The organism is Duganella sp. P38 (genome assembly GCF_050859475.1).
GTDB lineage: Bacteria > Pseudomonadota > Gammaproteobacteria > Burkholderiales > Burkholderiaceae_D > Rugamonas.
On sequence record NZ_CP193936.1, the window covers coordinates 910,300 to 1,139,186 of the forward strand.

General features: G+C 65.3%; 174 protein-coding genes, 4 tRNA genes, 9 rRNA genes, 13 pseudogenes and 1 riboswitch (2 of these 201 only partly in view). Of the genes and pseudogenes, 103 read left to right on the plus strand and 97 right to left on the minus strand.

Features of this window, described 5'->3' with window-relative positions:
- On the minus strand, positions 1-270 hold the beginning of the coding sequence (locus ACRQ5J_RS04160; RefSeq protein ID WP_432381255.1) for a FecR domain-containing protein. 750 nt of this gene lie to the left of the window's left edge; 270 of the gene's 1,020 nt are visible here — the first part of the coding sequence; its start codon is at positions 268-270; the stop codon falls past the left edge of the window.
- Positions 267-782 (minus strand): sigma-70 family RNA polymerase sigma factor, encoded by a 516-nt coding sequence (locus ACRQ5J_RS04165; protein WP_432381256.1) that lies wholly within the window; start codon positions 780-782, stop codon positions 267-269. The genes ACRQ5J_RS04160 and ACRQ5J_RS04165 overlap by 4 nt, the downstream gene beginning before the upstream one ends.
- Positions 783-918: 136 nt before the next feature.
- Here ACRQ5J_RS04165 and ACRQ5J_RS04170 point away from each other — a divergent pair, with 136 nt between their 5' ends.
- From ACRQ5J_RS04170 to pnuC, 3 genes are all read left to right on the plus strand, one after another.
- Complete coding sequence (locus ACRQ5J_RS04170) at positions 919-2,031, plus strand: catalase family protein (protein WP_432381257.1); 1,113 nt, start codon at positions 919-921, stop codon at positions 2,029-2,031.
- Positions 2,032-2,126: 95 nt separating this feature from the next.
- The gene (locus ACRQ5J_RS04175) at positions 2,127-4,115 is read left to right on the plus strand and encodes a hybrid sensor histidine kinase/response regulator (RefSeq protein ID WP_432381258.1); all 1,989 of its coding nucleotides are present in this window, start codon (positions 2,127-2,129) and stop codon (positions 4,113-4,115) included.
- Positions 4,116-4,141: 26 nt separating this feature from the next.
- Positions 4,142-4,708 (plus strand): nicotinamide riboside transporter PnuC, encoded by a 567-nt coding sequence (gene pnuC / locus ACRQ5J_RS04180; protein ID WP_432381259.1) that lies wholly within the window; start codon positions 4,142-4,144, stop codon positions 4,706-4,708.
- On the opposite strand, the gene ACRQ5J_RS04185 is transcribed toward pnuC, so the two are convergent.
- A complete protein-coding gene (locus tag ACRQ5J_RS04185; protein ID WP_432381260.1) occupies positions 4,705-5,451 on the minus strand; it encodes a response regulator transcription factor in 747 nt (248 codons plus the stop codon). The two genes, pnuC and ACRQ5J_RS04185, sit on opposite strands and share 4 nt — an antisense overlap.
- A gap of 232 nt (positions 5,452-5,683) precedes the next feature.
- On the opposite strand from ACRQ5J_RS04185, the gene ACRQ5J_RS04190 reads away from it, so the two are divergent.
- From ACRQ5J_RS04190 to ACRQ5J_RS04205, 4 genes are read left to right on the plus strand one after another with little or no spacing between them, the layout of a single operon-like run.
- Complete coding sequence (locus tag ACRQ5J_RS04190) at positions 5,684-5,890, plus strand: hypothetical protein (protein WP_432381261.1); 207 nt, start codon at positions 5,684-5,686, stop codon at positions 5,888-5,890.
- A complete protein-coding gene (locus tag ACRQ5J_RS04195) occupies positions 5,860-6,402 on the plus strand; it encodes a fimbrial biogenesis chaperone (RefSeq protein WP_432381262.1) in 543 nt (180 codons plus the stop codon). The genes ACRQ5J_RS04190 and ACRQ5J_RS04195 overlap by 31 nt, the downstream gene beginning before the upstream one ends.
- Before the next feature lie 5 nt (positions 6,403-6,407).
- Positions 6,408-8,726, plus strand: a complete 2,319-nt coding sequence (locus ACRQ5J_RS04200) for a fimbria/pilus outer membrane usher protein (RefSeq protein ID WP_432381264.1) — start codon at positions 6,408-6,410, stop codon at positions 8,724-8,726.
- 22 nt (positions 8,727-8,748) lie between these two features.
- Positions 8,749-9,741 (plus strand): Csu type fimbrial protein, encoded by a 993-nt coding sequence (locus ACRQ5J_RS04205; RefSeq protein WP_432381266.1) that lies wholly within the window; start codon positions 8,749-8,751, stop codon positions 9,739-9,741.
- A gap of 21 nt (positions 9,742-9,762) precedes the next feature.
- Here ACRQ5J_RS04205 and ACRQ5J_RS04210 read toward each other — a convergent pair whose 3' ends face one another.
- Positions 9,763-10,077 carry a hypothetical protein gene (locus ACRQ5J_RS04210; RefSeq protein WP_432381268.1) on the minus strand — a complete coding sequence of 105 codons (315 nt, stop codon included), beginning with the start codon at positions 10,075-10,077 and terminating at the stop codon, positions 9,763-9,765.
- 428 nt (positions 10,078-10,505) lie between these two features.
- Between ACRQ5J_RS04210 and ACRQ5J_RS04215 the strand changes: the two are divergent.
- The 5 genes and pseudogenes from ACRQ5J_RS04215 (at position 10,506) to mnmC (ending at position 17,146) form a co-directional block, all read left to right on the plus strand.
- Positions 10,506-11,002 (plus strand): annotated as a pseudogene (locus ACRQ5J_RS04215) (winged helix-turn-helix transcriptional regulator).
- A gap of 115 nt (positions 11,003-11,117) precedes the next feature.
- On the plus strand, positions 11,118-11,618 hold the full coding sequence (locus ACRQ5J_RS04220; protein WP_432381270.1) for a DUF4142 domain-containing protein: 501 nt from the start codon (positions 11,118-11,120) through the stop codon (positions 11,616-11,618).
- 163 nt (positions 11,619-11,781) lie between these two features.
- Positions 11,782-14,619: a diguanylate cyclase gene (locus tag ACRQ5J_RS04225; RefSeq protein WP_432383579.1), complete on the plus strand. Its 2,838-nt coding sequence runs from the start codon at positions 11,782-11,784 to the stop codon at positions 14,617-14,619.
- Positions 14,619-15,179 carry a DNA-3-methyladenine glycosylase I gene (locus ACRQ5J_RS04230; protein ID WP_432381271.1) on the plus strand — a complete coding sequence of 187 codons (561 nt, stop codon included), beginning with the start codon at positions 14,619-14,621 and terminating at the stop codon, positions 15,177-15,179. Before ACRQ5J_RS04225 ends, ACRQ5J_RS04230 begins: the two co-directional genes overlap by 1 nt.
- Positions 15,176-17,146 carry an FAD-dependent 5-carboxymethylaminomethyl-2-thiouridine(34) oxidoreductase MnmC gene (mnmC, locus tag ACRQ5J_RS04235; RefSeq protein WP_432383580.1) on the plus strand — a complete coding sequence of 657 codons (1,971 nt, stop codon included), beginning with the start codon at positions 15,176-15,178 and terminating at the stop codon, positions 17,144-17,146. The genes ACRQ5J_RS04230 and mnmC overlap by 4 nt, the downstream gene beginning before the upstream one ends.
- A gap of 15 nt (positions 17,147-17,161) precedes the next feature.
- Here mnmC and ACRQ5J_RS04240 read toward each other — a convergent pair whose 3' ends face one another.
- Both ACRQ5J_RS04240 and ACRQ5J_RS04245 read right to left on the minus strand, forming a co-directional pair.
- Positions 17,162-17,374 (minus strand): hypothetical protein, encoded by a 213-nt coding sequence (locus tag ACRQ5J_RS04240; RefSeq protein ID WP_432381273.1) that lies wholly within the window; start codon positions 17,372-17,374, stop codon positions 17,162-17,164.
- Between the two features lie 8 nt (positions 17,375-17,382).
- On the minus strand, positions 17,383-17,562 hold the full coding sequence (locus ACRQ5J_RS04245; protein ID WP_432381275.1) for a hypothetical protein: 180 nt from the start codon (positions 17,560-17,562) through the stop codon (positions 17,383-17,385).
- A gap of 58 nt (positions 17,563-17,620) precedes the next feature.
- On the opposite strand from ACRQ5J_RS04245, the gene ACRQ5J_RS04250 reads away from it, so the two are divergent.
- From ACRQ5J_RS04250 to ACRQ5J_RS04270, 5 genes are all read left to right on the plus strand, one after another.
- Complete coding sequence (locus ACRQ5J_RS04250; RefSeq protein ID WP_432381277.1) at positions 17,621-18,190, plus strand: UbiX family flavin prenyltransferase; 570 nt, start codon at positions 17,621-17,623, stop codon at positions 18,188-18,190.
- A gap of 10 nt (positions 18,191-18,200) precedes the next feature.
- A complete protein-coding gene (locus ACRQ5J_RS04255) occupies positions 18,201-19,655 on the plus strand; it encodes a UbiD family decarboxylase (RefSeq protein WP_432381279.1) in 1,455 nt (484 codons plus the stop codon).
- 142 nt (positions 19,656-19,797) lie between these two features.
- Positions 19,798-20,508, plus strand: coding sequence for a sensor histidine kinase (locus ACRQ5J_RS04260; RefSeq protein ID WP_432381281.1), 711 nt, complete (start codon positions 19,798-19,800; stop codon positions 20,506-20,508).
- 12 nt (positions 20,509-20,520) lie between these two features.
- Positions 20,521-22,233, plus strand: coding sequence for a tetratricopeptide repeat protein (locus ACRQ5J_RS04265; protein ID WP_432381283.1), 1,713 nt, complete (start codon positions 20,521-20,523; stop codon positions 22,231-22,233).
- Between the two features lie 165 nt (positions 22,234-22,398).
- Complete coding sequence (locus ACRQ5J_RS04270) at positions 22,399-22,581, plus strand: hypothetical protein (protein ID WP_432381285.1); 183 nt, start codon at positions 22,399-22,401, stop codon at positions 22,579-22,581.
- A gap of 1 nt (position 22,582) precedes the next feature.
- Here the strand turns inward: ACRQ5J_RS04270 and ACRQ5J_RS04275 are convergent, their stop codons facing one another.
- Positions 22,583-23,281 (minus strand): PhaM family polyhydroxyalkanoate granule multifunctional regulatory protein, encoded by a 699-nt coding sequence (locus ACRQ5J_RS04275; RefSeq protein WP_432381287.1) that lies wholly within the window; start codon positions 23,279-23,281, stop codon positions 22,583-22,585.
- Positions 23,282-23,403: 122 nt separating this feature from the next.
- On the opposite strand from ACRQ5J_RS04275, the gene ACRQ5J_RS04280 reads away from it, so the two are divergent.
- The 5 genes and pseudogenes from ACRQ5J_RS04280 (at position 23,404) to ACRQ5J_RS04300 (ending at position 30,419) form a co-directional block, all read left to right on the plus strand.
- Positions 23,404-24,615 carry a DUF3108 domain-containing protein gene (locus ACRQ5J_RS04280; protein ID WP_432381289.1) on the plus strand — a complete coding sequence of 404 codons (1,212 nt, stop codon included), beginning with the start codon at positions 23,404-23,406 and terminating at the stop codon, positions 24,613-24,615.
- Positions 24,612-25,352: a DUF3108 domain-containing protein gene (locus ACRQ5J_RS04285; protein WP_432381291.1), complete on the plus strand. Its 741-nt coding sequence runs from the start codon at positions 24,612-24,614 to the stop codon at positions 25,350-25,352. The genes ACRQ5J_RS04280 and ACRQ5J_RS04285 overlap by 4 nt, the downstream gene beginning before the upstream one ends.
- Positions 25,353-25,478: 126 nt before the next feature.
- Positions 25,479-26,828 (plus strand): annotated as a pseudogene (locus ACRQ5J_RS04290) (hypothetical protein); the annotation flags it as partial.
- 3 nt (positions 26,829-26,831) lie between these two features.
- Positions 26,832-27,584, plus strand: a complete 753-nt coding sequence (locus tag ACRQ5J_RS04295) for a hypothetical protein (protein ID WP_432383581.1) — start codon at positions 26,832-26,834, stop codon at positions 27,582-27,584.
- Between the two features lie 3 nt (positions 27,585-27,587).
- The gene (locus ACRQ5J_RS04300) at positions 27,588-30,419 is read left to right on the plus strand and encodes an ATP-binding protein (RefSeq protein ID WP_432381293.1); all 2,832 of its coding nucleotides are present in this window, start codon (positions 27,588-27,590) and stop codon (positions 30,417-30,419) included.
- Here ACRQ5J_RS04300 and ACRQ5J_RS04305 read toward each other — a convergent pair.
- Both ACRQ5J_RS04305 and ACRQ5J_RS04310 read right to left on the minus strand, forming a co-directional pair.
- Positions 30,416-30,652: a hypothetical protein gene (locus tag ACRQ5J_RS04305; protein WP_432381295.1), complete on the minus strand. Its 237-nt coding sequence runs from the start codon at positions 30,650-30,652 to the stop codon at positions 30,416-30,418. The genes ACRQ5J_RS04300 and ACRQ5J_RS04305 overlap by 4 nt on opposite strands.
- A gap of 98 nt (positions 30,653-30,750) precedes the next feature.
- On the minus strand, positions 30,751-31,278 hold the full coding sequence (locus ACRQ5J_RS04310; protein WP_432381296.1) for a hypothetical protein: 528 nt from the start codon (positions 31,276-31,278) through the stop codon (positions 30,751-30,753).
- Between the two features lie 99 nt (positions 31,279-31,377).
- On the opposite strand from ACRQ5J_RS04310, the gene ACRQ5J_RS04315 reads away from it, so the two are divergent.
- Positions 31,378-33,834, plus strand: coding sequence for a prolyl oligopeptidase family serine peptidase (locus ACRQ5J_RS04315; protein WP_432381298.1), 2,457 nt, complete (start codon positions 31,378-31,380; stop codon positions 33,832-33,834).
- A 143-nt stretch (positions 33,835-33,977) separates the two neighbouring features.
- Here ACRQ5J_RS04315 and ACRQ5J_RS04320 read toward each other — a convergent pair whose 3' ends face one another.
- Positions 33,978-38,690 (minus strand): translocation/assembly module TamB domain-containing protein, encoded by a 4,713-nt coding sequence (locus tag ACRQ5J_RS04320; RefSeq protein WP_432381300.1) that lies wholly within the window; start codon positions 38,688-38,690, stop codon positions 33,978-33,980.
- Positions 38,690-40,444: an autotransporter assembly complex protein TamA gene (locus ACRQ5J_RS04325; RefSeq protein ID WP_432383582.1), complete on the minus strand. Its 1,755-nt coding sequence runs from the start codon at positions 40,442-40,444 to the stop codon at positions 38,690-38,692. The genes ACRQ5J_RS04320 and ACRQ5J_RS04325 overlap by 1 nt, the downstream gene beginning before the upstream one ends.
- Before the next feature lie 190 nt (positions 40,445-40,634).
- Between ACRQ5J_RS04325 and queC the strand changes: the two genes are divergently transcribed.
- On the plus strand, positions 40,635-41,342 hold the full coding sequence (gene queC / locus ACRQ5J_RS04330) for a 7-cyano-7-deazaguanine synthase QueC (RefSeq protein ID WP_432381302.1): 708 nt from the start codon (positions 40,635-40,637) through the stop codon (positions 41,340-41,342).
- Positions 41,343-44,369, plus strand: a complete 3,027-nt coding sequence (locus ACRQ5J_RS04335; RefSeq protein WP_432381304.1) for a sensor domain-containing diguanylate cyclase — start codon at positions 41,343-41,345, stop codon at positions 44,367-44,369.
- Between the two features lie 3 nt (positions 44,370-44,372).
- Here ACRQ5J_RS04335 and ACRQ5J_RS04340 read toward each other — a convergent pair whose 3' ends face one another.
- Complete coding sequence (locus ACRQ5J_RS04340; RefSeq protein WP_432381306.1) at positions 44,373-44,765, minus strand: hypothetical protein; 393 nt, start codon at positions 44,763-44,765, stop codon at positions 44,373-44,375.
- A 597-nt stretch (positions 44,766-45,362) separates the two neighbouring features.
- Complete coding sequence (locus tag ACRQ5J_RS04345; RefSeq protein ID WP_432381308.1) at positions 45,363-46,430, minus strand: porin; 1,068 nt, start codon at positions 46,428-46,430, stop codon at positions 45,363-45,365.
- 80 nt (positions 46,431-46,510) lie between these two features.
- On the opposite strand from ACRQ5J_RS04345, the gene ACRQ5J_RS04350 reads away from it, so the two are divergent.
- Both ACRQ5J_RS04350 and ACRQ5J_RS04355 read left to right on the plus strand, forming a co-directional pair.
- Positions 46,511-47,002, plus strand: coding sequence for a hypothetical protein (locus tag ACRQ5J_RS04350; protein ID WP_432381310.1), 492 nt, complete (start codon positions 46,511-46,513; stop codon positions 47,000-47,002).
- 79 nt (positions 47,003-47,081) lie between these two features.
- Complete coding sequence (locus ACRQ5J_RS04355; protein ID WP_432381312.1) at positions 47,082-49,025, plus strand: GAF domain-containing protein; 1,944 nt, start codon at positions 47,082-47,084, stop codon at positions 49,023-49,025.
- A 2-nt stretch (positions 49,026-49,027) separates the two neighbouring features.
- Here ACRQ5J_RS04355 and ACRQ5J_RS04360 read toward each other — a convergent pair whose 3' ends face one another.
- The gene (locus ACRQ5J_RS04360; RefSeq protein WP_432381314.1) at positions 49,028-49,816 is read right to left on the minus strand and encodes an alpha/beta fold hydrolase; all 789 of its coding nucleotides are present in this window, start codon (positions 49,814-49,816) and stop codon (positions 49,028-49,030) included.
- Between the two features lie 166 nt (positions 49,817-49,982).
- On the opposite strand from ACRQ5J_RS04360, the gene ACRQ5J_RS04365 reads away from it, so the two are divergent.
- The gene (locus tag ACRQ5J_RS04365) at positions 49,983-50,573 is read left to right on the plus strand and encodes a hypothetical protein (RefSeq protein ID WP_432381316.1); all 591 of its coding nucleotides are present in this window, start codon (positions 49,983-49,985) and stop codon (positions 50,571-50,573) included.
- 88 nt (positions 50,574-50,661) lie between these two features.
- On the opposite strand, the gene ACRQ5J_RS04370 is transcribed toward ACRQ5J_RS04365, so the two are convergent.
- The 5 genes from ACRQ5J_RS04370 to ACRQ5J_RS04390 all read right to left on the minus strand — a co-directional run bounded on the left by ACRQ5J_RS04370 (position 50,662) and on the right by ACRQ5J_RS04390 (position 58,021).
- Positions 50,662-51,567: an SAM hydrolase/SAM-dependent halogenase family protein gene (locus tag ACRQ5J_RS04370; RefSeq protein ID WP_432381317.1), complete on the minus strand. Its 906-nt coding sequence runs from the start codon at positions 51,565-51,567 to the stop codon at positions 50,662-50,664.
- Positions 51,568-51,575: 8 nt separating this feature from the next.
- Positions 51,576-54,026, minus strand: coding sequence for a TonB-dependent receptor plug domain-containing protein (locus ACRQ5J_RS04375; protein ID WP_432381319.1), 2,451 nt, complete (start codon positions 54,024-54,026; stop codon positions 51,576-51,578).
- 191 nt (positions 54,027-54,217) lie between these two features.
- The gene (locus ACRQ5J_RS04380) at positions 54,218-55,723 is read right to left on the minus strand and encodes a DUF3369 domain-containing protein (RefSeq protein WP_432381321.1); all 1,506 of its coding nucleotides are present in this window, start codon (positions 55,721-55,723) and stop codon (positions 54,218-54,220) included.
- 226 nt (positions 55,724-55,949) lie between these two features.
- Positions 55,950-57,023 carry a PQQ-dependent sugar dehydrogenase gene (locus tag ACRQ5J_RS04385; protein WP_432381323.1) on the minus strand — a complete coding sequence of 358 codons (1,074 nt, stop codon included), beginning with the start codon at positions 57,021-57,023 and terminating at the stop codon, positions 55,950-55,952.
- A 77-nt stretch (positions 57,024-57,100) separates the two neighbouring features.
- Positions 57,101-58,021, minus strand: coding sequence for a LysR substrate-binding domain-containing protein (locus ACRQ5J_RS04390; protein WP_432381325.1), 921 nt, complete (start codon positions 58,019-58,021; stop codon positions 57,101-57,103).
- A gap of 77 nt (positions 58,022-58,098) precedes the next feature.
- On the opposite strand from ACRQ5J_RS04390, the gene ACRQ5J_RS04395 reads away from it, so the two are divergent.
- The 3 genes from ACRQ5J_RS04395 (at position 58,099) to ACRQ5J_RS04405 (ending at position 61,466) form a co-directional block, all read left to right on the plus strand.
- Positions 58,099-59,283, plus strand: a complete 1,185-nt coding sequence (locus ACRQ5J_RS04395) for an MFS transporter (RefSeq protein ID WP_432381327.1) — start codon at positions 58,099-58,101, stop codon at positions 59,281-59,283.
- Positions 59,284-59,550: 267 nt separating this feature from the next.
- A complete protein-coding gene (locus tag ACRQ5J_RS04400; RefSeq protein ID WP_432381329.1) occupies positions 59,551-60,000 on the plus strand; it encodes a nuclear transport factor 2 family protein in 450 nt (149 codons plus the stop codon).
- Between the two features lie 29 nt (positions 60,001-60,029).
- Positions 60,030-61,466 carry a serine hydrolase gene (locus ACRQ5J_RS04405; protein ID WP_432381331.1) on the plus strand — a complete coding sequence of 479 codons (1,437 nt, stop codon included), beginning with the start codon at positions 60,030-60,032 and terminating at the stop codon, positions 61,464-61,466.
- 4 nt (positions 61,467-61,470) lie between these two features.
- Here the strand turns inward: ACRQ5J_RS04405 and ACRQ5J_RS04410 are convergent, their stop codons facing one another.
- From ACRQ5J_RS04410 to ACRQ5J_RS04420, 3 genes are all read right to left on the minus strand, one after another.
- Positions 61,471-61,785 (minus strand): MerR family transcriptional regulator, encoded by a 315-nt coding sequence (locus tag ACRQ5J_RS04410; protein ID WP_432383583.1) that lies wholly within the window; start codon positions 61,783-61,785, stop codon positions 61,471-61,473.
- Complete coding sequence (locus ACRQ5J_RS04415) at positions 61,671-62,129, minus strand: carboxymuconolactone decarboxylase family protein (protein WP_432381333.1); 459 nt, start codon at positions 62,127-62,129, stop codon at positions 61,671-61,673. The genes ACRQ5J_RS04410 and ACRQ5J_RS04415 overlap by 115 nt, the downstream gene beginning before the upstream one ends.
- Positions 62,130-62,249: 120 nt before the next feature.
- Positions 62,250-64,172 (minus strand): PhoX family protein, encoded by a 1,923-nt coding sequence (locus tag ACRQ5J_RS04420; RefSeq protein WP_432381335.1) that lies wholly within the window; start codon positions 64,170-64,172, stop codon positions 62,250-62,252.
- A 213-nt stretch (positions 64,173-64,385) separates the two neighbouring features.
- Between ACRQ5J_RS04420 and ACRQ5J_RS04425 the strand changes: the two genes are divergently transcribed.
- A complete protein-coding gene (locus ACRQ5J_RS04425; protein WP_432381337.1) occupies positions 64,386-64,877 on the plus strand; it encodes a DUF3016 domain-containing protein in 492 nt (163 codons plus the stop codon).
- A 146-nt stretch (positions 64,878-65,023) separates the two neighbouring features.
- Here ACRQ5J_RS04425 and ACRQ5J_RS04430 read toward each other — a convergent pair whose 3' ends face one another.
- From ACRQ5J_RS04430 to ACRQ5J_RS04445, 4 genes are all read right to left on the minus strand, one after another.
- A complete protein-coding gene (locus ACRQ5J_RS04430; protein WP_432381339.1) occupies positions 65,024-65,467 on the minus strand; it encodes a thioesterase family protein in 444 nt (147 codons plus the stop codon).
- Positions 65,468-65,477: 10 nt separating this feature from the next.
- A complete protein-coding gene (locus ACRQ5J_RS04435; protein WP_432381341.1) occupies positions 65,478-66,179 on the minus strand; it encodes a dienelactone hydrolase family protein in 702 nt (233 codons plus the stop codon).
- A 67-nt stretch (positions 66,180-66,246) separates the two neighbouring features.
- Positions 66,247-66,870 carry a DUF6701 domain-containing protein gene (locus tag ACRQ5J_RS04440; protein ID WP_432383584.1) on the minus strand — a complete coding sequence of 208 codons (624 nt, stop codon included), beginning with the start codon at positions 66,868-66,870 and terminating at the stop codon, positions 66,247-66,249.
- On the minus strand, positions 66,786-68,237 hold the full coding sequence (locus ACRQ5J_RS04445) for a DUF6701 domain-containing protein (RefSeq protein ID WP_432381343.1): 1,452 nt from the start codon (positions 68,235-68,237) through the stop codon (positions 66,786-66,788). Before ACRQ5J_RS04445 ends, ACRQ5J_RS04440 begins: the two co-directional genes overlap by 85 nt.
- 104 nt (positions 68,238-68,341) lie before the next feature.
- Here ACRQ5J_RS04445 and ACRQ5J_RS04450 point away from each other — a divergent pair, with 104 nt between their 5' ends.
- A complete protein-coding gene (locus ACRQ5J_RS04450) occupies positions 68,342-69,295 on the plus strand; it encodes a hypothetical protein (protein WP_432381345.1) in 954 nt (317 codons plus the stop codon).
- 304 nt (positions 69,296-69,599) lie between these two features.
- Here the strand turns inward: ACRQ5J_RS04450 and ACRQ5J_RS04455 are convergent, their stop codons facing one another.
- Positions 69,600-71,207: a M28 family peptidase gene (locus ACRQ5J_RS04455; protein ID WP_432381346.1), complete on the minus strand. Its 1,608-nt coding sequence runs from the start codon at positions 71,205-71,207 to the stop codon at positions 69,600-69,602.
- Between the two features lie 191 nt (positions 71,208-71,398).
- Here ACRQ5J_RS04455 and ACRQ5J_RS04460 point away from each other — a divergent pair, with 191 nt between their 5' ends.
- Together ACRQ5J_RS04460 and ACRQ5J_RS04465 are read left to right on the plus strand one after the other, a co-directional pair.
- Positions 71,399-71,659, plus strand: a complete 261-nt coding sequence (locus tag ACRQ5J_RS04460) for a hypothetical protein (RefSeq protein ID WP_432381348.1) — start codon at positions 71,399-71,401, stop codon at positions 71,657-71,659.
- Between the two features lie 44 nt (positions 71,660-71,703).
- Positions 71,704-71,955 (plus strand): hypothetical protein, encoded by a 252-nt coding sequence (locus tag ACRQ5J_RS04465; RefSeq protein WP_432381350.1) that lies wholly within the window; start codon positions 71,704-71,706, stop codon positions 71,953-71,955.
- Positions 71,956-72,058: 103 nt separating this feature from the next.
- On the opposite strand, the gene ACRQ5J_RS04470 is transcribed toward ACRQ5J_RS04465, so the two are convergent.
- On the minus strand, positions 72,059-73,045 hold the full coding sequence (locus ACRQ5J_RS04470) for an alpha/beta fold hydrolase (RefSeq protein ID WP_432381352.1): 987 nt from the start codon (positions 73,043-73,045) through the stop codon (positions 72,059-72,061).
- 168 nt (positions 73,046-73,213) lie between these two features.
- Between ACRQ5J_RS04470 and ACRQ5J_RS04475 the strand changes: the two are divergent.
- The 9 genes and pseudogenes from ACRQ5J_RS04475 to ACRQ5J_RS04515 all read left to right on the plus strand — a co-directional run bounded on the left by ACRQ5J_RS04475 (position 73,214) and on the right by ACRQ5J_RS04515 (position 84,179).
- Positions 73,214-75,378: pseudogene (locus tag ACRQ5J_RS04475) on the plus strand (DEAD/DEAH box helicase).
- Between the two features lie 174 nt (positions 75,379-75,552).
- Positions 75,553-75,675, plus strand: a complete 123-nt coding sequence (locus ACRQ5J_RS04480; protein ID WP_432381354.1) for a hypothetical protein — start codon at positions 75,553-75,555, stop codon at positions 75,673-75,675.
- On the plus strand, positions 75,675-77,510 hold the full coding sequence (locus ACRQ5J_RS04485; protein ID WP_432381356.1) for a Mu transposase C-terminal domain-containing protein: 1,836 nt from the start codon (positions 75,675-75,677) through the stop codon (positions 77,508-77,510). The genes ACRQ5J_RS04480 and ACRQ5J_RS04485 overlap by 1 nt, the downstream gene beginning before the upstream one ends.
- A gap of 196 nt (positions 77,511-77,706) precedes the next feature.
- Entirely contained in the window at positions 77,707-79,308 is a 1,602-nt protein-coding gene (locus tag ACRQ5J_RS04490; RefSeq protein ID WP_432381358.1) for a flavin monoamine oxidase family protein, read from the plus strand.
- Complete coding sequence (locus ACRQ5J_RS04495) at positions 79,305-79,715, plus strand: c-type cytochrome (protein WP_432381360.1); 411 nt, start codon at positions 79,305-79,307, stop codon at positions 79,713-79,715. The genes ACRQ5J_RS04490 and ACRQ5J_RS04495 overlap by 4 nt, the downstream gene beginning before the upstream one ends.
- Before the next feature lie 10 nt (positions 79,716-79,725).
- Entirely contained in the window at positions 79,726-80,223 is a 498-nt protein-coding gene (locus ACRQ5J_RS04500) for a RidA family protein (protein WP_432381362.1), read from the plus strand.
- A 57-nt stretch (positions 80,224-80,280) separates the two neighbouring features.
- Positions 80,281-82,731, plus strand: coding sequence for a TonB-dependent receptor plug domain-containing protein (locus ACRQ5J_RS04505; protein ID WP_432381364.1), 2,451 nt, complete (start codon positions 80,281-80,283; stop codon positions 82,729-82,731).
- A 111-nt stretch (positions 82,732-82,842) separates the two neighbouring features.
- On the plus strand, positions 82,843-83,748 hold the full coding sequence (locus ACRQ5J_RS04510) for an alpha/beta hydrolase family protein (RefSeq protein WP_432381366.1): 906 nt from the start codon (positions 82,843-82,845) through the stop codon (positions 83,746-83,748).
- 122 nt (positions 83,749-83,870) lie between these two features.
- Positions 83,871-84,179, plus strand: coding sequence for an HPF/RaiA family ribosome-associated protein (locus ACRQ5J_RS04515; RefSeq protein WP_432381368.1), 309 nt, complete (start codon positions 83,871-83,873; stop codon positions 84,177-84,179).
- A gap of 56 nt (positions 84,180-84,235) precedes the next feature.
- Here ACRQ5J_RS04515 and ACRQ5J_RS04520 read toward each other — a convergent pair whose 3' ends face one another.
- The 5 genes from ACRQ5J_RS04520 to ACRQ5J_RS04540 form a co-directional block, all read right to left on the minus strand.
- Positions 84,236-84,649, minus strand: a complete 414-nt coding sequence (locus ACRQ5J_RS04520; protein WP_432381370.1) for a nucleotide pyrophosphohydrolase — start codon at positions 84,647-84,649, stop codon at positions 84,236-84,238.
- Positions 84,650-84,653: 4 nt separating this feature from the next.
- The gene (locus ACRQ5J_RS04525) at positions 84,654-86,930 is read right to left on the minus strand and encodes a putative bifunctional diguanylate cyclase/phosphodiesterase (RefSeq protein WP_432381372.1); all 2,277 of its coding nucleotides are present in this window, start codon (positions 86,928-86,930) and stop codon (positions 84,654-84,656) included.
- 20 nt (positions 86,931-86,950) lie between these two features.
- Positions 86,951-87,583: a GIN domain-containing protein gene (locus ACRQ5J_RS04530; RefSeq protein WP_432381374.1), complete on the minus strand. Its 633-nt coding sequence runs from the start codon at positions 87,581-87,583 to the stop codon at positions 86,951-86,953.
- A 114-nt stretch (positions 87,584-87,697) separates the two neighbouring features.
- Complete coding sequence (locus tag ACRQ5J_RS04535) at positions 87,698-90,418, minus strand: chemotaxis protein CheW (protein ID WP_432381375.1); 2,721 nt, start codon at positions 90,416-90,418, stop codon at positions 87,698-87,700.
- A gap of 108 nt (positions 90,419-90,526) precedes the next feature.
- A complete protein-coding gene (locus ACRQ5J_RS04540) occupies positions 90,527-90,796 on the minus strand; it encodes a PsiF family protein (protein WP_432383585.1) in 270 nt (89 codons plus the stop codon).
- Between the two features lie 154 nt (positions 90,797-90,950).
- Here ACRQ5J_RS04540 and ACRQ5J_RS04545 point away from each other — a divergent pair, with 154 nt between their 5' ends.
- From ACRQ5J_RS04545 to ACRQ5J_RS04555, 3 genes are all read left to right on the plus strand, one after another.
- A complete protein-coding gene (locus ACRQ5J_RS04545; protein WP_432381377.1) occupies positions 90,951-91,472 on the plus strand; it encodes a superoxide dismutase family protein in 522 nt (173 codons plus the stop codon).
- 13 nt (positions 91,473-91,485) lie between these two features.
- A complete protein-coding gene (locus ACRQ5J_RS04550; RefSeq protein ID WP_432381379.1) occupies positions 91,486-92,286 on the plus strand; it encodes an MGMT family protein in 801 nt (266 codons plus the stop codon).
- A gap of 127 nt (positions 92,287-92,413) precedes the next feature.
- A complete protein-coding gene (locus tag ACRQ5J_RS04555; protein WP_432381381.1) occupies positions 92,414-93,076 on the plus strand; it encodes a hypothetical protein in 663 nt (220 codons plus the stop codon).
- On the opposite strand, the gene ACRQ5J_RS04560 is transcribed toward ACRQ5J_RS04555, so the two are convergent.
- The 5 genes and pseudogenes from ACRQ5J_RS04560 to ACRQ5J_RS04580 form a co-directional block, all read right to left on the minus strand.
- Entirely contained in the window at positions 93,073-94,593 is a 1,521-nt protein-coding gene (locus ACRQ5J_RS04560) for a tryptophan halogenase family protein (RefSeq protein WP_432381383.1), read from the minus strand. The two genes, ACRQ5J_RS04555 and ACRQ5J_RS04560, sit on opposite strands and share 4 nt — an antisense overlap.
- Before the next feature lie 13 nt (positions 94,594-94,606).
- Positions 94,607-95,620: a cupin-like domain-containing protein gene (locus ACRQ5J_RS04565; protein ID WP_432381384.1), complete on the minus strand. Its 1,014-nt coding sequence runs from the start codon at positions 95,618-95,620 to the stop codon at positions 94,607-94,609.
- Positions 95,604-96,305 carry a SapC family protein gene (locus ACRQ5J_RS04570; protein WP_432381386.1) on the minus strand — a complete coding sequence of 234 codons (702 nt, stop codon included), beginning with the start codon at positions 96,303-96,305 and terminating at the stop codon, positions 95,604-95,606. The genes ACRQ5J_RS04565 and ACRQ5J_RS04570 overlap by 17 nt, the downstream gene beginning before the upstream one ends.
- A gap of 21 nt (positions 96,306-96,326) precedes the next feature.
- Positions 96,327-97,858 (minus strand): annotated as a pseudogene (locus tag ACRQ5J_RS04575) (tryptophan halogenase family protein).
- A gap of 113 nt (positions 97,859-97,971) precedes the next feature.
- Positions 97,972-100,983: a TonB-dependent receptor gene (locus tag ACRQ5J_RS04580; RefSeq protein ID WP_432381388.1), complete on the minus strand. Its 3,012-nt coding sequence runs from the start codon at positions 100,981-100,983 to the stop codon at positions 97,972-97,974.
- A 206-nt stretch (positions 100,984-101,189) separates the two neighbouring features.
- Between ACRQ5J_RS04580 and ACRQ5J_RS04585 the strand changes: the two genes are divergently transcribed.
- From ACRQ5J_RS04585 to ACRQ5J_RS04600, 4 genes and pseudogenes are all read left to right on the plus strand, one after another.
- The gene (locus ACRQ5J_RS04585) at positions 101,190-102,005 is read left to right on the plus strand and encodes a polysaccharide deacetylase family protein (protein WP_432381389.1); all 816 of its coding nucleotides are present in this window, start codon (positions 101,190-101,192) and stop codon (positions 102,003-102,005) included.
- Positions 101,992-102,999, plus strand: coding sequence for a LacI family DNA-binding transcriptional regulator (locus ACRQ5J_RS04590; RefSeq protein ID WP_432381391.1), 1,008 nt, complete (start codon positions 101,992-101,994; stop codon positions 102,997-102,999). Before ACRQ5J_RS04585 ends, ACRQ5J_RS04590 begins: the two co-directional genes overlap by 14 nt.
- Before the next feature lie 75 nt (positions 103,000-103,074).
- Positions 103,075-103,512, plus strand: a complete 438-nt coding sequence (locus ACRQ5J_RS04595) for a hypothetical protein (RefSeq protein ID WP_432381392.1) — start codon at positions 103,075-103,077, stop codon at positions 103,510-103,512.
- 131 nt (positions 103,513-103,643) lie between these two features.
- Positions 103,644-104,213 (plus strand): annotated as a pseudogene (locus tag ACRQ5J_RS04600) (OmpA family protein); the annotation flags it as partial.
- Between the two features lie 197 nt (positions 104,214-104,410).
- Here ACRQ5J_RS04600 and ACRQ5J_RS04605 read toward each other — a convergent pair.
- Positions 104,411-106,420: a S9 family peptidase gene (locus ACRQ5J_RS04605; protein WP_432381393.1), complete on the minus strand. Its 2,010-nt coding sequence runs from the start codon at positions 106,418-106,420 to the stop codon at positions 104,411-104,413.
- 132 nt (positions 106,421-106,552) lie between these two features.
- Here ACRQ5J_RS04605 and ACRQ5J_RS04610 point away from each other — a divergent pair, with 132 nt between their 5' ends.
- From ACRQ5J_RS04610 to ACRQ5J_RS04630, 5 genes are all read left to right on the plus strand, one after another.
- A complete protein-coding gene (locus tag ACRQ5J_RS04610; protein ID WP_432381394.1) occupies positions 106,553-107,086 on the plus strand; it encodes a YgjV family protein in 534 nt (177 codons plus the stop codon).
- A gap of 60 nt (positions 107,087-107,146) precedes the next feature.
- On the plus strand, positions 107,147-107,626 hold the full coding sequence (locus ACRQ5J_RS04615; RefSeq protein WP_432381395.1) for a hypothetical protein: 480 nt from the start codon (positions 107,147-107,149) through the stop codon (positions 107,624-107,626).
- A 9-nt stretch (positions 107,627-107,635) separates the two neighbouring features.
- Entirely contained in the window at positions 107,636-108,016 is a 381-nt protein-coding gene (locus tag ACRQ5J_RS04620; RefSeq protein WP_432381396.1) for a hypothetical protein, read from the plus strand.
- Positions 108,013-108,684, plus strand: a complete 672-nt coding sequence (locus ACRQ5J_RS04625) for a hypothetical protein (RefSeq protein WP_432381398.1) — start codon at positions 108,013-108,015, stop codon at positions 108,682-108,684. The genes ACRQ5J_RS04620 and ACRQ5J_RS04625 overlap by 4 nt, the downstream gene beginning before the upstream one ends.
- Positions 108,685-108,800: 116 nt before the next feature.
- Positions 108,801-110,402: a methyl-accepting chemotaxis protein gene (locus ACRQ5J_RS04630; protein WP_432381400.1), complete on the plus strand. Its 1,602-nt coding sequence runs from the start codon at positions 108,801-108,803 to the stop codon at positions 110,400-110,402.
- On the opposite strand, the pseudogene ACRQ5J_RS04635 reads toward ACRQ5J_RS04630, so the two are convergent.
- A pseudogene (locus ACRQ5J_RS04635) lies at positions 110,399-111,390 on the minus strand (DUF4424 family protein). The gene ACRQ5J_RS04630 and the pseudogene ACRQ5J_RS04635 sit on opposite strands and share 4 nt — an antisense overlap.
- A complete protein-coding gene (locus ACRQ5J_RS04640; RefSeq protein WP_432381402.1) occupies positions 111,387-112,655 on the minus strand; it encodes an acetamidase/formamidase family protein in 1,269 nt (422 codons plus the stop codon). The pseudogene ACRQ5J_RS04635 and the gene ACRQ5J_RS04640 overlap by 4 nt, the downstream one beginning before the upstream one ends.
- A gap of 117 nt (positions 112,656-112,772) precedes the next feature.
- Here ACRQ5J_RS04640 and ACRQ5J_RS04645 point away from each other — a divergent pair, with 117 nt between their 5' ends.
- Positions 112,773-113,966: a serine hydrolase domain-containing protein gene (locus ACRQ5J_RS04645; RefSeq protein ID WP_432381404.1), complete on the plus strand. Its 1,194-nt coding sequence runs from the start codon at positions 112,773-112,775 to the stop codon at positions 113,964-113,966.
- Between the two features lie 230 nt (positions 113,967-114,196).
- On the opposite strand, the gene ACRQ5J_RS04650 is transcribed toward ACRQ5J_RS04645, so the two are convergent.
- On the minus strand, positions 114,197-114,967 hold the full coding sequence (locus tag ACRQ5J_RS04650; protein ID WP_432381405.1) for a ParA family protein: 771 nt from the start codon (positions 114,965-114,967) through the stop codon (positions 114,197-114,199).
- Between the two features lie 96 nt (positions 114,968-115,063).
- Positions 115,064-115,139: transfer RNA gene (locus ACRQ5J_RS04655), tRNA-Phe, on the minus strand.
- A 284-nt stretch (positions 115,140-115,423) separates the two neighbouring features.
- Between ACRQ5J_RS04655 and ACRQ5J_RS04660 the strand changes: the two are divergent.
- Positions 115,424-116,661 (plus strand): annotated as a pseudogene (locus tag ACRQ5J_RS04660) (M20/M25/M40 family metallo-hydrolase).
- 102 nt (positions 116,662-116,763) lie between these two features.
- Here the strand turns inward: ACRQ5J_RS04660 and ACRQ5J_RS04665 are convergent.
- The 4 genes from ACRQ5J_RS04665 to ACRQ5J_RS04680 all read right to left on the minus strand — a co-directional run bounded on the left by ACRQ5J_RS04665 (position 116,764) and on the right by ACRQ5J_RS04680 (position 122,563).
- Positions 116,764-118,059, minus strand: a complete 1,296-nt coding sequence (locus ACRQ5J_RS04665; protein ID WP_432381407.1) for an alpha-amylase family glycosyl hydrolase — start codon at positions 118,057-118,059, stop codon at positions 116,764-116,766.
- A gap of 11 nt (positions 118,060-118,070) precedes the next feature.
- On the minus strand, positions 118,071-120,440 hold the full coding sequence (locus tag ACRQ5J_RS04670; RefSeq protein WP_432381408.1) for a prolyl oligopeptidase family serine peptidase: 2,370 nt from the start codon (positions 120,438-120,440) through the stop codon (positions 118,071-118,073).
- Between the two features lie 72 nt (positions 120,441-120,512).
- Positions 120,513-121,901, minus strand: a complete 1,389-nt coding sequence (locus ACRQ5J_RS04675) for an MFS transporter (protein ID WP_432381410.1) — start codon at positions 121,899-121,901, stop codon at positions 120,513-120,515.
- A gap of 179 nt (positions 121,902-122,080) precedes the next feature.
- The gene (locus tag ACRQ5J_RS04680) at positions 122,081-122,563 is read right to left on the minus strand and encodes a hypothetical protein (protein ID WP_432381412.1); all 483 of its coding nucleotides are present in this window, start codon (positions 122,561-122,563) and stop codon (positions 122,081-122,083) included.
- A gap of 637 nt (positions 122,564-123,200) precedes the next feature.
- On the opposite strand from ACRQ5J_RS04680, the gene ACRQ5J_RS04685 reads away from it, so the two are divergent.
- A complete protein-coding gene (locus ACRQ5J_RS04685) occupies positions 123,201-124,211 on the plus strand; it encodes an IS110 family transposase (RefSeq protein ID WP_432378393.1) in 1,011 nt (336 codons plus the stop codon).
- An 8-nt stretch (positions 124,212-124,219) separates the two neighbouring features.
- On the opposite strand, the gene ACRQ5J_RS04690 is transcribed toward ACRQ5J_RS04685, so the two are convergent.
- The 4 genes from ACRQ5J_RS04690 to ACRQ5J_RS04705 form a co-directional block, all read right to left on the minus strand.
- Positions 124,220-124,915, minus strand: a complete 696-nt coding sequence (locus tag ACRQ5J_RS04690) for an SDR family oxidoreductase (RefSeq protein ID WP_432381413.1) — start codon at positions 124,913-124,915, stop codon at positions 124,220-124,222.
- A gap of 68 nt (positions 124,916-124,983) precedes the next feature.
- Positions 124,984-125,562, minus strand: a complete 579-nt coding sequence (locus ACRQ5J_RS04695; protein ID WP_432381415.1) for a TetR/AcrR family transcriptional regulator — start codon at positions 125,560-125,562, stop codon at positions 124,984-124,986.
- 87 nt (positions 125,563-125,649) lie between these two features.
- Complete coding sequence (locus ACRQ5J_RS04700) at positions 125,650-125,811, minus strand: hypothetical protein (RefSeq protein ID WP_432381417.1); 162 nt, start codon at positions 125,809-125,811, stop codon at positions 125,650-125,652.
- A complete protein-coding gene (locus ACRQ5J_RS04705; RefSeq protein WP_432381419.1) occupies positions 125,811-127,379 on the minus strand; it encodes a M14 family metallopeptidase in 1,569 nt (522 codons plus the stop codon). The genes ACRQ5J_RS04700 and ACRQ5J_RS04705 overlap by 1 nt, the downstream gene beginning before the upstream one ends.
- Positions 127,380-127,536: 157 nt before the next feature.
- Here ACRQ5J_RS04705 and ACRQ5J_RS04710 point away from each other — a divergent pair.
- Positions 127,537-129,594, plus strand: a pseudogene (locus ACRQ5J_RS04710) (prolyl oligopeptidase family serine peptidase); the annotation flags it as partial.
- 135 nt (positions 129,595-129,729) lie between these two features.
- The gene (gene pepN / locus ACRQ5J_RS04715; RefSeq protein WP_432383586.1) at positions 129,730-132,306 is read left to right on the plus strand and encodes an aminopeptidase N; all 2,577 of its coding nucleotides are present in this window, start codon (positions 129,730-129,732) and stop codon (positions 132,304-132,306) included.
- Positions 132,307-132,356: 50 nt separating this feature from the next.
- On the opposite strand, the gene ACRQ5J_RS04720 is transcribed toward pepN, so the two are convergent.
- From ACRQ5J_RS04720 to ACRQ5J_RS04730, 3 genes are read right to left on the minus strand one after another with little or no spacing between them, the layout of a single operon-like run.
- Positions 132,357-132,809 (minus strand): hypothetical protein, encoded by a 453-nt coding sequence (locus ACRQ5J_RS04720; RefSeq protein WP_432381421.1) that lies wholly within the window; start codon positions 132,807-132,809, stop codon positions 132,357-132,359.
- The gene (locus tag ACRQ5J_RS04725; RefSeq protein ID WP_432381423.1) at positions 132,806-133,813 is read right to left on the minus strand and encodes a hypothetical protein; all 1,008 of its coding nucleotides are present in this window, start codon (positions 133,811-133,813) and stop codon (positions 132,806-132,808) included. Before ACRQ5J_RS04725 ends, ACRQ5J_RS04720 begins: the two co-directional genes overlap by 4 nt.
- Positions 133,814-133,860: 47 nt before the next feature.
- The gene (locus tag ACRQ5J_RS04730; RefSeq protein WP_432381425.1) at positions 133,861-135,009 is read right to left on the minus strand and encodes a TIGR04552 family protein; all 1,149 of its coding nucleotides are present in this window, start codon (positions 135,007-135,009) and stop codon (positions 133,861-133,863) included.
- A gap of 127 nt (positions 135,010-135,136) precedes the next feature.
- Here ACRQ5J_RS04730 and ACRQ5J_RS04735 point away from each other — a divergent pair, with 127 nt between their 5' ends.
- The 4 genes from ACRQ5J_RS04735 (at position 135,137) to ACRQ5J_RS04750 (ending at position 138,888) form a co-directional block, all read left to right on the plus strand.
- On the plus strand, positions 135,137-135,481 hold the full coding sequence (locus ACRQ5J_RS04735) for an STAS domain-containing protein (protein WP_432381426.1): 345 nt from the start codon (positions 135,137-135,139) through the stop codon (positions 135,479-135,481).
- Positions 135,478-135,948, plus strand: coding sequence for an ATP-binding protein (locus ACRQ5J_RS04740; protein ID WP_432381427.1), 471 nt, complete (start codon positions 135,478-135,480; stop codon positions 135,946-135,948). Before ACRQ5J_RS04735 ends, ACRQ5J_RS04740 begins: the two co-directional genes overlap by 4 nt.
- Complete coding sequence (locus ACRQ5J_RS04745) at positions 135,945-137,255, plus strand: PP2C family protein-serine/threonine phosphatase (protein ID WP_432381429.1); 1,311 nt, start codon at positions 135,945-135,947, stop codon at positions 137,253-137,255. Before ACRQ5J_RS04740 ends, ACRQ5J_RS04745 begins: the two co-directional genes overlap by 4 nt.
- Positions 137,256-137,325: 70 nt before the next feature.
- Positions 137,326-138,888, plus strand: a complete 1,563-nt coding sequence (locus ACRQ5J_RS04750; RefSeq protein WP_432381431.1) for a GntP family permease — start codon at positions 137,326-137,328, stop codon at positions 138,886-138,888.
- Here ACRQ5J_RS04750 and ACRQ5J_RS04755 read toward each other — a convergent pair.
- The 3 genes from ACRQ5J_RS04755 to ACRQ5J_RS04765 all read right to left on the minus strand — a co-directional run bounded on the left by ACRQ5J_RS04755 (position 138,830) and on the right by ACRQ5J_RS04765 (position 141,325).
- Positions 138,830-139,636, minus strand: coding sequence for a DNA-formamidopyrimidine glycosylase family protein (locus tag ACRQ5J_RS04755; protein ID WP_432381433.1), 807 nt, complete (start codon positions 139,634-139,636; stop codon positions 138,830-138,832). The genes ACRQ5J_RS04750 and ACRQ5J_RS04755 overlap by 59 nt on opposite strands.
- A 63-nt stretch (positions 139,637-139,699) precedes the next feature.
- Positions 139,700-140,407: a site-2 protease family protein gene (locus ACRQ5J_RS04760; RefSeq protein ID WP_432381434.1), complete on the minus strand. Its 708-nt coding sequence runs from the start codon at positions 140,405-140,407 to the stop codon at positions 139,700-139,702.
- A gap of 3 nt (positions 140,408-140,410) precedes the next feature.
- Positions 140,411-141,325, minus strand: coding sequence for a DUF2167 domain-containing protein (locus tag ACRQ5J_RS04765; RefSeq protein WP_432381436.1), 915 nt, complete (start codon positions 141,323-141,325; stop codon positions 140,411-140,413).
- A gap of 140 nt (positions 141,326-141,465) precedes the next feature.
- Between ACRQ5J_RS04765 and ACRQ5J_RS04770 the strand changes: the two genes are divergently transcribed.
- The 4 genes from ACRQ5J_RS04770 to ACRQ5J_RS04785 all read left to right on the plus strand — a co-directional run bounded on the left by ACRQ5J_RS04770 (position 141,466) and on the right by ACRQ5J_RS04785 (position 145,963).
- A complete protein-coding gene (locus tag ACRQ5J_RS04770) occupies positions 141,466-143,103 on the plus strand; it encodes a M28 family metallopeptidase (RefSeq protein ID WP_432383587.1) in 1,638 nt (545 codons plus the stop codon).
- Between the two features lie 91 nt (positions 143,104-143,194).
- A complete protein-coding gene (locus tag ACRQ5J_RS04775) occupies positions 143,195-143,470 on the plus strand; it encodes a hypothetical protein (RefSeq protein ID WP_432383730.1) in 276 nt (91 codons plus the stop codon).
- Positions 143,467-143,814 carry an insulinase family protein gene (locus ACRQ5J_RS04780; RefSeq protein WP_432383588.1) on the plus strand — a complete coding sequence of 116 codons (348 nt, stop codon included), beginning with the start codon at positions 143,467-143,469 and terminating at the stop codon, positions 143,812-143,814. Before ACRQ5J_RS04775 ends, ACRQ5J_RS04780 begins: the two co-directional genes overlap by 4 nt.
- Entirely contained in the window at positions 143,801-145,963 is a 2,163-nt protein-coding gene (locus ACRQ5J_RS04785; RefSeq protein ID WP_432381438.1) for a M16 family metallopeptidase, read from the plus strand. The genes ACRQ5J_RS04780 and ACRQ5J_RS04785 overlap by 14 nt, the downstream gene beginning before the upstream one ends.
- 68 nt (positions 145,964-146,031) lie before the next feature.
- Here the strand turns inward: ACRQ5J_RS04785 and ACRQ5J_RS04790 are convergent, their stop codons facing one another.
- Complete coding sequence (locus ACRQ5J_RS04790; RefSeq protein WP_432381440.1) at positions 146,032-147,963, minus strand: prolyl oligopeptidase family serine peptidase; 1,932 nt, start codon at positions 147,961-147,963, stop codon at positions 146,032-146,034.
- A gap of 115 nt (positions 147,964-148,078) precedes the next feature.
- On the opposite strand from ACRQ5J_RS04790, the gene ACRQ5J_RS04795 reads away from it, so the two are divergent.
- From ACRQ5J_RS04795 to ACRQ5J_RS04815, 5 genes are read left to right on the plus strand one after another with little or no spacing between them, the layout of a single operon-like run.
- Positions 148,079-148,528 carry a MarR family winged helix-turn-helix transcriptional regulator gene (locus tag ACRQ5J_RS04795; RefSeq protein ID WP_432381441.1) on the plus strand — a complete coding sequence of 150 codons (450 nt, stop codon included), beginning with the start codon at positions 148,079-148,081 and terminating at the stop codon, positions 148,526-148,528.
- 14 nt (positions 148,529-148,542) lie between these two features.
- Positions 148,543-150,645 (plus strand): FUSC family protein, encoded by a 2,103-nt coding sequence (locus tag ACRQ5J_RS04800; protein WP_432381443.1) that lies wholly within the window; start codon positions 148,543-148,545, stop codon positions 150,643-150,645.
- Positions 150,642-151,730: an efflux RND transporter periplasmic adaptor subunit gene (locus ACRQ5J_RS04805; protein WP_432381444.1), complete on the plus strand. Its 1,089-nt coding sequence runs from the start codon at positions 150,642-150,644 to the stop codon at positions 151,728-151,730. Before ACRQ5J_RS04800 ends, ACRQ5J_RS04805 begins: the two co-directional genes overlap by 4 nt.
- Positions 151,731-151,742: 12 nt before the next feature.
- Positions 151,743-153,164 carry an efflux transporter outer membrane subunit gene (locus ACRQ5J_RS04810; RefSeq protein ID WP_432381445.1) on the plus strand — a complete coding sequence of 474 codons (1,422 nt, stop codon included), beginning with the start codon at positions 151,743-151,745 and terminating at the stop codon, positions 153,162-153,164.
- A 45-nt stretch (positions 153,165-153,209) separates the two neighbouring features.
- On the plus strand, positions 153,210-153,746 hold the full coding sequence (locus tag ACRQ5J_RS04815; protein ID WP_432381447.1) for a DUF2058 domain-containing protein: 537 nt from the start codon (positions 153,210-153,212) through the stop codon (positions 153,744-153,746).
- 4 nt (positions 153,747-153,750) lie between these two features.
- Here the strand turns inward: ACRQ5J_RS04815 and ACRQ5J_RS04820 are convergent, their stop codons facing one another.
- The 3 genes from ACRQ5J_RS04820 to ACRQ5J_RS04830 all read right to left on the minus strand — a co-directional run bounded on the left by ACRQ5J_RS04820 (position 153,751) and on the right by ACRQ5J_RS04830 (position 158,407).
- Positions 153,751-154,608, minus strand: a complete 858-nt coding sequence (locus tag ACRQ5J_RS04820; protein ID WP_432381449.1) for a CAP domain-containing protein — start codon at positions 154,606-154,608, stop codon at positions 153,751-153,753.
- A gap of 161 nt (positions 154,609-154,769) precedes the next feature.
- The gene (yegQ, locus tag ACRQ5J_RS04825; protein WP_432381450.1) at positions 154,770-156,125 is read right to left on the minus strand and encodes a tRNA 5-hydroxyuridine modification protein YegQ; all 1,356 of its coding nucleotides are present in this window, start codon (positions 156,123-156,125) and stop codon (positions 154,770-154,772) included.
- Positions 156,126-156,184: 59 nt separating this feature from the next.
- A complete protein-coding gene (locus tag ACRQ5J_RS04830; protein ID WP_432381452.1) occupies positions 156,185-158,407 on the minus strand; it encodes a family 1 glycosylhydrolase in 2,223 nt (740 codons plus the stop codon).
- 127 nt (positions 158,408-158,534) lie between these two features.
- Between ACRQ5J_RS04830 and ACRQ5J_RS04835 the strand changes: the two genes are divergently transcribed.
- Positions 158,535-159,437, plus strand: coding sequence for an AEC family transporter (locus ACRQ5J_RS04835; RefSeq protein ID WP_432381454.1), 903 nt, complete (start codon positions 158,535-158,537; stop codon positions 159,435-159,437).
- A 5-nt stretch (positions 159,438-159,442) separates the two neighbouring features.
- On the opposite strand, the gene ACRQ5J_RS04840 is transcribed toward ACRQ5J_RS04835, so the two are convergent.
- The 4 genes from ACRQ5J_RS04840 to ACRQ5J_RS04855 all read right to left on the minus strand — a co-directional run bounded on the left by ACRQ5J_RS04840 (position 159,443) and on the right by ACRQ5J_RS04855 (position 162,346).
- Positions 159,443-160,927, minus strand: a complete 1,485-nt coding sequence (locus tag ACRQ5J_RS04840) for a DUF885 domain-containing protein (protein ID WP_432383589.1) — start codon at positions 160,925-160,927, stop codon at positions 159,443-159,445.
- Positions 160,825-161,130 carry a hypothetical protein gene (locus ACRQ5J_RS04845; protein WP_432383731.1) on the minus strand — a complete coding sequence of 102 codons (306 nt, stop codon included), beginning with the start codon at positions 161,128-161,130 and terminating at the stop codon, positions 160,825-160,827. The genes ACRQ5J_RS04840 and ACRQ5J_RS04845 overlap by 103 nt, the downstream gene beginning before the upstream one ends.
- 106 nt (positions 161,131-161,236) lie before the next feature.
- Positions 161,237-161,977: an FkbM family methyltransferase gene (locus ACRQ5J_RS04850; protein WP_432381456.1), complete on the minus strand. Its 741-nt coding sequence runs from the start codon at positions 161,975-161,977 to the stop codon at positions 161,237-161,239.
- A gap of 293 nt (positions 161,978-162,270) precedes the next feature.
- Positions 162,271-162,346: transfer RNA gene (locus tag ACRQ5J_RS04855), tRNA-Phe, on the minus strand.
- Between the two features lie 77 nt (positions 162,347-162,423).
- Here ACRQ5J_RS04855 and ACRQ5J_RS04860 point away from each other — a divergent pair.
- The 7 genes and pseudogenes from ACRQ5J_RS04860 to ACRQ5J_RS04890 all read left to right on the plus strand — a co-directional run bounded on the left by ACRQ5J_RS04860 (position 162,424) and on the right by ACRQ5J_RS04890 (position 170,835).
- A complete protein-coding gene (locus ACRQ5J_RS04860) occupies positions 162,424-163,644 on the plus strand; it encodes an FAD-dependent monooxygenase (RefSeq protein ID WP_432381458.1) in 1,221 nt (406 codons plus the stop codon).
- Positions 163,645-163,665: 21 nt separating this feature from the next.
- Positions 163,666-164,394 carry a DsbC family protein gene (locus ACRQ5J_RS04865; protein ID WP_432381459.1) on the plus strand — a complete coding sequence of 243 codons (729 nt, stop codon included), beginning with the start codon at positions 163,666-163,668 and terminating at the stop codon, positions 164,392-164,394.
- A gap of 30 nt (positions 164,395-164,424) precedes the next feature.
- Positions 164,425-164,883, plus strand: coding sequence for a (2Fe-2S)-binding protein (locus ACRQ5J_RS04870; RefSeq protein WP_432381460.1), 459 nt, complete (start codon positions 164,425-164,427; stop codon positions 164,881-164,883).
- A gap of 13 nt (positions 164,884-164,896) precedes the next feature.
- Positions 164,897-167,113: a molybdopterin cofactor-binding domain-containing protein gene (locus tag ACRQ5J_RS04875; RefSeq protein WP_432381461.1), complete on the plus strand. Its 2,217-nt coding sequence runs from the start codon at positions 164,897-164,899 to the stop codon at positions 167,111-167,113.
- Positions 167,114-167,117: 4 nt separating this feature from the next.
- Positions 167,118-167,705, plus strand: coding sequence for a nucleotidyltransferase family protein (locus tag ACRQ5J_RS04880; protein WP_432381462.1), 588 nt, complete (start codon positions 167,118-167,120; stop codon positions 167,703-167,705).
- A gap of 25 nt (positions 167,706-167,730) precedes the next feature.
- A pseudogene (locus ACRQ5J_RS04885) lies at positions 167,731-169,520 on the plus strand (M61 family metallopeptidase).
- 178 nt (positions 169,521-169,698) lie between these two features.
- Positions 169,699-170,835, plus strand: coding sequence for a GGDEF domain-containing protein (locus ACRQ5J_RS04890; protein ID WP_432381463.1), 1,137 nt, complete (start codon positions 169,699-169,701; stop codon positions 170,833-170,835).
- On the opposite strand, the gene trpC is transcribed toward ACRQ5J_RS04890, so the two are convergent.
- The 7 genes and pseudogenes from trpC to rpe form a co-directional block, all read right to left on the minus strand.
- Positions 170,832-171,632 carry an indole-3-glycerol phosphate synthase TrpC gene (gene trpC, locus ACRQ5J_RS04895; RefSeq protein ID WP_432381465.1) on the minus strand — a complete coding sequence of 267 codons (801 nt, stop codon included), beginning with the start codon at positions 171,630-171,632 and terminating at the stop codon, positions 170,832-170,834. The two genes, ACRQ5J_RS04890 and trpC, sit on opposite strands and share 4 nt — an antisense overlap.
- Before the next feature lie 2 nt (positions 171,633-171,634).
- A complete protein-coding gene (locus ACRQ5J_RS04900; RefSeq protein WP_432381467.1) occupies positions 171,635-172,285 on the minus strand; it encodes a LysE family translocator in 651 nt (216 codons plus the stop codon).
- Positions 172,286-172,370: 85 nt separating this feature from the next.
- Positions 172,371-173,402 (minus strand): anthranilate phosphoribosyltransferase, encoded by a 1,032-nt coding sequence (gene trpD, locus ACRQ5J_RS04905; RefSeq protein ID WP_432381469.1) that lies wholly within the window; start codon positions 173,400-173,402, stop codon positions 172,371-172,373.
- A 17-nt stretch (positions 173,403-173,419) separates the two neighbouring features.
- Positions 173,420-173,983 (minus strand): anthranilate synthase component II, encoded by a 564-nt coding sequence (locus tag ACRQ5J_RS04910; RefSeq protein ID WP_154383341.1) that lies wholly within the window; start codon positions 173,981-173,983, stop codon positions 173,420-173,422.
- 1 nt (position 173,984) lies between these two features.
- Positions 173,985-175,480 (minus strand): annotated as a pseudogene (gene trpE, locus ACRQ5J_RS04915) (anthranilate synthase component I).
- Positions 175,481-175,696: 216 nt separating this feature from the next.
- A pseudogene (locus ACRQ5J_RS04920) lies at positions 175,697-176,379 on the minus strand (phosphoglycolate phosphatase).
- 4 nt (positions 176,380-176,383) lie between these two features.
- Positions 176,384-177,049 (minus strand): ribulose-phosphate 3-epimerase, encoded by a 666-nt coding sequence (gene rpe / locus ACRQ5J_RS04925; RefSeq protein WP_154383338.1) that lies wholly within the window; start codon positions 177,047-177,049, stop codon positions 176,384-176,386.
- A 170-nt stretch (positions 177,050-177,219) separates the two neighbouring features.
- Here rpe and apaG point away from each other — a divergent pair, with 170 nt between their 5' ends.
- Both apaG and mltA read left to right on the plus strand, forming a co-directional pair.
- Entirely contained in the window at positions 177,220-177,594 is a 375-nt protein-coding gene (gene apaG / locus ACRQ5J_RS04930; RefSeq protein ID WP_432381472.1) for a Co2+/Mg2+ efflux protein ApaG, read from the plus strand.
- A 128-nt stretch (positions 177,595-177,722) separates the two neighbouring features.
- On the plus strand, positions 177,723-178,916 hold the full coding sequence (gene mltA / locus ACRQ5J_RS04935) for a murein transglycosylase A (protein ID WP_432381474.1): 1,194 nt from the start codon (positions 177,723-177,725) through the stop codon (positions 178,914-178,916).
- Here the strand turns inward: mltA and ACRQ5J_RS04940 are convergent.
- Positions 178,913-179,350, minus strand: a complete 438-nt coding sequence (locus ACRQ5J_RS04940) for a universal stress protein (protein WP_432381475.1) — start codon at positions 179,348-179,350, stop codon at positions 178,913-178,915. The genes mltA and ACRQ5J_RS04940 overlap by 4 nt on opposite strands.
- Before the next feature lie 44 nt (positions 179,351-179,394).
- Complete coding sequence (locus ACRQ5J_RS04945) at positions 179,395-180,678, minus strand: MFS transporter (RefSeq protein WP_432381476.1); 1,284 nt, start codon at positions 180,676-180,678, stop codon at positions 179,395-179,397.
- Between the two features lie 58 nt (positions 180,679-180,736).
- On the opposite strand from ACRQ5J_RS04945, the gene ACRQ5J_RS04950 reads away from it, so the two are divergent.
- The 6 genes from ACRQ5J_RS04950 (at position 180,737) to rrf (ACRQ5J_RS04975) (ending at position 186,894) form a co-directional block, all read left to right on the plus strand.
- Entirely contained in the window at positions 180,737-181,513 is a 777-nt protein-coding gene (locus ACRQ5J_RS04950; protein ID WP_432381478.1) for an enoyl-CoA hydratase, read from the plus strand.
- Between the two features lie 278 nt (positions 181,514-181,791).
- Positions 181,792-183,325 (plus strand): 16S ribosomal RNA (locus ACRQ5J_RS04955).
- 61 nt (positions 183,326-183,386) lie between these two features.
- Positions 183,387-183,463: transfer RNA gene (locus ACRQ5J_RS04960), tRNA-Ile, on the plus strand.
- Between the two features lie 7 nt (positions 183,464-183,470).
- Positions 183,471-183,546, plus strand: a tRNA-Ala gene (locus ACRQ5J_RS04965).
- A gap of 168 nt (positions 183,547-183,714) precedes the next feature.
- A 23S ribosomal RNA gene (locus ACRQ5J_RS04970) occupies positions 183,715-186,587 on the plus strand.
- A gap of 194 nt (positions 186,588-186,781) precedes the next feature.
- Positions 186,782-186,894, plus strand: a 5S ribosomal RNA gene (rrf, locus tag ACRQ5J_RS04975).
- The 16S, 23S and 5S rRNA genes sit together here with 2 tRNA genes alongside, the layout of an rRNA operon.
- A 49-nt stretch (positions 186,895-186,943) precedes the next feature.
- Here the strand turns inward: rrf (ACRQ5J_RS04975) and ACRQ5J_RS04980 are convergent.
- On the minus strand, positions 186,944-189,037 hold the full coding sequence (locus ACRQ5J_RS04980; protein ID WP_432381479.1) for a TonB-dependent receptor family protein: 2,094 nt from the start codon (positions 189,035-189,037) through the stop codon (positions 186,944-186,946).
- Positions 189,038-189,108: 71 nt separating this feature from the next.
- Complete coding sequence (locus ACRQ5J_RS04985; RefSeq protein WP_432381481.1) at positions 189,109-189,351, minus strand: hypothetical protein; 243 nt, start codon at positions 189,349-189,351, stop codon at positions 189,109-189,111.
- 9 nt (positions 189,352-189,360) lie between these two features.
- On the opposite strand from ACRQ5J_RS04985, the gene ACRQ5J_RS04990 reads away from it, so the two are divergent.
- The 7 genes from ACRQ5J_RS04990 (at position 189,361) to ACRQ5J_RS05020 (ending at position 199,448) form a co-directional block, all read left to right on the plus strand.
- Positions 189,361-190,890 (plus strand): 16S ribosomal RNA (locus ACRQ5J_RS04990).
- A 166-nt stretch (positions 190,891-191,056) separates the two neighbouring features.
- Positions 191,057-193,928: ribosomal RNA gene (locus ACRQ5J_RS04995) — 23S ribosomal RNA — on the plus strand.
- Positions 193,929-194,122: 194 nt separating this feature from the next.
- Positions 194,123-194,235, plus strand: a 5S ribosomal RNA gene (rrf, locus tag ACRQ5J_RS05000).
- Between the two features lie 120 nt (positions 194,236-194,355).
- On the plus strand, positions 194,356-196,374 hold the full coding sequence (locus ACRQ5J_RS05005; protein WP_432381483.1) for an esterase-like activity of phytase family protein: 2,019 nt from the start codon (positions 194,356-194,358) through the stop codon (positions 196,372-196,374).
- 87 nt (positions 196,375-196,461) lie between these two features.
- On the plus strand, positions 196,462-197,226 hold the full coding sequence (locus ACRQ5J_RS05010) for a hypothetical protein (protein WP_432381485.1): 765 nt from the start codon (positions 196,462-196,464) through the stop codon (positions 197,224-197,226).
- Complete coding sequence (locus ACRQ5J_RS05015; protein ID WP_432381487.1) at positions 197,175-198,461, plus strand: FxDxF family PEP-CTERM protein; 1,287 nt, start codon at positions 197,175-197,177, stop codon at positions 198,459-198,461. The genes ACRQ5J_RS05010 and ACRQ5J_RS05015 overlap by 52 nt, the downstream gene beginning before the upstream one ends.
- Before the next feature lie 66 nt (positions 198,462-198,527).
- Positions 198,528-199,448 (plus strand): phytanoyl-CoA dioxygenase family protein, encoded by a 921-nt coding sequence (locus ACRQ5J_RS05020; protein ID WP_432381489.1) that lies wholly within the window; start codon positions 198,528-198,530, stop codon positions 199,446-199,448.
- Here ACRQ5J_RS05020 and ACRQ5J_RS05025 read toward each other — a convergent pair.
- On the minus strand, positions 199,408-200,829 hold the full coding sequence (locus tag ACRQ5J_RS05025) for a DHA2 family efflux MFS transporter permease subunit (RefSeq protein ID WP_432381491.1): 1,422 nt from the start codon (positions 200,827-200,829) through the stop codon (positions 199,408-199,410). The genes ACRQ5J_RS05020 and ACRQ5J_RS05025 overlap by 41 nt on opposite strands.
- A gap of 62 nt (positions 200,830-200,891) precedes the next feature.
- On the opposite strand from ACRQ5J_RS05025, the gene ACRQ5J_RS05030 reads away from it, so the two are divergent.
- Complete coding sequence (locus tag ACRQ5J_RS05030; protein WP_432381493.1) at positions 200,892-202,625, plus strand: alkaline phosphatase D family protein; 1,734 nt, start codon at positions 200,892-200,894, stop codon at positions 202,623-202,625.
- Here the strand turns inward: ACRQ5J_RS05030 and bluB are convergent.
- From bluB to ACRQ5J_RS05110, 16 genes and pseudogenes are all read right to left on the minus strand, one after another.
- Positions 202,616-203,263, minus strand: coding sequence for a 5,6-dimethylbenzimidazole synthase (gene bluB / locus ACRQ5J_RS05035; protein WP_432381495.1), 648 nt, complete (start codon positions 203,261-203,263; stop codon positions 202,616-202,618). The two genes, ACRQ5J_RS05030 and bluB, sit on opposite strands and share 10 nt — an antisense overlap.
- Positions 203,260-204,708, minus strand: coding sequence for a cobyric acid synthase (locus tag ACRQ5J_RS05040; protein ID WP_432381497.1), 1,449 nt, complete (start codon positions 204,706-204,708; stop codon positions 203,260-203,262). The genes bluB and ACRQ5J_RS05040 overlap by 4 nt, the downstream gene beginning before the upstream one ends.
- A gap of 1 nt (position 204,709) precedes the next feature.
- Positions 204,710-205,072 (minus strand): hypothetical protein, encoded by a 363-nt coding sequence (locus ACRQ5J_RS05045; RefSeq protein ID WP_432381499.1) that lies wholly within the window; start codon positions 205,070-205,072, stop codon positions 204,710-204,712.
- Positions 205,027-205,653, minus strand: a complete 627-nt coding sequence (locus ACRQ5J_RS05050) for a helical backbone metal receptor (protein WP_432381501.1) — start codon at positions 205,651-205,653, stop codon at positions 205,027-205,029. The genes ACRQ5J_RS05045 and ACRQ5J_RS05050 overlap by 46 nt, the downstream gene beginning before the upstream one ends.
- Positions 205,650-206,630, minus strand: coding sequence for a threonine-phosphate decarboxylase CobD (gene cobD, locus ACRQ5J_RS05055; protein WP_432381503.1), 981 nt, complete (start codon positions 206,628-206,630; stop codon positions 205,650-205,652). The genes ACRQ5J_RS05050 and cobD overlap by 4 nt, the downstream gene beginning before the upstream one ends.
- Entirely contained in the window at positions 206,623-207,543 is a 921-nt protein-coding gene (gene cbiB / locus ACRQ5J_RS05060; protein ID WP_432383590.1) for an adenosylcobinamide-phosphate synthase CbiB, read from the minus strand. Before cbiB ends, cobD begins: the two co-directional genes overlap by 8 nt.
- A gap of 40 nt (positions 207,544-207,583) precedes the next feature.
- A complete protein-coding gene (gene cobU, locus ACRQ5J_RS05065) occupies positions 207,584-208,132 on the minus strand; it encodes a bifunctional adenosylcobinamide kinase/adenosylcobinamide-phosphate guanylyltransferase (RefSeq protein ID WP_432381505.1) in 549 nt (182 codons plus the stop codon).
- Positions 208,129-209,427: a cobyrinate a,c-diamide synthase gene (locus tag ACRQ5J_RS05070; protein ID WP_432381506.1), complete on the minus strand. Its 1,299-nt coding sequence runs from the start codon at positions 209,425-209,427 to the stop codon at positions 208,129-208,131. Before ACRQ5J_RS05070 ends, cobU begins: the two co-directional genes overlap by 4 nt.
- Positions 209,421-210,026 carry a cob(I)yrinic acid a,c-diamide adenosyltransferase gene (cobO, locus tag ACRQ5J_RS05075; RefSeq protein WP_432381508.1) on the minus strand — a complete coding sequence of 202 codons (606 nt, stop codon included), beginning with the start codon at positions 210,024-210,026 and terminating at the stop codon, positions 209,421-209,423. The genes ACRQ5J_RS05070 and cobO overlap by 7 nt, the downstream gene beginning before the upstream one ends.
- Positions 210,023-210,796: an ABC transporter ATP-binding protein gene (locus ACRQ5J_RS05080; RefSeq protein WP_432381510.1), complete on the minus strand. Its 774-nt coding sequence runs from the start codon at positions 210,794-210,796 to the stop codon at positions 210,023-210,025. Before ACRQ5J_RS05080 ends, cobO begins: the two co-directional genes overlap by 4 nt.
- Positions 210,793-211,816: pseudogene (locus ACRQ5J_RS05085) on the minus strand (FecCD family ABC transporter permease). The gene ACRQ5J_RS05080 and the pseudogene ACRQ5J_RS05085 overlap by 4 nt, the downstream one beginning before the upstream one ends.
- Positions 211,817-211,942: 126 nt before the next feature.
- Positions 211,943-213,790 (minus strand): TonB-dependent receptor domain-containing protein, encoded by a 1,848-nt coding sequence (locus ACRQ5J_RS05090; RefSeq protein WP_432381512.1) that lies wholly within the window; start codon positions 213,788-213,790, stop codon positions 211,943-211,945.
- 71 nt (positions 213,791-213,861) lie between these two features.
- Positions 213,862-214,084: riboswitch (cobalamin riboswitch) on the minus strand.
- Positions 214,085-214,088: 4 nt separating this feature from the next.
- Positions 214,089-214,603: pseudogene (locus ACRQ5J_RS05095) on the minus strand (histidine phosphatase family protein).
- On the minus strand, positions 214,600-215,367 hold the full coding sequence (locus tag ACRQ5J_RS05100) for an adenosylcobinamide-GDP ribazoletransferase (protein ID WP_432381514.1): 768 nt from the start codon (positions 215,365-215,367) through the stop codon (positions 214,600-214,602). The pseudogene ACRQ5J_RS05095 and the gene ACRQ5J_RS05100 overlap by 4 nt, the downstream one beginning before the upstream one ends.
- A 12-nt stretch (positions 215,368-215,379) precedes the next feature.
- Positions 215,380-216,405 (minus strand): nicotinate-nucleotide--dimethylbenzimidazole phosphoribosyltransferase, encoded by a 1,026-nt coding sequence (cobT, locus tag ACRQ5J_RS05105; RefSeq protein WP_432381516.1) that lies wholly within the window; start codon positions 216,403-216,405, stop codon positions 215,380-215,382.
- Between the two features lie 61 nt (positions 216,406-216,466).
- The gene (locus ACRQ5J_RS05110; protein WP_432381518.1) at positions 216,467-216,751 is read right to left on the minus strand and encodes a hypothetical protein; all 285 of its coding nucleotides are present in this window, start codon (positions 216,749-216,751) and stop codon (positions 216,467-216,469) included.
- Positions 216,752-216,760: 9 nt separating this feature from the next.
- Here ACRQ5J_RS05110 and ACRQ5J_RS05115 point away from each other — a divergent pair.
- The 5 genes from ACRQ5J_RS05115 to ACRQ5J_RS05135 all read left to right on the plus strand — a co-directional run bounded on the left by ACRQ5J_RS05115 (position 216,761) and on the right by ACRQ5J_RS05135 (position 225,566).
- A 16S ribosomal RNA gene (locus tag ACRQ5J_RS05115) occupies positions 216,761-218,291 on the plus strand.
- 166 nt (positions 218,292-218,457) lie between these two features.
- Positions 218,458-221,330 (plus strand): 23S ribosomal RNA (locus ACRQ5J_RS05120).
- Between the two features lie 194 nt (positions 221,331-221,524).
- A 5S ribosomal RNA gene (rrf, locus tag ACRQ5J_RS05125) occupies positions 221,525-221,637 on the plus strand.
- Positions 221,638-221,730: 93 nt separating this feature from the next.
- Positions 221,731-223,251 carry a ligand-binding sensor domain-containing protein gene (locus tag ACRQ5J_RS05130; RefSeq protein WP_432381519.1) on the plus strand — a complete coding sequence of 507 codons (1,521 nt, stop codon included), beginning with the start codon at positions 221,731-221,733 and terminating at the stop codon, positions 223,249-223,251.
- On the plus strand, positions 223,200-225,566 hold the full coding sequence (locus ACRQ5J_RS05135; RefSeq protein ID WP_432383591.1) for an ATP-binding protein: 2,367 nt from the start codon (positions 223,200-223,202) through the stop codon (positions 225,564-225,566). The genes ACRQ5J_RS05130 and ACRQ5J_RS05135 overlap by 52 nt, the downstream gene beginning before the upstream one ends.
- Here the strand turns inward: ACRQ5J_RS05135 and ACRQ5J_RS05140 are convergent.
- The 4 genes from ACRQ5J_RS05140 to ACRQ5J_RS05155 form a co-directional block, all read right to left on the minus strand.
- Positions 225,563-225,904 carry a DUF1840 domain-containing protein gene (locus ACRQ5J_RS05140; RefSeq protein ID WP_432381522.1) on the minus strand — a complete coding sequence of 114 codons (342 nt, stop codon included), beginning with the start codon at positions 225,902-225,904 and terminating at the stop codon, positions 225,563-225,565. The two genes, ACRQ5J_RS05135 and ACRQ5J_RS05140, sit on opposite strands and share 4 nt — an antisense overlap.
- A gap of 178 nt (positions 225,905-226,082) precedes the next feature.
- Positions 226,083-226,571: a hypothetical protein gene (locus ACRQ5J_RS05145; RefSeq protein ID WP_432381524.1), complete on the minus strand. Its 489-nt coding sequence runs from the start codon at positions 226,569-226,571 to the stop codon at positions 226,083-226,085.
- Positions 226,516-228,264 (minus strand): M1 family metallopeptidase, encoded by a 1,749-nt coding sequence (locus tag ACRQ5J_RS05150; protein WP_432381526.1) that lies wholly within the window; start codon positions 228,262-228,264, stop codon positions 226,516-226,518. The genes ACRQ5J_RS05145 and ACRQ5J_RS05150 overlap by 56 nt, the downstream gene beginning before the upstream one ends.
- 104 nt (positions 228,265-228,368) lie before the next feature.
- Positions 228,369-228,887, minus strand: partial view of an ATP-binding protein gene (locus ACRQ5J_RS05155; protein ID WP_432383592.1) — the 3' portion only. 354 nt of this gene lie beyond the right edge of the window; the window shows 519 of its 873 coding nt (coding positions 355-873); the start codon falls outside the window, past its right edge; it ends in the stop codon at positions 228,369-228,371.

Below are 228,887 nucleotides of genomic sequence, written 5' to 3' on the forward strand. Positions count from 1 at the left end.
TACCGTCAAGGTCTTGACCGCGTGGCGGCGCTGGCGGCTGCGCGGCGTCAGCAGCGCGGCGGCGGCGGCCGGATGCTGCGGGCCGCCCAGCGTGCGCAGCCTGCCGTTGACCGCCTCGATGCGCTGCCGGGCGCGTTCGTGGTCCGGGTGGCTGTCGCGCCATTGCTGCCAGGCCAGGCGCACCTCGTCCGGCAGCGGCTGCGCCTGCAGCTCGACCATCCATGCGACGGCGCGCTGGGCAACGCCTGGCGGCACCACCATGGCGTTCATAGTTCCACCCCGTGGGCGCCGAAGTAGCATTGCTGGCCGGCCTTGACCAGGTAGCGCTTGACGGTGGTGATGGATATGTCCAGCGCCGCGGCGATCTCGGCGTGGCTCAGATCGTCCAGCTGGCTCATCAGGAAGGCGCGCTTGACCGGCAGCGGCAGGCCGCCCAGCATGCGGTCGATGGCGCTCAGCGTTTCCAGCACGATGGCGCGCTCCTCCGGCGAGCAGGCAAGCGGTTCCGGCAGCGCCGCCAGCGCTGCCAGGTAAGCCTGTTCCAGCTGCTGGCGGCGGTAATGGTTGGCCAGCACGCGTTGCGCCACCGTCGTCAGGAAGGCGCGTGGTTCGCGCGCGGCCACCGGCTCGGCGCGCGACAGCAACTGCATGAACGTGTCGTGCGCCAGATCGGCGGCCTGGTGCATATCGCCCAGCCGCTTGCGCAGCCAGCCGCGCAGCCAACCGTGATGGTCGCTGTAGAGCACAGTGATTTCGCGTTGCAGGGCGCTGTCGGGCGGCATGGGATCGATTAAATGAGAACAATTCTCATTCAATTATAAACAAAGTTTCATCGACGGGCAATGCTTGGTGCGCGACGCCACAGACGGCCGGCGCGCCATGGGCCAGCATACGGCTAGCCATCAGCCGAGGAGCACCATGGATTTCCCTACCAGACACCTGACCCAGCCATTGCCTTACGACCCGTCCTATGAAGTGCCGGAGGAAGGCGAGGCCGACACCATTGCCGGACTCATCGAGTCTATCCACGAGATCGCCGCCACGGTCGACCACGACACCGGCCACGCCCGCCGCGGCGTGCACGCCAAGAGCCACGGCCTGCTGCGCGGCGAGCTGCGCGTGTTGCCCAACCTGCCGCCGGATTACGCCCAAGGCCTGTTCGGCCACCCGGGCGGCGCCCGGCCGGCGGTGCTGCGGCTGTCGACCACGCCGGGCGACATGCTGGACGACAAGGTGTCGACGCCGCGCGGCATGGCCATCAAGCTCATCGGCGTGCCGGGCGCGCGCCTGGCCGACGGCGTCGGCGACGTGACGCAGGACTTCGTCATGGTCAACGGCCCGACCTTTCTGGCGCCCACCGCCCGGCAGTTCCACGGCAGCCTGAAGCTGCTGGCCGCCACCACCGACAAGGCGCCCGGCCTGAAGAAGGTGCTGTCGGGCGCGCTGCGCGGCGTCGAGAAAGTGGTGGAGGCGGTCGGCGCCGACAGCCCGACGCTGAAAGGCCTGGGCGGCCACCCGGCCACCCATCCGCTCGGCGAGACCTTCTTCACCGTGGCGCCGGTTTTGTACGGCCGCTACATGGCCAAGCTGTCGCTGGCGCCGGTGTCGCCGGAACTGCTGGCGCTGAAGGACCAGCCGGTCGACCTGGACCACAAGCCGAACGGGCTGCGCGCGGCGGTGGTCGACTTCATGACCGAGCACGGCGCCGAGTGGGAGCTGCGCGTGCAGCTGTGCACCGACCTGGCCAGCATGCCGATCGAGGACGCCTCGGTCGAGTGGCAGGCGCCGTGGATACCGGTGGCGCGCCTGCGCGCCGAGCCGCAGGCCGGCTGGACCCACGGGCTGTCGGTGCTGGTCGATGACGGCATGCAGTTCAATCCCTGGCATTGCATCGCCGACCACCGGCCGCTCGGTTCCGTCATGCGCGTGCGGCGCGCGGTGTACGCGGCCTCGGCCCGCTTCCGCGCCGAGCGCAACGGCGCGCCGCTGGCCGAGCCGCACGACCTGGCGCAGTGGCGCGAACACGGCTGACCGTTGCCTCCACGGCCGCGCCCGCGCGGCCTTTCTATTGTGCGCCGTCGTACGCTGCAGTTGCTAAGATCTGGCTTTCTGATTTGGAAACCATCATGCTGGCACCGTCCGTCACGCCTTTTCCCACCCCGCAGTCGCCGCGTTTCATCGGCGCCGGCACGCCGATGCGCGCGCTGGTGCAGGCGCATCGCTGGGAGGAAACGCCGCTGGGCGCCATCGCCCACTGGCCGGCCGCGCTGCGTGCGGCGGTCAGCATCGTCATGCACGCCGTGCAGCCGATGTTCCTGTGGTGGGGCGAGGAGCTGACGCAGATCTACAACGACGCCTACGTGCCGTGCTTCGGCGTCGGCAAGCATCCGGCCGCGCTGGGGCAGGCCGGGCGAAAATGCTGGCCGGAGACCTGGGCCATCATCGGCCCGCAGATCGAGGCGGTGCGCCAGGGCCGCGAGCCGCGCTGGTACGCCGACAACCTGGTGCCGATGTGGCGCAACGGCCGCATCGAAGATGTGTACTGGAGCTATACCTACACGCCGGTGTTCGACGAGCACGACCAGGTCGGCGGCGTGCTGGTGGTGTGCAGCGAAACCACGGCGCAGGTGCTGGCCGAGCGCCGCCGCCACACGCTGGACCTGCTGGCGCGGCGCCTGCTCGGTTGCCGCGACGAGGCCGACGTGCGCGCCGCCGTCGCCCGCGCGGTGCTCGACAATCCGGGCGACCTGGTGGGCGTGACCCTGCTCAGCGGCGGCGAGGACGCCGCCCGCCCCGGCGCCGACCTGCTGGTGATACGCGGCGCCGACCTGCAGCTGTGCGCCGAGCTGGCGCTGGCCTTCGAGTTGTCGCCGCGGCTGCCGCTGGACGGCGTCTACCGCCAGTTCCTGGAACAGTTCACCGCCACCGTGTGCGCCACGCTGAGCCGGCTGCAAAGCGACCGCGCGCTGGCGCGGGCCATGGCCGAGAGCGAACGGCTGAACACCGATCTCAACCTCAGTTCGCGCATCAAGGATGAATTCCTCGCCATGCTCGGCCACGAACTGCGCAATCCGCTGGCGCCGATCGTCACCGCGCTCAAGCTGATGAAGCTGCGCAAGCCGGACAGCGAGACCGTGCACGAGCAGGAGGTGATACAGCGCCAGGTCGACCACCTGGTGCGGCTGGTCGACGACCTGCTCGACGTCTCGCGCATCGCCAGCGGCAAGGTCGAGTTGCGCAAGGAGACGGTGGCGCTGGCCGACGTGCTGAACCGGGCGATCGAGATGGCCAGCCCGCTGCTCGAGCAGAAGCAGCACCGGCTGCTGGTGGACGTGCCGACCGTGCGCTGGCGCGGCGACCCGGCGCGGCTGGCGCAGGTGGTGTCCAACCTGCTGAGCAACGCGGCGCGCTACACGCCGGCCGGCGGCCACGTCACGCTGGCCACGCGCGTCAAGGGCGCCACGGTGCAAATCCAGGTGACCGATGACGGCAACGGCATTGCGCCGCAGCTGCTGCCGCACATCTTCGACCTGTTCGTGCAGGGCAACCGTCAGCTGGACCGCGCCAAGGGCGGCCTCGGCATCGGGCTGGCGCTGGTGCGCAACCTGGTGCAGATGCATGGCGGCGAAGTCAGCGCCTACAGCGCCGGCGCCGGGCGCGGCAGCACCTTCACCATCACGCTGCCGGACTCGGTGATCGGCGCCGACGAGCCGGCGGCGGCCGCCAGCGACGCCGCGCCGGCGCTGGCGCTGGCGCAGGGCAGCGGCGCCCGCGTGCTGGTGGTGGACGACAACCAGGACGCCGCCGACTCGCTCAGCGAACTGCTGGCGGCGCTCGGCTACCGCACCAGCGTGGCCTACGACCCGGTGCAGGCCATCGCCCAGGCCGGCGGCAGCATGCCGGAGGTGGCCATCCTCGACATCGGCCTGCCCGGCATGGACGGCTTCGAACTGGCCGGCCACCTGCGCAAACTGCCGGGCGGCGAGGCGCTGAAGCTGGTGGCGCTGTCGGGCTACGGCCAGGAAAACGACAAGTCGCGCAGCCGCCAGGCCGGCTTCGCCGCCCACCTTGTCAAGCCGATCAATATCGCCGACCTGCAGATTTCGCTATCATAGGGGCCCGTCACCGCGAAAGGACTGCCTTGATCTCTCCGCTGGAAATCGCCGCCAACGCCGTCATGGCGCTTTCCATCGTGCTGGCCGGACGCAACAACATCCATTCCTGGTCGCTGGGCGTCATCGGCTGCGTGCTGTTCGCCTGGCTGTTCTACAGCGTCAACCTGTATGCCGACGTCGCGCTGCAACTGTTCTTCATCGTCACCTGCGTGATCGGCTGGCTGCAATGGCGGCGTGGCGCCGGCGGCGCACCGCTGCCGATCACCAGCGTGCCGGCGCGCGCGCTGGGCTGGATGGCCGCCACCGGCCTGGCCGCCAGCGCCGCCTACGGCCTGATGCTGCAGGCCTATACCAACGCCTATGCGCCGTTCATCGATTCCGCCGTGCTGATGTTTTCCGTCATCGCCCAGCTGCTGCTGATGGGGCGGCGGCTCGACACCTGGCCGTTCTGGCTGCTGGTGAACACGGTCTCGGTGCCGCTGTACGCCAGCCGCGGCCTGTACCTGACGGCGCTGCTGTACGCCGGCTACTGGATCAACGCGCTGGCCTCGTGGTGGTTCTGGCGCCGCCAGATGCGCGCGCAGTCCGCCTAGGATTTCTTCTGGATCGCCTGGCGGTAGGCGGTCGGCGTCACGCCCATGCGTTCGCGGAAGGCGGTGGCGAAGTTGCCGGCGTTGTTGAAGCCGATCAGCAGGGCGATGTCCTGCACGTCGATATCGGTGTCCTTGAGTAGCTCCTCGCCGCGCCGGATGCGTTCCTCGCGGATGAAGCCGAACACCGTCATGCCGGTCTGTTCGCGGAACACCTGCGACAGCTTTTCGCGGTAGGTGCCGACGCTGCGCGCGATCTCGGCCAGGCCGGGCAGCGCCGCCAGGTTGTCCGAGATCAGGCGCCGGACGGCGTTCACCAGCACCGTGTCCGGATCGCTTTCGGGCTCCGGCGCGGCCGCCGCGTCGCCGTCGGCGGGCGGCGCGGCGTGCTGGCGTTTGGCCAGGTTCAGGTGCACCTGGATGCGCGCGGCCAGCTCGCCCGGCGAAAACGGCTTGGACACGTAGTCGACGCCGCCGATCGACAGGCCGAGGATGCGGTCGTCGTCGGCGTCGGCGCCGCTGAGGAAAATCACCGGAATGTCCTGTGTTGCCGGGTTGGCCTTGAGCAGGCGGCAGGCGGTGTAGCCGTCCATGTTCGGCATGCGCACATCGAGCAGGATCAGGTCCGGGTGCTGCGCCAGCGCCAGCTGGTAACCCTGCAGGCCGTTGAAGGCCACCGACACCTTGTACGGCAGCTCGCTCAGCAAATCCGCCAGCAGGCGCTGCTCAAATGCGGAGTCATCCACGATGAGAATCTTGGAACGGCTGCTTTCAAGGGGGTTTGCATGGTGGCCCCGGAAATTTGGTTGATAAAATTTTATCACTCCCTGTTGCGTATTATGCCTATCTTTTGAATATTTTTGATAGTTTTCTACGCTTGCAGAACAGTTGTCTCTTCTTCCAAAAGCATGCTTTTTTAAATCCTTAATAATGGAATCGAGTGTTGATATTTGGCAACCGGAGGCTGGATTGGCTGGGATGCGCACACGAATAACCGCAGGGCTGATGACCGCGTCGCTGGCGTTGCCGGCGGCGGCGGCCAATTTGCAGATTTCGCCGGTGATGGTGCACCTGCGCGCCGGCCAGGGCGCCAGCGGCATCACCATGCAGAACCTGGGCGAGACGCCGGTGTACGGCCAGGTGCGGATCTACCAATGGGAGCAAAAGAGGGCGACGACGTGCTGACGCCGACGGCCGATGTGGTGGCCAGCCCGCCGATCATCCAGATCGGGCCGAAGAGCAGCCAGATGATACGGTTGATACGGCGCAGCGAGCAATTGCCGGCCGGCGAGCTGACCTACCGCATCCTGATCGACGAGATCCCCAAGGACGACGGCCCCGCCAGCGGCGTCGACATCCGCCTGCGCTATTCGGTGCCGCTGTTCGTGCTGCCGGCCGACGAGCAGCGCGCGGCGCCGGTGCTGGCGTGGGCGGTGTACAAGAAAGATGGTTTCTGGATGTTGCGAGTCCACAACAGCGGCAACCAGCGTGCACAGATCGGCGCGCTGAAGCTGAGCAACGCGGCCGGCAAGGAGTTCGATATCGCGCCGGGCCTGTTTGGCTACGTGTTGGCGGACCGGACGCGTGAATGGCGCTTGCCCACGCCTGGCGATGCCGATCTGAACGGGACGTTGGCGGTCAAGGCCAACATCAACACCCGTCCCCTGACCGCCAGCACCGTGGCCAAGGTGGACTAGCCGGCATGCGGCGCCGGCTGGCCTGGTGGTGCTTGCTGACATGGTGGTGCATGGCTGGCGTGCTGGCGCAGACGCCGCCGGCGCCGCCGCCGCAGGATGAAGAATTATTTCTGGAGGTAACCTTGAACGGCGAAGCGACCGGCCTGATACTGCGTTTCACCCGCGGCCAGCAAGCGGGCCTGCGCAGTACCGTGCAGAACCTGCGCGAGCTCGAACTCGACCCCAGGCTGTTTGGCGTCGACGGCCGCGAGGAGGTCGAGCTCGACCAGGTCAAGGGCCTGAGCTACACCTATGACGCGGCGCGCCAGGCGATCGCGCTGCGCGTCGACGATGCGCTGCGCGCGCCGATCGAAGTGGCGGCGCGCACCGTGCGCAAGCCGGGCACGGCCAGCGTCACGCCGGGCGCGCTGATCAACTACGACGTGTTTACCCAGATGGGCCGCAACCGCAGCACCTCGGTGTTCAACGAGCTGCGCTATTTCAACGCCAGCGGCGTGCTGACCAGCACCGGCATCTACAACCACAGCGCGCAGGTGCGCCAGTTCACCCGCTTCGACACGGCCTGGGTGCACTCGGACCCGGACACCCTGGAAACCTGGCAGGTGGGCGACCTGATCTCGTCCTCGCTCACATGGTCGCGCTCGCTGCGCATGGGCGGCGTGCAGTGGCGCCGCAGCTTCGACCTGCGGCCGGACCTGCTGACCTTCCCGACCGCCGCGCTGGGCGGCTCGGCGGTGGTGCCGAGCGCGGTCAGCCTGTACATCAACGGCGTGCGCCAGGTCGAGACGGCGGTGCCGTCCGGGCCGTTCGTGATCAACCAGGTGGCCGGCCTCAACGGCGCCGGCCAGGCCACGCTGATCACCCGCGACGCCGCCGGCCGCGCGGTGGCCACCAATGTGCCGCTGTACGTCGACACCCGCATGCTGGCCGAGGGCCTGGTCGATTACTCGGTGGAACTGGGCATGCTGCGGCGTAACTACGCCACCGCCTCGTTCGACTACGCGCGGGCGCCGGTCGTCAGCGGCTCGCTGCGGCGCGGCCTTAGTAACAGCTTCACGCTGGAAGCGCACGGCGAGGCCGGGCGCGGCCTGGTCAACGGCGGCGCCGGCCTGCTGTGGCGGCTTGGCCAGCGCGGCGTCGTCAGCGCCGCGCTGGCGGCCAGCGGCGGCAGCAGCAACGGCGCGCCGGCCAGGGGCGCGCAGGCGTTGCTGGGCTATCAGTACATCAGCGCCGGCTACAGCATCGACCTGCAATCGCAGCGCGCCTCGGCCCGCTACAGCGACCTCGGCACCGCCGAGGGCGCGCCGGTGGTGCGCGCCAGCGACCGCATCAATCTCGGCATGGCGCTGCCGGGCGGCCAGGGCCTCAGCGTCAGCGCGGTCAGCCTGCGGGCGCCGCTGCTGCCGCCGGCGCGCGTGGTGGCGCTCAACTATTCGGCCTCGCTCGGCCTCGGCTTGTACCTGAGCGTGAGCGCCTTCCGCGACCTGCGCGACGACAATGCGCGCGGCGTCTACTTCAGCCTCAGCGGCAGCTTCGGCGACCGCATCTCGGCCAGCGCCAGCCGCAACCGCCAGGGCAATGCGCGCTCGACCACCTACACAATGGCGCGCTCGGCCGATTATGGCGGCGGCTTCGGCTGGGGCCTGCAGGCGACGCAGAGCGACGGCGCGCGCGTGCGCCAGGCGCAGCTGACCTATCTGGGCAACTATGGCCAGGTCACCGGCTACACGCTCGACAGCGACGGCGCGCGCACCTCGTCGGTGGACGTGGCCGGCTCGCTGGTGCTGATGGACGGCAGCGTCCACCCGGCGCGCCAGGTCGGCGCCGGCTTCGGCCTGGTGTCCACCGACGGCGTCGGCGGCGTCCCGGTGCTGCAGGAAAACCAGGTCATCGGCCAGACCAGCGGCAGCGGCTACCTGCTGGTGCCGAACCTGACGCCGTACCTGCAAAACGCCGTCGGCATCGACATCACCCGCCTGCCGCTGGACGCGCGCATCGCCAGCCGCAGCCAGAGCGTGGTGCCGGCGCGCCTGTCGGGCGTGCTGGTGCGCTTCCCGGTGGAAAAGTACGAGGCTGCCAGCGTGATCCTGCACGACGCCGCCGGCAAGCCGCTGGCGGCCGGCACCGAGGTGCGCCACATGGAAACCGGCGCCAGCACCGTGGTGGGGTTCGACGGCGTGGCCTTTATCGACCACCTGCAGCCGCGCAATGTGCTGCACGCCACCGTCGGCGAGGTGCCGTGCGTGATCGAGTTCAGCTACGTGGCCGACCCGGCCCATCCGCTGGGGACGCTGGGACCGTTTTCCTGCAAGGGAGTGCAATGATGCCGCCGCGCCGCTGGCTCATATGGCTGGGAATGCTGCTGGCGCTGGCCTGCGGCCGGCGCGCGCCGACGATTGCACGGTGGCCCAGACCAATCTGGTGTTCCCCTCGGTCAGTTCGATCAGTACCAGCGACGTCTACGTCAACGGCAACTTCAAGGTGACCTGCACCTGGACCAGCTTCCTGGCCGGGCTGCTGTTTCCCAACGCCACCGTGTGCCTGTATCTCGGCGGCGGCTCCGGCAACAGCAGCGCCAATGCGACCATCCCGCGCCAGCTGCTCAGCGGCAGCAAGCGTGTCAATTACAACCTGTACACCGACACCAGCTACTCGGCGGCCAAGGTGTGGGGCGGCTGGGCCGGCAGCGACACCGCCGCCAACGTCATCTCGTTTACGCTGACCAAGAGCGACAACGTGGTCGGCGCGCTGACGCGCGACGTCAACATCTACGGCAAGCTCAACGCCGACGCCACGCTGTCGTCGATGAACGTGGGGCCGGATGACTTGACCTTTTCCTCGTCGTTCGGCGGCGGCAGCGTGCTGATGCGTTTCATGTTTTTCCTGACCGGCACCGGCAACTGCCTGCTGGGCACGTCGGTCGCGATGCCGTTCAACGTCGAGGCCAAGGTCATCAACGATTGCACGATCACGGTCGGCAACCTGGTGTTCCCCGATTCGTCGCTGCTGACCAGCGCGGTGCGCAGCACCACCTCGCTGAGCACCCGCTGCAGCCTGAACACGCCGTACAAGGTCACGTTTGACAAGGGCAAGGCCAGCGGCGCCGCCGTCGCCGCGCGGAAAATGACGGGCGGGCCGACCAATGAGCTGGTGGCGTATCGGATTTCCAACACCCTGGATGGCGTCAGTCTCGGCGATGGCAGCAGCGGCACGGCGGTCATTGCCGACACCGGCACCGGCAGCACGCAGACGCGGACGATTTACGGGCTGGTGCCGGCGCAGACCACGCCGTCTCCGGGGGATTACAAGGATTCGGTATTGGCGACCGTGTCGTTCTGAACGGCGCGCCGGGCGGGGGGATTAGAAGGTGATGGTCCACTCGCCGTTGGCGGCTTGCTGGCGTTGCGCGGTCGCTTGCGCGTCGCGGCTGTTCGATGCGGCGGCCTGGTCGGCGTTGCGGGTCAGCTGGTAAGGCGTTTTCAGCTGGCAGGCGACGGCTGGCGCCGGCTTGGCGGCCTTGCTGTCGCTGGCGGCGTCAGTGGCGGTTTGCACGTTGCAGGACTCTTTCACTTCAAAGCTGACCTGCATCGACGCGGACGCGGTTTTGCCGGCGGCGCTGGCGATCAGTGGCAGGCTGAACAGAACGATGGCGAGGGCTTTGGTAAAAGTTTTCATCTTCACACGTGGTTGAGGTGCGTAGCTTTTTGGTTGGGAGGCTACGTTATCCGGGTAGCCAACCATCAAGAGAAGTTGATCTACAGGAAGAATTTTATCCTGAAGAAACAATCTCTCGAATGTTCACATTTTACACGGAAATTTACGTGTGGAAATTTAGTGATTTTTGGAGAGTTTTTGGTGTGGCGTTTTGGCCTAAGGTGGAGGGAAAAAACCGGCCGGAAAATAAGGTTTTTCATAGGAGAAAGTTGTGAAACCGAAGGGTAGAAAAGGAGACGAAATTGAAGCTTGAAAATACACACATTGTCACAGCAGTGCCATCACCTAAAAAAGTCACACTTTCTTGCGTCCAACATGCAAGTCACTCAGTCTGAAGGCGTCGCGCGCTGACGCATTTTGTTGATAACCTGACATAGAGGAGTAGCAAAATGAAACATACCGACTTTGGCAGCATGCCGTGCCCGATCGCCCGCAGCCTGGGAAAGGTGGGCGAATGGTGGAGCATCCTGATCCTGCGCGACGCTTTCTACGGCCTGACGCGCTTCGACGAATTTGAAAAAAGCCTGAAGATTGCCCCGAATATGCTGACCCGCCGCCTGGCCGGGCTGGTCGAGGGGGCCTGATGGAGCGTCGCCAGTACAGCACCCGTCCGCCGCGCTATGAATATGTATTGACCAAGGCGGGCCGGGACTTCAAGCCGGTGCTGCTGGCCTTCGTGGCCTGGGGCAACGATCACCTGGCGCCGGAGGGCGCCAGCCTGCTGGTGGTCAGCCGCGAGACCGGCAAGCCGGCCGACCAGGTGCTGGTGGACGCCAACAGCGGCCTGGCCATCAACGACGAGGACTATATGTTCGCGCCCGGCCCGGCTGCCACCGAGGTCATGCGCTCGCGCCTGATCCAGATCAACCAGCAGCCCAACGCCTAGCGCTAGCACGGTGCAAGCCAGCGGCGCTGCGGCGCCGCTTTTTTCCTGGTCGAATGGTGCGGCGGCCGCCGGCGCTGCTGCCCGAGAATGGGGGCACACCAACCGGGAGGATCTTATGAACAAACTCATCTATGGCGCCGTGCTGGCGCTGCTGGCCGGCGCCGCCGTCGCGCAATCGCTGGCCAAGGGCGACCAGCAAATCCTGGCCGACCTGGCCGAAGCCAATATTGCCGAGGTGGCCACCGCGCGGATCGCGCTGCAAAAGGGCCAGTCGGCCGAGGTGAAGAAATTTGCCCAGCAGATGGTGGACGACCACAGCAAGGGCTTGCAGGAGGTGCAGCAGGTCGCGCAGGCGAAAAATGTCACGCTGCCGACCGAACCCAACGCCAGGCACAAGCAGGCCGCCGCGCACCTGAACAGCCTGTCCGGCGCAGCCTTCGACCGGGCCTACCTGGACAACGCCGGCGTCAAGGACCATCAGGAGGCCCACGGCAAGGTGACGGCGGCGCAGCAGCAGGCCAAGGATCCCGAGGTCAAGGCGCTGGCGGCCAGGCTGCAACCGGTGATCGACCGCCATTTGCAAACCGTGCAAGCTTTAGTTTCAGACAAGCGCTGACCCGCCTCGCTAGCATGCCGGTAGTTTCCAATCGGCATTAAAAATGCTTTGATATCAGGCACTTAAAGCGGCTGTGCAAGCCCGTCTGCAAACTGTGGAATAATGCGGTAGCAGCGCAACGGCGCGCTGCGGTTACACAGCAGAGGATAGTCATTTGGTGGACATGTTTGCGCTCGACGACGAGCTGGCGCGATGGGATGCGGCATTGCCTGAAGTGCAAGGCTCGGAACGCGTGAAGCTGCTGATGACGCTCGCCTGGCATTTGCGCCAGCGCGACCCTGCGCGCGCCCAGCAGTTGTCCGCCGAGCTGGCCCCGCTGCTGGCATCGCTGGCGCCGGACGCCGCACTGGTGCAGCGTGCGCGCCAGCGCCTGATCTGCGCCGAGCCGGCCTGGCTGCACGGCGAACTCGACACCGCGCACCACCACGCTGAGCAAGCCCTGCTGCTGTGCCGGCAGGCGGCCGCCACCTTGCCGGCCGCCGCTGCCGCCTGCCGCGCCGACGCCTGCTGGATCATGGCCTGGGTGGCCAACGACCGCGGCCTGAGCGCCGACGGCGACAGCTGGCTGCGCCAGGCCGGCGACGCCGCCCGCAGCGCGGCCGATCCGGTCCGCACCGACATCATCGACGCCGCCGCCGGCATCTGCGCCGCCTTCAGCGACGGCCGCGCCGCGCAGCAGCGCTGGGGCCAGCGCTTCGCGCCCGGGTTGGACGGCGTGGCGCCGATCGCCGCCGGCTGGGTCAGCGACTTCTTCGGCACCTGCGCCTTCCAGCGCAGCGAGTACGGCCGCGCCATCGGCCACCTGATGCTGAGTTTTGAAACGGCGCTGACCACCGGCCAGATCCGCCGCGCCATCATCATCGCCACCAATATCGGCAACGGCTTCACCAGCCTCAATGCGCACGACGCGGCGCTGGAATGGATGCAGCGCGGCCTTGACCTGGCGCGCGCCAACGGCTGGCCGCTGAGCATCGGCATGTGCCTGATGCAGACCGCCGAAACGCTGCGCCAGCTGGGTCAGCGCGAGGCGGCGCAAAGCCTGCTGCGCGAGGCGCTGACCACGCTGGCGCCGCTGTCCGGCTCGCGCGCCTATGCGGTGGCGCTGGAGTACCAGGGCGACCTGGCGCTGGACCTCGGCAACCACGTGGCGGCGCTCGACAGCTTCAGCCGCCTGGCCGCGCGCGGCGACGCCTTGTGCCAGATCGATTTCCAGAGCAGCGCGCGGCGCGGCCAGGCGCACGCGCTGTCGCACCTGGCGCGGCCGCGGGAAGCGCTCGATGCGGCGCAGGCCGCGCTGGCGCTGGCGCAGGAGCACGGCGACGCTTCGGGCCAGATCGCCGCGCTGAATGTGCTGGCCGATATCCATGCGCGCCACGCCTTGCCCGGCCCGGCGCTGATGATGGCGCCCAACGCCGTGCTGCATTACCTTCAGCTGGCGCTGGAGATCGCCGCCACCATCGAGGGCTACACCGTGCCGGGCGCGCTGCTGGACGCGGCCGCGCGCGAGTACGCGGCCATCGGCGACTACCAGCGCGCCTACAATATCGCGCTGCGCGCCAACGCCGCGCGCGACCAGACGCATAGCAAGGAAGCCACCAACCGCGCCATCGCCATGCAGGTGCAGTATCAGACCGAGCGCGCGCAAACCGAGGGCGAGCATCACCGCCAGCTGGCGGCGGCCGAAGCGCAGCGCGCCGAGGTGCTGCAACAGACCAGCGCCACGCTGGAACACCTGAGCGCCATCGGCCAGGAGATCACCGCGCACCTGGACGCGGCGGCGGTGTTCCGCGCGCTGGACCGCCACGTGCATGGCCTGCTGGATGCGACCCACTTCTCGATTTTCCTGTTGCAGCCGGACGGCGAATCGCTGGTGTGCGAATTCGGCATCGAGGCCGGCAAGGCGCTGCCGCGCGTGCGCATCGATGCCGCCGATCCGAACGCCAACACGGCGCGCTGCCTGCGCGAGCGCCGCGAGATTCTGGTGCAGCTGGACGAGCAGGGCACTACGCCCAACCTGATCCCCGGCACGCTGCCGACTTTGAGCCTGCTGTTTGCGCCGCTGCGCGTGGGCGAGCGTGTGCTGGGCGTGATGACGGTGCAGTCGCTGCTGGCGCATTCGTATGGCGAGCGTGAACGGCTGATCTTCCGCACGCTGTGCGCCTATGGCGCCATCGCGCTGGATAACGCTAGCGCCTACCGCCAGGTGGCGGCAACCCAGGAACAGCTGCTGGAGAAGAACCTGGAGCTGGAGCGGGCCTACAAGGCGCTGGAGGAAGTGAGCCTGACCGACCAGCTGACCGGCCTGCGCAACCGCCGCTTCTTCCTGCAGAACGTCGACGCCGACGTCGCCATGAGCCTGCGCGGCTACGACGCCGGCCAGCACCGCGCGCTGACCGAGTGCGATCTGCAATCGCCCAAGGACCTGGTGTTCTTCATGGTGGACCTGGACCACTTCAAGGAAGTCAACGACCGTTACGGCCACGCCGCCGGCGATTCGATTCTGGTGCAGATGCAGGAGCGCTTGCGCGAGGTGTTCCGCGAGTCCGATTATGTGATCCGCTGGGGCGGCGAGGAGTTCCTGGTGCTGGCGCGCGCCACCCACCGCGACGAGGCGCCCGGCGTGGCCGAGCGCATGCGCCGCGCGGTGGCCGAGCGCGACTTCGAGCTGCCCGATGGCGTGCGCCTGTCGAAGACTTGTTCGATCGGTTTCGCGTGCTTCCCGTTCCTGCCGGCGCAACCGCGCTTGCTGTCCTGGTCGCAGGTGGTGGAGCTGGCGGACCAGGGCCTGTATATCGCCAAGCGTTCCGGCCGCAATGGCTGGGCGGCGCTGTACAGCACCGCCGCCACGCGCGCCGAGGGCGTGTTCCCGCGTCTGATGCATCGGCTGGACCAGGCGGTGACGGCGGGAGAGGTGCGGCTGGTGTCCAATCTTACCGGGCCGCTGGTGCTGGGCGGCGAGCGTCGCCGCGTCGGTTTGTCGAGTGACCTGGAAACGAACTAATGGACAAGCAACGCTGTAGCTGGGCCAATCCGGCCAACCCGCTGTATCTGGCCTATCACGATACGGAGTGGGGCGTGCCATGTCACGACGAGCGCCGCCTGTTCGAGATGCTGAATCTGGAAGGCGCGCAGGCGGGCCTGAGCTGGGAGACTATCCTCAATAAGCGCGAGCATTATCGCAAGGCGTTCGACCAGTGGGATGCGAAGAAGATCGCGGCGTATGGCCCGGATAAGGTGGCGGAGTTGCTGGCCAATCCGGGCATCGTGCGCAATCGCTTGAAGGTGGCGGCGGCGATTACCAATGCGCAGGCTTACCTGCGCTTGCTGGAGAGCGGCAGCAGCCTGGATAAGCTGTTGTGGTCCTATGTGGGCGGCAAGCCGCTGCCGCGCGGCGAGTGGCCGCGTCCCACCAGGACCGAGCTGTCGGACCGCATTTCGAAGGACCTGGGCAAGCTCGGATTCAAGTTCGTTGGGTCGACGATTATTTATGCGTACATGCAGGGCATCGGCATGGTGGATGACCATGCGCCGGATTGCTTCTGCCGAAAGGCCCGCAAGTGACGATGCGGGTGGTGCTCGACACGGCGTTCTGTGAAGAGCGTTTTGCGGCGGCGCGCGGGCGGGGCGGGCGCTTGCATTTCATCGCGGCGGCGCCTGCGCTGCCCGCGGCTGGAACCATTGCCGATGCGGCGCTGCGCGCCGCGTGGCCGCTCAACGTTCCCGGCTTCCATCGTGTGATTCTCGATGACGACGCAACGCTGGATCTGCTGGTCGGCGCGCTGGATGCGGTGCTGCCGCAAGTGATTGCGCGTGTCGATGAATTCCATCTGGATTCCGGCGTGACGCCGGCGCTGGCGCGCACGCTGGCCAGGCTGGCGGTTCAAGGCGCCACGCTGCATGCCCGCGCGCCCGACGAGGCGCTGGTGTGGGCGCTGACGGCGGCCGGCTTCGCGTGCCGCATCGCTATCAGCAGCACAGCGCAAGCCGCAGCGCTTGAGGCGGGGGCGCCTGGTATTGCGCATGATATCGCGCCGGATATCGCGGCGGTTTATCGCGGCCGCAAGGCGCAGCCGGCGGCGCTGGCGGGGCGTTCGCCAGCGTCCGGCGGGGCGCCGGTGCGGCGCGCGGTGATCGTCGGCGCTGGCGTTGCCGGCTCTGCCGCCGCGCATCGCTTGTGCGCGCGCGGATGGCAGGTGACGTTGATCGAGCGTCACGCGCAACCAGCGCAGGAGGCGTCCGGCAATCTGGCCGGTATCTTCATGCCGCTGCTGTCCAAGGACGACAACATTCCCACGCGCCTGAGCCGCGCCGCGTATCTGTTCGCGCTGCGCGAGTGGCGACGCATGGGCGGCGCGGGCAAGGCTTTCATGGGCGACGATTGCGGCGTGTTGCAACTGGCGCGCGACGAGAAGCACGCCAGGGTGCAGCGCGAGGTGCTGGCGCATTGGAACTACCCGCAGGAGTACGCGCGCTGGGCCGATGCCCAGGAAGCCAGCGCATTGATCGGTGCTGATACGCCGCATGGCGGCTGGCTGTTCGCGCAAGGCGGCTGGGCGCGGCCATCGTCGTTGTGCGAGGCGATGCTGGCGGCGTGTGGCGAGCGGCTGCATCGCGTGTTCTGCACCGAAGCGTTGTCGTTGCAGCGTGTGGATGGAGAATGGCAAGTGCATGGCGCGGATGGCGCGCTGATCGCGCAAGCGCCAACCGCGATCCTCGCCAGCGGCGTCAGCGCAGGCAACATCGGGCAAGCGGCGGAACTGCCGCTATTCAAACTGCGCGGCCAGGTCACCCACCTCCCGGTCGATCCCGCCGCCGCGCCGCGAGACGCCGCGTCATCGGTCGCCGGCCCAGTGGCCGGCGCGCCGCAAGAGGCCTCGCCATCGGTCGCTGGCGCGGTGGCCGTCGTGCCGCAAGAGGGCTCGCCATCGGCCACCGGCCCGGTGAATTTCTCGCCGCGAGATGCCGTGCCATCGGTCGCTGGCGCGGTGCGCAGTGGCGCCGCGTTGCACGGGGCGGCGGCGGCGGTGCCGGGCGCGCCGCGGCCGCCGGTGTTGCCGCTGGTGGTGTGCCGCGAGGCGTATGTGACGCCACCGTCGGGCGGCGTCGTCTGCGCCGGCGCCACGTATGACAATGACGACGATCCGCAGCTGCGCGCCAGCAGCCAGCTGGAAAACCTCACTCGTCTCGCCGAAATCATCCCCGGCGAAGATGTCGCCGCGCTGGCGCACAGCGCCCCGCTGGCTGGCCGCGTGGGCTTCCGCTGCGCCGCGCCGGACCGCCTGCCGCTGGCTGGCGCCTTGCCCGACTACGCCAACGCCGGCCGCCTTGAATTCCTGCCCGACGTGCCGCGTCACGAAGGCCTGTACTGCCTGCTCGGCTACGCCTCCCGAGGCCTGATCTGGGCGCCGCTGATGGCCGAACTGCTGGTCGCCCAGCTCGAACACACGCCGCCGCCACTGGAAGCCGCGCTGGTCGACGCTCTCGATCCCGGCCGCTTCCTGCTCAAGCAGCGCCGCCGCGAACAGTAACGCCAGCGGCGCCGCTCAGCCCTCGCGCAAGCCTCCCAGCTTGCTCAACAGGCGTTTTAAATCGGCGATATCGCGCGCATCCAGATCCTCGGTAATCAAACGCTCCGCCGCCTTGGCCTGCTCCACCATGCGCGCCAGCATCGCCTCGCCGTCGGCGGTCAGCGACACCAGCTTGCGGCGGCGGTTGGCCGCGTCGGTCACCACGCTTACCAGGCCGCTCTTGCTCATCTGATCGATCACATACGTACCGGTGGCCTTGTCGAAACCGGCGCGGCTGCCCAGCGCTGCTGGTCGCAGCTTTGCTCCTCCTTCAGCACCACCAGAATCGCGTACTGCACGGCCGACAAACCGGTATCGACGCACTGGTTCCAGCACGCCGTCGAGCGCTGCCCGGCGCGGCGCACCATGTGCATCAAGGAACTCTCCCCGTGCGGCCACAAAGGCGCGGCCAGGATCAAAGGCGGATGTTGTGACATGAACGGCATGACCGGCGCCACCGGCGCCGCCATTGGGGTCCGCGGTCTCGCCGCGCTGAAAGACCTCGGCGTCGAAACCCATCTGGTGATCTCCAAATGGGCCCGCGCCACCATACAAATGGAAACGACATACAGTGTACAGGACGTGGAAGCGCTGGCTTTCAAGACCTACAGCGAACGCGACCAGGCCGCGGCGATTTCCAGCGGCTCGTTCCGCGTCGACGGCATGATCGTCGTCCCGTGCAGCATGAAGACGCTGGCCGCCATCCGCTGCGGCTACGGCGAAGGCCTGATCGCGCGCGCCGCCGACGTCACGCTCAAGGAGCAGCGCAAGCTGGTGATGGTGCCGCGCGAAGCGCCGCTGAACGTCATCCACCTCGAAAACATGCTGGCGCTGGCGCGCGCCGGCGCAGTGATGCTGCCGCCGATGCCGGCCTTCTACAACAACCCCGCCAGCGTGGACGACATCATCAACCACACCGTCTCGCGCATTCTCGACCAGTTCGGCCTCGATAACGATTACACCCATCGCTGGCAGGGCATCCAACCATCTTCCGCAACAGCCTAAGGAGCACCTGATGAAGTATTACGATGATTTGCGCGGCTTTATCGACGCGCTGGACGAGATGGGCGACATCATGCACGTCCGGCGCGAGGTCGATTGCGACTTCGAGCCGAGCGCCATCACCCGCCGCAGCTACGAGATCCAGTCGCCGGCGCCGCTGTTCCACAAGGTCGCCGGCGTGGCGCCGGGCTTTCGCCTGTTCGGCGCACCGGCCTCGCTGTCGTCGCTGAAGGACAAGCCATATGCGCGCGTCGCCATGTCGCTCGGCCTGGCGCCGGAATCGAGCGGCCCTGACATCATCGAGACCTTGTCCGCAGCGCGCCACAAGCCGGGTATTCCGCCGGTGCGGGTGGAGTCGTCGGCGGCGCTGTGCCACCAGAACATCCTGCGTGGCGACGACGCCAATCTCGATCGCTTCCCGATCCCGTTCGCACACGACAAGGACGGCGGCCGCTATGCCAATACCTGGGGCACGCTGATTGTCAAAACGCCGGACGGCAAATGGGTCAACTGGTCGATCGCCCGCGTGATGAAGGTGGACGGCAAGCGCATGGTGGGCCTGATGGTGCCGAGCCAGCACATAGGGCAGATCTGGACCGAATGGGTCAAGCTCGGCCAGCCGATGCCATACGCGCTGGTGCAAGGCCCGGCGCCGGCCATTTCCTGCGTCTCCGGCATTCCGATCCCGGCGCACGCCGACGAAGCGGACTACATCGGCACGCTGGCCGGCGCGCCGGTGCCGGTGGTGAAGGCGGTCAGCATCGACCTCGATGTGCCGGCCACCGCCGAACTGGTGATCGAAGGCCACGTCTCCATCGAGCGCGATTGCCAGGAAGGGCCGTATGGCGAATATGGCGGCTACCTCGGCTCCGGCTCGTCGGCGCAGCCGACCTTCCACGTCGAGACCATCACCCACCGCGATGATCCGATCTGGCCGATGTCGATCACCGGCCGCCCGACCGACGAATCGCACACGCTGTGGGCCATGGGTCTGGCGGCGGACGCGCTGACCTATTTGCGCGACGCCGGCATCCCGGTTAAAACCACCTGGATTCCGGAGGACTCCACCGTGCACTGGCTGCTGGTGGTGATGCCGCAGAACTGGCGCGAGCAGCTGCCGGGCATGAGCAGCGAGGCGCTGGCGCAGCGCGTCGGCGAGGTGCTGTTTGCCACCGACTCGATGGTGTTCATTCCGAAGGTGTACGTGGTGGATGACGACTTCGACCCGACCAATCTGCGCGAGGTGGCGTGGGTGCTGTCGACCCGCGTGCATCCGACCGGCCGCCGCGCGGTGTTCGACAACCAGCGCGTGATCCGCCTGCCGCAGTGCTATGACGAGGCGGAATACGTCGCCGGCAAGGGGCCGAAGGTGGTGTTCGATACGCTGCAAACCCAGCGCCACCTGCACGCGTCCTTTGAGCAGGGCTATCCGGAGGAGGTGCGCCGGCGCGTGCTGGCCAACTGGTAACGCCAGCTCCGTCGTTCCCGCGCAGGCGGGAACCCATGCTGAACCGGCCAAGCCAGCGCTCCATGGATTCCCGCCTTCGCGGGAATGACGGGGACAGGCTATAATCTGCGCACTGAATCGCCGTCCATGGAGACACTTGCAAATGGATGAACAAGAAGTGCAGCAGCAGGCAGGCTCGCCGGAGTTGTTCATGTTCCTCGCATCGACCGTGCATGACATGAAAAACTCGATCAGCGTCCTCAGCGGCACGCTGGAAAGCCTGCTGTCCGCCCACCCATCCAGCGCCGCCCCGGAATACGGGCAGATGGCGCAGATGCTGTACCAGACCAAGCGCCTCAACGACAACCTGATCCAGTTGCTAGCGCTGTACAAGGATGTCGGCAAGCCTGGCTATCCCTTCGATCCGGCGCCGCACAGCCTGCGCGGGCTGGTGGAGCTGGTGTCGGGCCAGGCGCACGTGCTGCTGCAATCGCGCGGCATCACGCTGGAAACCGCGTGCCCGCAAGACGCCATCTGGACGCTGGACGAGGACCTGGTGATCGGGGTGCTGGTCCACGCCATCAACAACGCCGTGCGCTACACGCGCGACCGCATCCGCCTGTCGATCGCCATCGACGGCGATTACCTCGAACTGCGTGTCGAGGACAACGGCAGGGGCTTCCCGGACGCCATGCTGGAAAGCGGCGCCAGTCCCAGGGCGGCGATCAACTTCCTCAACAACAGCAGCGGCCTCGGACTGTACTTCTCCAGCGAAGTGGCGAAGATGCACCGACACCGCCAGCGCGACGGCAGCATCGCGCTGGAAAACGGCGGCGCGCTGGGCGGCGGCTGTTTCGTGCTGCGCTTGCCGTAAGGGAGGGGCGTGATGACCACCAACGCGGCCGAAGGCGATATCGACTGGGCGGAAAAGCGCTACCTGATCATCGACGATTTTGTCGGCATCCGCCAGCTGCTGCGCGAGTCGCTGCGCAACCTTGGCGCGCGCCACATCGACCAGGCGTCGAGCGGCGGCGAGGCCATGGTGCTGCTGTCGAAAACCCGCTACGACGTGGTGCTGTGCGACTACAACCTTGGCGACGGCAAGAACGGCCAGCAGGTGCTGGAAGAGGCGCGCATCCGCAACCTGATGCTGCCGTCCAGCGTGTGGCTGATGGTCTCCGCCGAAAAGAGCGTGGAGTCGGTGATGGGCGCGGCCGAGCATCAGCCGGACGCCTACATCATCAAGCCGATCACCGAGGGCGTGCTGCTGACGCGCCTGAACCGCGTATGGGTCAAGAAGCAGATTTTCCACGAGATCGACCAGGCCTTCGCCGACAAGGACTACCTGCGCGCGGCCAAGCTGTGCGCCGACCAGGTGGCGCACAATCCGCTGCACGCCATCGACCTGCTGCGCATGAAGGCCACGCTGCTGCTGAAGGCGGGCGAGGTCGAACGCGCGGGCGCGGTCTACGAGCAGGTGCTGCAGGAGCGCGAGTACAACTGGGCGCGCTGCGGCCTGGGGAAAATCCGCCTGGCCAATGGCGACCTGGAAGAGGCGCGCATGATGTTCCAGTCGGTGATTACCGACAATCGCTTCTACATCGACGCCTTCGACCAGCTGGCGCTATCGTTCCAGCAGCAGGGCAAGACCGAGGAGGCGTTCGACGTGCTGCAAAAGGCCGCCAAGCTGTCGCCCAATTCGGTGCCGCGCCAGCGTTCGCTGGGGCAGGCGGCGTTCAAGCTGGGGAACATCCCGGTGGCGGAGAAGGCCTTCCGCAAGTGCATCGAGATCGGCGAATTCTCGGTGCGCAAAACGGTGGACGCCTATCTGGGCCTGGCGCGCGTGTGCGGCCAGAAGAACGACACCAAGGAAGCGATCCGGCTGCTCAACGCGGCGGTCCACCAGTTCGGCGGCGAGCAGGTGGAGCTGCGCGCCAAGATCACCGAGGGCCTGGTGTACCACGAGACCGGCGACTTCCGCCGCGCCCGCAAGTCCGGCGACGAGCTGGAGGCGATGCTGGCCGAGAATCGCCCGCGGCCCGACACCGAAACCTGCCTCGATATGGCGACGCTGCTGTTCGCGGTCGGCGTCAAGGAAGCGCCGGTGGACCTGCTGTGCTATGTCACCCGCAACAACCACGACAACGCCGCGCTGCTAGACGACGTGCAGAAGATCTTCGACAAGGCGCGCATGACCGACGAGGGCCTGGAGCTGATCAAGAACGCGCGGCTGGAGGCGGCGGAGATGATGAACCGCGGCGTACTGCTGTGGAAGACCGGCAAGCTGCCGGAGGCGATCGAGTGGATGCGCACCGCGCGCCGCGCGCTGCCGCACAATATGCGCATACTGTTCAACTCCGCACAGATCCTGGTCTCGTGCTTGCAGCAGAATGGCTATGACCGCGGCCTGGCCGATGAAGCCATCGGCGTGTTGATGCATGTCGACGCCATCGCGCCCGGGCAGCAGCGCTTTGCGCAATTGATGGAGCAGCTGGCGATGCTGGCGCCGGTGTCCGGCGTGGTGGCCGCCGCCGCGGCTAGCGAGTATGAAGCGGCCAACGGGCCGGTGCCGGAGAGCACGCGGTTTACCAGCAACTGAAGGCGGTAAATGAAGGCGCCACGCAACAACGCGCTTGTTTCACTCCCATCAAATGTTTACACTGGTTCGGCGCGGCCTTGTCCGCGCTGGAATCGCTGTCAATATTGAGGGCAAATTAAAGGGCACAAAAATATGCGCGATATCGCACAGGAAGTTTACAAAAAAATGAAGGTCGGCAGCGTGGCGTGGATACGGCCCATCGCAGCCAAGGGCGATACGCTGGACAGCTTCCAGGCGGCCCACGACAGCGCCAGGGCGCTGGAACAGGAAGGTCTGATCGATATCGAGAAAGTGCAGCGCCAGGCCGATGGCCTGATCGACGCCATCCGCATCCAGCGGCTGGCGTAGGTCACGGCGTAGAACGATCCTTACTTGTCGCCGGCTGGCTTGGCCGCCGGCTTGACGGCGGGCTTTTCGCCGCCGGCTTCTTGGCGGCCGGCCTGGTGACATCTGCCGGCGGCTCCTCGGCCGGCTTGCCGGCGGCGGCCTGCGCGCCCGCCGCCGCCGCCGCGAATTTGACGGCGGCGTCGGTCATCATCGATTCGGACGCCATCGCGGTCGATACGGCCTGCTTGAACTGTTCCTGCAGCAGATTCCACCAGGCGTTCGGCTGGCCGGCCGGCGCCGAAGCTTCCGGCTGCGCCGCATCGGGCCTGGCCGCCGGCGCCAGGGTCGGCGCCGCTGCGCCGGGCTGGCCCGGACTGGCGTCGCGCGCGTGCTGGAAGAACGCCGAGGCGTAGGGATTGGCGTCGAAGATCGACTTGTCGCTGACGCCCGAGGCCAGGCTGGCGCCCACCGACTTCAAGGTGGCGATGGTGCCGCGCTGGACTTCCAGGGCCTGGATGCTCCCGCGCAGCATGCTCATGTTCAGGTTGAGCCAGGACTCGACGGCTTTCAGGTCGTTGATCTTCTTGTCCAGCTCCTCGACCGACAGCGTCGGCGCGGTCAGGCCCGGGACGCTCATGCTGCCCCACAGGTTTTTGACGAAGTCCAGCGTGTCGTTCATTACGCCTGCGCCGGGAATGTGCGGCATTTGCGGATGGGCCATGAGTAAGCTCCTGTCGGGTGGAGCATTTAGCGTAGCAGATATTTGTTTGGCATTCAAAAGGTTTTGACAACATTTCCATTGCGCCGAAGCCGAGATTGCCGATCCCGTTTAAACTAGCGCCCATGACGATTGCTTCCTTCTTTTCCCGACACCGCCGCGTGTGGGTATTGTGCGCGGCCACGCTGGCGCTGCATTATGCCGCCATCGATTGGGTGGGCGGGCGCCTGGGCGCGCAGACGCATCGGGATGCGGAACTGAAACCGTCGCTGATGACGGCGCAGCTCAAGCTGTCGCTGCCCAAGCGGGTGGAGAGCGCGCCGGTGCAGGAGATCAAGCCGCTGGCGGAGGCGCCGCGCAAGCCACCGGCCAGGCCGAAGCCCCGGCCGGCGGCGGCGCCGGGCGTGACGCCGATTACGCCGGCGCCGATGGCGGGCGGCGAGACGGCGTCCGGCGCCGACGCGCTGGCGGCAGCGGCCGATCTGTCCGATGTCGCGGTGGCGGCCGACGGCAAGGACCATGGCGCCGATGCGGCGGCCGGCGCGGCGGGCGCCGCTCCGCAAGGCGGCGCCGCGCAGGCGCAGACCGGCACGTCGCCGCCCGAGGTGGCGCCGGGCGCAACGCCGGCGGCGGCGGCGGACGCCGGCCAGCGCCAGGGCGGCCGCCGCTACAAGGTCAAGCTGCCGCCATCGGCCGTTTTCGACATGACGGTGGACCGGGTGGACGCCGACGGCACCAAATGGACGGGGGCCGCGACGATGACGTGGCATACTGACGGCAGCAGCTATCAGGCTTCGGTGGAGGCGGGCGTCAGCCTGCTGGTCACGCGCCTCAACCTGTTGGTGCTGCGCAGCGAAGGCACGATCGACGACGCCGGCATCGCGCCGGTCAAGGCGACGGAAAAGCGCAGCCGCCGCGCCGAAACCGCGACCCACTTCAATCGCGACGCCGGCACCATCACTTTCTCGGCGACCGAGCGCAGCTACCCGCTGCTGGCCGGCGCGCAGGACAAGGCCACGGTGCCGTTCCAGCTGGGCGGCATCGGCCGCGCCGACGTCAACCAGCTGGGCGCCGATGTCGACATCCAGGTCGGCGAGGACAAGGAGGCGACCATGTTCCGCTTCCAGCTGGTCGGCGAAGAGGAGATCGACAGCAAAATGGGCAAGCTGGTAACCTGGCACCTGACGCGCCCGCCCAAGCCCGGCAGCTACTCGTCGCGGCTGGATATCTGGCTGGCGCCGGGGCTGAACTGGTACCCGGTGCAGATACGTAACACGGAGGCGAGCGGTGCGCTGACCACGCAGACCGTCTCCGACATTAAGATGACTGACAAATGAAAAACATTGCAACCCTGAGCGCCGCATTGCTGCTGGCCTGCGCGGCCCACGCCGCCGACACCGACCACCCGAGCGCCAAGTACGCGACCAACCCGCCGCCGTCGGCGGACCTGAGCTACATCCTCAAGGTCAAGCAGAGCGGCCTGTCGCTCAACGGCGTGGCCACGGTGCAGTGGCGCGCCGGCGACGGCAAGTATTCGCTCGCCGCCGAGAGCCGCGCCGCCATCTTCGGCAAGGTGGTGGAGAACCACAGCGACGGCGTGATCGACGATTACGGCCTGGCGCCGGTGACCTTCCACGAGAAGCGCATCCGCAAGGAGCCGTACACCACCAGCTTCAAGCGCGACGCCAAGACCATTGCATTTACCGAGAGCGACACCACCTATCCGATCCTGGGGGGCGAGCAGGATCGCCTGAGCGCACAGTGGCAGCTGGCCGCGATGGCGCGCGCCACGCCGGACAAGTTCAAGCCGGGCAGCGAATGGAATCTGTTCGTGGCCGGCCGCCGCGACGCCGAGGTGTGGAGCTTCAAGGTCGCCAAGGTCGAGACGATCCAGATCGGCGGCGGTGAGGTCAGCGCGGTGCACCTGGTGAAGGAGCCGCCGGCCAAGTCGCCCGGCCAGCAGGTCGACCTGTGGCTGGCGCCATCGATGGACTGGTACCCGGTGCGGGTGCGCTTCAACGATCCGGACGGCGACTTTGTCGACCAGGTGCTGGACAAGGTCGTGAAAAAGTAAGCGCCACCCGCGCCGTCATTCCCGCCTTCGCGGGAATGACGGCGCGGGTACTGCTATACTGACGCCCCCGCGATAACCAGAATTGTTTGTAAAAATACAATAGCGGGGACCACAGAATGGCAAAGAATGATCGAACCTATAACTAGTGAAGCCACCCAGGACCAGCAGGAACCCGATAGCCTGCAGGCCCACTTCCAGCCGCACATTTCCGCCGACGAGATCGAGCAGGTCTACCACCTGAAGCGCGCGCAGCCGCTGCTACAGGTGTTTACGGCCCTGTTCCACGGCGGCTTCGACGGCGTGCTGGTACGCCTGCTGGTGCTGCGCGAGCTGGCCGGCGACACCACCTCCGCCAGCTACACCCGCGCCGACATCAACACCCGCCTGGGCTACCTGCTGCCGGAATCGCTGGAAACAGTGCTGATGCGTTTGCGCTCCAACCAGCTGCTGGCGTGGGACGCGCAGCAGGCCGTGTACCGCGTCACGCCGATGGCGCGCAACGTGCTGTCGGCGATCGACGCGCTGCTGGCGCTGGGCAAGGAAGAAGACAACTCGGACATGGGCTTCCTGCTGTCGCAGGTGGCCGGCGCCCAGGTGATGGGTGGCGTCACCGTCGACCAGCTGAATCACCTGCTTGGCCGCCTGGTGGAACTGACCGAGGAATTCTCGGACGCCATCGCCTCCGGTTCCGAGTTCCGCCTGCGCGCCTCGCAGGCCAAGTGGCATATGGCCTGCGACTGGGTGGAGAAGGGCTCCGACATCCTGCGCGCCATCACCAGCGACGAAAACGCCGACAGCGCCACCCACAAGGCGGCGCAGGCCATCGGCCGCGCGCAGTCGTCGCTGCTGAACATGCAGGGCATGTTCTCGCGCGCGCTGAACCAGATCGAGCGCCAGCGCGTGCACCTGGGCCAGTCCGGCCTGTCCACCACGGACATCAAGCGCTGGCTGCTGGAACACGAAGACCTGGCCTCGCTGGCCACCGACGCCATCGACCAGCCGGTAGTCCCGCTGTTCATGACGCCCGCCGAAATGATAGACGTAGCAGAAACTGAATTAATGGCAGACCGCGCAAACACCAACGTATCCAATGGCCTGCCGTCCGGCGAGGACGCGCCCACCACCGTCAGCGACGGCCCCGCGATGCAGCAGGAGCTCGACGACTGGCTGGCGCGCCTGTCCGACTTCGCCGCGCTGGGCAACTTCCCGAGCGTCGCCGAGGAGGCGCCGAAAGCCATCCAGGCGCACGAATCGCTGCTGCCGGCCAGCTTCGCGGTGGCCTCGTACCGCGCCTCGCTGCTGCCGCTGCTGGGCGACGCCGACGAGGCGCGCTTGCAAGGCGCCACCGCCGAACTGGCGCGCCTGCCGGTGAAATTCTCGCCGCAAGATGAAATGGTGCAGCTGCCCGACCTCGAAGTCGCGGCGATGTCCCTTGCCTCCCTCACACTGTCTTTGAATCCGGAAGGCGAAAAAAGTCCGATGAATGATGATGCACAAATCCTGATCGCGCGCCTGCTGTCGCACCAGACGCTGCGCCGCGACGACAAACTGGTCAAGCGCGTGCTGTCCGATGAACAGTTCCGCACCGAGGTCGACGCCCGCCTGCTGGCGGTCGGCCTGAAGCTGCTCGACAACGTCTACGCCGACCACGTGACGGTCGCCCTGCACCGCAATATCGAGCCGAAGATTTTCGGCGCCAAGGACGTCTGGCAGAACAACAACTTCGGCCTGTCGCGCGACGGCGTGGCGCTGCTGGTGGTGCTGTGGGCGCAGATCATCCTGCCCAAGCGCGAACGCCAGGAAACCCACCAGCACGCGGAGGACAACCAGAACGACATGTTCGGCACCGACAAGCCGCTGCCGCGCGCTGAAGACACCTCGATCGGCATCGCCTACAAGGCGCTGCTGGCCGACTTCGGCGATAAGCTGGGCAAGAAGACGCGCCTCGACATGAACCTCGGCATCCTGTCCAAGCTGGGCTTCATCGAGCGCCGCGGCGACGTGGTGGTCGAAGGCCCGCTGCTCGACCTGCTGATGGACACCGACCTGCTGAAAGAGCGCATCGTCAACGGCGCGCTGGCCGACGTCTTCAAACGCTCGCCGCCAACCATCGTCGCCGTGCCGCGCAGCGAGCCGCCGATCGCGGTCGACCACGCGGTGGAGGAGGACATCCTGCCCGCCTTCGAGGCGCCGCCGCCCGCTCCTATCGACGACACTCCAGCCAAGGACTAAGCCATGTTTCACATTAAATCGCTAGAACTGGTCCACTGGGATTACTGGCAACGCATCAAGAATATCCCGCTGGACGCCAAGATCATCACCATCGCCGGCCAGAACGGCTCCGGCAAGACCACCTTGCTGGACGCGCTGCGCACGCTGTTCGGCCTCGATTGCTCGATGGGCCGCACCTACAAGCACTATGCGCGCCACAGCGGCCAGCAGACCGCCTGGCTGCGCGCCGTGGTGGACAACAAGCCGATGGGCCGCCAGCTGTCCAACCGTCCGTTCCGCAGCTCCGGCTTCTTCAGCGACGACGAAGTCACGCTGTTCTGCCAGATCCAGAAGAACGGCGGCGACTGGAAGCGCCAGTACCTTATGCGTCCCGGTAACGTGCAGATCGAGGACATCGGCGAAGTCGGCAACGAGTGGCTGGGCGTGGAAAACTATCGCAAGCGCCTGGCCAATGCCGGCCTGTCGCCGGCGATGGCCAAAGTGCTGGCGCTGGAGCAGGGCGAAACCGACAAGCTGTGCGAATACGCGCCGCGCCAGTTGCTGGACCTGGTATTCCAGGTGTTCGGCGACAAGGAGGTGCTGGACGCCTACGACGAAGCCAAGCGCCACCAGCGCGACACCGAGACGGAGCTGAAACGCTTCGAGGCGGAACTCGAATCTTCCAAGACCAACCTGGAAGGCCTGCGCCTGCGCGTGGCCAACTACCACCAGTGGGAAGACCTGAACAAGGAGCGCCGCAACCTGCAAGAGGAAGTGCTGCCGTCGCTGGAGTATCACGAAGCGCGCGAGAAGCACGCCAACATCAGCCGCCAGCTGCGCGAGGCGCGCAAGCCGCTGTTGCAGGCCGACGCGCAACTGGCCGACAAGCGCTCGCTGCTGGCCGCGCAGGCCAAGGCGCTGTCGGACGCGCAGGCGCATGAAACGGTGCTGGAGCAGGAATCGACCGCGCTGCAATCGCGCCTGACGCAGATCAACACCAAACTGAAGCCGCTGGAAAGCCTGCTGGAACAGAAGCTGCGCCTGGAAAAGCTGGCCTCGGACTCCGGCTCGGACCTGGCCGAAGTGGCGAAGACCTTGCAGGAAAAGGAAATCGAACTGGCGCGCCAGCGCACCGCGCGCGACGCCATCGCCGCCAAGATCGCCGGCGAGCTGTCGACCATCTCCGCCTTGCAGGGCAAGACCGCGATGCCGGAGCCGGAAGCGCAGCGCGCCATGCGCAAGGTGCTGAACGACGCCGGCATCGGCCACGCCATGCTGTCGGATATCGTTGAAGTCACCGATCCGAAATGGCAGGGCGCCGTCGAAGGCGTGCTGTCGGGCTATGCCTCGGTGGTGCTGCTGGATAAATCGTCCGACGCCGCCGCCGCCTACCGCCTGGCGGAGAAGGAGCGCTATCGCCACTTCATCGTGCCGGACCTGGTGCACGCGCCGACCATCAAGGACAACTCCCTGATGTCGGTCGTGAACTTCTCGGCCAAGGTGCCGGCCTGGCTGGTGGAACAGCTGTCGCGCATCACCAAGGTCGATAGCGTGGACGTTGGCGCCAAGTTGGGCAGCCACGAAGAGTGGATCACGCCGGAAGCCTATCACCGCGAACGTCGCGGCGGTCGCTCGCTGTTCGTGGAAGCCTCGCGCTACCGCTTCGGCTCCGCCGGCCGTTCGCAGCGGATGGAGGCGATCCAGCGCTCGCTGCCGGCGCTGGAGGCGCAGGAAGACCAGCTGACGCTGCAAGTGTCCAAGCTGGCGACCGAAATCAGCTCGCTGAAAACCCGCCTGGCCGGCGTTGACGCCGCCAAGGAACTGGCCGCGCGCGCGGAGGAATTCGACGAAGCCTCGCGCAACGCCGTGCCGCTGCGCGCCGAGCGCACCGAAGTCGGCGCGCGCCTGGGCGAGTTGCAGAACCTGGTCAAGACCGCCGTGGTCACGCGCACCCGCGCCGACACCACCTGGCAGAATGCGCGCTTCGCCCTGTCCGAGGCGGAAGCCGGCATGCGCCTGAACCACAAGCGCGCGCTGGAACAGCGTGCCGAACACGCCAAGGCGCTGCTGGCGCTGCGCAAGAGCTGGCGTCACCTGCCGCAAGCCTGGCGCCGTCCGGCGCGCCGCGCCGCGCTGGTCAAGGAACACCAGAACGCGCACCAGGTCAACCTGCGTATCCACAGCCTGGAAGCGAGCCTGTCGCGCAGCGACTGGGAACTCGATGCGACCGTGATCGACCAGTACCAGCGCCTCAACGACCAGCTCAATTCGCGTCAGTCGGAAACCGAGGAGCGCCGCTACCAGAACAACCGCGCCATCGAGGCCACCGGCAACGCGCGCGGCGCCTACATGGAGCGCCTGCGCTACACCATCAAGACCTACGCCGCCAACATCAAGGAGCTGGGCCAGCTGGCCGGCATCGAGGTGAGCGCCGACCCGGTGCGGCTGGAGAACGACGACGTGCAACTGGCGCAGGCCGGCCTGCACGTGCGCTTCAAGTTCGACGGCAAGGGCGTGATCGGCATGAACGACGGCGAGGCGTCGGGCGGCCAGCAGGTGATGAAATCGCTGGTGCTGCTGATTGGCTTGCTGAAGTCGGAAGAGGGTTCCGGCGGCTTCGTGTTCATCGACGAACCGTTTGCCCACCTGGATATCCGCAACATCCAGCTGGTCGGCGAGTTCCTGAAGAACACCGACGCGCAGTACCTGATGACCACCCCGCTGACGCACAATACGGACGTCTACGATCCTTCCGAACTGACGCTCATCACGAGCAAAAAGAAGAAGGATACGCAGTGGGCGCAGCCGATTTTCGTGCTGCAGCGCCGGCAGAAGGAGGCGGCGAAAGCCGCTTAGTCGGCAGCGGGAAGATGCAGCAGCTGATCGAGCTGCCGCGCCAGAAGGGCCGCCTTGTCGCGGCCCTTTGCTTTCAGCACGGCTTCCACGTAGGGATCGCGCAGCTGGCGCAGTTCCTCCAGACTGGCGGCCTTTTCCACCCTGAGTTGCAAGGTGAAACCGCGTAGGCCGATATTGCTTTTAATGGTTTTGGTATAGAAGTCGTAAACCGCAAGTTGCTGCGTAGTGCTCATGACAATACCTTTGAAGTCCACCGTCATTCCGGCGCAGGCCGGAATCCATAGAACGTATTCGAATGACGTGCTGCGGATTCAAAGATAGCACTTGCCGCTTATTTGATGTCGAAAATGTCAATCGGGCGCGGCACCGGTTTTTGCGTTTTGCGCCATTTCACCAGCAGTGTGGCGTAGACGCCATAGAAGCCGCCCAGCAGGCCGAATAGCCATGCGGTGATGGGCTGGCCGAGGAAATCCGGATCGAGCGCCAGGCCGTTGTGCATGTGCAGGTAGGCCTCGAACAGGCGGTAGATCAGGCGGCTGATGAACAGCATGATGACCAGCAGGCCAAGCTTGCGGTCCTGGGTGTAGAAGAAGCCGTCGGCGCGGTTCTCCAGCCGGCTTTTCTTCATGCTGAGTCGTCCCAGCAGGCCGCCGACCACGGCGCCGGCCAGCAGCGCCGCCAGCGCGACCCAGTTGCCGAGGTTCTGGATGGCCACCGCCAGCAGCATCACCACCATCACGGCCAGCGTGGCGTAGTGTCGCCACAGCTCGGACCTGGTCCTGCCCAGCACCACCTTCAGGCGCGAATAGATGCGCCATACCGCCAGCGGCACCAGCAACAGCAATACGAGTGTGGTCATTTCCATAATCTGTCCAAATACGAAATCTGAAAACCGTGATTGTACGGCACGGATTGACAATCACGGCTAGCATAAGCAAACTGGACCGAGAGGACATCCATGAACCAACCTTTATCCGTGCTGCCGTTGAACCTGGGCCTGATGGCCGCCTCGCCGCAAGCCGGCGCGCAGGAGGGCGGCTATCGCCTGCCGCCCGCGCCCTTGCAGGCGATTGTCGACGCGGCGCGCGCGCCGGCGCTGAGTCTCAGCCCGCAACGTAACATCATCGCCGTGGTGCAGACGCCGTCGCTGCCGGGCATCGCCGAAGTGGCGCAACCGGAGTTGAAACTGGCCGGCCTGCGGATCAATCCGCGCACCTGTTCCTCGTCCCGTTTTTCATTTGGCACCGACCTGTCCTTCCTCGACGTGGCCACGCGCAAGGAGAGCCGCATCCGCGGCCTGCCGCGCGGCCTGCGGCTGTCGGACCTGAGCTGGTCGCCGGACCAGCGCTACCTGGCGTTCTCGCACGTGGCGCTGAATGGCGATCGCGGCGCGGTCGAGCTGTGGGTGGTCGACATCGCCGAGCGCAAGGCGCGCAAGCTGTCGCCGCAGCCTTTGTCGGCGGTGCTGACGCGCGGCTTCAACTGGCTGCCGGACAGCAGCGGCCTGCTGGTGCACTGGCGCCCGGCCGGCATCGGCAAGGCGCCGGCGGGCAGCGGCATTCCTTCCGGGCCGATCGAGCAGGATTCGACCTCCGACGGCCATGTGCGCCAGCTGCGCACCTACCAGGACCTGCTGAAGAACGAGGACGACGCGCGCCTGTTCGAGTATTACATCACCGTGCAGATGGCGATTGTGGACCTGCACGGCAAGGCGCGGCTGGTCGGCGCGCCGGGGCAGTTCTCGCGCACCTCGATCGCGCCGGGCGGCCAGTACATCCTCACGCAGAGCATCACGCGGCCGTATTCCTACATCGTGCCGGTGTCCAGCTTCGGCGAGCGCATCGAGGTGCGCGACCTGTTCGGCGACGTGGTGCACACGGTTGCCAGCCTGCCGCTGGAGGAAGGCCTGCCGCCGGGGAATGACGCGGTGTCCGAAGGCGTGCGCCATGTGTCGTGGCGCGCCGACGCGCCGGCCAGCCTGGCGTGGGCCGAAACGCAGGACGGCGGCGATCCGGCGCGCGAAGTCATCGACGGCGTACGCGATCTGGTGCTGCTGCAGGCGGCGCCGTTCCGCGAGCCGCCGCTGGTACTGGCGCGGCTGACGATGCGCTACGCCGGCATCGCGTGGGGCCGCGACGATGTCGCCCTGATCAACGAGCGTTGGCACAAGACGCGCGCCTACAAGCAATGGATGATCGCGCCCGGCCACTTGTCCACGCCGCCGGAGCTGATCCACGCCGGTTCCTACGAGGACCGCTACAACAGTCCCGGCTCGCCGGTGACGCGCGCCGACGCCAACGGCTTCCCGCGTTTGCTGATCGGCCCCGGCACCACGGTGCTGCTGGACGGCGCCGGCGCCACGCCGGAAGGCGAGCGGCCGTTCATCGACCGCCTGAGCCTGACCACCAAGCAGAAGGAGCGCCTGTTCCAGAGCGCCGCGCCGTATTTCGAGAACGTGGCTGCGGTGCTCAACGACGACGGCACGCTGCTGCTCACCACGCGCGAGGCGCCGGCCGAACGGCCGAACTACTACCTGCGCGACCTGACCAAGCCGGAAGGCGAACAGCTGACGGCGCTGACGCACTATCCGCATCCGACGCCGCAGCTGAAGGACGTGGTGAAACAGCAGATCCGCTACGCGCGCGCGGACGGCGTCGAGCTGACCGCCACGCTGATGCTGCCGCCCGGCTACGACGCCGCGCGCGACGGCCCGCTGCCGATGCTGATGTGGGCCTATCCGCAGGAATTCAAATCGGCCGGCGCGGCCAGCCAGACCACCGGCTCGCCGTATCGCTTCAACGCCGTCAGCTACTGGGGGCCGGCCGCCTTCCTGGCGATGGGCTATGCGGTGCTCGACAACCCGTCGTTCCCGATTGTCGGCAGCGGCGACGAGGAGCCCAACGACACTTATCTGCCGCAGCTGGTGGCATCGGCCGAAGCGGCGGTGGAAGAGGTGGTGCGGCGCGGCGTGGCGGACCGCCACCGCATCGCCATCGGCGGCCACTCGTACGGCGCCTTCATGACCGGCAACCTGCTGGCGCACACGCGCCTGTTCCGCGCCGGCATCGCGCGCAGCGGCGCCTACAACCGCACGCTGACGCCATTCGGTTTTCAATCGGAGGAGCGGCCATACTGGCAGGCGCCGGCGGTGTATCAGGCGATGTCGCCGTTTAATAACGCCGACAAGATCAAGGACGCGATGCTGCTGATCCACGGCGCCGAGGACAGCAACTCCGGCACCTTCCCGTTGCAGAGCGAGCGCATGTTCCAGGCCATCAAGGGCCTGGGCGGCACGGCGCGGCTGGTGATGCTGCCCAACGAATCGCACGCCTACCGCGCGCGCGAATCGATCCTGCACATGCTGTACGAAACCAACGCCTGGCTGGACAAATACGTGCGCCACGCCAGCGCGTAACATGGGATGCTGGGGCTTTGCCAGGAGATCGCCATGAAATTGTTCCACCGCGCCCCAGACCCGATTCCGGCCGATGATCCCGTGCCGCCGAACGTGCCTCATCCTGTGCCGCAGGATGACCCGGTCCCGGACCACAATCCGCGCTAGTCGAAGGCCCAGGTGTAGAGCACGTCCAGCGCGTTGTTGGTGCCGGTCTGGAACTGCAGCGTGATGCGCGGGTTCAGCTTGTACTTCAGCTTCACCAGGCTGGTCGCGCTGCTCGCGCCCTGTTCAAAGCTCAGGTAGGCGCGCGACGAGATGCGCTTGCCGACCGTGACCACGGTGTTCTGCAGGCCCGTGGCGGCGCCGGCGGTCGAGGTGCCGGCGGCCTGGCCGACGCCCAGTTCATCGACGCCCAGCGCGCTGGCCAGCTTGCCCTGGCCACCGCCGCCGCCGAACAATGCGCCGGCCGCGGTGCTGAGCAGGGCCATGTCGTTGCCCTGCGTGTTGTCGATGCCGTGGCCTAGCACCAGCCACGCCAGCTTGTCGCTGTCCGACACGGTTGGCGTGGACACCAGCTTGGCCTGTGGCGCCAGCGCCGTGCCGCGTACTTCGACGCCGGCTTCCACATTGGTTTCGCTCAGCGCCTCGCCTTCCGGGCGGCGGCGCACCGCCAAGATGTTCAGGCCCGGATTGTCGTAGGCGCCGGTGAAGTTGATCACGCCGCGATCGATCGCCAGCTTCTGGCCATATGCCGCATAGGTGCCGCTGACCACGCGGATGCTGCCGTTGACGCGCGGCGGCCTGCGGTCGGCCACGCGGATGCGCAGCGAGCCTGCCAGTTGCGCATCCAGCCCTTTGCCCTTCAGCGTGAAGTCGTTGCCGAGGTCCGCTTCGAGGTCGATGTTCAGCGGCAGGCCTTGCGGCGCCTTGGCCTGCGGCGTGGACTTGCCGACGATGACCACGTCGTCGCTGAGCGTCGGCGTGTCGGCGCCGGCCAGTTCGATGCTGGCGCGGTCGGCGCGCACCTTGCCGTCGAGCTGGAAATGCTTGGCGTCGCGTACCAGGCTGGTGGTGCCGCTGATGGTGAGGATGCGGTCGGGACGCGACAGCACTTCCAGTTTGTCGGCGGTGAGCTTGAGCTGCATGGTCGCCTCGTTGGCGGCGTAGCGTATCCAGCCATCGGCCTGGGCGCGGCCCTGGTTGCCGTCGAAGGACAGTTTTTGCAGTTGCAGCTGGTCGCCGCTGAGGCGCGCCTGCAATTGGCCGTTGCGCAACCTGATGCCCTGGTCGACCCAGTTGACCACCAGCTTGTCGCCGGTGATGTCGCCGCTCAGTTGCGGTGCGGCGATGGTGCCGCTGCCTTGCACGTCCATCTTGAAGGCGCCGTCGATTTCCAGGCCTGGCTGGCCGGCCAGCGGCGCCAGCCAGGCCAGCGAACCCATATTGGCGCTGCCGGTGAGGGTGAACGGGCTGTCGTCGGCCAGGCGGCCGTCGCGTAGCTGCGCGCTGCCATCGAGCCTGGCCTGGCCGGCGCGGGTGCCGTCGACGTTGAGCTGGACGCGCAGCGTGCCGTCACTGACGTCGGCGCGGGCGTCCAGCGTGCGCAGGCCGAGCGGCTGCGGCAGGTCGGCGCCGGTGATGGTCAGGTCGCCCTGTTCGCGGTAGACATGGACCATGCCGGCCAGCGAGCGCGTGGCCGCTTGCAGGTTGATGCCCCATTCGGCGCCGATGGTCATGTTGCTGCGTACGTTGTCACGCCAGGCGTCGGACAGTTGCGCCAGGTAGTTGACCGGCACGCCGGCGGCGCGGCCGCTGCTGCGCCAGGTGGCGCCATTCTTTTCGAGGTTGTCGATGCGGATGCTGCCGGCGCGCAGGTTGATGACGGTGCTGCCGAGCGCGATCTGCTCGGGCTTGAGCAGCCCGGCGACGCCGGTGTCGGCCGGCGCGGCCAGTTTCAGCGGCGCCGGCGCGGCCAGCGTGAGGGCGAAGCGGCCCTTGTTTTGCAGGGTGTCGATGGCGCCGGTCCAGGTGTCGTTGGCCCAACTGCCTTTAACGCGCAGCGCGGCGTCGAAGTCGGGATTGGCGGCGCTCAGCTGGATCACGTGCGCCGAGCGCGTACCGCTGGTTTGCAGCCGCACCTTGTCGATGGTGATGGCGGGCGACACGTAGCGCGTGATCTCGATGTCGCTCACCAGCGGCACGTCGGCCATCGCCTCCGCCGCACCGCCCCGCGCCAGAGTGCGCGCGGCGTTGCCGCGCTGTCCCGCCGCCGCACCGACGGCGCCCGGCTGCGGGCTGGCCGCCGACCCGGCGCCGAGCGTCGAGCCGCTGGCCATGGCGATCGTGTTGCCGAACGTGGCGCTGCCGCGGATTGTGCCGACCTGCTGCTGGCCGGGAGCGCGCAGGTTGCTGCCGTCGAGCGTGAGCGCGATGGCCGGACGGGCGCTGGTGCCTGACGCCGTGCCGCTGGCGCGCAGCGCACCGCCGAACTGCGGTCCCAGCGCGCCAAGCTGCGGCGCGTCGAGACGCCATTCCAGCTTGTCGGCCGCGCTGCCAAAGCTGCCTTTAGCCAGCAGGCTGTTGGAGGCCAGATGCAAGTCGATGTCGGCATTGCTGATCGCGCCCCTGGACGCCGTCAGCTTCGCATGGCCCGACAACGGCGCATTGGCAAACGTCGACGGCTGCAAAGTAAGGTTGACGCCAGCGCGCCAGTTCGCGGCCAGTTGCGCCTCGCCGCTGAAGGCGGCGTTGATCGAGCCGCCTTGCGCCGCGCCGAAGCTGGCCGGATTCAGACGCTGGATACTGCCGTTCATTTTCAGCTCTGGCGTGCCCTTGACCATGGCGACATCGCCGCTGGCGTGGATCAGGCTATCGGCCGGACGCTTGGCCGAGGCGAAGGCGAGGCCGCGCGCGTCGGCCTGGAAGCTGCTGCGCGGCGCCTCCATGGTGCCGGTGACCACGCCGCTGGCGGCGATCGCGCCCAGCAAATCGCTGTTGATGGCGGCCAGCTGGCGCGCATCGATCTTCCATTTCAGCTGCTCGCCCGGCGCGCCGAAACTGCCGCTGACGTCAGCGGTGTTCTGCGCCAGCGAGAGGCGCGCGTCCACGCCGCTGATATGCCTGGCGTCGGCATTCAGCTTGCCATTGCCAGTCAGCGCCTGGCCCATCAACTTGCTGGCTTTGAGGTTGAAGTCAGCCGCCACTTGCCAGCCCGGCGCCAGTGCGCCCTTGGCGTTGACGTCCGCATTCAGGTCGGCGATCGGATAGCCGGGGCTCAGCGCGGAAGGATCGAAATGGTCCGCGGTCAGCCTGGCGCTGAATTCCTGCTGGTCTTTCAGGCTGGCCTGGCCGGTGGCGCTGATGGTGCCTTTCTTCGCTTGCAGTCGCAGCTGGTGCAGTTGCAGGCGGGCGTCCGCCAGCGTGGCTTGCAGGTCGAGGCGCAAGGCCTTGTCCACCAGCGCGGCGGCCAGGGTTTGTTTGGTCGCGGTGCTGGTGGCGGTGATGTCGCCGGCGATCGCCGTTTTGTTGATGCTGGTGTGGATGTCCTTGAGGTCGAAGCGGTCGGTGTGCAGCTTGAACTGGGCGGCGTCGATGCCGGCTTCCGGGCCGCTGCGGTCTACCTTGCCGCCGCCGGTGAACTTGCCGGCGCCGCCGAGGTCCAGCAGCACATTGTCCAGCACCGAGGAGGTGAGGGTGCCGTCCAGGCGCCCGCTGAAGGCTTGCAGCGGCAGGCCGTTCTGGTCCAGCGGCGCGGCCTTGCCCTGGTTGAGCAGGGCGAACTGGCCGGACAGTTTCTGGTCCGGTGCGATGGCGGCGGTGAGCTTGAGGCTGAATTTCGCTTCCGGCAGGGTAGCGTCGAAGCCGGCGGGATCGAGATCGCGGCCGGTCAGGTCGATGGCGCGCAGGATGATCTTGTCGAACGGCGCCAGCGACAGCGCCGCCTCGCCACTCGCGCCATTCGCCGCGCCTTGCAGTTTCAGCGACAGCAGCGACAGATCGCCGCCAACCTGCACCGCCAGGCGCGCGCCGCCCGCCACGCCCGGCGTCACGCCAGCCGCCGCCTTCGCAGCACTCGCCGTAGCGCCAGCCGCCGACTTCGCAGCACCTGGCGTGCCGCCATCCCGCGCCGTCCCCGCGCCGGCTGCCGTCGTGCCGCCAGGCGCGCGCGCCGCGACAGCGCCGCGCGCGTCGGCCGGTGTGCCCGGCGCCGCACCGGCAGCGGCGGAGGGGCCGCCATACGCCAGCGTCGCCTTGCCGTTCAGCGCGAACGGCTTGCTGCCGGCGATGGTGGCATCGGCCTTGATATCGCCGAACGCGGTATGCGCCGACGCATCCTGCAAGCGCCACTCCTTGCGGTCCGCATCCAGTTTGAACCGCAGGCGCTCGATCACGTCGCTGCCAGCCTCGCTGGTCAAAGTCAGCTTATCGAGCCGCCCGTCGGAAATACTCAACTTGACCGGCGAAGCCAGCGACGCCGGCATGGTGGCCGGCTCCGACGGCCCGAAACTCTGCACCACCAGGCTGCGCGCATGCAGCTCGCTGATGGTCAGCCCTTCAGAAAAATACTGCAACGGCGACCAATTAATATCGATCTGCTCCGCTGTCACCACGCTGCCCTTCGAGCGGTACACCAGCTTATCGATATGCATGCGGTGATACAGCGAGCCGCTCACGCCGGACACGGTAATCTGCCCGCCGCTGGCGGCCGACAGGCGCGCCACCAGCTGCTGCAAGGTCGACTCCCGGCCCAGCAGCCAGAAAGCGGCGGCCAGCAGCAGCACCAGCACGCCGAAGCCGATCGCCACGCGGCGCGGCCAGCGCCGGCGCGGTACAACGGCGGTGTCTTGAGGAGGAGTGTCGTGTTGATCAGCCATCAGAAAGTGAATCCCAGCGAGAAATGCAAACGATATTTACGCACCGCGTGGCCATACGCCACGTCGACATTGATCGGCCCCACAGGACTCTTCCAGCGCCCGCCGACGCCATAACCCGACTTCGGATGCAAGGCGCTGATCGTATCGCCGGCGTTACCGGCGTCGTAGAACACCGCCGCGCCATACTGCGGCTTGAACCAGTACTGGTATTCGGCGCTGGCGGTGGCCACATAGCGGCCGCCGGTGATGGCGCCGTCCAGCGGCACGCCCAGCTCCTGGTAGCCGTAGCCGCGCACCGACTGGTCGCCGCCGGCGCGGAACAGGTAGACCGCCGGCACGCCGTTCTTGCTGCCCGACGCCAGCGCGCCAAGTTCGGCGCGGAAGATGGCGTTGGACTTCACGCCCAGCGGCAGGTAGGCCACGCCGCGCGTATAGCCGCGGATGAATTTTTCATCGGTCAGCACCGGCAGCAGCGCGCCGCCGACCTGCGCGTTCAGCGCATAGCCCTTGGTCGGGAACAGCAGGTTATCGAGCTTGCGCCAGGTGACGCCATACGTCAGCGGCAGGCTGGTGCTGCGGCTCGACGGGATGCCGCCGATGGTTTTACTCTCGGTCAGCAGCTCCAGCGTCAGGTTGCGCTCCTGTAGCGGCGTGCCCCATGCGCGCTTGGCCGCCACGCTGGTCACGCTGGTCACCTCGCCCGAAATGTCGCTGCGCTCGAACGACGCGCCGATGCTGTCGTTGTAGCCCTCCGGCGTCACCGGGAAGTAGAAATTGCTGGTGGCGGTCTGCTTCTTGGTCTCCAGCGTCAGCGCGCTCTTCATGCGCAGGCCGAACACCGACAGGTCGTCATACGTCAGCGACGCGCGGTTGCCGGTATTGGTGGAATAACCGACGCCGGCGCTGACGTTCTTGCGCTTGTTCTCCACCACCCGCACCAGCAGCGGCAGCGGCGCCATCGTCGCGGCGGCGTTTTGCTCGGGCGTCATGGCGGCGGCGTCCAGCTGCTCGCTGAGAATGGCGCTGGTGTCGGCGCTCACTTCCACGCTGGCGAAGTAGCCGGTGTCCTGCAGGCGCGACTGGTACGACTGCAAGGCCGCCTCGCTGTAGTAGTCGCCGGGATGGATCTGATTCAGGTTGCTGACCACCGAGGCGGGGTAGCGCTTCAGGCCCTCGATGCGCAATTCGCCGAAGCGCATCTCCGGGCCGCTATCGATCACCACCTTCAGGTTGGCCAGGTGCTGTTCCGGATCGACGGTGGCCTGGCTCTCCACCAGTTGCGCGCGCGGGTAGCGCGTCTGCACCACCGAGCGCAGGATCGAACGCTTGGCGGCCTCCCATTCGCTCTGGCGGAATACCTCGCCCTGCTTCAGCGGCCAGCTGGTTTTCAGCGTGTTGACGTCGAACTGCTTGTCGGCCGGCTGTTCGGGATTGGGCGCGAAGCCTTGCAGAACCAGATCCAGCTCGCCGACGCGCACCGGCTCGCCCGGCGCCACCTTGACCTGCACCACCGGCGTGGCCGCCTCGCGGTCCAGCGTGGCGCTGACCTCGGGCGAATAATAACCATCAGTCGCTACCAGCGTGCGGATCTGCTCCGGCGCCGCCCGCACCATGCGGAACAGCTGCTGGCGGTCGATGCGGTCGTTGCCGCGATAGCGCACCAGGTCCAGGTTTGCCTGCAACAGCTCGCGCACGTCGCCGGGAGCGTCGATGCGCACCTCGTATTTCAGGCCGTCCGCCGCCTGCGCCGCCATGGTCAGCGCGGCCGTAATGAGACCGGCGGACCCTTTTGCCACAACTTGTGCCAAAATTCGTGATCCTGTCAGTTTTTTTGCTGGCGATGCCGGTAACATGAGACTCCATATAGGTTGACGCTAAACCGCATGTTACCGGATTGCCTGCAAAGATGGCGTACCAATAATATTGCTTCATCTGGAAAGAATTATGCTGCCTACCGATACCGCCCTGGTCCTGTTTAGCGGAGGCCAGGACTCCACCACCTGCCTCGCCTGGGCGCTGAAAAATTATGCACGCGTTGAAACCATTGGTTTCGACTACGGCCAGCGCCACGCGGTCGAGCTGACGGTGCGTCCGCAGCTGCTGCACAGCCTGCGCGCCCATTCGGCCGAATGGAACGCCCGGCTGGGCGAGGATCACATGATCGACCTGTCGCTGATCTCGGCCATCTCGCAAACGGCAATGACCCATGACATCGCGATTGAAACCCAGGCCAACGGCCTGCCGAACACCTTTGTCCCCGGCCGCAACCTGCTGTTCATGACGGTGGCCGCCACCGTGGCCTACCGCCGCGGCCTGACGGTGCTGGTGGGCGGCATGTGCGAAACCGACTTCTCCGGCTACCCGGACTGCCGCGACGACACCATGAAGGCGCTGCAGGTGGCGCTCAATCTCGGCATGGACACCCGCATGAAGCTGGAAACGCCGCTGATGTGGCGCGATAAAAAGCAGACCTGGGAGCTGGCCGAGGAGCTGGGCGGCCAGGCGCTGGTGGACCTGATCCGCAGCGGCACCCACACCTGCTACCTGGGCGAGCGCGGTGCGCTGCACGACTGGGGCTATGGCTGCGGCACCTGCCCGGCCTGCGCCCTGCGCGCGCGCGGCTACCACCAGTACGTGGGTACCGAGGTGTAAATGCCCGACCACGCCCGGCCACGGCTGCGCCGCCTGCTGCAGGATCTGCTCTCGCCGGGCATCCTGCCGCTACTGGTGCTGAGTGGCTGCCTGGGCGTGACCGCCGTGTTGTGGCACGGCGCCAGCCTCGACGCCGAGCACGATGCGCAGGCCGATTTCGAAGGCCGCGTGCGCGAGCTGGTGAACAATCTCGATCAGCGCATGCAGACCTACGAACAGGTGCTGTACGGCGTGCAGGGATTGTTCGCCAGCTCGCAGCAGGTCGAGCGCGAGGAGTTCCGCACCTATCTCACCGGGCAGGACCTGGACCGCCACTTCCCCGGCGTGCACGGCGTCGGCTACATCGAACTGGTGACGCCGTCGCAGCGCGCGGTGCACCAGGGCGTGGTGCGCCACCAGGGCTATCCGGATTACCACATCCGGCCCGACGGCGAGCGCGCATGGTATGCGCCCATCGTCTATCTCGAACCGTTCAACGACAACAACCGCCGCGCCTTCGGCTACGACACGGCGTCCGAGCCGCGCCGCCGCGCCGCGCTGGAGCAGGCGCGCGACTCCGGCCAGCCGGCGATGAGCGCCAAAATCCGCCTGGCGCAGGAAGTGACCGAGCCGGCGCAGGCGGGCTTCCTGATGGTGCTGCCGCTGTACCGCCATGGCTGGCCGACGGCAACGCTGGCGCAGCGCCGCGCCGCCATCCGCGGCTGGGTGTACGCGCCGTTCCGCACCGGCGACCTGATGGCGGGACTGGGCGGCCCGCGCGCCGCCGCGCTGGACGTGGAGATCTACGACGACGGCGTGGTCGAGCCGCAGGCGCTGATGTACGACAGCGTGCCGGACGCCGGCGAGCGGCTGCGCAGCACGCGCCAGCAGATCAGCATCGCCAACCATCGCTGGACGCTGCGCATCTCGATGCTGCCCGGCGCGGCGCCGGCGCGCGGCGACAAAGCGCAGCAGATCGCCATTGCCGGCGCGGGGTTCAGCGTGATGCTGGCGTGGCTTACCTGGCTGCTGGCGCGCGGCCGCCTGCAGGCGCGCCAAGGCTTGCAGCACAGCCGCGCGCTGGCGGCGGAGCTGAAGGAGGGCCAGCAGGCGCTGATGGTGCTGGCCGACAGCGCGCAGCGCAGCCAGGCCATGTTGCGCAGCATTCTCGACTCCACGCTCGACGGCATCCTGGTCGACAACCTGGAGGGCGCGGTGCTCAACTCCAACCGGCGCTTCCGCGAATTGTGGAATGTGCCGGAACAGCTGGACTGGCAAGGCGACGGCGCGGTGCTGATGAACCACATGTGCGCGCAGCTGCGCCATCCCGAATGCGGCCTGCGGCTCGACGGCGCCGGCGCCGCCGAGGAACATGCGGAGGTGCTGCACCTGAAGGACGGCCGCATGATCGAGACGCACACGCGCGGCCTGCTGCTGGGCAGCGAGCCGGCGCGCATCTGGTCCTTCCGCGACATCACCGAGCGGCGCCAGATCGAGCAGCGCGAGCAGACGCGCCGCCACGTGCTGGAACTGCTGGCCACCGGCGCGCCGCTGCAAACCATCCTGGAAAGCGTGGTGCTGGGCGTGGAGGCCGACCACGAAGACATGTTGTGCAGCATCCTGCTGCTGGACGACAGCGGCGAGCACCTGCTGCTTGGCGCGGCGCCCAGCCTGCCGGCGTTCTACAACGCGGCGGTCAACGGCATGTCGGTCGGCGCCGGCGTCGGCGCCTGCGGCCAGGCGGTGCTGACGCGCAGCCGCGTGATCGTCGAGGACATCCGCAGCGCGCCGTCATGGGCCGAGTTCCGCGACCTGGCCTTGCAGGCGCGCCTCGGCTCGTGCTGGTCGGACCCGATCATCAGCACCAGCGGCGCGGTGCTGGGCACGTTCGCCATCTACCATCGCGAGGCGCGCCTGCCGACGCTGGCGAACATCGCGCTGATCGAACAGGGCGCGCGGCTGGCCGGCATCGCCATCGAGCAGGCGCAGGCCGCCGTGGCGTTGCGCGCCGGCGAGGCGCGCTTCCGCAGCCTGTACGACCACGCGCCGGTGGCGTTGTGGGAGCAGGACTGGTCGGCGGTGCGCGGCGCGCTGGCGGAACTGGAGCTGTCCGGCATCGACGACCTGGCCGCCTATCTCGAAGCCAATCCGAGCCAGCTGCGGCGGCTGGCGTCGCTGGTGCGCGTGGTGGACGTTAACGCCGCCGCGCTGAAACAGGTGGCGGCGCCTGCGGGCGACAAGGATGTCGGCCAGCTGACGCTGGCGCAAAACTTCGACGCCGCCGCCATGCCGAATTTTGCGCGCGCGCTCAGCGCGCTGGCGCGCGGCGAACATTTCTTCGCCGGCGAGGGCAGCTTCGAGCGACTCGACGGCGTGGCGCGGCTGAACCAGCTGACGCTGCTGGTGATGCCGGGCCACACGCACAGCCTCGACTTCGTCATCGTCTCCACGCTCGACATCACCGAACGGCGCCGCATGGACGATGAGCTGCGCGTGCTGGCCACCACCGACTTCCTCACCGGCCTGCCGAACCGGCGCGAGTTCATGGGCCGCCTGGAGGAAGAGGAGGGCCGCCTGCAGCGCGATATAAGCGCGTATGCGGCGGTGCTGCTGCTGGACATCGACCACTTCAAGCGCATCAACGATGAACACGGCCACGCCGGCGGCGACGCCGTGCTGCGCCAGCTGGCGCAGCTGATGCGCGACAGCCAGCGCAAGATCGATATGCCGGGCCGCATCGGCGGCGAGGAATTCGCGCTGCTGCTGCCTGGCACCACGCTGGCGGCGGCGGCGGTGTTCGCCGAACGCCTGCGCCAGCGGGTGGAGCAGGCGCCGATGCTGCTGGAAGGTGGCGTCACGCTGCACATCTCGGTCAGCATAGGCGTGGCGGCGATGGATGGCAAGTGCGCCGCTGGCGATCCGGCGCTGAGCCGCGCCGATCAGGCCTTGTACCGCGCCAAGCGGGGTGGGCGCAACCGGGTGGAACTGGATGGCGCGCCGGTAGAGGCGGATCGGCCGGGGCATCAGGTCCCGGCCGCTTCCGGTTGAAACTTACACAGCTTGTTCGATGGTAGCGACGCGGCGGTGCTTGCGCGGGCGGCTGACGAACAACCAGTACAGGCCGATTGGGATCAGCAACGGCAGCAGCAGGGGCGACACCGCCGCCACCGCGACCACCGCCGCCAGCGCCACGCCGAACACGGCGAGGATGCCGAGGCTGGCGAACAGCACGCACAGGAAGAGCGCCACGCAGACCATGATCACGCCGGCCAGCAGCATGCCGGCGCCGCCGAACACCATTGCCAGCAGCGCGCCCAGCGGGCCATCGATGTCATCGCCGTCGATGTTGAAGTGCATGCCGTCGCCAAACATCGATTGGCACGCGGCAACCGCCAGCAGGAAAATCAAGGCGGCGAAGATCAGTTTTTTGGCTTTGGTGTTCATGGCGTTACCCCGGTTGTTGATGTTGGCATGCCGTTTGGCATGGTTGAACTGTACCGAGGCCGGCGCGCAGCGGCCATCGGATTGCGACAGACCGGCAAATTTGCGGGATGGAACGCACGTCAGCGGCGACGAGCCGTCGGGCGGGGCCGATTCGACCTTGATTTAAAGATATGGTGGTCTAAACTGATAATCTCAGTTCCCAACATTGCACATGGAGGGTATGAACATGGCTTGGCTAGCAATGAGCGAAGGGCAATCGATTCCTTCGGTACGTCAATGTACAAGGCGCCAGCGCAGCTGCCAGGCGGCTGTCCGGCGGAGGCCAGAAAGGTCCGCCGTCGGCGCCGCCCGCGATACCGCCTATCATCATCACGCCATTCAGCTACCAGCGGCCGGAACCGGCCATTGATCCGCGTATTACGCCACCGAAGCCGCCGATCACCGAGCGGGTGCCTTGCGTGACTTGCTAGATTGCGGCATTGGTAGCCTCCCGCGTCGTCATTCCCGCGCAGGCGGGAATCCATGCTGAGCGTGCATTTTACGCGCTCCATGGGTTCCCGCCTGCGCGGCGGTCCGCCGATGCGGAACGACGGCGGGTTAGAAGTTGTGGCGCAGGCCCAGCACCAGGCCCTTGAGCGTGGCGCCCGGCTCGGCGCCGAGGCTATTGATCGCGAAGTCGGCCACGCCGTTGCGCTCGTTGTTGAGGTAGCTGTAGTAGGCGTACACCGTGCTGCGCTTGGACAGGTTGTAGTCGTAGCCGGCGGTGATGTGGGTGGCGCCGGTGTCGTCGCCTTTGCGGGCGTGGCCGATGGTGGTGCCGGCCGGCGCGCTGCCGCTGCCGTCGCCGGCGTGGCCGATGCCCAGCTTGAATGCACCCCGGCCGACCTGGTGCGTGACCGAGACATAGGTGTCGTTGCGCTCCAGCGTGCCGGCGGCGGTTTCGTAGCGCAGCTTCTCTGCCACCAGCGCCACGCGCGTGTCGCCGAAGCGGTAGCCGGCGCCCAGCTTGGCGGCGCTGTCGTTCAGCCCCGCGCCCTGGTATGCATGGTGACGCTCGTAAGCGGCGGTGGCGTACCACGGGCCTTGCTCGTAGATCAGCGCGGCCGAGGTCAGCGACGGCTTGGCGCCGCCGGCCGGGCGTTCCTCGCTCAGGCCCTGCGCCACGCGCAGTTGCAGGCCGTTCCATACCGGCGTCCAGTAGTGCACGCTGTTTTGCTGGCGGCGGTCGAACGACGCCGTGTCGCTGGTGTTGTTGACGGTGGCGCCGGCGCCGTTGCCCATGATGCTCATGTAGCCGGCGGTGGTCGGGTAGTAAGGGTCGAGGCCGGAGGTGGCGCCGTTGTACGGCGTGACCCAGTTGCCGGCGAACAGCGTGCCGGCCTGGCCCTGGATGCCGAGGCGGGTGTCGCGCGCGGCAGGGCTGCCGGCGCCGGTGTCGGGCGACAGCGTGCCTTCGATCTGGAAAATGATCCGGGTGCCGCCGCCCAGGTCTTCGCTGCCGTTAAAACCCAGCACCGAGCGATTATTGCTCAGCCGCGAGACGCGGGCGCCGTCGTTTTGCAGGCTTTCCAGGCCCACATTCAGGCGGCCGTAGATCTGGACATTGCTTTGGGCGTAGGCGCCGCTGCAGGCGACGGCGAGGAGGACGGGGAGAATCTTGCGCATGGTTGCCGGGTTCCTATTGTTGTTACGGTGCGAGCCGCTTATTATTCCATCCCCATCTTTCTTTCGACACGACCATAAGTATGAGTAACGACTACCACGATGCAGATGACGGCGATGCATTGGTGCAAGAGGATCGCCTGTGGCAGGGCAACGGCTGGACCGCGCGCGTGATCAAAAACGAGGACGACGACGGCTGGGCCGTGGCGATGATCAAGGACGGCGAGCCGGAGCCGGCGCTGGTCGGGCCGTGGACCATGGGCCGCGACAAGAAGAATCCCAAGCCGCTGGACGTCAACGCCTTCAACACGCTGGTCAAGACCGCCAACGAGGTGATCCGCCGCCACGAGCAGCAGCTGCACGCCCAGCTGCACAAGAACGTCAGCGTCGGCACCGACGACGGCCCGGTCAAAGTCTGCCTGGACATCACGCCCGACGAGGACGATCCCTACGCCACGCTGACCGCGTTCGACCAGTACGGCGAGGAGCTGGCCAGCGTCCGCGTCGCCCCGACGTTCAAGCTGAGCGTCACCAGCGCCTCCAGCTGGATCGACAACGGCTACAAAAAGCCGTGAAATGCTATGGGCGGTTTCCCGCCGGAGTGCTAGTATTTCCTGTGCGCATGTTTCGTGGCAATAAAACATAGGAAAACCGATGGAAAGTCGTCTCTCCCGGCTGGAAGCCGTTCAAACCGTGCTGCTCGAAATCGGGCAGAAATCCAGCAGCTGTACCGATATCAGCGAGTTCCTGCAGGCCGTGCATGCGGCGCTGGGCCGCATCATGTACGCGGCCAATTTCTTCGTTGCGCTGAGCAACCAGGACGGCCCGGCCAACCTGGTGCGCTTCGTCTACTTCGTCGATGAGGTGGACGAGCCGCCGAGCCGCGAGGAGCTGTTCGAGCTGGTGCCGGGCGAGTCGCCGACCGAGGCGGTGATCCGGGCGCGCGAGGCGATCGTCATGACCGCCGCCGAGCACGTCTCCAAGCGCGAGGACAACGCCGGCTTCGGCATCGGCACCATCGCCGAGCACTGGATGGGTTGCCCGCTGCTGGACCAGAACCACCAGGTGCTGGGCGCGGTGGTGATCCAGAGCTACGACAAGGAGCACACGTTCAGCGAGGAAGACCAGGCGCTGTTCAAGCTGATCGCCAACCACGTGTCGAGCGCCTTGCAGGGCTTGCAGAGCGTCGACCGGCTGGAACGCGCCGTGCACGAGCGCACGGCGCAATTGCAGCACGAGGTGGCCGAGCGCCGGCGCGCGGAAAACATCCAGCGCGCGCTGTACGAGCTGGCCAACCTGTCGGCCACCGCCACCGGCGGCAGCCGCCTGAATATGCGGCTGCACCAGATCATCAGCGAGCTGGTGCCGGCCAAGAATTTCCTGATGGCGCTGTACCACCCGGACACGCAGGAAATCAGCATCCCGTATTTCGTCGACGAGAAGGACGAGCTGGTGCCGGTCAAGCGTTTCGACTACGGCATCGGCATGTCCTCGTACATCCTGCAACGCAAGCAGGCGATGCTGCTGGACCGCGCCGGCTTCCAGGCGCTGGTCGACAGCGGCGAGATGGCGCACCCGCTGGGCAATGTCGAGATTTGCAGTTGGATGGGCGCGCCGATGCTGCTGGGCGACCATGCCTACGGCGTCATCATCGTGCAAAGCTACGACGACACGGTGCACTACACCCAGGCCGACCTGGATATCCTGGCCTTCATGGCCAGCCACGTGGCGGTGGCGATCGCCCGCATGCAGGCCGACCGCCAGATCCGCCAGGCCAAGGAAACGCTGGAGCAGCAGAACGCCGCGCTGGAGAGCGCGCTGACCTCGCTGAAAGATGCGCAGGGCGAGCTGGTGCGGCAGGAGAAGCTGGCCTCGCTGGGGCGGCTGGTGGCCGGCGTGGCGCACGAGATCAACACGCCGCTGGGCATTTGCGTCACCGCCACCAGCCATCTGGTGGAGGAGCTGAAGCTGACCCGCGAAGACCTGGCCAACGGCGCCCTCGATGAGGACGGCCTGAACCAGTTCTTCGACATCATCGACCAGTCGCTCAAGATCATGACCACCAACACCCAGCGCGCGGCCGCGCTGGTGCGCAGCTTCAAGCAGGTGGCGGTCGATCAGTCGTCCGACGATATCCGCAGCTTCAACCTGCGCAAGTATCTGGACGAGGTGCTGCTGTCGCTACAGCCCAAGCTCAAGGGCAAGCCGATCCAGATCGAGATCGATTGCGACGAGCATATCAACATGGCCAGCTTCCCCGGCGCGATTTCGCAGATCGTCACCAATATGGTGGTCAATTCGCTGGTGCACGGTTTCGAGGAAGGCCAGAACGGCAAGATCAAGATCACCGGCAAGGTCGAGGGCGACTACGTCGAGTTCGACTACAGCGACGACGGCGTCGGCATGGACAGCGCCACGCTGGCGCAGCTGTTCGACCCGTTCTTCACCACCAAGCGCGGCTCCGGCGGCAGCGGCCTCGGCGCGCACATCCTGTACAACCTGGTGACGGGCGCGCTGGGCGGCACCGTCAAGGTGGTCAGCGCGCCGGGCATGGGCTTGCACTACAAACTGCGCTTTCCCAAGATCAAGCGCAAATAGGTTTATTTGACGGTGGCGGCCGCTTCTTCGATCAGCGTCGCCACCTCGGCCGGATGCGAGGTCATCACCACGTGCGAAGCGCCGTCGATGACCACGGTTTTCTTGGCATTGGCGCGCTTGGCCATGAAGTCCTGCGAGGCGGCCGGGATATTCTTGTCAGCCTTGCCATAGATGAACCACGACGGGATGGTTTTCCACGCCGGCGCCGGCGACGCTTCGTTCAGCGCCGCGTCGGTGATCGGGCGCTGGCCGGCCGCCATCAGGCGCGCCTTGGCTTCCGGCACGTCGGCAGCGAACTGATTGTGAAATTTGCCCTGCTGGATGTAAAGATCTTTGCCGCCGTCGGCCAGCGCCACCGGTGGCGCCAGCGCCGGGCCCAGCGTGCTGCCCGGGAACTTGCCCGACAGGCCAACCGCCGTTTCGCCGCTGTCCGGCGCGAACGCGGCCACGTAGACCAGCGCCTTGACGTTGCCGGCGCCGGTGGCGGCGGCGCTGATCACCGAGCCGCCGTACGAGTGGCCGACCAGCACCACCGGCCCGCTGACGCTTTTCACCACCGAGGCCACCGAGGCGGCGTCGCTCTTGACGCTGCGCAGGGGATTGGCGGCGCCGATGACGGTGTAGCCGTCTTTTTCCAGTTTGGCAATCACGCCGTCCCAGCTGGACGAGTCGGCGAAGGCGCCGTGCACCAGCACCACGGTGGGCTTGGCGGCGGCGAAGGCGGCAGGGGCGGCCAGCGCGCCGGCGAGCAGGGCGGCGCTGAGGCTGAAACGGGCAACAGAGGTTTTCATGGCAAATCCTTTCAGGTAGAGAATGCCGATACTAGCAATGGCGGCCGCGGTTTTTACCCCTCCTAAGGCCAGCCTCGACTTTTGGCAGAGGCGGCCTGCTGTTTAACAAAACAGCAGCATCCGTCGCCTGTATCGGTAGACGAAGCTTTTTTTGCGAGACTAGACCATGCTCTCCGTATCGACCAATTTCTCCGCCAGCACCGATGCTTACATGGAGCTGTTGCAAAAGCAGATGGAAACCGCCCGGAAAAACGCCGAGGTGATCGACCGCCTGTCGACCCGCGTCGACCAGGATCAGAAAGCCCAGGCGCGCCAGCGTGTCGAGGAAATCAAGAAGGAAATCGAAGCGCTGCGCAAGATGCTGATGCTGTTCGGCGGCAAGGACGCCAAGGCGGTGTTGCAACAATTAAAACATCTTGCCAGCCAGCTGAAGCAGGCGGCCGGCGTGCTGAAGGCGTCGACTGAAACCGGGCTGCCGGATGTCACCAGCGCCGCCACCGATGTGCCGGCCGGGACCGAGGCGCCGCCCGCCGAGAGCGAGACGGCCGACGAGTATGCGGAAGGGCGTAATGCCTATGCCGAGCAGCAGGCGTCGGCGGATGCCGAGGCGGCCGGTGTGCAACTGCCGGTGCCGCGCGTCGACACCCAGCGCGCGCAAGACGAGAAAGAGCTGGAGCTGGTCACCCGCGCGCTCAAGTCGCTGCGTGCGACGGTTGAGCATATGGTCAAAAAGCAGGAAGTCGAAGCCCGCCGCTGACCACCCCCGTCATTCCCGCGTAGGCGGGAATCCATGCTGAGTATGCTGCACGCTGTCTATGGATTCCCGCCTGCGCGGGAATGACGGATCACTTGCAGGCCTTGCTGACTTCCACCTCCCAATCCACGCCCGATTCGATCTTGTTTTTGGCCGCGTAGTTGCCCTGGTTGAGCGCAACCGCCACATCCAGCAGACTATTCAGATACACCACCGGCTTACCCTTGGCCACGCCGCCAAAAGTGTGCTCAAACGGCGCCACCACGGTATTCACCAGCTTCTTGTTATGGAAAAAGCGCACCTGCACCAGGTCGTGCTCCTTCACCCCCAGCTGCTCGAACAGCGACTTGGGAATATTGGTCCAGACGTTGCCGTATTTGCTGTCCAGCACAGGAATGATGCCACGCAGCTTGCCGTCGCCGAGCGCGGCCTTCTGGTAATCAATCTTAATCACCGACTCGCTCGGCAACACCGGGCCCACCTGCTCGTAGGTGATGGCGCCGGAAGCCAGGCGGGCGCCGACATAAGCGTACACATCGCGGCCATGGAAGGTATACGATTCGCCCGAGCCGGCCAGGCGGTTGCGCGACTCGTCGATCTCGCGCAGCTCGGCCACGCCGTCGCGTTCGGCGATCAGCGTGAACTGGCCGTTGTCCGGGCCGACGAAGTAGCGGCCGGCCTTGGTCTTCAGCACCACCGACTTGCGCGTGGTGCCCACACCCGGATCGATCACCGACACAAACACCGTGCCTTGCGGCCAGTAGTTCGCCGTCTGGAACAGGCGGTAGCCGCCGACCCAGATATCGTAGTCGGGAATGTTGTGGGTCAGGTCGGCCACGGTCAGGCCGGCGTCCACGCCGTAGGCGACGCCGCGCATGGCCGAGACGGCGCCGTCCGAGGTGCCGAAGTCGGTTTGCAGCACCAGCGCATTTTTAGCGGCGAAGGCCGGCGCGGCCAGGGCGGCGCTCAGGCTGAGGGCGATCAACAGTTTTTTCATGGTGTCCTTCAGAAGGTGTAGCGGGCGCGGGCATAGAAGTATGCGCCGTTCACGCCGATGGGATTGATGAAGTTGTAGGGCAGGGCGCCGCCGTAGGTGGCGTTGTTGGTTTCGCGCACGCGCTGCGGGTAGCGGTCGAGGATGTTGTCGGCGCCCAGCGACAGCGTCAGCTGCCGGGTCGGCTTGTACTGCGCCTCCAGGTCCAGCGTCCACACGGCGCCGAAACGCTGGGCGTGGACGCCGTCGATGACTTCGGCATCCTCGTCATACGAGAAATCCTTCAGCGGGCCGAAGCGCGTGGCGCGCGCCAGCAGGCCCCATTGCGCCGCCTGCCAGTCGGCGCCGAGCACCAGCTTGTTCTTCGGCGAGGCGTTGCGGATGCGGAACAGGCTGGTGTCGGTCAGCACCGTCAGCGCCGGGTCGATCCGCGCCAGCGCGGCCGAGCTTTGGTGCACGGCGTCGATGCGCGTCTTGTTCAGGTTGAGTGCGGCGCTCAGGTTCAGCTTGCCGCCGGCGGCGGACAGGTCGTGGTTCAGCACCGCGTCGAGGCCGGTGGTGGTGGTGTCGAGCAGGTTGGCCAGGTAGGCCACCGACTGGATGTCGCTGCGGCCGATGCCGGCCAGGTAGGCGGTGGCGGCATCGCTTTGCAGGTCGCTGGTGCGGGTGATGCGGTCCTTGATCCTGATGCGGTAGCCGTCCAGCGTGACGCTGGTGTTGCGGGCCGGCTTCCACGCCAGCCCCAGCGACAGGTTGGTGGATTTTTCCGGCTTCAGGTCCTGCGCGCCGAACGCGCGCGCCAGCGCATCGCTGGCCGGCAGCAGCGAGGCGGTCTGCAAGCCGCTGCCGTCGCTGTTGAAGTTGAGCGTGGAGAAGCGGAAGCCGGTCTGCACCAGCGCCGGCGCGCGGAAACTGTTCGACAGCGAGCCGCGCAGCAGGAACTGCTCGGTGAACTTGTAGCGCGCCGACAGCTTGCCGGTGCTGGCGCTGCCGAAATCGCTGTAGTCCGAGTAGCGCGCGGCGGCGCCGACCAGCAGCTGCTGGCTGATGTCGCTTTCGATGTCGGCGTAGACCGACTTGATATGGCGGCTGCCGTCGAACGCATCCTGCGGCCGCAGGCCGGGACCGGCTTGCGCGCCCGGCGGCGCGTCGGTGATGGGGCCTGCGGCGTAGGAGGCGGCGTCGCCCGGCGAGCTGGTGTAGGTCTCGCGCACGTACTCGGCGCCGATCGCCAGGTTGACCGGCACGCCGAGGTTCAGCTCGCGCGTGAGGTCGGCATTGACGGCGTTCTGCCGGTAGTCGAACGAGGCCAGGTGGAAGCTGGTCGGGCTTTGCGCGCCCAGCGAGGCGTTCAGCGAGTTGCTGACATCGTAGTCGAACTTGTTGCCGCCGTGGCGCGCGCTCAGGTCCCAGTGCCAGCCGCCGCTGGCGACGCGCACGCCGGCCACGATGCTGAGGTCGGTGGAATCGCCGTGCGTGACCGGGCGGTAGCCGTTCGGGTACACCGACTCCACGTTCGACGGGTCGCCCGGATAGCGGAAGTAGGCGCTGCCGTCCGACTTGCGCTGGTTGGCGGTGGCGAAGGAGTAGGCGTCGATGCCGTCGCCCAGTGGCAGCAGCGCGTTGTAGAAGGCGTAGTTGTTGTGCGATGACGAGTCGCCGGATTTGAACACCACCTTGCCGTCCAGCGCCTGATCGGCCGGCGTGTAGTTCCACGAGGTCCAGCCGGCGTCGCTGTAGCCGGCGCGCTGGGTCGGGTTGCGGCTGCGGCTTTCGGCGCCGAAGCGCAGGAAGCCGGCGTCGCCCAGCGGCACGCCGTAGTCGGCGTTGACGATCTTGGTCTGGCCGTCGGTCTTGCTATCGTTGGTCGGCTTGAAGTCGGTGTGGTTGGCGCCATAGCTGACCGAGGCCGAGCCGCCGGTGCGCTGCTGCTTGAGCACGATGTTGATGACGCCGGCCACCGCGTCGCTGCCGTATTGCGCGCCGGCGCCGTCGCGCAGGATTTCGATGTGGTCGATGGCGCCCGGCGGAATCGCGTTGACGTCGACCGGCACCGTGCCGGCGAAGCTGCTTTCGGTGTCGAGCACGGCGCTGGCGTGGCGGCGCTTGCCGTTGATCAGCACCAGCACCTGGTCCGGCGCCAGGCCGCGCAATTGCACCCCGCGCACGGAGTCGGCGGCGCCGCTCGATTCGATGCGCGGGAAGTTGATCGACGGCGCCAGCGCTTGCAGGGCCGCGCCCACTTCACCGCTGGACAGCGCGTTCTCGACCTCGCGCGCGCCGAAGCGGTCGATCGGCACGGCGGAGTCGAATACGGTGCGGTTGCGCGCGCGCGAGCCGACCACCGTGACCTGGTCGATGGCGGCGGCCGCGTCGCCGCTGGTTGGCGTGTCTTGGGCCTGGGCGAGGGCGGCTGGCAGCGCGGCCAGTGCCAGCAGGGGCGGGAGCAGGTGTTTGTGCATCGTGGTTTCCTTGCGTGGTCTGAGGAGGCAGACCACGATCTTACGAGCAAGGAAATCTAGTTCCTACGAACAATTGCTAATATGCTTATGCACCCCGTCGTCCCCGCGCAGGCGGGGACCCATGCTGCATTGGCTCCGCCGGCGCTCCATGGATTCCCGCCTGCGCGGGAATGACGGCGGGGGCGGGGGGCTTAGTCTGGCAGACGCTCGTTGATCGCCAGCGCCTTATCAATATTCTTGATCAGCAGATCGACATACAGCGGATCGAGGTGGTGGCCGGACACCTCGCGCAGGTGTTCGATCACCTTTTCGATCGGCCACGCCTCCTTGTAGCAGCGCTTGTGCATCAGCGCGTCGAACACATCGGCCACGGCGACGATGCGCGCGTACAGGTGGATATTCTCGCCCTTCAGGCCCTGCGGATAGCCGCTGCCGTCGTACTTCTCGTGGTGCTGGTGGGCGATGACGGCGGCCGCCTTCAGGATCGGGCGTTGCGAGCCGTCCAGGATCGACAGGCCGACCGCCGGGTGCTGCTTCATGATTTCCCACTCGGCCGCGTCGAGCTTGCCCGGCTTGAGCAGCACCGCGTCCGGCGTGGCGATCTTGCCGATGTCATGCATCGGCGCCGCGTGGTGCAGCACCGCCACTTCGTCTTCCGGCAGGCCGGCTTCCTGCGCCAGCAGATGGCACACCTCGGCCATGCGGCGCACGTGGTTGCCGGCTTCGTTCGAGCGCGACTCGACCACGTCGCCGAGGCGCATGATCAGCTCGGCCTGGGTGTCGGTGATTTCCTGGTTCAGCAGGATGTTGTCGAAGGCGATGGCGACGCCGGAGCAGAACACCTCCAGCAGCTTGGTGTCGATTTCCGAAATTTCTTCGACGCCCTTGAGCACCAGCAGCGACGCCTTGCCGCTGGCGTTGGGGAAGTAGCCGATGTAGGTATCGCCTTCGACGCGCGAAATCTTGTTGCTCTTGGCGGCGTCGATCTGCGCCAGCACCTCGGTGGACAGCAGCGTGCCGTCCTCGTCGCCGATCTTGGCCAGGATTTCGTAATCGTTCTCGCCGCTGATGGCGGTGGCGCCGCGCAGGCGCAGCAGCATGCTGTGTTCCAGGCGCAGCAGCGCCACCACCTGTTGCAGCAGGCCGTTGGCGAAGTCCTTCAGGTTGCGCTGGCGGAAAATGTGCGAGGAGGCGGCAATCACGCGCTCCAGGCCTTCGCGGTAGTTGATCTGGGCGCGGTGCGCTTCCTCCACCTTCATGATGTCGCGGTAGGCGCGCAGCGCGGCGAAGGTGGTGGTGAACAGCTTGGTGCGGTCGAGTTCGGTCTTCTCTTTGTAATCGTTGATGTCGTAGTTGACGATCACGCGCTCTTCCGGCGCCTGGCCGGGCTGGCCGGTGCGCAGCACGATGCGGGTGAACTGGTTGTCCAGGTCTTCGCGCATCCAGCGCGCCACTTCCAGGCCGCTGTCCTCCTTTTCCATCACCACGTCGAGGAACACCAGCGCGATGTCCTGCTCGCGCGCCAGCACTTCCTTGGCTTCGGCGCCGCTGTAGGCGTGGACGAAGCTGAGGGCGCGGCCGTCGAGGCGGAAACGGCTCAACGTCAGTTTGGTGATGTCATGAATATCCGGTTCGTCGTCGACCAACAGGACTTTCCACGGCGCTAACTTGGGCGAGGCAGAAGACAAAAAAGACATATGAACAATTTCCGCAGTTATTTCAGCTGAATGACACCTGATTGTAGTCTTACCCACAGCCATTAACAACAGGCAATAAAAATTCCTGTTGCCCTACACAACACTTGCAAGCCGCGCGGTGAAATGCTCACACAACAATACTTCGTTTTTGGCAATATTGCTATCTTAAAACAAAGATTTTTGTAAATTCGCGACGGCCGTGGCGAATAACTCGGCGCTCATTTGCTCACGGCGCCGCCACGCTGAGGAGGCGGTCGTCGCCGGTTTTCGGTGTGCCGCGGCCGTCGGTGTTATTGGTCAGCAGGTACAGCCGGCCGTCGGGGGCGACCACGACATCGCGCAGGCGGCCGTATTCGCGCACGTAGAACTCGCTTGAGGTGCCGGTGGCCACCAGCGGCACCTTGCGCAGCCGCTCGCCGCGCAGGTTGGCGATGTAGATATTGGCGCCGCTGACGGCGATCGCGCTCGGGCTGGCGTCCGAGGTCGGCCATTGCTGTAGCGGATCGGTGTATTTGCTGTTGCCGGCCTTGCCCTCGACGTCGGGCCAGCCGTAGTTGGCGCCGGCCTTGATCTGGTTCAGCTCGTCCCAGGTGTTCTGGCCGAACTCGGACGCGTACATGGCGCCGTCGGCCGCCCAGGCCAGGCCCTGCACATTGCGGTGGCCATAGCTGTAGACGTAGGAGCCGCTGAAGGGATTGTCGGCCGGCACGCGGCCATCGGGCGTCAGGCGCAGGATTTTGCCGCCGAGCGAGGCCAGGTCTTGCGAGCGGCTGGTGGCGCCGGCGTCGCCGGTGGCCGCGTACAGCATGCCGTCGGGGCCGAAGGCGATGCGCCCGCCATTGTGGTTGCTGCCGGACGGAATGCCGCCCAGCAGGCGCTGCGCCGCGCCGATGCGGGTGGCCGTGCCGCTGCCGGTCAGCGGATAGCGTTCGATGCGGTTCTCGGCGCCGGCGCTGAAGTAGGCGTACAGGAAGTTGTCGCGCACGGCGATGCCGAGCAGGCCGCCTTCGCCGCTGCCGCTGACGCCGGCAATGGTGGCGATGGTGGTCAGCGCGCCGTCGCTGCCGACGGCGCGGATGCGCGCCGTGCCGCGCTCGCTCACCAGCGGCGTGCCGCCGTAAAACGCCACCGACCACGGAATCTGCAGGCCGGTGGCCAGCGAGGTCGGGCCCGCCGGCGTGGTTGGCGGCGGCGTGGTCGGTGGCGGCGGCAGCGTGGCCGTGCCGTCGCCGCCGCCCGAGCCGCCGCCGCAACCGGCGATGCTGAAAGCCGCCAGCGCGGCGCACATTTCTTTCAACATGGTAGTTCTCCCTGACGCTGTGTCAGCCCATTATCGGCCGCATGGCGGCGCCGCGCCGCACGGTAGGGGGCGGCGCTTCAGCGCGCGGCCAGCATCGGCCAGGCGGTTTCCGGCGCGCGCATCAGCCCGGCCAGGTAGTCGACCATCGAGGCGATCCTGGCCGACACGGTCGAATGCTGGTAGTACACGGCGTGCACCGGCTTGAGCCGTTCCTCGGTCAGCTGCGGCAGTACCGGCACCAGCCGGCCCTCCGCCACATCGACGGCGGACATGAAGTCGGAGGTGCAGATGATGCCCATGCCCTGCAACGCCAGCTGGCGCAGCGTCTCGCCGCTGGACGCCTGCAGCGTTGGCCGGATTTGCAGCAGCTTGCCGTCGGCCTGGCGCAGCGGCCACAGGTTGAGAATCTCCGGCTCGCTGAAGCCGAGCAGTTCATGCCGCGCCAGGTCGGCCAGCTGGTGCGGCACGCCGCGCCGGCTCAGGTAGGCCGGGCTGGCCATCAGCCGCACGCGCGAATGGCCGAGCAGGCGGCTGTACAGTGTCGAGTCCTTCAGCTCGCCGATGCGGATGGCGAGGTCGACGCGCCGCTCCAGCAGGTCGATATAGCCCTCGTTGCTGCTGAGGGTGAGTTCCACCTGCGGATGCAGCGCATGGTAGCCCGGCATCAGCGGCACCAGCACGTGCAGCATGAAGGGCGTGACCGCGTCCACCCGCAGCGGGCCGGACAACTGGCCGCGGCGCGTCATCACGCGGTCTTCCGCCACCCGCACCGACTCCAGGACGGTGCGCGCGTCCTGCACGAAGTCGCGGCCTTCCTCGGTGAGATCGAGGCGGCGCGTGGTGCGGCGCAGCAGCGTGGTATGCAGCTTGTCTTCGAGCCGCGCCAGCAGGCGGCTGACGGTGGAGACTGGCTGCCCCAGGTGCTCGGCGGCGGCCGTCAGCGAGCCGCTGTCGACGACCGCCAGAAACACGGTCAGTTCATCCAGTGCGAGTTTCATTTTCCCGTTTCGTGCAAAAGTATTTTGAGGATTATGCGCTTTATCCGGGAAAGTGGCAGGGGCATAATGCTTCAACTATGAATAAACACACACACTCCTCCGCGCTGCCACTGCTTGCACTGGCGATAGGCGCATTCGGTATCGGCACCACGGAATTCGGGCCGATGGGCATGTTGTTGACGATTGCACAGGGCGTCAGCGTCTCGATTCCGACGGCTGGCCTGCTGGTGTCGGCGTATGCGATCGGCGTCACCATCGGCGCGCCGGTCATGACCCTGCTGCTGGCGCGCTGGCCGCGCCGCAAGGCCTTGATCGCGCTGATGGCGATTTTCACCATCGGCAATATCCTGTCGGCGCTGGCGCCGGGCTACGCCAGCCTGATGGTGGCGCGCGTCGTCACCAGCCTGACGCACGGCGCCTTCTTCGGCATCGGCTCGGTGGTGGCGGCCAGCCTGGTGCCGCGCGACAAGCAGGCCAGCGCGGTGGCCACCATGTTCCTCGGCCTGACCATCGCCAACATCGGCGGCGTGCCGGCCGCCACCTGGGTCAGCGACACGCTGGGCTGGCGCGAATCGTTCGGCGCCATCAGCGCGCTGGGCCTGCTGGCGATGACGGCGCTGGCGATGTTCCTGCCGCAGGGCAGCGCCGGCGCCGCGCCGGATGTGCGCAGGGAATTGAAAGTGCTGCTGCGCCCGGTGGTGTTGCAAGGCTTGCTGACCACGGTGCTGGCCTCGGGCGCGACGTTTGCGTTGTATACCTATATCAATCCGGCGCTGAAGACTTTTACGCATGCTTCGCCGGGCTTCATCACCGCCATGCTGGCGCTGATCGGCATCGGCTTCACGATCGGTAACGCGGTCGGCGGCAAGCTGGCCGACTGGTCGATCGACAAGACGCTGGTCGGCTTCCTGGTGCTGGAGGCGGCGACCATGATCGCCTTCCCGTGGCTGGCGCAGACGCAATTGGGCGCCGCCGCCGGCCTGCTGCTGTGGGGCATCGCCGCCTTTGCGCTGGTGCCGCCGGTGCAGATGCGCGTGATGCGCGCTGCTACCGAGGCGCCGGGGCTGGCGTCGTCGGTGAATATCGGGGCTTTCAACCTCGGCAACGCCATCGGCGCGGCGGCCGGCGCGCTGGTGCTCAACGCTAACCTTGGCTATGCGGCCGTGATGTACGCCGGGGCCGGACTGACGGTGCTGGCGCTGGTGCTGGTGGTGGTGTCGGCTAGCACGTCGGCGCGCGGTTGCGCTGACGCGGCGGTCTGATCGGGCGCCGCCACCGGTAGCCGGCAAACTGGCCTTTCCCCTCCTCGTCATTCCCGCGCAGGCGGGAATCCATGCTTCGCTTGCCGCGCGACGCCGTATGGGTTCCCGCCTTCGCGGGAACGACGAAGGTTGTGGTGGTGGTCGCCGCGCCGCGGTCGTTTCCATGCCTCCGAATACGCATTCTGGGCCGGATTTTTAACGGTCTATCGCAAACCGGCTCAGCTGGCGCGTGAACATCCTATTGTTGAGCTTTTTGGATGGAAACGCATGAAAACACGCTTAGCCCACATATTGTCCGCCAGCGCCATGCTGGTCTGCGTCACCGCCCAGGCGACGCCCGACGAGAGTCAACTGGTCACCCTGGTGCAGCGCCACGCACAGGCGCAAAGCACGTTTGATCAGGCGACACTCAAGGCTGTCACCGCAGAGGACTATGTCGAGATTTCACCGGTGGGCGAGGTCGATAGCCGCGCCAAAATGCTGTCGTTCTACACGCCGGAGCAGAAACGGCCTGCGCCGCAGTTGCAGGTGGATGAAACCGTGGTGCGCCGGTCCGGCGACACGGCATTGATTTCGGCGCGGCTGTCCTACACCATCAACCAGGATGGCGCACCGCGTGGCTTCGCATTACGCGCGGGCTATGCCGCCCGCCTGATCGATCAACAATGGCTGCTGGTGTCGGCGCAGTACACCGCCATCCGTCCGGCGAAAAAGTAGCCATGCGCAGGCTATTGGTCGGGATCGGGATGGTCCTCATCACCCTGCGCGCCGGTGCGCAGGCCGCCACAGCTACGCTGGACCAATTGGTGTCTGCCTACGCCGAGCGGCGCGGATTCAGCGGCGTGGTGCTGGTTGCGCGCGACGGCAAGCTGCTATATCACGCAGCGTTTGGCTTGGCGCAAGCGGGATGGAATACGCCGATGGGTACGGACGCGGTGTTCCGCGTAGGATCGCTCAGCAAGCCGATGACCGCGACGCTGGTGATGCGGCTGGCGGAACTGGGCCGCATAGACCTGGACCAGAGCGTCGACGCGTATCTGCCCGAATTATATAAGGGCACCGAGGCCGGCCGCATCACGGTGCGGCAGTTGTTGGCACACACCTCCGGCCTGGCTGATGTGGCGCCGCGCTATACCGACCCGTTCTGGACCAGCGCCGCCCGGCGCCGCTACACGCCGACGGAGTTCGCCCGCGAGTGGATACCCGGAAAGCTGGCCAGCGCGCCGGGTGTCTGGCGCTACAATAACAACGGCTATTTCCTGCTTGGCCTGATTATCGAGGCGAGCACCGGCAACAGCTATGCCGACAACCTGCGGCAGCACATTCTGCAACCGGCGGACATGGACCACAGCGGCGTGTTCGACGGTCGGACGATCCTGCCGAAGCTGGCGCAAGGCACGGTGCAGGCCGATGACGGCACGCGCGAGTTGCCGCAGTATATTGATCCATCCGTGTCCTACGCCGCCGCCGGGGTGTATTCGACGGCGCTCGACCTGCTGCGCTTCGACCGGGCGCTGGCCGACGGCCGCCTGCTCGGACCGGCGGCGCAGCGCCAGATGTTGACCGACCTTGGCAACCACTATGGCTACGGCTGGAACGTCGATGACTGGTCGGTGGCGGGTGGCCCGGCGCGGCCGGTGGTATCGCACACCGGCAGCGTGCCGGGCTATCAGAGCATGCTGGTGCGCTCTCTGTCCGACGCTGTCACCATCATCATTCTCGACAATGCATGGCGCGGGCAAGTGGTGGTGGCAATGGCGCGCGACATCGCCGACCAGCTCCATGGCAAGCCGGTGGCGCTGCCCAAACGTAGCCTGAGCGATGCGTTGACGCCGGTCCTCTACAAGCACGGTCTGGACGCCATGGGTGCCGCGTATGCCCGGCTGCGCGCTGGCGATGATTATGATGTCAGCGAAGCGGCCTTGAACGCCTTCGGCTACAGCCTGTTGCGCAAGCAGCAGGTGGCTGCGGCGGTGCAGGTGCTGCGCTGGAATGCGCAGGCGTATCCGGCCAGCCCGAATGTGCACGACAGCCTGGCCGAGGCCTTACTGGCGGCCGGCGATATCGACGGCGCGCGTGCCGGCTATGCCCAAGTGCTGGCGCTCGATCCGGCCAACCGCCACGCGGCCGAAGCATTGGAAAAGCTGCGGCGCACCGTTCCTGATCATCCGCCCGAACGCTGATGGGCTATTGCGGTTCAATGTGGGCTTCGAGCATTTCGCGCCGGGCGGGCGCGGTGGCATCGCCTGCCGCGCGCAGTTTGGCGAACGCCTGCATCAGGCTAACCGGCATGTGCGTGGTGCGCAGGCGCAGCAGAAAACCGATCCATTCCAGATCGGACGGGGCGTAGCGCCGCTGTCCGCCGCTGCCACGGCCAACCGGGGCGATCAGGCCGATACGTTCGTAATAGCGCAGCGTGTGGGCCGTGAGGCCAGTGCGCTCGGAAAGCCGGCGTAGACTGCCATTTGCAGGATGACCTCCACAATTTCTTCCGGCTTGCAGCCGACATTGAGCGCGCCCTCGATATGCACCTTGAGTTGCGGCTGGGCGTTGCCCGGCGCGGTGAGGGCGGAGATCGTGGTCAGCTCGCGCGTGCAGGGCGGCAGGGCGGGGCGGGGAAACACGTCGCCGTAGGCAAACTCGATGATCCAGTCGCCCAGTGCCGGAGCGATGTCCGCCAGTCCGTCCACCACCTTGCGTCCGGCTTCGCCGGTGATGGCGACGACGCCGGCCATGCCGCGCGTGCGTCGTTCGCTGGTCTCTGTGGTAGCGGCCGTGGTCGGAGCCGCCGCTACGATGCTGGCGGCCAGCCAGCCGGTTGATAGCAAGATACGTTTCAATCCCAAGGTTGCACTCCTTCGCGGTTAGTCAGGTGCGCAGGCTAAGGCTTCGAGTGCACTCCAAGTCAAGCGAAAAAAACCCGCAGGCAGCGGCTGCTGCGTGCGGGCTTTCAGGGCGGGACGGACTTAGAAGGTCAGCGCCGGGAAGCCGGTGATGTAGCCGACCGCCGCGCCGTAGCGGTCGCGGTAGTTGGCGCGGATCAGCGGGTCGAGCGTCGCCTGCACCTTGCTGTGCACCGATTCCCAGTCGCCCGGGTGCTGGAAGTTGCTCATGATGTAGGCGAAGCCGTTGATGTCGTCCACCGCGTGCAGACCGGTCGATTCGGCGCCCGACGGCGTCGACAGGATGCGCGTCAGCGCCTTGGTGTCGACGTTGTAGGCCCACAGGAAGTTGTTGACGTGGGTGCTGCTGTCCTCGCCGACGAACAGGGTGCGCAGCTTTTCCGAGAACTTGATGTTGTCCGGGTTGGCGACCTTGTCGGCGTTGGCCTTGTTGCCCAGCGCGTCCGGCGTGGCCAGGTCTTCGCTGGTCAGCGCCGGCACGGCGGCCATGTCGACCGGCACCCATTCGCTGTTCATCGCCGCACCCGCGGTGTCGCTCTGGCCGCCCTTCATGTTCAGCGCATAGACGGCGCCGGCGCTCGGGCCCTTGATGGCGATGCCGCCCGAGCCGTTGGTCATGGCCGAGCCGATCGCGGCGATCGCCGAGTAGGCGATCTTGTCCTTGGCGTTGACGGTCGTGCCTTCCATCTTGGTGAAGCCCATGCTGCCGCCCTTGAGCGCGGCGTAGCGGTGGGTTTCCAGGAAGGCGGCGGCCTTTTCCATGCCCGGCTTGATCTTGATCCAGTTGTAGGTGCCGTTGAACGGGATCTTGGTGTAGCTGGCGTCGGCCGGGTCGGCGGTTTTCACATCCATGATGTCGGCGTTTTTCAGCTGGTCGGCCAGGGCCTTGATTTCGGCCGAGGTGGCGCTGCCCAGCTTGATCCAGCTCAGGGTGGCCGAGCCGCCGTTGTCAGTAGTCTTCTGGTTCCACTTGGCCACGTACAGCGTGCCGCTCGACAGGTCGCGCGCCTTGTCGGCGATGAACATGAACAGGCCGCCGTTGGTGGCGTCGTCGCCCATCAGCGTGGTGCGCTCGTCCGGCATCACCTGCACCAGCTCGTGCGAGATGCGGCCCAGGCAGTAGTGCTTCTTGCACGAGCCGGTGCCGTCCGGGTTGACGGTGATTTCCGGCAGGTGGCCGTAGTGGTAGGGGTTGGCCTTGGTGGCGTCGCCGTACAGGTTGAGGCTGAAGTTGGCGAACTGGGTGTTCTTGGCGATGGTGCTGGCGTCCGGCTCGTATTCTTCGCTCGACAGGTGGGTGTTCCATGGCGAACGGCTGGCGCCGCAGGTAATCCACAGGCCGTTGGCGGCGCTGGTGTCGACGTTGTGGTATTTGACCAGCGTCAGCGCGCCGGTGGTCTTGTCCTGGTCCAGCGTCAGCACGGCGATCGGCGACGGCAGCATGCCGTACACCGAATCGCCCTTGGCGTTGCGGGTCGTGTATTCAAACTGCACCACGGCGAACACGGCGTTGCCCTTGATGCCGCTGACGGTCGGCGCAGCCAGTTTCAGCAGCGAGGTGCCGTCCGGCGAGTCGGAGAAGAACTGGCGCGAGTTGGCGTCGGTCTTGTCGAGGATGGGCTGGTTGTTGATGTCCCAGTAGCCGCCGGCCAGGATGGTGCCGCCGCTGCCGTTGGGCACTTGCGCGCCGGTGATGAAGAAGGTCTGGTAGGCCAGGTTGTACGGCACGGTCCTGCCGTCCGAGTACAGCGCCTGCATGGCCGAGGCGACCGTGGTGGTGGCCATTTTCGGCGCGTCGGCCAGCGTCGGCGCCGCCATGCCGGAGAAGCTCACCGACATCAGCTGGGCCGGCGCGTTGGCGCTGTCGCCGCCACCGCAGGCCGACAGCAGGGCGGCGGCGGCGCTGCCGCCGGCCAGTGGCAGCAGCGGTGCGCCGGACAGGAATTTGAGAAGGCTGCGACGGGAGGAGTCAAGTTGCTCGGTCATGGTGGATTACCCTGTTGGTGATTATGGCCGTTCCATGTGCCTGGCTGGCATCATGCGAAGCAGTGGCTGGGCTTCGACGGCGGCAATCTTAGCGATCTGGTATGACAGGACTGTGACAAGCGGGCCGTCGATTGGTAACAAACTTATTCAGCGCGCGCGCCGGCCGGAAAAACGGGCTATATTGTTTGAATAGAACATTTGAAGGAGAAGCCCATGGGCCCGATGAGCAAGACCGTGCTGGCGGCGCTGGCCGCGCTGCTGGCGTCGAGCGCCGCGCTGGCGCAGGTGAGCGTCACCTACGTCAAGCCGGAGGAATTCACCGATGTGCCGCGCGGCGAATACGACCGCGAGCGCACGCTGAAGGATTTCAGCGACTATTTCGCCACGCTGGACAAGAAGCTGCCGCCGGGGCAGACGCTGAAGATCGAGGTGCTGGACATCGACCTGGCCGGTCGCCTGTATCCGCGCCGCAGCGGCGACGATATCCGCGTCATGACCGGCGGCGCCGACTGGCCGCGCGTGCACCTGCGCTACACGCTGGAGGAAAACGGCCAGGTGTTGCGCAGCGGCGAGGAGCAGCTGTCGAATATGAACTACCAGTGGAGCCGCACCGGCTATTTCGACAACGATCCGATGCGCTATGAGAAGCAGATGCTGGACGACTGGTTCAAGAAAACCATCGTGCCGCAACTGGCCCAGAAATAGCACCGTCGTTCCCGCGCAGGCGGGAACCCATGGGGCGCTGGTGCAGCCAGCTCGGCATGGATTCCCGCCTGCGCGGGAATGACGGGGAGGGGCGCGGGTGACGGGGAAGGGCGCGGGTGACGGGAGGGGGCGCGGGTGACGGGCGGTCAGTCCAGCCGGTTCACCTTCGGAAACTTGGCCAGGAACTCCGGCGGCATCGGCGTCACCTGGCTGGTCTTGTAGTTGAAGAAAACAAAGCCATACTTGGCCAGCGCCACCAGCTTGCCGTCGCGCGGGCGGCTGATGCGGAACACGATGTCGCCGCCATACTGGTTGAAATCCGTCACCCCCACCTCGAACACCAGCTGGTCGCGCGCGTGCGCCTCGGCCTTGTAGGTGGTGGCCAGGTCGGTGACGATGATGCCCAGCCCCTCCGGGCCGGTTTCCTGCAAGCCATACTCGAACAGAAAGCGCGCGCGCGCCTCGGAAATCATCGAGATCATCGAATCGTTGCCGAGGTGGTTGGCGCCGTTGATGTCGGTCACGCGCACCGTCAGCTGGGTCGAAAAGATGAACAGCTCGTCGGCAAAATCCAGCTTCAGGCGCGCCATCGGACCCTCCTTACAACTGTTCGCTGAGGAATACCAGCGAGTTGCCGTGCGCCTCGGCGGCGGCGCGCTGATGGTAGGACGCGCGGTGGTTGCAGTTGAAGCCGTGTTCGGCGCCGGCGTAGACATGGATTTCCACCTGCTCGTTGCTGTCGAACGCTTCGGCGATGCTGGTCACGGCCTCGGTCGGGATGTGGTCGTCCTGGGCGCCGAAGTGCATCAGCACCGGCACCTTGATTTCCGGCGCGCGCTGCAGCGCGTTCTGGATGCCGCCGCCGTAGTAGGCGATGGCGGCGTCGACCAGGCCGTTGGCGGCCGTGTGGTAGGACAGGCGGCCGCCGAAGCAGTAGCCGAGCGCGGCCACCCTGGCGCCACCGACCGCGTCCAGCCCGCGCAGCACCTTCAGCGTGGCGGCGATGTCCTGCTGTGCCTTGGCGAAGTCGGTGGCGTTCATCAGTTCGACGGCGCGTTTCCAGCCGGCCTCGTCGTAACCCAGCTCGATGCGGGCGCCGTCGCGCCAGAACAGGTCCGGCGCCAGCACCACGTAGCCGTCGGCCGCGTACTGGTCGGCGACGTTGCGGATGTGCTGGTTGACGCCGAAGATTTCCTGCAGCAGCACAATGCCGGGGCCCTTGCCGCCGCGCGGCGGCGACAGGTAGGCGCCGAACTTGCCGTCGGCGCTGTCAATCTCGATCCACTGGGAATTGGTTTCCATGGTTGTCCTTGTGCGGTGGTCAGAAAGCGGCCATCGTAACCTGTTTTGCCGGCGCTTGCAGCGCTGCTCAGTTATACACCTCGCGCGAATAAATTACCGGGCCGGAACGGTAGACGCCGAACACCACCGTGCCGGTGCCGCTCGGCAGGTAGCGCAGCAAGTCTTCCTTGCCGGCGTTGCGCAGCACGACGTCGGCGGCGCCGTTGCGGCCCGGCGCCGGGTTCGGCGGCGCCAGGTAGAACAGGCCGGCGCCGTAGTTGAAATATAGCTCTTCCGGCGCAGCCAGTTTCAGCACCGAGCCGGCCGGGCAGCGGCGCGTCTGGTCGCTGCTGACGTCGAGGCCGTTGCGGCAGTTGCTGAACTGGATGTAATAGTCCTTGACGCTGTTGACGGTGGCATACATCGGCGTCTTGCCCAGCTGGAATTGCGAGTTGAACACATAGGCGCTGCCGTTCCAGTACTGCGCCTTGACGGCCACCGGCACGCGGGCGTTGAGCGGGCCGCTGACGTTGGCGATGTCCATCCGGCCGCTCACCAGCGTCAGCAGCGGCTCGGCGTAGCCCTGCGAGCTGGCCTGGTCGCTGTCGACCGCGCGCACCGACAGCGTCAGCGGCGCGCCCGGCCAGGCGGCGAAATCGTAGCTGGGCAGGTTGGCCGAGGCCAGCAGCGTGCCGACGGTCTTCTTGGCGATGTCGTCATAGGTGAAGGCAAAGCGCGGCTGGACCCCGGTTTTTCCTTGCTCCAGCTGAACGCGCCCAGCGTGGCCGGATCGCCGCCGCCGGCGCCGACCGGCTGCAGCGTGATGGCGCGCGCGGCGGCGCCGACATAGTTTTTCGGCGCGATGTAATTGCCCTTGCTGTCCTTGGCGCCGATGTAGGCGTTCAGCACCAGCGCGAACGGCTGGCGCGCGTACAGGAACTTGCCGCCGCTGTTGTACGGGTTGCAGGGGTTGTTCATGCCGCCGACCAGCGCGCAGCTCATCGGCAAGGCGTCGCCCAGCGTGACGTCGAAATGGTCGGGCGCGAACACCAGGTCGACCTTGGTTTGCGGGTTGAAGCCCTCGGTGCTGTTGTCCAGATAATAGGTGCTGCGGCTGGCCAGCTTGACGGTCACCGCCAGCGTGCCGGTTTCGTCGAAGCGCCACGGGCCGTACTGGTCGTCGGTGGCGTCGGCCACGCCGTTGGCGATGCCCTTGTAGCTGCCTTGCACCACCGGGTTGTTGCCGCCGGTGGGGTCGGTCAGCACCGGCGTCGGCACGGCGAAGGTCTGCGCGTCCGGCGATTCGCGGCCGAAGTTCCTGGTCGGATTGCCGGCGGCGTTCAGCGCCGTCAGCTTGATCTTGAACGGCTCGCTGCCGCGCGCGAAGGCGGTGCTGGAAAAGTTCGGCAACGCCGCGCGCAGCGCCGACAGGCGGACCGGCTCGACCTTGATGGTGGCCGGCGCGGTGGTGAACTGCGCCGCGCCGCTGGCGCCGAGGTTGCCGCTGGTGTAGGCGGCGTTGATGCTGGTCTGGCCGACCTCGGCGTATTGCAGCGATGGCGTGGCCAGGCCGTTGCTGTCGAAAGCGAGGTTGATGTCGGTGCCGGCGCCGCCGCAGCTGACGTCGCTGCCGCCAATCCTGACCGGCTCGCTGCTGGCGTTGGCCGGCAGCGGATTCTTGTAGGCGCAGCTGAACCGGACCTTGGCGCTGGCGTTTTTCACCAGCGGCACGCAGCTGCCCAGCGGCGAGGTTTGCAGCGCCTGGATGTTGAGCTTGACGCCGGGCTTCATCGACACGTGGTCGGGCGCGCTCAGCACCAGGCCGTTGTCGCGGAAGATCATATTGCACGGCGTGCTGGCGTTGTTGGCGTTGATGCAGACGTTGGCGTTGCCGATGGCGCCGCTGACGGCCGACAGCAGCGTGCCGGCGCCGCCGGACGGCGTGGCCTCGGCCTGGCTGACGCTGCCGCTGCCGGTGCCGTTGAAGGTGACGCTGGCGCCGCCCGGCGCCAGCGTCACGGTGGTGGCGCCGGTGTAGGTGCTGCTGCAGCTGGCGTCGGCGCAGGCCTTGAGCTGCACCGTCTGCGGCTGGCAGGTCAGCGCCAGGCCGCTGTGGGTGATCTGGGTGTGGTGGGCGCCGGCCGCCGGCGGCGCCGCAGCGCGGCTGGTAGTTGGGATCGGCCTTGGTGACGCAGCTGCACAGCACGGCGCCGGGGCCGGTGCAGGTGATGGTCTGGCTGACGCTGTTGCCCCAGTCGATGAAGATGGCGTTGACCGCCGCGTTGCCGTTGATGACGGCGTTGCTGGCGCGGGTGGTGACGTTTTTGGCGCTCAGGTTGCCGTTGATGGTGGAGCCCGATTGCAGCTCGACGTCGCCGTTGATGGTGGTGGTGCCGTTGATTACCGCGCCCGAGGCGCGCATGACCAGCGAGCCGGCGTTGACGGTGCCGGTGACGGTATTGCCGCTGCCGATATCGAGCGCGCCGCTGGTGGTGATGTTGCCCTTGACGGTGGAGCTGGAGGCGTCCAGCGTCACCTTGGGCGCATTGATGTTGGCATTGACCGTGCTGCCCGAGGCCAGCTGGAAGGAGACGCTGGCGGTGACCGGGCCGTTCAGCGTGACCGGCGAGGTCGAGGTGATGGTGGTGCCGCTGATGCTGCCGCCGACCGTCAGCCCCGAGCCGAGCGCGATGGTGGTGCCGGCGGTGATGTTGCCGCCGATGCTGCCCGGCGAGTCGGTCTTGACCGAGCCGGCCGTGAGGTTGCCGCTGATCTTGATCGACGACCCGAGGTCGGCCACGCCGTTGACGGTCAGCGCGCCGTTGATGGTGGTGGAAGAGCCGGTGCTGATGCTGGCCGCGCTGACCGCGCCGTTGATGGTGGTGTTGGAGCCGAAGCTGATCGCGCCGCTGGCGCTGACGGCGCCGGTGATGGTGGTCGCGGCGCCGGCGGTGGTGATGCTGGCGGCCGTCACGCTGGCGGTGATGCTTTGCGTGCCGGCGCCGAGCTTGAAGTTGCCGCCGATAGTGAAGCTGCCGCCGCTGATGTTGATGTTGTTGGAGCCCGACAGGTCGACATTGGCGTTGCCGGTGGTCTGCAGCGCGGCGCTGCCGCTCATCGTCAGCCCCTGGTTGTAGCCGGGCGCGAAGCTGCTGCTGACGATCACCGTGTAGCCGCTGGCGATGACGGCGATGTCGTCGTAGTTGGCCAGCGCGATGCTGGAGCAGGTGTAGGTGCTGTTGTTGCGCGTGCAATTGGCGACGGCGCCGCCATTGAAGCTGAGGCTGGCGGCGGCGGCGCTGCCGGCCCAGGCCAGCAGCAGGGCGGCGGCCCAGGCGCCGCGTTGCAACATGGTCAAAACATTAAGCCACACGGGAATTCCTCTCAGGGATAACTGCCTGAATTATAGGCGGTTAATCCCTGTTGCCGTGTGGCAGTTTTTCAACGTTTGACCTTGGAAAAGGCGTCGCCGGCCTTCCAGGTCTGCATTTTTGGCGCGTTGGCCACCGCGTAGCCGAGGTTGAGCGTGAACTGCGCCTGCTGCACCATGCCCGACAGGTCCCAGTCGGCGTGGTATTCGTCGCTGGGCTGGTGGTAGTCCTGCTTGAAGGCCACCAGGCGCGCGCGGTTGCGCTCCTGGTCCTTGACGAAGTCGAAGTGGCCGTCGCCGGAGAACACCGCCGAGCCGACGTTGAAGGCCGGCACGCCGGCCTTGGCGAACGGGAAGTGGTCGGCGCGGAAGTAGGCGCCCGACAGGTCGGGGATGGCCGGCGCCAGCTTCAGGCCCATTTGCCCGGCCACCGCGCCGGCCGCCTCGTACAGGCTGCTGCGCTCGGCGCCGGCGACGCCGATGTCGCGCGTGGCGCCGACGAAGTTCATCGAGTCGAGGTTCAGGTCGGCGGTGGTCTTGTCCAGCGGCCAGGCCGGGTTGCGGATGTAGGCGGTGCTGCCGAGGAAGCCGGTTTCCTCGCCGGCGGTCCACAGGAACACCTGGGCCCGTTTGGCCGGGTGCTTGACCGCCTCCTGCGCCATGGCCAGCAGCGCGGCCACGCCGGAGCCGTTGTCGATGGCGCCGTTCCAGATATTGTCGCCCTGCTTGTTGTCGTCGATGCCCAGGTGGTCCCAGTGCGCCGAGTAGATCACCGCTTCCGACTTCAGCTTGGGATCGGTGCCGGGCACGATGCCGGCCACGTTGTACTGCTCGATCTGGCGGATCTTGCTCTTCACCTCGGCGTGCATCTTCAGCTTCAGGTCGACCGGGCGGAAGTCGCGGCGCTCGGCGTCGGCGCGCAGCTTGTCGAGGTCGAAGCCGCTGGCGGCGAACAGCGCGCGCGCGGTTTCTTCCTGCAGCCAGCCCTCGATCGGGTTGCCGCTGCCGGCCAGGTGGAAGCGCTCGTGCGAGAAGCTGGTGGCCGGCACGCTCCAGGCGTAGGAGGCCGACGGCGTGGTGTGGATCAGCAGCGCGCCGGCCGCGCCCTGGCGCAGCGCCTCTTCGTATTTGTACATCCAGCGGCCGTAGTAGGTGTAGGCCTTGCCGGCGAAGCGGTTCGGCTCCTCGGCGGTCGGCTGCGGGTCGTTGACCATCATCACCAGGATCTTGCCCTTGACGTCGACGCCCTTGTAGTCGTCCCACTGTTCTTCCGGCGCCACGGCGCCGTAGCCGACAAACACCAGCGGCGCGTCGATGGTGAGGTTCTCCTTGCCGCCCATGGTGCCGAACAGGATGTCGGCGCCGGTGGCCGGCGTCAGGATCTTGCCGCTGTCGGTGGTGAAGCGGGCGAAGCTGCCCGGCAGCAGCTTGGTGCCCTCGGCCTTCACCAACTGGCGGTAGCTGCCGTCGGCCAGCGGCTTGAGGCCCAGCACGGCCGCCTGCGTTTCCAGGTAGCGCACGGTCAGGTCGCCGCCGCGCTGGCCGGTGCCGCGGCCCTCGAACAGGTCGTCGGCCAGCAGCGACAGGTGGGCGCGCAGCGGCGCTTCGGCCACCACCGGTTGCTGGGCGTGGGCCTGCAGCGCGAGGCCGGCGGCGAGGGCGAGAACTGGAAGACGCATGTTTACTCCATAGTGGGTACAGAAGGCGGTCATCTTACTGCATATCCAAACCGCGGTGGCAGCGCCGGCGGCGCGCGCGCGCCGATTGTAAGGATTTGTAATGGCCGTCAACCCGGCTGTGGCGGCTGGCGTTTTTTGACCATGCGACACGGGAATTGTCCCGATGCCGAAACCCCGAAAAGGAAAACACCATGACCAAAGTAATCGCTTCTCTGATCGCCGGCCTGTTCGCAACCGCAGCATTCGCTCAAACGCCTGCGACCGCCCCTGCCACGCCTGAAACCAAGCCTGCAGTGGCTGAAAAAACCGAAGCGAAACCAGCCGCCGGGAAGAAGAAAACGCATCACGCGGCGCACAAGGAAACCAAGGAATCCAAAGCCGCTGAAGCCGCTGCTCCAGCGCCTGCTCCAGCTCCAGCTCCAGCCCCAGCCGCTGCGCCGGCGGCCAAGTAAGCAACGATATAAACCGTATAAATTAATTTAAAGAGGACTGAATCATGAAAAAAGTAATCGCTGCCCTGACCGCCGGCCTGTTCGCTTCCGCTGCCTTCGCCCAGGCTCCCGCCGCCCCGGCGCCGGCCGCCGCCGCCGCTGCACCAGCCGCTTCGGCCCCTGCCGCCGCCGCGCCGGCCGCCAGCGCGCCGGCCAAGAAAGTGAAACACCACAAGAAGGAAAAAGCCGGCGCCGCGGAAGCGGCTTCGACTCCGGCCCCGGCCCCGGCGGCCGCCGCGCCAGCCGCCAGCAAGTAATCAAGCCTCGCGCCTGACGTGCCGCCCCGGACCCTCAGGGCCTGGGCGGCGCAAGAGGAAGACGGTGTCCAACGCCGTCTTCCCTGCCTTGCGTGCTACACCATCAGCGATTCAGCTCCTCCAGCAGCGCGCGGTGGAAGACCGCCGGGTCTTCCATCTGCGGCGCGTGCCCCATGCCCTTGAATTCCACCAGCCGCGCCTGCGGTATCTGTTTGGCCGCCTGCTTGCCCAGCAGCGCGTAGTTGCCGATCTTCGCCTTCACTTCCGGCGGCGCCACGTCCTTGCCGATGGCGGTGGTGTCGGCGTCGCCGATCAGCAGCAGCGTCGGCACCTTCAGCAGCGGGAATTCATATACCACCGGCTGGGTGAAGATCATGTCGTAGATCAGCGCCGAATTCCACGCCACCACCTGCTTGCCGGGACCGTTGTTCAGGCCGGCCAGCATGTCGACCCACTTTTCGTATTCCGGCTTCCACGTGCCGCCGTAGTAGGTGGCGCGCTCGTAGGCGCGCACGCTGTCGGCCGACAGCTTCAGCTCGCGCGCATACCACTGGTCGACGCTTTGCGACGGCACGCCCAGCGCCTTCCAGTCCTCCAGCCCGATCGGGTTGACCATCACCAGCCTGGCCACCGCGTCCGGATACATCAGCGCGTAGCGCGTGGCCAGCATGCCGCCGGTCGAGTGGCCGACCAGCACCGCCTGGCGCACGCCGATCTGCTGCAGCAGGCCGTGGGTGTTGGCGGCCAGCTGCTGGAAGGTGTACTGGTAGTGCTCCGGCTTGGACGAGGCGCAAAAGCCGATCTGGTCCGGCGCCACCACGCGGTAGCCGGCCTTGCTCAGTTCGGTGATGGTCTGCTCCCACGTGGCGCCGCAGAAGTTCTTGCCGTGCAGCAGCACGGCAGTCTTGCCGTTGGCCGCGCCGGCCGGCGCCACGTCCATATAGGCCATTTCCAGCGCCCGGCCCTGCGAGGTGAAGCTGTATTTGTGCACCTTGTGCGGGTAGGGGAAACCTTCCAGCTGGGGGCCGTAGGGGGCGGCCGAGGCGGCGCCGGCGGCGGCCAGCAGGACGGCGGAGAGCGGGATGCGCATCGGGAAAAACTCCTGATAAGTAAAACCCTTACTATAGGCTTTCCGCGAAAAGCGCGCCATTTCTGCGTGATTTCGCGTAAAAAAGCGCTAGTTCCGCCCAGACAGAGTAAACTACGCACAAATTTCTTTCGCAATTCGGCGATACGAACAATTTTTTTGAGTGACGCCATGTCTGCCCCAACTTCCCCTATTACCTTGTTTGCTGACCTCGATCTCGGCGCGCCGCTGCTGAAAGCGCTGGACGACGTCGGTTACGAATCCCCGTCGCCGATCCAGGCCGCCACCATTCCATTGCTGCTCGACGGCAAGGACGTGCTCGGCCAGGCCCAGACCGGCACCGGCAAGACCGCCGCCTTCGCGCTGCCGGTGCTGGCGCGCATCGATGTCAAACAGACGGCGCCGCAGGCGCTGGTGCTGGCGCCGACGCGCGAGCTGGCGATCCAGGTCGCCGAGGCGTTCCAGACCTACGCCAAGCACATTCCGGGCTTCCACGTGCTGCCGATCTACGGCGGCCAGAGCTACGGCCCGCAGCTGTCGGCGCTGCGTCGCGGCGTGCACGTCGTGGTCGGCACGCCGGGCCGCGTCATCGATCACCTCGATAAAGGCTCGCTCGACCTGTCGAAGCTGAAAACGCTGGTGCTGGACGAGGCCGACGAGATGCTGCGCATGGGCTTTATCGACGACGTCGAGCGCATCCTGCAGGAGACGCCGGAGTCGCGCCAGACCGCGCTGTTCTCGGCCACCATGCCGTCGGCCATCCGCCGCATCGCCAACACCTATCTGCACCAGCCGAAGGAGGTGACGGTTGCGGCCAAGACCGGCACCAACGAGAACATCCGTCAGCGCTACTGGCTGGTGTCGGGCATGCACAAGCTGGACGCGCTGACGCGCATCCTGGAGGCCGAGAACTTCGACGGCATGATCATCTTCTCGCGCACCAAGCTGGGCACCGAGGAGCTGGCGCAGAAGCTGCAGGCGCGCGGCTTCTCGGCCGCCGCCATCAACGGCGACATCCAGCAGGCGCAGCGCGAGCGCACCGTGCAGATGCTCAAGGACGGCAAGATCGACATCCTGGTGGCCACCGACGTCGCCGCCCGCGGCCTTGACGTCGAGCGCATCTCGCACGTGGTCAACTACGACGTGCCGCACGATCCGGAAAGCTATACCCACCGCATCGGCCGCACCGGCCGCGCCGGCCGCAGCGGCGAGGCGATCCTGTTCATCACGCCGCGCGAAAAGGGCTTGCTGAAGATGATCGAGCGCGCCACGCGCCAGCCGATCGGCCAGCTGGAGCTGCCAACCATCCAGGCGGTCAACGATGTGCGCATCGCCCGCTTCAAGCAGCAGATCACCGATACACTGGCCGAGGGCGGGCTGGAACAGTTCCAGTCGCTGATCGAGGACTTCGAGCAGGAACACAATGTGCCGGCGCTGGAAATCGCCGCCGCGCTGGCCAAGCTGGCGCGCGGCGACGTGCCGCTGCTGCTCGACAAGAAACAGCAGACCCAGTGGGAAGAGCGTCCGGCGCGCGCCGGCTTCGACCGTCCGGAGCGCGGCGAGCGCTTCGAGCGCGCCGAGCGCCCGGACCGCGGCGAGCGCTTTGGCAAGAAGGAGCGCGTGCCGCGCGAGTCCGAGCCGGGCATGCGCACCTACCGCATCGAGGTCGGCTACCAGCACGGCGTCAAGCCGGGCAATATCGTCGGCGCCATCGCCAACGAGGGCGGCATCGATTCGAAGAATATCGGCCGCATCGAGATTTTCGACGACTTCACCGTGCTCGACATGCCTGACACGCTGAGCCGCGAGGCGCTGGAGCTGATGGCCGGCATCCGCGTGGCCGGCCAGGCGCTGCGCATCAGCGTCGACGGCGAGGGCGCGCCCGCGCCGGCGCCGGCCGCCGCCAAGCCGGCCCGCGCCGAGAAACCGGCCGGCTCGCCGCTGGAGCGCACCGTGCGCGCCGCCGCCGAAGAGGCCGAGGAGGCCCCGGCCAGGAAGAAAAGGAAAAGGTCGGCAAGCTGGCGGTGCCGATGAGCGCCTTCCGCGTCGAGGTCGGCCGCGCCAACGAGATCACCCCGGCCAACATCGTCGGCGCCATCGCCAACGAGACCGGGCTGGAAGCCAAGTACATCGGCCGTATCGAGATTTTCGATGACCATTCGATGCTGGAACTGCCGGACGGCATGCCGGAAGACATGTTCCGCAGCCTGGGCAAGGTGTGGGTCGGCGGCGCCCAGCTGAAGATCAGCCAGATCGACCGCATGCCGCCGGAGTCGGCCAAGCACACGCCGCCGAAGAAGCCGGCGCCCGGCGCCAAGCCGAAGAAGAAGTATTGATCGTCGCTTGATCACCACGGGGCCGCAAGGCCCCGTTTTGTTTCCCCACGCCGGTGCTGCGCTGCACCAAAACAAGGCTTGCGACCTGCCAGCCAGCCCCGTTTCGCTGGGCGCGGCGGGCTGGCCCGCTTATTGCATATGTGACAGCATCATCGTTTAGCGAGGGAGCATGCCATGACCGTATTGCGCACACTGTGGGGGGCTTTTGTCGATCTGATCAAGCCGCAATTGCTGCATTCGATCCACGTCGACCGCCGACCGTTCAACACCCGCGTCTTGCCGGGCCGGGAGCGCTGATGCTGCTGCGCAACGACCTGCTGCACTACACGCAACCGTCGCCGCGCACCGTCCGCATCCTCTGGATCTCGCCCGAGCAGCGCTACGCCTATGTGTTCGACGTGGCGGCGCTGTCGGCGGAGGTCGAGATGCTCCAGCTGTCGGCGCTGCACGCCGACCTCCAGACCGGCCGCGCCCGCGTGCTGCCGGCCGATCCCTATCTGATGGTGGTCAGCCAGGCGCTGCTGCCGGCCAAGCACCTGCAACTGCGCGCCCGCGCGTGGGCGGTGATCGAGGCGCTGGTGGCGCAGGAGCCGGCCATCTACGAGGCGCGCCAGCGCGGCCAGATGGTGGCCGAGGCCACCGCCCGGCACGGCGTGTCGCACCCCACCATTTACCGCTACCTGCGCCGCTACTGGCAGCGCGGGCAGACGCCCAACGCGCTGCTGCCGGACTACGCCAATTCCGGCGGGCGCGGCAAGGTGCGCCAGGCTTCGGCCGGCGTCAAGCGCGGCCGTCCGCGCAAGAACGGCGACGCGGACGGCGGCGTCAATGCGGACGAGGAGATCCGCCGTGTGTTCCGCGTCGCCATCGGCAACTACGCGGCCGCGCATGGGAAGTTTTCGCGGCTGGGCGCCTACCAGCAGATGCTGGACGATTTTTTTGTCGCCCGCAGCATCGACGCCGCCGGCCGCGTGACGGTGGCGGCCGGCGGCGCGGTGGCGGTGCCGAGCTTCGGCCAGTTCAATTACTGGCTCGATCACGACGACGACCGCCCGCCGGAGGTGGCGCGCCGGCCGTCGTCCACGTCGCCGGGCCATGCCGCGTCGCCGGGCCATGTCGCGCCGGCGGCCCGCGTCGCGCCGGCGCCGCCGCCGTTTTCCACGGCCTCGCCAGCGCCGCCGCCATTCTCCACGGCCTCGCAGCCGCCGTTCTTCACTGCGGCGCCGCTGCACGCGCAGCAGGCGGCGCCGGCCCTGCTGCCGCCCGGCCGCCCCGGCTCCGGCTTTTACCTGGACGCCGTGCGCGCCGAGCTGCGGCTGGTGTCGCGCGCCGACCGCGCCCAGGTGGTCGGCCGGCCGCTGGTCTACGTGGTGATGGACACTTTCAGCCGCATGGTGTGCGGCCTGTACGTGGGCATGGGCGAGCCGCAGTGGCCGCACGCGCTGCTGGCGCTGGCCCATTGCGGCGCCGACAAGCAGGCCTACGCCGACCGCCACGGCCGCCGCATCGAGGCCGAGCAGTGGCCCTGCCGCCATCTGCCCGAGACGCTGTTCGTCAACACCGCGCTGACGCTGGGCTGGAGCGGCGAGACGCTGCTGAATAATTTCAACCTGCGCTGCCTGGCGGTCGACGACGGCCCCGGCGACTGGCGCGCCGTGCTGGAAAAGCGCTGCCGGCTGCTGCCGCCGGCGTCCGTGGGCGAGCCGAGCCGGCTCGACGGCGTGCTCGATATCGGCCAGTTCACGCGGCTGGTGATCGATTGCATCCTGTATTACAACAACCGCCAGGCGCTGGCCCACGCCGGCGGCGCCACGCCGCGCCGCCTGTGGGACTGGGGCGTGCAGCATCGCGGCGGCGGCTTGAAGGTGTATCCGGAACAGCTGATCCGCTGCAGCCTGATGCCGGTGACCCAGGCCAGCGTGACGGTCGACGGCATCGCCCTCAACGGCAGCGTCTACACCTGCGAGCGCGCCGTGCATGAACGCTGGCACGAGCGCGCGCGCCTGCGCGGCAGCTGGAGCGTCAAGGTGGCCTACGATCCGGCCAGCATGGACACCGTCTACCTGCTGGACCCGGCCACGCCGATGGCGTTCTACGCCTGCCAGCTGGCCGGCACGGTGCAGCGCCTCTGATTGGTGCGCGGCCCGCGACGGCCGCGCAAATAAAGTCCGGACATTGTTTTATATCGTTTAGCTCGTTTTCTGGCCCGGCGCGGCCGGTGCGAAACAGGTTTATTTTTTGACCACGCTGTGGCACGCCGTTTGCTAAAGAGGAACTATGGGATCGCAAGTCGCCCACGGATCTTTCAGCAGACTGGTGAGGAAACAGATGGCTAGTAAAACAGTAAAACCGTTTACATCGTTTAGCGCATTGTCGAGAAGGGATTTTCTGTACCGGGCGGCCGCCGTCGGCGGCACCGGGTTGCTGTTGACGACCATGAACGCCTGGGGCATGGGCATCGCCTCGACCGCCTCGGCGCCGCCGGCGCTGCAAGGCAGCGGCAAGGGCAGGACGGTGCTGATCCTCGGCGCCGGCCTGGCCGGCCTGACCGCCGCCTACGAGCTGGCCAAGCTCGGCTACAAGGTGCAGGTGCTGGAGGCGCGCCCGTTTGCCGGCGGCCGCTGCCAGACCGCGCGCAAGGGCTTCAGCCTGACCGAGTTGGGCGGCGAGCGGCAGACCTGCGCCTTCGACGACGGCCACTACATCAACCACGGGCCGTGGCGCATTCCGCTGCATCACCAGTCGACGCTGCACTACACCCGCGCGTTCGGCGTGCCGCTGGAGGTGATGATCAACGAGAACGACCACGCCTGGGCCTATTCGGAAAACGCCGGGCCGCTGGCCGGCAAGCGCGTGCGCATCAAGGAGGTCAAGGCCGATATGCGCGGCCACGTGGCCGAGCTGCTGGCCAAGTCGGTCAAGAACCACCAGCTCGACCAGCAACTGAGCGCCGTCGACCAGCGCCTGCTGCTGGACTATTTGCAGCACGAGGGCGCGCTGTCGGCCGGCGACCTGCAGTACAAGGGCCGCAGCGGCCGCGGCTGGGCGGTCAATCCGGGCGCCGGCCTCAATCCGGGCACGCCGTCCGACCCGCTGGGCTTCAGCGACCTGCTGGCGTCGAAGCTGGGCGCGGTCTACAGCGCGGTGCAGGACTTCCCGATGCAGGCCACCATGTTCCAGCCGGTCGGCGGCATGGACGCCATCGCCAAAGCGTTCGCGCAGCGCGTCGGCCGCCATATCCGCTACCAGGCCGAGGTGCAGACGCTGCGCCACGACGACCAGCGCGTGACCGTGACGTGGAAGGACACCGCCAGCGGCAAGCTGAATTCGGCCAGCGCGGATTTCTGCCTGTGCACCATTCCGCTGTCGGTGCTGCGCCAGATCGATACCGATTTCTCCGACAAGTTCAAGCAGGCCATCGCCACCGTCGCCTATGCGCCGGTCGGCAAGATCGGACTGCAGATGAAGCGCCGCTTCTGGGAGGAGGACGACCATATCTACGGCGGCCACAATATGACCGACCTGAAAGGCATCAACACCATTTCCATGCCGTCCTACGGCTTCCAGCAGCGCAAGGGCGTGCTGCTCGGCTATTACCAGTACCAGGCGCAGGCGGTCGAGATCAGCGCGCTGTCGCCGCGCGAGCGCGCGCAGTTCGCGGTGGCGGCCGGGCAGAAGATCTTTCCGCAGTACGCGGACAACTTCGAGACGGCGTTCTCGGTGGCCTGGCACCGCGTGCAGTACAACCTGGGCGGCTGGGCCGAGTGGACCGGCAAGACCCGCGCCGCCGCCTATCCGACGCTGCTCGAGGGCGAGGGCCGCGTGCTGCTGGCCGGCGAGCACCTGAGCTACCTGACCGGCTGGCAGGCCGGCGCCATCGAATCGGCGTGGCAGCAGATCGCCAAAATCCATGAAAGGGCCGCCGCATGAAGCACGTTGTGATCCAGGCCGCGCTGGCGGCGATGCTGGCCGCCAGCGCCTGCGCGACGGCGCTGGCGCAGGAGGGCGGCGACGGCAAGTCGCTGTTCCTGAAAAATTGCGCGGCCTGCCACCAGCCCAGCGCCAAGGGCATTCCCGGCGCCTTTCCGGCGCTGGCCGAGAGCCGCTTCGTGCAGGGCCAGGGCAGCGAGGTGGCCGGCGTGCTGCTGAAGGGGCGCGGCGGCATGCCCGATTTCAGCGAGTCGCTGAGCGACCGCGAGATCGCCGCCGTGCTGACCTTTGTGCGCGCCAATTTCGGCAACCGGGCCGCCGGCCTGAGCGAGGCCGAGGTCGGCGCGCTGCGCGCCGCGCTGGGCGTGGAGCCGTTTGGTAGTGCCGTGATGTCCAACAAACACTGAGAGAGCAAACATGAAAAAAATCGTTGCAGCCCTGTTGATGTCGTCCGCCTTCGGCGCCGTCGCCGCGCCCAAGGGCGAGATCGTGCGCCACAAGATCCCGAATTCCGATTTTCCGATCGCGCTGGCAGTGACGGTGCCGGCCAGCGCCACCCTCCATTTCATCAGCGGCCAGGTGCCGGCCGTGGTCAACCCGCAGGCGCCCGGCGATACGCCGGAGGCCTTCGGCGATACCAAAACCCAGTCGGAGACGGTGCTGAAGAAAATCCAGGACATCCTGCGCGGCATGCAGCTGGAGATGGCGGACGTGGTCAAGATGCAGGTGTTCCTGGTCGGCGATCCGGCCAAGGGCAACAAGGCCGATACCAAGGGCTTCATGGAGGCGTACACGCAGTACTTCGGCGCCGGCGCCGGCCAGCCCCAGCTGCCGGCGCGCGCGGTGGTGCAGGTGGCGGCGCTGAGCAACCCGGGCTGGCTGGTCGAGATCGAGGTGGTGGCGGCGAAAAAATAAGTTGGTGGTTGTTGCGGTCTTACTTGGTGTTTTCATTTCAAAATGGGGATTAACAATATGCATAAGAAGGCCACACTCAAGATCGGCGTTGCCGCCGTGCTGTCCACGCTGGCGCTGGGCGCCTGGGCGGACGAGGTCGAACCGGCGGCGCTTGCCGACGCCGCCGTCACGCCCAACGCGGGAGCGGTGATCGTGACGGGCACGCGCACCAGCGGGCTGAAAGTCGAGAACAGCGCCTCGCCGATCCAGGTGCTCGACGCGGCCTCACTGCAGCGCACCGGCCAGCCGGACCTGATCCAGGCGCTGGCGCAGAACCTGCCGTCGTTCAACGCCCAGGCGTTTGGCGGCGACACCGCCAACCTGACCTTGTCGGCGCGGCTGCGCGGCCTGAGCCCGAACAACACGCTGGTGCTGATCAACGGCAAGCGCCGCCACGGCACCTCCAACCTGGCGGTGCTGGGCGGGCCGTACCAGGGCGGCGCCGCGGCCGACCTGAACTTCATTCCGGTGGCGGCCATCGACCATATCGAGGTGCTGCAGGACGGCGCGGCCGCGCAGTACGGCTCGGACGCGATCGCCGGCGTGGTCAACATCATCCTCAAGACCAACAACCATGGCGGCAGCGCCAGCGTCAACGGCGGCGGCTATGTCGACGGCGGCGGCCGCACGCTGGACGGCTCGGCCAACCTCGGCCTGGAACCGTTCGCCGACGCCTACCTGAGCCTGACGGCGGAGTCCAAGTACCACGGCTACAGCGACCGCGGCGGCATCGACCCGCGCGTGGTCAATCCGGCCAATATGGCGGCGTGGCCGGGCATGTTCCGCGAGCCCGGCTACCCGCATGTCAACCATATCGCCGGCGACGCCCAGTACCACCTGAATGTGATGGCGGCCAACTTCGGCTGGGATTTTGCGCCCGACGGCCAGCTGTATGCGATCGCCACCGCCGGCCGCAAGGAGGCGCGCGCGTTCGAGAATTACCGCCTGCCGAGCCGCCTGCCGCTGCTGTACCCGACCGGCTTTTCGCCCAAGGAGACCATGCGCGAGGAGGATCTGGCGCTGACGGTCGGCGTCAAGCATCAGCTGGCCGGCTGGCACGTCGACCTGAGTTCGACCTATGGCCGCGACAAGTCGCGCATCGGCGTCGAGGATTCCGGCAACGTCTCGCTGTTCAACGATACCGGCTATACGCCGACGGTGTTCCATGCCGGCACCTTCATCGCCAGCCAGCTGACCACGACGCTGGAGGCGGCGCGGGAGGTCGATATCGGCTGGGCCCGGCCGCTGAACATCGCCGCCGGCGTCGAGCACCGCATCGACAAGTACGAGATCGGCGCCGGCGACGCCGCCTCGCGCTACAAGGAGGGCTCGCAGTCGTATCCGGGCTTTTCGCTGACCGACGCCGGCAGCCACCGGCGCACCAACCGCGCCGCCTATCTCGATTTCGCCGGCAACCCGGTGCGCGATCTGACGGTGGACCTGGCCGGCCGCTATGAGCATTTCAGCGATTTCGGCAACGCCAAGGTCGGCAAGCTCACCAGCCGCTATGATTTCTCGCCGGCGTTCGCGCTGCGCGGCACGGTGTCGAACGGCTTCCGCGCGCCGACGCTGGCCGAGTCCTATTATTCCGCCACCAACGTCGGCCCGACCTCGGCCTTCGTGCAGCTGGCGCCGAATTCGGCCGGCGCGCGGCTGGTCGGCGTCGATGGCTTGAAGCCGGAGCGCTCCAACAACCTGAGCCTGGGCATGGTGCTGAACCCGGCCGCCAATGTGCAGATGACGCTGGACCTGTACCAGATCAAGATCCGCGACCGCATCGTCGGTTCCGGCGCGCTGTACGGCTCGGGCGGCGGCACCAATTCGCCGGCGGTGATCGCGGCCATCCGCGCCAACGGCAATGTGCTCGACAGCACGGTCAGCCAGACCGGCATCAATATCTTTTCGAATGCGGTCAATACGCGCAGCCGCGGGCTGGAGTTCGTGACCACGATCAACTCCAACTACGGCGCCTACGGCAGGGTCGATTGGTCGGTGGCCGCCAACTATAACAAGGTGCAGGTGACCAAGATCAACCAGGCGCCGGCCCAGCTGCTGCCGCAGACGCTGCTCGACCGGACGGCGATCTCCGACCTGGAGACGGCCTCGCCGAAAATGCGCGTCAACCTCGGCGCGCTGTGGAAGGTCGGCAACTGGACCGTCAACCTGCGCGAGGCGATCTACGGCAAGGCGTCGGAGTGGGGCAGCGAGGACGGCTCGGTGTACCACCTGACCGAGATCAAGCCCAAGGCCATCACCGATCTGGAGCTCGGCTACCGCATCAACAGCGCGTGGTCGCTGGCGGTCGGCGCCAATAATCTGTTCAATGTGTATCCGAACGGCGTCAATCCGGCGCTGCTGGCCGACCAGCGCGCGGCCGGCGATAACGCGGCCGTGCATGTGCTGCCGACGTTTTCGCCGTTCGGCATCAATGGCGGCTATTACTATGCGCGCGCCAACTACAAATTCTAAGCGGGGTGCTTAGTGCTTGTGGCCGTCCCCGCGGGGACGGTTTTTTTGCGCGGCCGCCGTGCGCCAGCCGCGCCTGGTGTAGCATGCGGAATCGACTTGGGAGCGGATGGCATGCTGGGAAAAATGCGCGGGACTTTGCTGGCGGCCGCCGCCGCCGGCGCGGTGGGCGGGACGGCGGCGGCGCCGCTGACGTTGCAGGATTATCTGGCGCTGAGCGGGCCGGCGCCGACGCGCCATGTGGCCTACGGCGCGGCGCCGTCGCAGTTCGCCGAGCTGTTCGTGCCGGCCGGCGCCGGGCCGTTCCCGCTGGCGGTGGTGATTCACGGCGGCTGCTGGACCAGCGAGTTCGGCGGCATCACGCAGATGCGCAACCTGGCCGGCGCGCTGGCCGCGCAGGGCGTGGCGGTGTGGAACGTCGAGTATCGCCGCTACGATGAGGACGGCGGCGGCTATCCGGGCATGTATCACGATGTCGCCAGCGCGCTCGACCGCCTGCGCGCGCTGGCCGGCGAGCACCGGCTGGACCTGGCGCGCGTGGTGCTGCTCGGGCATTCGGCCGGCGGCCATCTGGCGCAGTGGGCCGCCGCGCGCGCGCGCCTGCCGCGCAGCAGCCCTTTGTTTGCGGCCGATCCGCTGCCGGTGCCGGTGGTGATCAGCCTCGGCGGGCTGGCCGATCTGCGCCATGAGCAGGCGCTGATCAAGTCCAGCTGCGAGCGCGATATGGCGCAGCTGGCCGGCGTGGCCAGCGCCGCCCGGCCCGATATTTTCAGTGATACCTCGCCGGCCGAGCTGCTGCCTTCCGGCGTGCATACGGTGCTGATTCATGGCGAGCATGATGCGGTGTCGCCGCCGCGCGTCGGCCACGATTACGCGCGCCGCGCGCGCGCCGCCGGCGACAGCGCCGAGGTGCTGCTGCTGCCCGGCGGCGGCCATTACGACGAGGTGGCGGCGACCTCGCCGTCGTGGCCGCTCGTCGAGGCGCAGGTGCGCAAGGCGCTCGGCCTGCCCGCGCGCTGACCGCGCTTGCGCTTCTGTCCATACATCGATTTATCCGAGCTGTCAGTCAGGGATTTTCGAATTGTTTGCGCGCCGGCCGGCCCTATCTTGTAGTTGTCATACACCACAACAGGAGGCTGGTCATGCATATCGCGATTCAATCCCATGGTCTGGTTCTGACCGACGGCCTGCGCGCCTACGTGCGGCGCCGCCTGCGGACCTCGGTCGGCTGGGCGCTGACGCGCCGGCTGGCGGTCTGGCTGTCCGATATCAACGGCCCACGCGGCGGCCGCGATAAGCGCTGCAAGATCCAGATCAGCCTCGATCACGGCAAGACCGTGGTGATCGAGAATACGGAGGAGGACCTGTACGTGGCGATCGACCGCGCTGCCGACCGCGCCGACCGCGCGCTGGCGCGCCAGCTGGCCCGGCGCCGTGCGTTTCACCCATGAGAAATTCGCGGCGCCGGCCGCAGAGCCGGCCGATCAGGCCGGTGACGTGCCGGCGCTCAGCGCGCCAGCGGCGGACAGCGACCGGCCGGGTACTTGACGGCGTTGAGCGCCATTTTGTCGAGCGCCGCCGCATGCAGGTCGACGTCAAGCCGGTCGGCCAGCTGCACCAGGTAGAGCAGCACGTCGGCCAGCTCGTGGCGCACCGCCGCGCGGCCGGCCTCGTCCAGCGCGGCGTCGCTCGGCAGCCACTGGAAGTGCTCGACCACTTCGGCCACTTCGACCGACAGCGCCATGGCCAGGTTTTTCGGCGTGTGGAACGGCGCCCAGTCGCGCTCCCGGGCGAACCGGCGCGTGCGCGCGCGCAGGTCGTGCAGGTCGCTCAGGCCGGGCCGGTCGGGCCGGTTGGGCTGATCGGGCAGATTGGGCTGATCGGGCAGATCGGGCAGGTCGGGCAGGTCGGGACGGGTCATGCGGCTATGGTAGCACGGCCGCCGCGCCGCCGGCCGGCAGCACGCCGCCGCCGGCCTTCAGCTGCGCCATCAGCGCCGCCAGCGGCTGCGGCCGCGCGTACAGATAGCCTTGCAGGCACGGGCAGCCGTGGCCGATCAGGAAGTCGGCCTGCGCCTGCGTCTCCACCCCCTCGGCCACCACCCGCAGCCCGAGCCGGGCGGCCATCGCCAGCATCGATTGCACCAGCGCGCCGCTGCTGGCGTCGTCCGGCGCGTCGACGATGAAGCTGCGGTCGATCTTGAGCTCGTAGAGCGGCATTTTTTTCAGGTAGGCCAGGCTGGCGTAGCCGGTGCCGAAGTCGTCGATCGAGAAGCGCAGCCCGAGCGCGGCCAGCTGGTGCATGCGGGCGATGGTGTCGTCGAGCCGGTCGATCAGCAGGCCCTCGGTCACTTCCAGCACCAGCAGCTGCGCCGGCGCGCCGCTGTCGGCCAGCGCCTGGCGCACCTGGTCGACGAAGTCGGGCTGGCGGAATTGGCGCGGGCTGACATTGACCGACAGCGGCAGCGCCAGCCCGGCCGCCTGCAACTGCAGCACGGCCGCGCAGGCCTGGCGCAGCGCCCACGCGCCCAGCGCGACGATCAGCCCTGATTCCTCGGCCAGCGGGATGAACACCGACGGCGCCACCTGGCTGCCGTCGGCCTGCGGCCAGCGCAGCAGCAGTTCGCCGCCGACCGCGCGGCCGCCGCCGTCGACCTGGGCCTGCACGTGCAACTGCAGCGCGCCGGCCGCCAGCGCGGCCGCCAGGTCGCGCTCGAGCGTCAGGCGCCGCTCCAGCGCCGCCTGCATGGCGTCCTCGTAGAAGGCGATGCCGTTGCGCCCGTGCGACTTGGCCCGGTACATGGCGGTGTCGGCCTCGCGCAGCAGGTCGTGCGCGCTGTGCGCCGGCGCGCCGGCGCGCGGCAGCATGGTGACGCCGATGCTGGCCGTGCAGCGGTAGGCCTGGCCGTCCAGCAGCATCTCCTCGGCCAGCGCGGCGCGGATCTTTTCTGCCACCGTCAGCGCCGCGTGGCTGGCGCTGTCGAGGCCGGGCGCCAGGTGGCCCAGCAGCACGACAAACTCGTCGCCGCCGATGCGCGCCACCGTGTCGGCCTGGCGCATCAGCGCTTGCAGGCGCGCGGCCGCGCCGCACAGCAGGGCGTCGCCGATGGCGTGGCCGCGCGCGTCGTTGATGGTCTTGAAGCGGTCGAGGTCGACGAACATGACGGCGCTGTGGGTGCCGCCGCGCACCGAGCTGGCCAGCAGCGTGGCGAGGCGGTCCATCAGCAGGCGCCGGTTCGGCAGCCCGGTCAGCACGTCGTAGAACGCCAGCCGGTGGATCTCGTCCTGCGCCCGGCGGCGCTCGCTGATGTCGCGCTCGACCGCCACCCAGTGCGTGACGGCGCCGGCGGCGTCGGCCAGCGGCACCAGCTCCAGCTCGACCCAGTACGGTGTGCCGTCGCGCGCGTAGTTGAGCAGCTCGGCGCGCACCGCCTGGCGCGCTGCCACCGCCGCGGCGATGCGCGCCAGCGCGGCCGGCTCGGTGTCGGCGCCGCGCAGCAGCCGCAGCGGCTGGCCCAGCACCGCCGCGCGCGGGTAGCCGCTGCGGCGCTCGAAGGCGTGGTTGACGAAGATGATGCGCTGCGCGGCGTCGGCGATCAGCACCATGTCGTTCAGGCGCGCCACCGCCGCCGAGGTCAGGCGCAGCTCGGCGTTGAGCGCCGACAGCCGCGCGAACGAGCGCTCCAGGTGCTGCAGCAGCACCGCGCACGACAGCGTCAGCACGGCCGTCATGAACATGAAGTTGACCGCGACGATGGCCGCGCGCAGGAAGGCGTAGTCGGGCAGGCCGGCCAGCTGCACGCTGGCGTTGTCGCGGTAGCCGAGCAGCATCACCGTCAGCCCGGCCAGCACCAGCATCAGCAGCGCCGGGCGCAGGCCCCACAGCAGCGCCGCCAGCACCGGCACCGCCATCAGGTAGATCTGGCTGACCGGGCCGACCTGCAGCAGCAGCGCCACCCCGACCAGGTAGGCCACCGTGATGAAGTGGGCCACGCGCGCGCGGTAGGACAGCGCGCGCCAGCGCCAGATCAGGCCGATCCAGGCCAGCGCCACCAGGTCGACCACGGCGATCGGCCACAGGCCCTCGCTGGCGGCCAGCAGCGCGCTGGGCACGGCCGTGAGCAGGCCCAGCACGAAGACCACCAGCAGCAGCCGGGCGAAGATGTGCGCGCGCCAGTGCGCCAGGTCGTCGAGGTCGGCCATGCGGTCCCGCGCGCGCCCGGCTAGTCGCCGGCCTTGACGTTGCCGATGCCGCTGACCGACTTGTTGACGGTTTGCGGGTGGCCATAATAGGTCAGGCCGCCGATGCCCCTGGCCACCGCGTTGAGCAGGCTGGTGGCGTGCACGCTGACGTTGCCGACGCCCTCGAAGTTGACGTCGACCCGCTCGGCCACCAGCTGGCTGGCGTCGACCTCGCCGACGCCTTTGGCGTTCAGGCGCAGGTACTGGACCTTGCCGTCGGCCGCCAGCCGGCCGGCGCCGAGGTAGCTGATGTCGAGGCGCGCGCTGTTGATCTGCTGCAGCCGCGTCTCGCCGGCGCCTTCGACCTTGACCCGGCTCAGCGCCGGCAGCGTGATGGTGATGCGCGGGTCTTTCAGCGTGCCCTTGTAGGCGTTGTCCGGCAGCACGATCTGCAGCTCGTTGTCGACCACCGTGGTCTGCAGCTTGCTGACGAATTGCGGCTCGCCGCTGACCAGCACCGACTGCGCCTTGCCCACCGTCACCGTCAGCGCGAACGCGCCCTTGGCGTTGATGGCGATGAACGACGGCAGCACGCGGGTGGCGTCGGCCGCCTGGACGGCCGCGCTCAGCGCGCACAGGACGGGGATCAGGACGGCGACAGCGGTACGGCGCATGGGGGCTCCTCGGCAGGTTGTTGCAAATCGATCAGCTGATTCTACTGAACTTGCCGGCCGCCGCCGACCATTTTGCGACAAACTGCGCAAATCGGCGCCGATGTTGCGCTATGGCTACGTTTTCAGGCGCGCCAGCAGCCGCTCGAGGTCGAGCTCCTGGATCAGCAGCTGGCCGTCGTTGGCCTTGATCAGCCGCGGCGCCAGCGCCGCCGCGCCGCCGGCCAGCGGTGCGGCGCTCAGGTCGGCCGCGTCGAACTGCTGCACCGAGTGCAGGTCGTCGACCAGCAGGCCGAGCAGGGTGGTGCCGTGGCGCACCAGCATCACCTGGCTGTGCTCGCTGATGGCGGCCGCGCGGCCGCCGGCCAGCAGCGCCAGGTCGAACACCCAGACGCAGTGCGCGCGGCCGCCGGCCGGCGCCACGTCCAGCATGCCGATGCGCGCCTGGCGGGCGACGCCGCCCTGGCCGGCGCCGCTGCGCGCGCCGGCGTCGGCGGCGCCGTGGCCGTTGCCGCTGCCCACGCTGCTGTTGCTCACGCTGCCGCCGCCCGCGCTGCCGCCGCCCCCGCTGCCGCTGCCCGCGCTGCTGCCGCCCACGCCGCCGCCGCCGCCGGCGCCGCCGCTGCCGGCGGTGCGCTGCACGCGGGCGAACGGCAGCGCTTCCTGCACGTGGGCCGCGCGCAGCGCCATCAGGGCGCCGCCGGCGTAGAAGATCGCGAAGTCGGGGCCGCTGTCGCGCAGCCGCGCGATGCGCGCCGCCGGCGCCGGCAGCGCCGCGCGCACCGGGCCGAAGGCTTGCAGCAGCACCGCCAGCACCGGCTGCTCGACGCCGTCGGCGGCGCGGAATTCGCGGTAGCCGGCGGCGCGCGCGCAGGCGGCGATCACGTACTGGCCGTCGTGCTGCAGGATGCGGGTGGCGCTGCCGCCGGCGCCGGCCGCCGCCAGCAGGCCGCCGTCGAGCTGCAGCAGGTCGCCCGGCGCGCAGCCGGCGTCGGTGCTGGCCAGCACGCGGCCGTCCGGCGCGACGAAGTAGGCGCGCAGGTGGGCGCGGCCGGCAACGCCGCTGTGCAGCATGTTGCGCAGCTCGGGGCCGGCGTCGAACACCACGCCGATGCCGCCCACCACCGTGTCCTGCTGCGGGTGGCGGATGGCGGCATGGTAGACGTAGGTGGCGGCGCCGCCGTAAAACGGCGAGGCGCCGAACGGCTGCGGGTAGTGCGCCAGCGTGCCGCGCAGCGCGCCGACCCGGCCCAGCGTCTCGCCGTCGAGCTGCTGGCCGACCACGGCCGCGGCGTCGGCGCCGGTGGCGGCCACGATGCGCCCGCCGCGGTCGTAGACGAACAGCCGCGCGTAGACCGTGTACAGGCGGTTGATGTGGTCCAGCACGGCGCCGATGGCGGCCGTCTCGGCGGCCGACGGCGCCGCCAGGCCGCGCCGCAGCTGCGCCGACTGCGCCCACCAGCGGCAGTCGTTGGCGCGCTCGTAGAGGTTGCGGTCGAGCAGGTCGACCAGCAGCTGCGCGGTCAGGCCGGCCTCGCTGAGGCTGGACGCCAGCACCGTCTGGTACAGGTCCTGGATCGAGTGCGAGAACAGCGCGTCGCTGCGCTGGCCGGTCTCGGTGATCTGGTCGAGCACGGTGTTGAGCTTGTGCACGCCGCCGCTGTGGCTGCCGTCGGCGCCCGGCTGGGCGCTGGCGGCGCTGGTGACCTTGCCGTTCCAGACGATGCGCTCGATGGTGCGGGTGGTGCGCGTGACCGATCCCATCAGCTCGTGCAGCGCCGGGCTGAACGCCCGCGCGTGCGACAGCAGGCCCTGCATCAGCGGCGGCGCCACCGCCGCCAGCGCCGCGCCGCCGCCGTGGCCGGCGCGAAAGGCCAGCTCGACCGGGATCATCAGCTGCGTCTGCCAGCCGGCCGGCCCCGCGTAGCCCTGGTAGGCGCTGGCGCGGAAGGTGCGCACCAGGTATTCGCGGCCGCCGAACATCAGCGGCTGCGGCTGGCCGGCGGGGTTGGTGGGCACGCGCACGCCGGCCGGGATCCACAGCGGGTCGGCGCTGCTGATGACGCGGTCGTGCGCGTCCAGCAGCAGCATGTTGGCGCGCTGCGACGGGTCGCGGTAGGCGGCGAAGATGGCTGCCATCTCGTCGTCGAAATTGAAGCACAGGCACAGCACGCCGATGGGCGCGCCGCTGTCCGGGTGCAACATGCGCTGCGAATAGATCAGCGCGCGCGCGGCGCCGGGGCGCAGGTCGCTGGCGCGGAAGGTTTCCAGGTAGCCCGGCGTGTCGAGCGTCTGCTGCAGCAGCGGGTCGCGGCTGTGGGCCACCGGCAGCGCCGGGTCGGCCTGCGCCAGCACCCGGCCGGCGCGGTCGAGCAGCAGGATTTCGTCGTACACCGTGTATTTGGCGCGGTAGTCGAGCAGGCGCTGGCGCGCCGCGTCCGCGTCCGCGTTCCCGTTCCCGTCTTGCGCGAGGCCGGCGACAAAGCGGCACAGGTCGGGGTCGGCGGCCAGGAAGCCGACATCGGCGGTGCGCTCGTACAGGTTGCGCACCAGGATGTCGATCGCGTAGCGCGCCTGCGTGCCCAGCTCGTCGAGCACATGGCGCACTTTTTCCTGCACCAGGTTGGCCACCAGCGCCTGTTCGAGGTGCGCGAAGCCGGTGCGCGTGGCCACCATCGCCGGCAGCAGCAGGCGCGCCTCGGCCGGGCAATTCATCTTGGCGGACGACTCGATCAGCCGCCACATCTGGTTCAATTCCCGCAGCGATAGTTCGCAGCGGGCAACGTCGGGCATGTGGGGTAGGAAGACGCCCGGGTTGGCTTGGGTGTAAATGGTCATTACGCTTGGCCTGGTTGCAAAAAGAGTAGTCTTAAAGCAATTAATGTGCCAAGGAAATATCAGGCGGCGGCCGCCGCGCCCGGGGCGGTTGGCCGCCTGTTGCGGCGCTTACTTATTGCTCAGGCATGCCTTCATGAAGGCCTTGCGCTCGTCGCCCTGCTTGCCGCTGGCGTCGGCGTTACATTGTTTCATCTTGTCCTGCTGGCTTGGCTTGGCGGCCGGCTTGGCGCTCAGGCATTCCTTCATGAAGGCCTTGCGTTCGTCGCCCTTCTTGCCGGCCGCCTCCGCATTGCAGGTTTTCATCTTGTTCTGCTGCGCGGTCGGTTCGGCGGCGGTGGCGGCGCCGCCGATGGACAGGATCAGGCTGGCTATGAACAGTGCTTTCATCGGAGTTCCTCGCAAGGGGCGGGCGTGGCGGAGTGCTGGCCTCGGAACGACTATATCGAAATGCGAAAAACTTGTATAGCGTGTGGCACGCAGGACACAAGCGGTGTAACAATGGGCATCCAGTCAACTATTCAGGAGAGCTTACATGATGCGCAAATGTCTGACCGCCAGCCTGCTGGCGCTGGCCGCCGCCGGCGTTGCCCACGCCGCCGCGACCGCCGAGGTCGAGCTGAAACCGACCGTCGGCAGCACCACCAAGGGCACGGTGCGCTTTACGCAGCAGGACGGCCAGCTGCGCATCAGCGCCGACATCGCCGGCCTGGCGCCGGGCGTGCATGGCTTCCACCTGCACGAGAAGGGCGATTGCAGCGCGCCGGACGCGACCAGCGCCGGCGGCCATTTCAATCCGTCCAGCCAGCAGCACGGCGGCCCGGGGCAGGGCGCCCACCACGGCGGCGATTTCGGCAACATCACCGCCGACGCCAGCGGCAAGGCGTCGCTCAACCTGAGCGTGCCGGTCAGCCAGATTTCGCTCGACGAGGGCGCGCCCAACAACATCGTCGGACGCGGCATGATCGTGCACGCCGACCCGGACGACTTCGTCACGCAGCCGACCGGCAACGCCGGCAAGCGGCTGGCGTGCGGCGTCGTGGTGGCCGGCAAGTAAGCCGGCGCCAGGCTTGCAGATCAGCAGGCTAGCAGACGCGCCCGCACCCGCACCCGCACCCGCACCCGCACCCGCACGCATCCAGGCGCTGTACGTCAGGCCGGCGCACGGTGTGGCCGGCGTGGCGCTGGCTGCGGCCGACGCGCTGCAGTGCCGGGCCGGCCTCGGCATCGATGGCGATGTCCACGCCCATCGCCTGAGCCCGCGCCAGGTGCTGGTAACGCTCGACAGCGAGCTGGCCGCGCTCGGCATCGCTGCCGGCGCGCTGGGCGAGAACATCGTCATCCGCTGCGACCACCCGCAACTGTTCCGGCCCGGAACCGCGCTGCTCGGCCCGGCCGGTGTCGAGATCCGGCTGACCATGTACTGCGAACCCTGCCGGCGCATCGCCCACATCGAACCGCGTCTCGCGCGGCTGCTGCACCGGCGCGGCATCCTGGGCGTGATCGAGGCCGGCGGCGCCTTGCGGCTGAATGATCCCATCGAACTGCTGCCCGGCCGCTACGCTCCGCTGGCCGAGTCTGCCTACCAGAAGTTTCTCGACTTCCTGCCGTCCGTACCGCCGGGCACGGTGGTGCGCTATGCCGATGTGGCGCTGGCGATCGGCGCCGACGCCAGCTTCGTGCGTGCGCTGCCGGGCTACATCAGGCGCAGCGTCGGGCTGGGCTTGCCGCTGCACCGCATCGTCAACGCGCGCGGCGCGCTGCTGCCGTTTATTCCCGAGCAGGCCATCCGCCTGCGCGCCGAGGGCGTGATCGACCACGCAGCTGCGGCCGAGGTCAACCTGCGCCGCTATCTGTGGCAGGGTTGCTAGTACACGCCCCCTGTGGAAAAGCCACTATTTTTTGCTCTGCTTTCTTCTGCTTTCCTCTGAAATCCTCTGCATTGAACTTTGCAGTGGATTTCAGGGTCTAACAGAGAAAAGCAGAGGGAGAAATAGAATGAAATCCACAGTGTCTGTGCAGGTAGACGCCGACGCCATGCTCCGGCTAATTTCCCACCTAAAAGTACGCGGCGGCGCGCAGGACGTGACCGCAGCCATCGACAGCGCCATCGCGCTGTGGCTGCGCGAACAATCGCAACTGCCGTTCGACTGCGATCCGGCCAATCCGCGTGGCTACCAGTGGAAAACGCTGTTCCTGCCGGACGGCACCGAGATCCGCTCATGGAGTTACGGCGAGCACAACTACGCCCGCGTGGTCGGCGATGACATCATCCACAAAGGAAAACCGGTCACGCCCAACGAATTTGCCCAATCGTGTGCGCGCAGCATGCGCAACGCCTGGCTGGACCTGTCAGTCAGGCGCCCGCAAGACCAGCAGTTCCAGCTCGCCCACCGCCTGCGGCAGGAGCTGGCGCAACAAGCCGGGCAGGCGCCGCCGGCGCGCCGCGACAGCGCCGCCGCGCCGGCCGACCTCGGCCCCTTGCTGGCCGCGCTGCAAGCGCAACTGCCACCGGCGCCGCCTGCCGCATCGGCCCCGGCCGCGACGATCCCGCGCGGCGCCCAGCCCGGCCCGCCGCGCCCGCTGCCGCGCGGCCCCGGCTGGGATTTGCCGGAGCGCCGCCAGTACCGTTTCCGGCTGGAAGACGTCGCCTTCGACTAGGCCGCCTTCGGCTTGACGCCCTCGTCCGGGCGGCCGCAGTAGCGCTGCACATAGGCCTGGTGCGTCGGCAGCTGCACCACCGTGCGGTCGATGCGGCCCTTGATGTTGCCGAGGAAGGCGCGCAACTCCTCGTCGCCCATCAGGTCCGCCGTCGAGTGGTGCGACTTCGGCATGATGCCCTGGCCCAGCATCACCTGGATCCACGAATTCTCCGCGAACAGCTCGTTCGGCACGCGGAACACGCGTCCGGTCTCGCGGAACAAATCGATGCGGTGCTGCAGCGAGGCCGGAATCCGCATCTCGCGCGCATCGATCCAGAACTGCGAGTCGGTGCGGTGGTTGGCGTGGTAGTGCAGGATGATGAAATCGCGGATATGTTCGATCTCGCTGTTGCACTGGTTGTTGTACTCGTCGATATCGGCCTGCTGGATGCCGTCCGACGGGAACATCTGCATCAGCCGGATCACGCTGCGCTGGATCAGGTGGATGCTGGTCGACTCGATCGGCTCCAGGAAACCGCTCGACAGGCCGATCGCCACCACATTGCCCTTCCACGTCTGGTGGCGCTGGCACGGCTTGAACTTGATCACGCGCGGCGCAATCAGCGCGCGCCCCTGCACATTGGCCATCAGCTGTTGCTCGGCCTGTTCCTCGTCGAGGTAGCGGCTGGAAAACACGATGCCGTTGCCGACCCGGTGCTGCAACGGAATGCGCCACTGCCAGCCGGCCTGGTGTGCCATCGAGCGCGTCAGCGGCACCGCGTCGGCCACCGCCTCGGTCTGCACCGCGATCGCGCGGTCGCAGAACAGCCATTGCGACCAGTCGGTCAGCGGCTCGTCCATCGCCTCGCCGATCAGCAGCGCGCGGAAGCCCGAGCAATCGATGAACAGGTCGCCCTCGATCTCCTCGCCCGACGCCAGCACCACCGCGCGCACATCGCCGTTGGCATGCTTGTGGTAGCTGACGATCTTGCCCTCGATGCGGCGCACGCCGCGCGGCTCGCTCAGGCGGCGCAGATATTTGGCGTAGCGCCCGGCGTCCAGATGGTAGGCGTAGTTCATGCCGTTGTTCGGCAGGTGCGCGAAGCGGTTCTCCAGCGACGCCTTGAGCTCCAGGCAATAGTCGCCATAGTCGCCGGCCAGGCCGCGCTGCACGCCCTTGTGCCAGAAGTGCTGGAAGCCGGCGGTCCAGTGGTCGACGCCGGTGGTGCCGAACGAATGGATATAGTCTTGCTTGACGTTGCGCCAGCTCTCGAAGCTGATGCCGAGCTTGAAGGTGGCCTGGGTCTCGGCCATGAATTCCTGCTCGTTGATCTCCAGCACATTGTGGAAATTGAGCAGCGTCGGAATGGTGGCCTCGCCGACGCCGACGGTGCCGATCTCCTCCGACTCGATCAGCTTGATGTCGAGCAGCTTGCCGAGCACTTTGGAAATGCCGGCGGCGGCCATCCAGCCGGCGGTGCCGCCGCCGACGATGACGACGCGGCGCACGGGTTGGCGATGGTTCGGGTCACGCATGGTGCTAGTCTCCTTAGCGGTTCAGTTTTTTCAGTAAATGCCCGCGCAGCGCGCGCGCGCCGTCGGCCGTCAGCGGCGACAGCACGCCGCGCGCATGCGGCGGGATGTGGGCGGCCGTTTCTGCGTCGGCCTCGAACACGTAATGGCGGAACATCTCCTGCCACGCCCGGCGCTGCGCCGGCGGCAGCTCGCGCAAGGTCAGCAGGGCCGCCATCAGCGTGCCGGTCGGCGTGTCCATGTAGTCCGGGACGGACCGCCACCAGTAATTCAGCAGTACATTGAACGGCGCCAGCGCCTCGATGTGGTGCCACCACATGCTGGGGATGAAGATGGCGTCGCCCGGCCCCAGCTCGGCCACCTGGGCGTGGCGCAGCGCCTCGGCAAAGCGCGGGAAGCGCGCGAAATCGGGCCGGGCGAAGTCGACCAGGCTGATGGCCTGGCCGGCCGGGGTGAAATCCAGCGGGCCGATGTACAGATTCTTCAGCTGCTCGGGCGGGAACAGCGTAAAGCGCCGCCGCCCGGCCGCCACCACCGCCACATTGTCCGGCACATCGTAGTGCGCGGCGATGCGCGTGCGGTTGCCGATCCAGATGCTGGCCAGCGCGTCGCGCCCGCGCAGGTCCAGATCGTTGTGGGCGCGGAAGCCGGGCAGGCAGGTGTCCACCGTGGTCGAGCCGACATAGATGGTCGGCGCCGGGTCCATCTCGCGCTTGGCCTCGATCTCGTCCAGCACGCCGTCGAGCCTGACGCGCACCGGCTGGAAATTGAAGCCGTCCATCTGCGCGTTGTAGAAGAAGCGGCCGCCGGCGTCGGCGCCGCCCAGCATGGCGCCGACCGTCGCCCCCTGGTAGTGCCGGCGCAGGTAGTCGCTGCCGGCGCGGTCCGACACCAGCGCCGCCCGCACCATCGGCCAGTCCGCCGCCAGCCCGCGCAGCACCAGCGGCGCGGCCGCGTTCAGGATGTCCTCGCCCAGATCGGCCGGCCCGAGGCCGGCGATCTCGCGCATCGGTTCAGGCCAGGCTGGCATTCTTGCGATCGATCAGCAGGCGGAAGTTCGACAGCGAGGCCAGCACCAGGTAGATCGGCTGCAGATAGCCGGCCTGGTGCAGCCTGGCGACGGCCGCGCCGTCGAGCGCCTGCAAACGGTCCTCGTTGATGGTGTAGAAGCCGATCAGGCGGTTCTGCGAACCGTCGTTCAGCTCGACATCGAGCGCGAAGCTCTCCAGCAGCTCGTGTTCCAGCAGCGCCGCCAGAAAGCCCGGCAAGGCCTGCATGCCCTGGTGGATCGCGAACAGCAGCGAATTGACGCGCTCCAGGTACTCGGTATGGCCGCCATGCGGCTTGAACACCGCCTCGCCCTCGCTGTGGTTGACGCGCGGGTGGTCGAGGTCGACGTTGACCATCAGGCCGTCGTCGCTGACGCCGATCATGAACGGCTGGCGCTCGACCATCATCGGGATGTACGGCGCCTCCCAGCGCTCGCCGTGGAGGAACAGATTATGCCCCTCCTCGAAGCCGAACAGCGCCACCGGCTCGAAGCCGAGGCCGTCGGTGGTCTTGCGGAACACGATCGGATAGCAGGCCTGGACGTCGCGGAACTCGGCCGGGAAGGTCGCCGCCGTCATCACGTTGTCGCCCAGCTGCGCGCTGCGGCGGGTGATGATGCGCATGTCGTGGTGCTGCACATTGTTCAATAAAACCGGCTTGGCCATGAATGTCTCTCTCTCTTCTCTCTAAATTTTTTGCAAGCCATGCAGCTTGATATGGTCGATCAGCGCGCGGTTGTCCGGCAGCGCGCCCAGCATCTTGTGCGCCAGCGCCGCCGCTTGCTGGAAATAAGCGTCGGCGCGGGCCGCCTGCTGCGGCGTCGATGCGCCGCTGAATTCGCCGCGAAAGCCCATGCCGTACAGGATGTACTGGTAGCTGGCCGGCGGGAACACCTCGTCGAGCCGGTAAAAGTCGCCGCGCGACGGCGCCCGGTGGCGCCACAGGGTCAGCAGCCCGGCCAGCCGCGGCGGCACCTCGGCCGTGTTGTCGCGCCAGTAGGCGCTGTCGCGCCGCCGGCTCAGCACATAGTGCAGCTTGAGGAAATCGATCACCCGTTCCCAGCGGTAGCGGAAGGCGTCGTTGAAGCGCGCCGCCACGATGTCCATCGCCGCGCGCGTGGCCGGCATCTCGTCGCTCAGCATGGCGGCCGACATCTCGACGATGGCCAGCGCCGACGCCTCGAGCGGCTCGATGAAGCCGGCCGACAGCCCGATCGCCACGCAGTTGCGCTGCCAGAAGCGCGCGCGGTAGCCGGGCGTGAAGCGCAGCTGGCGCGGCGCCGGCATCTCGGCCGGGCCGCTGGTGGCCGCCACATACGCGCGCAGCTCGGCCTCGGCCTGGTCGTCGCTGATATAGCGGCTGGCGTAGACGTGGCCGACGCCGCGCCGCGTCGGCAGGCCGATGTCCCAGATCCAGCCGGCGCTCTGCGCGGTGGACGAGGTCTGCGCGGCGATCGGCGCGTCCGCGCTGGCATACGGCAGTTGCACCGCCAGCGCGGCGTCGTTGTACAGCACGTGGCCCTGCTCGACCAGCGGCACGCCGTAGTGGCGCCCCAGCAGCAGCGACTGCATGCCGCTGCAATCGACGAACAGCTCGCCTTCGACCGCGCCGTGCTGCAGCGTCTGCAAGGAGGCGATATCGCCGTCCGGCTGCGCGTTAACCGCCGTCACATGGTCCGGTATGTAATGGACGCCAAGTTTTTCCAGGCAATGGGTGCGCAGGAACGCGCCGAACTTGCCGGCGTCGAGGTGATAGCCATAGTTGGCCACCGCCGCGAATTCCGGCGTGGCGGCCTGCTTGGGCGCGCGCCCGTGCACGCACAGGTGCGGCTGCGGGCACACCAGGTCGGCGAACGGCACCTGCGCGTGGCGCGCCTGCCACTGCAGCGGCACATCGACCTCGCCGTGGCCGTGCGGCAGCATGAAGGGATGGAAATACACATCGGCGTCGCTGCCGTCGACCCAGCGGTTGAAGCGCGAGCCCTGCTTGAACGCGGCGTCGCACGCGCGGAAAAATCCGTCTCGCCCACGCCGATGTGGCGCAGCGTATCGCGCATGCTCGGCCAGGTGCCTTCGCCGACGCCGATCGGCGCCACGTCCGGTGATTCGATCACGGTGATCCGCAGCGCGTGCCCGGGCGCCCGCGGCGCCGCCGCCAGCACCCCGGCCGTCAGCCAGCCCGCCGATCCGCCGCCGACGATTACGATGCGTCGCAGCATAGTCTCCTCTTTTTATATTACGTAATGAGTTGCAGAAAGTTTAACCCAGAATACGCAAAAAGCCGCTGAGTATCAGCGGCTTTGCGCAGCGCGTGGTGCCGCTACAACGTTGCTCAGAACTTATAACGGGCGCCTATCATGTAACGCGGCCCGGCCTGGGTCACCGATTCCAGCTGTTGCCTGGTGCGGCTATGCACGCGCTGGATCTCGTTGGTGATGTTGATGCCCTCCAGCTGGAAGCTCAGGCGCTCGTTGAACTGGTAGCCGAGGCTGATGTCGACCTGGCCATACGCCTCGACATACTGCGGGTTCGGCCCCGCGCCGTCGAAGGTCGACGACAGGAACTTGCCGCGCCAGTTGTAGGCCAGCCGCGCGTTGAACTTCTTGTCCTCGTAGATGCCGACCACGTTGGCCGAATTCGACAGCCCGACCAGCGCGAACTGCTCGCCGACCTTGTTATCGTCGTACTTCAGGCCCGAATTGACATAGGTGTAGTTGGTCGACACGCCGAAGCCGCTGTCGCCGAACATATGTTGCAGGTTCACCTCCAGCCCGTCGAGGCTGGCCTTCTTCTGGTTGGAGAAGGAATTGATGCGGAAATGCGCGACCGGATCGCCGGGCTGGCCGACGATCGAGCCGGTGGCGTTGCCGGAGGCGTCGGTGCCGGTCATGGTCACGCCGCTCTGGCCGTTGTACTTGCGCAGGATGAAGTTGCGGATGCAGGTGGTGTCGGCCTTGCCGCAGCCATTGGCCAGCGCCTCGTTCCAGAACGCGCCGCCGACCGGCGTGTGCAGGTTGAACGGCGTGGCGTCGAACTGCGTCTGGCCGGCGTAGTTGTCCAGGTTCTTGCGGAAGTAGCCGAGCGAGAAGAAGTTCTGCTTGCCGTAATACCACTCGTACGACAGGTCCAGGTTCTTCGACTTGACCGGCTTCAGCGCCGGATTGCCCTGCGAGCCGGTGCCGCCGTCGACGCGCACCAGCCGGTCCAGCGTCTGGCCGCCCTGGATCTGGTCGTAGCGCGGGCGGCCGATGGTCTCGCCCAGGCTGAAGCGCAGCTTCTGGTTCGGCGTCAGCTCGATGTCCGAGTCAAAGCTCGGCAGCAGGTGGTGGTAGGAGCCGCTCAGCGTGGTGAAGGTCGGATTGCCGAAGATGATCGGCAGCTCGTTCTGCGAGCCCCAGTCGATGCCGGTGGCGGCCGGCACCAGCGCGGTCGACACCACGTCGGTCTTCTCGTAGCGCACGCCGATGGCGGTGCGGATCGGCATCGGCGTGTCCCAGTCGGTATTGAACTGGACGAAGGCGGCCTTGGACTTCTCGCCGGTGCGGGCGTCGTTGTCGAAGGTGGTCTTCGGCAGGTACATGGCCGGCAGGCCCGAGGCGGCCGCCGCCAGCTTGCGCACCTGGTCGAAATTGAACGTGTAGAACTGGTTGAACAGCGCCGGGTTGCCGCTGCCGTCGATCTGGTCGAAGTACTGGCGCAGGCTCTGCTGGTGCCACACGCTGCTCGGATAATCGGACGGCTTGGTGGCGCCGCCCCAGGTATCGCGCTGGTTGTTGGAGAACGCCGAACGGTTGTCGACCTTGGCGTAATTGACGCCGAACTTCAGCTCGGACGCCTCCAGCAGCTTCCACGCGCCCTTGAGCTGGTGCTGCTCGACCTCGCCGCGCATATACTGGTTGGTAAACACCGAGCCGGTCACCTGCTGGCGCTTGGCGTCGCTGACGAAATCGGCGCCCTGGATGCTGAGCACGGGGAAATCCTTGCTGAAGTCGACAGTCGTGTTGCCGCGGCTAAAGCTGGCGGTGGCCAGCGTGTTGCTCGACCCGAACGGGCTGTCGGCGCCCGAGGTGGCCGACGAATGGTGGGTATCGAGTTCGAAGCGCAGGTCGCTGGACGGCTTCCACACGGCGTTGAAGCCGAGCGACTTGTTCTGCGTCTTGGTGGCGAAATCGGCCGCGCCCATGGCGATGTCGCTGTTGGCGGCCGGCAGGATCTCGGTATAGCTCAGCGGGCTGGACGGCGAGCCGCCGGTCCAGCTGCTGGTCGAATCGCCGAAATTGAACCAGGCCGAAATGTCGTTGCGCCGGGTCTGGATCTTGTTCTCGGAATAGGTGTAGTCGAGCGTGGTGGTCAGCGTCTCGGCCGGCTTGTACTGCAAGGTCAGCTGGGCGTTGGTGCGCTGGCGCTTGACGCCGTTGAAATTGTAATTCAGGTTCTGCGGCAGCGAATACAGATCGTTCGGGCCGGGCCGGTTGGTGATGCGCTCCGAGCCCGGCGCGCCCGGCTGCGGCAGCGGGCCGGCCGTGCTGGAACCGAGATACGGGCCTTTCCAGCCGTTCGACACGGCGGCCGTGTTATAGCCCAGGTTGCGTTCCTGGTAGCTGCCGGTCAGCGCCACGCCGAAGGTGTTGTCGGCGAAGGTATTGCTGTACAGGCCGGAGACCTCGGGCGTCGCCGAGCGGCTGGCCTTGACGTCGCCGGGCAGGTTGTCGTTGGAGCGGTCGTACACGCCCTTGGCGCCGACGCTGGCGTGCAGGCCGGGGCGGTCGAACGGGCGCGCGGTCATCACGTTGACGGTGGCGCCGATGCCGCCGGTGGCGGTCTCGGCGCGGCTGGTCTTATACACTTGCAGCTGCGAGATCGCCTCCGACGCCAGGTTGGCGAAATCGAAGGCGCGGCCGTTGAGGTCGCCCAGATTCGAGGTCGGCATCTGGCGCCCGTTCAGCAGCACCATATTGAAGTCGGGGCCGACGCCGCGCACGGTGATCTTCGAGCCCTCGCCGATCGAGCGGTCGATCGACACGCCGGAAATGCGTTGCAGCGACTCGGCCAGATTGGTGTCGGGGAACTTGCCGATATCCTCGGCGACGATGCCGTCGACGATGCCGTCGGAATTGCGCTTCAGGTTCATCGACGACAGCAGCGCCGCGCGCAGGCCGGTCACCACCACGCTGGGCACCGCGCCGCTGCCGTTACCGCTGTCGCTGCCGGCCGGCGCCGGCGCGCCGGCCGGTGGCGGCGCGGCCGCGTCGGCCTGTTGCGCCGCCGCCGGCAGGGCGGCTGCGGCGCAGGCGCCGGCCACCGCCAGCGTCATCAATTTTTGTCGTGAATTCAGATAATGCATGTCATCTCCTGTGGTTTTTATCAACGCTGGATACCGCCTGTACGACCTTTTCTTGGAAAGGTTTCCAATTGCCGTGGTCAATATAGCACCTATCGAAAATCCAAGTCAATTTGGTTTGCCGTAAAATGAGGCAGCCGGCCCCGTTGACAGAGCGGGGCAAGCCGGGCAAGATGCCGGGGAAACGTTTCCAAAATGAGACACTTCTAATGCAAACCACAGTTTTGGCGGTGCTGGCCGCAGCCTTGCTGAGCACGGCGCCCGCCGTCGGCGCCGCGCCCGATGGCCTAGGTTTCCAATGGCCGCACGGGCAAAAGACCGCCGTCAGCCTGGGCTACGACGACGCCCTCGACACGCAGCTCGACCACGTCATCCCGGCGCTCGACAGGGCCGGCCTGAAGGGCAGCTTCTACCTGCAATTGTCCAGCCCTGCCGTGGAGCGGCGGCTGGACGCGTGGCGCGCGGCCGCGCGCAATGGCCACGAGCTGGGCAACCACAGCCTGTTCCACCAGTGCTCGGGACGCGCGGCCGCGTGGGTGCGGCCGCAGCGCGACCTCGACACCACCAGCGTCGCGCAGATGCAGGACCAGCTGGCGCTGGCCAACACCATGCTGTACGCCATCGACGGCCAGCGCGAGCGCACTTTCACCGTCCCCTGCGGCAGCACGCAGGCCGGCGACGGCGACTACCTGCCGGCGGTGGCGGGCAGCTTCGTCGCCGTCAAGCACGGCGGCACGCTGCTGCTGGCGGCCGCCAACGGCGCGCTGCGCACCATCCCGGTCGACGCCTACGCGCCGAACGGCCACAGCGGCAAGCAGCTGATCGCCATGGTGGAAAAGGCCGCCGCGCGCGGCCGCCTGGTGACGTTCACCTTCCACGGCGTCGGCGGCGAGCACCTGGCCACCAGCAGCGCCGCCCATGACGAGCTGGTGCAATACCTGGCCGCGCACCGGCAGCACTACTGGACCGACACCTTGCTCAACATCATGACCTATGTGAGGCAACAAGACCGTGGCGACGATTAAAGACGTGGCCCGCCTGGCCGGCGTCGGCCTCGGCACCGCCTCGCGCGTGGTCAGCGGGCGCGGCTCGGTGTCGCCGGCCACGCTGGCCAAGGTGCGCGCCGCCATCGACGAACTGGGCTTCCGGCCGTCGCACGCGGCGCGCACGCTGTTGTCCGGCAACAGCCAGATGATCGGCGTCTATATCCCCGTGCTCAGCGGCACCTTCTACACGCCGATCCTGCACCTCATCGACACCGAGCTGCGCGCGGCCGGGCTGCACATGGTGGTGGCCTTCGGCGCCGGCCTCGGCGGCGCGCGCCAGCAGGCGATCGAAGGCATGGCCTTCCTGCTCGAACGCGGCTGCGACGGCCTGATCCTGATGACCAATGTGCTGCAGGAAGAGGACGTGGCGGCGTCCGGGCCGCGCTCCAAGCCGCTGGTGCTGCTGAACCACCGCGTCGACAGCATCGCCGAGCACTGCTTCACGGTCGACCACGCGCTGGGCGGCAAGCTGGCCGCGCGCACCTTGCTCGACCACGGCCACCGCGCCATCGCGCTGGTGGCCGGACCGGCCAGCCTGCCGGACAACGTCGCCCGGGTGCGGGCCTTCCAGGCCGAGCTGGCGGCGGCCGGCGTCGACCCGGCGCAGCTGTGGATGGTGGAAAAGGACTTCTCGCCGGCCGGCGGCTGGTCGGCCGCCAAGGAATTGCAGACGGCGGGGCGGCGCTGCACGGCGATGTTCTGCGCCAACGACGAAATGGCGGCCGGCGCGCTATCGTACTTCCAGGAAGCCGGCGTGCGGGTGCCGCACGAAATCTCGGTGATCGGCTACGACGACACGCCGACCGCCGAATTCGCGGCGCCGCGCCTGAGCACGGTGCACCTGCCGTGGCGCGAAATGACGCAGAACGGCGTCAGCCACCTGCTCAACCGCTGTTACGGCCTGCAGCGTCCGGTCAGCCGCAACTACCCGGTAACGATGACGCTGCGCGCCTCGCTGACCCGCGCAATTTGAAATAAATATTTCTTTTTTGCATTTATTTTTTAATGGTGTTAATATTTTTAATATTAGCAACATTATATTAAATATATGCTTGATGATCTGAAATCATTTGGCGATTTTCTCGCCAAATTTGCGTTGTTCCTGGGCGTCACAGCCACGCTGGCCTACATGTTTTTCTCTATCCATTACGTACCTGCTGGACTGACCCTCGGCGACAGTATTTTCTTCTTTGCGGTGGCGTTAGCATTTGGCCTTGCGTACGCAGTATTGGTACTCATTGGATGGCTGCTGGTCCGTCTGCTCGCGTCGGCCTGGCGTGGCGGATGCATGGGGCGCTGCTTGGTCACCGGCATCCTCGTTTTCCTGGCGCTGGGCGTGTTTGCGGTGTTTGTCTGGCTTTCTGAATTGATTCTGTTGGCCACAGCTTTCTGCGCCTTCACGATGGCAGGCTTTTTCTTCACCTGCTTATCGACTGGGTGGAGTCAGGGCGCCGCCGTCAAACTGCGTTCATTTACGCGATGCTGATTGGCATAGCGGTGTTCCCAATTCTGGCGGCACCGGCCGTGGTGAGGGAATTGAATCAAAGCTATGTCATGGAAAATCTTGGCCTCAGAGACGAAAATGTCACCCTTAAACTCAGCGAGGAAAATTACAATATGCTGGTTAGCGCGGTCGGTGGACGACATCTGCCGGTGCTTGGGTGCAGTACCGTGAGCGGAGCGGCCGACCGATTGGTGCACGGGGTAACGTTGCTTTGGCACGGCATCGGCGAGCGTACCTTGGTCGGCGTACCTATCGACGCCACGAATAGGGTAGAAGTGGAACTTAAGCGGGAAGGGGTTGCCTTTGTGCGCAAATACGGCCCATCCGAACGCTGCTTTGAGTTGAGCGGCGATGTCATCTTCCTGCAAGGTTCCGATCAGTTGGCAGATCGGAACGAGCGCGCTCAGCCTCCCGAGACCGGCACTGACCTGGACGATATGATGAAAGTCATCGCTGAAAACTTTGACATCATTCAGGAAGTTCGCATTGTCGGGCATGCCGATCCGCTTGGGTATCCGGGCGGGGCTGCAAAAAACAATCAGCTCGCCAAAGACCGTGCCAAAGCGATTGCATCTCTGGTTGAGGCATATATAAAGCTGCAATTAACGAAATCAAACGTGAAAGCGGACGTCCCTGACAACTTCATACTGTCGGAGGGGCATGGGGCGCGCGAGCCCAAAACGCTATGCAAGGACTGGCCGGTGAAGGCGACGCTGTCCGAATGCCTGGCAGTCAATCGGCGGGTGGAGATCAAAATGAAATTCAAGAAAACGCAGAGGCGCAACCTGCGCCCGCGCTCCCGCCTGAGCAAACCAAAGCCTGAACCGCCAACTGGCCACTTCCCGTCGTTCCCGCCTGCGCGGGAACGACGGGCGGCGGCCTACCGGATCGCCTCGGCCAGGCCCGGCGCGAATTCGGCGCCATGCTTGACCTGCGCGGTCGACGCCTTAACGGCGCCGCCGATCGGCTCGGCGCGGCCGCCGAGGCACTTGGCCAGGAAATTCTCGGTCACCGCGGCAAAAGCGATATTGTTGACCGGACGCGCAAAGCCATGCCCCTCGTCCGGGAACTCGACATAAGTGACCGGAATCTTCCGGGCCGCCATCGCCTGCACAATCTGCTCTGACTCGCGCACATTCACGCGCGGATCGTTGGCGCCCTGGCCGATCAGCAACGGCCGCTGAATATCGGCCGCATAGTTCAGCGGCGAACGCTCCTTCAGCAGCGCGCGGCCGGCCTCGGTGGTCGGATCGCCCATGCGCTTGTAGAACTGCTGCTTGCCGGCCTCCCAGTACGGCGGAATCGTCTGCAGCAGCGTGAACAGATTGGACGGCCCGACGATATCGACGCCGCAGGCAAAGGTGGTCGGCGTAAACGTCAGCCCGGCCAGCGTCGCGTAGCCGCCGTAGGAGCCGCCCATGATGGCCACCTTGTCCGCGCTGGTCACGCCCTGCCTGACCGCCCACTGCACCGCGTCGATCAGGTCGTCGTGCATCTTGCGGCCCCACTGCAGGTCGGCGGCCGAGATGAAATTCTTGCCGAAGCCGGTCGAGCCGCGGTAATTGACCGACAGCACCGCATAGCCGCGGTTGGCCAGCCACTGGTGGTAAGAATGGTAGCCATAACTGTCGCGCGCCCACGGCCCGCCGTGCACGAACAGCACCAGCGGCACCGGCTGGCCGGCCTTGCCGCTGCCGTCCGGATCAACCGCCTTTGGCAAGCTCAGGTAGGACACCAGCGTCAGGCCGTCGCGCGCCTTGATCTCGTGCGGATGCATGGCCACCAGCGGCGCCCCGTCGAGTTCCGGCCGGCTGACGTAGAGCCGGGTCAGCTGTTTGGTGGGGCGGTCGTACAGCCAGGTCGAGGCCGGCGCGGTGACCGGATCGACCTGCACCACCCACTTGTCGTCGGCCTCGGTGCGCGAGCCGATGCTGAACTGGCCCTGGGTCTGCTGCCGGAGGAAGGCCAGGTCGGCGCGCAGCGCATCGTTGAGCGGCACATACTCCTGTTTCAGGTAATCGACGCTATACGCCAGCACCTGGCCGGTGCGCTTGTCGGTGATGGCGCCGCTGATATCGGCGCGCGCGTCCTCGGCCACCACGCGGGTCTTGCCGCTGGCCACATCCTGGGCGATCAACGCGGCAGTGTTGCGCTGGCGCGCATCGGTCCAGTACAGCGTGGCGCCGTCGGCGGTAAAGCCCCACGGCGTGGTGGTCTGCGCATCGTCCAGCCCCACCTCGAGTAGCGGCGTGCGCTCGACCTGAGCGCCGCTGATGCGGAAATAGCGGGTGCCGCCGTCGGCGCGCGGCTGCTCGGCGATGCGCAGCTGCAGCTGGTCGTCGGCGATGAAGCCGCCGTAGCCGTCGTTCTGCCGCACCAGCGTCAGCTTGCCGGTGGCCAGCTCCAGGCTGTAGACGTCGTGCCACTTCGGATCGCGGTTATTGATGCCGACCAGGATGCGGTCCTTGACCTTGCTGCTGATATGCAGCACCGACGCCCGCGTCTTGTCGAACGGCGTGTAATTGGTCTGCTTGCCGCTGGCGAGATTGACGCCGTACAGCAGGAAATTCTCGTCGCCGCCCTTGTCCTGGATGAACAGCACCGCGCTGGAATCGGGCGCCCAGAAGCTGTTGCGCAGCGGCCGCTTGCGCTCGTCGGTCAGCGGCCGCGCCTGGGTCAGATCGCTGGTCGGCGCCACCCACAGATTGAGCACGCCGTCGCGCGGCGCGATCCACGACAGCCACTTGCCGTCCGGACTGAGCTTGGCGCCGGTCTTGCTGGGATTGCCGAAAATCTTGGCGCGCTCGATCAGCGGCACCTCGGCAGGGGACTGGGCGTACACGGGCAACACGCTGGCAAGCAGCAGGGCAGGCAAGGCAGAGCGGATCATTGTTTCCCTCTTCATCAGTGGTGGAACGGCAAGCATAGCAAGTTTGCATCGCCGCGGGCGGCCGGCGCGACAGAGTGCACGCAGCCGCGACCAACGGCGGCTTGGCCGGCACAGGCTGCGCGATCGCGTATCATGCCGGCCATGATAATCGATTGGTTCTCGCCGGCGCAGTGCGTCGGCTACGTGGCGTTCGCGCTCGGGGTCGGCTCCTTCCTGCAAACGGACGACCGCCGCTTCAAACTGCTGATGGCGGGCGAATGCCTGGCCTATGTTGTCCACTTCGGCCTACTCGGCAACCCGACCGCCGTGGCCAGCGCCAGCATGTCCCTGCTGCGCTCGCTGCTGGCGCTGCGCACCCGCGCGCTGTGGGTGGCGGCGCTGGTGGTGGCGGCCAACGTCGCGCTCGGCCTGGCGCTGGCCCGGCAGCCGGCCGACTGGCTGCCGCTGGGCGCATCGTGCCTCGGCACGCTGGCCTTGTTCCTGCTGCAAGGCATCCCGATGCGGCTGCTGATGTTGTGCGGCACCTGCCTGTGGATCGCCAACAACGTCATCGCCGGCTCGGTCGGCGGCACGGCGCTGGAAGTGGTGGTGGCCTGCGTCAACGCCGGCACCATCGTCCGCATGGCGCGCCGGCGCCCGGCGCCGGCATCGGCCAAAGCCGCCTGAGTTCTTGCCTGTTGGCAATGCGTGCGGTATTGTATGGACTCTATTTTGATTGGAGTGCCCATGTCCGCCGCCAAACTGGAAATTCCTGAAGCGATCGTCAGCGCGCTGGGCGACTGGGTGCAGCGCGCGGCCGAGGAAGCCAGCGCCGGCCCGCGCGCGCATCTGGCGCGCAGCGAGGGCGAGCTGGAAGCGGCGCGCGCCGAGCTGGCCGAAGTCGGCGCCGCGCGCGACGCCGCCCAGGCTAGAGCGGCCGCGCGCGACGAGGAAATCGAGCAACTGATGGCCGAGCTGCGCAACGCCCGCACCATCGCCACCGACGCCTTGGTCGGCAAGGCCAAGGATCAGCTGGCGATCGAAGGCAAGGACGCCCAGCTGGCCGATTTGCGCGCGCAACTGGAACGCAACGTCGCCGCCCAGGCGGCACTGTCGGACGCCCGCCTGGCGGCCGAGATGGAACTGGTTGGCGCCGTCACCGCGCGCGACAACTACGCCGCCGAAATCAAGGAACTGCGCGCCCGCCTGGCCGCCCGCCAAGGCTAAGCCGCCGGCATGCCGGACCGCCGCCAGTTCGTGCTCGGCAGCGCGCTCGCGCTCGGTGGCGCGCAGGTCGGAGCCAGCGTCGCCGCTGCCGCCGCCACCGCCGCTGCCGCCTCTGCCACCGCCGCTACCGCCGTCACCGCCGCCACCGCCGCCGCTCCCGCTGCCACCGGCCCCTCGCCGGGCCCCGCCGCCGCTCCCGCCGCCACCGGCCCCGGTCCTGTCGCTGTCCGCGCCGCCGCAATCGCCACCGCCGCCGCGCCGCTGGTGCGCTATCCGCAGTCGGAAGCCGAAGGCCACGGCCGGGGCGCCGAACACTATCCGGTGCGGCTGCTGCGCCTGGCGCTGGCGCGCGCCGGCCAGCCGTACCGGCTGCAGGCCACCCCGTCATGATGCGCCAGAACCGCGCGCTGGCCGAGCTGAAAAACGGCCGCGTCATCGACATCGCCTGGACCATGGCCTCGCAGCAGCGCGAGCGCGACCTGCTGCCGATCCGCATCCCGCTCGACATGGGCCTGATCGGCTGGCGCCTGCTGCTGATCCGCGCCAGCGACGCCGCCCGCTTCGCCGCGATCCGCCAGCCGGCCGACCTGCAAGCGCTGGACGCGTTGCAAGGCCACGACTGGCCCGACACCGACATCCTGCGCGCCAACCACTACCGCGTGCAAACCGCCTCCGACTACGCCGGCATGTTCAAAATGCTGCAATCGGGCCGGGTCGACTACTTCCCGCGCGCCGTGTTCGAAGTCTGGAACGAAGCCGCCGCCTTCGCCGGCCAGGGCCTGGCGGTGGCGCCCGGCCTGGCGCTGCACTACCCCAGCGCGTTCTACTTCTTCGTCAACCCGGCCAACACCGCGCTGGCCGGCGCGCTGCGGCGCGGCCTCGAGGCGATGCTGGCCGACGGCAGCTTCAGCCGCGTATTCCACGACTACTACGGCGCCATGCTGGCCCGCTCCGCGCTCGACAAGCGCCGCGTGTTTGAATTGCGCAACGTCTTGCTGTCGCCGGCCACGCCACTACAGCAGCGCGAGCTGTGGCTGCGTCCCGGCCGCAGTCGCTAGTATCTGGCTAGTAATGAAAATTTCATTCGGGAAATAACTTCTTGATCTAGATCAAAGATTTGCCGTGCGGCAAAAAGCTATGCTGTGCAATGAAACCAGACGAAAAGGTGAATCACATGCACATCTCCCGCTTCAACATCGGCGCCCGGCTGGCCGCCAACGCCGCCGCCATGATCCTCATCCTGCTGGCCTGCATCGGCATCGGCATCAGCGTGCTCGGCAAGGTCAACGACGGCACCCGCGCCATCGTCAAGGACGCGCTGCCGAAATCGTTCCAGGCCACGCAGTCGCTGACCGAGGCCAACAGCATTGCCATCGCCCTGCGCAACACCATGCTCAGCGACAACGCCGACGACCGCCGCCAGCAGCGCGCCAACATCGCCCAGGCGCAACAGCAACTGCAGGCCAAGCTGGACTGGCTGCAGCACAACCTCTACCTGCCGCAGGGCAAAGCCATCCTGCAACGGGCGCTGGACGCCAACGCCCAGTACAAGGCCGGCGTTGCCCACATGCTGGGCCTGATCGACCACGCCAGCGAGGCCGAGCAGAAAGCCTACCTGAACGGCACGCTGCGGCCGATCTTCAAGAACTACCAGGCCACCATGGACGAAATGATCGCCTTCCAGGTCGCGCGCATGAACCGCTACAGCGACGCCGCCGCCGAGACCTACGCCGACAGCCGCGTGCTGATGCTGGGCCTGGGCGCCGGCGCGCTGCTGCTGGCCGCCGGCCTCGGCTGGTGGATCGCGCGCTCGATCACCACCCCGCTGCAACAGGCCGTCACGGTGGCCAACACCGTCGCCGCCGGCGACCTGAGCAGCAATATCGAAATCCACGGCAACGACGAAACCGCCCAGCTGCTGGCCGCGCTGCGCCACATGAACGACGGCCTGGTGCGCATCGTCGGCGAAGTGCGCGAAGGCACGGTCTCGATCGGCAGCGCCTCGTCGCAAATCGCCGCCGGCAACCTCGACCTGTCGGCGCGCACCGAGCAGCAAGCCAGCGCGCTGCAACAGACGGCCGCCTCGATGGAAGAACTGACCTCGACCGTGCGGCAGAACGCCGACAACGCCCAGCGCGCCAACGGCCTGGCCGCCACCGCCTCGGCAGTGGCCAGCAAGGGCGGCGACGTGGTGGCGCAGGTGGTGCGCACCATGGACTCGATCAACGCCTCGTCGCGCCAGATCGCCGAGATCATCGGCGTCATCGACGGCATCGCCTTCCAGACCAACATCCTGGCGCTGAACGCGGCGGTCGAGGCGGCGCGCGCCGGCGAGCACGGGCGCGGCTTTGCCGTGGTGGCGCAGGAAGTGCGCACACTGGCCCAGCGCAGCGCCGCCGCCGCCAAGGAAATCAAGGTGCTGATCGACGGCTCGGTGGCGCAGGTCAGCGCCGGCACGCAGCTGGTCGACCAGGCCGGCGCCACCATGCAGGACATCGTGCACAGCATCCGCCACGTCACCGACATCATGGGCGAAATCAGCGCCGCCTCGCAGGAGCAAAGCGCCGGCATCGAGCAGATCAACCACGCCGTGGCCGAGATGGACAATGTCACGCAGCAGAATGCGGCGCTGGTCGAGCAGGCCTCGGCGGCGGCGGCGGCGATGCAGGAGCAGGCCGCGGCGCTGTCCGGCGCCGTCTCGGTGTTCAAGCTCGACGGCCCATCGGCGCCGGCGGCGCATGCGCCGGGCCGCCCGCTGGCGCTGCTGGCCGCCTAGTTCACGCGCGGCATGACGCCGTCGCCGGGCTCGCCGTCGGCGTCGATATTGCCGAAGTAGACCTCGAGGTCGGCGCTCGGCCGGAAGTTACGCAGGCGCAGCTGGAAAGTGCGCGCATCGGTCTTCTGGAACGTGCCGGGGAAGCACAGGCTGACCAGCTCCGCCGGCGACTGCTTGACGATGTTCAGCGTGAAATCCTCGATACCGTTCTTCCACGTGTTGCCGGTCTGGAGGATGTACGCCACCTTGGCCGCGCGCAGATAAGGGTAGGCCCCGTCAGGGCCGGCGTTGCGCGCCGCCAGCCGCCGCCAGCCGTTCAGGAAAGCGGCGTCGGCGCAATAGCGGTTGGCGGTGTCGCCGTCCATGCCCCAGTGGGCCGGGCCGGTCGACACGAACGGCCGGTACGCGTGGTGCACCCGCACCGTCTGCCCGGCCGGGAAGCGCTGCTGCCACACATAGTTGACCTGCACCTCCCACAGCGGCTCCTGCTCGTCGCTCGGCCCCGGGCCGATCAGCTTCAGGTCGAGCAGGCGCTGGCGCTGCGCGGCGCTCAGCGGCGCCACCGCGGCCCGCGTGGCGAAGCGCTCATGGTTGGCGATCTGCGCATCGCTGATGCCGGCGCCGTGCAGCTGCGCGGTCACATCCTCCCCCCGAGCAGCGCCCGCACCACGGTGCGAAAGCCGACCGGCTTGCCATCCACCGTGATCGAAAAATTGGCGGGCTGGCCGTAATAGGTATCGCTCGGCAGGTTGGTGGCGGCGTAGGGCGGCAGCGGGAAGACGATGCTTTCCTCCAGCGCGCGCGCCGACTCGTTGACGAACTCGTAGTCGACGCTGATCAGCTGGTGGCTGACGGTCAGCACCTCCTTCTTCATGGCGATGGCGTCGGTCTTGCCGAACACGATGCCGCCGGCGCTGACGCCGCCGATGCCGTCATTGGCGCCGGCCAGCGCGGGCAGCAGCATGGCCGCCGCAGGCAGTAATTTCATGGTAACAGCTCTTTCTTGATCTTTGCGGCGACGCCGACACTGCGTCCTGCCAGGTTGGCGACAGTGTATGCGACCGCGCTGCCCAACACTATAGCGCTCTCGGCCAGCGTCAGGCCGTAATCCTGTTGCAGCCACTGCGTCATGCCGGCGGTGGCCTGGCGCAGCGCCTCGTCCAGCGAGCCGGCCTGGCCCAGCGTCATGATCCGCGTCGGCGACTCGACGCGCGGCAGGCCGATCGCCTTGCCCTTGATGAGTTCGACGCGGAAGCTGACCGCCATCGACGTCTCCAGCGCGTACTGCGCGGTTTCGCCATCGCCCTGCAGCGCGTGGGCGTCGCCGAGGTAGAGCAGGGCGCCGGGCTGCTGCACCGGCAGGTATACCTTGTTGCCCTCGACCACCTCGTTGAAATCCATATTGCCGCCGAAGCGGCCGGTGTCGCCGCTCGACACCGCCGGCCCGTCGGGCGGCGCCACCGCCAGCCCGCCCAGCATCGGCCGCAGCGGCACCGCCAGATGGCGCAAAGCGGGACCGGCCTGCGCCGGACGCGCCACGCCGCGCGCGCGGTCCAGCTGCCAGCGCACCGGCTGGCCCAGCGCGGTTGCGCGCGCCGCCACGCCGGTGCTCTGGGCGCGGCCGACAATGGCGTCCAGGCTGTCGGCGTAATCGCGGTTCAGCGTCAGCTTCAGCAGGTGGATCACCAGCGTATCGCCGGCCTCGGCGCCCATGACGAAAAACGGGCCGGTCTGCGGATTGCCATACAGCGCGCGCGTCACGCCGCGCTCGTCGACGCCGCCGGAATCGACGGTGGTGGTATCGACGGTGTCGCCCGGCCAGATGGTCAGCACCGGCGCCCGTGTCGGGCTGAAGGCGTTGGCATAGTCCTTGGGCTGGTACGCATGCCGTTGCGGCCCGGCGGAAGTCCGCTCCGGCAGGCGGCGCGCGCTGAACGCATGCGTGGCGCGCGCCGCAGCGTCATTGGTATCGGGGAAATCGGCGCTGCCTTGCAGGAGGTCGGCGCTGGCGCTGCCGGTGTAGCGGTAGCGCTTGCCGGCCTTATCGACCACGTCGAGCAGCAGGCGTCCCTGCTTGCGCGTGCCGGTCAGCGCATCGCCGCCGAGCGTGCCGGAGAGCTTGCCGCCGTCGTCCTGCAAATGCAGCGTCATCGCTGACGGATTGCCCCAACGGTCCAGCTGCAACAGCCAGTCTTCGGCCGCGCTTGCCGGCATGGCCACGGCCAGTAACGATAGAAACAGTGCGCTGCGCATGGTCTGGCCCCGTCAGGTTGTCATCAGGCCATCATAGCAGAGATACAAACATGTAGAAAAATTTTCTACTTCATCTACACTTGCCTCACCCCCACCACAGCGCGCCGCGCCAGAACAATGAACGCCATCCTGAATGCCGCCGTATTCCTGTTCGCCGTGCTGGCCGGCGCTGCCGCCGCCGCACCGTCCGCAGCGGGGCAGGTGGAGCGCTACCTGCAAGCCGAGATGCGCGCGCGGCAGATCCCGGGTTTGCAGGTGGCCGTGATCCAGCGCGGCAAAATCGTCCTGGCAAAGTCGTATGGCGTGGCGGAGCTGCCGCATGCGATACCGGTCACGCCGGACAGCGTGTTCTCGATCAACTCCGCCACCAAATCGTTCACCGGCGTCGCCATCATGCAGCTGGTAGAGCAGGGCAAGGTCGACCTGTCGGCGCCGGTGTCGCGCTACCTCCAGGACTTGCCGCCGGCGTGGCAAGCGGTGACGGTCGCCCAGCTGCTGAACCATACTTCCGGCCTGCCCGACATCGTCGCCCGGCAAACCTGGCAGGTGGCGCCGGCCGGCAACTGGGACGCCGCGTGGCGGCAGGTGCAGGCCATGCCGATGGACTTCGCGCCGGGCGAGCGTTTCCGCTACAACCAGACCAACTACCTGCTGCTCGGTAAAATCATCGACCAGCTGAGCGGACAGCCGTTCACGCAATTCATCCGGCAGCGGCAGTTCGACGTCGCCGGCATGCGGCGCACCGGCTTTGGCGACATGCAGGACGTCATCCCCGGCAGGGCGCCGTCCTACCGTCTCGATGCGGACGGCAAAACCTACAAGGCGATGGTGGATGACTTCCCGCCATTCCTGCGCGCCGGCGCCGGCATCAACACCTCGGCGGACAATCTGGCGCGCTGGATCATCGCGCTGCAAAAAGGGCGGTTGCTATCGCCGGCGAGCCTGCGGACGCTGTGGCAGCCGGGGCGCCTGGCCGACGGCCGCGCCGCGCCGTGGGCGCTGGGCTGGCCGGTTATCCGCGAGCGGGAGTACCGCACCGTGGCCGGCATCGGCGGCGCGCGGTCCGCGTTCTACCTCTACCCGGATCACGACCTGGCGGTAATCATCCTCACCAACCTGGCCGGCGCCGCGCCCGAACAAATGCTCGACATCGTCGCCAGCCACTACCTGCCCGGCCTGAAACAAGTCAGCGGCAGCTACGCCATTCACCTGGCTGCGCGCGCAGGCGCAAGCGGCTGGTTTCGCACAGCTGGACCAGCAACTGGCACAGCTCAGAACCCAGGCCGGCATCGCCCAGCCGGAGGAGGGTGACCTGAACGCCTGGGGCTACCGCCTGCTCGGCACGGGGCAGAAAGCGTCCGCGATCGCGGTGTTCAGCCTGGCGGTAGGTCTCTATCCCCAGAGCGCCAACGCCTACGACAGCCTGGCTGAAGCCTACCAGGCCGCAGGCGAACACGATTTGGCCGAGCAGCACTACCGCCGCTCACAAGACCTCGCCAGAAAATAACTCCCCGTCATTCCCGCGCAGGCGGGAATGACGGCTAAGCAGCGTTCAACTCGCCATACAACGCCAAATACTCCTGGCTCAGCTTGTGATTACGGTCGAGGTGAATCATCGGCAAGTTACGCTCGTGCGACTCGCGGATACGGATGGAATGGGACAGCTTACTGCCCAACACCGGCAAGCCCTCCTCCATAAGCTGATCGACCATCCGTTGCGGCAAAAGCGCGCGCGGCTGAAACTGATTGACCACGATACCCTCGATATCCAGCGCGCCGTTGTGGTCAGCCTTAATCTCCTTGATATTATTAATCAGGCTGTACAAAGCCTGACGCGAAAAGTCATCGCAATCGAAGGGAATCAGGCAGCGGTCCGCCGCAATCAGCGCCGACTGGCTAAAGAAGTTGTACGCCGGCGGCGTATCGACAAAGATCTCGTCATACTCCTTGCCAAGCTCCCGCAGCAAATCGCGCAGCTTATAGATCTTGTTGCGCGACTCCAGCTTGGACTGCAAGTCGCCCAGCTCCGGGTGGGACACGATAATGGACAGGTTCTCGAACGGCGTCGGATGCACATAATGGCCGGGAGGCTGGGCAAACATGCTAAAGCTGAGCACCTGCTCGAAATAAGCGCCCAGTGTCGGCAGCGCCTCGTGCGCGGCCGCCCCCAGCACATAACGGCTGGCATTGCACTGCGGATCGATATCGATCAACAAGGTGCGCTTACCCTGACTGGCCGCGATGGCCGCCAGGTTCACCGCAATCGTCGATTTACCCACCCCGCCTTTTTGATTGAAGATCACCCGTTTCATAGCCCGCCCATGTCGTGAATGAAAATGCAACCATTCTAAAACAAACGCAGGCTCCAGAAACAAAAACGCCACCCGAAGGTGGCGTTTGCTTATTCTTGGTGGCCCGGGGCGGAATCGAACCACCGACACAAGGATTTTCAATCCTCTGCTCTACCAACTGAGCTACCAGGCCAAGGGCCGCAATTATAGCGACCGGTTGCCGGGTTTGGCAAGGGCCTGAATGCACATTTATTGACAGCCTCATCCACCGCGTATAAATTTGACGATCAGACAATCTTTCGCGACGGGAGCAACATGAAGCAGGCGGCTTGGTGGTTGGCAGGTTTGGCGGTGGCCGGGACGGCGCACGGCGCGGAAATCACGCCGGTGCAAAAGCAGATGCGCGCCATCTATCAGGAGCTGGTGGAAACCAATACCACCAATTCGGTCGGCTCCTGCACCGTGGCCGCGCAAAAAATGGCCAGGCGCCTCAAGGCCGGCGGCTTCAAGGACAGCGAGCTGCAAATCATCATCCCGCCCGGCGGCCCGAAAAAGGGCAATCTGGTGGCGCGCCTGAAGGGCGACGGCAGCAAGAAGCCGCTGCTGCTGCTGGCCCATATCGACGTGGTCGAGGCCAGGCGCGAGGACTGGGAGCGCGATCCGTTCAAGCTGGTCGAGGAAAACGGCATGTTCTACGCGCGCGGCGCCTCGGACGACAAGGCCATGGCCTCGGCCTTCGTCAACAATATGCTGCTGTACAAAAAGAGAAGCTGCCGCTCAAGCGCGACATCATCATGGCGCTGACCTGCGACGAGGAGCTGGTGCCGTCCGACTTTGACGGCGTTGAATACCTGGTCAAGCATCACCGCCCGCTGGTCGACGCCGAGATTGTGCTGAACGAGGGCGGCGGCGGCTTGCTGGACAAGGACGGCAAGCCGGTACGCCACGGCATTCAGGCTGGCGAGAAGACGTACCAGAGCTTCCAGCTGGAGGTGACCAATCCCGGCGGCCATAGCTCGGCGCCGCCGAAGGAGAATGCCATCTATCGCCTCAGCGAGGGGCTGGCGCGGATCGGCCAGTTCTCGTTCCCGTTCAAGCTGTCGCCGGTGACGCGCGCCTATTACGAGCGCATGTCGAAGATTGAAAAAGGGCAGATCGCGCAGGATATGCAGGCCATCCTGCAGGACCCGCCGGAGCAGGCGGCGCTGGATCGCCTGTACGCGGCCAGCCCGGTGCACAACTCCACCGTGCGCACCACCTGCGTCGCCACGCGCGTGGACGCCGGCCATGCCGACAACGCGCTGCCGCAGCGCGCCCGCGCCACCGTCAATTGCCGCATCCTGCCGGGTGAGCCGATCGCCGAGGTGCAGGCGACGCTGCAGCGCGTGGTGGCGGACGAGAAGATCAAGATCAGCCGCATCGGCGAGGGCATCGAGAGCAGCATGCCGCCCATGACGCCGGCGCTGATGCAGGCGGTGGAGGAGATCAGCAACGATATGTGGCCCGGCGTGCCGGTGGTTCCGACCATGTCGACCGGCGGCACCGATGGCCGCTTCCTCAACAACGCCGGCATCTGGACCTATGGTATCAGCGGCATGTTCCATGGTCCGGAGGGCAGCGGCGCGCATGGTTTGAATGAACACATTCGCGTGAAGTCGCTGTACGATGGCCAGGAGTACCTGTACCGTCTGGCCAAGCGCCTGGCTACCGAATAACCGTCACTCCCGCACAGGCGGGAGTCCATGGAACGCTTGCTCAGCATGGGCTCCCGCCTGCGCGGGAGCGACGGTCAGATTTCGCGAAAGTGGCGGTGACGGTTAGTCCGGCACGATGATACGCCAGCGCCATGGCTTGATGACGGCCGGGCCGCTCTCGCCAGACAGCTTGTACTTCAGCGCCATGCCGGTCGGGTTGACGATCACCCGTACATGGTTGGCGCCCTGCTGGCGCCTGAAGGCAAACAGCTGCTCGTTGCCGACATCCAGCAGTTGCACCGTACCGCCCGAGGCGCCGTTCCACAGCGCCGGATTCTGCTTCTTCAACGCGTTCAAGCCGGCGATAAAGCCTTCCAGCGGATAGTTCTTCCAGTCGATGGCGTCCTTCTCGAAGAACGCCAGCTTCTTGTCCAGCCGCGCCTCCTGGCCGTTATAGACCAGCGGAATACCCGGCAGCGTATAGCTCAACACCTGCATCGCCCCCCACGCCGGGCCATACAGCTCCTGGTCCGTTCCTTCCCACGAATTGATATCGTGATTGCTGGTGAACTGAAGACGGAACGAGTCGCGCGCATACGCCTTCGGCGGATTGCTGACGTAAGCCCGCAGTTCGGCGGCGCCGGCCTGGCCCTTGCCGATCTTCTTCATGATGCCGTTCAGCGACCAGTCGTAGCTGGCGTCGAAGGCCTTCGCGTGCAGCGCCGGCTCGTCCGCCTCGGCCAGCATGAACACCGGCTTGATTTTGTCCAGCTGCGCGCGCGCCTGTTCCCAGAACTCGGTCGGCACCATATGCGCGGCATCGGCGCGGAAGCCGTCCACGCCCACGTCCCTGACCCAGAACGCCATTGCCGACGTCATCGCCGGCCACAGCTCCTTGTTGCCGTAATCGAGGCCGATAACGTCCGCCCATTGCTCCGTCTCGCCGGCGCCGTTCTTAAAACTAACGGCGGCGATCTGGCCCTGCTCGTTCTTCTTGTACCAGTCCGGGTGCTGCGCGGCCCATGGATGATCACACGCCGTGTGATTGCCTACCCAGTCCAGGATCACATGCATGCCCAGCGCGTGCGCCTGCTTCACCAGCTTGCGCACGTCGTCGAGCGAGCCGAATTCCGGATTCACCGCGGTGTAGTCCTTCACCGCGTAATAGCTGCCCAGCGCACCCTTGCGGTTTTGCTCGCCGATAGGATGCAAGGGCATCAGCCAGATGATGTCGACGCCGAGTTTTTTCAGGCGCGGCAGGTCGGCGGTGAGCGCGTTCAGCGTGCCCTCCTGGCTGTACTGGCGCAGGTTGACTTCATACACATTCGAGCTGCGCGACCAGGCCGGATGTTTCGGTTCGGCGTGGGCGGCGGCGGTGAACAACGTCGCCAGGATCAGCGAGGCGGCAAGCTTCTTCATAAGTCTCCCGTTTATTGTTTCAGGGTGCGTTCAAACAGCTGGTAGATGCGGCGGTATTCGTCGTACCACGCTTCCGGATGCACGAAGCCGTGGCGCTCCAGCGGATACGAGGCCAGTTCCCAGTTGTCCTTTTTCAGTTCGATGAAACGCTGCGCCATGCGCACCGAATCCTGATAGAACACGTTATCGTCGATCATGCCATGGGCGATCAGGATGTGGCCTTTCAGCTTGTCCGCATACTCGATCGGCGACGACACCTTGTACGCCTCCGGGTCCAGCTCCGGCGAGTTGAGGATGTTGGAGGTGTACTCGTGGTTATACGTGGTCCAGTCGGTGACGGGGCGCAGCGCGGCGCCGGCCTTGAACTGGTCCGGTGCGCGCAGCAGCGCCATGAAGGTCATGAAGCCGCCATAGCTGCCGCCGTAGATGCCGACGTTGTTGGCGTCGCCCTGATGCTTGGCCACCATCCAGTTCAGGCCATCGATGTAATCTTCCAGTTCCGGATGGCCCATCTGGCGATAGATCGCCGTGCGCCAGTTGCGGCCATAACCCAGCGAGGCGCGGTAGTCCATGTCCAGCACGATGTAGCCTTTTTCCACCAGCAGGTTATGGAACATCTGTTCGCGGAAGTAGACCGGATAGCGCCTGGTCACGTTCTGCAGGTAGCCGGCGCCGTGCACGAACATCACCACCGGGTATTTTTTGCCCGCTTCCAGCGTGGCCGGGCGATACAGCTTGGCCCACACCGGATCGGCGCCATGGGTCGAAGGCACGGCGACGATTTCCGGCTGCACCCACTCGCGCGCCTTGAACTCCGCGCTGCGCGTGTCGGTCAGCTGCGTCACGGCGCCGCCGCTGCTGCTGACGGTGCCGATCTGCGCCGGCATGTAGGCGCTGGAATAGCGCACCAGCAGCTTGCGGCCGTCCGGCGACAGCGAGAAGCTCTCGACGCCGCCCAGCGAGGTCAGTTCCTTCAGCGCGCCATCTTTGGTGTTGGCCGAGCAGACCTCATAAGTACCCGGCAGTTTCGGGTTGCACATGAAGTAGGCGGTCTGGCCGTCGGCCGACCAGCTGACATTGGATTCTTCCCACTTGCCCGAGGTGAGCGCGCGCGCCTTGCCGTCCGGGGTTTGCAGGTACAGGTGCGCGTAGCCGCTTTGCTCGGACTCGTACCACAGCGTGCTGTTGTCCGGCTGCCAGCCGAAATCGTTGCCGCGATTGTTGACCCATGCCGTGTCGCTCAGGCGGTGCAGCGGTTGCAGTTTGGCGTTGGCCAGGTCGACGCCGGCGATCCAGCGGTCCTTGTTATCGATCGCCTGCGCCATCACCGCCACGCGCGCGCCGTTGGCGCTCCAGCGGATCGACTCTTCGCGCGCTTCGAAACGCACGCCGCGGTTGCCCTTCAGCGGATCGAGCTTCTGCGCCGCGCGCATCGCCGCCAGCGGGTCTTCCTTGATGCCCGGCAGATCGTCCAGCGACAGCTCGGTGATTTTGCGGGTGGCCACGTCCACCAGTTTCAGTTCATGCTTCAGCGGGCCGGTTTCGCTGACGCGCTTGCGCTCATCGTCGGTTTCCTCGTAGCCCGATTCGGTCACGTACTTCGGCATCTTGCCGACGCGGCGCTTGTCGCCGTCCTTGGCCGCCGTGACCACCAGCAGATAGCGGCCGTCCGGCGACAGCGAGCTGGTTTCGATGGTGACCTTGTCGCCAAGGTAGACCGGCAGCGGCGCGCGGGTGGCGTCGGCGGCGCGGTCGGCGTTGCGCTGCTCGCGCGTTTCATCCTTCTCCTGCTTGATGCGGGCCAGCGTCGACATCAGGCGCAGTTGCATGTCGCGGCGGAAGTCGGCGTCCGGCGCGGCGTCCGGGTCTTTCGCGGTGCGCAGCAGCGCCACCGGCGACACCAGGCGCTCGCTGCGGCTCCAGCTGAACCAGTCGCTGCCCATGCGGAACTGCACGTGGTTGCCGTCGGCCGCGTACTGCGCATCGGCCGCCGCCGTGCTGCCTTTGACGATCTGCGTCAGCGCGCCGGTCTTCAGATCGCGCTCGAACAGATCGCCGTTGCGTGTCAGGATGGCGCGCGTGCGTTCGCGGTTGTACACCGGATTGTCGCTATCGAGGTTGGCCAGCTGTTTGGCGTCCACCACCTTGGCGGCGCCGCCGGCGATCCGGTAGGTGTCGCGCAGCACGGAGCCGGTGCGTTTTTGCTTGTAGTAGATCTGGCGGCTGTCCCAGCCCCACCATGCGGATTCCACGGGGTTGCCGATCCAGTCCGGATCGGCCATGGTCTGATCGAGGGTGATGGGCGTTGGTGCGGCAGTGGCGCTGGTGACACTGGTGGCGGCCGCAATGGCGGTCGCCAGGAATGGCAATACAAAACGCATCGGTAGTTTCGCTTGTAGGTTGGGTGAACAGGAGCGCCGGATCGCGGCGCGTCCTCGATTCTAGCCCAAGCTTTAGCTGCGGGCCATCTTGTCGGTTTGGCCATGGCCGGCGCTCGGGCCGCCGTGGCGCGGCGCCAGGCGCAAAGCCCACAGCAGAATCACGCCGGTGGCCAGGTACAGCACGATCAGCGCGGCCAGCATGGCGGCGCTGTCGCCCCACGCCAGCACTCGCTCGCTGAGCGACGGGCCGAAGGCGCCGCCCAGCAGGCCGACGCTGCTCACCAGTGCGATGCCGGCGGCGGCGCGGCGCTGGTTCAGCAGCGAGGAAAGAATCGCCAGCAGCAGCGGCGCGGCGCCGGCGATGCCGATGGTCGCCAGCGACAGGCCGGCCAGCGACCACACCAGATGGCGGTCGGCGGCGATGGCCAGGCCAAGGCCGCCGGCGGCCAGCACCATGCAGGCGATGAAGTGGCCGCGCCGTTCGCGCCGGCGGTCGGAGTCATGGCCGATGATGACCATGCCCAGCGCGCCGGCCAGGCTGGGGATGGCGGCCAGCAGGTCCGGTTGCGCAAGCTCGCCGGCGCCCCAGCGCTGCATCAGCGCCGGGGCCCAGTACAGCAGCGCGTAGCTGGCGCCGACCAGCAGCAGGTTGGCCACCGCCAGCAGCGCGATCGACGGCGCGCGCAGCAGCGACCAGAGGGTCTGCAGCAGCGACGGCTTGTCGTCGTCGTCCTCGGCGCGGGTGCCGTTCAGCGCCTGCTCGTCGCGCTCCAGATCCTGTTCGACCATCTGCTGTTCAAAGGAAGACAGCCAGCGCGCGTGCGCCGGTTTATCGTCAAGGCAGAAGTATGCGGCCACGCCGAGCAGCGCCGCCGGCAGCCCTTGCAGCACCAGCATCCACTGCCAGCCGCTGAGGAAACCCTGCTGGCGCATGGCCTGCAAGGTCAGCTCGCACAGCGGGCCGGCGGCGGCCGCGGCTAGCAACGCGGCGCAGGCGAAGAGGGCAAACACGCGCGCGCGCCGCGCCGACGGGAACCAGTAGGTCAGGTACAGGATCGCGCCGGGAAAGAAGCCCGCCTCAAAGACGCCGAGCAGGAAGCGGATCACATAAAACTCGGCCGGTTCGCGCACGAAGGCGCAGGCGGCGGTGGTCGCGCCCCAGCACAGCATCAGGCGTAGCAGCGTTTTGCGCGCGCCGAGTTTTTCCAGCAGCAGATTGCAAGGCACGGCGCACAGGCAGTAGCCGATGAAGAAGGCGCTCACGCCCCACAGATAAACCTGGCGGCTGAAATCGAGATCGGCGCCCATTTGCAGGCGGGCGTAATGGACGTTGACGCGATCGAGGTAAGCGACCGCATGGCACAGCATCAGCAGCGGCAGCAGGCGCCAGCTGATCTTACGGTAGATGGCATCCATGCCGGCGGCGCCGCGCAGGTGCAGGATCTTGGCGCCGTGGCTCATAATGCCCTTGCGGAAGTGGTCCCCATAGGGCGATATTAGCTGGACGATATTGCTTAGGCAAGCGTTGCGCGGTGGGCAAGAACTCAAAACAACAACGCGGACAACCGCCGCCATTCCCGCGCGGGCGGCGATCCATGGCGCCCATCCGAGGGCAAGCGCCGGCGCGGAAACGACATCGCCTAACCGAGCGGCGCGACACCGTTGCCCATGCGGCCCTGGCGTGGGCGCAGCTCGGGGCGCGAGGCGGCATCATCATCATCCTGCGCCAGGAACTTGCTGCCGATCTCAAACCACTCTTCGCTGGAGATCACCTTCTGCGCCAGCGGCAGCAATTCCTGCTCCTCCTTATCGAGGCGCTTGAGCAGATTCTGGCAATACAAATCGATGGTCTTGCACAGGAACTTGCCTTGCGAAGCGCTGCGGCGCATGGCGCGGCGCAGACAGCGGTAGACGGCGTTGAGCATGGCACTGCCGCGCTGGCTCAATGATTCCAGGTCGTTGATCAGCGGCGTGCAATTGGGCTCGGCCGCGCGGACGGCCGGCATCAGGCAGGCCTCGACCTTGCGCTGGTGGCGCGCCTCGGCAAAGCTGGTCAGCTGTTTCAACTGCGATTCAATGAACACAGGATCGATTTCCTGCGGGCGGCGCGCGATCGACTGCACGTATTGCAGCAGACGCGAAATGAAGTGGCGTTCTTTTTTTGCTCGATAGACAGGGTCAACAAGACATAGGTGGCAGTAAGCATAGCGTTTCCCGTATTTCACGTGACTTCGGCTGCGCGGAGGTCGTCGCAGAGGAGCCGCCGCGCCCGAGGTGAAACGCTACCTTAGCGCGATAAACGGGCTCATACAACGCCGATTTACAATTGTTCACAACTGCTTGTGAGGCAATACAAGGCGAAGCATTACCGGCGGGGAAAACGAATTGCAAGCGGGTCAAGCCGGCAGGAACCCGCGCTATTGCACCTGGCTGAGTAAAAGATTATGCCCGCAATCTGCCGCCGCCAACACAAAAATTTTTCTATCGAGGCCATCAATCGGGGTCAGGTCTGACAAACGCACACGGGCTCAACTGCGCAGCAGTCGAGCCCGTGTGCGTTTGTCAGACCTCGTATATTGAGCATACCGCCCCATCATCGGATAAAGTGACGGAGGTGGTCAGGCAGGGTGATGCCGATCAGAATTTGGGCCATTGAGCCCGTGGGTCAGATTGGTGCCCCTGCCTGTTTCATTTTAAAAGTCCGAACGGTATCTTGGGTCATCGCCTCGCGCGTAAGCCCGCATACGAGAGAGGTCAAAAATGGATAGCTCAACAGCAATCGTGGGGATCGATGTCGGCAAGAAAAAGCTCGACGTGGCCCTGCTAGTGAACGGCAAGATCAAGAGCAAGGTCATAGATAACTCTGCCGCAGGCCATCAGGTGCTCTTGGAATGGCTGGACAAGACCAAGTTACCCAAGGCGGCATTACGGGTCTGCATGGAAGCGACCGGTGTGTATTTCGAGGAGGTGGCGACCACGCTTTATGATGCCGGGCTTGCCGTGAGCGTAGTCAATCCGGGCTGCATCAAGGGCTTTGGCCAGAGCGAGAACCTGCGCAATAAAACCGACAAGGCGGACGCAGCATTGATCGCACGTTACTGCGCGGCGATGGCGCCGGCAACGTGGGCGCCCGCTCCGCTGGAGCAACGTCAGTTGCGTGCGTGGTCGCAGCGGATACTGGCTCTGAAGGATATGCGCCAGCAGGAACGCAACCGGCTGGAAAGCTATGAGGCCAGCGGCATGGGCGAGGTGGCTGAGCACGCGCGCTTGCTTATTGCCTGGTTTGACACCGAGATCAAGCAACTGGAAGACGACGTGGATGACCACATCGACCGCCATCCCGGCCTCAAGCACGACGCGCAGCTCATCACCAGTATTCCAGGCATTGGTAACACCACCGCAGCTCGCATCTTAGGCCAGTTGGGCGACATTCGGCGCTTCGGCAACGCGAAGGCCTTGGCGGCATTTCTCGGCGTGACGCCACGCCAGCGCAGCTCAGGAACCTCGCTTCGGGGGCGCACCACCATCAGCCGCAAGGGCAGCACCTCAATGCGCGCCGCGCTTTATATGCCCGGCATGGTGGCAAGCCGCCACAACCCGCTACTACACCAGTTTGCCCAGCGCCTGGCGAATAATGGCATGGCGAAAAAAGCCGTGATCGGCGCCGTGATGCATAAGCTCGTGCATCTCATCTACGGTGTCATTCGTACCGGCAAGCCCTTTGACGCCAATTACCTTTCAAAAGGGCTTGCCATTCAAGACGGTATCTGACCCCGGGTTTAGCCGAGGTAGGCGGCGCGCGGGGCGGCGAAGCTGGCGCGCACTTGCTGCGAGACCTGGTCGGTCAGCACTTCGTCTTGGTTCGCTTCGAGCGCGCTGACGATGGCTTGGGCGATCACCGCCGGCGACGATTTGGGCGCGTCGACGCCAGCCGTCATGTCGGTGTCCATATAGCCCATGTGCGCGCCCAGCACTTGCGTGCCTTGCACCCACAGTTCACCGCGCAGGCCGTTGGTCAGCGCCCATGCGGCCGCTTTCGAGGCGCTGTAGGTGCCGGTCGTGGGGAAGCTGGCCCAGCTCAGCGCCGACAGGATGTTGATGATGGCGCCGCCGCCGTTGCGGCCCAGTACCGGCGCGAACGCGTGGCTCAGCGCCAGCGGCGCGAAGAAGTTGGTTTCGAATTCGGCCCGCGCGGCGCTCAGCGCCTCCGGTCCGGTGACGCCGCCCACCACGTGGATGCCGGCGTTGTTGATCAGGATCGTCAAGTCGGGAATGGCTTGCACCACGGCGGCGATGTCGGCCGCGTTGGTGACGTCCAGCTTGATCGGCGTGGCGCCGGCGACATCGACCGTCTCAGGCTTGCGGGCGGCGGCGTAGACGGTGCGCGCGCCGGCTTTGACGGCCGCTTCGGCCAGCGCTTTGCCCAGACCACGGTTGGCGCCGGTGACGAGGACGACGGAGTCTTTGAAGTTCATGATGTTTCCTTTCAAGGGTGAGGTTAAACTACAATATGACCGGTCGTCTTAAAAACGGCCGAAAAAAATCAGTGCAACAGGCGATCCAGCACCACGCGGGCGAAACGTTCCAGCGGCGCGCGGCTCTGCTCGGCCTTGGCGCGCAGCACCGCGCCTTGCCAGGCGTCGTCGACGAAGCCGGCCAGGTCGGCCGCCGCCAGCCCGGCGCCGATGCTGCCGTCCTGCTGGCCTTCGGCGATGACGGCCGCCAGCAGCGCGGTGGAGCCGCCGAAGGCCGCGCGCATGGCCGTGCGCATCGCTGGAATCTGGTTCGACAGTTCGGTGCTGAAGTTGCCCAGCATGCAGCCGAACTGGTAGTCGTTGGCGGCGTTGCCGGCGATCATGCGCTCGAAGTACTGTTGCAGGCGCTGGCGCGGCGCCAGCGCGCGGTCGCGCAGCACGGCCGCCAGTTCGCCCACGCCGTCGATGTAACGCTGTAATACTTCCAGTCCCAGCGCTTCCTTGCTGGTGAAGTGGTTGTAGAACGAGCCTTTCGGTACACCGGCCGCGTCGGTGATGTCCTGCACGCTGGTGGCGTTGAAGCCTTTGCTGTGCAGCAACTGAACGCTGGCGGTGAGGATTTGCTCTTTGACGTTTGCTTTAGCCATGTATCCAATATGACCGGTCGTCTTAAATAAGTCAAGCTTTATTTGCGCGGCGGCCGGCGCGCTCCCGCCGCCGGCCCCGCGCGCGGTTCAGCGCGGCTCGCGGTACACCGGGTAGGTCCAGCTGGCGCGCTCGGCGTAGGGCGAACGCGCTTCCCACCATTGCAGGCGCGCCTGCCGGCTGGCCGCCAGCGCCGGGTCTTTGGCCAGGGCGTCGAGGAATTCGGCGCGCAACTTGGGCTGGCTGGCCATCATTTGCTCGGCCAGCGGCGCCAGCAGGTGTTTCGGCAGCCGCCATTCCGGCGCCAGCGCCTGGTCAAAGCGGCCGCTGGCGAGGAAGCCGTCGTCGCTTTCCGCTTCCAGCAGCGCGGCGGCCAGCAGGTGGTAGGCTGCGCCGCCGGAATGCGCACCGAGCCGGGCGGCAGCGTGACGCGCTGGAACGCCGTGGCGCCGCTGCGCTCCTTGCCGGACGCCAGCCGCGTCGCTTCCAGCGTCAGCGTGCGCGGCGCGTCGCTGGCTTCCATGCGGATGCCGTGCGCGCGCAGCGCCGCGATCAGGTCCTGGTGCTCGGCGCTGATCCACCACGCCCGCGGCAGCGCCACTTCGCGCGTGGAACGCACGCCGTACATCGGCAGTTGCTGGTCCTGCGGCGCGCCGGTCCAGCGCAGCTCGTGCGCGCCGGACACCGGCGACACCACGCTGTCGTAGCGGTAGCCTTTGAAGTTGACGGTGCGCAGCGGTACGGTTTCTCGCTCCCAGCGCACCATCAGGCTGTCCGGCTGCGCGGCGCGGTCGCGCGCCTTGGCGGCGGCGATGCGCGCGTGGTCGCGCCCGACCGTTTTCAGCGATTGCTCCAGCAGCACGTAGGTGCCCAGCACGCGCTGCTTGTAGGGCTTCAGGACGTGGTTTTCCACCAGCACCGTCGGCATGCCGATGAAGTCGCCATAGCCGGTCGAGTAGCGCGGTCCCTCGGCGCTGATGCGCAGGCCCTGGGCCGGCGCGTCCGGATCGATCCAGCTTGGATAGATCAGCGGCAGGTGGCCTTGGCCGGCGAGCGCGCCGCCGACGTCGTCATGGTAGGCCGTCATCAGCCATTGCGCGGTGGCCGGCGAGCGCGCATATGTGCCCCAGCCGGCAAAAGTGTAGGTGATGTCGTATTGGTAGTCGGCGCCGTCGCTGACGTGGACGTCGATGTACAGCGCCGGGTCGAATTGCTGCAGCAGCCGGACCACCGCCGCGATCTCCGGCGATTGCAGGCGCGCGTAGTCGCGGTTCAGGTCCAGCCCCTGGCCGTTGGTGCGGCTGCCCTTGCGCAGCGGGCCGCGCTGCACCGGCCGTCCGATTTCGCTGGCGTTTTCGTGGGCGTCGACATTCAGGATGGGGATGAACACCAGGTCGACCTGGTCGAGCAGATCGTCGCGGCCGCGGAAGGCGATATCGCGCAGCAGCATCAGGCCGGCGTCCTTGCCGTCGATTTCACCGGCGTGTATGCCGGCCTGCACCAGCACCACCGGCTTGCCGGCGGCGCCCGGCTTGCTGGCGCGCGCGTACAGCAGCGGACGCCCCTGGTAGGAGGCGCCGAACTGCTGCACGCTGATCTTGTCGGAGGCTGCGGCCAGCGCGCGCAGGTAGGCCACGGTGGCGGCGTAGTCGGGCGAGGAGGTGAAGCCGGACTGCTCGGCCGGCGTGATCCAGCGCGCGTCGGCCGGGGCGATCAGTTGTTCGCTGGCGCCGTGCCAGGCGGCGGCGGGTGGCAGGAGGTCGAAGGCGCCGGCACTGGCGCTGACCACGGCAAAAAACAGGGCGGAATAAGTCTTCATACGCAACTATGTTGCATTAATGGACCGGATTATGCAAGCCTAAAGTAGCGTAAAGTAACAATTTCCTGCCGATATGCCGCTGCGGGCGGCGCTCTTGGTATGATCTGCGATGCCCGGCCACAAGCCGGTATTTTTCTTATAACATCGGAGAGATCGAATGAGATTCCCCCTGCTGCTGCTGGGTACCGCTATCGCGGCCAGCGCCACGGCCGCGCCGCGCGGCTTTACCGTAGAAGACCTGGTCAAGATGGAGCGCGTCGGCAATCCGGTGCTGTCGCCGGACGCCACCCGCGTGGTGTACACCGTGCGCACCACCGACCTGGACAAGAACCGTGGCAATACCCAGCTGTACCTGCTGGACCTGCGCCATCCGAAGGCCGCGCCGGTGCGCCTGACCCAGGCCGCCGCCAGCAGCAGCGAGCCGGCATGGTCGCCGAACGGCGATGCGATCTACTTCCTGTCCGGCCGCTCGGGCTCGTCGCAGGTGTGGCGCCTGCCGCTGGGCGGCGGCGAGGCGGCCAGGGTCACCGACCTGCCGCTCGACGTCGACAGCTTCCGCCTGTCGCCGCAGGGCGACCGCCTGCTGTTCAGCATGGCCGTGTACCGCGATTGCGCCGACCTCGCGTGCAGCAAGCAGCGCCTCGACGACAACGCCAAGGTCAAGGCCAGCGGCAAGGTGTACGACAAGCTGTTCGTGCGCCACTGGGATACCTGGAACGACGGCCGCAACAACGTGCTGTACTCGGCGCCGATCGATAGCAGCGGCAAGGTCAGCGCGCAGCCGGTCAGCCTGAGCGGTTCGCTCGATGGCGACGCGCCGTCCAAGCCGTTCGGCGACAACGGCGAGTACCAGTTCAGCCCGGACGGCAAGACGGTGGCGTTCTCGCTGCGCATTGCCGGCCGCACCGAGGCGTGGTCGACCAACTTCGACGTCTACACCGTGCCGGCCACCGGCGGCACGCCCAGCAACCTGAGCGCCGACAACCAGGCCTGGGACGCCAAGGCGATCTATTCGCCGGACGGCAAAACGCTGGCCTATGTGGCGATGGACAAGCCGACCTTCGAGGCCGACCGCTTCCACCTGGTGCTGGTCGATGTGGCCACCGGCAAGAAGCGCACCGTCGCTGACAGCTGGGACCGCTCGATCGCCGACTACCGCTGGACGCCCGACAGCAAGGCCATCCTGGCCACCGCCGACGATATCGGCCAGCATCCGCTGTTCTCGATCGACGCCGCCAGCGGCAAGGTCAGCAGGCTGACCGGCAAGGGTTATGTGGCCGGCTTCGACGTCGCCAGGGACACCGTGGTGATCGCGCAGGCCAGCCTGTCGTCGGGCGCGCAGTTGTACAAGTTCAAGCTGGGCGGCGCTGGCGCCGGCGAGAAGGCCGAGCAGCTGACCAGGCTGAACGCAGCGGCGCTGGCCGACGTCAAGTTCGGCGAGTACGAGCAGTTCTCGTTTACCGGCGCCAACGGCGAAACCGTCTACGGCCACGTGATGAAGCCATGGAACGCCCAGCCGGGCCAGAAGTATCCGGTGGCCTTCCTGGTGCACGGCGGCCCGCAGGGCAGCTTCGGCAATTCGTGGAGCTATCGCTGGAATCCGCAGGTGTACGCCGGCGCCGGCTACGCGACCGTGTTCATCGATTTCCACGGCTCGACCGGCTACGGCCAGAAGTTCACCGATTCGATCAGCGGCGACTGGGGCGGCAAGCCGCTGGAAGACCTGCAAAAAGGCCTGGCCGCGGCGGTGCAGAAATTCCCGTGGCTGGACCGCGAGAACAGCTGCGCGCTGGGCGCCTCGTATGGCGGCTACATGATGAACTGGATTCAGGGTAACTGGTCCGACGGCTTCAAGTGCATCGTCAACCACGACGGCGTGTTCGACACGCGCGGCATGGCCTACTCGACCGAAGAGATCTGGTTCACCGAGTGGGAAAACGGCGGCCCGTACTACGACGTGCCGGAGAACCACGAGAAGTTCAATCCGGCGCTGAAGGTGAAGAACTGGAAGACGCCGATGCTGGTGGTGCAGGGCGACCTCGACTTCCGCATTCCGACCGCCCAGGGCCTGAGCGCCTTCACCGCGCTGCAGCGTCGCGGCATTCCGAGCAAGTTCCTGTTCTTCCCGGACGAGAACCACTGGGTGCTGAAGCCGGCCAACTCGGTGCTGTGGCACCACACCGTGATCGATTGGCTCGATACCTACACCAAGAAAAATAACCGGTCGTCCCCGCGCAGGCGGGGACCCATGCTGAGTATGGATTCCCGCCCGCGCGGGAATGACGACGACTTCGGAGATACAATGAAAAAATACCTGATCGCCGGTGCGGTAGCGCTGGCCTTTGGCGGCATGGCGCACGCTGCCGATGTCGCGCCGCGCGCCGACAACGCCTACCTGTCGCAAGCCGACGCCGCCGCCCGTTCGGCGCGCGTCAGCAACGTCGACTACACGCTGGAATTCGCGCTGACCGGCAAGGAAAGCTTCAGCGGCACCACCACGCTGAGCTTCGACCTGAGCGACGCCGCGCAGCCGCTGACCATCGACCTCGACAAGGCCACCATCGCCAGCCTGAGCGTCAACGGCAAGAGCGTCACGCCGCAGTACAACAACTGGTTCATCACGCTGGCCGCCGCCGACCTGAAGGCCGGCCGCAACACCGTCACCATCGCCTACAGCCGCCTGCACAGCACCAACGGCGAAGGCCTGCACCGCATGGTCGACCCGGTCGACGGCCGCGTCTACACCTACTCGCACTTCGAGCCGGCCGCCGCGCACCAGATGTTCCCGGTGTTCGACCAGCCCGACCTGAAGGGCACCTACCAGGTCACCGTCACCACGCCGGCCGACTGGGTGGTGTCGTCCACCATGCGCGAAAGCGGCGTGCAGGACGTCGACGGTGGCAAGAAATGGACCTTCCCGCGCTCGAAGAAACTCAGCCCGTACAACTTCTCGATGCACGCCGGCCCGTATAAAGTATGGGAAGACAACAGCGGCAAGTACCCGATGCGCCTGTTCGCGCGCCAGTCGGTGGCGGCGCAGGTGTCGCCGCAGGACTGGTTCCGCTACACCAAGCAGGGCCTGGCCTTCTTCGACGACTACTTCGGCATCCCTTACCAGTTCGAGAAGTACGACCAGCTGCTGGTGCCGGACTTCCTGTACGGTGCGATGGAAAATGCCGCCGCCATCACCTTCGCCGAAGGCCGCTTCCTGCACAAGGAAGAAATGACCGAGGCGCAGAAGCAGTCGCTGGCCGGCGTCATCATGCACGAGATGGCGCACCAGTGGTTCGGCGACCTGGTGACGATGAAATGGTGGAACGGCCTGTGGCTCAACGAAAGCTTCGCCTCCTTCATGGGCACGCTGGCGACCGCCGAGGCGACCGAGTTCAGCAACGCCTGGCAGAGCTTCTACTCGGGCGGCAAGCAGGCCGCCTATGTGCAGGACCAGCGCGTGACCACGCACGCGATCGAAACGCCGGTGCCGTCGACCGCCAATGCCTTCGACAACATCGACGCCATCACCTACTCGAAGGGCGCGTCGACGCTGAAGCAGCTGCGCCACCTGCTGGGCGAGGACGTGTTCCGCAAGGGCGTGCACAACTACCTGGTCAAGTACCAGTACCAGAACGCCACGCTGGACAACTTCATCGGCAGCCTCGGCGAGGCGGCCGGCCGCGACCTGAGCGGCTGGACCAAGGAGTGGTTGTACGAAGCCGGCGTCAACACCATCGCCGCCGACTTCAGCTGCAGCGGCGGCAAGGTGTCGTCGTTCACGCTGCGCCAGAGCGCGCCGAGCAAGGAGCTGCCGACGCTGCGCGAACAGCGCGTGCAGGTCGGCCTGTTCCAGCTGGGCGCGCAAGGGCTGGCGCTGAGCAAGAACGTCGCCGTCACCTACAAGGGCGCGGCCACCGCCGTGCCGGAGCTGAAGGGCGCCGCCTGCCCGGACCTGGTCTATCCGAACTATCAGGACTGGGGCTTCGCGCAGGTGCAGCTGGATAAAAAATCCTTCGCCACCGCGCAATCGAGCCTGAGCAAGGTCGACGATCCGCTGCTGCGCGCGATGCTGTGGCAAAGCCTGTGGGATGGCGTGCGTTCGGCCAAGCTGCCGCTCAACGACTTCCTGAAGACCGTGCTGGCCAACGCGCCGGCCGAGAAGGACTACACGCTGCTGGGCGATATCGTCGAGAAGGTGCAGGCCTCGTCGGGCTATCTGAACCTGATGGGCCCGTCGGCCTACAGCACCAAGGTCGGCGCGCAACTGGAGCAGATGGCGTTTGACGCGTCCAGGGCGGCCAGCGACAAGAACTTCCAGCGCCGCTGGTTCTCGACCTACATCAGCGTCGCCCGCAGCCCGGCGGCGCTGAAGCAGCTGGCCGACATCCTCGACGGCAAGCTGGTGGTGCCGGGGCTGAACGTGGGCCAGGACGTGCGCTGGGACATCATCCGCCGCCTGAACCGCTACGCCTATCCGGGCAGCGACCAGCTGCTGGCGGCCGAGCAGGAACGCGACAAGTCCGACAGCGGCCAGCAAGCGGCGATCGCCGCCACGGTGATCCGTCCGGACGCCAAGGTCAAGGCCGAGTGGGCGGCAACCATCGCCGACCTGAAGACCAAGCTGCCGTTCTCGAAGATCCGCACCGCCATGGGCAGCATGTTCCCGGCCGAGCAAGGCGCGCTGAACGAGCAGAGCGCCGCGCAACGCCTGGCCACGCTGGGCGAGGTGGACAAGGCCGCCGGTCCGGTCTACATGCGCGCCTACGCGGCCACGCACATTCCGGCGGCGTGCACGCCGGCCAGCGTGGCGCGCCTCGACGCCGCCATCGCCCGGCTCAAGGGCCTGTCGACCGGCACCGAGCGCGCGTTGCTGGTGACGCGTCAGGAAGATGAGCGCTGCGTCGCCATCAAGAAGGCGATGACCGCGCACTAAGCCGCGCGCCGTTCAGCCTTGCCAGCCAGCCGCTCACCCGGCTGGCTTTTTTATTTGCTGGTCGGCTGGCCGGGGCTGGCGGAGGAAGTGCCGTTGAGCACGCATTTGCCGGCACGGCAGCTGGCGCCGGGATCGCTGATCAGGCTGCACACCGACACCATGCCCTGGCGCTGGTCTTCCTCGCGGCGGCTGGCGGCATGCTCGGCCACCAGCGCCTTGAGCTGCGCGCCATCGCTGTTCCTGCTCGACCAGGCCAGATAGTTTTCCGGCCCGCCGCAGGCGCGCGAGCCGACGCCGATGCTGTGGCACTGGCTGCCGTTGTCGCAGCCCAGGTCGGCGTTGGCGTCGACGATGCGCTGCCACAGCGCGCCGTTGCTGTTGTCTTGCTGAATCTGCGGTGGCGGCGGCGCATCGGCCGGGGCCGGCGCGCGCGCGCCGGCGCAGCCGGTGAGGATCAGCAGGCTGGCCGCCGCCAGCCGCACGGAGCGGGAGATATTTTTCATGGTGTCGTCACTGGTTCTTGTAGTCTGGCCTTGCGCGCCGCGCCGTCCGGGCCGAACAGGATGGTGAATTCGGCCGGCGGATCGCCGCTGCGCCGCGCCGGGTAAGTGTAGCGCCACATCTGGTAGCCGCTGTCGAAGCTTACTACTTTTGCCGGGCCGAGGCGCTTTTGCATCAGGCCGGTGCGATGGTAGCCGGCCGCGATGGCGGTGTCGTCCGGGCCGGGCGGGCTGTCCATGTCCTCGAACGACAGCAGCGTGTCGTCGGACCAGCTGCGGTCCCAGATGGGCGCGTAGTAGCTGCGGTCGAGCAGCACCTGGCAGTCGCAGAAGGGCAGGGTGGACGGCGTTTGCGTGCCGCCGGCGTACAGCGCGTTGAACGGCAATGGCGCCCGGCGTTCGCCGTCGCGCAGCGTGATGGCGTACACCGGGCGCTCGGCGAAGAACAGGTAGTTGCCGTCGGCATTGTTGCAGACGCGCTCAGGACTGGTGAACAGCTCGCCCAGCCAGGCGAACATCTGGGCGTTGTTGGACAGCAGGCCGGCTGCGACGCCGACCATGCATTCGAGCCGCAGGTCGCCGAGCCGGCGCATGCCCTCGGGCACATTCGGACTGCGCACCTGCGCGCGCCAGGTCAGTGTGCTGGTCTTGCGGCTGGCGATCAGGGCGGCGTCTTCCTGCGCCGCCTGCTGGTTGCGCTCCAGCGTGAACGTGTGGTCGGGCGCCACCGTCACCGGCAGCGAGACGCTGTCGCCGGCCACGCGTAGCGTGATGCCGTCCAGCTGCGTGCTCGGCAGGCGCGGCAGCAGCTGGAAGCGCAAGGTGGCCTGCGGCGCCAGCGCGTGATTGCGCTCGAAAATGTCCATGCCCGCCAGCATCTTGCGGTAGGACTTGTCGACCGGGTCGCGCGTGGCAGCGACGGTGACGCTGGGCGCGCTTTGCGCGGCGGCCGTCGCCGGCAATGCGGCCGCCATCAGCGCGGCGGCGATGATGATCAGTTTATCCATGATGGCCTAGCGTAAATCATCACGCCCTCTGGCGGCGCACAGCTGGCTCAGGCGCGCTGCTGCTGCCCGATCCAGCGCAGCAGCTCGCGGCCGAACACGCGCGTGCGTGCGGTGTCGACCTGGCGCTGCTTGTAGGCCTCGTGGCTGGCCGGGCCGCTCAGGCTGCGCTGGTAGCTGGCCTCGTCCAGCAGCTGGATTTCGTACTCGAAGAAAAAGCTCACGTCGTAATCCTGCTCGGGCATCGCGTCCAGCTGCTGCACGTGGATCATCTTGCGCACCGTCACCTGCATGCTGTTGAAGCCGCTGCCGCTGTGCGGATTGTCGCAGCGCGTCTGCGGCTGGGCGATCTCGGCCAGTTCGGCGTCCATCTGCCGCAGCAGGTCCAGCGGATAGGTCTTGCTGTGTTCGAGCTGCGCGCGGTGCTTGCAGAACACCTGCTTGGCCGCGTCCAGGTCGAGCAGGGTGTTGCGTGTGCGCCCGGCGTCCACATTGGTCACCGACAGCAGGTGGGCGCGCTGCAAGGTGCGCAAGGCCAGCAGGCATTCGCAGCGGGTGGCGAACACCAGCCGCACGCCGAGATGGTCGAAGATGTCGGCCGCCAGGTAGGCCGCCTTTTGCAGCAGCTTGAGCAGAATGCTGTTGCGGCCCTTGTTGTCCTTGCGGTCGTAATGCAGCAGCGGCAGGCAGATCTCGCCGTCGGTCAGGAAGTGGCGCTGGCCATCGTGGCGGATCACCTCGTCCAGAGAACCGAACACCTGCGCGCGGATGGCGTGGAAGTGGCGCAGCTTCAGGTTGTTGTCGATGTAAAAGATACCGTGCATGACCTTCAGCACCGCGCAGGCCCACATGCGGCGCGCATCGGCCAGCTGCCCGCGCTGCGAGGCGTAGACCAGCAATTGCAGCACTTCATCGGGCTCGGCCACCTCGGGCGGGATCAGTCCGGCTTCGGCGGGGGCCAGGAACGTGTCGCGGATAAAGGCCACCGCCTCCGCGTGGGCGCGGCGCAGCAGCGCCGGCGTGGCCGGCTGGTCCAGGTCGAAGCCGTACTCGCGCGCAAACTGGCGCGCATCATGCAAGTTGCGCAGGGCCAGCCCGTCCAGGTCGATGGCCGAGACGCCGTTGGCGATGGCGTTCAGATAGGTCCAGTTCAACGACAGCTTGTCGCCGCTCTTGAGCGAGGCGTGCAAATCACTCATGCCCAGGGTCTCCTGTTGGCGTATAGAACTATCATACCGCCTTTGCCGGGGTCACGAAACGGTCATAAACAGCGCGTATGCTGGGCCGCGTGCGCGCCGCGTGCGCGTCTCTGTATTAGGACCTTCCATGACCATCGCCTATACCGACGTCAACGATTCCCTGCGCCGCGTGGCCCTGTCGGGCCGCCTCGACATCGCCGGCACCGACGCTATCTCCCTGCAATTCGCGGCGCTGACCGCCTCGGCCCGGCAGCGCGCCGTGGTCGACCTGAGCGCCGTCGATTTCCTGGCCTCGATCGGTATCCGCGCGATTGTTGCCAACGCCCGCGCCATGCAGCAGCGCGGCTCGCGCATGGTGCTGTTCGTCGGCGACAACGGCCCGGTGGCCAGGACGCTGTCGACCACCGGCATCGATGCCGTGATCCCGATGTTCAGCGACCTGGCGCAGGCCGACGAGGCGGCGCTGGCTTGAGCCAGCCCGTCCACAGCGCCGCGCTGGCGTTGCCGGCGCAAGTGGCCGGGCTGCGCGTCGCGGCGGCCTGGCTGCACGCCGAGTGTGCGCGCTCGGTATCGGTTCCCGCCTGCGCGGGAACGACGAGTTTGGCTCCCGCGCTGCCGGACGAGGCCGTCGCCCGCCTCGATCTGTGCCTGCACGAGGCGCTGGCCAATATTCTCGACCATAGCGGCCTGCCGGCCGGCGCCGAGGTGCGGCTGCGTTTGCAGCTGCGCGAGCGCAGCGCCACCCTGACGGTGAGCGACGGCGGCCAGCCCTATGACCTGACGCGGGCGGCCGTGCCGGCGCGTCCGCTGACCTTGGCTGAAACCGAACCCGGCGGCCTCGGCGTGCTGATGCTGCGCGCCCAGTCCGACCAGCTGGACTACGAACACCGCGACGGCTGCAACCACCTGCACATCACCGTGCGCTGGGGCGGCGCGTGACCGGCTCCGGCATCACGCGCAGGCCGTTCCGCCGCAGCGGCCAGCGCCGCCACGGCCTCGACCATTTGCTGGGCGGCCATCACCGCGACAGCCGCCAGGTCGAGCGCCGGCGCGAGGGCATGGACTGGATCGGCCTGTTCCGCCAGGCCAGCGCCGATGCGGTGGACGCCGCGCTGGCCGAGGCCGAGGTGCTGGACCTGCCGGCCGGCGCGCCCTTGTTGCAGCATGGCGAGATCAACCACTGCGTCTACATTCTGCTGTCGGGCTTGCTGGAAGTGCGGCTTGACGGCGCGGCGGGCGGCGGCGTGCTTACCGTCGCGCCGGGCGAGCTGATCGGCGAACTGTCGGCCATCGAGGGCGAGCCGGTGGCCGCGCAGGTGCTGGCGCGCGAGCCATCGCAGGTGCTGCAACTGTCGCGCGATCTGTTCTGGCAAAAACTGATGGCCCTGCCCGGCGTCGCCAGCAACCTGATGACCACGCTGACCGGGCGCATGCGCCGTTCCAACGAGGCGGCCCTGCAGGCGCAGCGCACGGCGCTGGAGTTGCAGCATTTGCGCAAGGAGCTGGACATCGCGCGCCAGTTACAGGTCAGCATGTTGCCGTTGCAGCGGCCGCTGTTTCCGGAGCGCGCCGACCTGCACGCGTGCGGCCTGATGGAGCCGGCCTCGCACGTCGGCGGCGACCTGTTCGACGCTTTTTTCATCGACGACCATCTGCTGTTCATCTGCATCGGCGATGTGTCCGGCCATGGCGTGGCGGCGGCGCTGTTCATGGCGCGCGCGATCGGCCTGCTGCGCGTGCTGGCGATGAGCATCACCGAACCGGCGCTGTTGCTGGCCGCGCTCAATGACCGGCTGTGCGCCGGCAACGATACCAATCTGTTCGTCACGCTGTTCTGCGGCTTCCTCGACCTCGATACCGGCCTGCTGCGCTATTCGAATGGCGGCCATTGTCCGCCGATGCTGCTGGTGGACGGCGTCGCCAGCCTGCTGCCGATTCCCAGGGGCGTGCTGGTCGGCGCCTTTCCCGGTCTGGTGTTTGGCGCCATGCAGACCGTGCTGGCGCCCGGCGCCACGCTGCTGTGCTACACGGACGGCGTGACCGAGGCGGCCAACGGCGCGGGCGTCGAGTTTTCCGAGCAGCGCTGCTTGCAGCTGCTGGCGCAGTGGGGCCAGCGGCCGCTGCCGGAAGCGCTCGACCTGCTGCGGCTGGCGGTCAGCACCCACACCGGCCGGCCGCTGCTCGACGATGACTGCACCATGCTGGCGATCCGCCGGCCGCTGCCGCCATCGCCATGTTCCGCTTGATCTGGCGCGGCTGCGCGGGGTTGCAATAAGTTCTACAATATCCTGCAGATAACCACCTCGCGGAGCCTGCATGTCCTTTCTGATCGTTCTTGCTGCACTGGTATTCCTGATGCTGGCCGCGTATCGCGGCTACAGCGTGATCCTGTTTGCCCCGATAGCCGCGCTGGGCGCGGTGCTGCTGACCGATCCCGGCGCGGTGGCGCCGGTGTTCAGCGGCATCTTCATGGACAAGATGGTGGGCTTCGTCAAGCTGTACTTCCCGGTGTTTTTGCTGGGGGCGGTGTTTGGCAAACTGATCGAGTTGTCCGGGTTTTCCGAGTCGATTGTAGTGGCTGCCATCAAGTACATCGGCCGCTCGCGCGCCAATGCGGTGATCGTGCTGGTGTGTGCCTTGCTGACCTATGGCGGCGTGTCGCTGTTTGTGGTGGTGTTTGCCGTGTATCCGTTCGCGGCGGAGTTGTACAAGCAGAGCAATATTCCCAAGCGGCTGATGCCGGGGGCGATAGCGCTGGGCGCGTTTTCGTTCACCATGGATACCTTGCCGGGCACGCCGCAGATCCAGAACATCATTCCCACGACGTTCTTCAAAACGACCGGCTGGGCGGCGCCGTATCTGGGCGTGATCGGTTCGGTCGCCACGCTGGCCGCCGGCCTGGCGTTCCTCGAATGGCGCCGCCGCAGCGTGATGGCGAAGGGCGAGGGCTATGACGGCGCGGCAGCCGATGCTGCGGCAGCCGGCGCTGCGCCAGCGGCCGGCAAGGTGTCCGCCACCGGCGCGCCCACCGCAGTCCCGGCGCCCGCCGCCAGCACGCCGGCAAGTGCGGCAGCGGTCGCCGGCACAGCTGCCGCTACCGGCGCCCGGTCCGGCGCGCGGGCCGGAACGGGTGGCGCGGCGGCGAAGAGCGGCGTCGGGCTGCCGCATCCGCTGCTGTCGCTGGCGCCGCTGGTGATGGTTGGGGTGGCGAATTTCGCGCTGACCAAGCTGATTCCCGGCTGGTATGGCGACAGCTACGCGCTGACCGCCGACGCCTTGCCCGGCCTGCACGCGCCGGTCAATCTGGCCATCAAGCCGGTGATCGGCATCTGGGCGGTGGAAGGCGCGCTGTTGCTGGGCATCCTGCTGACCGTGGCCACCGCCTTCGGCCGTATCAAGGACGCCTTCGCCGAAGGCACCAAGGCCGCCGTCGGCGGCGCGCTGCTGGCGGCGATGAACACCGCCTCCGAATACGGCTTCGGCGGCGTCATCGCCGCGCTGCCGGGTTTTCTATCGGTCAGCAATGCGCTGCGCAGCGTGCCCGATCCGCTGGTCAACGCCGCCGTCTCGGTCACCGCGCTGGCCGGCATTACCGGCTCCGCCTCGGGCGGCATGAGCATCGCCCTGGCGGCCATGTCCGACCAGTTCATCAAGGCGGCCGAAGCCGCCAACATCCCGCTGGAAGTGATGCACCGCGTGGTTGCCATGGCCAGCGGCGGCATGGACACGCTGCCGCACAACGGCGCCGTCATCACGCTGCTGGCCGTTACCGGCCTGACGCACCGCCAGTCTTACCGCGACATCTTCGGCATCACCGTCATCAAGACGCTGGCGGTGTTCTTTGTGATCGCAGTTTACTATCTGACCGGGCTGGTTTGACGAGGGCCGGCGGATACTGCTTCTGGCACTTGGCGCAGAAGAAGCTGCGCCGCCGGGTCTTGCCCAGATGGGCTTTTTGGAAAGGAATATCGCAGCGCGGGCAGATGCGTTTGGTGTGCGCCAGCCAATGCTTCTTTAGCTCGAACGCCTTTTTCCAGCGCAGGAAATCGAAGGCGTACACGCGCATCTGCTCGACCAGCTCGCGCAGCTTGGCGGCCGGCAGCGCGCCGACCGTCGACAGCGGATGCACGCGGATGCGGAACAGCACCTCGTTCTTGAAGATATTGCCGGCGCCGGAAAAAATCTCCTGATCCAGCGTGGCGTCGCATACCAGCATATCCGGTTGCGCGCGCAGCTTTTTCAGCGCCAGCTTCGGGTCCCATTCGTCCGACATCACATCGGCGCACCAGTCGTACTGCGTGTCCAGATCGGGCGGCAGCGTCTTGACGGAACAGGTATAGAAATTGAACTCCTGGCCGTCGTCAAAGCCCAGGCTCAGGCGCGGCTCGGCGCCGTCCTTGCGTTCGTTGATGCGGTAACTGCCGAACATCAGCAGGTGGATGCGCAGCGCCAGGTCCGGCAGCCGGATCAGGAAATGCTTGCCCCAGCTGCGCACGGCCAGCACCTGTTGCCCGGCCAGCGCGTCGAAATCGACGGCCTTGGTGTTGCCGCTGGCATGCTTGATCGTGCGCCCGGCAAACCCGGCCGCTTCCTCGCGCATGATGACGATTGATGGTCCTTCCGGCATGACGCGCCTCCGCTGGAAAGCCTCCAGTGTGGCCACGCCGCGCAGGCCGGACTGTACGTTAGTTCACCGAGACGGCAGCATCTCGTGCACGCTGTAGCTCATCATGGCCAGGAAGGCCACCAGCACCAGGTACATTACGCCGTAGTTGATGCGCGCGTCGCGCGTGACGACATAGTAGCTGGCGTCGCGCGTGGAGCCGCCCCAGATCGCCTCCTTGATCTGCGGATAGGCCAGCACCGCCACCAGGATCAGCATCGGACTCGGATGGTAGAAGAACAGCGCCGCCAGCAGCGGCACGCCGGCCAGCCACACCTTGGGCGAGATGATGGCGGTGATGCGGCCACCGTCGAGCGGCGAGATCGGGATCAGGTTAAACAGGTTCAGCATGAAGCCGGAATAGGCTACGGCCAGCAGCAGGTCGCTGTCGCTGTTGCGCGCGAAGTAGTAGCACGCCAGCGAGGCCAGCGTGCCCGCCAGCGGCCCTGCGAAGCCGATGTAGGCTTCGGTTTCCACGTCATGCGGCAATTCCTTCAGTTCGATCCACGCGCCCACGAACGGGATGAAGGTCGGCGCGCCCACCTGCAAACCGCGCTGGCGCGCCGCCACATAGTGGCCCATCTCGTGCACCAGGATCAGCGCGACGAAACCGACCGCGTAGCGCCATCCATACACCCAGCTATAGGCGACAATCGACAGCAGCATGGTGCCGCAGGTCAGCAGCAGCTTGCCCATTTTGCCGGCCGCCAGCAGCCAGATGATCAACTTGCCCACTGCTTACTCCTGCTTGCTCAGGTCGACGCCCGAGGCGGCGGCTTCCTTCTTGCGGCCCAGCAGCTTCCACAGCCAGCCGCCCAGCGCGGCCACGCCCAGCACGATGAATTTCTTGAACGCCAGCAGCACGGCAAAGATCTTGCCGAAGAAGCCCAGCTTGGCGGCGACGCCGCCGGCCACCAGCGCGGCGATGCCGTATTCGGCGACCTTGTCGGTGTTGGCGTTAAAGTCGCTGTAGCGGTGGCCCGGCGTGAAGTCGGTGAAAGCGGTGACCTTCTTCATCTCCTGCTTGACCTCGGCGATCTGGACCATGCCCGACACCGCGTTCAGCACCAGCACGCCTTCGCGCCCCAGCACGCGGATGTTGTAGTTCAGGCCGTTGTCGTTGCTGCCCTCGGTGTGCAGTTCCTTGGCCCAGTACAGCTTGTGCTGTGCCTTGTCGTAGCTCGGCTGCTCGGCCCAGCCCACCAGGGACATCGCCGGATAGCCCTGTTGCTTGCGTTCCTTGTTGTGTTCCTCCATGCCTTGCTTCATATCGTTCAGCAGGTCGGCATAGTTGATGTGGTCGGCGTCATCGTCCTTGACGTGGCCGTCCTTGTCGTAAGTCACCACCACGCCCCAGCCGGCCTGGCTCAGCGGGTTGACGTCGCTCGGCACGATCATGCCCAGCGTCTTCGCGCCCGGCGGATTGCCCCAGCCGTCGGTAATCAGCTTTTCAGCGTCGGCCGGATCGAGGTAGCGGAAGTTGGGCGGCAGGTCGAGCGTGGCGATCTCGCCCGGCAAGGTGATTTTGCCTTCGCGGAAAGTCAGCGAAGCGAGGAACTGCTGGGCCGTCATTTGTGGCGCGGAATCGGCGGCAACGGCAGGCAGCGAGATGGCCAGGCTCAGGCAGAGCAGGGCGGTGAACAGACGGCGCATAAATACTCCTTGCTATAAAGACTATATCCTACAGGAAACTATTGCGCATTTGGTAATTATTTATGGCATTGTCGGCAAGGTTGAATCGTGGCAGTATGGTTTTTTCACGTAACGTCAGGGAGTCCCGATTGAAACACACCATGCTCGCGCTGTCGCTGATGGCAGCTTTCGCCGCGCACGCCGCCACCGGCCCGGAGTTTGACGCCCAGCGTCTGTCGCACGACGTCAAAGTGCTGTCGTCCGACGAATTCGAAGGCCGCGGCCCGAACACCGCCGGCGAAACCAAGACCGTCAACTACCTGATCGAACAATTCAAGGCCGCCGGCCTGCAACCGGGCGGCGACATCGTCAAGGGCCAGCGCAGCTGGACCCAGGACGTGCCGCTGGGCCGTTTCGAAATCAAGGGGCCGGTGACGCTGAGCGTGAGCGACGGCAAGACCGTGCAGCCGCTGAAGCAGGGCGACGACCTGGCCGTGCGCGCCGCCATGAACGGCGCCAAGCTGGTCGACTTCAAGAACGCGCCGCTGGTGTTCGTCGGCTATGGCGTCACCGCGCCGGAGCGCCAGTGGGACGACTTCAAGGGCCAGGACCTGAAGGGCAAGCTGGCCGTGGTGCTGATCAACGACCCGGACTTCGAGACCGGCCAGGGCGACTTCGGCGGCAAGGCCATGACCTACTACGGCCGCTGGACCTACAAGTATGAAGAGATGGCGCGCCGCGGCGCGCTGGGCACCATCATCGTCCACGAAACCGCGCCGGCCTCGTACGGCTGGAACACGGTGAAGAATTCCAACACCAACGTCATGTACGACATCGTGCGCAAGCAGCCGCAGCAGGCGCACGCGCCGATGGAAGCGTGGATACAGCGCGACCTGGCGGTCGACCTGTTCAAGCGCGGCGGCCTCGATTTCGAGGCGCTGAAGAAGCAGGCGCAAACGCGCGACTTCAAGCCGGCCGAGCTGAAAGGCGTCACGCTGTCGGCCAAGTACGCGGTGGACGCGCAGGTGATCGTGTCGAAGAACGTGGCCGCGCGCGTGGCCGGCGCCAAATCGCCGAACGAAACCGTGATCTACAGCGGCCACTGGGACCACCTCGGCGTCGGCCTGCCGGACGCCAAGGGCGACAAGATCTACAACGGCGCGGTCGACAACGGCACCGGCATCGCCGCGCTGCTGGAACTGGCGCGCGCCTATGGCAAGGCGCCGAAGCCGGCGCGCAGCGTGGTGTTCCTGGCGGTGACCGCCGAAGAGAAGGGCCTGCTCGGCTCGGAATACTACGCGGCCAACCCGCTGTATCCGCTGGCCACCACGGTCGGCGTCATCAATATGGACGCGCTCAGCCCGCACGGCGTGGCGCGCAACTTCACCATTTCCGGCAGCGCCAGGCTGGACCTGCTGGACCAGCTGGTGGCCAAGGCCAGGCAGTGGAACCTGGTGTACGCGCCGGACCCGAAACCGGAAGCCGGCCACTTCTTCCGTTCGGACCACTTCCCGTTCGCCAAGCGCGGCGTGCCGGCCATCTCGTATGGTTCCGGCGACGACCTGGTCGACGGCGGCCTGGCGGCCGGCCACAAGATCGAGGAATCCTATGTGACCAACAACTACCACCAGCCGTCCGACGAGTGGAGCGCCGACTGGAGCTTCGCCGGCATGTCGCACGACCTAGGCATGCTGTATGCGCTGGGCCGCGATCTGGCCGACTCGACAGCCTGGCCGAACTGGTCCAAGGACGCCGAGTTCCGCGCCGCGCGCGACGCGACTGCTGCCAAACGGAAATAAAAATAGCACGATTGCTTAATTCGCAATAGAATGGTCAGGCGCCGGCTGCCATGCCGGCGCCTTTTTTGCAGGTCTTTTCAGGAGATACCGCATGACCCTTGCTATCCGTCGCAGCGCCATCGCGCTGGCCATCGCCATGTTGTCCGCCGGCGCGCTGCACGCCGCCGACGCCCCCAAGCCGGCCGCCAGGGCCGACATCGCCATCCCCGACATCCCCTACACCAGGTTTGTGCTGAAGAACGGCCTGACCTTGCTGGTGCACGAGGACCACAAGACGCCGGTGGTGGCCATCAACACCGGTATCACGTCGGCTCGAAGAATGAAAAGCCGGGCAAGACCGGCTTCGCCCACCTGTTCGAACACCTGATGTTCAGCGGCAGCGAGAACTTCAACCATACTTACCTGAACGCGCTGGAACGCATCGGCGCGACCGACCTGAACGGCACCACCAATCCCGACCGCACCAACTATTTCCAGAACGTGCCGACCTCGATGCTGGACTACGCGCTGTTCGCCGAAAGCGACCGCATGGGCCACCTGCTCGGCGTGCTGGACCAGAAGAAGCTGGACCTGCAGCGCGGCGTGGTGCAGAACGAAAGCGCCAGGGCGAGAACCGCCCGTATGGCATCACCCGCACGCTGCTGGCCGAGAACACCGGCCGGCCGGCCACCCGTATTCGTGGACCACGATCGGCTCGATGGCCGACCTTGACGCCGCTTCGATGGCCGACGTGCAGGAATGGTTCAAGACCAACTACGGCCCCAACAACGTGACGCTGGTGCTGGCCGGCGACATCACGCCGGAAGAGGCGCGCGCCAAGGTGGAGAAATACTACGGCGACATACCGCCGGGCCCGCCGTTGGCCAAGCAGCAGGCATGGATCGCCAAGCGCACCGGCACCCACCGCGGCATGGTGCAGGACCGCGTGCCGCAGGCGCGCGTTTACCGCGTGTGGAACGTGCCGGGCGTCGCCACCGCCACCGAGCCGCTGCTGGACCTGGCCGCGCACGTGCTGGGCGGCGGCAAGACCTCGCGCTACTACAAGCGCCTGGTCTACAAGGACCAGCTGGCCACCGACGCCAGCGCCGGCAACTACACGTCCGAAATCGCCGGCCAGTTCTACTCGGTGCTGACGGCGCGCCCGGGCGGCGACGTCGCCGCGCTGGAACGGGCGGCCGATGAAGAACTGCAGGCGCTGATCAAGTCCGGCCCCACCGCCGCCGAGCTGGAAGTGGCCAAGACCGCCATCCTGGCGCAGTACACCCGCATCGTCGAGCGCATCGGCGGCTTCGGCGGCAAGAGCGACCTGCTGGCCAGTTGCACCACCTACACCGGCAACCCGGATTGCTACAAGGACTACCTGAAAGCCGTCAAGGCGGCCACGCCGGCGCAGGTCAGGCAAGCGTTGCAGGCATGGCTGAGCGATGGCGACTACGTGCTGGAAGTGCAGCCTTACCCGACCAACCTGACCACCACGGCCAAGCTCGACCGCAGCCAGCCGCCGGCGCTGGGCAAGCCGGAAGCGCTGAACCTGCCGCCGATGCAGCAGGCCACGCTGTCGAACGGCCTGAAAGTGGTGCTGGCCGAGCGCCGCGCGGCGCCGCTGGTCAACTTCGCGCTGATCGTCGACGCCGGCTTCGCCTCGGATACGCCGCAGACCGAGGGCCTGGCCAGCCTGACCGGCAGCATGCTGGAAGAGGGCACCAGCAGCCGCAGCGCGGCCGCCATCAGCGAGGCCTTTGCCGCGCTGGGCGCGGAGTTCGGCGTCAGCACCTCGCTCGACAGCGCCACCGTCAGCCTCAACACGCTGAAGGCCACCATGCCGAAGGCGCTGGAAGTGTATGCCGACGTGGTGCAGCATCCGGCTTTCGCGCAGAACGAACTGGAGCGCCTGAAGAAAAACCGCCTGGCCGCCATCGCGCGCGAGAAAACCTCGCCGACCGAGATGGGCCTGCGCGTGCTGCCGCAGCTGGTGTACGGCGCCGGCCACGCCTACGCCTTGCCGGTCAGCGGCAGCGGCAGCGAGGCTGCCGTCAGCAAGCTGCGCCGCGACGACCTGGTGAACTACCACCAGGCCTGGTTCAAGCCGAACAACGCCACGCTGCTGGTGGTGGGCGACACCACGCTGGCGGAGATCACGCCGCTGCTGGAGAAAACCTTCGCCGGCTGGAAGCCGGGCACGGCGCCGCAGAAGAACATCGCCACCGTGGCGCCGCAGGAGAAGCCGCTGGTCTACCTGCTGGACAAGCCGGGCGCGCAGCAGAGCGTGATCTACGGCGCGCAGCTGGCGACGCCGCGCAACGCGCCGGACGAGGTCGAGCTGAGCGTGGTCAACAACGTCTTCGGCGGCAACTTCAGTTCGCGCATCAATATGAATCTGCGCGAGGACAAGCACTGGTCGTACGGCGTCAGCGCCTTCCTGCAGCCGTCGGTGGGGCAGCGCCTCTACACCAGCATGTCGCCGGTGCAGACCGACAAGACCAAGGAAGCGTTGCAGGAGCTGGTCAAGGAATACGGCAACATCGCCGGCGCCAAGCCGATCAGCGCCGCCGAGCTGGCCGACGCCAAGACCAACCTGACGTTGCGCCTGCCGGGCAGTTTTGAAACGGCGTCGCAGCTGTCGAACGGCTACGCCAACATCATCCGCTACAAGCTGCCGCAGGACTATTACAACCGCTACACCGGCAAGGTGATGGCGCTGACGCCGGAACAGGCCAACGCGCTGGCCGCGCGCAGCATCACGCCGAACCGCCTGGTGTGGCTGGTGGTGGGCGACCTGAGCAAGGTGGAGGCGGGCGTGCGCTCGCTGAATTTGGGCGAGGTGCGCAAGATCGACGCCGACGGCAAGCCGCTGCAGTAAGCGTCTGCCGCACGGCCGCTAACGGCTAACCGCCAACCGGCACGCCGCCCCGGCGCCGTGCCGGTTTTTTATTGGCCGATATGCCGGGCCAGGAAGGCCTCGATGCGGCGCCACAGGTCGATGCGGTTGTTCTGGGTTTTGGCGTCTTCCACATCCGGCGCGTATTCCAGCCATTCCACGCGCTGGTTGCCGGCGCCGGTCAGCGCCGTGTAGAACTTGCGGCCATCGCCATACGGCACGCGGCCGTCTTGTTTGCCGTAGGCCAGCAGCACCGGCTGCCCGATGCGCGCGGCGTTGTACAGCGGCGACGTTTCCTTCAGCTGCGCCGCGTCCAGCTTGGGATCGCCGATGGCGGCGCGCAGCTGCGGCAGCGCGCGCTGGTCGGCGCTGCCGACCCAGTTGCGCTCGAACATGGCGTTGAGGTCGGTGATGCCGGACCAGCTGACGCCGCATTTGAACAGTTCCGGATTGCGCGCCAGTCCCATCATGGCCGCATAGCCGCCGTAGCCGCCGCCGGCGATGCAGACACGGCTGGCATCGGCATAGCCGTGCTGCGCCGCCCATTTGACGGCATCGGCGATGTCGTCCTGGATCGCGCGTCCCCACTGCCTGCTGCCGGCCGCCGCGTGGGCGCGGCCAAAGCCCTCGGTGCCGCGCGGCTGCGGTTGCAGCACCAGATAGCCGCGCGAGGCGAGGAACTGCACCTCGTCGTTCCATTCCCAAAAGCCGCTGCGCTGCCACTGCGGATCGCCGACCAGCACCACGGTGGGCGCCGGCTTCTTGCTGGACGGGTTGGGGAAGGTCACGGCCACCGGAATCTGCATGCCGTCGCGCGCCGGGTAGCGCTCCAGCGCCATCATGCCCATGCGGTCCGGGTCCATGTCCGGCCGCGACGCGCCCAGGCGCACCAGCTGCTTCGTGCTGCGGTGGTAGAGGAAGTAGATATGGTCCTGGATGTCGCGGTGGGCGTCGATCAGCACATAGGCCGTTTCGCTGTGGCTGCCCGTGCTCAGTGTGTTGAGGGTGCCGGGCAGCAGCGCGTCCACCTCCTGCTGCAAGGCTTTCATGCCGGCGTCGAACCAGACGGTGGTTTCGTTGTCGGTGTTGACGCGGTAGCCGAGGATCTTGTTATCGTCGAGCAGGAAGTAGCCGTCGGCGTCGAAGCCGGGGACCGAGATCATCGGCGTGTCGGCCAGCGCCTTGTTGTGCACGTCGTAGCGGAAGATGGCCGCCTCGTCGCGGCCACGATGGGCGCGCACGTACAGCGTGTCGTCGAGGAACAGCACCGGCTTGAAGGCGTCCGGCGACGCCGGGTCGAACGCGGCCAGCTCGCGCCAGCCGCTGCCTTCCTTCAGCAGCACCACGTCCTTGCCCTGCCGGCGCGCTGTTGCCACGCGCACCGTGCCGCCCGGATCGACCAGCCACCGGTAGGTGCCGCGCGGGGCGTTGATGTCGGCGATCCTGCCGCTGTGGGTGTCGATGCGGCCCAGCACCTGCGCGCCAGCGTTGTCCACCACCACGAACATATCGTCCGATTTACGCAGCGGGAAACCGTTGATGCTGGCCTGCGCCAGATAACCGCCGGCGCGGTCGGTGTCGGCAAACGCGCGCGGCTTGTCGACGGTGTATGACAGGCCGGCGACGCCGGCGCCGTCGCGGTCGACCGCGTACAGGCCGGGCTTGCCGATGTCGCCGCCCTCGTCGACGTTGTGCGCGGTGTAGGCCAGGCGCTTGTCGTTGAGCCAGTAGAAATGCCTGACATCGGCATTGCGGAAGGCGGCCACCGGTTTTTGCTCACGGGTTTCCACGTCCACCACCAGCAGCATGCTGCGGCCTGCAGGCGACATCTTGCGCACGGCGACGTGACGGCCGTCGGGCGAAATGCTGGCGCCGGTCGTGGCGGGCTTCTGGAAGAATTTTTCCAGCGCGATCGGCGCCTCGGCGGCGGACGTGGCGCCGGCGGCAAGCAGGCCGGCGAGCAGGGTGGCAGTCAGTTTCATCGTTTGGAAACCATGTTTAAAAACCAACGATAGCTCAATTCCGGCGCCGTGCCCAGCAAAGATTTTCGTTTGATGCTAATATTTAGCATCCTAAGTATATTTGAGCGAGTCCGCGATGAGCAGCTACGACAAAACCCTGATGACCCTGACCCACACGCTGATCCACGTGGCGCGCTCCTACAAGGGTGCGGCGGACGCGCTGACGGCCGATTTCGAGCTGTCGCACGCCAGCGCCTGGCCGGTGCTGATGATTTCGCGCCTCGGCGACGGCGTGCGTCCGGGGCAGGTGGCGGACGCCGTCGGCATCGAGCCGCCGTCGCTGGTGCGCATCATCGATCAACTGGTGGCGGCCGGGCTGGTGCTGCGGCAGGACGATCCGAGCGACCGCCGCGCCAAGACCTTGTCGCTGACGGCCGCCGGCAAGAAGATCGCCGAACGGCTGGAAAAGGCGCTGGCGCCGTTCCGCCGCGATCTGTTCAAGGACATGCCGCAGGCCGACGTGGAGGCCACGGTGCGCGTGCTGACGCGGCTGGACCAGGTGCTGGCCGGCCGCAACGCGGCGTAAGCGGCGGGGGTATCATGAAGTCGCCTACCGCCAGCGAGCTGCTGTTCTCGGCCAAGTGCTTCGCCGCCTCGATGCTGGCGCTGTACGTCTCGCTGGCCGCCGGTCTGCCGCGCCCGTTCTGGGCGATGATGACCGCCTACATTGTCGCCAGCCCGTTTTCCGGCGCGGTGCGCTCGAAGGCGCTGTTCCGCGTCTGCGGCACGCTGATCGGCAGCGCCGCCACCATCGTCATGGTGCCGCGCATGGCCAATGCGCCCGAGCTGCTGTCGCTGGCGCTGGCCTGCTGGGTGGGCCTGTGCCTGTATATCTCGCTGCTGGACCGCACGCCGCGCTCGTATATCTTCATGCTGGCCGGCTACACGGCGGGCCTGATCGGTTTTCCGGCGGTGAGCGATCCGTCGGCCATCTTCGACACCGGCCTGGCGCGGGTGGAGGAAATCACCATCGGCATCCTGTCGGCCACCGTGGTGCACTCGCTGCTGTTCCCGCAGGGCGTGGGCCCGGTGCTGCTGGCCCGCCTGGACCGCGCTGTCGCCGACGCGCAGCGCTGGATGAGCGATGTGCTGAAGCCCGGCGCCGCCAGTGTGCCCAACACCCACACGCGGCTGGCGCTGGCCGGCGAAATCAGCGAGCTGCGGGTGATGTCGACCCATTTGCCGTTCGATACCTCGCAGCTGCGCTGGACCGCCAGCATGGTGCATGGCCTGCACGACCGCCTGGCGGTGATGGTGCCGCTGCTGCTGGCGGTGGAGGATCGCCTTGAGGCGTTGCGCGCAGAGGACCCGGACAGCCTGGCGCCGTGGACCCGCGTGCTCGACGACATCGCCGCCTGGGTGGCGGCCGGCCGCGACGCCGATCCGGCCCGCGCGGCGCAATTGCGCGCGGAACTGGCGCAATTGCAGCCCGCGCTGGCGGCCAACGCCAGCTGGAGCGACATCCTGCGCCTGAATCTGGCGCAGCGGCTGGACGCGCTGATCGAGGCGTGCGAGGACAGCCTGGAACTGCGCACCAACGTCAGTACCGTGATGCAGGGCGGGGCGGCCGGCTATACGCCGCACCTGTCGCCGACGGTGCTGCACCGCGACCATGGCATGGCGCTGCGTTCGGCGCTGGCGACGGTGCTGACCATCCTCGTATGCTGCGCCTTCTGGATTGTGACCGGCTGGCCGTCCGGCGCCGCCGCGCCGATGATGGCCGGCGTGGCCTGCTGCTTCTTCGCCACGCAGGACAACCCGGTGCCGCTGATCCGCATGTTCGTCAAATGGACGGTGATCTCGATGCCGGTGGCGGCGTTCTACATCCTGTGCGTGCTGCCGGCGGTGCACAGCTATGAAATGCTGGCGCTGACGCTGGCGCCGGTGTTCCTGGTCGGCGGCGTGTTCATGCCGCGCCCCGCCACGGCGGGCAGCTCGCTGGCGTTCCTGATCGGCGTGGCCGGCACGCTGTCGTTGCAGGATACCGGCACGCTGGATATCCCCAACTTCCTGAACAGCATGGTGGCGCAGCTGTTCGGCTTTATCGCCGCCGCCGTCATCACCAGCCTGATACGCACGGTGGGCGGCGACTGGATGGCGCGCCGCATGCTGCGCACCGCGCGCCGCGAGGTGGCGCAAATGACGCGGATGGCGCCAGCCGGGCCGGCGCCGACGCTGGCCGCGCGGAGGCCGCGTGCTACGGCAGCGTCATCGCCAGCGGCAGCGCGCGATGCGCTGGTGCGCATCTCGGCGCGCATGGTGGACCGTATCGGCCTGCTGATGCCGCGCCTGGCCATCGCCCATCCGACGCCGGAAGCGCGCGCGGTGGCGGTGGACGGCCTGCGCGAGCTGCGCGTCGGCCTGCACGTGGCGCAGCTGTGTGCCATGCGGCAGCAACTGGAGCAGGCCGGCGTGGCGCTGCAACCGCTGCTGCAAAAACTGAACGGCTATTTCGGCAACGGCGGCCACACCCACGGCCAGGCGCCGGCGCCGCTGCTGGACCGCATCGACGGCACGCTGCGCGCGGTCTGCGCCGCCGCTGCCGTCGGCGAAGCGCGCCCGCAAGCCGCCGCCGTGCTGGCCAGCATGCGGCGCGACCTGTTCCCGCGCGCCGCCGCCTATCAACCGGAGATTGCATCGTGACTGCTGAACTGAGTCTGTACGGACTATACGTACCCACCTTGCTGCTGCTGTCCATCCTGGCGCTGATCTGCACGCGCGTGCTGGGCCGGCTGCTGATGCGCGTGGGCTTCTACCGCCTGGTGTGGCATCCGGCGCTGTTTGAATTTGCGCTGTTCTTCATTTTGCTGGGCAGCTTCTCCACACTGTTAACTCAATCGGGGCTGAACATGAACCTCAAAAATACAATGATGGCCACTGGCCGTTTCGCCGTCACCATGGTGGCGGTAGTGATCGCGGCGGCGCTGGCATGGCGCCTGTGGCAGCACTATGAAGTTGAACCGTGGACCCGCGACGGCCGCGTCAAGGCGGACGTGGTGCAAGTAGCACCGGACGTCACCGGCCAGGTCACCAATGTGCTGGTGCGCGACAACCAGCAGGTGAAAGCGGGGCAGGTGCTGTTTGAAGTCGACCGCGCGCGCTTCGAGCTGGCGCTGCGCCAGGCCGAAGCCGCCGTGCAGGCGCAGCGCACCACGCTGGCGCAGGCGCAGAAGGAAGCGCGCCGCAACAACGACCTGCGCGACCTGGTGTCGGACGAAACGCGCGAGCAGGGTTCGTCGCGCGTGGACCAGCTGCGCGCGGCGCTGGCGCAAGCCGAGGTGGCGCGCGATGTGGCCAAGCTGAATCTGGAGCGCACGCGCATCGTCTCACCCGTCAACGGCACCATCTCCAACCTGGACCTGCGCATGGGGTCCTACGTTACGGCCGGCCACGCGGTGATGGCGCTGATCGACAGCGATTCCTACTACGTGGAAGGCTACTTCGAAGAGACCAAGCTGCCGGCGATTCAAGTCGGCGACGCAGTGGATGTGCTGCCGATGGGCGCCTCGTTGCGTCTGACCGGCCATGTTGAAAGCCTGTCCGGCGGCATCGCGGACCGCGACCGCACCACCTCGTCCAACCTGCTCTCCAGCGTCAACCCGTCCTTCAACTGGGTACGCCTGGCGCAGCGCATCCCGGTGCGCATCAAGCTGGACGCGCTGCCGGCCGGCGCGCGCCTGGTCGCCGGCCAGACCGTGACGGTGGACGTGCAGGCCAAACACTCGTAAGCGGAGGATGCGATGAATACATTGAAAATCCTGGGCGGCGTAACGCTGGCCGCGGCGCTCGCCGCGTGCAGCACCGTCGGCCCGAATTACAGCGTGCCGCAGCAGGCGGTGGCCAAGCGCGCCGAGGCGGCCGCGCCTTTCCTCGGCGCGCAGGAGGCGGTCTACAAGCAGCAACCGCTGCCGGCGCACTGGTGGCGCTTATATGACGACCCGGTGCTCGATCAGCTGATCCAGAAGGCGCTGGCCGCCAACACCGACCTGCGCGTGGCCTCGGCCAACCTGGCGCGCACCCGCGCCGTGCTGGATCAGACGGAAGAAGAACGCAGGCCGGAAGCGAGCATCAGCGCCGCGCCGGGCGTCGGCCGTTCGTCCGGCGTGGCGGCCGGCTCCAAAACCGCGCTGCCGGACCGTTTCAACTACGACGCCGGCATCCACGTCTCCTACCAGACCGACATGTTCGGCAAGATCGCGCGCGCTGTGGAAGCGGCCAACGCCGACACCCAGGCCGCGCAAGCGGCGCTGGACATGGTACGCGTGACGGTGGCCGCCGACACCGCGCGCGCCTATGCCGACGCCTGTGCGGCCGTGCGCCAGATCGGCGTGGCGCAGCAATCGGTGGACTTGCAGCAAAAATTCGTCGCGCTGACCGAGCAGCGCACACGCGCCGGCCGAGGCACCGCCATCGATGTCGCCCGCGCCCGCAGCCAGCTGGCGCAGTTGCAGGCGGCCTTGCCGCCGCTGGACGCGCAGCACCGCACCGCGCACTATCGCCTGGCCGCGCTGACCGGCCAGACGCCCGGCGAAATGAATATGCATCTGCTGCAATGCCAGGCCGCGCCGCGCCTGACCACGCAGATTCCGGTCGGCGACGGCGCCGCGCTGCTGCGCCGCCGGCCCGACATCCGCCAGGCGGAGCGCAACCTGGCCGCCGCCACCGCGCGCATCGGCGTGGCGACGGCGGACCTGTATCCGAACATCAGCCTGGGCGCCTCGATCGGCAGCACCGGCCTGCTGGACCACTTCGGCGCCGGCAACGCCTTCCGCTGGAGCCTTGGCCCGCTGATCTCGTGGACGCTGCCCGACACCGGCGCCGCCCGCAGCCGCATCGCCCAGGCGGAAGCCGGCGGCGATGGCGCGCTGGCGAAGTTCGACGGCACGGTGCTCAACGCGCTGAAGGAAGTGGAAAGCGCGATGACCGTCTACGCCCGCGAACTGGATCGCAACGCCGCGCTGAAGGTGGCGCGCGACGAAAGCGCGCTGGCCTCCGCGCAGTCGCACCGGCTGTACCAGTATGGCCGCACCGATTTCCTGACGGTGCTGGACGCCGACCGCACGCTGGCCGCAACCGACGCCGCCTGGGCGGCCTCCGACGCGGCGCTGGCCGCCGACCAGGTGGCGCTGTTCCTGGCGCTGGGCGGCGGCTGGGAGAAGTGACGGGGATGGTATGCTACTGCCTTCGTTTATAAGGAGTAGCACATCATGGGACTGGCGGACCAGTTATTAAAGGCCGGTTTGGTCGACAAGAAGAAAGTCAAAGTCGCCAATCAGACCAAGGGCAAGCAGGAAAAGGATAATCGCCGCGCCGGCATCGAGACGGTCGACGAGACCCGGCTGGCGGCGCAGGAGCAGCAGCGCCAGGCCGCCGAGAAGGCGCGCCTGGCCAACGCCGAGCGCGACGCCATCGCGCAGCAGAAAGCCATCGCCGCGCAGATCGCGCAGATGGTGCAGCAGAATAAGCAGGACAAGGGCAAGGGCGCCGACATCGCCTACAACTTCACCTACGGCACCAAGATCGAGCGCATCTACGTCAGCGCGGCGGTGCGCGAGCATCTGGTCGCTGGCCGCCTGGTCATCGTTGGCGCGGGCGCCGGCTATGAACTGGTGCCGCGCGTGATCGCCGACAAGATCGCCGAGCGCAATCCGGACATCGTGGTGCGCGTCAAACAGGCTGCTGCCGAGGTGGAAGAGGACGACCCATACGCCGCCTTCAAGATCCCTGATGATCTGATGTGGTAAGAGCTTAGATGCGTGGCTTGCCGAACGTTTGCGTCCAGTAGGTCACGCCGGCGCCCTGGTCGGCGGTGACGACGAAGGCGGCGCCCATTTCGGAGAATTCGCCGTTCATGATGTTGGCGCAATGGCTTGGGCTGGACAGCCAGCCGTTGACGGTTTCCTGCGGCGTGTTCAGGCCGTAGGCCAGATTCTCGCCGACGCGCGCCCAGCTGTAGCCAGCCTCGTTGGCGCGGTCGCCGACGCGGCGGCCGGCCTGGTCGGCATGGCTGAAGTAGCGTTTTTCCGCCATGTCGCCGCTGTGCACCAGGGCGGCGCGGCCGAGACTGGCGTTCCAGCGCAGCGGCGCCGCCGGCGGGAAGGCGCGGTTGCCGCACATGCGGCCCGTGGCGCGGGCGGCGTTGACACTTTCCAGGATGGCTGCGCCGGCGTCCTGCCACGAGGCGAAACTGGCCGACGGCAGCGGGGCGGTGGCGCGCGCCAGCACCACCGTCCACTCGCCGCCGTTGCGCGAGGCGCCGATGTCGGTGTAGCTGCCGTTGAGCAGCACGCGGCAGTAGCTCTGGCGCAGCATGGCGAACGCGGCCTGCAAGGTGCTGGCGCCGCTGACCGAGATGGCGTCGGCCTTGGCGTTCGGATAGCCGGCCTTGGCCAGCGTGGCCGACAACGAGGCGCCCGGCTGGATGCGCAGCGCGGCCAGCGCCGCTTTCGGCTTGAGTTCGGCGACCGCCTGCGTGGCGCCGTCCTGGCAGGCGCCCGGCGCCTTGCGGTAGGCATTGATCATGCTGGTCAAGGCGTCGCCGTCCGGCTGCGCGGAGGCAGTAGCGGAGATCAGGAACAGCGCAGCGATGAAGAATTTTGCCAGCAAGATAATTTTCCATATGGAAATTTAAGTTCCTGTGCATAATCTCACGTTTATTGCCGTGTCGCAATAATTTTGGTGTTCCTGTGGCTTTCGGGTGCTGCCGGACTGGCAATGTTGTAGCCGGGGAAATCCCGGCCGTGTCGCTTCGTGTGGCTTAATGCCGCTTACAAATAGCGCGCCAGCAGCGCGCGGTCCAGCGCGGCGTCGAGGGCGATGCGGACGATGTGGCCGCTGCCGGGCGCCACGCTGATTTCGGCGCCGTCGTCCGACAGCATGCGGGTCAGTTCGATGTCGCGGTTGCCGCCAGGGTGGATGACCTCGATGCGGTCGCCGACCGCGAAGCGGTTCTTCACCGCGACCCGCGCCCAGCCGTCGGCCACGCTGAGCACGTCGCCGACGTACTGGCTGCGGTTGGCCTCGGACGCGCCGCGCATATAGTTCTGATAAGACTGGGTATGGTGGCGCTGGTAGAAGCCGTCGGTGTAGCCGCGGTTGGCCAGTCCTTGCAGCTGGCCCAGCAGGTCGATATCGAACGGCCGGCCGGCCACGGCGTCGTCGATCGCCTGGCGGTACACCTGCGCCGTGCGCGCCGCGTAGTACAGCGACTTGGTGCGGCCCTCGACCTTGAGCGAGTCGACGCCGATCCTGACCAGCCGCCCGATGTGCTCGACGGCGCGCAAATCCTTGGAGTTCATGATGTAGGTGCCGTGTTCGTCTTCCATGATCGGCATCAGCTGGCCCGGGCGTTCGGCTTCCTCGATCAGGTAAGCCTGGTCGGCCAGCGGGTGGCGCGGCTGCTGGTGCAGCGACGACAACGGCTGCTGCTCGGCTTGCTGCAGGGCCTGCTTGAATTGCAGCGGAATCACCTTGGCGAAATCGCCGCTGGCGTCTTCCTGCGCCTGCTGCACCTTGTAGTCCCAGCGGCAGGAGTTGGTGCACGTGCCCTGGTTGGAGTCGCGGTGGTTGAAGTAGCCCGACAGCAGGCAGCGGCCCGAGTAGGCAATGCACAGCGCGCCGTGGACGAACACTTCCAGCTCCATCTCCGGGCACTGCTGGCGGATTTCCTCGATTTCATCGAGCGACAGTTCGCGCGACAGGATCACGCGCGTCAGCCCCATGCGGTGCCAGAACTTGACGTCGGCCCAGTTGACGGCGTTGGCCTGCACCGACAGGTGCACCGGCACCTCCGGCCATTTGTCGCGCACCATCATGATCAGGCCGGGATCGGCCATGATCAGCGCATCCGGCTTCATGGCGATGACCGGTTCCATGTCGCGCAGATAGGTCTTGAGCTTGGCGTTGTGGGCGAAGATGTTGCTGGCGACGAAGAACTGCTTGCCGCGCGCGTGGGCGCCGTCGATGCCCTCCTGCAGCGCCTGCAAGGTGGAGAAGTCGTTGTTGCGCACGCGCAGGCTGTAGCGCGGCTGGCCGGCATAGACGGCGTCGGCGCCGAAGTCGAAGGCGGCGTGCATCTTGTCGAGCGAGCCGGCGGGGAGGAGGAGTTCGGGGGCTTTGAGCATAAACGGCGGGCAAAGTCGTGGATTCTAGTCACGACGTCCAGCTGAATCTTTGCGCCAGATCAAAAAACGCCGACTTGTTGCCGGTAGCGACGCAGGGCGTCGTCCAGCGGCGGCATCAGCTGCCCGCGCGCGCTGGCCAGCGGCGCGCGGCCGGCCGGATCGGGATTGGCGAGGTGCCAGATGCCGTGCTCGCCATCGATCAGCAGGTCGAGGCAGCTGTGCACCAGGTCCGGGACGTAGGTGGGCGCGGCCGCCGCGCGGCTGAGCGCGGCCGCGCGCGCCGGCGGGTCCCACGGGCTGAACAGCGGCCCGCTGCGCACCGTCAGCGCCGCCGGGTGGATGGCGTGTACGCGCTGCTCGGCGGCGGCCTGGTTGCGGCCGTAGTCGCTGCGCGGGCACGGGGCGTCGCTTTCCAGATACGGCGCGTCGCTGGCGCCGGCGAATACCTGGTCGGTGGAAAAGCGCAGCAGCGCGATGGCGTGGCGGGCGCAGGCCGCCGCCAGCACCACCGGGCCAAGCAGGTTGTCGCGCCGGCAGCGCGCGCCATCGTGGGATGCGTCGGGCGGTGCGTAGCCGGCAGCGTTGACGACCGCCCACGGCCGGTAGCGGCAAATGGCGGCCTCCACCGCCAGCGGATCGGCGATGTCCATCTCGGCCCGCGTCAGCACATGGCAGGCCAGATGGCGCTCGGCGCACAGGCGCGCAAAGGCGCTGCCAAGCCGGCCCGTGGCGCCGGTAATCAGCAACGGTTGCGCCGTCGCCACCCCCGCGCCATCCGCACCGGCATCCGCAGTCGCAGCCGCAGCCGCAAAGGCCGTGACATTGGCTCCGACACCGGCCTTTGCACTGACACCGGCCGTGGCATTGGCATCGACACCGGCCTTTGCACTGGCACCGGCCGTGACATTGGCTCCGGCACCGGCCTTTGCACTGGCACCGGCCTTGGCATCGGCATCGGTGGCGGCGGCACCGGCACCGGACCGGGCGTGGTTGATGGGCGGGTACAGCAGGCGCTCCGGGCGGCGCCACCAGCCTGGCCCTTGCAACACCGGGCTGGACGGTGGCCTGCCGCTGGCCAGTTCGCGCATCAGCGTGGCCAACGCGGTCGGGCGCGGCTGCGGGCTGCGCAGGTCATAGGCGCCGGTTTCGTAATAGCCCTTGCGGTCGGCGACCAGGCAATTCCAGTCGTAGGCGCCGAGCAGCGACCAGACGGTAACGGCGCGCACATCGATGCCGCGCCGCCGCGCCTGGCCGGCGGCGTGCCAGATTTCCGCCAGCCAGCGCAGATGGTCCTCGCGCCGGGCGTCGAGATGGGCCTCGGTCACCGCCAGCGGCAGGCCGTAGCGGCGCCACGCCTCTTCCAGCAGCGGGCCGATGCCGACGCACGGTGTCGCCAGCGCGCGCGCGGCCACCACGTCGGCGTAGCCTTCCGCGCCCATCTCGTGCGCCGGGTAGTGCTCGCGCCGATGGTCGAGCCAGCGCTCGCTGGTGATGTAATAGTTGACGCCGATAATGTCCGGCGGGCACGGATGGCGGCGGAACCAGTCCAGCTCCTCGCAGCCGGCGCCGCTATCGGTCAGGTAGCGCCACAGCGCGTGATCGGGGCCGACCATGCCGCACAGCAGGTCCCATGGCAGCCAGCGGCGCTGGTTGTAAAAGCGCGCCTTGGCGGCCAGCGGCGGCGTGCTGTAGGTTCTGCCGAGGTCGTCCGTCTGCACCAGTTTGGCGGCCGGGTTGACGGCGCGGATCGCCTGCATGGCCAGCGCCACGCCGCGGCATTGATTCAGCAGCGCACGCACGAAGCTGCGGTCGCTCTGTCCGTGCGGATACCACAGGCCATACAGGCAGGCGAAGCGTGCGGTGGTGCAGGGTTCGTTGACCGGCGTGTAGTATTCCAGCCACGGGTAGCGGCGCGCCACCGCGCCCGCGTACGCGGCCAGTTGCTCGGCGAAACGCGGATCGGTCAGGCTGGTGTGGCGCGGCCCGCTGCCGTGGTGCACCAACCCGGCGATGGGCGTGATGCCGAGCTCGCGCAGCGCCGGCAGCCGTTCGTCGGGCAGCGACCAGTCTGCCCGGTCAAGGCCGTCCGGCGCGACCAGTTCCCACAAGACCGGGTAGCGCAGCGCCGTGATGCCAAGCGAGGCAAACCGGTCGAGGTCGGATAGGCGCCGGTCGTGGCCGTTTTGCTCCATCTGGCTGAAATAGCGGTCGCGCACGCGGTTGACGGTGGCTTCCAGTCCGCCCCACAGTTGCAGCTGCGGCGGCGCGTCGGGTGTGCTCATGGTCTGCGGTCTGCTGGTCGGACAGGCAGCCAGTATGGCCAAAAATCCGCGCACCGCGCGCAGCGTTGCCGCTCAGACAGACACGGCGCTGTTACACTAGCTGATCGAGTTTGTGGAGTGCGCGTCAATGGCGGTGTTGTTCACTACCTTGTGGCCGGTATTTGTGCTGATTATCGCCGGCTATGTAATGCAGCAAAAAGGCTTTCCCGGCGAGGGCTTCTGGCCCGGCGCCGAAAAGATCAATTATTTCATCCTGTTCGCGGCGCTGCTGTTTGCCAGCCTGGCGTCGGCGCCGCTGGACAACCCGGCGCTGCCGCGCGTGCTGGGCGCGGTGTTGCTGTGCCTGGGCGTGTGCAGCGCGGCGCTGATCGTCGGCTGGCGCTGGCGGCACTGGCCGGCCGCGCGCTTCGGCGTGCTGGCGCAGGGCGTGCTGCGCTTCAATACCTATCTGGGACTGGCGGTGGTGGGCAGCCTGTACGGCAAGCCGGGGCTGGTGCTGGCTGCCGTCATCATGGCGGTGTACGTGCCGACGGTGAACGTGCTGTCGGTGCTGGCTTTCAGCGCCGGGCAGGGCGCCAGCCCGGGACGGCTGCTGCTGCCGATCGCGCGCAATCCGCTGATCCTGGCCTGCGTGGCCGGCGCCGCGTTCAACCTGAGCGGCCTGGAACTGGCCTGGGGCGCCGACAAGCTGCTGGCGCTGCTGGCCGGCACCAGCCTGCCGCTGGGCTTGTTGAGTGTCGGCGCCGCACTGAAGCTGCACGAGCTGCGCGGCGAACTGGGCGCGCTGACCGCCAACTCGCTGCTGCGCCTGTTCGGCGCGCCGCTGGCGGCCATGCTGTGCGCTCGGCTGCTGGGCTTGCCGCAACTGGAAAGCGCGATCCTGATCCTGTTCTTCGCGCTGCCGACCGCGCCCACCTCCTACGTGCTGGCGCGGCAGATGGGTGGCGACAGCCGCCTGATGGCCGGCATCATCACCTTGCAGACGATGCTGTCGGCCGTCAGCCTGATGGCGGTGCTGGCCTTGATGTGACTTGATCAGGCCTTCTTCTGCGCCGCGATCCAGCGGTTGACGGCGGCGTCGAGCACGTCGAGCGGAACCGAGCCGTGCGACAGCACTTCGTTGTGGAAGGCGCGCAGGTCGAACCGCTCGCCCAGCGCCTGCTCGGCGCGGGCGCGCAGTTCGCGCAGCTTGAGTTCGCCGATCTTGTAGCTCAGCGCCTGGCCCGGGATGGCGATGTAGCGCTCGACTTCCTGCACCGCCGTCACCTCGTCCTGCGGCACATTGTCCTTGAAGTAGGCGATCGCCTGCTCGCGCGTCCAGCCCTTGGCGTGGATGCCGGTGTCCACCACCAGTCGCACGCCGCGCCACACTTCCGCCGTCAGCCGGCCGACCCATTGCCACGGATCGTCGTACATGCCGATTTCCTGGCCCAGCATTTCGCTGTACAGGCCCCAGCCTTCGGAGAAAGCGATGCTGCTGCCGAAGCGGCGGAAGGCCGGCAGGCCGGTGGTTTCCTGCGCCAGGCTGCGCTCGAAGTGGTGGCCGGGAATCGCTTCGTGCAGGAAGAAGGCGTTGGTGGTGAAGCGGGTGCGCGTCTCCGGCTTGTAGGCGTTGTAGTAGAAGATGCCGGGCCGGGTGCCGTCGACCGAGCCGCGCTGGTAGGACGCCGGCGCGGCGCTGACCTCGCGGTAGGACTCGACCGGGCGGATTTCAAACGGCGCCTTCGGCACGCTGGCGAACAGCAGGCCGACCTTGGCTTCCACGCGCGGCCGCAGCGCCTCGTACGAGGCCTGGATTTCGTCGCGCGTCTTGAAGCGCAGCTCGGGCGCGGTGTTGATGTAGTCGAAGAATTCGCGCAGATTGCCCTTGAAGCCGACGCGCTGCCTGGCTTGCTCGAACTGGGCGCGGATGCGCGCCACTTCGCGCAGGCCGATGTCGTGGATTTCGGCCGGCGTCAGCGCGGTGGTGGTCGAGCGGCGGGCGAGGAAGGCATACCACTGCTGGCCGCCCGGCAGGGCGCCGATGCCGGCGGTGTCGCGGCCGGCCGGCAGATAAGTGTCGCGCATGAAGGCCAGCAGCTTGCGGTTGGCCGGCGCCAGCTGCTCGCGCACCAGTTTGGCGTAGGCGTCGCTGAGGCGCGCCTGGTCGGCGGCGCTGAAGGAGGCCGGGAACTTCCGCACCGGCTGCATATAGGTGCTCTTGGCCAGGTCGTCGGTGCCGACGTTTTCCAGCTGCGGCAGCACGCGGCGGATCAGCGCTTTCGGCATGACGATGCCTTGCGCGATGCCGGTGCGCATATCGGCGATGGCGGCGTCGACCGCCGGGGCGTAGCCGGCCGCGCGTTGCAGCCAGTTGTCGTAGTCCTGCACCGTCTGGAACGGCTGGGCCGAGGTGCCGGAACCCAGCTGGGCCAGCGTCAGGTGCAGGCCGGAGAACTGGTCCACCGGCACCTGGTCGGACGGGAAGCGCAGGCCGTCGAGCACTTCCTGCAGGCGGTAGCGCAGCAGGTCATAACTGATGCGGTCTTCGGGCGGCAGCGGCGCCGGATCGAATTCGGCGCTGCGCGCCGGTATTTTTCCGCCAGCGCGCGGCTTTGCGCGCGGTTTTCCGCCGAGGTGATGGCGCCGAAGCGGTTGTTGTAGCGCTGGTCGCCGTTGTAGGTGGCCGCGATCGGGTTCTCCCGCAGGTAGTCTTCCCAATAATCAGCGTACAGCTGGTTCATTTTTCCGGCGTGGCCGGTACTTGGGCTTGGGCTTGGGCGAAGGCGGGCAGGGCGGCGCACAGCAGCGCGCCCAGCAACAGCGGGAGAGAGCGGGTCATGGATTCCTTTAGCTGGTTTGGATTTGCTGGGAGACAGGATCGTCTTTGTGTATCGCCAGTATGTTAATCCCCAGCGGGAATATTTGATAATCAAATCGTGCCAGGAACTTGCGGATTTCGTCTTCGTTCGATTTGATCTTCTCGATCATCAGCTGCGGCTTGTATGCCTTGATGGATTGTTCTGCGCCAATCAGGGCTTCCATCTCCATGCCTTCGATGTCGATCTTGATAAAATCGAGCCGCTTGAGATTCAACGCGTCAATGGACGTCATCTTGGTGCGGACGCCGTTGGCTTCCGTATAGTCGATGACCTGGCCGATGAATTCGGTGGTGCTGGTTTTCCGGATTTCCAGGCTGCCAAAGCTGGACGGCGAGAAGTAATCCGGCCGGGGAACGGAAATTTCCCCTTCGCTGGCGCCGACCGCGGCAAAGATCGCGCGGGCGTTAAAGCAATTGTTGATGGCGATATTGCCGGCCAGCGCGTAATAGATGCGCTCCTGAGCTTCGAAAGCGATCACCTCGCCCCAGCTGTGCATGGCCTGCGCCCACTCAATCGTGTGTACGCCGACATTGGCGCCACAATCGACGGCCACCACGCCATCGCCAAAATTCTGCCGCCGGCTCCCCAGCAACTGAACGGCAAAATCCACTTCCTGCGGGTCGAATGCCGACGTGTTTAACAGCTGATGTCCAACGCCGTAGCCCATCCCGCTTTCCACGATGCGGTAATCGTGGCGGTTGACCAGCATGGTGCCGTGGTTGGTGCTGGCTAAGACAAACGCTATCGGTCGCAAATTTTTCATTTTTTGTCTACCCCATCAATATATTTCCTGTGAGCCACTGTAGCATAAGTGTGTCGCGGAAGATGAATGAGTTTGCAGACGCCCACCCACAGGCAATGCGCCGACGTGCACACCTCGGGCCGTAAAACCCCGGCTTGCTGTTATTTTAAGATGGGAGCAGGTTGGGGATGCTCACCGCGCTATCGAAATCGCGCCGTAAACGCAAAAACGCCACCCGAAGGTGACGTTTTGTGAATTCTTGGTGGCCCGGGGCGGAATCGAACCACCGACACAAGGATTTTCAATCCTCTGCTCTACCAACTGAGCTACCAGGCCAAGGAGCAGAATTATAGCACGTCGATCCGAAACTGCAAGTGGCAATTTCTGTTTCCCACAAACGCTATAATGGCCGGATGAATAAGCCCACCTCTTCCGCGGCGCTGCGCGTGATCGAAAGTGATATCTGTATCGTTGGCAATGGCGCGATTGCCAAGACCGCCGCGCTGGGCCTGGCCCAGGCCGGCCTGAGCGTGACCTTGCTCGGGCCGCCGGCTCCGGCGCCAGCGCCGGCGGCCGCCGATCCGGGCTGGGACGCCCGCGTCTACGCGCTGAATCACACCGCGCATCACCTGCTGTCGTCGCTGAAGGTGTGGGATGCGCTGGACCACGCCCGCGTGGCGCCGGTCGACGCGATGATCGTCCACGGCGACGGCCCGCAGCCCGGCGGCCTGGCCTTCGACGCCTACGGCGCCCACGCCAACACGCTGACCTGGATCCTGGAAGACCGCAACCTGAACCAGGCGCTGGACGCCGCGCTGCGCTTCGCCCAGAACGTGAAGACCGTCAGTGGCCGCGCCATCGGCCTGCTGCGCGACGCCGGCAGCGCCACCGTGCAGCTGGACGATGGCGGCAGCATCAAGGCCGCGCTGGTGGTCGGCGCCGACGGCGCCCAGTCGTGGGTGCGTGGCCAGTGCGACATCGGCCTCGATTACCGCAGCTACAACCAGCGCGCCGTGGTGTCCAATTTTGCATGCGAACAGCCGCATCATGGCGCCGCCTATCAGTGGTTCACCGGGTCCGAGGGCATCGTCGCCTTGCTGCCGCTGCCCGGTAACAAGGTGTCGCTGGTGTGGTCGGCCCCTGAACAACTGGCCGATACGCTGCGCGCCGAATCGGCGCAGCAGATCGCCGACCGCCTGGCCGTCTTCGCGCGCGAGAAGCTGGGCGCGCTGACGCCGCTGCAGCCGGAACTGGTGCGCGACTTCCCTTTGCGCCTGATCCGCCCGCACGCGATGATCGCGCCGCGCGTGGCGCTGATCGGCGACGCCGCCCACGTGGTCCATCCGCTGGCCGGCCACGGCATGAACCTTGGCTTCGGCGACGTGGCGCAGCTGATCAAGACCCTGGCCGAGCGCGAGCCGCAGCGCTCCACCGGCGACGACCGCGTGCTGGCCCGCTATGCGCGCGCCCGCAAGGAGGACGTGCTGCTGATGCAGGTCACCACCGATGGCCTGGCGCGCCTGTTCGAGACCGATATCGAGCCGCTGCGCGTGGTACGCAATTTGGGATTAAACTTGTTGGATAAATTACCTGTGCTGAAGCGCCGCCTCATCTCGCATGCGATGGGCAAGTAATCAGTATTTACCGGAGAAGTTATGAGAAAGACCAAGATCGCTTTACTGTCGCTGTCAGTGTTGATGGCATCCTGCGTGGAAGCGCAAACGCCACCGAGCACCGACGCGATCAAGAAGCTGATCGAGCCGCGCCTGGGCGAAAACGTCAAGGTCGATTCGGTGACCGCCACGCCGTACAGCGGCCTGTATGAAGTGCGCATCGGCAGCGACATCCTGTATACCGACAAGACCGCGACCTACCTGGTCAACGGCCATATCTTCAACCTGACCACCGGCGCCGACCTGACCCGCGAGCGCATCGAGGAAATCACCAAGATCAAATTCTCCGACCTGCCGCTGGATAAGGCGCTGAAGTCGGTCAAGGGCGACGGCTCGCGCGTGATCGCGGTGTTCGAAGACCCGAACTGCGGCTACTGCAAGCGCCTGCGCCAGACCACGCTGAAGGAAACCGACAACGTCACCATCTACACCTTCATGTACAACATCCTGTCGGACGACTCCTTCGTCAAGTCGAAGAACGTGTGGTGCGCGCCGGATCGCCAGAAGGCCTGGGATGACTGGATGTTGAACGGCAAAGTGCCGGCCACCGCCGCCGCCTCGTGCGAATCGCCCAACGATGAAATCCTGGCGCTGGGCCGCAAGCTGGGCATCCAGGGCACGCCGGCGATCTTCTTCGCCGACGGCTCGCGCATTCCAGGCGCGATCGACAGCAAAGCGCTGGAAGACAAATTCAGCAAGCTTAAAAAGTAATCACAGCAGCAGTCCAACCAGGGAGACAATATGATCACTTTGAACATCAACGGTAAAGATGTGCAGGTGGACGCCGATCCGTCGACGCCCATCCTGTGGGCCTTGCGCGATAACCTGAATATGACCGGCACCAAGTTCGGTTGCGGCATGGCGCTGTGCGGCGCCTGCACCGTGCACCTGGGCGGTCAGCCGATCCGTTCGTGCGTGACGCCGATTTCGGCGGCCGAGGGCCAGAAGATCACCACCATCGAGGCGATGGAAACCGATAAAGTTGGCAAGGCCGTGCAGGACGCGTGGGTCAAGATCGACGTGCCGCAATGCGGCTACTGTCAGAGTGGCCAGATCATGAGCGCCACCGCGCTGCTGCGGACGAACAAGAATCCTTCGGATTCCGACATCGACAACGCCATGGCCGGCAATATCTGCCGTTGCGGCACCTATCAGCGCATCCGCGCCGCCATCAAAGACGCTGCCAAAGCGATTGCCTGAGGAGACCACCACCATGCGTATCGAATGGCTTAATCAGGGCACGATCGCCAGTGCCTCCGTTTCCGGCATGTCGCGCCGCGGTTTCATGAAAGCCGGCGCGGTCGCCGGCGGCGGCCTGGTGCTGGGTTTCTTCCTGCCGGGCGCCGGCCGCCTGGCCAATGCGCAGCAGGCGCCGGCCAAGGTCTATGAACCGAACGCTTTCCTGCACATCGCGCCCGATAACACGGTGACGGTGCAGGTCAATCGCCTGGAATTCGGCCAGGGCGTGCAAACCTCGCTGCCGATGCTGATCGCCGAGGAGCTGGATGCGGATTGGTCGCAGGTGAACGGCGCGCTGGCGCCGGCCGGCGACCAATATAAAGACCCGGCGTTCGGCATCCAGATTACCGGCGGCTCGGGCAGCATCGCCCACTCGTATATCCAGTACCGCGAAATCGGCGCCAAGGCGCGCGCGATGCTGATCGCCGCCGCCGCCGAACAATGGAAGGTGCCGGCCGAGCAAATCAAGACCGTCAAGGGCACGCTGATCGGACCCGCAGGCCAGAAGGCTACCTACGGCGCCATGGCCGATGCGGCCATGAAGCAGCCGGCGCCCGCCACCGTCAAGCTGAAAGATCCGAAGGACTTCACGCTGATCGGCCAGCCGGTCAAGCGTATCGACGCGCGCGCCAAGTCCACCGGCAAGCAGCAGTTCGGCATGGACTTCAAGGCGCCGGACAGCAAGGTCGCCCTGGTGGCGCGGCCGCCGGTGTTCGGCGCCAGGGTCGCCAAGGTTGACGCCAGCAAGGCCAAGGCCATCAAGGGCGTGATCGATGTGCTGGAAGTGAAGACCGATCGCGGCGGCAGCGGCGTGGTGGTCATCGCTGACGGCTACTGGCCGGCCAAGACCGGCCGCGAGGCGCTGGCGATCGACTGGGACACCAGCGGCCTGGAGAAAGTCAGCAGCGACAAGCAGCTGGAAGAGTTCAAGGCGCTGTCGCAAAAGCCGGGCAACGTGGTGCGCACCGCCGACACCTCCAGGCTGGCCGGCGCGGCGAAGAAAATCTCCGCCGTCTATGAGTTCCCGTACCTGGCGCATGCGCCGATGGAGCCGCTGAACTGCGTGGTCGACCTGCGCCAGGATGGCTGCACCGTGTGGGCCGGCTCGCAATTCCAGACCGTCGACCAGGGCGCGATCGCCACCACCGCCGGCCTGAAGCCGGAGCAGGTGGTGCTGCACACGATGACGGCCGGCGGCGGCTTTGGCCGTCGCGGCGTGCCGACTTCCGACTACCTGGTGGAGGCGGTCAACGTCGCCAAGGTGTGGCGCGCGGCCGGCCACAAGGAGCCGGTGAAGGTGATCTGGAGCCGCGAGGATGACATCAAGGGCGGCTACTATCGTCCTTCGCACGTCCACCGCGCCAATATCGGCATCGACGCCAAGGGCCAGATCGTCGGCTGGGACCACGTGATCGTCGGCCAGTCCATCACCGCCGGCACGCTGTTCGAGCCGATGATGGTGAAGAACGGCGTCGACGCGACCATGGTGGAAGGCATGGGCGAACCGTACGAAGTGCCGCTGAACCTGAGCGCGCACTCGGTCAAGGCCAATGTGCCGGTGCTGTGGTGGCGCTCGGTCGGCTCCACCCACACCGCTTTCGTGATGGAGACGCTGATCGACGAAGCGGCCCACGCGGCCAAGGCCGACCCGGTGGCTTACCGCAAGAAGCTGATGGGCGAGAAGGGCAAGCGCCACGTCGCCGCGCTGGACCTGGCGGTGGCCAAATCCGGCTACGGCAAGAAGGCGCTGCCGAAGGGGCAGGCGTATGGCGTGGCGGTGCACGAGTCGTTCAACACCGTAATCGCTTACGTGGTGGTGGCATCGATCAAGGATGGCCAGCCGAAGCTGCACAAGGTGACGGCCGGCGTTCACTGCAACACGGCGGTCAATCCGCTGTCCATCGAAGCGCAGCTTCAGGGCGCGGCGCTGATGGGCCTTGGCATGACGCTGCCGGGCGCCGCCATCACGCTGAAGGATGGCGTGGTCGAGCAGCAGAACTTCAGCGACTACACCGTGGCGCGCATCACCGACATGCCGAAGATCGACGTCCACATCGTGCCGTCCAACGACCCGCCAACCGGCATGGGCGAACCTGGCTTGCCGCCGCTGGCGCCGGCCTTCGCCAACGCGCTGTTCAAGCTGACCGGCAAGCGCCTGCGCAAGCTGCCGTTCGATCTGGCCAGCGCCTGACGGGATGGCGATAACCGGCATCCTGCTGGCAGCCGGACGCGGTCGACGCTTCGACCCGTCCGGCGTACAAAACAAACTGCTGCAAAAGCTGGCCGCCAGAGACAATGGCGACGATGGCGAAACCGTCGTCGCGGCCAGCGCGAAGAACATGCTGGCCGCGCTGCCGCGCGTGCTGGCCGTGGTGCGCGAAGGCGACGACCAGGTCGCCGCGCTGCTGGGCCGTCTCGGTTGCGAGGTGCGCGTGTGCGCCGACGCCGACCTGGGCATGGCCGAATCCCTCATCACCGCCATCGAACACACCAGGGCCGCCGAAGGCTGGCTGATAGGACTGGGCGACATGCCTTATGTCCGGCCGCAGACCATGCGCGCATTGGCCGCTACAATAGCGCGTGGCGCGCACATCGCGGCGCCCGTGTTTGAGGGAAGGCGCGGCAATCCCGTCGCCTTCAGTGCGTATCACTTGCCGCTGCTGCTGGCGCTGGAGGGCGACCAGGGCGCGCGCGCGATTTTAAAAAGCCATCCAGTAAGCGAAATTGCGGTCGATGATGAAGGCGTCGTGCGCGACATCGACACGAGACAGGATTTAAGATGAAAAAACCGAGCAAAAACTCCCGGCGATCGCCTATACCATCGTCGGCCATGATCTGGCGGCGCACTTGTTCCACGTATCGGTCACGGTGGCCGCGCCGGATGAAGGCGGCCAGATTTTCGCGCTGCCGGCCTGGATACCGGGCAGCTACATGATCCGTGAATTTTCCCGCAACATTGTGCGCATCCGCGCCGAATCGAAGGGCGAGCCGGTCGAGCTGACCAAGCTGGATAAGCACTCCTGGCAAGCGGCCCCGCTGGCCGACCGTTCCGCCGCGCTGACCGTGCATTACGAAGTGTACGCGTGGGACCTGTCGGTGCGCGCCGCGCACCTGGACCAGAACCACGGCTTCTTCAACGGCACCAGCGTGTTCCTGCGCGTGCTGGGGCAGGAGGTGCAACCGCACGTGGTCGACATCCAGCGTCCGTCGCACGCAGCGGCGCAAAGCTGGCGCGTGGCCACCTCGCTGCCGGAGCTGAAAGCGAAACGTTATGGTTTCGGCACCTACATCGCCGCCAATTACGATGAGCTGATCGACCATCCGGTGGAGCAGGGCGACTTCGCGCTGGCGACTTTCAAGGCGCACGGTATCCCGCACGACATCGTCATCACCGGCCGCGTGCCGAAGCTGGACCTGGCGCGCCTGAGCGCCGACCTGAAAAAATCTGCGAAACGCAGATCGCCTTCTTCGAGCCAAAGACCAAAAAGGCGCCGATGGACCGCTATGTATTCATGACCATGGCGGTGGGCGACGGCTACGGCGGCCTGGAGCACCGCGCCTCGACCGCGCTGATCTGCAATCGCGGCGACCTGCCGACCACCTCGGCCAAGGGCAAGGACATCAGTGACGGCTACCTGCAATACCTCGGCCTGTGCAGCCACGAATACTTCCACACCTGGAACGTCAAGCGCATCAAGCCGGCGGCGTTCGCGCCGTATAACCTGCAAGTCGAAAATTACTCGCCACTGCTGTGGCTGTTTGAAGGCTTTACCAGTTATTACGATGATTTGATGCTGGTGCGCGCCGGCATTATCGCCGAACCTGCTTATTTCAAATTGCTGGGTAAAACCGTCGGCAGCGTATTGCGCGGCGCCGGCCGCACCAAGCAAAGCGTGGCCGATTCGAGTTTCGACGCCTGGGGTAAATATTATCGCCAGGATGAAAATGCGCCGAATGCCATCGTCAGTTATTACACGAAGGGCTCTTTAATCGGCCTGGCGCTGGATTTAAGTATCCGCGCTAAAACCGGCGGTAAAAAATCGCTGGATGACGTGATGCGCACCTTATGGCAGCGTTATGGCCGCGATTTCTATCATGGCGGCGGCCGTGGCGTTACGCCCCCAGAAGCCGAGGCTTTATTCGATGAAATCAGCGGTGGTCGTTTCAAACCGTTCTTCGATAAATATGTGCGTGGCACCGAGGATTTGCCGCTGGCGAAACTGCTGGCGCCATTCGGCGTTAAATATAATGACGAGCGTAAATCGGCCAAGCCGAGTTTCGACGCCAATCTCGGCAAGGATGGCAACGATTGCAAATTGTCTGCGGTTCATGAAAATGGCGCCGCCCATCGCGCCGGATTATCGGCGGGCGATATTCTGATTGCCCTCGATGACCTGCGCGTCACCGCCGCCAACCTGGACAACCTGCTGTCGCGCTACGCGGTCGGCGACACAGTACAGGTGCACGCCTTCCGCCGCGACGAGCTGATGACCTTCGAACTGACGCTGCAAGGCGACCGTGTGCCTGGCATTGCGCTGACGTTGGATCAGGCCGCGAAGAAATCCTCCGGTCCGCTGCGGCCGAGCGCAAGCCGCTAAAAAGCAACGCTTCAAAGGCCGCATCAGACCGATGCGGCCTTTTTTCGGCCATTTTATGCCAGTTTTTGGCACGTACCCGCCAACTTCCGGCGCGTGGCCGCATTATTCCGCACCCGCCCGCCGTTGTGGTTTAGAATCGCCGCACATGATCTTGCCTGACCCGAACACCATACTGCTGATGGCCACCCTGATGGCCGGCGCGATGAGCGTAGTCCTGTACTCAGCCCATTTGAACTTCCCCAAAGAAATCCAAGGCTTGCGCGAATGGGCGCTAGCGTTGGTGCTTCTGGTGGGAGGTGTGCTGCTGTTCGCCGCGCACGGCAAGTCGCAGGTGCTGCTGTTATTAGCCAATGTGATTATGGTGCTCGGCCTCGGATTAACCGTCATCGGCACGGAGCGTTTTTATAACCGGCGCCCCTCGTGGAGGCTTTACCACGCCATATGGGTATTGACGGCATTATTGCTGGGTTATTTCCTTTGGATACGGCCGGACTTTATAACCCGTGTCGTCATATCATCCGTATTTGTATTTACATTGCATGCGCGGGTTATATTTGTCGTGTTCAAACACGGTGATCGTCATTTCTCGACCCTGTTTTTCGTTAGCCTGGTAATTATCGAGGCTTTTATTGTCGGTGCGCGCGGCATAATGGCGCTGACTGGCGGCGGCGATGTGAATCTGCTCGGTACAGGCACTTTTGCGGCCTTATATCTGGCGACCGCGCATTTCATGACGCTGATGATGACAGTCGGCTTCATGACTGTCTGCACACGACGGCTGCAAATTACGCTGGAGCGTCGCTCCACGCTTGATCCATTAACGCTGACATTAAATCGTCGTGGCTTTGCCGATATTTATGCCAAAGAGCATGCGCTGATGCGCCGCGAAGGCACATTCATGACAATGCTGAATATCGACATCGATTACTTCAAAAGGATTAATGATTCGTTTGGCCACGCCACCGGCGATTGTGTGCTGGTCGACATGGCGCAAATGATCGGCAAGGCGGTGCGCGCCTCCGACCACGTGGCGCGTTTTGGCGGCGAAGAATTCGTCGTGCTGCTGCCGGCCACCGGGCTGGACCGGGCGCTCCACATCGCCGGCCGCATCCAGGCCGCGCTGCGCGCGCCGCGCGTGGATGTGCCGCCGTACACCGTCAGCATCGGCGTGGCGTGCCAGAGCAGCGCGGACGAAAGCCTGGACAGCATTCTGAGCCGCGCCGATAAGGCCTTGTATTTTGCGAAAGAAAGAGGGCGCGACCGTATCGAAGTCGCGCAGCAGGCCGCGTCGCAGCCCGAGGCCGCGCTGGTTTAATTGAACAGGCGGGCCAGCTCGGCGCCCGGATCCGGCGCGCGCATGAAGGCTTCGCCGACCAGGAAGGCGTGGACGTTCGCGTCGCGCATGGTTTTGACGTCGGCCGGCGTCAGGATGCCGGATTCGGTGATGACCAGCTTATCGGCCGGCATGCGGTCCAGCAGGCCGAGGGTGTTTTGCAGCGATACCTCGAACGTGCGCAGATTGCGGTTGTTGACGCCGACCAGCCGGGTTTTCAGCTTTAGCGCGGCGGTCAGTTCGTCGCCGTCGTGGGTTTCCACCAGCACGTCCATGCCCAGTTCCTGGGCGACTGCTTCCATTTCCGCCATCAGGCCGTGATCCAGCGCGGAGACGATCAGCAGGATCGCATCGGCGCCCATCGCGCGCGCTTCGTAGATCTGGTAGATGTCGATCATGAAGTCCTTGCGCAGCACCGGCAGCGAGCACGCGCCGCGCGCCTGCTGCAAATACGCCACCGACCCCTGGAAGAACTGCTCGTCGGTCAGCACCGACAGGCACGCGGAGCCATTCGCTTCGTAGGTGGCGGCGATGTCGGCCGGGCGGAAGTCGGCGCAGATCACGCCTTTCGATGGCGATGCCTTCTTGATTTCGGTGATGACGCCCGGCTTGCCGGCGGCGATTTTGGCGCGCAGGCTGGCTTCAAAGCCGCGCAGGCCGGCGCGCAGTTCGGTGTTGGACTCCACTTCGTCGCGCAGGCTGGCGAAGCTGCGGTACTTCTTGGCGGCGGCCACTTCGTCGGCTTTGACCGCGAGGATTTTGTTCAGAATGTCAGACATGATTAACGTTGCTCCGAAAGTGCGAGGCGCACGCCGAGGGCCAGGAACAGGCCACCCATGGTGCGGTTGAGCCACAGCGATACCAGCGGCTTGATTTTCAGGCGCGCGCTGGCAAAGGCGGTGAACAAGGCAAGGCCGTGGCAATACAGCATGCCGTTGAAATTAAAGATCGCGCCGAGGATGATGAAGGCCAGCGGCTTGTTGCTGGAGTCCGCGCTGATAAACTGCGGCACGAAGGCCAGGAAGAACAGCGCCACCTTGGGATTCAGCACATTGGTCAGGAAGCCTTGCAGGAAGATCTTGCGCCAGGCCTGCGGACGCACCGGGTCTGCCGGCTTGGCCGCGCCGCTATCGCCGCCTTCGCGCAGCTTCGCGCGCAGCATGCCGACGCCCATGTAGACGATGTACGCCGCGCCGACCCACTTCACCACCGTGAAGGCGGCGGCGGATGTCGACAGCAGCGCCGACAAGCCCAGCGCCGCCGCCAGCACGTGCACCATGGTGCCGGCGCCGATGCCCAGCGCGGCGGCCGATCCGGCGCGCCAGCCTTGCGTGGCGCTGCGCGTCATGATGAGCAGCGAGTCCGGACCGGGCATGATGTTGAGCAGCAGGCCGGAGATGATGAACAGGGTGAGGTCGTGAATGCCAAACATATCGTTATCCTTCGCTCCGTCGTTCCCGCGCAGGCGGGAACCCATACTCAGCATGGATTCCCGCCTGCGCGGGAATGACGACGGCTTAGCGGCCGAGGTTCTGGGTGACTTCGACGAATTGATCGATCTTGCGCAGCGCCGCGCCGGAGGAGATAGCAAAGCGCGCGCGCTTCAGTCCATCCTCGATCGAACTGGCCACGCCGGCCGCGTACAGCGCGGTGCCGGCGTTCAGCGCCACGATATCGAAGGCCGGACCCGGCTCGCCGCGCAGCGCTTCCATCATGCGCGCTTTCGACTCGGCCGCATCGGCCACCTTCAGGTTGCGGCTGGCGATCATCTGCATGCCGAAATCCTCCGGATGAATCTCATACTCGCGGATCTCGCCATTTATCAGCTCACCAACCATGGTGGCCGCGCCCAGCGACACCTCGTCCATATTGTCCTTGCCGTAGACAACGATGGCATGCTGCGCGCCCAAACGCTGCAACACCCGCACCTGAATACCCACCAGGTCCGCGTGGAACACGCCCATCAGGATATTTGGCGCGCCGGCGGGATTGGTCAGCGGCCCGAGGATATTGAAGATCGAGCGCACCCCCAGTTCCTTGCGCACCGGCGCCACGTGCTTCATGGCCGCGTGGTGGTTGGGCGCGAACATGAAGCCGATGCCGGTCTGCGCGATCGACTGCGCGATCTGCTCCGGCTTCAGGTTGATATTCGCGCCCAGCGACTCGATCACGTCCGCGCTGCCCGACGACGACGACACGCTGCGGCCGCCGTGCTTGGCCACGCGCGCGCCTGCCGCCGCCGCGACGAACATCGAGGTGGTGGAGATATTGAAAGTGTGCGCGCCGTCGCCGCCGGTGCCGACGATATCCAGCAGGCCGGAGGTGTCGGCCATCGGCACCTTGGTCGAGAACTCGCGCATCACTTGCGCGGCGGCGGCGATTTCGCCGATGGTTTCTTTTTTCACGCGCAGGCCCATGGTCAGGGCCGCGACCATGGTCGGCGACATTTCGCCGGACATGATCTGGCGGAACAGGTGCAGCATCTCGTCGTGGAAAATCTCGCGGTGTTCGATGCAGCGCACCAGCGCTTCTTGATAGGTGATAGGCATGGCGGTTCTTTCTTTAATCAGCGGACGAGGAAGTTCTTCAACAGTTGATGGCCGTGTTCGGACAGGATGGACTCGGGGTGGAACTGCACACCCTCGATGTCGTATTCCTTGTGCCGCACGCCCATGATTTCGCCATCGTCGGTCCATGCCGTGACTTCCAGGCAGGATGGCAGCGAGCTACGCTCGATTGCCAGCGAGTGATAGCGAATCACCGTGAAGGGAGACGGGATGTCCTTGAAGACGCCCACGCCCGTATGCGCGATTAAAGAAGTTTTGCCATGCATGACCTGCTTGGCGCGGATGATCTTGCCGCCGAACGCTTCGCCGATGGCCTGGTGGCCGAGGCACACGCCCAGGATCGGCTTCTTGCCGGCGAAGTGCTTCAGCACTTCAATCGAGATGCCCGCCTGCGACGGATCTTTCGGACCCGGCGAAATGCAGATGTGGTCCGGATTCAGCGCCTCGATTTCCGCGATCGTGATTTCGTCGTTGCGGTAGACGCGGACATCCTCACCCAGTTCGCCGAAGTACTGCACGATGTTGTAGGTGAAGGAGTCGTAATTGTCGATCATCAGCAGCATATTAGAACTCCCCATCCAGGCCATCTTGCACTTGCTCGGCGGCGCGCAGCACAGCGCGCGCCTTGTGTTCGGTTTCCTGCCATTCCATCTCGGCGATGGAGTCGGCGACGATGCCGGCGGCGGCCTGCACGTACAGGTTGCCGTCCTTGATCACGCCGGTGCGGATCGCGATCGCCACGTCCATCTGGCCGCCAAACGACAGGTAGCCGCAGGCGCCGCCATAGATGCCGCGCTTGGAGATTTCCAGTTCGTCGATGATTTCCATCGCCCGCACCTTCGGCGCGCCGGTCAGCGTGCCGGCGGGGAAGGTGGCGCGCAGCACGTCCAGGTTGGACAGGCCGTCTTTCAGCTTGCCTTCGACGTTGGAGACGATGTGCTGCACATGCGAGTATTTTTCGATGACCAGGCGGTCGGTCACCTTGACGCTGCCGATGTCGGAAATGCGGCCGAGGTCATTGCGCGCCAGGTCGATCAGCATCACGTGTTCGGCGATTTCCTTCTGGTCGGCCAGCAGTTCCCTGGCCAGTTCGGCGTCGCGTTCCGGCGTGGCGCCGCGCGGGCGGGTGCCGGCGATCGGGCGCAGCGTGACTTTTTCTCGCCGTCGGCGGCGGTTTCGTTGCGCACCAAAATCTCCGGCGAGGCGCCGACGATCTGCATGTCGCCGAAATTGTAGAAGTACATATACGGCGACGGATTCAGCGAACGCAGCGCGCGGTACAGGCTCAAAGGCGAATCGACGTACGGCTTGCGGATGCGCTGGCCGATCTGCACTTGCATCAAGTCGCCGGCCAGCACGTATTCATGGGCGCGGGCCACGGCTTTCAGATAATCTTCCTTGGCGAATTCGCGCACGGCCTCGGTGCGGACCGAGGCGCTGGCCACCGGCACTTCCACGCCACGGCGCAGCATCACGCGCAGTTCCTTCAGGCGCTGTTTGGCTTTGGCGTAGGATTCCGGCTGCGTGGTGTCGGCGTAGACGATCAGATACAGCTTGCCGCTCAGGTTATCGATGACGGCCAGTTCCTCGGTCACCATCAGCTGGATGTCGGGCAGGCCCAGGTCATCTTTCGGCTGCGTGTTGGCCAGCGTCTTCTCGATGTGGCGCACGGTGTCGTAGCCGAAGTAGCCGGCCAGGCCGCCGCAGAAGCGCGGCATGCCGGGGCGGATCGCCACTTTAAAGCGCTGCTGATAGATCTCGATGAAATCCAGCGGATTGCCTTCGTGCGTCTCGATCACCGCGCCGTTCCTGACGATCTCGGTGCGGTTGCCGAAGGTGCGCAGCAGCGTGGTGGCCGGCAGGCCGATGAAGGAGTAGCGGCCGAAACGCTCGCCGCCCACCACCGATTCGAGCAGGAAGGTGTTCTTGCCGCCGTTCTGGCTCTGCGCCAGCTTCAGGTAGAGGGTGAGCGGGGTTTCGAGGTCGGCGAAGGCTTCCGCGATCAGCGGGATGCGGTTATAGCCGTCGGTGGCCAACGATTTGAATTCGAGTTCGGTCATGTCTTCTCTCCATGCCGCCGGCGTGAGGTGGTGCGGCGGTGGTGTGTTGCAAAAAACCTGTCGTCGGGACGCGCGAAAGCGGACGACAGCAATCAATTCGGCTTAGTTTTGCCAGGATTGCCAGCGTCGCCACAGCCAGGCCTCAATCGAGCCTGTTTGGTTGACGATGTGTTTTTTGGTGAGAGACATTTCGGTCAGGTTTAGTTCAGCTAACGGTTAATTATGCGAACGGATCAGGCTAGCCGCTTCTAGCAGCGTACTTACTATACCATCGGAATCGGTGTCGTGTATAGACTCTCCGTGGTTATAACCATATGGCACCGTCAGCACCGGGCAACCCGCGGCCCGTGCGGCTTGCGCGTCGTTCGACGAGTCGCCGATGGCCACCACCTGCGCCGGTGGCAGGCCGAAGTCGGCGCACACGGTTTGCAGCGGCAGCGGGTCCGGCTTTTGCGCGGCAGCGAGTCGCCGCCGTAGACGACTTCAAAAAATGGCGCCAGGCCTTTCGCCGCCAGCAGCGGCGTGGTGAAGCTGATCGGCTTGTTGGTCACGCAGGCCAGGCGCAGGCCGTTGGCCTGCAGCGCGCGCAGGCCTGCGATCACGTCCGGGAACAGCGTGCTGTGGTTGCCGTTGATGCTCAGGTAGTGACGCTGGTAGGCCGCCATCGCTTGCGCAAACGCCGACTCGACGCGGGCGGCGTCCCAGTCCAGCGCCAGGACGGCGCGGATCAGGTTCTCCGAGCCCTTGCCGACCATCAGGGCGATCTGCGCCTGGGTGATCGGCGCCAGGCCCAGCTCACCGCGCATGGCGTTGATCGCGACGTGGAAGTCGGGGATCGTGTCCAGCATGGTGCCGTCGAGGTCAATGATTGCGGCGCGCACGCCTGCCAGCACGCTCATCGTCTCAGACCTTGGCCAGGTTGGCGCGCATGGCGTCGATCACGGCCTTGTAGTCCGGCTGGCCGAAGATGGCCGAGCCGGCGACGAAGGTGTCGGCGCCGGCAGCGGCGGCAGCGGCGATGTTGTCGATCTTGATGCCGCCATCGACTTCCAGCAGGATGTCGCGGCCCGATTCGTCGATCAGGCGGCGCGCCTCGGCGATCTTCTTCAGCGCCTGCGGAATGAAGGACTGGCCGCCGAAGCCCGGGTTGACCGACATAATCAGGATCATGTCGACCTTGTCCATCACGTGTTCCAGGTAGCTCAGCGGCGTGGCCGGGTTGAACACCAGGCCGGCCTTGCAGCCGTGGTCGCGGATCAGTTGCAGCGAGCGGTCGATGTGGTCCGACGCCTCCGGGTGGAAGGTGATGATGTTGGCGCCGGCCTTGGCGAAGTCCGGAATGATGCGGTCCACCGGCTTGACCATCAGGTGCACATCGATAGGCACATCCACGTGGGGACGGATCGCCTGGCACACCAGCGGGCCGATGGTCAGGTTCGGAACATAATGGTTGTCCATCACGTCAAAGTGGATGATGTCGGCGCCGGCGGAGACGACGTTGCGTACCTCTTCGCCCAGGCGGGCGAAATCGGCGGACAGAATGCTGGGAGCGATGCGGAAAGTGGTCATGGCTTTGGGCTTGCCCTTGGGCTTGCAATAAAAAAGATGCGTTATTTTACGCTGGTCGCGGTCCTTGTGCCTGTTTTCAGCCGCGCCGTCCTTGCATCGGGGGCGGTTTTGGGGTGCAATGGATGCCTGGCGATATATGATCGCCAAGCTTGCTATTTAGAGGAATGTTGATGTCGACTTATGAATTTACCGTGTCGGTCAGGACCCAGTATCTGCCGGATCAATCGGACCCGGAGCGCACGAACTTCGTGTTTACCTACTCGATCACGATCAAGAACACCGGCACGGTGGCGGCGCAGCTGATCTCGCGCCACTGGATCATCACGGACGCCAACAACCACATCGAGGAAGTGCGCGGGCTGGGCGTGGTCGGCCATCAGCCGCTGCTGCAACCGGGCGAGGTGTTCGAATACACCAGCGGCGCCGCGCTGCAAACGCCGCAGGGTTCGATGGTGGGCGAATACTTCTGCGTGGCCGAGGACGGCCACCAGTTCGAGGCCAAGATCCCGGAATTCGTGCTGTCGCTGCCGCGCACGCTGCACTGATTACTTCTTGCCCTTCATGGTCCACCAGACGATGAAGACGAGCAGGAAGAAGGCCACGCCCGCTTCAACCATTAATAGCCACATAGTTATCCTTTATGTTATCTCCACGTCGTAGTCTACTCGTTCCGATGGGCGTCGTCGCGCTTGCGCTGGCCGCCTGCACCTCCACGCCGCTGCCGCCCGACCAGTCGAAGGCGCCGCCGCAGCCCCAGCAGCCGCCGGCCCAGCCCGCGCCGGCGCCCGCGCCCACCACGCCGCCGGCCCAGCCGGCGCCGCCGGGCAAGCTGCAAATGGTGCCGGCCACCTTCGCCGCGCTGCCGGGCTGGGACAAGGACGACCTGCGCGCCGCCTGGCCGGCCTTCACTTCCTCGTGCAGTGTGCTGGTGAAGCAGGCCACGTGGAAGGAGGCGTGCACCATCGCCCGCAGCGTCAACGGCAGCGACGAAAAAGCCATCCGCACCTTCTTCGAGACCTTTATGGAGCCGAACCAGGTGGTCGCGCCCGACGGCGCCACCGACGGCCTGGTCACCGGCTACTACGAGCCGCTGCTGCACGGCTCGCGCAAAAAAGGCGGCGTGTACCAGACTCCGCTCTATAAAGTACCGGACGATATGGTCACCATTGACCTGGCCGGCGTCTATCCCGAGCTGAAAGGCATGCGCCTGCGCGGCAAGCTGGTCGGCAAGAAGGTGGTGCCATATCCGACCCGCGCGGAAATCGACTCGGCCAGCTTCAACGGCAAGGAATTGCTGTGGGTGGACGATGCGGTCGAATCGTTCTTCCTGCAAGTGCAGGGTTCGGGCCGCGTGCAGCTGGCGGAAACCGGCGAAACCGTGCGCGTGGCATACGCCGACCAGAACGGCCATCCGTACAAGTCGATCGGCAAATATCTGGTGGAGAAGGGCGAGCTGACGGTGGAGCAGGCGTCGGCGCAGGGCATCAAGTCGTGGATCGCCGGCCATCCGACCCGCATGCAGGAGCTGTTCAACGCCAACCCGAGCTATGTATTCTTCCGCGAAGAGAAGCTGCCGGACCCGAAAGTGGGGCCGAAAGGTTCGCTTGGCGTGCCGTTGACGCCGCAACGCTCGATCGCCATCGACGCCACCCAGCTGCCGCAGGGCGCGCCGGTGTTCCTGTCCACCACCATGCCGAACAGCGATATTCCGCTGCAGCGGCTGGTGATGGCGCAGGATACGGGCGGCGCGATTCGCGGCGCGATCCGGGTCGATTACTTCTTCGGCTTCGGCGCCGAGGCGGCCGAGAATGCCGGCCGCATGAAGCAGCGCGGCAATGTCTGGGTGCTGCTGCCGAAGAAGTTTTAACGCAGGACCAGCACGGGCAGCGTGGTGTGCGACAGCACGCTTTGCGTTTCGCTGCCCAGCAGCAGCTTGCTCAGGCCCGTGCGTCCGTGCGAGGCCATCATGATCAGGTCGCAGCCGTACTTCTTGGCCGCTTCCACAATCTCTTCGTAGGGATTGGGCGAGGCGGCGATGATCCCCTCGAACGGAATGCCGGCCGCGCTGGCCGCCGCCGCCACCTTGTTGATATGGTCGCGCGCGGCGGTTTTCATGTCGGCTTCGTATTGGTCGATGCTGATCATGGCGCCGCTGTCGCCGAGCGAGGGCATCAGCAGCGGCTGAATCACCGAGATCGCCGTGATGCGCGACTGGTGCAGCTTGGCGAATTCCACCGCCGTGGCAGTGGCTTTGTCGGACAGGTCGGACCCGTCGGTGGGCAAAAGAATGGATTGGAACATGACTGACTCCTGTCGTTGGGCATTGGAGTCAGCCTACTGTCTACTCAGCTTTTTTGGCGCACGGATGGCGACACGGCCAGCCACAGCATCAGGGCGACGCCGCCGGCCGCCACGCAGGCCAGGCCGGCGCGTACGCTGAAATGCTGACCCAGATAGCCGGCCGTCAGCGCGCCCAGCGGCGCCACCGACACCGTCAGGAAGCGCATGGTGGACACCATGCGGCCCAGATACGCGTCCGGCGTGACCTGCTGGCGCAAGGTGGTGTAGGGCATCAGGAATAGCATCACGCCGCAGTCGAGGAAAAACGACATGGCGGCGCAGGCGATCGCGCTGGCCAGCGGGTAGCCGAACAGGTTGGCCGGGATTAGCGGCGTCGCGGTGTACGCAAACGCACACAGGCTCATGCCGATGACCATGGCGCCGGTCGGGCCGAAGCGCCGGTTCAGTGGCTTCAGCAGCAGCGAACTTGCCAGCACGCCCACGCCGCCGATCATTTGCGCCACGCCCAGCATGCCGGCGCTCATGCCCAGTTCGCGCGTGGCGAAAATCACGTGCAGCGCCGCAAAGCCGTAGAACAGCATGTGCCAGCAGCCCGAAGCCAGCGCCAATGTGCGCAGCAGCGGATGGTGCCAGATGAACAAAATGCCGTCCTGGATGTCGCGCAGCGGATGCTTGTTGGACGGCGGCGGCTTGGGATCGCTGGCCTTCACATTGCGCAGCAGCGCGATCGATACCAGGAAGCCAATGGCGTTGAGCAGCACCGCGTAGGGCGCGGTCAGCCACTGGATCAGCACGCCGGCAAAGCCGGGCGCCAGCAGGCGGGCGGCCGAATCGGTGGCAGTGAATTTGGACTGGGCGTCGGTCAGCTTGCCGCGGCCGATCATATTGGTCAGGAAAACCACCTCGGCGCCGCCGCCGACCACGCTGCAGGCGCCGGAGAGGAAGGAAACCGCATACAGCCATTCGACTGTCAGCGCGCCCAGCCACCAGGCCAGCGGGATGCTGGCCAGCGACATCGCCTGCACGGCCTTGCTGGCCAGCAGGATCGGCAGCTTGCGGTTGCGGTCGAGGAAAACGCCGGCCGGCAGGCCAAGCAGCGCGAAGGGCAGGGCTGCGGCCGCGCCCATCATGCCCATCTGCGCCGGCGAGGCTTTCAGCAGCAGTACCGCGCACAGCGGAATGGCCAGCGCGCTGACATAGCTGCCGAAGCCGTTGATGACGGCGCTCGACCAGTAGCGGCGGAAATCGCCGTTGCGCAGCAGTTCGTCGTTACGGAAGGCGTTGAGAATAGGAGGCTCGCATGGTGCTGATTGCCGAATTTCAATCATACCAGTGGCGGGGATAGGCGCTACAATCGCCCGGTAAATATTCCACCTGGAGGAACACATGTCGTATGAAGACCTGATCGTTGAAGTGCACGATAAAGTAGCCTTGATCCGTCTGAACCGTCCGAAAGCGCTGAATGCGCTGAACGACAACATGATGAACGAACTGGGCGATGCCTTATACAAGTTCGATGCCGACCCGGCCATCGGCTGCATCGTGCTGACCGGCAGCGAGAAGGCCTTCGCGGCCGGCGCCGACATCGCTGCCATGGCGGAATACACTTACCCGGATACCTACCGCGACAACTATATTGGCCGCAACTGGGAGCATATCCTGCGCATCCGCAAGCCGGTGGTCGGCGCCGTGGCCGGCTATGCGCTGGGCGGCGGCTGTGAGCTGGCGATGATGTGCGACTTCCTGATCGCGGCCGACAGCGCCAAGTTCGGCCAGCCGGAAATCAAGGTCGGCGTGACGCCGGGCGCCGGCGGCACGCAGCGCCTGCCGCGCGCGATCGGCAAGGCCAAGGCCATGGACCTGCTGCTGACCGCGCGCACCATCGACGCGGCTGAAGCCGAGCGCATCGGCCTGGTGTCGCGCGTGGTGCCGGCCGATAAGCTGATCGAGGAAGTGCTGACTGCCGCCACGCAGATCGCCGCCATGCCGACCTCGGTGGCCATGCAGATCAAGGATGCGGTGAACCGCGCTTTCGAAACCACGCTATCGCAGGGCGTGGCGTATGAACGCCAGCTGTTCCAGTCGGCGTTCGGTACGCCTGCCCAAAAAGAAGGCATGAAAGCTTTCCTCGAAAAGCGCTTGCCAAACTTCGAGGGGCTTTGATATAGTTCGGTCCCTCGCGAAACGACGCATACAAAATGCGAAGAAAAACGAGGGGTTGACGAGATAAATCAAGTGCTTCATAATCTCGCTTCTGTGCTGATGAACACAACGCTTCAACAGCAGCAACACGGATCTTTAAGAATTTACAGTCGATAAATGTGGGCGTTTGATGCTGCAACAAAAAGCATTAAATGCTCAACAAGAAATAACACAGTAGTAATACTGTCAGTATTTTGAGTGAGCGAACCATGGTCAGCAATGATCATCAAACAGAGATTAAACTAAAGAGTTTGATCCTGGCTCAGATTGAACGCTGGCGGCATGCCTTACACATGCAAGTCGAACGGCAGCACGGAGCTTGCTCTGGTGGCGAGTGGCGAACGGGTGAGTAATATATCGGAACGTACCCAGGAGTGGGGGATAACGTAGCGAAAGTTACGCTAATACCGCATACGTCCTAAGGGAGAAAGTGGGGGACCGCCTTGGCGACCTCATGCTCGTGGAGCGGCCGATATCTGATTAGCTAGTTGGTGGGGTAAAGGCCCACCAAGGCATCGATCAGTAGCTGGTCTGAGAGGACGACCAGCCACACTGGAACTGAGACACGGTCCAGACTCCTACGGGAGGCAGCAGTGGGGAATTTTGGACAATGGGGGCAACCCTGATCCAGCAATGCCGCGTGAGTGAAGAAGGCCTTCGGGTTGTAAAGCTCTTTTGTCAGGGAAGAAAAGGCTGCGGCTAATATCTGCGGCTCATGACGGTACCTGAAGAATAAGCACCGGCTAACTACGTGCCAGCAGCCGCGGTAATACGTAGGGTGCAAGCGTTAATCGGAATTACTGGGCGTAAAGCGTGCGCAGGCGGTTTTGTAAGACTGATGTGAAATCCCCGGGCTCAACCTGGGAATGGCATTGGTGACTGCAAGGCTAGAGTTTGGCAGAGGGGGTAGAATTCCACGTGTAGCAGTGAAATGCGTAGATATGTGGAGGAACACCGATGGCGAAGGCAGCCCCCTGGGTCAAAACTGACGCTCATGCACGAAAGCGTGGGGAGCAAACAGGATTAGATACCCTGGTAGTCCACGCCCTAAACGATGTCTACTAGTTGTCGGGTCTTAATTGACTTGGTAACGCAGCTAACGCGTGAAGTAGACCGCCTGGGGAGTACGGTCGCAAGATTAAAACTCAAAGGAATTGACGGGGACCCGCACAAGCGGTGGATGATGTGGATTAATTCGATGCAACGCGAAAAACCTTACCTACCCTTGACATGGATGGAATCTCGGAGAGATTTGAGAGTGCCCGAAAGGGAACCATTACACAGGTGCTGCATGGCTGTCGTCAGCTCGTGTCGTGAGATGTTGGGTTAAGTCCCGCAACGAGCGCAACCCTTGTCATTAGTTGCTACGCAAGAGCACTCTAATGAGACTGCCGGTGACAAACCGGAGGAAGGTGGGGATGACGTCAAGTCCTCATGGCCCTTATGGGTAGGGCTTCACACGTCATACAATGGTACATACAGAGGGCCGCCAACCCGCGAGGGGGAGCTAATCCCAGAAAGTGTATCGTAGTCCGGATTGTAGTCTGCAACTCGACTGCATGAAGTTGGAATCGCTAGTAATCGCGGATCAGCATGTCGCGGTGAATACGTTCCCGGGTCTTGTACACACCGCCCGTCACACCATGGGAGCGGGTTTTACCAGAAGTAGGTAGCTTAACCGCAAGGAGGGCGCTTACCACGGTAGGATTCGTGACTGGGGTGAAGTCGTAACAAGGTAGCCGTATCGGAAGGTGCGGCTGGATCACCTCCTTTCTAGAGTTTGCTTCATTAAGCGCTCACACTTATCGACTGTAAGAGATTAGAGAACAGCATAGGGTCTGTAGCTCAGCTGGTTAGAGCACCGTGTTGATAACGCGGGGGTCGTTGGTTCGAGCCCAACCAGACCCACCAAGACATTGGGGGATTAGCTCAGCTGGGAGAGCACCTGCTTTGCAAGCAGGGGGTCGTCGGTTCGATCCCGTCATCCTCCACCACTTACTGTTTTTACGTAAGCAGCAGTGTTTAGGTAAAAGTAGTACCGTTCTTTAACAATCTGGAAGAAGTAAAGTTTTATTTAAGCGTGTAGAAATACACACTTAGGGTAGTAAAACTCATCATCACAATAGTAGTAAATGCTTGAACTATAGCCGTCAAGGTTATAGGGACAAGTGAATAAGTGCACATGGCGGATGCCTTGGCGATTACAGGCGATGAAGGACGTAGTAGCTTGCGATAAGCTGCGGGGAGCTAGCAAACAAGCTTTGATCCGCAGATTTCCGAATGGGGAAACCCGGCCCTCTGGGTCATCACCCACTGAATACATAGGTGTGTGAAGCGAACGCGGCGAACTGAAACATCTAAGTAGCTGCAGGAAAATAAATCAACCGAGATTCCCAAAGTAGTGGCGAGCGAAATGGGAAGAGCCTGTACGTGATAGTCGGACTGATAGTGGAATGCTCTGGAAATGGCAGCCATAGCGGGTGATAGCCCCGTACACGAAATCAGACCGGTGGTACTAAGCGTACGACAAGTAGGGCGGGACACGAGAAATCCTGTCTGAAGATGGGGGGACCATCCTCCAAGGCTAAATACTCGTAATCGACCGATAGTGAACCAGTACCGTGAGGGAAAGGCGAAAAGAACCCCGGGAGGGGAGTGAAATAGATCCTGAAACCGTGTGCATACAAACAGTAGGAGCCTCGTAAGGGGTGACTGCGTACCTTTTGTATAATGGGTCAGCGACTTACATTCAGTGGCAAGGTTAACCGGATAGGGAAGCCGTAGAGAAATCGAGTCCGAACAGGGCGGTAGTCGCTGGGTGTAGACCCGAAACCAAGTGATCTACTCATGGCCAGGATGAAGGTGCGGTAACACGCACTGGAGGTCCGAACCCACTAATGTTGAAAAATTAGGGGATGAGCTGTGGGTAGGGGTGAAAGGCTAAACAAACTTGGAAATAGCTGGTTCTCTCCGAAAACTATTTAGGTAGTGCCTCAAGTATCACCATCGGGGGTAGAGCACTGTTATGGCTAGGGGGTCATCGCGACTTACCAAACCATTGCAAACTCCGAATACCGATGAGTGCGAGCTTGGGAGACAGACGTCGGGTGCTAACGTCCGGCGTCAAGAGGGAAACAACCCAGACCGCCAGCTAAGGTCCCAAAGATTGGCTAAGTGGAAAACGAAGTGGGAAGGCTAAAACAGTCAGGATGTTGGCTTAGAAGCAGCCATCATTTAAAGAAAGCGTAATAGCTCACTGATCGAGTCGTCCTGCGCGGAAGATGTAACGGGGCTAAGCCAGTCACCGAAGCTGCGGATATCCGCAAGGATATGGTAGGAGAGCGTTCTGTAAGCCTGCGAAGGTGTCTTGTAAAGGATGCTGGAGGTATCAGAAGTGCGAATGCTGACATGAGTAGCGATAATGGGGGTGAAAAGCCCCCACGCCGTAAGCCCAAGGTTTCCTGTTCAACGTTCATCGGAGCAGGGTGAGTCGGCCCCTAAGGCGAGGCAGAGATGCGTAGCTGATGGGAAGCAGGTTAATATTCCTGCACCGTCGTATGATGCGATGGGGGGACGGATCGCGGAAGGTTGTCTGACTGTTGGAATAGTCAGTTTCTGCTTCATAGAAGGTGCTTAGGCAAATCCGGGCACGTAATTCAAGGGAGTGGGACGAGTGAACTTGTTCACGTAGCAATCGGAAGTGGTTCCAAGAAAAGCCTCTAAGCTTCAGTCATACGAGACCGTACCGCAAACCGACACAGGTGGGCGAGATGAGTATTCTAAGGCGCTTGAGAGAACTCGGGAGAAGGAACTCGGCAAATTGGTACCGTAACTTCGGGAAAAGGTACGCCTCGGTAGCTTGGTCACTTTACTGTGATAGGGCGAAAAGGTTGCAATAAAATGGTGGCTGCGACTGTTTAATAAAAACACAGCACTCTGCAAACACGAAAGTGGACGTATAGGGTGTGACGCCTGCCCGGTGCTGGAAGATTAAATGATGGGGTGCAAGCTCTTGATTGAAGTCCCAGTAAACGGCGGCCGTAACTATAACGGTCCTAAGGTAGCGAAATTCCTTGTCGGGTAAGTTCCGACCTGCACGAATGGCGTAACGATGGCCACACTGTCTCCTCCCGAGACTCAGCGAAGTTGAAGTGTTTGTGATGATGCAATCTACCCGCGGCTAGACGGAAAGACCCCATGAACCTTTACTGTAGCTTTGCATTGGACTTTGAATCAATCTGTGTAGGATAGGTGGGAGGCTTTGAAGCAGTGGACGCCAGTCTGCTGTGGAGCCATCCTTGAAATACCACCCTGGTTCATTTGAGGTTCTAACCTTGGTCCGTTATCCGGATCGGGGACAGTGCATGGTAGGCAGTTTGACTGGGGCGGTCTCCTCCTAAAGTGTAACGGAGGAGTTCGAAGGTACGCTAGGTACGGTCGGACATCGTGCTAATAGTGCAATGGCATAAGCGTGCTTAACTGCGAGACCGACAAGTCGAGCAGGTACGAAAGTAGGACATAGTGATCCGGTGGTTCTGTATGGAAGGGCCATCGCTCAACGGATAAAAGGTACTCTGGGGATAACAGGCTGATTCCTCCCAAGAGTTCATATCGACGGGGAGTTTGGCACCTCGATGTCGGCTCATCACATCCTGGGGCTGTAGCCGGTCCCAAGGGTATGGCTGTTCGCCATTTAAAGTGGTACGTGAGCTGGGTTTAAAACGTCGTGAGACAGTTTGGTCCCTATCTGCCGTGGGCGTTGGAAATTTGAAGGGGGCTGCTCCTAGTACGAGAGGACCGGAGTGGACAGACCTCTGGTGTACCGGTTGTCACGCCAGTGGCATTGCCGGGTAGCTAAGTCTGGAAGAGATAACCGCTGAAAGCATCTAAGCGGGAAACTTGCCTTAAGATGAGATTTCCCAGAGCCTTGAGCTCTTTGAAGGGTCGTTCGAGACCAGGACGTTGATAGGTCAGGTGTGGAAGTGCAGTAATGCATTAAGCTAACTGATACTAATTGCCCGTACGGCTTGTCCCTATAACCTTGACGGTTATACGCATTTACTATGATGGTGAGTGCTACTCTGATAAAACGAATTGGGTTCCCGCCTGCGCGGGAACGACGACGGATCGCCAACGCGAAGCGTCGCCTGTTGGCGACGACCGATCGTCGTCCCCGCGAAGGCGGGGACCCATCGCACCTTACTTCTTCCCGATTGTTCCCAGTCAAAGCTTGATGACCATAGTAAGTCGGTCCCACCCCTTCCCATCCCGAACAGGACCGTGAAACGACTCTACGCCGATGATAGTGCTGCAACCAGTGTGAAAGTAGGTTATCGTCAAGCTAGTTATTAAGTGAAAAGGCCCGTTCAGTGAACGGGCCTTTTTGCGTTCCTAGAACTGATATTGCGCGCTTGCGCCGATCATCCAGTTGCGTTGCGGCGCGGCCTCGTAATAACGCTTGTTGGCGTCGCCGACAATCACCGATCCCACGTAGTTTTTATCCAGCAGATTGTTGACGCGCGCATATTGCTTGAGACGCCAGCCGCGCCATTGCTGGCGCGCCGTCACGCGCGCATTCAGCAGACCATAACCGGGTGCGGCCTGATCGGCATTGCTGTCTTCCACGAAAATGTCGCTCACCGCCACCGCTTCCAGCGCGGCGCCAAAACGTCCGGCGCTTTCCTGCCACGCCAGCTCGCCGTAAGCGTTTGCGTTCGGCACGCCTGGCAGCCGGCTGCCTTTCAGCACATTGTTGAAGTCCTGATCGTAGACCGCACGCAACGTCGTCAGCGCCACGCGCGTGCTCAGGCCGTAACGCCAGGTGGACTCGAATGACAACTCCGCGCCCTGGCGCAAAGTCTTGCCGCCGTTGCGATAACTGGTGCGGCCACCGCTTGACGCATCGACCACCAGCTCATCATCGGTTTTGACTTGAAACACGGCGGCGTTGATGCGCATGCCGCCATCGAGCCGCGCCTTGAGGCCGGCTTCGAAATGCTTGCTATGTGCAGGCTGCAGGCGGAAGTTGAAGCCGCCGCCGGCACCGGAGTAGAACAGTTCATTCAGCGTTGGCGTTTCAAAGCCGCGCGCCGCGCTCGCATAGATATTCAGTTGCGGCGACAGGCGATACAGCACGCCAGCCACCGGCGTGGTGTGGCTGTAATCGAGCGCGCCGCTGTCGTTGCCGTTGCTGAGGAAGTGGTCGTCGACCGAAATCTTCACGCGGCTATGACGCAGGCCCGCACTGAGTTGCCAGGCGCCGCTGTCCCACTCGGTTTGCAGATACGGATCGAGATTACTGACAGTATCTTCCTCATCACGGCGCAGCGCGCCTTTCACGCCAAACTGGTTGCCGATGAAATTCTCGAAGCCCTGGCGCGCATCTTTGGAGCGGCCATATTCGACGCCGGCGGTGGTCGTCAGCTTGCCGTTGCCCAGTTGGCGCACATTGGTCCAGTTGATTTCCGCGCCATAGAAGTCCCGGTCGAAATCCACCACGCCGCCCGAATGCGTGACCGGCGCCTGGAAGCCTTTGGAGAAGGACTGGTACTGAATCACTTCACGATTGCCGCCATACGCGGCCACGCGCAAACGGTCGTCACCGAAGCGCTGCTCCCATGTCGCGCCGACCTGCTTATGGTCGATACTCTTGCGCGTATCGTAGCGGTCGGCCAGGGTGCGCTTGGGCGTCTGCGTATCGGTCGTATCGATTTCGCCGGCGCGCGGATCGCGTTGATAGCTTGCCCATGTGACGCCCAATGCATCCTGCGTATCATCCTGGCGCAAGGCGTTGGCGACGATATTCAGTTTCGCACCGACGATCGGTTGCAGCGTCAGCTTCGCATAAGCCTGGTCGCGCGTTGCCGCACTATGTGCGCGGTAGCCATCTGTCTCAAACCGGGACGCATCGAGCACATAACCGACGCCGCCTTGTTTGCCCTGCGCGTTGAGGTCGGACTTGCGTGTGCCGTAGCTGCCGCCGCTAACATTCAGCTCAACCGTGGGAGCGCCTTCGCCTTCCCTGGTGAGCAGCTGAATCACGCCACCGGAGTGGTTGCCATAGATTGCAGAGTAGGGACCGCGCAGCACCTCGATACGTTCCGCCATATCCAGATTGAAGGTTGCGGCCTGGCCCTGGCCATCCGGCATGCTCGCGGGAATACCGTCGCTAACAAGGTGCACGCCGCGCACGCCAAACGCCGAGCGCGCGCCGAAGCCGCGAGAAGAGATCTGCAGATCCTGCGCATAATTCTGGCGGTTCTGCACCACCAGTCCCGGCACCGCAAGCAATGCTTCGGAAACATTGACGCGCGGTTGGCTGTCGTCTGGCGCTACCGCATCGATAGAAGCGGGCACGTCGAATGATGAGCGTTCGGTGCGCGTACCGCTGATGACCACAACAGGCGCCTCGGCCGCTGCGGCCGCAAGCAAGGCGATGATGAGCAAGATATCTTCCCTTAAAACGATGAAAACGAAATATAACAAAAGCCCTTGTCAGGCGGCGCTGCCCTTGATATGATTCTGTCCCTCGCAAGACAACACATGAAAATGTTGAGTTAAGCGAGAAAAAGAAGAGCTTGACGAGATGTGCGAAATGCTTCATAATCTTGCCTCTTCGCTGATGAACAAAACGCTTCCTCAGCAAGCAACACAAGACAACGATCTTTAAAAATTAACAGTCGATAAGTGTGGGCATTTGGTGCTGCAACAAAAAGCATTAAATGCTCAACAAGAAATAACACAGTAGTAATACTGTCAGTATTTTGAGTGAGCGAACCATGGTCAGCAATGATCATCAAACAGAGATTAAACTAAAGAGTTTGATCCTGGCTCAGATTGAACGCTGGCGGCATGCCTTACACATGCAAGTCGAACGGCAGCACGGAGCTTGCTCTGGTGGCGAGTGGCGAACGGGTGAGTAATATATCGGAACGTACCCAGGAGTGGGGGATAACGTAGCGAAAGTTACGCTAATACCGCATACGTCCTAAGGGAGAAAGTGGGGGATCGCAAGACCTCATGCTCGTGGAGCGGCCGATATCTGATTAGCTAGTTGGTGGGGTAAAGGCCCACCAAGGCATCGATCAGTAGCTGGTCTGAGAGGACGACCAGCCACACTGGAACTGAGACACGGTCCAGACTCCTACGGGAGGCAGCAGTGGGGAATTTTGGACAATGGGGGCAACCCTGATCCAGCAATGCCGCGTGAGTGAAGAAGGCCTTCGGGTTGTAAAGCTCTTTTGTCAGGGAAGAAAAGGCTGCGGCTAATATCTGCGGCTCATGACGGTACCTGAAGAATAAGCACCGGCTAACTACGTGCCAGCAGCCGCGGTAATACGTAGGGTGCAAGCGTTAATCGGAATTACTGGGCGTAAAGCGTGCGCAGGCGGTTTTGTAAGACTGATGTGAAATCCCCGGGCTCAACCTGGGAATGGCATTGGTGACTGCAAGGCTAGAGTTTGGCAGAGGGGGTAGAATTCCACGTGTAGCAGTGAAATGCGTAGATATGTGGAGGAACACCGATGGCGAAGGCAGCCCCCTGGGTCAAAACTGACGCTCATGCACGAAAGCGTGGGGAGCAAACAGGATTAGATACCCTGGTAGTCCACGCCCTAAACGATGTCTACTAGTTGTCGGGTCTTAATTGACTTGGTAACGCAGCTAACGCGTGAAGTAGACCGCCTGGGGAGTACGGTCGCAAGATTAAAACTCAAAGGAATTGACGGGGACCCGCACAAGCGGTGGATGATGTGGATTAATTCGATGCAACGCGAAAAACCTTACCTACCCTTGACATGGATGGAATCTCGGAGAGATTTGAGAGTGCCCGAAAGGGAACCATTACACAGGTGCTGCATGGCTGTCGTCAGCTCGTGTCGTGAGATGTTGGGTTAAGTCCCGCAACGAGCGCAACCCTTGTCATTAGTTGCTACGCAAGAGCACTCTAATGAGACTGCCGGTGACAAACCGGAGGAAGGTGGGGATGACGTCAAGTCCTCATGGCCCTTATGGGTAGGGCTTCACACGTCATACAATGGTACATACAGAGGGCCGCCAACCCGCGAGGGGGAGCTAATCCCAGAAAGTGTATCGTAGTCCGGATTGTAGTCTGCAACTCGACTGCATGAAGTTGGAATCGCTAGTAATCGCGGATCAGCATGTCGCGGTGAATACGTTCCCGGGTCTTGTACACACCGCCCGTCACACCATGGGAGCGGGTTTTACCAGAAGTAGGTAGCTTAACCGCAAGGAGGGCGCTTACCACGGTAGGATTCGTGACTGGGGTGAAGTCGTAACAAGGTAGCCGTATCGGAAGGTGCGGCTGGATCACCTCCTTTCTAGAGTCGCACGCTCCAAGTGCTCACACTTATCTGCTGTAACGTTCTTTAACAATCTGGAAGAAGTAAAGTTTTATTTAAGCGTGTAGAAATACACACTTAGGGTAGTAAAACTCATCATCACAATAGTAGTAAATGCTTAGAACTATAGCCGTCAAGGTTATAGGGACAAGTGAATAAGTGCACATGGCGGATGCCTTGGCGATTACAGGCGATGAAGGACGTAGTAGCTTGCGATAAGCTGCGGGGAGCTAGCAAACAAGCTTTGATCCGCAGATTTCCGAATGGGGAAACCCGGCCTTTTAGGTCATCACCCACTGAATACATAGGTGTGTGAAGCGAACGCGGCGAACTGAAACATCTAAGTAGCTGCAGGAAAATAAATCAACCGAGATTCCCAAAGTAGTGGCGAGCGAAATGGGAAGAGCCTGTACGTGATAGTCGGACTGATAGTGGAATGCTCTGGAAATGGCAGCCATAGCGGGTGATAGCCCCGTACACGAAATCAGACCGGTGGTACTAAGCGTACGACAAGTAGGGCGGGACACGAGAAATCCTGTCTGAAGATGGGGGGACCATCCTCCAAGGCTAAATACTCGTAATCGACCGATAGTGAACCAGTACCGTGAGGGAAAGGCGAAAAGAACCCCGGGAGGGGAGTGAAATAGATCCTGAAACCGTGTGCATACAAACAGTAGGAGCCTCGTAAGGGGTGACTGCGTACCTTTTGTATAATGGGTCAGCGACTTACATTCAGTGGCAAGGTTAACCGGATAGGGAAGCCGTAGAGAAATCGAGTCCGAACAGGGCGATAGTCGCTGGGTGTAGACCCGAAACCAAGTGATCTACTCATGGCCAGGATGAAGGTGCGGTAACACGCACTGGAGGTCCGAACCCACTAATGTTGAAAAATTAGGGGATGAGCTGTGGGTAGGGGTGAAAGGCTAAACAAACTTGGAAATAGCTGGTTCTCTCCGAAAACTATTTAGGTAGTGCCTCAAGTATCACCATCGGGGGTAGAGCACTGTTATGGCTAGGGGGTCATCGCGACTTACCAAACCATTGCAAACTCCGAATACCGATGAGTGCGAGCTTGGGAGACAGACGTCGGGTGCTAACGTCCGGCGTCAAGAGGGAAACAACCCAGACCGCCAGCTAAGGTCCCAAAGATTGGCTAAGTGGAAAACGAAGTGGGAAGGCTAAAACAGTCAGGATGTTGGCTTAGAAGCAGCCATCATTTAAAGAAAGCGTAATAGCTCACTGATCGAGTCGTCCTGCGCGGAAGATGTAACGGGGCTAAGCCAGTCACCGAAGCTGCGGATATCCGCAAGGATATGGTAGGAGAGCGTTCTGTAAGCCTGCGAAGGTGTCTTGTAAAGGATGCTGGAGGTATCAGAAGTGCGAATGCTGACATGAGTAGCGATAATGGGGGTGAAAAGCCCCCACGCCGTAAGCCCAAGGTTTCCTGTTCAACGTTCATCGGAGCAGGGTGAGTCGGCCCCTAAGGCGAGGCAGAGATGCGTAGCTGATGGGAAGCAGGTTAATATTCCTGCACCGTCGTATGATGCGATGGGGGGACGGATCGCGGAAGGTTGTCTGACTGTTGGAATAGTCAGTTTCTGCTTCATAGAAGGTGCTTAGGCAAATCCGGGCACGTAATTCAAGGGAGTGGGACGAGTGAACTTGTTCACGTAGCAATCGGAAGTGGTTCCAAGAAAAGCCTCTAAGCTTCAGTCATACGAGACCGTACCGCAAACCGACACAGGTGGGCGAGATGAGTATTCTAAGGCGCTTGAGAGAACTCGGGAGAAGGAACTCGGCAAATTGGTACCGTAACTTCGGGAAAAGGTACGCCTCGGTAGCTTGGTCACTTTACTGTGATAGGGCGAAAAGGTTGCAATAAAATGGTGGCTGCGACTGTTTAATAAAAACACAGCACTCTGCAAACACGAAAGTGGACGTATAGGGTGTGACGCCTGCCCGGTGCTGGAAGATTAAATGATGGGGTGCAAGCTCTTGATTGAAGTCCCAGTAAACGGCGGCCGTAACTATAACGGTCCTAAGGTAGCGAAATTCCTTGTCGGGTAAGTTCCGACCTGCACGAATGGCGTAACGATGGCCACACTGTCTCCTCCCGAGACTCAGCGAAGTTGAAGTGTTTGTGATGATGCAATCTACCCGCGGCTAGACGGAAAGACCCCATGAACCTTTACTGTAGCTTTGCATTGGACTTTGAATCAATCTGTGTAGGATAGGTGGGAGGCTTTGAAGTAGGGACGCCAGTCTCTATGGAGCCATCCTTGAAATACCACCCTGGTTCATTTGAGGTTCTAACCTTGGCCCGTTATCCGGGTCGGGGACAGTGCATGGTAGGCAGTTTGACTGGGGCGGTCTCCTCCTAAAGTGTAACGGAGGAGTTCGAAGGTACGCTAGGTACGGTCGGACATCGTGCTAATAGTGCAATGGCATAAGCGTGCTTAACTGCGAGACCGACAAGTCGAGCAGGTACGAAAGTAGGACATAGTGATCCGGTGGTTCTGTATGGAAGGGCCATCGCTCAACGGATAAAAGGTACTCTGGGGATAACAGGCTGATTCCTCCCAAGAGTTCATATCGACGGGGGAGTTTGGCACCTCGATGTCGGCTCATCACATCCTGGGGCTGTAGCCGGTCCCAAGGGTATGGCTGTTCGCCATTTAAAGTGGTACGTGAGCTGGGTTTAAAACGTCGTGAGACAGTTTGGTCCCTATCTGCCGTGGGCGTTGGAAATTTGAAGGGGGCTGCTCCTAGTACGAGAGGACCGGAGTGGACAGACCTCTGGTGTACCGGTTGTCACGCCAGTGGCATTGCCGGGTAGCTAAGTCTGGAAGAGATAACCGCTGAAAGCATCTAAGCGGGAAACTTGCCTTAAGATGAGATTTCCCAGAGCCTTGAGCTCTTTGAAGGGTCGTTCGAGACCAGGACGTTGATAGGTCAGGTGTGGAAGTGCAGTAATGCATTAAGCTAACTGATACTAATTGCCCGTACGGCTTGTCCCTATAACCTTGACGGTTATACGCATTTACTATGATGGTGAGTGCTACTCTGATAAAACGAATTGGGTTCCCGCCTGCGCGGGAACGACGACAGATCGCCAACGCGAAGCGTCGCCTGTTGGCGACGACCGATCGTCGTCCCCGCGAAGGCGGGGACCCATGGTACTTTACTTCTTCCCGATTGTTCCCAGTCAAAGCTTGATGACCATAGTAAGTCGGTCCCACCCCTTCCCATCCCGAACAGGACCGTGAAACGACTCTACGCCGATGATAGTGCTGCAACCAGTGTGAAAGTAGGTTATCGTCAAGCTAGTTATTCGCCAAAGAGGCCCGCTCAGTTTATCTGTGCGGGCCTTTTTGCATTTGTCACGAACGTGTAATGCGCTGCCGCTAGACTTGCCCTTTTTCTAAATAATTAGGGACAAGCAGCATGAAAAAATTCTCCTTGGTGTCGCTGGCCGTGTTTTCTGTTCTGGCCGGCTGCGGCGGCGATAACGAAGCGTCGCGCACGCCGGTCAGCGGCGTTTTCCTCGACGGCGCCGTGGAAAACCTGGACTATGTGGCCGGCACGGCCGCCAAGGCCAGCACCAGCGCCAAGGGCGAATTCACCTGCTACGCTGGCGATACCGTCAGCTTCAGTGTCGGCGGTATCGCGCTCGGCAGCGCGGCCTGCGCCGCCACGATCACGCCGCTGCAACTGGCCGGCGTTACCGACATCAAGGACGCCAAGGTGGTCAATCGCCTGCTGGCCCTGCAGCTGCTGGATGACGACAGCGATCCATCGAATGGCATCAAGCTGAACGCCGACGTTAAAACCGCGCTGGCGTCGAAGAGCGCCGATTTCAATGCGGCCGCCGCCAGCTTCAATACCGCCATGAGCGCCAACCCGGCCGCCGCCGGCGCCAGGTACGCGGCGCGCAGCATCGACGACAGTCGCCGCGCGCTGGTGCGTGAGCACTTCGAGGATACGCTGGCGTCCAAAGTCGGCACGCCGTTCAACGAAGCCTTCAGCCAGGCCACGCCGCTGGGCAATGTGTCGGTCACCGTCACGCGTTACCAGATCCAGGCCGCCAGCAGTTATTACATTCCTTACGAAGGCACGAACGCCAAGGTGAAGGAAGAGTTCCCGCTCGGCTTCCTGCCGTCCTACGGTTCATCGATCGCTTTCAAGGGCGCCAACGCCAACGGCGACCTGGAGTTCTACGGCCTGACCGATCGCGGTCCGAATGGCGACGGCCCGAACCTGCCGGCGCTGAGCGGCGGCGGCACGACCGGCGCCAAGATTTTCCCGTCCCCGGGCTTCGCGCCGGCGTTCGGGGTTATCACCGTCGGCAAGAACGGCGCTGTGCTGACCTCGTCCACGCCGATCAAGGCTTCGGCTGCGGTGAAGACTTCCGGCCTGCCGGTGCCGCCAGGCGCGGTCGGCAATTCGGCCGAACTGCCGGTGAGCGACGTGATGAAGTACGACGCCGCCAGCAAAGCAACCTTTGACGTCAACGGCATCGATAGTGAGGCCATCGTCTTCGATAAGAAGCGCAACGTGCTGTGGGTGTCGGACGAGTACGGCCCATTCATCGTCAAGATCGATCCGGCCACCGGCATCATCCTCAACAAGTATGCGCCGGGCAGCGGCCTGCCGGACATCTTCCTCAAACGCCGCGCCAACCGCGGCATGGAAGGCATGGCGCTGGACACCACCACCGACAAGCTGCACGGCTTCCTGCAAAGCCCGCTGACCGATGGCAGCGCGCTGTACGCGGTGACCGGCAAGAACGAGCAGATCGAACGCTTCGCGCGCTTCACGCGCTGGACCGAATTCGATCCGACCACCGGCAAGGCCGGCAAGATGTACGCCTATCCGCTGGACGCGGCGGACTATCAGGATGGCCGTACCGGCAATGCCAAGCTGGGCGATGTGGTCGCGCTGGGCAATGGCAAGTTCATCGTGATCGAGCAGGGCGCGGCGCCAGGCGGCAAGGTGTTTAACAAGCTGATGCTGATTGAAATCGGCGCCGCCACCGATATTTCGGCTGCCACCTTCAATGTCGCCACGTCCGACCTGGAGAAGAGCAGCATGGCGGGCGCCGCCGTCAACGGCGCCGACTGGAAGGCCGTTACCACGCTGAAGAAAACCATGCTGCTGGACCTGAACGCCATCGGCTGGCAGGCCGAGAAGGCGGAGGGACTGACGATTGTCGATGGCAACACCCTGGCGCTGGCCAACGATAACGACTTCGGCATGAAGACCAAGATGTTCGATGCCAGCGGCAAGGTCATCGAGGATGCCGATGTCACCAAGTGCAATATCGACGCCAGCGGCGCCATCATTACCAGCAGCGCCGCCGGCTGCAACGCCGCCAATAGCATTCGCGTGGCGCGCGGCACGGACGTCGAGCGTCCAAGCCGGCTGTGGCTGATCAAGTTCAGCAAGGCGCTGACCGCGTTCTGACCGGCATCGTGTGACATCGGTGTCACAACCTTGTAATAACTTTATGGGATATTGGCAGTTTGCTCATAATGACAAGGGGATGACACCATGCCGCGCGCATTGCCTAAGACTGCTTCCGCCATTCAATTCCTGCTGATCGCCGCCATGCCAGCCGCTGCGCTGGCGGACAACTTCACCATCGACGGCAACAGCGGCAACGCGCAGACACTGGCGTCCGGCCAGACCGGCACCGTGTCTGCCGCCGGTGCGCTCACCGTCAGCGGCAGCACGGTGGCGGTGACGGTCGCGGGCAGCAACGTCACGCTCAACAATCTCGGCGCGATCAAGCAGACCGGCACCGGCCGCGTGATCCGCGACAACAGCGGTGCGCAGGCGCTGGTCATCAACAATGGCGCTGCGGGCAACAGCAGCGCGCTGATGCAGTCGGCCGATGCCGATGTCATCCAGATGAACGTCAAGGGCGCCAGCGTGACGCTGAATAACTACGGCGTCATGATTTCCTCCAACGCCAGCGCCGGCGGCGCGCAGGTGGTCGATTTCAATGCCATCACCACCGGCGCCAACGTGGTCAACAACTACGCCGGCGCGCAGATCATCGCCTATGAGGCCGACGCGGTACGCACCGGCGTCAACGGCGTGGTCAACAACTCCGGCATGATCCGGTCGGTCGCGGCCACTGGCGGCGGCAGCGATGGCATCGACGCGCAGAACGCCTCCGGCGCGAAAATCTCCAACCTCGGCGGCGGCGTCATCGAGGGGGCCGGCACGGCATCACTGGCGGCCAGGAAAAGGCTGGCTCGGTGTTCACGATCGACATTTCCAACAGCGCTGGCAGTTTCATCCGTGGCCTGAACGGGGCGGGCGTCAACCTCGACGGTTTCAACGCCGGCCAGACGTCCACCATCGTCAACCACGGCACCATTACCGGCCACGGCGTGACCGGCGATGGCGACGGCATCGACGTCGACGGCATTGCCCACATTACCAACACCGGCGTCATACGCTCGATCAATGCCTTCAGCGCGCTGGCCGATGGCCTGGCCTACAGCGAGGGCATCAGCATGGGCGGCGGCAGCGTGACCAATTCCGGCACCATCGAAGGCCTGGTCGGCGCCGGCAATACCAACGCGGTCGGACGCGGCATCACGCTGGCCGGTAACGACCTGAGCAACGGCAGCCGCGAAGGCCTGTACGGCAACGCCACCATCACCAACCAAAGCGGCGGCCTGATCCGTGGCGCCAGCGATTCCGCGATTGTCGCCACCGGCGCGGCCAGCGGCTACACCGTCACCATCATCAACCACAGCGGCGCGTCCATCGTCGGCGGCGGCGCGCTCAACGCCGCCATCAAGACCGGCGCCGATAACACCGTCATCACCACCGGCGGCACGATCAACGGCGCCAGCAGCGGCAAGGCGATCGAACTGGGCAGTGGCAAGAACAGCCTGACCATCACCGGCGGCACGATCACCGGCAGCATCAACGGCGGCAGCGGCGGCCAGAATACGCTGACCTTCAATACCGCCGACAGCTTCGCCTATGCCGGCGCCATCGCCAACTTCAGCAAGGTGGAGGTGGTGGGCGGCAACGTGACCTTGAGCGGCGTCAGCAGCTATAGCGGCGTGACCGAACTGAGCGGCGGCAGCTTGACGCTGCTGGGCGCGCAACGCCTGTCCGCCGAGAGCGCCCTGATCCTCAACGGCGGCACGCTGCGCCTGAGCAACGCCGGCGCCGAAGGCCAGAGCTTTGCCAGCCTGTCGCTGACCGCCGATTCCTCCGTGCTGCTGGGCGGCTCCGCGCTGACCTTCGGCGCGCTCGGCACGGTGGTCGACGGCAAAACCCTCAGCTTCACCGAGGCCGCCAGCGGCGCGTACGCGTTCCGCCTGCTGGGCGACTATTCGTCCAACAGCAGCTTCCAGACCTTGCTGGCCGGCACCCATATCAACGGCCTGGCCGCCACTTACGCGTTTGACGGCACCTACACCACGGTGCTGGCGGCCGTGCCGGAACCATCGGGCTACGCCATGCTGCTCGCCGGTCTCGGCCTGATCGGCGCGCTCGCGCGTCGCCGCCGCACCAAGGTTTAGCCGATATCAAGGTGGGCTTGCTGCCGGATTGTTACCTTCTCAGGGTAACTCTGGGAGGAAAGCCCGATGGAATATGCGCAGCTGAAGCCCGGCCGCCGTTTTGCCCCGTTGCAAAGCTTGCTGTACTACAGTCAGCGCATCGTGACCTATCCGTCGCTGCGCCGGCTGGTGGTGACCGCGCTCAGCGGCGCGGTGCGCTTGCGGCAGGGGGCGGGCCGGGAGCTGTACGCGGCTACGCCCGCCGAGGATGCGGCGCTGATCGACTTGCGCCGCAGCGGCTACGCGCCGCTCGGCAACCTGCTGGACGGCACGCAGTGCGACGACATCCGCGCCTGGCTGACCGACAAGCTGCTGACCGACCGCGACCGCGAGCGGCCCCGCTTCACGCTGGCGCAGCGCGCCGAAGAGGTGCGCGTCGCCGATTACCATCTGCGCGATGTGATTGCCTGCCCGCACATCCTGGCGCTGGCCAACAGCCCGCCGCTGCTGGGACTGGCCGCGCGTTACATGGGGTGCAAGCCGACCATCTCCGCGCTGGGTCTGCGCTGGTCCTTCCCGGTGCCGGGCGCCGACAGCGCCTTGCAGGCCTTCCACCGCGACTCCGAGGACTGGCGCTATCTGAAAGTGCTGGTCTACCTGACCGACGTGGACGACGGCGCCGGCCCCCACGTCTACCTGCACGGCAGCCACCTGACGCAGGCGCCGATGCGGCTGCGCTTCTATACCGACAGTGAAATCTCCAGCGCCCACAGCGCCGACATGTTGCTGACCGCCATCGGCAAGCGCGGCTTCTGCTTTGCGGTGGACACGGCCGGCATCCACAAGGGCACGGCGCCGGCGCTGCGGCCGCGCCTGATGTTGCAGATTCAGTATTCGCTGCTGCCCAGCTACGCCTACCGCTACGCGCCGGAGCGCTACCAGGGGCCGTTGCTGCTCGACCCTTACGTCAATCGCCTGATTGTGTGTCCTGGCGTTTCGCCTGGCTGATGGATTCGCCGTCGGTCTTGCGCAGCGTCCAGAAGGTGCACGACGACAGCACCGTCAGCACCGCCAGCGTGATGAAGGCGTGGTGCAGCGCCGACGTCAGCGCCACGCGGTTCGACTGCGGCATGTCGCCGAGGAACCAGCCGGTGACCAGCGAGCCGGCCGCCAGGCCAAAGCTCATCGACAGCTGCTGCATCGAGCTGGCCATGGTGCTGGCCATGCTGGAATCCGGGCCTTCGACATCGGCGTAGGCGATGGTGTTCATGCTGGAGAATTGCAGCGAATTGAAGAAGCCCAGGCACAGGCTGATCGCCACGATCACATACAGCGGCGTGCCTTCCTTGACGAACGCGAACATGCTGATGGTGAGGCCGATCAGCAGCGTGTTCACCGTCAGCACCTGGCGATAGCCGAAGCGGGCCAGCACGCGCGCCGAGATCACTTTCATGCCCATGGCTGCGGCGGCGGACGGCATCATCAGCAGGCCCGATTGCCAGGCCGGCAGCCCCAGGCCCAGCTGGTACAGCAGCGGCAGCAGGAACGGCAGGCCGCCGACGCCGATGCGCGTGACGAAGCCGCCCAGCACCGACACGCGGAAGGTGCGCACCTTGAACAGCGCCAGCCGCAGCAGCGGGTATGGCGCCTCCCTGGCGTGCCACACATACGCGCCCAGCAGCGCGAGCGAGATAAACAACAGCACCGAGGCCGAGGTCACGTCCAGCTTGTGCTCGCCGAACACTTCCAGCAGCCACGACAGCAGGGCCACGCCGGTGCCGAACAAAACGAAGCCGATGAAGTCCAACGGCCTGGTGTGTTCCTCGCGGTAGTCCGGCATGTAGCGGTGCGCCAGGCAGATTGCCACGATGCCGACCGGCACGTTGATGAAGAAAATGTCGCGCCACGTCAGCCAGTGCACCACCAGGCCGCCGATGGTCGGGCCGAGCAGGGGGCCGATCAGCGCCGGGATGATGACGAAGTTCATCGCCGCCAATAACTCGTGCTTGGGGAAGGTGCGCACGATGGCCAGGCGGCCGACCGGCATCATCATCGCCGCCCCGAAGCCTTGCAGCAGCCGCGCCGCCACCAGCATCGGCGAGTTGACGGCCAGGCCGCACAGCACCGAGGCGATGGTGAAAATGGCAATCGCGGCCATGAATACGCGGCGCGTGCCGAAACGGTCGGCCATCCAGCCGCTGATCGGGATCGACACCGCCAGGCTGAGGATGTAGCTGGTGACGACCGCCTTCAGGCTCAGCGGCGTCACTTGCAAGCTGGCGGCCATTGACGGGATGGCGGTGTTGACAACGGTGGAGTCCAGCTGCTCCATGAAGAGGGTGGTGGCAACTACCCACGGCAGGTAGCGCTTGGCGGCATCGGCATTCATGAGCGTGATTGTCACACAAAATAAACCGTGCGGTCATAAGCGCGTCACGTACAGGGCGTAAGTTGCGCCCATCGCTAGTGCCGATGGGAGAGGGACATGGACATCAGCCGCCGCGCCGCACCTTTATCCGCCAGATGGCGGCGTCGGGCGCCCTGCTGGGCGTTGCGGGACTGAGCGGCTGCACGTCCAGCGGCGTGGCCGAGGATGCGCCGCCGGGCTTTCGCCACGGCGTGGCCAGCGGCGATCCGCTGGGCGACCGCGTGATCCTGTGGACGCGGGTGACGCCGGCGCGTGAAGGCGAGGTGGCGGTGCGCTGGCAGGTCGCCACCGACGCCGCCATGCGGCAGGTGATCGCGCACGGCAGCGTGGTAACGTCGGCGCAGCGGGACTATACGGTGAAGGTGGACGCGGCGGGACTGCTGCCGGGCCATGTCTATTATTACCAGTTCGCGGTCGATGGCGGCGACAAATCGGTGGTGGGCCGTACCAGGACGCTGGCCCGCAGCGGCGCGAAGCAGGTGCGGCTGGCGGTGTTCTCATGCTCGAACTACCCGGCCGGGTACTTCAATGTCTACGCCGACGCGGCGCGCCAGGACGATATCGACGCCGCGCTGCACATCGGCGACTACATCTACGAGTACGAGAGCACCGGCTACGCCAGCGGCAAGGCCGAGGCGCTGGGGCGGGTGTCCGAGCCGCGCGATGTGCTGTTGCGGCTCGAAGACTACCGCCGCCGCTATGCGCAATACCGCTCCGACCCGGATTTGCAGGCGGTGCACGCCGCCATGCCCTTCATCACCGTATGGGACGATCACGAATTTGCCGACGATACGTGGCGCGATGGCGCGGTGGACCATAAGACCAGCAGGTACGGTCCGTTCGAACTGCGCAAGCTGGCGGCGTTGACCGCGTACCACGAGTGGATGCCTATCCGCGTGCCGGATGCGTCGGCGCCGGACAGGATTTATCGCTCGTTCGACTTCGGCGGCATCGTTTCGCTGCACATGCTCGATACGCGCGTGATCGGCCGTGACCAGCAGCTGATCATGTCGTCCTACTACGATGCGCACAAGCGTTTCAATGTGGAGAAGTACAGGCAGGATGTGTGCTCCACGCGCCGCCAGATGCTGGGCCGCGAGCAGATGGCGTGGCTGGAAGGGCAGGTCAGCCGCTCGGCGGCGCGCTGGCAGATGCTGGGCCAGCAGGTGCTGATGGCACGCATGGAATATCCGAGCGCGGTGGTCATGGGCGAATGCAGCCGCACCGATTATTCGGCGCTGAAAAAGCGCGCCAAGGCCGATCCGTCGTGCGTGTCCGAGAAGGAGCAGCGCTGGTTGTCGGCGCCGACCTTGCCATGTTATCTGGATTCCTGGGATGGCTACCAGGCCGACCGCGAGCAGGTGTTCGAGATGATGCGCAAGCACCGCAAGAACCTGGTGGTGCTGGCCGGCGACACACATAACGCCTGGGCCAGCGATCTGCACGACGCGCAGGGCCGGCAGGTGGGCGTGGAGTTTGCGACGGCGTCGGTTTCATCGCCCGGCATGGAGGGCGGTTATCCGGACCGCGATCCGGAGGACGTGGCGGCGATGATGGTCGACATGATCGAGCCGCTGTACTACGCGCAGACCAGCAAGCGCGGTTACATGATCGTCACCGCCAGCCATGAGCAGGTGCGTTGCGACTGGCGCTTTGTCGATACGGTGTTCAATCACGAATTCACGGCGGCGACGGAGCGCAGCCTGCGCGTGCTGCCCGGGCCGGGCAACCGCCGCATCGAAGAATGCTATGGTTGATCCCAGCGATTCTCGAACAGGATATCGTTGAGCGGGCGGCGCTGGTCCCACTTTTCCAGCTCCAGCATTGGCGCCGTGTAGAACTCGTGCACGTGGCCCACGCATAGCACGGCGATCGGCTGGCTGCCCTCCGGCATGCCGATGATCTCGCGCAGCCGCTGCGGGTCGAACATCGACACCCAGCCGGCGCCGATGCCTTCCGCGCGCGCCGCCAGCCAGAAATTCTGCAAGGCGCAGGCGGCGGAGGCGAGGTCCATCTCGGGCATGGTGCGGCGGCCGAAAACATACTGATCGCGCTTGTCGATCAGGCCGACCACCAGCACCTCCGCGCATTCCAGGATGCCTTCCACTTTCAGCCGCATGAATTCATCGGCGCGCTGGCCCAGCGCTTCGGCGGTCTTGATGCGTTCTTCGTTCACGTGCTGGTGGATGCTGGCGCGCAGTTGCGCATCGGTGATGCGAACGAAGCGCCATGGCTGCATGTAGCCGACGCTGGGGCCATGGTGCGCGGCCTCCAGGAATCGTTGTAGCTGGCCGTCTTCCAGCGGGTCGCGCTTGAAGTGGCGCACGTCGCGGCGCTCGCGGATGGCGCGGTAGACGCCGGCGATTTCGGCGTCGGAGTAAGCGTGCGGATTCATTTCAGGGCGATCAGTGCATTCAGCAGCGGCTGCGTGGCGTCGGCGATGCGATCCAGGCTGGCTTCGCGCAGGGCGGAGGTGTCCACGGTGTTGTGCGAATCGAGGCCGGCCCAGCGCATCAAGGCACTGATGGCCTGCGGCGTATCAAACAGGCCATGCAGGTAGGTGCCGAGGATCTGGCCGTCCGCCGACATTGCGCCTTCGGGGCGGCCGTCGATGGTGAAGGCCGGCGTGGCCAGCGCGCTGCCGGACGATACGCCCATGTGGATCTCGTAGCCGCTGACGGGCGCCCGTTCGCTGTCGAAGGCGCATACGCCTTGCACCTGCTTGAGGCGCTTTTCAGGACGCATCTCGGTCGTCATGTCGAGCAGGCCGAGGGCGGGCGATGCGCCGGCGCGGCCTTCCATGCCCAGCGGGTCGGTCACTTCGCGGCCCAGCATCTGGAAGCCGCCGCAGACGCCGATCACCTTGCCGCCATAGCGCAGGTGGCGCTGGATGCGCTCCGGCCAGCCTTGTGCGCGCAGCCATTCAAGATCGCCGCGCGTGTTCTTGCTGCCGGGGAGGATGATCAGGTCCGCCTGCGGTATCGGCTCGCCCTGGCGCACGAAGTGCAGGTCGACGTCCGGGTGGGCGCGCAGCGCGTCGAAGTCGGTATGGTTGCTCATGCGCGGCAGGCTGGGAACCACGACGCGGAAGGCGCCGCGCGCCGCCTGCACTGGCTGCACGGCGTCCTCGGCGTCGAGGAACAGCCCATGCAGGTAGGGCAGCACAGCCAGCACCGGCTTGCCGGTTTTTTGTTCCAGCCAGTCGATGCCCGGTTCCAGCAGCTTGATGTCGCCGCGGAAGCGGTTGATGACGAAACCGATGGTGCGACGGCGTTCGCTCTCCGACAGGCAGGCCAGCGTGCCGACGATGTGGGCGAACACGCCGCCACGGTCGATGTCCGCGACCAGCACCACCGGGCAGTCGACCTTTTCGGCGAAGCCCATGTTGGCGATGTCGCGGTCGCGCAGGTTGATTTCGGCCGGGCTGCCGGCGCCTTCGACCATCACGCATTCGTATTGTTCTAACAGCCGCTGGTGCGATTCGATCACGGCTTGCATGGCCACGGTTTTGTACTGGTGGTAGTCGCGCGCGTTCATCTCGGCGCGCACCTGGCCGTGGATGATGACCTGCGCGCCGATGTCGCTCGATGGCTTGAGCAGGATCGGGTTCATATCGGTATGCGGCGCCATGCCGGCGGCGACCGCTTGCAGCGCCTGCGCGCGGCCGATCTCGCCGCCATCGGCGGTGACGGCGCTGTTGAGCGCCATGTTCTGCGGCTTGAACGGGACCACGCGTACGCCGCGGCGCTTGAGCAGGCGGCACAGGGCTGCAACCACCGTGCTCTTGCCGGCGTCCGAGGTGGTGCCCTGAACCATCAGGGTCGAGTAGGGAAATGACATATCAGTTCTTGCGGTGCTGGCGCGCTTCTTCGATTTTCTCGCACAGTTCGCGCGTACCGGCGACCATGCGCGGGCCGGCGCGGTACAGCAGGTCGCGCTGCAGGCGGAACAGGTTGTTGTTTTTGACGGCCTGCATATTGGTGTAGGGCTTCCACAGGTCGACACTGGCGTAGTTCTTTTCGATGGTGCCGAAAATGGCTTCCGGATTCGCTTGCAGCACGGCTTCCACGCTGACCACTGGCGCGGTCACTTTCAGGTCGGCGAAGATGTTGACGCCTCCGCACAAACGGATCGAGTCGCTGACAATGGCGCTGCCACTCAGCGTGTAGAGCGGCTTGTCCCATACCTGGTAGAACAGGCGCACCGGCGGACGGTTGGCGTATTCCTTGCCAGCGACGCGAACTGGTTGCGGATGTCGGCGGCGGCCGGATTGGCGACGGCTTCCGTGCCCGCCAGTTGGCCGAGGCGCACGATGTTGTCGGAGATACCTTCGAGTTTGGTCGGCTCGCTGTGGAATAGCGGAACACCGAGTTGACGCAGGTTGTCGATCTGGCGTTCGAAACCGCCGTGCATCCAGATGACGATCAGGTCCGGTTTCATGGCCGCCACGCGCTCCATGTCGATCAGGCGGTTGTCGCCGACGCGCGGGATGCTTTTGGCGGCTTCCGGATAATCGCTGTATGTGACGGTGCCGACGATTTTGTCGCCAGCGCCGGCCGCGAACAACAGCTCCGTCACGTGCGGCGACATCGAGATGATGCGCTGCGCCGGCTTTGGCAGCGTAACCAGCTTGCCGTCGTCGTCGCGGACCGTGACAGGCGCCGCCCCCGCCGCGCTGGCGAGCGTGGCGCAAATCGCCGCGATCAGCGCCGCCGATGCGCGGCGCCTGGCCCGGCGCTTCTTCAGGGGTGGCGCGCCGTATGGCGTGATCGTTTGCTTGTTCATCGTTTGCTCCATTCTGTCAGTGCCGTGTGCAGGCGTTGCCAGCCTGCTTCATCCGGCGGCAGGCCGAGGCGGATGCCGCGCGCTGCCTGCGTAAAAAGGCGTACCCAGATGCCACGCTCCGCCATGTGCTGCCAGAACGCCTCCGGCTGCGGCTCGGCCCACCATTGAAACAGCGGCGTGCCGCTGGACTGGATATCATGCGCGGCCAGCAGCGCGCGCAGGCGCTCCCCGCCAGCCGCCAATTGCGCGCGTGTCTCCGCTTGCCACGCGGCGTCTGTCAGCGCCGCACAGGCGATCTGCTGTGCCGGGCCGCTGATCGTCCATGGACCCAGCAGGTCCGCCAGGCCGCGCAGCAGCCCGGGATGCGCGGCGACGAAGCCAAGGCGTATCCCCGCCAGGCCAAAGAACTTGCCCACGGAGCGCAGCACGATCAAGCCGGGGCGACCCGTGTATGCGGCGACGCTGTTTTCCTGCGCGGTGTCGCCAAATGCCTCGTCGACCACCAGCCAGCCGCCGCGCGCGGCAAGTTCACCGGCCCATTGCAGCAGCTGCGCTGCCGGCACTACCGCGCCGGTCGGGTTGTTCGGATTGACCACGACCACGACGTCATGCCGCGCAATAGCGTCGCCCAGCTCAGCGTAGGGTATCAGCGTCATCGCATGGCCATGGCCGCCCCAATGGTGCGCATGCTCGGCATAGGATGGCGCGCTGACCGCTACACGCGATGGCGCGCGCAGGCGAGGAAGCGCCTGAATCGCCGCCTGCGTACCGGCCACCGGCAGCATCCGCGGCGCGCCGTAAAATGCTTCCGCAGCGGCGTTCAGCGCCGGATCGGGTTCCGGCAGGCGATGCCACGCATTGCCTGCCACTTCTGGCGCCGGATACCAGCGCGGATTGATGCCTGTCGACAGATCGACCCAATCGTCGCGGCCGAAGCGTTGCGCGGCATCGCGCAGATTGCCGCCATGTTCAAGCATGTGCCAACTCCATTCCAGCCGCAATGGCGCAGGCCACGGCCAGCCACAGCGCGGTAGTGCGCGCGACCAGCCGCCAGGCGCGATTGATGTCCGCACCGACGGCGGGCGGGCCGTCGCCGAGCGTCGGCCGGTATTCGACCTCGCCGTGATAAATCGCCGCGCCGCCCAGCTGCACGCCAAGCGCGCCGGCGCCGCTGGACATCACCGGCCCGGCGTTCGGGCTATCCCACGCCGGCGCCTGCGCGCGCCAGCACTGCCACGCGCGGAGCTTGCCGTGCAGGCCCGGCGCCAGCAGCACATAGGACAGCGCGGTCAAGCGCGCCGGAATGTAGTTGAGCGCATCGTCGATGCGCGCGGCGGCGCAGCCGAATTGCAGGAAGCGCGGCGTACGGTAGCCCCACATCGCATCGAGGGTATTCGCCATGCGGAACAACACCGCGCCCGGACCTCCGGCGACAATGAACCAGAACAGCGTGCCGAACACCGCATCGTTACCGTTTTCCAGCAGCGACTCGGCGCTGGCCTTGGTGAGCTCCATTTCGCTGGCGCTGCTGGTATCGCGGCTGACGATGTAGGACGTGAGGCGGCGGGCATTGGACAGGTCGTTCTGCGCCAGCGCATCCGCGATCGGCAGGTTATGGTCGCGCAGGCTGCGCATGCCGAGGCAGAAATACAGCATCAGTGCATGGGCGGCGGCCTGCGCCAGCGGCGCCGCCAGTACCCAGACCAGCAGCGCGGCGAGTGCGGTGAATGGCAGCACGGCCAGTATCCACGCCAGCACGCCGCGCGTGAAGCGCGTGCCGCCCTGGTTCAGTCGCCGCTCCAGCGCCATCGCCCAGTTGCCGAAGCCAACCAGCGGATGCCAGCGGCGCACCTCTCCCCACGAGAGGTCCAGCAGCACAGCCACCACCATCAACAGCGCGACGGCGGCAAACTCAAACCACTCAGCACGGCTATCCTTTAAGAACCAGCGGCAGGCCGGCGGCGACAAACACCGCGCGGTCGCAAATGGCGGCGACGGACTGGTTCAGGCGCCCCTGTTCGTCCATGAAGCAGCGCGACACGGCGCCCATCGGCATGATGCCCAGGCCCACCTCGTTCGACACCAGCACCACATCGCTGGCGCACTTGGTCAGCGCGCTGGCCAGCATGTCCTGCTGTTCGTGGAACAGTGCGGGCAGCGTGATCTCGCCGACGTCCGGATATTCCTGACCGCCGCTGAACAGCAGGTTGCTGAGCCAGAGCGTCAGGCAATCGACCATGATGAGGCGATCCGGCGAGGACCAGCGCAGCAGCTGGTTGCCCAGTGCCAGCGGCTCTTCGACGGTGGTCCATTCGGCCGGACGGCCGGCGCGGTGGTGGGCGATACGCGACTTCATCTCGCTGTCGCCGGCGGTGGCGGTGGCGATATAGACCACTTCCTTGCCCGATTCCACGGCCAGACGTTCCGCATAAGCGCTCTTGCCGGACCGCGCGCCGCCGAGAACCAGTGTGCGTGTCATGTCTCACTCCTCAGGAACAAGGCGGCTGTCGCCGCCGGATTGGATGGAAAATAAGCGTGAAAATATGAAGCCGTCAGCGAACCGACGCGATACCAGGCTTCACCCTGTATAGCGGAGGGATGCTTGACAGTGTACGCCGCCGGTTCCACTTTGGTGTCCAGTTTCGAATAGTGGAAGGTGTGGCCGCGCAACACGCCGTGGGGCGTGGGCAGGCCCTGCGATCCGAGGCCGGCCAGGCGTGGCTGCATGGCCACAGCGCCGGGCAGCAGGCCGGCCATATTCCAGACCGTGCCGCTCTTGTCGGCCAGCGTATCGGCCAGCGCCATCATGCCGCCGCATTCGGCGACGATAGGCTTACCCTCTGCGTGGGCGGCTCGGATCGACGCGCGCCATGTCGTCGCTTGCGACAGCTGTCCGGCATGCAGTTCAGGATAGCCGCCGGGCAGATAGATGGCATCCGCTGCCCCTGGCACGGCTTCATTCGCCAACGGCGAGAAGAAGGTCAGCGTGGCGCCGAGCGCGCGCAGCATGTCGAGATTGGCCGGGTAGATGAACATGAAAGCTTCGTCGCGCGCGATGGCGATGGTCTTGCCGGCCAGTTGCGGCGCTGGCGCTGGCGCTGGCGCTGGCGCTGGCGCTGGCGCGATATTGACGTCGCGCAGTCGCATCCACGTCGCCTCATCGAACGCCAGCTGGTCGGCCAGTTCGTCCAGCAAGCGGTCGATGCCATCCACCTCGCCTGGCAGTACCAGGCCAAGGTGGCGTTCCGGCAGCGATTTTGCCTGCTTTGGCAATGTGGCAAACAGCGGAATGTCGCGCAGCGACGTGGCCACCATTTTTGCGTGGCCTTCGCTGGCGATGCGGTTGGCGATCACGCCGGCCATCTCCACCGGCCCGTAGTCGCGCAGGCCGTGTACCAGCGCACCGGCAGTTTGCGCCATGGCGCCGGCGTCGATTACCGCCATTACCGGCACGCCGAACGCGCGCGCCAGGTCGGCGGAGGAGGGCGTGCCGTCGTACAGTCCCATGACGCCTTCGATCAGGATGACATCCGCCTCGGCGGCAGCCTGCGACAGCTGCTGGCTGCACAGCTCCTGGCCCACCATCCACAAGTCGAGCGAGCGCACCGGTGCGCCGCTGGCGCGTTCCAGCACCATCGGGTCGATGAAGTCCGGGCCGCATTTGAACACGCGCACGCGCTTGCCCATGCGGACCAGCTTGCGCGCCAGCGCGGCGGTAACGGTGGTTTTGCCCTGTCCCGACGAGACGGCGGCTACCAGCAGCGCCTTTACCATTCGGTCCCCGCTTGCGCGCCGATACCGGCCTTGAAGGCGTGCTTCACCACGTCCATTTCGGTGACGGTATCGGCGATTTCGATCAGCTCCGGCGGCGCGCCCCGGCCGGTGATGACCACGTGCTGCATTGGCGGACGCGCCAGCAGGTCGTTGATCACCGTGTCCACGTCCAGGTATTTGTACTTCAGCGCGATGTTCAGTTCATCGAACAGCACCAGGCCGATGTCAGGATCGGCAAGGAATACCTTGGCCTGTTCCCATGCCTGCTGCGCCTTGGCGATATCGCGTTCGCGGTTCTGCGTCTCCCAGGTATAGCCTTCGCCCATGGCGTGAAAGCTGATCTCCTGCGGGAAGCGGCGCAGGAATTTTTCCTCGCCGGTCTGCATTGCGCCCTTGATGAACTGCACCACGCCGACCTTCATGCCGTGGCCCATGGCGCGGATCGCCATGCCGAAGCCACTGGAGCTTTTACCCTTGCCGTTGCCGGTGTTGACGATGATGATGCCAATCTGCTTGTCGGCGGCGGCGATCTTTGCGTCGATGATGGCTTTCTTGCGCTCCATGCGCAGGCGGTGGCGTTCGTTGATGTCGTCGCTCATGGTGTGTCCTCGTTCGGTATAAAGATGCTGCGCGTGCCGTGCTGGATTACCTCGATCGGATGGCCGAGGTAATCGCTGAGAATATCGGCCCGCATCACATCAGCCTTTGCGCCGGCCAGCCAGCGGCCGTCGCCTTTCAGCAGCAGCGCATGAGTGGAAACGCTGTGTGCCAGCGTCAGGTCATGGCCGATCATGATGGCGGTTTTGCCCTGCTCGCGGCACAGGCGCGCCAGAATGTTCATCACACTGACCTGGTGCGCCAGGTCCAGCGCATTGGCCGGTTCATCGAGCAGCAGCAGTGGCGTGTCCTGGGCCAGCATGGCCGCAATCGCCACGCGTTGACGCTCGCCGCCGGACAGCGTGCGCACGTCGCGCGCCGCCAGGTCGGCCACTTCCATCGCCTCCAGCGACTTGATGGCGATGGCGTGATCGTCGCTGTCTTCCCAGTAGCGGTTGTCATGATACGGGTGGCGTGCCGACAGCACGGTTTCGATCACGCTGTAAGAGAAGGCATCGCTGCGACTCTGCGCCAGGAAGGCGCGCTGGCGCGCCAGTTCGTCCAGCGGCCAGTCGGCCAGTGTGCGGCCGCCGAGCGACACCTGGCCCGCTTCCGGCGCGCGCAGCCCGGCCAGGGTCCGCATCAATGTGCTCTTGCCGGCCCCATTGCGGCCGATGATGCTCCAGCATTCGCCGTCGCGCACTTGCCAGTCGAGATCCGCCACCAGCTGGCGCTGGCCGGCTCTGAGTGTAAGTTGATGTGTGCTGATCATTTGCGCAACCGGTGCAGTTGATACAGGAAGACCGGCGCGCCAATCAGCGCCGTCACCACGCCCACCGGCAGCTGCTGCGGCGCGATGGCGGTGCGGGCCAGCGTATCGGCCAGCATCAGGGAAGCTGCCGCCGGCCAGTGTGGCGGCGGGAATCAGCAGGCGGTGATCCGGGCCGACGGCGAAGCGGCACGCATGCGGCACGATCAGTCCGACGAAGCCGATCGAACCGGCGCTGGTGACGGCGCTGGCGGTCAGCAGGCCGGAGACGAAAAACAAGCCTTTACGCAGTGCGCCAACGCGGATGCCGAGCGTGGCGGCGGCTTCGGCGTGCAGCGCCATCACGTTCATGGCGCGCGCGCTGCGCAGCGCGAAGATCAGCGCGGCGGCCAGCACCAGCCATGGCATCCAGCGCATCTGCGCACCGGACAAGTCGCCGATCATCCAGAAGACCATGCTGCGCAAGCGGCTTTCCGGTGCGATGGAGAGCATCAACGTCACCAGCGCCATGCAGCCGGAGGAGAGAATGGCGCCGGTCAGCAGCAACTGCGCGGTGCCGGCTTCCGCCGCCGTGCCGCCGCGCAGGTCACGCCGGGCCAGCAGGTACAGCATCATGGAGACGGCGACGGCACCGCCGAAGGCTGCGGCGTCCACCACCCAGGCGGCATACATGAACATTAATGCTGCCAGTGCGCCGACCGAGGCGCCGGCGGAGATGCCGAGAACATAAGGGTCGGCCAGAGGATTGCGCAACAGCGCCTGCATCATCACGCCCGCCAGCGACAACGCGGCGCCGGTGACGAAAGCGGCGACCGCGCGGCTGGCGCGCAGGTCGAGCAGGGTGGCCGCCAGCGTCGAGTTCTGGCCGTGCAGCAGCTCATTGAGCGCCGCGGGAATATCGGAGAGGGGAATCGAGACAGAGCCGGTCATGCCCGAGAAAATCAGGCTGGCAAACGCGAACAGCAGCAACCCGGCAAGGGTGATGGTGGCGCGCTGTCGCAGATTGCGGGAGAAAGAATGCATGCACTGCTTTCAAGTTATGACTGCTGTAAGACCGTCGTTCCGGCGCAGGCCAGAACCCATGGAACGCTGGCTTGCATGCATTCCATGGATTCCCGCCTGCGCGGGAATGACGGGCAGGTTACACCATTATTTGTAGCCGTAACGAATACCGGCAAACACTTTCGAACCAGGCGTCACGTAGTAGCGCGCCAGATCGTACTGCTTGTCGCCGACGTTGTTCCAGCGAACCAGCGCCGACCAGTCCTTGTTGAAGGCGTAGGTCGCGTACAGGTTCACCAGGCCATAGCCGCCCAGGCGATTCTTGTTGGCCGCGTCGTCAAAGCGGTCGCCCGAGAACTCCAGTTCCACGCCGGTTTTCAATGCGCCGATGCGGTAGTCTGCCGTCACGTTGCCGTGCTTCTTGGCGCGGCGCGCCAGGCGCTTGCCGGTGGTCTCGTCTTTCGGGTCTTGCAGGTCAAGGCTGGCGCTCAGGTTAATGCCCGCCAGCTTGGTGGCCCCCGCGACGGTCACGCCTTCCAGCAGCGCCTTGTTGACGTTGTAAGCGCAGCCGGAGGTGTAGCCGGCATATGGGCACGGCGTGGTGTTGACCAGCATGTCGGTCAGCTTGTTGTGATAGTAGCTGGCGCTCAGCGCGTTCACGCCGTCATCCCAGCGCAGGCCGATTTCGGCGTTCTTGCCTTCTTCCGGCTTGTTGGCCGGATTGCCATAGCCTGGGAAGTACAACTCGTTGTAGGTCGGCGCGCGGAAGCTGGTGCCATAGCTGGCGGTGGCGCGCAGTTGCGACGTGATGTCATAGCCGTAGCCGACCGAACCGGTATTTTTCGAGCCATACACCGCGTTGTCGCGGCGGACCGACGCATTCAGCAGGCTGGCGCCACGGCGCGCATTGTAGGAGGCGGCCCACGAGTTGGTGGTGCGGTCGCGGTTCATGGCGTCGGCGCCGTTGCTCGATACTTCCTCCTTGCGGTGGTCGTACAGCACCTGCACGATATCCTGGCCGATGCGGATGTCGTTTTGCAGCGTGATATTGGTCTGCCTGGTGTCGATGCGCGAGTAGCCCGAGGCGGCGGCGCTGCCCCAGTTCTGGCCCTTGTCTTCGCTCTGCGAAATTTGCAGCAGCGTGTCGACGTTGGAGACGAATCTGGCTTTGCCGTAGACGGCGGCGGTTTGCAGTTCGGCCTTGCTGCGCACATCGTAAGCCGCGGCGCCGTTGTCGTATTGCGAGTCCAGTTTGCTGTGCAAGAACAGCGCGCCGGCTTCGTAGCCGGGAGCGATTTGCAGGCTGAATTGACCCGACACGTTTTCGCGGTCGTAGCCGTCGTCGTCCGGATTAAAGCCGAAGGCGCCGTTGCGGGTGGCCGAGAAGCCGTCCGATTTTTCCTTGCCGGCGCTGATGGCGTAGCTGAAGCTATGTTCGCCGCCGGTCGCGCCGGACACGGTGGCGTCGACTTCGCGCGTCTTGTCGCTGCCGTAGCCGGCGAAGGCCGTTACCGCCGGCGCGCCCTGGCCTTTCTTGGTGAAGATCTGGATCACGCCGCCGATGGCGTCAGCGCCGTACAGGGAGCTCAGAGGGCCATAGACGATTTCGATATGGTCGATGGCGGTCAGCGGAATCGCGCTCCAGTTGGCGGCGCCGGTGGTCGACGAGCCGATACGCACGCCGTCAACCAGCACGATATTCTGGTTGCTGTTGGCGCCGCGAATATAAACGCTGGACGCGGTGCCGGCGCCGCCGTTGCGGGCGATCTCGATGCCGCGCTGGCGTTGCAGCAGGTCGACGATGGAGCCGGCGCCGGATTCGGCGATCTGCTCGGCGTTGATGGTGATGGTGTCGCTAATGACGTTGGCCAGCGGCTGGGCGGTGCGGGTGGCGGTGACGACGACGGTGTCGGCAGGTTCGGCGTGCGCATGGCAGGCAGCCATGGCCAACGCCAGCGACGTCAACGCCGCAGGACGGGAGATACGGAGGGTCATGATAATCAGTTCTGTTAATAGCAACCGGCCGACGTCCCCGTAGGCCAATTGTGAACAGAAGCGGGGCGCGCCCGCTTCCACCTGGTTTGGCCGGTATCCGGGCTGGCAAGTGGCACGGCCTCACCTTCCCATGCCGTGGCACAGTGGTTGTCGGAGGCGGCTTGTCGCAGAATGAGCGACGCTTGTTTACCGTTGCGGGGGCAGCACACGTTGGCCTTTTGCTATCGGCTTCGTGTTTCCCGTTTAACTGCGCGTCCGGACAGACGCGCGAGCACCAAAACCCGCACATTATACGGGTTTAAAGGACCAAGGTGGAGCCGTAGGGGATTTGATGGGCCGTGCGCGCGGCCTGCAGAGCCATCTCCGCAGGGGGCAGGCCGGCGTGACGGGCCAGCAGCAAACGCATCGCGCCAGCGTGGCAGATGACGATGGCGTCGCCGCTCAAGTCATCGTAGAAGGCGGCGATGCGCGCGGCCGTTTGCAGCACGCTTTCGCCGCCGCCGGGGCGGTAATGAACCATGTCGGCGGCCCAGGCGTCGATGTCGGCGCGGGGGATGGCGTCCCACGGCTGCATCTCCCAGGCGCCGAAGTGCATCTCGGCCAGGCGGGCATCGTAGCGCGGCGCCGGCGACAGGCGCGCGGCCAGTTCCGCACAGCGGCGCAGGGGCTGGAATAGATCGGCAGGCCGGCCGGCAGCTGTAGCGCGGCCAGCACCTGTTCCAGCTGGCCAGGGGCGATGGCGAGATCGGTGCTGCCGTAGCAGACGCCCGGCGCCACATCCGGCTGCGGATGACGAACCAGGATCAGCTTCATGGATGCAGGCTGGCCAGCGCACACAGATAGAAGGTCACTTCCGTCACCTGCTGCACGGCGCCGAGACAGTCGCCCGTATAGCCGCCGATGCGCCGCACGCATTTGCGCGCCAGCCAGATGGTGGCGATGGCGGCGGCGGGCACGCCATACAGCAGCGCGTTGGGCGGCAGCCAGCGCAAAGCCATCACCGCCAGCATGGGCAGGGCGGCGGTGACGGCGGCGACGAGGAACTCGCCGCCGGCCATTTTCTGGGCGAGCGGCTTGGCCTTGCCTTCGGCGCGCGCGTAATCCAGGCGCCAGATCAGCGACGTCGCCATCAGGCGCGAAAGCGGGTGTGCAATCAGCAGCGCGCCGATGGCGGCCAGCGGCGGCAGCATGGCCAGCGTCGCCAGCTTCAGCGCCAGCATGCAGATGGTGCCGATGGCGCCATACGCGCCGATGCGCGAATCCTTCATGATCTCCAGCACACGCTCCGGCGTCATGCCGCCGCCAAAGCCGTCGCACATGTCGGCGAAGCCGTCTTCGTGAAAAGCGCCGGTGGCGTAGATGCCGGCGGCGGTGGACAGCACCACGGCGACCGGCGGCGGCAGGAAGCAGACGGCGAGCGCGTACACCGCCGCCGTGATTGCCGCCACCACCACGCCCACCAGCGGGAAGTAGCGCGAGGCCTGGTTCAGCCACGCCGGATCGAAACCCACCCAGCCGGGAATCGGCAGGCGGGTGAAGAATTGCAGCGCGGTGAAGAACAGGCGGATCTGATGCATGCTGGCGCGGCCTTATGCCGATTTTTCGCTGACGTGGGCCGATTCGAAGGTGGCCATGCGGTTCAGGAAGTTGGCGGCGGCGTGCAGCAGCGGCAGCGCCAGCGCGCAGCCGGTGCCTTCGCCCAAGCGCAGGTCGAGATGCATCAGCGGTTTGGCGTCCAGCGCGGCCAGCATCTGCTGGTGGCCGTGTTCATTGGAGCGGTGAGCGAATACGCAGTAATCCAGAATCGCCGGCTGTATGCGGGCGGCGGCCAGCAGCGCGCTGGTGACGATGAAGCCGTCGATCAGCAGCACCTTGCGCAGTTCCGCCGCTTTCAGCATGGCGCCCGCCATCATGGCGATCTCCAGGCCGCCGAAGGTGGCCAGCACGTCCAGCGGCTCGGTCGCGTGCGCATGTCTGGCGACGGCGGCCTCGATGACACGTTGTTTATGCAGGATGCCTTCGACCGACAGGCCGGTGCCGGCGCCGACGCATTGCGCGACCGGAACGCCGGTCAGTTTATGCATCAGCGCGGCGGCGGCGGTGGTGTTACCGATGCCCATCTCGCCGAAGCCGACGACATTGCCTTCCACTTCGGCAGCCAGCGCGGCGCCGGCGGCCAGCGCCGTCTGGCACAGGTCGCGGCTCATCGCCGGTTCGTGGGCGAAGTTGCGGGTGCCGTGCGCCAGCTTGCGGTCGGTCAGGCCGTCGCGTGCGCCGAAGTCGTGGTTGACGCCGGCGTCGATGACGCGCAGCGCGCAATTATTCTGCGCGGCGAGGACATTAATGGCGGCGCCGCCGGCCAGGAAGTTTTCCACCATCTGCCAGGTGACGTCCTGTGGGTAGGCGGAGACGCCTTCGGCGACGACGCCATGGTCGGCGGCGAACACTAATATGGTGGGGCGGTCGATGGCGATGTCGCGGGTGTTTTGGATCAGGCCGATCTGCCTGGCCAGCGCCTCCAGTACGCCCAGGCTGCCCAGCGGCTTGGTCTTGTTATTAATGGCGTGGTCGAGCTGGGCGGCAAGCGCGTCGTTGCGGGTAGGCGTGATGGACATGAGGCAGTGTTCTGAATCGAAGAATTTAATATTCTACCCTTGCCAGACTGCGCGGGGCTTGCTATAGTTCTGTCCCTCGCAAGACAGCACATGAAAATGTTGAGTTAAGCGAGAAAAAAGAAGGTTGACGAAATGCTGCAAACGCTTCATACTCTTCCTTCTTCGCTGATGAACAAAACGCTTCCTCAGCAAGCAACACAAGACAACGATCTTTAAAAATTAACAGTCGATAAGTGTGGGCATTTGGTGCTGCAACAAAAAGCATTAAATGCTCAACAAGAAATAACACAGTAGTAATACTGTCAGTATTTTGAGTGAGCGAACCATGGTCAGCAATGGCCATCAAACAGAGATTAAACTAAAGAGTTTGATCCTGGCTCAGATTGAACGCTGGCGGCATGCCTTACACATGCAAGTCGAACGGCAGCACGGAGCTTGCTCTGGTGGCGAGTGGCGAACGGGTGAGTAATATATCGGAACGTACCCAGGAGTGGGGGATAACGTAGCGAAAGTTACGCTAATACCGCATACGTCCTAAGGGAGAAAGTGGGGGATCGCAAGACCTCATGCTCATGGAGCGGCCGATATCTGATTAGCTAGTTGGTGGGGTAAAGGCCCACCAAGGCATCGATCAGTAGCTGGTCTGAGAGGACGACCAGCCACACTGGAACTGAGACACGGTCCAGACTCCTACGGGAGGCAGCAGTGGGGAATTTTGGACAATGGGGGCAACCCTGATCCAGCAATGCCGCGTGAGTGAAGAAGGCCTTCGGGTTGTAAAGCTCTTTTGTCAGGGAAGAAAAGGCTGCGGCTAATATCTGCGGCTCATGACGGTACCTGAAGAATAAGCACCGGCTAACTACGTGCCAGCAGCCGCGGTAATACGTAGGGTGCAAGCGTTAATCGGAATTACTGGGCGTAAAGCGTGCGCAGGCGGTTTTGTAAGACTGATGTGAAATCCCCGGGCTCAACCTGGGAATGGCATTGGTGACTGCAAGGCTAGAGTTTGGCAGAGGGGGTAGAATTCCACGTGTAGCAGTGAAATGCGTAGATATGTGGAGGAACACCGATGGCGAAGGCAGCCCCCTGGGTCAAAACTGACGCTCATGCACGAAAGCGTGGGGAGCAAACAGGATTAGATACCCTGGTAGTCCACGCCCTAAACGATGTCTACTAGTTGTCGGGTCTTAATTGACTTGGTAACGCAGCTAACGCGTGAAGTAGACCGCCTGGGGAGTACGGTCGCAAGATTAAAACTCAAAGGAATTGACGGGGACCCGCACAAGCGGTGGATGATGTGGATTAATTCGATGCAACGCGAAAAACCTTACCTACCCTTGACATGGATGGAATCCTGGAGAGATTTGAGGAGTGCCCGAAAGGGAACCATTACACAGGTGCTGCATGGCTGTCGTCAGCTCGTGTCGTGAGATGTTGGGTTAAGTCCCGCAACGAGCGCAACCCTTGTCATTAGTTGCTACGCAAGAGCACTCTAATGAGACTGCCGGTGACAAACCGGAGGAAGGTGGGGATGACGTCAAGTCCTCATGGCCCTTATGGGTAGGGCTTCACACGTCATACAATGGTACATACAGAGGGCCGCCAACCCGCGAGGGGGAGCTAATCCCAGAAAGTGTATCGTAGTCCGGATTGTAGTCTGCAACTCGACTGCATGAAGTTGGAATCGCTAGTAATCGCGGATCAGCATGTCGCGGTGAATACGTTCCCGGGTCTTGTACACACCGCCCGTCACACCATGGGAGCGGGTTTTACCAGAAGTAGGTAGCTTAACCGTAAGGAGGGCGCTTACCACGGTAGGATTCGTGACTGGGGTGAAGTCGTAACAAGGTAGCCGTATCGGAAGGTGCGGCTGGATCACCTCCTTTCTAGAGTCGCACGCTCCAAGTGCTCACACTTATCTGCTGTACCGTTCTTTAACAATCTGGAAGAAGTAAAGTTTTATTTAAGCGTGTAGAAATACACACTTAGGGTAGTAAAACTCATCATCACAATAGTAGTAAATGCTTAGAACTATAGCCGTCAAGGTTATAGGGACAAGTGAATAAGTGCACATGGCGGATGCCTTGGCGATTACAGGCGATGAAGGACGTAGTAGCTTGCGATAAGCTGCGGGGAGCTAGCAAACAAGCTTTGATCCGCAGATTTCCGAATGGGGAAACCCGGCCTTTTAGGTCATCACCCACTGAATACATAGGTGTGTGAAGCGAACGCGGCGAACTGAAACATCTAAGTAGCTGCAGGAAAATAAATCAACCGAGATTCCCAAAGTAGTGGCGAGCGAAATGGGAAGCAGCCTGTACGTGATAGTCGGACTGATAGTGGAATGCTCTGGAAATGGCAGCCATAGCGGGTGATAGCCCCGTACACGAAATCAGACCGGTGGTACTAAGCGTACGACAAGTAGGGCGGGACACGAGAAATCCTGTCTGAAGATGGGGGGACCATCCTCCAAGGCTAAATACTCGTAATCGACCGATAGTGAACCAGTACCGTGAGGGAAAGGCGAAAAGAACCCCGGGAGGGGAGTGAAATAGATCCTGAAACCGTGTGCATACAAACAGTAGGAGCCTCGTAAGGGGTGACTGCGTACCTTTTGTATAATGGGTCAGCGACTTACATTCAGTGGCAAGGTTAACCGGATAGGGAAGCCGTAGAGAAATCGAGTCCGAACAGGGCGATAGTCGCTGGGTGTAGACCCGAAACCAAGTGATCTACTCATGGCCAGGATGAAGGTGCGGTAACACGCACTGGAGGTCCGAACCCACTAATGTTGAAAAATTAGGGGATGAGCTGTGGGTAGGGGTGAAAGGCTAAACAAACTTGGAAATAGCTGGTTCTCTCCGAAAACTATTTAGGTAGTGCCTCAAGTATCACCATCGGGGGTAGAGCACTGTTATGGCTAGGGGGTCATCGCGACTTACCAAACCATTGCAAACTCCGAATACCGATGAGTGCGAGCTTGGGAGACAGACGTCGGGTGCTAACGTCCGGCGTCAAGAGGGAAACAACCCAGACCGCCAGCTAAGGTCCCAAAGATTGGCTAAGTGGAAAACGAAGTGGGAAGGCTAAAACAGTCAGGATGTTGGCTTAGAAGCAGCCATCATTTAAAGAAAGCGTAATAGCTCACTGATCGAGTCGTCCTGCGCGGAAGATGTAACGGGGCTAAGCCAGTCACCGAAGCTGCGGATATCCGCAAGGATATGGTAGGAGAGCGTTCTGTAAGCCTGCGAAGGTGTCTTGTAAAGGATGCTGGAGGTATCAGAAGTGCGAATGCTGACATGAGTAGCGATAATGGGGGTGAAAAGCCCCCACGCCGTAAGCCCAAGGTTTCCTGTTCAACGTTCATCGGAGCAGGGTGAGTCGGCCCCTAAGGCGAGGCAGAGATGCGTAGCTGATGGGAAGCAGGTTAATATTCCTGCACCGTCGTATGATGCGATGGGGGGACGGATCGCGGAAGGTTGTCTGACTGTTGGAATAGTCAGTTTCTGCTTCATAGAAGGTGCTTAGGCAAATCCGGGCACGTAATTCAAGGGAGTGGGACGAGTGAACTTGTTCACGTAGCAATCGGAAGTGGTTCCAAGAAAAGCCTCTAAGCTTCAGTCATACGAGACCGTACCGCAAACCGACACAGGTGGGCGAGATGAGTATTCTAAGGCGCTTGAGAGAACTCGGGAGAAGGAACTCGGCAAATTGGTACCGTAACTTCGGGAAAAGGTACGCCTCGGTAGCTTGGTCACTTTACTGTGATAGGGCGAAAAGGTTGCAATAAAATGGTGGCTGCGACTGTTTAATAAAAACACAGCACTCTGCAAACACGAAAGTGGACGTATAGGGTGTGACGCCTGCCCGGTGCTGGAAGATTAAATGATGGGGTGCAAGCTCTTGATTGAAGTCCCAGTAAACGGCGGCCGTAACTATAACGGTCCTAAGGTAGCGAAATTCCTTGTCGGGTAAGTTCCGACCTGCACGAATGGCGTAACGATGGCCACACTGTCTCCTCCCGAGACTCAGCGAAGTTGAAGTGTTTGTGATGATGCAATCTACCCGCGGCTAGACGGAAAGACCCCATGAACCTTTACTGTAGCTTTGCATTGGACTTTGAATCAATCTGTGTAGGATAGGTGGGAGGCTTTGAAGTAGGGACGCCAGTTCCTATGGAGCCATCCTTGAAATACCACCCTGGTTCATTTGAGGTTCTAACCTTGGTCCGTTATCCGGATCGGGGACAGTGCATGGTAGGCAGTTTGACTGGGGCGGTCTCCTCCTAAAGTGTAACGGAGGAGTTCGAAGGTACGCTAGGTACGGTCGGACATCGTGCTAATAGTGCAATGGCATAAGCGTGCTTAACTGCGAGACCGACAAGTCGAGCAGGTACGAAAGTAGGACATAGTGATCCGGTGGTTCTGTATGGAAGGGCCATCGCTCAACGGATAAAAGGTACTCTGGGGATAACAGGCTGATTCCTCCCAAGAGTTCATATCGACGGGGAGTTTGGCACCTCGATGTCGGCTCATCACATCCTGGGGCTGTAGCCGGTCCCAAGGGTATGGCTGTTCGCCATTTAAAGTGGTACGTGAGCTGGGTTTAAAACGTCGTGAGACAGTTTGGTCCCTATTCTGCCGTGGGCGTTGGAAATTTGAAGGGGGCTGCTCCTAGTACGAGAGGACCGGAGTGGACAGACCTCTGGTGTACCGGTTGTCACGCCAGTGGCATTGCCGGGTAGCTAAGTCTGGAAGAGATAACCGCTGAAAGCATCTAAGCGGGAAACTTGCCTTAAGATGAGATTTCCCAGAGCCTTGAGCTCTTTGAAGGGTCGTTCGAGACCAGGACGTTGATAGGTCAGGTGTGGAAGTGCAGTAATGCATTAAGCTAACTGATACTAATTGCCCGTACGGCTTGTCCCTATAACCTTGACGGTTATACGCATTTACTATGATGATGAGTGCTACTCTGATAAAACGAATTGGGTTCCCGCCTGCGCGGGAACGACGACGGATCGCCAACGCGAAGCGTCGCCTGTTGGCGACGACGCATCGTCGTCCCCGCGAAGGCGGGGACCCATCGCACCTTACTTCTTCCCGATTGTTCCCAGTCAAAGCTTGATGACCATAGTAAGTCGGTCCCACCCCTTCCCATCCCGAACAGGACCGTGAAACGACTCTACGCCGATGATAGTGCTGCAACCAGTGTGAAAGTAGGTTATCGTCAAGCTAGTTATTAGAAAAAGCCCCTTCCGGTGTAAAACTGGTTGGGGCTTTTTTGCTTTTGTGCATTAAAATGGGTTGATATCGGAGATGCAACCCAATGCGCGCTGTCTTTTTCTTCCTGTCGATGCTGTTTTCGGTGGCGCATGCTGCGCCGTTGACGCTGCGCTTTCAGCATCTCGGCGTCGAGCAGGGGCTGACGCAAGAGTCCGTCACTAGCCTGCAACAGGACAAGCATGGCTATATGTGGATCGGCACCCAGGCCGGCCTGAACCGCTTTGACGGTTACCGCATCACTACCTTCAAGAACGATCCCGCCAATCCGCGCAGCCTGCAGGACAACTACATTCAGACCATTTACGAGGATGGCAGCGGCCAGCTGTGGGTGGGGAGCAAGGGCGGCCTGGACCGCTACGATCCCGCCAGCAAGGGCTTCACGCATGTGTTGTCCAAGGTGTCCGTGCTGGGCATGCTTGGCGATGGGGGCCAGGGGCTGTGGCTGGTGACCGGCGAGGGCTTGCAGCATCTGGACCTGCGCAGCGGCGAATTGCGCCTGCTGCGCCATGCGGAGCAGGACCCGGACAGTATTAGCGACGACCGGGTCACGGCGCTGGCGCGCGATCAAGGCGGCAACCTGTGGATAGGGACGGCGCGCGGCCTGGAAATGCTGCCCTCCGGCAGTACGCAATTCCGGCATTTCGGTCCGCAGAATGGCGGACTGGAGAACAGCATCCTGTCATTGTCGATCGGTCCGGACGGTGTGCTATGGGCCGGCGCCGCCAGAGGCGTGCAAGCGTGGCGGCTGAACGGGCAGTCGGCCGAACGGCTGACGCCAGCGCTGCCGGCCGACCTGGCCGGGCTGCGCGTGCCCAAGCTGTTGCATGACCGTGACGGCACGCTATGGCTGGGCACGTTCACCGAGGGCTTGAAACGCCGTGATGCAGTCACCGGCCGCTTTTATAACTATCCGCGAGACAATCAGAGCCGACACAGCATCAGCGATAACCAGCTCAGCGCGCTGTACCAAGACCGCACTGGCACGCTGTGGGTGGGCAACTGGTTTGGCGGCGTCGATCGTGTCGACCTGAGCAGTGGCGGCTTTGAGCGTTACACAGAAGAGGCTGGCGTACAGCCCGGCCTCGGCAACAAGAAGGTGCGCTCGATCGCGGCGGCGCCAGACGGCAAGGTCTGGCTGGGCACGGCTGGCGGCCTCGGCTTGCTGGATCCGGCGCAAGGCACGCTGGAATTCGACTCGAACGCCCAGCCGGGCCCGGATGGCTTGCCGGCCGATACGCTGGCGGCGCTGGCCACCGACTTGCGCGGCAGGCTATGGGTGGGTACGCCGGACGGCCTGTACTGGCGCGATCCGCGCAGCGGCCGCTACGCGGCGGTGCCGCTGGACGAAGAACCGCAAGTGCGTTCCATCCAGAGCCTGCTGGTGGCGCGCGACGGCGTCATCTGGGCAGGCGCGCGGCAGGCGCTGCACCGGGTCGACCCGGAGACGCTGGCGGTGCGCACTGGCTTGCCGACCCAGCCGACCCCGCCAGGCTGGCCGGGCGCGTCTATGCGCTGCTCGAAGACAAGCGCGGCAACTTGTGGCTGGGCACCGAGAACGGGCTGAACCGGATGGACCGCGCCAAGGGGACGTTCAAGGTGTATCGCCACGATCCTGCCCGGCGGGACAGCCTGAGCCACGACCGCGTCCACTATCTGCACCAGGACCCGCAAGAGCGCCTGTGGATCGGCACCGCTGCCGGCTTGACCATGGCGCGCCTGGGCGACGACGGCCAGCCGCGCTTCAAAGTCTATCCGCCGCCGGACGGCCGCTCGCCGGACCCGGTGGGCGCGATTCTCGATGACGGCCAGGGACAGTTGTGGATCAGCTCCACAGCCGGCATCGCGCGTTTCAATCCGGAAAACGGCGCCTTCAAATACTACACGTCCCGGGACGGCCTGATCGATGGCTCCTACTTCATCGGCGCCGGCTACCGCGCGCCCGATGGCACGCTGTACTTCGGCGCGCTGGAAGGGATGACGGCGTTCCAGCCGGCCCGCATCCACGACAATCCCTACCCGCCGCCGGTGGCGATCACCGATGTCAGCATCTTCAACCAGTCGATCCAGCGCGGCAAGGCGCACGCGCCGTTGGAGCAGACCAAATCGCTGGCGCTGTCGTACCGGGACGCGGTGTTTTCCTTCGAATTCGCCGCCATGCACTACGCCGATCCGCAGCGCAACCGCTACGCCTATCAGCTGGTCGGCTTCGACCCGGACTGGGTCACCACTGACGCCAGCAAGCGTTTCGCCACGTACACCAATCTCGATCCTGGCCATTACGTGTTCCGCGTGCGCGCGGCCAACAAGGATGGCGTATGGAGCAGCGAGCCGGCGTCGCTGGAGGTGACGATCGCGCCGCCGCTGTGGAAGACCTGGTGGTTCCGTCTGCTCGCGGCAGCCGTGGTGCTGGGCGGCGCCTATTTGCTGTTGCGCGTACGCGTGCGCTTGCTGATGCGGCAGAAGCAGGCGCTGGAGCAGCAGGTCGGCAGCCGCACGCGCGAGCTGGTGCAGCAGAAGGAGTCCATCGAGCGCGAGAAGGAAAACGTCGAGCTGGCGCACCGCAATATTTCGCTGCTGTCGGATATCGGCCGGCGCATCACCGCCAACCTTGATAGCGAGGCCATCATGTCGCTGCTGTACCAGCAGGTGCATGCGCTGATGGACGCCAGCGTGTTTGGCATCGGCATCTACCGGCCGGAGCGCGAGCTGATCGAGTACCCATTCGCAATGGAGCGCGGCAAGCGCTACACGCCGTACACGCGCAGCATGCGCGAACCGGACCAGCTGGCGGTGTGGTGCATCCAGCATGGCGAGGAAGTGTTCATCAACGATCTGGAGCAGGAGTACCCGCGTTATATTTCCAAGCTCGACCTGGTGTCCGGCGCCGAGAACATGGGCACGCTGGAAGACGGCTCGATGCCGACCGAGCCGCGCTCGCTGATCTATGTGCCGATTTCGGTCGGCGGGCAGGTGCGCGGCGTGATCACCGTGCACAGCTACCGCGCGCATGCCTACCAGCGCATCGACCTCGACATGCTGACCACGCTGGCCTCGTATGTGGCGGTGGCGTTCGCCAATGCCGATTCCTACCGCCAGTTGCAGGAGGCGCAGCAGCAGCTGGTGGAGCGCGAGAAACTGGCGGCGCTCGGCTCGCTGGTGGCCGGCGTCGCGCACGAGCTGAACACGCCGATCGGCAACAGCCTGGTGATCGCCTCCACGCTGGAGGACCGCACCACCGAGATCGAGGTGCTCAATAACGGCAACACGCTGCGCCGTTCCGATCTGCGCACCTTCATCGACGCCGCGCGCGAAGCGTCGACCTTGCTGATGCGCAGCCTGCGCAATGCGGCCGAACTGGTGAACAGCTTCAAGCAGGTGGCGGTCGATCAGGCCAGCGCCAAGCGGCGCCTGTTCAACCTGCATCAGGCCAGCCAGGAAATCGTCATGACGATGAAGAACCAGGTGCGCAAGGCCGGCCATCACATCGTGCTGGAAATGCCGGACGACATCGAGATGGACAGCTTCCCCGGCCCTTACGGCCAGGTGGTCATCAACCTGATCAACAATGCGCTGCTGCACGCGTTCGAAGGCCGCGAGGGCGGCGAGATCCGCATGTGGGCGGTCCAGCCTGGCGCCGACCGCGTGCGCGTGGTGTTCGAGGATAACGGCAAGGGCATCTCGCTGGAGCACCAGGCGCGCATCTTCGATCCCTTCTTCACCACCAAGCTGGGGCAGGGCGGCAATGGACTCGGCCTGAGCATCACCTACAACATCGTCACCTCCTTACTGGATGGGACGATACGGGTCGATAGCGCGGTGGGCGTGGGGACGCGCTTCACCATCGACCTGCCGGTGAAGGCGTCGCTGGCCGGCGATTAAATGCCCCAGATGATGTGCTCGTTTTCGGCCTTGGCGGTGCGCAGCATTTCCAGCAGCGGGTAAGCGCGGGCGGAGAAGCCGACCCGCTGCGCCATGGCGTGTTCCTTGGTTTCGCCTTCTTCCTGTTCGTGGGCGTGGATGTCATGCTCGACGTCGGTGTCCGGGTGCAGCTTGGATTCGGCCACTTCATGCTCGAGGATGGACAGTGCCTGGGCGGCTTCGGCGGCGGTGATCACGCCACGGGTGGGATTCTTGTGCAACAGGTCCAGGATGCGTTGCGCGTGTTCCTGGTACATCAATACTTCCGGGCTGGACTTGGATTTGAATGCGATTAACATGGCTGCGCTTTCTTGGTCTTATGGTGGAAAGAAGTCGCGGCGCGCCGGCTTTTGCGTAGGTAACGGCACGTCCGTTAGCTCAACTTTAGTACATAGCTGAAACTTTACAAGACTCCGGAAGGGCAGTTTGGGCGCTGGCGCACCCAGATTAAGCTTGCTCTAGTGAATTCTTCAGTTTTCAAAGAATTTTGAAGGAACTGAAGAATGTTTCCACTGTCTCGGCCTCGATTTTGCCGGGCGGGCCGATCACCACGGCCTGGTAGACACGGCTTTCCTTGGCGACAAAGCGGCCGACCAGGCGCATGGCCTTGCCGCTGGCGTCAATTTGCAGCGCGCCGCCGGCCAGCGGCTTGCTGGCGGTGACGGCGCCGCCGATGTTGTTGACCATGGCGGTGCGCATGGCCTCGAGCGCGGCGGGCGCCTGGGCGGCGTCGGCCAGTTGCGCGCTGCCGACGGCGAACACCACGCCGTCGATTTCGGCGGCGGTCATGGTCATGCTCACTTCCAGCCGGTCCAGCCGCACCGCGCGGGTCTGCGTGGCCGGCTTGCCCGGGAACAGGACGCTGTAGGGCGCGTCCTTGCCGCGGTAGTCGCGCCAGTCGTACTTCGGGCTACAGGCGCACAGCAGCACCGCCAGTAGTGGCGCCAGCAGCAGGCGGCGCATCATCGTTTGGCTTTTTCTTTTCGTCGGCCTGCCATTGATCGATGTGGTCTTGCTGGCGCAGCACGCGCGACATCGGATCGATGGTGACCATGGCGCGCGGCGGCAGCGCCACTTCGCCGACGCCGTTGGTCATCGGCAGTTTCTCGATGCGGTCGTTGATGCGCACTTCGACCGGCAGCGGGAAGACGCCGCCATCCTTCAGCTTCCAGTGTAGCTTGAGCTGGCGCTCGCTACGCTCCTCGACCAGTTCCGGCAAGGCGGCGTGATAGAGGTAGGCGTCGAAGAACCAGTTCAGGTCGCTGCCGCTGGCCTCGTTGGCGAAGCGGATGAATTCCTTCGTGCTGCTCCAGCGCGGCTGGAAGTTGCCCGGCGCCGGCGTGGCGGTGCCGTAGACCATGCGGCGGGTGGCGGTGAAGAACGCCTCGTCGCCGATCAGGTTGCGCAGCGTGTGCAGGATCAGCGCGCCCTTGGAGTAGATGTCGTTGCCGGGGCCGCCGCGCTCGTCCTGGTAGATGTCTTCAATGCGCTGGCTCTTGCCGCTGACCACCGGCGCCTTGTTGGCCAGGCGCTTGCGGAAGGTGAACAGCTCGGTCTGGAATTCGCGCTCGCCGCGCAGCCATTCCAGGTAGAGCGGCTGCATGTAGGAGCCGAAGCCTTCGTGCAGCCACATATCGTCCCAGTCGGCGTTGGTCATCTGGTTGCCGAACCACTCGTGCGACAGCTCGTGATGCAGCAGCCAGTCGTAGCCGTAAGGCGACTTGACGTAGTTGTTGCCGTAAGCGTTGACGGTCTGGTGTTCCATGCCCAGGTGCGGCGTTTCCACCACGCCCATTTTCTCGTCGCCGAACGGGTAGGGGCCGACGCGGTACTCGAAGAAATCCAGCATCGGCGCGAATTCCTTGAACAGGCCCCGGGCCTGCTGCTCGTGGCCTTTCAGATACCACATCTGCAAGGGCACGCTATTGCCGTAGCGGCTGGCGTAGCTGCCCGTCAGCGTTTCGTAGGGGCCGATATTGAGCGCGACGCCGTAGGTGCTCGGGTTCTTGGCGCGCCAGTGGTAGGTGCGCCAGCCGTCCTTCTCTTCCATGCCGGTGGCGACGCCGTTGCCGGCCACCACCAGCGGCGCCGGCACCGTGATGTGCAGGTCGATCAGTTGCGGCTTGCCGGTCGGATGGTCGATGCAGGGCCAGAACAGGTCGCAGCCTTCGCCTTCGACGGTGGTGGCGATCCACGGCTGGCCGTCCTTGGTCTGGCTCCAGGTGAAGCCGCCATCCCATGGCGCCTTCTTGGCGGTGTGCGGCACGCCGTGGTACTTGATGCGCACGGTGGTGCGGGCGCCGGCCGGCAGCGGCGCCGGCAGCGTCAGGTACAGGCGGCCGTCGGGGTTGCTGATCGCCGACGGGGCGAGCGCGACGCCGTCAACGCTGGCGCTGTCGACCGGCAGGTTGCGGTCGAGTTCGACGGCGATGCGGGTCAGCGGCTCTTTCAGCAGAAAGGTCAGGGCGGCATCGCCGCTGATGCTCTTGGTTGCCGGATCGACGCGCAGCGCCAGGTCGACTTGTTCAAACGTCACGGCCAGTTGTTCCGGTGCGCGCGGGCTGCCGGAGTTGCCGGTGAAATCGGTGATCGGTGGTGGCGAGGTGGCGCAGCCGGCCAGCAGCGTGCCAGCGGCGAGGTAAAGAGGCAGGCGGGTCATCGTGGTCCTGTATGAATGAGCTGCAAGCAATATAACAGCAAGCGTGCAAGACTTGATTCGTAGATGGATGGCTTGGACCGGTTTTTATATTGGCCTCAACGGCGCTAGTCCTGTTTCAGCGCACGGCGATATTGGAGCGCTTCGTTCAGGTGGTGTTCCTGGATGCGCTCGCTTTGCGCCAGGTCGGCGATGGTGCGCGCCACGCGCAGCACGCGATGGTAGGCGCGGCCGGACCAGTGGAAGAACTCCATGGTTTGTTTGAGCTTGATTTTGCTGCTGCGTTCAAGTCTGCAATGGTGGTCGATTTCGCGCGGCGTCAGATATTGGTTGTACTTGCCCTGGCGGTTTAGCTGCAAGCATGCCGCCGCCTGCACGCGCGCGGCGATCACGGCCGAAGGTTCGCCGCAGGTGTCGGCAGCCAGTACGTCGGGCGGCACCGGCGCCACTTCGATCTGGATGTCGATGCGGTCCAGCAGCGGCCCGGAGATGCGGTTCTGGTAACGCAGGATGACGTCGGGAGAACATCGGCAGAGCACGTGCGTGTGGCCCTGGTAGCCGCACGGGCAGGGATTCATTGCCGCGATCAGTTGGAAGTGCGCGGGAAAGTCCGCGGTGCGCGCCGC

What these genes read in the sequence shown, in the direction of transcription:
- ACRQ5J_RS04295 (WP_432383581.1), top strand. Translation starts at nt 26,832, where the DNA reads ATGAATGATGATGCACAAATCCTGATCGCGCGCCTGCTGTCGCACCAG.
- cobT (WP_432381516.1), bottom strand. Translation starts at nt 216,405, where the DNA reads ATGTCCATCACGCCTACCCGCAACGACGCGCTTGCCGCCCAGCTCGAC.
- ACRQ5J_RS04890 (WP_432381463.1), top strand. Translation starts at nt 169,699, where the DNA reads ATGGCCACCCTGATGGCCGGCGCGATGAGCGTAGTCCTGTACTCAGCC.
- ACRQ5J_RS04870 (WP_432381460.1), top strand. Translation starts at nt 164,425, where the DNA reads ATGATCACTTTGAACATCAACGGTAAAGATGTGCAGGTGGACGCCGAT.
- ACRQ5J_RS04310 (WP_432381296.1), bottom strand. Translation starts at nt 31,278, where the DNA reads ATGACCACACTCGTATTGCTGTTGCTGGTGCCGCTGGCGGTATGGCGC.
- ACRQ5J_RS05070 (WP_432381506.1), bottom strand. Translation starts at nt 209,427, where the DNA reads ATGGTAAAGGCGCTGCTGGTAGCCGCCGTCTCGTCGGGACAGGGCAAA.
- ACRQ5J_RS04625 (WP_432381398.1), top strand. Translation starts at nt 108,013, where the DNA reads ATGATGCGCCAGAACCGCGCGCTGGCCGAGCTGAAAAACGGCCGCGTC.
- ACRQ5J_RS04545 (WP_432381377.1), top strand. Translation starts at nt 90,951, where the DNA reads ATGATGCGCAAATGTCTGACCGCCAGCCTGCTGGCGCTGGCCGCCGCC.
- ACRQ5J_RS04205 (WP_432381266.1), top strand. Translation starts at nt 8,749, where the DNA reads ATGGCTGGGAATGCTGCTGGCGCTGGCCTGCGGCCGGCGCGCGCCGAC.
- ACRQ5J_RS04530 (WP_432381374.1), bottom strand. Translation starts at nt 87,583, where the DNA reads ATGCGCCGTACCGCTGTCGCCGTCCTGATCCCCGTCCTGTGCGCGCTG.
- cobD (WP_432381503.1), bottom strand. Translation starts at nt 206,630, where the DNA reads ATGCTTGAACATGGCGGCAATCTGCGCGATGCCGCGCAACGCTTCGGC.
- ACRQ5J_RS04495 (WP_432381360.1), top strand. Translation starts at nt 79,305, where the DNA reads ATGAAGCACGTTGTGATCCAGGCCGCGCTGGCGGCGATGCTGGCCGCC.
- pepN (WP_432383586.1), top strand. Translation starts at nt 129,730, where the DNA reads ATGGCGCACGCTGCCGATGTCGCGCCGCGCGCCGACAACGCCTACCTG.
- ACRQ5J_RS04490 (WP_432381358.1), top strand. Translation starts at nt 77,707, where the DNA reads ATGGCTAGTAAAACAGTAAAACCGTTTACATCGTTTAGCGCATTGTCG.
- ACRQ5J_RS04610 (WP_432381394.1), top strand. Translation starts at nt 106,553, where the DNA reads ATGCCGGCCATGATAATCGATTGGTTCTCGCCGGCGCAGTGCGTCGGC.
- ACRQ5J_RS04585 (WP_432381389.1), top strand. Translation starts at nt 101,190, where the DNA reads ATGCAAACCACAGTTTTGGCGGTGCTGGCCGCAGCCTTGCTGAGCACG.
- ACRQ5J_RS04630 (WP_432381400.1), top strand. Translation starts at nt 108,801, where the DNA reads ATGCACATCTCCCGCTTCAACATCGGCGCCCGGCTGGCCGCCAACGCC.
- ACRQ5J_RS05025 (WP_432381491.1), bottom strand. Translation starts at nt 200,829, where the DNA reads ATGAATGCCGATGCCGCCAAGCGCTACCTGCCGTGGGTAGTTGCCACC.
- ACRQ5J_RS04325 (WP_432383582.1), bottom strand. Translation starts at nt 40,444, where the DNA reads ATGGCGGCGCAGGCGGCGGACGGCCTGAAATACGAGGTGCGCATCGAC.
- ACRQ5J_RS04480 (WP_432381354.1), top strand. Translation starts at nt 75,553, where the DNA reads ATGACCGTATTGCGCACACTGTGGGGGGCTTTTGTCGATCTGATCAAG.
- trpC (WP_432381465.1), bottom strand. Translation starts at nt 171,632, where the DNA reads ATGTCTGACATTCTGAACAAAATCCTCGCGGTCAAAGCCGACGAAGTG.
- ACRQ5J_RS04770 (WP_432383587.1), top strand. Translation starts at nt 141,466, where the DNA reads ATGCTCGCGCTGTCGCTGATGGCAGCTTTCGCCGCGCACGCCGCCACC.
- ACRQ5J_RS04675 (WP_432381410.1), bottom strand. Translation starts at nt 121,901, where the DNA reads ATGAGCCACGGCGCCAAGATCCTGCACCTGCGCGGCGCCGCCGGCATG.
- ACRQ5J_RS04525 (WP_432381372.1), bottom strand. Translation starts at nt 86,930, where the DNA reads ATGGCCGACCTCGACGACCTGGCGCACTGGCGCGCGCACATCTTCGCC.
- ACRQ5J_RS04320 (WP_432381300.1), bottom strand. Translation starts at nt 38,690, where the DNA reads ATGGCTGATCAACACGACACTCCTCCTCAAGACACCGCCGTTGTACCG.
- ACRQ5J_RS04375 (WP_432381319.1), bottom strand. Translation starts at nt 54,026, where the DNA reads ATGCACAAACACCTGCTCCCGCCCCTGCTGGCACTGGCCGCGCTGCCA.
- ACRQ5J_RS04335 (WP_432381304.1), top strand. Translation starts at nt 41,343, where the DNA reads ATGCCCGACCACGCCCGGCCACGGCTGCGCCGCCTGCTGCAGGATCTG.
- ACRQ5J_RS04645 (WP_432381404.1), top strand. Translation starts at nt 112,773, where the DNA reads ATGAACGCCATCCTGAATGCCGCCGTATTCCTGTTCGCCGTGCTGGCC.
- ACRQ5J_RS04400 (WP_432381329.1), top strand. Translation starts at nt 59,551, where the DNA reads ATGAAAACACGCTTAGCCCACATATTGTCCGCCAGCGCCATGCTGGTC.
- ACRQ5J_RS04175 (WP_432381258.1), top strand. Translation starts at nt 2,127, where the DNA reads ATGCTGGCACCGTCCGTCACGCCTTTTCCCACCCCGCAGTCGCCGCGT.
- ACRQ5J_RS04945 (WP_432381476.1), bottom strand. Translation starts at nt 180,678, where the DNA reads ATGATTGAAATTCGGCAATCAGCACCATGCGAGCCTCCTATTCTCAAC.
- ACRQ5J_RS04230 (WP_432381271.1), top strand. Translation starts at nt 14,619, where the DNA reads ATGGACAAGCAACGCTGTAGCTGGGCCAATCCGGCCAACCCGCTGTAT.
- ACRQ5J_RS04830 (WP_432381452.1), bottom strand. Translation starts at nt 158,407, where the DNA reads ATGAGCACACCCGACGCGCCGCCGCAGCTGCAACTGTGGGGCGGACTG.
- ACRQ5J_RS04845 (WP_432383731.1), bottom strand. Translation starts at nt 161,130, where the DNA reads ATGAACCAGCTGTACGCTGATTATTGGGAAGACTACCTGCGGGAGAAC.
- ACRQ5J_RS04425 (WP_432381337.1), top strand. Translation starts at nt 64,386, where the DNA reads ATGGGCCCGATGAGCAAGACCGTGCTGGCGGCGCTGGCCGCGCTGCTG.
- ACRQ5J_RS04865 (WP_432381459.1), top strand. Translation starts at nt 163,666, where the DNA reads ATGAGAAAGACCAAGATCGCTTTACTGTCGCTGTCAGTGTTGATGGCA.
- ACRQ5J_RS04250 (WP_432381277.1), top strand. Translation starts at nt 17,621, where the DNA reads ATGAACGGCATGACCGGCGCCACCGGCGCCGCCATTGGGGTCCGCGGT.
- ACRQ5J_RS04795 (WP_432381441.1), top strand. Translation starts at nt 148,079, where the DNA reads ATGAGCAGCTACGACAAAACCCTGATGACCCTGACCCACACGCTGATC.
- ACRQ5J_RS04615 (WP_432381395.1), top strand. Translation starts at nt 107,147, where the DNA reads ATGTCCGCCGCCAAACTGGAAATTCCTGAAGCGATCGTCAGCGCGCTG.
- ACRQ5J_RS04570 (WP_432381386.1), bottom strand. Translation starts at nt 96,305, where the DNA reads ATGGCCAAGCCGGTTTTATTGAACAATGTGCAGCACCACGACATGCGC.
- ACRQ5J_RS04705 (WP_432381419.1), bottom strand. Translation starts at nt 127,379, where the DNA reads ATGAAGACTTATTCCGCCCTGTTTTTTGCCGTGGTCAGCGCCAGTGCC.
- ACRQ5J_RS04270 (WP_432381285.1), top strand. Translation starts at nt 22,399, where the DNA reads ATGAAGGTCGGCAGCGTGGCGTGGATACGGCCCATCGCAGCCAAGGGC.
- ACRQ5J_RS04560 (WP_432381383.1), bottom strand. Translation starts at nt 94,593, where the DNA reads ATGCGTGACCCGAACCATCGCCAACCCGTGCGCCGCGTCGTCATCGTC.
- cobO (WP_432381508.1), bottom strand. Translation starts at nt 210,026, where the DNA reads ATGAGCGACGACATCAACGAACGCCACCGCCTGCGCATGGAGCGCAAG.
- ACRQ5J_RS04725 (WP_432381423.1), bottom strand. Translation starts at nt 133,813, where the DNA reads ATGGATAAACTGATCATCATCGCCGCCGCGCTGATGGCGGCCGCATTG.
- ACRQ5J_RS04880 (WP_432381462.1), top strand. Translation starts at nt 167,118, where the DNA reads ATGGCGATAACCGGCATCCTGCTGGCAGCCGGACGCGGTCGACGCTTC.
- ACRQ5J_RS05005 (WP_432381483.1), top strand. Translation starts at nt 194,356, where the DNA reads ATGAAAAAATTCTCCTTGGTGTCGCTGGCCGTGTTTTCTGTTCTGGCC.
- ACRQ5J_RS04345 (WP_432381308.1), bottom strand. Translation starts at nt 46,430, where the DNA reads ATGCGCAAGATTCTCCCCGTCCTCCTCGCCGTCGCCTGCAGCGGCGCC.
- ACRQ5J_RS04650 (WP_432381405.1), bottom strand. Translation starts at nt 114,967, where the DNA reads ATGAAACGGGTGATCTTCAATCAAAAAGGCGGGGTGGGTAAATCGACG.
- ACRQ5J_RS05150 (WP_432381526.1), bottom strand. Translation starts at nt 228,264, where the DNA reads ATGACCCGCCTGCCTCTTTACCTCGCCGCTGGCACGCTGCTGGCCGGC.
- ACRQ5J_RS04785 (WP_432381438.1), top strand. Translation starts at nt 143,801, where the DNA reads ATGGCCGACCTTGACGCCGCTTCGATGGCCGACGTGCAGGAATGGTTC.
- ACRQ5J_RS04220 (WP_432381270.1), top strand. Translation starts at nt 11,118, where the DNA reads ATGAACAAACTCATCTATGGCGCCGTGCTGGCGCTGCTGGCCGGCGCC.
- ACRQ5J_RS04565 (WP_432381384.1), bottom strand. Translation starts at nt 95,620, where the DNA reads ATGCCAGCCTGGCCTGAACCGATGCGCGAGATCGCCGGCCTCGGGCCG.
- ACRQ5J_RS04485 (WP_432381356.1), top strand. Translation starts at nt 75,675, where the DNA reads ATGCTGCTGCGCAACGACCTGCTGCACTACACGCAACCGTCGCCGCGC.
- ACRQ5J_RS05040 (WP_432381497.1), bottom strand. Translation starts at nt 204,708, where the DNA reads ATGTCATTTCCCTACTCGACCCTGATGGTTCAGGGCACCACCTCGGAC.
- ACRQ5J_RS04190 (WP_432381261.1), top strand. Translation starts at nt 5,684, where the DNA reads ATGCGCACACGAATAACCGCAGGGCTGATGACCGCGTCGCTGGCGTTG.
- ACRQ5J_RS04605 (WP_432381393.1), bottom strand. Translation starts at nt 106,420, where the DNA reads ATGATCCGCTCTGCCTTGCCTGCCCTGCTGCTTGCCAGCGTGTTGCCC.
- ACRQ5J_RS04260 (WP_432381281.1), top strand. Translation starts at nt 19,798, where the DNA reads ATGGATGAACAAGAAGTGCAGCAGCAGGCAGGCTCGCCGGAGTTGTTC.
- ACRQ5J_RS04285 (WP_432381291.1), top strand. Translation starts at nt 24,612, where the DNA reads ATGAAAAACATTGCAACCCTGAGCGCCGCATTGCTGCTGGCCTGCGCG.
- bluB (WP_432381495.1), bottom strand. Translation starts at nt 203,263, where the DNA reads ATGAATCCGCACGCTTACTCCGACGCCGAAATCGCCGGCGTCTACCGC.
- trpD (WP_432381469.1), bottom strand. Translation starts at nt 173,402, where the DNA reads ATGCCTATCACCTATCAAGAAGCGCTGGTGCGCTGCATCGAACACCGC.
- ACRQ5J_RS04535 (WP_432381375.1), bottom strand. Translation starts at nt 90,418, where the DNA reads ATGACCATTTACACCCAAGCCAACCCGGGCGTCTTCCTACCCCACATG.
- ACRQ5J_RS04510 (WP_432381366.1), top strand. Translation starts at nt 82,843, where the DNA reads ATGCTGGGAAAAATGCGCGGGACTTTGCTGGCGGCCGCCGCCGCCGGC.
- rpe (WP_154383338.1), bottom strand. Translation starts at nt 177,049, where the DNA reads ATGACCACTTTCCGCATCGCTCCCAGCATTCTGTCCGCCGATTTCGCC.
- ACRQ5J_RS04315 (WP_432381298.1), top strand. Translation starts at nt 31,378, where the DNA reads ATGAACCAACCTTTATCCGTGCTGCCGTTGAACCTGGGCCTGATGGCC.
- ACRQ5J_RS04520 (WP_432381370.1), bottom strand. Translation starts at nt 84,649, where the DNA reads ATGACCCGTCCCGACCTGCCCGACCTGCCCGATCTGCCCGATCAGCCC.
- ACRQ5J_RS04850 (WP_432381456.1), bottom strand. Translation starts at nt 161,977, where the DNA reads ATGCTGGTCAACCGCCACGATTACCGCATCGTGGAAAGCGGGATGGGC.
- ACRQ5J_RS05130 (WP_432381519.1), top strand. Translation starts at nt 221,731, where the DNA reads ATGCGCGCTGTCTTTTTCTTCCTGTCGATGCTGTTTTCGGTGGCGCAT.
- ACRQ5J_RS04390 (WP_432381325.1), bottom strand. Translation starts at nt 58,021, where the DNA reads ATGAAACTCGCACTGGATGAACTGACCGTGTTTCTGGCGGTCGTCGAC.
- ACRQ5J_RS04350 (WP_432381310.1), top strand. Translation starts at nt 46,511, where the DNA reads ATGAGTAACGACTACCACGATGCAGATGACGGCGATGCATTGGTGCAA.
- ACRQ5J_RS04360 (WP_432381314.1), bottom strand. Translation starts at nt 49,816, where the DNA reads ATGAAAACCTCTGTTGCCCGTTTCAGCCTCAGCGCCGCCCTGCTCGCC.
- ACRQ5J_RS04755 (WP_432381433.1), bottom strand. Translation starts at nt 139,636, where the DNA reads ATGCCGGAAGGACCATCAATCGTCATCATGCGCGAGGAAGCGGCCGGG.
- queC (WP_432381302.1), top strand. Translation starts at nt 40,635, where the DNA reads ATGCTGCCTACCGATACCGCCCTGGTCCTGTTTAGCGGAGGCCAGGAC.
- ACRQ5J_RS05140 (WP_432381522.1), bottom strand. Translation starts at nt 225,904, where the DNA reads ATGTTAATCGCATTCAAATCCAAGTCCAGCCCGGAAGTATTGATGTAC.
- ACRQ5J_RS04800 (WP_432381443.1), top strand. Translation starts at nt 148,543, where the DNA reads ATGAAGTCGCCTACCGCCAGCGAGCTGCTGTTCTCGGCCAAGTGCTTC.
- ACRQ5J_RS04385 (WP_432381323.1), bottom strand. Translation starts at nt 57,023, where the DNA reads ATGTTGAAAGAAATGTGCGCCGCGCTGGCGGCTTTCAGCATCGCCGGT.
- yegQ (WP_432381450.1), bottom strand. Translation starts at nt 156,125, where the DNA reads ATGCTCAAAGCCCCCGAACTCCTCCTCCCCGCCGGCTCGCTCGACAAG.
- ACRQ5J_RS05145 (WP_432381524.1), bottom strand. Translation starts at nt 226,571, where the DNA reads ATGATGCGCCGCCTGCTGCTGGCGCCACTACTGGCGGTGCTGCTGTGC.
- ACRQ5J_RS04195 (WP_432381262.1), top strand. Translation starts at nt 5,860, where the DNA reads ATGGGAGCAAAAGAGGGCGACGACGTGCTGACGCCGACGGCCGATGTG.
- ACRQ5J_RS04790 (WP_432381440.1), bottom strand. Translation starts at nt 147,963, where the DNA reads ATGAAACTGACTGCCACCCTGCTCGCCGGCCTGCTTGCCGCCGGCGCC.
- ACRQ5J_RS04690 (WP_432381413.1), bottom strand. Translation starts at nt 124,915, where the DNA reads ATGAACTTCAAAGACTCCGTCGTCCTCGTCACCGGCGCCAACCGTGGT.
- ACRQ5J_RS04810 (WP_432381445.1), top strand. Translation starts at nt 151,743, where the DNA reads ATGAATACATTGAAAATCCTGGGCGGCGTAACGCTGGCCGCGGCGCTC.
- ACRQ5J_RS04355 (WP_432381312.1), top strand. Translation starts at nt 47,082, where the DNA reads ATGGAAAGTCGTCTCTCCCGGCTGGAAGCCGTTCAAACCGTGCTGCTC.
- ACRQ5J_RS04940 (WP_432381475.1), bottom strand. Translation starts at nt 179,350, where the DNA reads ATGTTCCAATCCATTCTTTTGCCCACCGACGGGTCCGACCTGTCCGAC.
- ACRQ5J_RS04280 (WP_432381289.1), top strand. Translation starts at nt 23,404, where the DNA reads ATGACGATTGCTTCCTTCTTTTCCCGACACCGCCGCGTGTGGGTATTG.
- ACRQ5J_RS04500 (WP_432381362.1), top strand. Translation starts at nt 79,726, where the DNA reads ATGAAAAAAATCGTTGCAGCCCTGTTGATGTCGTCCGCCTTCGGCGCC.
- ACRQ5J_RS04470 (WP_432381352.1), bottom strand. Translation starts at nt 73,045, where the DNA reads ATGCGCATCCCGCTCTCCGCCGTCCTGCTGGCCGCCGCCGGCGCCGCC.
- ACRQ5J_RS04620 (WP_432381396.1), top strand. Translation starts at nt 107,636, where the DNA reads ATGCCGGACCGCCGCCAGTTCGTGCTCGGCAGCGCGCTCGCGCTCGGT.
- ACRQ5J_RS04875 (WP_432381461.1), top strand. Translation starts at nt 164,897, where the DNA reads ATGCGTATCGAATGGCTTAATCAGGGCACGATCGCCAGTGCCTCCGTT.
- ACRQ5J_RS04555 (WP_432381381.1), top strand. Translation starts at nt 92,414, where the DNA reads ATGAAATCCACAGTGTCTGTGCAGGTAGACGCCGACGCCATGCTCCGG.
- apaG (WP_432381472.1), top strand. Translation starts at nt 177,220, where the DNA reads ATGTCGACTTATGAATTTACCGTGTCGGTCAGGACCCAGTATCTGCCG.
- ACRQ5J_RS05080 (WP_432381510.1), bottom strand. Translation starts at nt 210,796, where the DNA reads ATGATCAGCACACATCAACTTACACTCAGAGCCGGCCAGCGCCAGCTG.
- ACRQ5J_RS04515 (WP_432381368.1), top strand. Translation starts at nt 83,871, where the DNA reads ATGCATATCGCGATTCAATCCCATGGTCTGGTTCTGACCGACGGCCTG.
- cbiB (WP_432383590.1), bottom strand. Translation starts at nt 207,543, where the DNA reads ATGGTGGTGGCTGTGCTGCTGGACCTCTCGTGGGGAGAGGTGCGCCGC.
- ACRQ5J_RS04305 (WP_432381295.1), bottom strand. Translation starts at nt 30,652, where the DNA reads ATGAGCACTACGCAGCAACTTGCGGTTTACGACTTCTATACCAAAACC.
- ACRQ5J_RS04580 (WP_432381388.1), bottom strand. Translation starts at nt 100,983, where the DNA reads ATGCATTATCTGAATTCACGACAAAAATTGATGACGCTGGCGGTGGCC.
- ACRQ5J_RS04765 (WP_432381436.1), bottom strand. Translation starts at nt 141,325, where the DNA reads ATGCGCCGTCTGTTCACCGCCCTGCTCTGCCTGAGCCTGGCCATCTCG.
- ACRQ5J_RS04735 (WP_432381426.1), top strand. Translation starts at nt 135,137, where the DNA reads ATGACCATCGCCTATACCGACGTCAACGATTCCCTGCGCCGCGTGGCC.
- ACRQ5J_RS04200 (WP_432381264.1), top strand. Translation starts at nt 6,408, where the DNA reads ATGCGGCGCCGGCTGGCCTGGTGGTGCTTGCTGACATGGTGGTGCATG.
- ACRQ5J_RS04720 (WP_432381421.1), bottom strand. Translation starts at nt 132,809, where the DNA reads ATGAAAAATATCTCCCGCTCCGTGCGGCTGGCGGCGGCCAGCCTGCTG.
- ACRQ5J_RS04900 (WP_432381467.1), bottom strand. Translation starts at nt 172,285, where the DNA reads ATGTTTGGCATTCACGACCTCACCCTGTTCATCATCTCCGGCCTGCTG.
- ACRQ5J_RS04505 (WP_432381364.1), top strand. Translation starts at nt 80,281, where the DNA reads ATGCATAAGAAGGCCACACTCAAGATCGGCGTTGCCGCCGTGCTGTCC.
- ACRQ5J_RS04430 (WP_432381339.1), bottom strand. Translation starts at nt 65,467, where the DNA reads ATGGCGCGCCTGAAGCTGGATTTTGCCGACGAGCTGTTCATCTTTTCG.
- ACRQ5J_RS04165 (WP_432381256.1), bottom strand. Translation starts at nt 782, where the DNA reads ATGCCGCCCGACAGCGCCCTGCAACGCGAAATCACTGTGCTCTACAGC.
- ACRQ5J_RS04835 (WP_432381454.1), top strand. Translation starts at nt 158,535, where the DNA reads ATGGCGGTGTTGTTCACTACCTTGTGGCCGGTATTTGTGCTGATTATC.
- ACRQ5J_RS04695 (WP_432381415.1), bottom strand. Translation starts at nt 125,562, where the DNA reads ATGGCTAAAGCAAACGTCAAAGAGCAAATCCTCACCGCCAGCGTTCAG.
- ACRQ5J_RS04395 (WP_432381327.1), top strand. Translation starts at nt 58,099, where the DNA reads ATGAATAAACACACACACTCCTCCGCGCTGCCACTGCTTGCACTGGCG.
- ACRQ5J_RS04730 (WP_432381425.1), bottom strand. Translation starts at nt 135,009, where the DNA reads ATGAGTGATTTGCACGCCTCGCTCAAGAGCGGCGACAAGCTGTCGTTG.
- ACRQ5J_RS04275 (WP_432381287.1), bottom strand. Translation starts at nt 23,281, where the DNA reads ATGGCCCATCCGCAAATGCCGCACATTCCCGGCGCAGGCGTAATGAAC.
- ACRQ5J_RS04405 (WP_432381331.1), top strand. Translation starts at nt 60,030, where the DNA reads ATGGTCCTCATCACCCTGCGCGCCGGTGCGCAGGCCGCCACAGCTACG.
- ACRQ5J_RS05020 (WP_432381489.1), top strand. Translation starts at nt 198,528, where the DNA reads ATGGAATATGCGCAGCTGAAGCCCGGCCGCCGTTTTGCCCCGTTGCAA.
- ACRQ5J_RS04340 (WP_432381306.1), bottom strand. Translation starts at nt 44,765, where the DNA reads ATGAACACCAAAGCCAAAAAACTGATCTTCGCCGCCTTGATTTTCCTG.
- ACRQ5J_RS04300 (WP_432381293.1), top strand. Translation starts at nt 27,588, where the DNA reads ATGTTTCACATTAAATCGCTAGAACTGGTCCACTGGGATTACTGGCAA.
- ACRQ5J_RS04815 (WP_432381447.1), top strand. Translation starts at nt 153,210, where the DNA reads ATGGGACTGGCGGACCAGTTATTAAAGGCCGGTTTGGTCGACAAGAAG.
- ACRQ5J_RS05050 (WP_432381501.1), bottom strand. Translation starts at nt 205,653, where the DNA reads ATGAACAAGCAAACGATCACGCCATACGGCGCGCCACCCCTGAAGAAG.
- ACRQ5J_RS04365 (WP_432381316.1), top strand. Translation starts at nt 49,983, where the DNA reads ATGCTCTCCGTATCGACCAATTTCTCCGCCAGCACCGATGCTTACATG.
- ACRQ5J_RS04750 (WP_432381431.1), top strand. Translation starts at nt 137,326, where the DNA reads ATGTCCTTTCTGATCGTTCTTGCTGCACTGGTATTCCTGATGCTGGCC.
- ACRQ5J_RS04465 (WP_432381350.1), top strand. Translation starts at nt 71,704, where the DNA reads ATGAAAAAAGTAATCGCTGCCCTGACCGCCGGCCTGTTCGCTTCCGCT.
- mltA (WP_432381474.1), top strand. Translation starts at nt 177,723, where the DNA reads ATGGGCGTCGTCGCGCTTGCGCTGGCCGCCTGCACCTCCACGCCGCTG.
- ACRQ5J_RS05090 (WP_432381512.1), bottom strand. Translation starts at nt 213,790, where the DNA reads ATGACCCTCCGTATCTCCCGTCCTGCGGCGTTGACGTCGCTGGCGTTG.
- ACRQ5J_RS04380 (WP_432381321.1), bottom strand. Translation starts at nt 55,723, where the DNA reads ATGTCTTTTTTGTCTTCTGCCTCGCCCAAGTTAGCGCCGTGGAAAGTC.
- ACRQ5J_RS04210 (WP_432381268.1), bottom strand. Translation starts at nt 10,077, where the DNA reads ATGAAAACTTTTACCAAAGCCCTCGCCATCGTTCTGTTCAGCCTGCCA.
- ACRQ5J_RS04665 (WP_432381407.1), bottom strand. Translation starts at nt 118,059, where the DNA reads ATGAAGAAGCTTGCCGCCTCGCTGATCCTGGCGACGTTGTTCACCGCC.
- ACRQ5J_RS04225 (WP_432383579.1), top strand. Translation starts at nt 11,782, where the DNA reads ATGTTTGCGCTCGACGACGAGCTGGCGCGATGGGATGCGGCATTGCCT.
- ACRQ5J_RS04170 (WP_432381257.1), top strand. Translation starts at nt 919, where the DNA reads ATGGATTTCCCTACCAGACACCTGACCCAGCCATTGCCTTACGACCCG.
- ACRQ5J_RS04435 (WP_432381341.1), bottom strand. Translation starts at nt 66,179, where the DNA reads ATGGAAACCAATTCCCAGTGGATCGAGATTGACAGCGCCGACGGCAAG.
- ACRQ5J_RS04670 (WP_432381408.1), bottom strand. Translation starts at nt 120,440, where the DNA reads ATGCGTTTTGTATTGCCATTCCTGGCGACCGCCATTGCGGCCGCCACC.
- ACRQ5J_RS04460 (WP_432381348.1), top strand. Translation starts at nt 71,399, where the DNA reads ATGACCAAAGTAATCGCTTCTCTGATCGCCGGCCTGTTCGCAACCGCA.
- ACRQ5J_RS04370 (WP_432381317.1), bottom strand. Translation starts at nt 51,567, where the DNA reads ATGAAAAAACTGTTGATCGCCCTCAGCCTGAGCGCCGCCCTGGCCGCG.
- ACRQ5J_RS04950 (WP_432381478.1), top strand. Translation starts at nt 180,737, where the DNA reads ATGTCGTATGAAGACCTGATCGTTGAAGTGCACGATAAAGTAGCCTTG.
- ACRQ5J_RS04910 (WP_154383341.1), bottom strand. Translation starts at nt 173,983, where the DNA reads ATGCTGCTGATGATCGACAATTACGACTCCTTCACCTACAACATCGTG.
- cobU (WP_432381505.1), bottom strand. Translation starts at nt 208,132, where the DNA reads ATGACACGCACACTGGTTCTCGGCGGCGCGCGGTCCGGCAAGAGCGCT.
- ACRQ5J_RS04265 (WP_432381283.1), top strand. Translation starts at nt 20,521, where the DNA reads ATGACCACCAACGCGGCCGAAGGCGATATCGACTGGGCGGAAAAGCGC.
- ACRQ5J_RS04700 (WP_432381417.1), bottom strand. Translation starts at nt 125,811, where the DNA reads ATGGCCAGCCAGCCCAAGTTGCGCGCCGAATTCCTCGACGCCCTGGCC.
- ACRQ5J_RS04685 (WP_432378393.1), top strand. Translation starts at nt 123,201, where the DNA reads ATGGATAGCTCAACAGCAATCGTGGGGATCGATGTCGGCAAGAAAAAG.
- ACRQ5J_RS04420 (WP_432381335.1), bottom strand. Translation starts at nt 64,172, where the DNA reads ATGACCGAGCAACTTGACTCCTCCCGTCGCAGCCTTCTCAAATTCCTG.
- ACRQ5J_RS04860 (WP_432381458.1), top strand. Translation starts at nt 162,424, where the DNA reads ATGAATAAGCCCACCTCTTCCGCGGCGCTGCGCGTGATCGAAAGTGAT.
- ACRQ5J_RS04640 (WP_432381402.1), bottom strand. Translation starts at nt 112,655, where the DNA reads ATGCGCAGCGCACTGTTTCTATCGTTACTGGCCGTGGCCATGCCGGCA.
- ACRQ5J_RS04240 (WP_432381273.1), bottom strand. Translation starts at nt 17,374, where the DNA reads ATGAGCAAGAGCGGCCTGGTAAGCGTGGTGACCGACGCGGCCAACCGC.
- ACRQ5J_RS05100 (WP_432381514.1), bottom strand. Translation starts at nt 215,367, where the DNA reads ATGCATCAGATCCGCCTGTTCTTCACCGCGCTGCAATTCTTCACCCGC.
- ACRQ5J_RS05010 (WP_432381485.1), top strand. Translation starts at nt 196,462, where the DNA reads ATGCCGCGCGCATTGCCTAAGACTGCTTCCGCCATTCAATTCCTGCTG.
- ACRQ5J_RS04255 (WP_432381279.1), top strand. Translation starts at nt 18,201, where the DNA reads ATGAAGTATTACGATGATTTGCGCGGCTTTATCGACGCGCTGGACGAG.
- ACRQ5J_RS04595 (WP_432381392.1), top strand. Translation starts at nt 103,075, where the DNA reads ATGCTTGATGATCTGAAATCATTTGGCGATTTTCTCGCCAAATTTGCG.
- ACRQ5J_RS04775 (WP_432383730.1), top strand. Translation starts at nt 143,195, where the DNA reads ATGACCCTTGCTATCCGTCGCAGCGCCATCGCGCTGGCCATCGCCATG.
- ACRQ5J_RS04455 (WP_432381346.1), bottom strand. Translation starts at nt 71,207, where the DNA reads ATGCGTCTTCCAGTTCTCGCCCTCGCCGCCGGCCTCGCGCTGCAGGCC.